Genomic DNA, 230686 nt, shown 5'->3' with positions numbered 1-230686 from the left:
CGGACTGCCCATCGTCGTCGGTGAGTTCGGCGACCAGCACAGCGACGACAACCCCGACGAGGACGCCATCATGGCGACCGCCCAGTCCCTCGGCATCGGCTACATCGGCTGGTCCTGGAGCGGCAACGGCGGCGGGGTCGAGTACCTCGACATGGTCAACGGCTTCGACCCGAACTCGCTGACCAGCTGGGGCAACCGCATCTTCAACGGCAGCAACGGCATCGTCGCGACGTCCAGGACGGCGACGGTCTACGGCGGTGACGGAGGCAGCACGGGCGGTACCGCGCCCAACGGTTACCCGTACTGCGCCAACGGCAGCGCCTCGGATCCCGACGGCGACGGGTGGGGCTGGGAGAACAACCGGTCCTGTGTGGTCCGGGGTAGCGCGGCGGACGGCTGACCGGGTCGACGGTGACGCCCCGCCCGGGAGAGGTTCGCGGGCGGGGCGCTCGGCCGCGCGGCGGTGTCAGTCGTTGGTCGTGTACGTGAGGAAGCGGGCCCATGCCCCCGGAGACACGGCGAGTTGGTCCCCCTGCCGCACCTTGGAGTCACGGACGTGCACGGTGTCGGGACAGGCCGCCACCTCGACGCAGTCGCCGTCGCCGCTGCTGCTGTACGAGCTTTTGAACCAGGCCGGTTCCGTCGTGTTCATGAGGCTCCTCGCATCTGCCGCAACAGGCCCAGGGAATCATCGAGGGAGAGAGCCTGTGACCGCATCCTGGCATACCTCATCTGGAGGACGCTGACCTCCCTCCGTTCGGAGACGAACATGCCTCCGCGTTGCCCCTCGTTGTAGGCGAACCAGCGTGCCTCTGGTGTCTCCAGGAGCTGCATCGGGCCAGCCATCCCTGCGTGCGCGTTCCGCGCTACCGGCATCACCTGCACCTCCACGTTCCGTAGCTCCGCCAGTCCCAGAACGTGGTCGATCAACTCCCGAGCGGTCTGGGCCCCGCCTGTGCGCCGCAGGAACAGATGCTCCTCCAAAATGAAGCTGAACGCCGTGTTCGGTCGCTCCTTGAGCAGCCGCTGCCGTTCCGCCCGGGCCACCCAATGCGCCTCGATCTGGTCGTCACTCAGTGGCGGCAGTTGGTTCGTGAACAGCGTGCGCGCGTACGCCTCGGTCTGCAACAGACCGGGAATCAGGCGGCATTCATACGTGTACAGACTCACCGCCTCCGCCTCGAACCGCGCCCACTGCCGGAACCAGCTCGCCAGCCCCGGTTGCCGCGACAGATGCCGTGCCGCACCCCGCAGCACGCCGAACGCGTCGAGGACTTCCTCCGCGCGCTCCACGAAGTCCAGCGGAGGGAACCGCCGCCCCTGCTCGATCGAGGCCACCGTCGGCACCGAGTACCGCACCTGCGGCGCGAACTCCTCCTGCGTGAGTCCCGCCCGCTTGCGGAACGCCTTGACGACCTCGCCGAAGGTCCGGAGACTGTCCGACCGCTCCGGTTCCCCACCCCCGCAGAGCGCTTCCGCGCCGCCCGCGCCACCTGTACCGTCCGACATCCAGGACACCTCCCGCACGTACGCCCACCCGGGCCAACCCGCCCAACGGGCCCATGGTCACGGATGGTTACCCCTACCGTCCACTCTCCGTACCCGTACGCTGACCCTGCGTACCAGTGGCCGACCTGGTGGCGGACCGTAGCCGCAGGTGGGATGGTCGGCATGAGACCAGCCCCCACCCCCCGACTCCCGGTCACCGCGCGTGTGTTCGTGCAGCGGTTCAGTTCCACCCCGCGCGGCGCCCGGCTGGCCCGGCACCTCGCCGTACACCGCCTCGACGCCTGGGGCGTCCCGTACGGCTCGGCGGTCTCCGACACGGCCGCGCTGCTCGTCGCCGAACTGGCGGCGAACGCGGTGACCCACGGGCGGGTGCCGGGGCGGGACATTGAGGTGCTGCTGCGGCTGGACGCGTACACGCTGCGGATCGACGTGTCCGACAGCCGCGGGGAGCGCCGTCCGGCCGGGCCGGAGGGGACGGTCACGGCGGCGCCGGAGGCAGAGCACGGCCGTGGGCTGCTGCTCGTGGACGCGCTGGCGGACCGGTGGGGCGTGTTCGACCGCGTCCCCGTCGGCAAGACCGTCCGCGCGGAGCTGGACCTGCTGCTTTGTGGCCCCTGAGCGCCTAGGGCGCCGCCGTTCTGGTCAGCCTGAGGCTCGGTGGAGCGTCGGGGTCGGTGCGGAAGTACACCTCTCCCTCGTCACCCGTGTAGAGCTGGACACCGGCCGTCATGCCGAGTCCGCCGTCCTCGACCGACAGGTAGACGAAGTCGCTGCCGTACTCGGACTCGACGAAGTCCCAGGTGCCGCTGAAGTCGTCCGCGTCGCCCTTGGATCCGTCCATCGAGATGTGCGTGGCGGCGAACGTCCTGTCCGATTCGAGCGTGATCTCGCCGTCGGTCGCCTCGTTGCGGTACACGCCGGGCAACTTGTCGGGGTCCACCGGGGGCGTACACCCTGACGTGAGTATCGCGGAAACCGTCAGGGCTCCGAAGAGCCACCGTCTGTGTCTTGTCCTGAGCGCCATCGCCCCAGCGTACGGGGCCTGTCCGGCGGCGGCTCAGGCGCGTTCCGCGCTCAGGGCCCGCCCCACGGGTACGCGGGTGTGGGCGCGGGCCGACAGAGCGGTCAGCGCGCCGACCGTCAGAAGTACGGCCAGCGCCGCGGCGAGCAGCCAGGCTCCCGGCGGCATGACCTGCGTGCCGAACAGCCAGTACAGGACGAGCCCGGCCGGAACACCCGCCGCCACCCCCGGTACGGCGGGCAGGAGTTGGGCGACGCACAGGGCCGCGGTGACCTGGCCGGGTGTGGCGCCGAGGGTACGGGCGACGGCCAGGGTGTGCCGGGCCTGCACGGCGGTGCTCCAGCCGAGGAGCACGGTGTTGAGCACGGACAGCGCCACCAGGACGAGCGTGACGGCGAGCAGCACCTGACCGGTCTGGTCGGCCCGTACGTCGATGGGACCGAACCGGCTGAAGTCGGGCCGCACATCGAGTTCGGCGTGCCAGGTGAGCAGGGCGGTGACCATCAGCGTGGTGGCGGCCGTGCCGGCCGAGGCCAGGACGGCGCGGCCGGGCCGGCGGGCGAGCAGCCGGACGCCGAGCAGGAACGAGGTCGGCAGATGTGCCGTCACGGCGTTCAGGTGCGGGTGACGTGTGAGCAGGTGCGCCGGGTCGGCCAGGGCGTGGACGGTACTGGTGCGGGCGGCGCGCAGGGGGGGCCGAGGGCACCGGTCGCGGCGACGAGCACGGCGAGCAGGAGCGCGGCGGTGACGGTGTTGGCATCCGGGGGGCCGAGCGTGTTGAGCAGCCCGGCGCTGGGATCGACCACGTGCGGCGCGGTCAGCGTGCCGACGGTCAGACCGAGCGCGGTGGCGAGCAGTGTCAGCAGCAGGTACTGCGCCAGCAGGACGGCGGTGACGGTGGCGGGCCCGGCGCCGACGGCCTTGAGCAGCGCGGCACGCCGGTTGTCACGGGCGGAGCGCACGGTGGCGAGCGCGGCGAGGGTGACGACCGCGGCGACGGCGAGCAGCGAACCGCCGACGACCAGGGCGGGCCGGCTGTTCCTGATCATGGCGCTGTCGGTTTGGAGGATGCCCTGCCAGTTGTGGGTGTTGACCCAGGCGTCGCCCCTGCGGTCCGGGGTGAAGACGGACTTCTGCCACCGTTGCGTCGCGGCGGGGTCGGTCAGCTTCAGGTGGATCAGGTGGACACCGGCGGCGTCGGTGTCCTTGGCCGCCGTACGGGTGTCGGCGGTGGTGAGCCAGATCCGGCCGCCGAAGTCGGACGGGCCGGGGCCCTGCGCGGCGTCGCTCCACGGGTACACGGAGGTGGCGGCGCTGATCGCGGTCCCGACGACCGGATAGTCGCGTGTGCCGATGGTGACGCGGTCGCCCACGTGCACGCCGAGCGCCCGGGCGAAGCCGCGTTCGAGCACCGCCCCGCCGGGGCGCACCCAGGTGCCGGAGGTCACCAGCGGCCGGTCCACGACGGCGGGCGAGCCGTCCCGCCCCTCGACGGAGGAGTGCGCCTTTCGGCCGTGCGCCTCGACGTAGGTGTCGAAGGCGAAGACGGGGTCGGACTGCGCCGCCACTCCGGGGGTGTCCGCGATGCGGCGGGCCACGGCGGTCGGATCCGCGGCCGTCGTGACCGCCACGACGTCCGGCCCGGCGGTGGCCTCGCGGGTCTTCGCGTACCCCGTGGCCACGGCGTCGTCGCTCGCCAGCCCGAGGGTCAGGCTCGCGCCGGCGACGGTGACGGCGAGCAGGAACACGACGGCCTCGCCGGGACGGCGGCGCAGGTCGCGCGCGATCAGGCGCCACACCAGCAGGAGACGTCCCACGGTCAGCCCTCCCAACGCAGCAGCGCGCCGAGCCGATTGCCGTCACGAGGGGCGTCCAGGCGGGTGTCGTCCGTCACCAGCCCGTCGCGCAGGGAGACGACGCGGTCGGCGGTGGCGGCGACGCGTTCGTCGTGGGTGACCAGGACGAGCGTCTGGCCCGCGGTGCGCAACTCGTCGAAGAGCCGCAGGACGTCGTGGGTCGCCGCGGTGTCGAGGTTGCCGGTGGGCTCGTCGGCGAGGACCACCTGCGGCTCGTTGGCGAGGGCGCGGGCGATGGCGACCCGCTGCCGCTGGCCGCCGGAGAGCGCGGAGGGCAGATGGCGGGCCCGGTCCGCGAGCCCGACCCGCTCCAGCAGTTCGGCGGCGCGGCGGCGGGCGGTGCGCGGTGACGCGCCGGCGAGCAGCGCGGGCAGTTCGGCGTTCTCCGCCGCGGTCAGCTCGTCCATGAGGTGGAAGTCCTGGAAGACGAAGCCGACGGCGCGGCGCCGCAGCCCGGCCAGCGCCCGCTCGCCGAGTTCGTCGATCCGCTGCCCGCCCAGCCACACCTCGCCCTCGCTGGGCCGGTCGAGGCCGCCGAGGAGTTGCAGCAGTGTGGACTTGCCGCAGCCGCTGGGCCCGGTCACGGCCAGCGTCTGCCCGGCGGGGACGTCGAGGTCGACCCCGTCGACGGCCCACACCAGGCTCTCGTCCTCGCCGTAGGTGCGGGTCAGACCGACCGTCCGCAGCGCCGGACCGCCCGCCCCCTCGGGCCCGCGGACTCCCGGGCCCCCGCCCGCACCCGGGGTGGCGACCGCGCCCTTGCGCCGCGACCGGCCGCCCCCGGCCCGTCGACCGTCTCTCGTCATGCGCTTCCTCTGCCTTTCCCACGTCGGGCACGGGCGGACCAGGCCCGCGCGCATGCCTCCAGCCAGCGAAGATCGGCCTGCAGCCGGAGTGCGACGCCCTCCAGGAGCAGCCCGGCCTCCGTATCGGGGTCGTGCACGAGGGCGGCGTGCTGGGCCTCGGCGAGCGCGCGCATCAGCTCCCGGCGCCGCGCGTCCACGAGTACGAGCGGATCGGCCAGGCCCGACTCGGCGGCGGCCACCAGCTTCAGATGGAACTCCGTCACGTCCGCCCTCGGGCCGGCGCTCTCGGCCAGCCACGCGGCCACCCGCTCCTGCCCGGCCGCGGTCAGCGCGTACACCTTGCGCCGCGGGCCGCGCACCGGCGCGTCCTCACGGTCCTGGACGACCAGGCCCGCCTTCTCCAGCCGGGTGAGCGTCACGTAGACCTGCCCCGCGTTGAGCGACTCCCCGAGCGGTCCGAGCGCCGCCACCAACCGTCCGCGCAGGTCGTACCCGTGCGACGGCTCCTTGGCCAGCAGCGCCAGCACCACGTCCTGCACGGATCACCCTCCCTCCCCGAGACGCTCAATAGATAGCGGTTAGACAATGGGGGAGTCAATCGCGGGTCCGCGTCCATATGCTCGACGCATGCTCACCGAAGTAACCGCCACCCGCTACATCGAGCCCCTGCGTTCCGGCGGCTCCGTGCCCGCCGTGGTCGAGGCCGACGATCTCGGCACCTACGTCCTGAAGTTCACCGGCTCCGCGCAGGGCCGCAAGGCGCTGGTCGCCGAGGTGGTCGTCGGGGAGCTGGCCCGGGAGCTGGGGCTGCGGGTGCCGGAGCTGGTGCTCGCGCACTTCGACCCGGCGATCGCGGACGCCGAACCGCACCAGGAGGTGCGGGAGCTGCTGCACGCCAGCGCGGGGCTCAACCTCGGCATGGACTACCTGTCGGGCGGTGCCGACTTCACGCCCGAGCTGGCCGAGGTGTTCCCGGTGGACGCGCGCGAGGCCGGGCGGGTCGTCTGGCTGGACGCCCTCACCGTCAACGTCGACCGGACGGTGCACAGCTCCAACCTGATGGTCTGGCCCACCCTCGGCACCGTGCCGCCGCGCCTGTGGCTCATCGACCACGGCGCGGCCCTCGTCTTCCACCACCGCTGGGGCGCCTCCCCGCCCGAGAAGGCGTACGACTTCCGGCACCACGCCCTCGGCCACTACGCGCCCGACCTCCCGGCCGCCGACGCCGAGCTGGCGCCGAAGGTGACGCGGGAGCTGCTGCGCGAGGTGCTGGACCGGGTGCCGGAGGCCTGGCTGACCTGCGAGGGCGACCTCGACACGCCGGAGAAGGTGCGCGCCGCCTACGTGGACTACCTGCACGCGCGCGTACGGGCCTCCCGGCAGTGGCTGCCCACCGGCTTCCCGAGCCGCGAGGAACTCGCCGCCGAGAACGCCGCCCGCGCGGCGCGCACGCAGCGGGGCCGGCCCGACTGGCTGAAGCGGGTCCCCGATCTGCACGGCGAGCCGCCCGCGGAGCAGGACTGGTCGGTCCACCTCGGCTGACACACGTCCGCGCCCCCGGTGCCGAAGCACGGCACCGGGGGCACGGACGTACGGAGTCCTGCGGCGTCAGCCCTTCAGCTGCTCGTACGCCGGCAGCGTCAGGAAGTCGGCGTAGTCCTCGTCGAGCGACACCGTGAGCAGCAGGTCGTGGGCCTGCTGCCAGTTGCCGGCCGCGAAGGCCTCGTCGCCGATCTCGGCGCGGATGCCGGCCAGCTCCTCGGCGGCGACCTTGCGGGCCAGGTCGGCGGTGACCTGCTCGCCGTTGTCGAGGACGACCTCCGCGTTGATCCACTGCCAGATCTGCGAGCGGGAGATCTCGGCGGTGGCCGCGTCCTCCATCAGGTTGAAGATGGCCACCGCGCCCAGGCCGCGCAGCCACGCCTCGATGTAACGGATGCCCACCTGCACCGCGTTGACCAGACCGGCGTACGTCGGCTTGGCGTCCAGGGAGTCGACGGCGATGAGGTCGGCCGCCTTGACGTCGACGTCCTCGCGCAGCCGGTCCTTCTGGTTGGGCCGGTCGCCGAGGACCTTGTCGAAGGACTCCATGGCGATCGGGACCAGGTCCGGGTGGGCGACCCAGGAGCCGTCGAAGCCGTCGCCGGCCTCGCGGTCCTTGTCGGCGCGGACCTTCTCGAAGGCGACCTTGTTGACCTCGGCGTCCCGGCGGGACGGGATGAACGCCGCCATGCCGCCGATCGCGTGCGCGCCCCTCTTGTGGCAGGTGCGGACCAGGAGTTCGGTGTACGCCCGCATGAACGGGGCGGTCATCGTCACCGCGTTGCGGTCCGGCAGGACGAACTTCGCGCCGCCGTCACGGAAGTTCTTGACGATGGAGAACAGGTAGTCCCAGCGCCCGGCGTTCAGCCCGGAGGCGTGCTCGCGCAGTTCGTAGAGGATCTCCTCCATCTCGTACGCGGCCGTGATCGTCTCGATCAGGACGGTGGCGCGCACCGTGCCCTGCGGGATGCCGACGTAGTCCTGCGCGAAGACGAACACCTCGTTCCACAGGCGGGCCTCCAGGTGGGACTCCGTCTTCGGGAGGTAGAAGTACGGGCCCTTGCCGAGGTCGATGAGGCGCTGTGCGTTGTGGAAGAAGTACAGGCCGAAGTCGACCAGGGCGCCGGGGACCGGACGGCCGTCCACCTGGAGGTGGCGCTCGTCGAGGTGCCAGCCGCGCGGGCGCATGACGACCGTCGCCAGCTCGGCGTCCGGGCGCAGCGCGTAGGACTTGCCGGTGCGCTCGTCGGTGAAGTCGATGGCGCGGTGGTAGGCCGAGGTGAGGTTGAGCTGGCCGAGGACCACGTTCTCCCAGGTCGGCGCGGAAGCGTCCTCGAAGTCCGCGAGCCACACCTTCGCGCCCGAGTTGAGCGCGTTGATGGTCATCTTGCGGTCGGTGGGGCCGGTGATCTCGACGCGGCGGTCGGTCAGCGCGGCCGGAGCGGGGGCCACCTTCCAGGAGTCGTCCGCGCGGATCGCGGCCGTCTGGGGGAGGAAGTCGAGCGTGGAGGTGCGGGCGATCTCGGCGCGGCGCTCCGCTCGGCGGGCGAGGAGCTCGTCACGCCGGGGCGTGAACCGCCGGTGCAGCTCGGCCACGAAGGCGAGCGCCGCATCGGTGAGGACCTCCTCCTGCCGGGGCAGGGGCTCGGCGTCGACGATGGCCAGCGTGGACGGCGCTGGTGCGGACATGAGCTGTCACTTCCTTCAGCGGTGGCACCGGGTGCCAGAGGGTGCGTATGGGGTATTACGCACTCGCCGTGCAGCGGAGTGCTTCTGGTCAGTGGATAGTAGTTTCCTCATCGTGGAACTTCAATGGTTTGTTGATGTCGAGATTCTCCGGGTCGAGGCAAGGTGGCGCTGGGTGCCACCTTCCTCACTCAAGGTGGACCAGGTCCGCCTCGGTGTCGATGTCGTACGGCAGGGCCACGTCCCCGCACTCGACGAGGGCGATCTCCGCCTCGTGTTCCCTCAGATAGGCGCGGGCACCCCGGTCGCCGGTGGCGGTCGACGCGACGCCCGCCCAGTGCGCGGCGCCGAGCAGTACGGGATGCCCGCGCACGCCCGCGTACGCCGCCGAGGCCAGCGACGTCTCGTCCCGGAATCCGGCGCGCACCCGGGCCGTCGCCTCCGCCCCGATGCCGGGCTGGTCCACCAGGGCGACCAGCGCCGCCCGTGCCCCGGTCCCCGCCAGTGAGCCGAGCCCGGCCCGCAGCGACGACCCCATGCCCTGCTCCCAGTCGGGGTTGTCCACGAGGACGCAGCCGTCGAGCGCGGCCCGCGCGCGTACCTCCTCGGCTCGCGCCCCCAGGACGACGTGCACGCGGGCGCAGCCGGCCGCGCGGAGCACGTCGACCGCGTGTTCGACGAGTGGATGTCCACGATGTTCGAGCAGCGCCTTGGGGCGGCCGCCGAGCCGCCTGCCGCCTCCGGCGGCCAGCAGCAGCCCCGCCACCCGGTCGCCCACCTGGTCTTCTGCCGGGGCCTTGTTGTCGGTGTTGTCGGTCATGGCACCTGCATACCTGACCGGCCGCCAAACGCTCCGGCGTGCAGGGGATTTCCGGCGACTTTCCGGAGACTGAATTTCGGTCCGTGCGGTGGCGCGTCCGGTGCGCGGTGGCGTTTACTGGCCCGCGCACAACGGAGTGCTAGGGGGAGGGCTGTGTTGCGGAGCTTGGGGCAGAGGCACGTGACCGTCGGCGACGAGGACGTGAGGGTGGTGGCGCTGCGAACCGCGGTGTCGCGGTTGCGCCGCCAACTCGCGCTGCTGCCCGCCGACTTCCCGGACCGCCAGATCGCGGAGGACGAGCTGGCCGACCTCGCGGCGATGGTGGGGCACGGCGTCCCCGAGGTGCCGCGGCTGCGCCGCTCCCTGCTGCTGATCGCGGGCGCGATCGGCTCCGTCAGCGCCCTCGCGCCGGGACTGACGGAGGTCCGTCACGCGGTGGAACTCTTCGGGGACCCGCCGCGCCGCTGAGCCCCGTTACGGGAGGGCCGCCTCAGGCGGCCGGGCTGCCGTTCGAGCCGTTCGAGCCGTTCGAGGTCAGCAGGGCCTCGGACAGCTCCGCCGCCACCTGCTGGAGCAGGGGCACGATCCGGTCGGTCGCGGCCTCGGTGACGCGGCCCGCGGGGCCGGAGATCGAGATGGCCGCGGCGGTGGGGGAGTCCGGCACCGAGACGGCCAGGCAGCGCACGCCGATCTCCTGCTCGTTGTCGTCGATCGCGTACCCCTGGCGCCGCACCTCCTCCAGCGCCGCGATGAAGCCGTCCGGCGTGGTGAGCGTCTTGTCGGTCGCGGCCGGCATGCCGGTACGGCCCAGCAGGGCCCGCACCTCGTCCGCCGGGAAGTCCGCGAGCAGCGCCTTGCCGACACCCGTGGAGTGCGGCAGGACGCGCCGCCCGACCTCGGTGAACATGCGCATGGAGTGCTTGGACGGCACCTGGGCGACGTACACGATCTCGTCGCCGTCGAGCAGGGCCATGTTCGCCGTCTCGCCGGTCTCCTCGACCAGGCGGGCCAGGTGCGGGCGGGCCCAGGTGCCGAGCAGGCGTCCCGCGGACTCGCCGAGGCGGATCAGGCGGGGGCCGAGCGCATAGCGGCGGTTGGGCTGCTGGCGTACGTATCCGCAGGCCACGAGCGTGCGCATCAGGCGGTGGATGGTCGGCAGCGGCAGCCCGCTGCTGGCCGAGAGCTCGCTCAGGCCGACCTCGCCCCCCGCGTCCGCCATCCGTTCGAGCAGGTCGAAGGCGCGCTCCAGGGACTGGACGCCACCGGTGGCGGACCTGGCGGAGTCGGTGGTGCTGGCGCTGGACGTCGGCACGGCACGTTCCTTTCGGGGCTGGCGGGAGGAAAGAAGCGTACCCGGCACCCGGTTGACTACCGGCTTGTACGTAGCTACGTTCTGCTTGCTGGAATTCTAATTCCGCTTTGTGGAAACGTCCAGAGCGGGGTCATTGGGCATGCCAGTACAAAGGGTGCCTCTTGACGGCCTCGGAGCGGGAGTGAAGACTCCTTCAACAGAACGTTGAATTCTTGGCGGCAGAGGCAGACAAGCACAGGTGGAAAGCAGAGAAGGGGATCCGGGTGTCCGAAGCTGAACTGGTGCTGCGCTCGACGCGCGTCATCACTCCCGAGGGGACCCGCGCCGCGTCCGTCGCGGTCACCGGGGAGAAGATCACGGCCGTGCTGCCGTACGACGCCCCCGTCCCGGCGGGCGCCCGGCTGGAGGACGTCGGTGACCACGTCGTCCTGCCCGGCCTGGTCGACACCCATGTGCACGTGAACGACCCGGGCCGCACCGAGTGGGAGGGCTTCTGGACCGCCACCCGCGCCGCGGCGGCCGGCGGCATCACCACCCTCGTCGACATGCCGCTCAACTCCATCCCGCCGACCACCACGGTCGGCAACCTGCGCACCAAGCGCGAGGTGGCCGCCGACAAGGCCCACATCGACGTCGGCTTCTGGGGCGGCGCCCTCCCGGACAACGTCAAGGACCTGCGCCCGCTGCACGAGGCCGGGGTCTTCGGCTTCAAGGCCTTCCTGTCGCCGTCCGGCGTGGACGAGTTCCCGCACCTCGACCAGGAGCAGCTCGCCCGGTCACTGGCGGAGATCGCCGCCTTCGACGGCCTGCTGATCGTGCACGCCGAGGACCCGCACCACCTGGCCGCCGCCCCGCAGCAGGGCGGCCCCAAGTACACCCACTTCCTCGCCAGCCGCCCGCGCGACGCCGAGGACACCGCGATCGCGACCCTGCTCGCGCAGGCCAAGCGCTTCAACGCGCGCGTGCACGTGCTGCACCTGTCCTCCAGCGACGCCCTGCCGCTGATCGCCGAGGCCCGCGCCGACGGCGTACAGGTGACGGTCGAGACCTGCCCGCATTACCTCACCCTGACCGCCGAGGAAGTGCCGGACGGCGCCAGCGAGTTCAAGTGCTGCCCGCCGATCCGCGAGGCCGCCAACCAGGACCTGCTCTGGCAGGCGCTGGCGGACGGCACGATCGACTGCGTCGTCACCGACCACTCCCCGTCCACCGCCGACCTCAAGACCGACGACTTCGCCACCGCCTGGGGAGGCATCGCCGGACTCCAGCTCAGCCTGCCGGCCATGTGGACCTCGGCCCGCGAGCGCGGTTACGGCCTGGAGGACATCGTGCGCTGGATGTCGGCGCGCACGGCCGGCCTGGTGGGGCTCGACTCCCGCAAGGGCGCCATCGCGGCGGGCCACGACGCGGACTTCGCCGTGCTGGCCCCCGACGAGACCTTCACCGTCGACCCCGCCGCCCTCCAGCACCGCAACCGCGTCACCGCGTACGCGGGCAAGACCCTGTACGGCGTCGTGAAGTCCACCTGGCTGCGCGGCGAGCGCATCGTGGCGGACGGCGCGTTCACCGACCCGAAGGGACAGCTCCTCGACCGGGCCTGACGTGCCCGGACACTCCCTGAACCCAGTACCCCCCGAACAGCCCCGAAAGGAACACCTGATCACCGTGACGGCCCAGCAGAACACCTCGTTGGCCAGCTTCACCGGCGACGCGAACCCCTACGGGGGCGGCGACCCGTACGCGGACTACCGCACCGCCGACCTCCCCTTCACCCAGTACGCCAACCTTGCCGACCGGCAGCTCGGCGCGGGTGTCGTCGCCGCCAACGACGAGTTCTTCGCCCAGCGCGAGAACCTGCTGGTGCCCGGGCCCGCCGAGTTCGACCCCGAGCACTTCGGGCACAAGGGCAAGGTCATGGACGGCTGGGAGACCCGCCGGCGCCGCGGTGTCTCGGCCGAGCAGCCCTGGCCCACCGAGGAGGACCACGACTGGGCGCTGATCCGCCTCGGCGCCCCCGGCGTGATCCGCGGCATCGTCGTCGACACCGCCCACTTCCGCGGCAACTACCCGCAGGCCGTCTCCGTCGAGGGCGCCTCGGTCGCGGGCTCGCCGTCCCCGGAGGAACTGCTCGCGGGCGACGTGAAGTGGACGGCCCTCGTCCCGCGCACCGCGGTCGGCGGCCACGCCGCCAACGGCTTCGCCGTCGCCGCCGAGCAGCGCTTCACGCACCTGCGCCTCAAGCAGCACCCCGACGGCGGCATCGCCCGCCTGCGCGTGTACGGCGAAGTCGTGCCCGACCCGGCGTGGCTCACCGCGCTGGGCACCTTCGACGTGGTCGCCCTGGAGAACGGCGGCCAGGTCGAGGACGCCTCCAACCTCTTCTACTCGCCGGCCACCAACACCATCCAGCCGGGCCGCTCCCGCAAGATGGACGACGGCTGGGAGACCCGCCGCCGCCGCGACCGGGGCAACGACTGGATCCAGTACCGCCTGGTGGACCGCTCGCAGATCCGCGCCGTCGAGATCGACACGGCGTACCTGAAGGGCAACAGCGCCGGCTGGGCGTCCGTCTCCGTCAAGGACGGCGAGGAGGGCGAGTGGCGCGAGGTGCTCCCGCGCACCCGCATGCAGCCCGACACCAACCACCGCTTCGTCCTGCCGGAGACGGCCGTCGGCACGCACGCGCGCGTGGACATCTTCCCCGACGGCGGCATCTCCCGCCTGCGCCTGTTCGGCTCCCTGACCGAGGACGGCGCGGCCCACCTCGCCGCCCGCCACCAGGAACTGGGCGGCTGACCCGCCGCACACCGACCCGCGGGGCGCACCGGCAGGACAGCACCGGTGCGCCCCGCGCTCATGCCGGGGGCGGCTACGCGGCGTGGCCGCCGTCCACCGCGTACTCCGCGCCGGTGACGTACGAGGCGCTCGCCAGGTACGCCACCGTCGACGCCACCTCGTCCGCCGTGCCGAAGCGGCCCAGCGCCGTCAGGGCCGCCTGTCCGTCCGCGTAGGGGCCGTCCGCCGGGTTCATGCCGGTGTCGATCGGCCCCGGGTGCACGATGTTCGCCGTGATCCCGCGCGGGCCCAGCTCCCTCGCCAGGGCCTTGGTCAGCCCGATCAGCGCCGACTTGCTCATCGCGTAGAGCGTGCCGCCGGGCCCCGGCACCCGCTGGGACATGCAGGTGCCGACGGTGATGATCCGCCCGCCCTCCGTCATGCGGGCCGCGGCCGCCTGGGAGGCCAGGAAGACACCGCGGACGTTCACGGCCAGCAGCCGGTCGACGTCGGCGAGGGACATGCTCTCCAGCGGGCCGAGCAGGCCGAGGCCCACGTTGTTGACCAGCACGTCGAGGCCGCCGCCGAGCGCGGTGGCGGCCCGCTCGACCGCCCCCGCCGCCTCGTCCGCGTCGGCGGAGTCGGCCCGCAGGGCCACCGCGCGGCGCCCCAGCGCCTCGACGGCCCGTACGACGTCCTCGGCCGCGTCCGTGCCGTTCACGTAGGTGAGGGCCACGTCCGCGCCCTCCCGGGCCAGCCGCAGGACGGTCGCCGCGCCGATGCCACGGCTGCCACCGGTCACGAGGGCGGTACGGGCGGTCAGAGGAGTGGTGGTGGGGGCGAGTGGGTTGATGTGCGTGTTCGTGTCCGTGTTCATGGGTCCATCCCAGCGGCCCCGCCGTGCCCGTGCTGGCGGTGAACGGACATGGACCCGGGGCGGGGATCGGCCCGTCGACCCGTCCTGGCCAGTCCTATTTTCCGGATGTACGCTATTCGGCGTGTGGCGTCCGCCGCGCTCGTACGGGGGAAGCGTGTGTGCATCAGGCTCACTGCTTGTGGCCCAGGGGCGCCGCGGCTGCCCGGGTGTCGGTTCGGTCACCACCCATGACCCTGGCCCCGGGAGGCAACATGGTCGACCAACCAGACACGCCGACCACCTTTCCCCACTTGAGCGAGCAGGACATCCTCGTCTACCAACTCGCCCTGCGGAAAGGCAATCTGACTCGAAGACAGGTCTCGCAGGAGTTAGGACTGGCCGACGCGCAGGCGGCCGGAGCCGTCTCCGTCCTGCTCGACCTGCACCTGCTGCGCCCCAAGGAGGAGCCCCAGGCGGACAGTTCCGCCCGCGTGTTCCTCCCGGTGCCGCCGGCCGTGGCGGCGGCCGGCCGGGTGGCACCGGTCGAGGCGGAGCTGCGGCGTCGGCTGGCCGACGCGGGACGGGCGCGCGCGCAGCTCTCGGTCCTGGAAGAGGTGTACGCCGCGGGCAGCCGGCGGTCGGGCACCAGCGGCTTCGACGAGATCCTCGACCTGCCGACGGTGCTCGACCTGATCGAGTGGCTGACGACGACCTGCCGGACCGAGGTGCTGACGGCGCAGCCGGGCGGCCCCCGCGCACCGCACCTGCTCGAGCAGGCGTTCGCGCGGGACCTCGCGATGATCCGCCGCGGGGTGCGCATGCACACGCTCTACCAGCACACCGCCCGGCGGCACGCGCCGACCCAGGAGTACGTGGAGCGGGTCACCGCCGCGGGCGCCGAAGTCCGGACGCTCACCGAACTGTTCGGCCGGATCCTCGTCTTCGACCGGGAGGTGGCGGTGCTGCCGCACCGGCTCAGTATCGACGGTGCGGTCGTGGTCCGCGAGCCGTCGCTGGTGCTGTACCTGTGCGGGGTGTTCGACCGGTCCTGGTCCGCCGCCGAGGCGTACACCCCGCTGCGGCAGTGGGACTACGTCCTGGACGATGTGAAGCGCGCGGTGAGCCGCCTGCTCGCGGAGGGCATGAAGGACGAGATGATCGCACGGCGCCTGGGCATGTCGCTGCGCACCTGTCGCAAGCACGTCGCCGAGCTGATGGAGGCGCTGGGGGCGTCCAGCCGGTTCCAGGCGGGCTACCTCGCCCGTACCCGGCTCGACGTGAGTGCGCAGCTGGCGGTGGAGCTGCCGGCGACCACGGCCACCAAGCGACCGGAGGCCGAGCAGGGGTGAGGCGCGGCCGTGCCGACCGTGCGCTCACCGGGGCGTCCCGGCGAGCAGCGGCAGTTCCAGCAGCCGGCGGTGCTGGTGGCCGCCGCCCCAGCGCAGCCGGTCCGCCGGAACGGCCGGCCGCAGGTGGGGCAGCCGGACGGCCAGCGCTTCCAGGGCCGCGGTCAGGGACATCCTGGCCACGGCCGATCCCAGGCAGTAGTGCGCGCCCAGCCCAAAGCTCAACTGGCGGGCCCGGGTGGCTCGGTCCAGCCGCAGCCGGTGCGGCTCCTCGTGTGCGCGCGGGTCGTGGTTGGCGGCGTGCACCGACAGCAGCACCGCGCTTCCGGCCGGAATCATCGTGCCTGAGACCTCTACGTCGCTCAGGGCATGCCGAGTGGTCGCGAAGGGGCCGGGCGTGTCAACGCGCAGCAACTCGTCCAGCGCGCCGGGCACGGACGCGGGGTCGGCGGCGAGCGAGGCCAGCGTGCCCGGTCGGGCGGTGACCAGTGCCAGCACGGCCATGCCGAGTGCCTGCACCGTGCTGTCGTACCCGGCCAGCAGCAGCATCGCGAGCAGGTCGAGCAGCTCGTCCCGGGGCACGGGCGGCCCGTCCGCCGCGCCGCCGGCGGCCCGCCAGGCCCGTACGGTCTCCGCGAACACCCCGCCGACGCCGTCCGGCGGCCGTTCCCGGTCGGCCTCGTCGCGCACACAAGCGTCCAGGGCGTCCAGGGCCGACTCCCGCTCCCGGTCGGTGCCGCCGCCGGAGTCGGCCAGGACGTCGAGTGCCCGCCGGACGGGGGGACGGTCGCCTTCCGCGACGCCCATGACTTCGCACAGCACGGCGAACGCGAAGGGGCGCGCGAAGTCCCCTAGCAGCTCCAGGCGTTCGGGGTGCCCGAGTGCGTCCAGCGTGCGCCGGGCCACGGCGTCCACGCGGGGTCGCAGGGGGGCCAGCCGCGCCGGGGCGAGCCACGGCGCGGCCAGGCGCCGCAGCCGGGTGTGGTCGGGCGGGTCGTAGTTCACCAGCGTCCGGTCCAGGGCGCGTCGGCGCCGCCCGGACGGGTGCGGCACGCTGTGCAACGACAGTCGCGGATCGCGCAGCGCGGCACGTACGTCCGCCTCCCGGGTCACCACCCACACGACGCGCCCCGCGGGTGTGACGGTACGGGTCACCGGGCAGGCCTCCCGCATCCGGGCCAGCACGGGTCCGGGGTCCGAGACGAAGGCGGCGCCCAGCGGCGAGTCGGTCGGTTCGAAGGACACGAAGGACACGAAGGGCTCCTTGGACGTCAGGGTGCAGGGGTGCCGGGCGCCGCGGCGGCCGGAGCCGGGGCGCGGGCCGTTCAGGGGCGGCTGCCCGGTGCCAGGAGCAGGTCGCGTACGGCGTCGACCAGGACCAGGCCCACCGCTCGGCCCGCCGCGTCGAGTTCGGCGACCGCCCGCACTCCCGTCGCCTCCCGCCCGAGGTGCGGATGGCCGGGGACACCTTCCGTCACCACGCGCAGAGCGCTGGCGGACTGGCGGGCGAAGAGGGAGAGCAGGTCGAGTTCGGCCAGGTCGGAGCGGGCCTGCGGGGCCGGGTCCAGGACTTCCAGCACGCCGAGGACGCCGGAGGAGTCCAGCAGCGGTGCGGCCATCAGCGCGGTGGGCACGAACCGGGTGGACTCGGCCAGGTCACGGGCGAAGCCGGGGTCGTGTGCGAGGTCGTCCACGACCACGGGCTCGCCGGAGCCGACCACCCACCCCGCGATGCCGCGTCCGGCGGGGAACCTGCGGCCGACGAGGAAATCCTGTCCCTCGCCGGAGACCGCCTGGAAGACCAGTTCACCGGCTGCCTCGTCGAACAGGAAGATCGAGCTGGCCGCCGCGCCGAAAATGGCCCGCGCGGTGTCCACGACGGACTGGAGCAGTTCGTGTGCCCGCGGGTCGAGCAGCTGCGGGGCCGCGTTGTCGGGGTGGCTCATGCTGCACCTCTGGAATCGACTCGTACGTTGGCTGCGGTGAGATAGAGGACGCTCTTGAGCTGGAACAGGGTCAGGCCCGGGTGCTTGGACCGCACGCGTGCGCAGGTCCCGGCGATGTAGGGGGCGGCGAAGCTGTTGCCGGTGGTGCGGATCCGCCCGCCGTTCAGCCAGGCGACCGGGATGTCCTGGCCGGGGGCGAAGAACTCCACGGGCGGCTCGGGGTTGTAGAGGTGCAGGCCCGGGCCTGTCTCCTGGTGGCTGCCCACCGAGAACACCGAGGAGAACCGCCAGGGGAAGCTCTCCACGGGGGAGTTGTGCGCCGACGCGACGAGCGCGGTGCCGCGGAAGTACGCCTCGTCGGCCAGCTCGCGCAGTTCCCGGGTGAACCGGACGCGGGTCGTCGACAGGCTCAGGTTGACCACGTCGAACCCCTCCCGCACGGCCCAGCGCAGCCCGGCGAGCAGCACGTCGCCGGTGCCGGAGAAGCGCTCGCCCAGCACGCGGACGCTGTGCAGTTCGCAGTCGGGCGCGAGCCGCCGGACGATCCCGGCGCACGCGGTGCCGTGTCCGCAGGTGTCCCCGGTGTCGGTGGGCCTGACGCGTGGCCCGTCGTCGTCGCAGGTGACCACCCAGGACCCGTCGACCGGCCCCACGTCCGGATGGTCGCGTTCGACGCCGCTGTCCAGGACGCACACCCGCACTCCGGCGCCGCCGGACCCGCCCCAGGCCCAGTCGGGGGTGACGGGCGGCCCGTCGGCGGCGAGCGCGATGTCCAGCGGGGTGCGCCCGCGCAGACTCCAGGTGAGCCCGGCCGGCGGCGCGGTCGGATCGGTGGTCGGCGCTGTCATGCGGTCATCCCTCCAGCGGGACCGGGTGCGCCGTGGTGGCGACCGGACTGGCCCAGGAACTCTTCGGCGCGGCGCGCGCCCGGTCGATGGCCCTTGGCGGTGAACAGGGCCCGCGCCGTACCGGCGGACCGGTGCGCTTCGTCGCCCAGTCCCGACTCCGCGGCGCAGCAGGCCAGATCGAGGGCCGCGGTGGCCTGGAGCACCGGCGAGTCGGCAGTCTTGGCCTCGGCCACCGCCTGCCGGGCCAGCTCAAGGGCGTGCGCGGGGTCGGTGGAGACGAGCGTACGGGCGAGCAGCCCGTGCAGGTCGACGGCGTCCTCCAGGGGCAACGGGCCGGGCGGGCCCGACGGCAGCAGCCTCCGCGCGGCGGCGGGGCGACCGGCGTCGAGCAGCACCCTGGCCTCGGCACGCGTGAACTGGCCCGGCGTCCCCGCCGCCCCCAGGCGCGACGCGGCCCGGCCCGCCTGCCGCAGCAGTTCGTACGCCGCCTGCGGGCGGCCGGTGAGCGAGGCCACGGTGGCGCGGAAGAACGGGAGGAAGACGGCCGTCTCGGCGTACCCGCAGTCGCGTGCGCCCTCCTCGGCGGTGTCCAGGCACGCGGCGGCCTCCTCGGGCCGGTCGTCGAGGGCCAACAGCACGGCCAGCGGGCCGTTGAGGGTGACCCGCACGATGCGCCGGACGCCGTGGCGCGCAAGCAGCGCCCGGCAGCGTGCCACGGCTTCGGGCACCGGAGTGGGCCCGCCCCACAGGGAGATCCCCAGCGCGCCGAGCACGGCCGCGCGCTCCGGTTCGGCGTCGGCGCGCAGCGCGTGCTCGGCGGCCCGCAGCAGCAGCCGCTCGGCCTCGCCGTGGCGGCCGAGGGTCTGCCGCGCCTGGGCCATGCGGAGGCTGGCCCGGGCCTGGCCGAGTTCGTCCCCCGCGGCGACGAAACCGCCCATCAGCTCGTCGGCCACGTGTGCGGCGTGGAAGGGGTCCGCGTCCGTGCCGGCGTGCACGGCGCTCGCGAGCCGGGCGTGCGCGCGGATCAGCGCGCGGGAGGTGCGGCCGGGGCCGGTGCGGCACGGGGCGGTGGTCGCGTCTGAAGCCGTGTCCGCCGCCGCGTCGGTGGTCGTGGCCGGGTCGGTGGCCGGCTCCGTCTCCGTGGTCGCCAGGATCTCCGCGAGCAGCGTGCGGCCCTCGTCCAGCTCGCCCGCCGCGACCAGTGCTTCGGCCAGTTGCCAGAGCACATACAGGCGTTGCGCGTCCTGCGGGAGGGTCAGCGCTGCCGCGCGCCGCAGCAGCGGTTCCGCCCAGCCGAGGTCGGCGCGGGCCAGCGCGCGCGCCCCGGCGGCGGCCGTGTACCTGGCCGCGTGGACCCGCAGGCGCTCCGTGTGGTCGTCGGCCATGCCCAGTTCGGAGCGGTAGTGGTGGGCGTGTTCCAGGTGGGCGCCGACCTCGTGGTCCGGGGCGGCGGACGCCGCGAGCATGTCTGCGGTGCGTTCGTGACGGTCCGCCCTGGTCCGCTTGGCGGTGCGCTGGTACGAGACCTCCTGGACCAGGCCGTTGGCGAAGCGGTAACGGCCGGCGGAGCGGTCCCGCCGCCGCACCTCCTCGACCATGGTGTGGCGGGTCAGGTCGCGCAGCGCGGTCGCGGTGGCGTTCCACAGCTCGCCGCCGGGCGCACCCTCGGGACCGGAGTGGGCCAGCCCCGTGACCTGCTCGGCCTCGAACTCGCGGCCGAGGACCGCGGCGAGGGACAGGGCGGCGCGTTCGGCCGCGCCCAGCGCGTCGATGCGGACCCCCAGCAGGGCCTGAACCGTGGGCGGCAGGTCTTCGTCACCGGCGGCGCCGGCGACCACGAGAAGCTGTTCCAGCAGCAGCGGGTTGCCCTCGGCTCGTTCGAGGACGCGGGCGGGCACGGAGACGGGCGGACCGCCCGCACCGGACAGCCCGCCGGCCGGGGTCCGTTCGGCGTGCGCGGCGGCGAGGCGGGCACATTCGGCCTCCGACAGCGGCGGGAGTGTCAGCAGGGCGTGCGCCCGGGTTTCCGCCCCGGCCGCTGCGGGGGCGAGGTCGGCGGGGTCCTCCGGGCGTCCGGCGCAGATCAGCAGTAGGGGGATGTCCGCCGCGAAGGCCGACAGCCGTTCCACGCAGGCGCGCAGGGCGGCCCGCGACCAGTGGAAGTCGTCCAGCACCAGCACCACGGGCTGTTCGGCCGCCAGCCCTCGCAGCACGACCGCGAGCGCGGCGCAGGTGTCCTCGACGGACGGATCGGGGGTGCCGTCGTGCAGCATCCCCGCACGCAGCAGGGCCAGTGCGTCCGACAGGTCCGGCGCCCCGGCCGCCGCGTCCGGGCCGGTGGCGGGGGCGCCGTCCGCGGCGAGCAGCGCGGTCACGGCCTCGGCCAGCGAGGTGAGACTTCCGCTCTCGCCGTACGGGCGGCAGCGCCCGGTGCCCGCCCGCGCCCGCCGGGTCGGGGTGCGGTCCAGCCACTCCCGCAGCAGCCGGGTCTTGCCCAGTCCCGCTTCGGCCCTCAGCGTCAGCAGCCGCACCGTACGCTGCCTCGTCACGTCCGCCAACGCGTCGTTCAAGGCGGCTAGTTGCGGGCCTCGGCCCACGAAGGGCAGATCGAACCTGCGCAACATGTCGGGGTCGTCGCCGTTCAGGGCGCGCAGCCGGAAGGCCCGTACGGCCTCGGCCTTGCCGCGCAGTTCCAGTGGACCCGCGTCGTCCACGACGGCCGCCGAGGCGACGGCGAGGCGGGTCTCCGGGCAGATGAGGATCTCACCTGGCGCCGCGTTCTGCTCCAGCCGGGCAGCCACGTTGGGGACTTCGCCCGACACGAGGACCTGTCGCGCGTCGGCGTCGGTGGCGACCACCGCCTCGCCGCTGCTCACGCCGATCCGCACGACCAGGCGTACGCCGAGCGACGCGTCGAGTTCCCGGTTGAGGCGCTCGACGGCGCCCAGCACCCCCAGCGCGGCGGCGGCCGCGCGCAGCGCGTCGTTCTCGTGCAGCCGTGGAATGCCGAAGACGGCCATCACGGCGTCGCCGATGAACTTCTCGACGGTCCCGCCGTGCGCCTCGATGGGGGCGCGCACGGCGTCGAAGTACCGCAGTACGACGGACCGCAGCGTCTCCGGGTCGAGCCGGCCGGACAGGGCGGTGGAGCCGACCAGGTCGCAGAAGAGTACGGTGACCGGCCGACGCTCCTGCCCCTGCCGGGTGGAGGCGGCGGCCACGGGCTCACCGCAGTGCGGGCAGAAGCGGGCGTTGCCCGGCAGCGTCTCGGAACACGAACGGCAGTTCACGGGCCTCCTTTCGGGGCTGGGCGGGTACGGTCCGGGCGCGACGGGATGCCGTGGACGCGCGGTCCGTGGCGGCCGGGCGGGTCAGAACAGGGCGCCGCCGGCCAGGCTGGTGTGCGCCTGGACCTCCGGTTCGACCTCGTCGAGCCGTGCCTTGAGGCCGAGCAGCAGTCCGACCTCCTCTTCCGACATCGAGCCGAGGACGTCCCGCTGCTCCTCGCTCAGCGCGGCCAGCGGCAGGCCGGCCGCGGCGAGTCGGTCCAGTACGGGATTGCCGAAGTCATCCACGGTTGCCTCCGGGGCGCTGTGCGCGAATCTCGGTGATCAGGTCGGTCAGGGCACCGACGGTGTGCAGTGCGCTCGCCCCGATGGCGGCGCTCTCCGCGCCGCTCAACGCCAAGCCGTCGAGCAGGGCGTCCAGCTCGCCGGCATGGCCGGGGTCCAGGGCGGCGTGGGCGTGTACGGTGCGGAACGCCGAGGCGGTCAGTCCGGTCAGCGCCGCGAGCCGCTCGGTCAGCCCGGCGGCCGGGGCACGGCCCTCGAGTACGGCCATGTACCCGAGCAGGGACACCGGATGGGTGTGCTCGATCCAGTAGTACTGGGCGCCGACCAGGCGCGCGGCCGCCGCGCCGCCCCACGGTGCCGGAGCCGGGCCGCGGCTGCCGCGCAGCACGGCCAGGTCCTCCAGCAGCCACTGGTCATGATCCCGTTCCTCCGTGATGTGCCGCGCGAAATAGGCGGCGAGGGGCGCGCAGAGCGCGTCGGCGTCCCCGCGCTCGGCGCAGCGCGCGCCCGCCAGCTCCATCAGCGGCACCGACGCGCGGATCACCTGGTGCATGGCCGCCAGGTAGCGGGCGTACCGCGGGAGCAGGTCGCCGTCGTCCCGCCACAGGCCGGCCAGCGAGGCACTCAACCCGTCGTCGACCAGCCTGATCTTGAGGTACAGGGCCTGGCTGTGCGGCAGACGTGCCCTCGAAGGCGAAGGCGAAGGCGAAGGCGAAGGCGCAGGCGAAGGCGCGGTCCGGTTTCGGGCGGCCGTCATCGGGAGCCCTCCGGAGCGACCAGGTCCGCGTAGCGCGCGCAACCGAAACGCCGCACGAGCGCGACCGGTCCGGAGCGTGCCTGCGTCCGGGCCGCGTACGCGTCGAGCAGTTCCCCGGCAGGCCCGGCACCGAAGCCACGCACGGCCTCGCGCAGCGCGCCGTCCCGGGGGAGTGCGACACAGCTCGCGCAGTATCCGTCGGTGCCGCACGCACCTGCCCCGGAAGCCCCGGGTCCGAAGCGGCTGCGCAGGTGCAGCGGTCCCAGCGCCCGGATCAGCCGCAACTCGGGTGACTCCAGGGCACGTCGGCGCAGCGTCGGCCAGTCGTCCCGGAGCACGTGCCCGAGCAGGAGGTGCTCCGGCACGGGCCGCAGATCCACGGCGTCCTGGTTTCCGCAGGCGAGCACCGCACCGTCGGGCGCGATGACCGGCCAGGCGGCCATCGCGCAGGGGAGGACCTCAGCGGTGTCCGGCGGCGCCGCAGGGGGCACGGCCGAGGCCCCGCCCCACGACGCCGCACGGCCCACCGCGCGCACCTCGTTCACGAGCATCGGCACCCGGTCGCCGAAGGCCAGCCGGACCTCCCGGGTGACCTCGGCCAGATACGGATCGTCGGCACCGAGACCCGTGATGTGCAGACTCACGGCCGTCCCGTCCTCCAGGAGCGCCGCCAGTACCCGCAGGACCTCGGCCCTCGGCACCTCGCGTTCGTGTTCACGGTCGATGCTCGCGGAGAAGTGGTCGACTGCGTGGGCCGCACGCCGGATCGAGGCGGGCAGTCGGCCGCGGCGGGCGAAGAACATGCCGCTCAACAGGGCGGTGCGTACGCCGCGGGCCCTTGCCGCCTCGGCGAGGTCGGTCACCAGCCGGGGACGCAGCAACGGCTCCCCGCCGGTGAGCATCAGCAGTTCCGGGCGGTCCTCGGGGCCGAAGGACTCGACCAGGCGCAGCAGCGTCGCGCCGTCCGCGTGCGCGCCCGCCATGGTGGACGAGGTCGAGCAGTGGGCGCAGTGCAGCGGACAGCGCTGGGTGAGCATCAGCAGTACGCCGGCGCAGGGTACGGGCCGCAGTCCGACCAGTTCGGCGAGTTCCACCGCGGGCTCCTTCCGGCTGACGGGCGTCCGAGTCGGGACACCCGTTCATGGGTTCCCGCACAGCACCGTCCCGGGGACCGGTTCCGCACCGGTTGGCGATTGCACTCATGGCGGTATAGCCGCAGCCGGGAGGGGGCCCGGGGCCCCGTGCCACGCCCGGACGCCCGGACCGCGCGCCGGGTCGGCGCTCGCACACGGCGGCGGACGGCTGTCGGCGGCCCCGCCGGGCTGCGGCGATACCGGGACCGAATCGCGGGGCAACCGCGAGCGAAGCGTCGGCGCCCAGAGTTGGCGCCGCAACTCCCCGAGAGCCTCATTCCTCCGTACAGATCTGGAGACCACGATGGCCGAGAACAACAAGCCCGCCTCAGACGAGCAGCCCGAGCCCGAGTCCGAGGTCACCGCGCACTCCGCCGGCGAGGACACGCCGTGGTGTGCCGTCAACACCGGTACCGCCGTGGCCGAGCCGGACGTCACGGCGCACTCGGCGGGTGAGGACACCCCCTGGTGCGGTGTGAACACGGGTACGGCGGTGGACGAGCCGGACGTCAAGGCGCACTCGGCGGGTGAGGACACCCCCTGGTGCGGTGTGAACACGGGTACGGCGGTGGACGAGCCGGACGTCAAGGCGCACTCCGCGGGCGAGGACACGCCGTGGTGCGGTGTGAACACGGGTACGGCCGTCGACGAGCCCGAGGCCTGACCGGACCCGAGCCGTAGAACACCGCCGGGCCCAGGGGCGTACGCCGTGCGCCCCTGGGCCGGTGGCCACCAGCCCGTCCCGTTCCATCCGTTCCATCCGTTCCATCCGTTCCGTCCGACAGGAGGCACCGTGCTCCGGATGCTCAGCCCGCAACCCGTCGCGGACGCGCCCTCGCGCCTGCTCCCCGCCCCCGATGGCTGGTGGTTCGTCAGCGAGAACGGCTACGCCAGGCTGCGCCCCGCGCAGGTGGATCCGGAAGGTGTGCCCAGACCGGTCGTCATGGAGCGGCTGCGCGCCCAAGGACTGCTGCGGCGGCGCGAGCCCGGCTCCTACTCGCTGACCGTGCTCACCAGTACCGACTGCAACCTCGGCTGCGGCTACTGCTTCCAGAACACCGCGCAGGACCCGCGCGGCGGGGCACGGCCGCCGCGTATCGCCCACGCCCGGCTCACGTCCGACACGATCACCCGCGTGCTGGACTTCACGCGGCAGCGGATGCGGGCGGGCGGGTTCGACTCCCTCGCTCTCATGCTGTTCGGCGGCGAACCCCTGCTCAATCCGCGCGGCGCCCTCGAACTGCTGCGGCGCGCGGCCGAACTGGGCGAACTGAAGGCGTCGATGACGTCCAACGGCACGCTGATGACACCACTGATCATCAAGGGCCTGTACGAGGCCGGGCTGAAGTCCGTCCAGCTCACCCTCGACGGCGACCGGTCCGAACACGACGCCATTCGCGTCACCCGGTCCGGCAAGGCCACCTTCGACCACATCGTGGCGAACGCGGCCCGCGCGATGCGGACCGTGCCGCTGCGCTGGCACCTGCGGATCAACGTCTCGCACCACAACAGCCACGGGATGGACGCCCTGGTGGAACGACTCGCGGAGCGCCTTGACCCGTCTCTGTGCGGTATCCAGTTCGCCCTGATCGGCGACGTCGGCGTCGGCTACGGCAACGACCTGGAATACGGCGGCGCGCTCGCCGCCGACTTCACCCGCTGGCACCGGCTGGCGCTGGAGCGCGGCTTCTCGCTGACCCGCCCCCGCTCCGGCAAGGGCTGCCAGGCGTGCGACCACCCCGACGGCCGCTACGGCGCGGTGGTCAGTGCGGACGGCTCCCTGTCCAGCTGCTGGGAGACCGCGGGCCGGCCCGACTGGACGGTGGGCGCGATCGACGAGGGCTACCTGCCGGCGAAGCAGACCGAGGGTCGCTGGATCACCTGCACCGACCAGTACCAGCACGGTGAGAGCGCGGCGGCGCTGACCGCCTTCCAGGACGAGGTGGACGCCGCCCTGCTCGACCTACTGGACGGTGCGGGCCGTCTGTGACAAGGCCCGCGAGCTGACCCCGCCGGGTCTCGGAGGTATTACATGAACGGCACCGCCGGTACCGGGGTCCTGCGTGTCAACAAGGACTTCAGGCTGTACTGGATCAGCTCGGCGCTCTCCACGCTGGGCTCGCAGATGTCCCTCATCGCCTTCCCCCTGCTCGTCCTCTCGCTGGGGCAGGGCGCCGCCCAGGCAGGACTGCTGGCCACCGCGTCGCTGCTGACCCGTTTCGTCCTGCGCCTGCCCGCCGGGCAGTTGGCCGACCGGGTGGACCGGCAGCGGCTGCTGGTCGGCACGGACCTGATCCGGATGGTGGCCGTGGGCAGCATCCCGGCCGTCGCGGCGTTCGGCGCGCTCGGCTACCCGCACCTGCTCGCCGTCGCCGTGGTGGAGGGCTGCGCCACGGCGGTCTTCTCCCCGGCCAGCGTCATCGCCGTGCGGGACGTGGTGTCCGAGGGCCAGTTGCCCGACGCCCTGGCGAAGAGCCAGGCCGCGCTGTCGGTCGCCTCTCTGGTGGGGCCCTTCGTCGGCGGCTGGCTGTTCGCCGTGGACCGGCTGCTCCCGTTCACCGTCGACGCCCTCTCCTACGGGGTCTCCGCGGTGCTGCTGCTCCGCATGACCGCCCGGGCGCCGTCGGACGAGCCGTCCGCCGCCGCCGACGGCAGTCCCCTCGCCGGGCTGCGTTGGCTCGGGCGCAATCCCACGCTGCTGCGGGCGCTGCTGTTCGCCGCGGTGCTCAACCTGGCCGGCTCGGCCGCGGAGGTGGCCGTGGTGATCACCCTGCGGGGGCAGCACACCGGGAGCACGGCGATCGGCCTCGTGATGGCCTGCGCCGGTGTCGGTGCCGTACTCGGCGCCCTGGCGGCGCCCAGGGTGCTCCGGCTGCTCAGCCCGGCACGGTTGTTCCTGGCCGTGGGCGTGACCTGGGCGCTGGGCCTGGCGGTCCTCGCGGTCCCACCGGGGCCCCTGGTGGTCGGTGTGGTGCTGGTGCTGCTGATCTTCCTCACCTCGCCGGCCGGGATCGTCGTGGGCGGCGCTCTGATGACCGGCCCGCCACGGGAACTGCTCGGCCGGGTCAGCACCGCGGGCAACCTGCTGATCGCCGGTCTCGCGGCGGTGGGGCCCGCCGCGGTGGGCATCCTGATCGAGGACGTGGGGGTGTCGAACACCTGGCTGCTGCTGGCCGTCCTGGTGGCCGCCGCGACGGCGGTCGCCGCGATCCCGCTGCTGCGGGGCGGATCACTGGTACCGACGGCCGCGGAGGCGGAGGGGACGACGGCCGGCAGGTCCGCGGCCGGGAAGGCGCCGGCCGGGGGCGCCGCGGCCGAGGGGGCTCCCGCCGATCATCCGAAGGGTGATCTCGTCCTGCACTGGGACTCGGCCCCCGGCGGCTCCGGAGCCGAGCCCGACGACCCCGAAACCGCCCCCCGCCGAGACCCCGCCCCCGCGAAGACCGACGACGACCGTGCCGAGGAGCCCTCGTGACCGCCCCCGCCGCTGCCGCCCCCGCATACCCGCCGGTCCGGCGGACGGGTCCCGTGGAGCTTCTGCACGGCACGGCCGTGTCCGACCCCTACCGGTGGCTGGAGGACGAGGCCGACCCGGCCACCACCGCGTGGAGCACCGCTCAGGACGCACTGTTCGCGGCGCACAGGAACACCTGGGCGGCACTGGGGCCGCTGCGCCGGCACCTGGCGGCCCTGATGGCCGGCGGCTCGGTCACCGCCCCCGTCCCCCGGGGCGGGAGGCTCTTCGACACCGTCCGCGCCCCGGGTCGTGACCAGCCCGTACTGCGGGTCGTGGAAGACGGCGGCGCACGCACCCTGTGGGATCCGCTCGCCCACGACCCGGCGGGGCTGACCGTACTGGAGAGCTGGGAACCGTCCTGGGACGGTTCCCTGGTCGCGGTGCAGTACGCGGCGGGCGGCACCGAGCGGTGCGAACTCGTGGTGCTCGACGTGGCGAACGGGCGCATGGTGGACGGCCCCGTCGACCGGCTGCGGCGCTCTCCCGTGGCCTGGCTGCCGGACTCCGCGGGCTTCTACTACGTACGCAACCTCCCGCCGTCGGACACACCGGGGGAGGAGGGCTACCACCGCCGGGTGCGGCTGCACCGGATCGGCGTCGACCCGGAGCGCGACGAGCTGGTCTTCGGCGCGGGCCGCGCGATGGACGACTACTACGCCCCGGCACTGTCCCCCGACGGCCGCTGGCTCACGGTCACGGCCACCCGGGGCGCCTCACCGGCGACGGAACTGTGGCTCGCCGACCTGAGCGAGGCCGCTCCCGAGTCGCCCCGACTGCGCCGGGTGGGCGGGCCCGTGGGCGCCCGGGCGACGCTCCTGCTGCCGTCCGGTACGGCGTCGGACGGCCCGGCGTACCTCCTGACCCGCCGGGACGCGCCCAACGGGCGGGTCGAGGTGACGTCACCGGCGCGACTGACGGGCCGCGGGGCGCGGACGCCGGATGAGCCCCCCGACGCCGGGCCGCGCCCGACCGTCCTGATCCCCGAGGACCCGGTCGCCGTGCTCACCGACTTCGCCGTGCTGGACGGGCCCGGACTCGCCCGCTCCGTCGCACTGGCCACCAGGGTGCGGCACGCCGTCGGCGAGGTCACCGTCCACGACCTGGCCACCGGGCGCCGGCTCAGCACGCTGGAACTCCCGGGGCCGGGCACGGTCGGCGAGTTGCACGCCGCGCCCGACGGGCACGAGGCGTACTTCGGCTACACGGACCACGCGACGCCGGTCCGCGTACTGCGCTTCGACGCCCGCTCCGGGACACTCACCCCGCTCCACGGCGGCGGCGCCACCGGACCGGCCGACGGCGGAGAGGCCCTTGGGGGGCGCCTTCCGGATGCCGACGAGGACCGAACCGCAGCACCTGGCGCCGCCGCCTGCGTCACACGGCGGGTGCGCTACCGCTCGCACGACGGGACACCGGTCACCCTGTTCGTACTGTCGCCCATCGGCCGCCCCGACCGGCCGCGGCCGACCGTGCTCAGCGGCTACGGAGGTTTCGGGGCGTCCATCGTGCCGGGCTTCGCGCCACAGGCGCTGGCCTGGGTCGCGGCAGGTGGCGTGTACGCCTTCGCCTGCCTGCGCGGCGGTGGCGAGGAGGGCCAGCGGTGGCACGACGCGGGGCGACGTGCCGGCAAGCAGAACACGTTCGACGACCTGGACGCCGCGGCGGACTGGCTGGTGGCCGCCGGCTGGGCCGACCCGGCCCGGCTCGGGCTGCTCGGCAGCTCCAACGGCGGCCTGACCGTGGCCGCCGCGATGACTCAGCACCCGGAGAAGTACGCGGCGGTCGTGGCGGTCGCGCCGCTGCTCGACATGGTCCGCTACGAACGCTCCGGCATGGGACCGAGCTGGCGAGAGGAGTACGGCAGCGCCGAGGACGCCGAAGACTTCGCCGTGCTGCACGCCTACTCTCCGTACCACCGGGTCCGCACGGGCGTCCGCTACCCGGCGGTCCTGCTCGGCGCGGCGGACGGCGACACCCGGGTCAGCCCGTCGCACGCCCGCAAGATGTGTGCCGCACTGCAGCACGCGTCCACGGGCAGCGGACCGGTCCTGCTGCGCCTGGAACACGGGGTCGGGCACGGCATCCGCGGCACGGCGACGACCACGGAACTCTTCGCCGACGTGATGGCGTTCCTGGCCGAGCACCTGCGCCTGACAGCCCTCGGCTCCTGACCGGCTCGCGCCCGCCGCGAGCACATGCGCACCCTTTTCATCGGAAACGGGCGATTTGATCGACAGGGTTCTTGGTGCATGCAGCTTCTGACATGGAAGCCCTCCCTTCAACGGCCGCCGGCCCTGGAGCAGTCTGAGATCACGACGGGTCGCGACCGGCCGGTACGGCGGAAGCCGACCGGGCCACGGCCGCCACTCGTCGCCCCAGCCCGCCCCACCGACCGAGGGAGCACCCGATGAACCGAAACCGCCGTTTCGCCCTCCGCCACGGCGCCGTCGCGGCGCTGGTCCTGTTCCTGGTGAGCCTGCCGGCGGCGGCCGGGCACGGGCCCGGCGAGATCGTCGAACACCTGACCGGCACGACCGCCGACCACTCGGGTGTCGTCGCCGAGGACCCCACGGACACGGCTTGGGGTGCCTGACGAGGTGCACCGCCCGCAGCCGACCGATCTCGCCGCCTCGCCCGAGCGCCTCCGCCGGGAGTGCCGCCGCCCGGCGCCGCCGGTCGTGCCAGCCGTGCTGGTCGGGCTCGGCGTCGCCGCGGCCGTCTGGGGTGCGAGCCGCCTGACGGCCGTGCGGCGCCGCGTTCACCACCGCCGGGCTCGGCAGGTCCTGGCTGAGCAGAACCGGGACGAGCGGTACCCCTGGCCCTGAACCGTGCGGCCCGCAGGACCGGCCACCGGCGACCCGGAGCACGCGGCGGGCCGCCGGCGCCCCACCGCGCATCAGACAGGGAAGGAAACGTCATGGCCGGATCCGCGGTCCAGTTCCGGGTTCTGGGCGAACTGGCCGTCGAGGTCGGCGGCCGGGAGATCGACCCCGGCCCCCGCAAGCGGCGCCTGGTACTGGCACTCCTGCTGTGCCGGGCGAACTCCGTGGTCTCCACCGACCTGCTCACCGAGGCCGTCTGGGGCGACGAACCGCCGCGCACCGCGCGCAAGAACCTCCAGGTGCACGTCTCGGGCCTGCGCGCCCTGCTGTCGACCGCGAGTCCGGGCGGCGCGACACGGATCGCGCACCGGCCGGGCGGCTACCAACTGCGGGTCGAGCCGGACGAACTGGACCTGCTGCACTTCGAGCGTCTCGTGCGCACCGCCCGCAAGGCGTCCCTGCTCGCCGCGGAACAGGCCGGCCGGGCCGCCTCGGGGGTCTGCGAACACGCCGCCCGGCTCCTGGACGAGGCGCTCGCTCTGTGGCAGGGCGACATGCTCGCGGACCTGGGTGACTCCGGTGTGATCCGCGACGAGGCCGACCGGTGGTCGTTGCGCCGGCTGACGGTCTGCGAGGACTGGGCCGAGACCTCCGTGGGGCTCGGCCGCCACACCGTCGTGGCCGATCGCCTCGCCGAAACAGTACGCGCCCACCCGCTGCGGGAACGGCTGCTCGCCGTCCACATGACCGCCCTGCACCGGTCGGGACGCCGCACGGAGGCGCTGGCCTGCTACGACGAGTACCGCAAGCTGCTCGCCGCGGAACTCGGACTCGACGTGGGCCCGGCCGTCGCCGCCGTGCACCGCTCCTTGCTGGCCGACGCGCCCCCGGCGCCGCTCGCGCAGTGGGTGCGGGATCGGCCGAGGCGCGGCGCCGCTCCCCGGCCCCGGCTGCTGCTGCCGGCCGACCTCGACGACTTCACCGGGCGTACGGCCGAGGCTGCCGAACTGCTGGACAGCGTCGGCACCCGCCGCAGGTCCGTGCAACTGTCCGGGCCGCTCGGCGTCGGCAAGACCGCCCTGGCCGTGCACTGCGCCCACCGGTTGGCGGCGGACTTCCCCGACGGCTGCCTGCTGATCCGGATGCGCCGCCCCGACGGCACCACCCGCCCGATGACCTCACTGCTCGCCGAACTCCGGAGGATCACCGGTGCGGTCCTGACGCCGCCCGACGACGAGGACGACGTTGCCGCGCTCTGGCAGGCCGAACTCATGGACCGCGCGCTGCTGCTCGTCATCGACGACGCCGCGTCCGCCGCGTCCGTACGTCCGCTGCTGCCCGGCTCGGGCGACAGCGCCGCGGTGGTCACCACGCGCTGCGGCCTGCCCGGCATCGGCTCGCCGCACCGGATCGAACTCGGCCCCTACCCGCTGCGCGACGCGGTGGAGTTCCTCGGCTCTCTGGTCGGCGCGCACCGCGTCCTGGCCGACCGTGCGGCGGCGGAGCGCGTGGTCGCAGCCGTCGGCCTGCTCCCGCTGACCATCCGCCTGTACGGCGGGAAGCTCGCGGCGCTGCGGCACACGTTGCTGCGCGCGTACGCGTCCCGTCTGGAGCGGGGCGCCGCGATCCTCGACGAGCTGACCACGGCCGAGCCCGCCGTCCGCCCCCTGCTGGCCGGCTGGTGGCGTGATCTGCCGTCCTCCGTCCGCGACACCCTCGGCGCACTGGGCCGCCTGACCGGGCCCCTGTTCACACTGGCCGACGCGGCCCAAGTCCTGTCGCTGCAGGAGGAAGACGCGTACCGACTCCTGGAGACGCTCCTGGAACGGCGGGAGCTGGAGAGTCAACTGGCGGAGGTCACCGCCCACACCACGCTCTACGAGTTGCCCCTGCTGTCCTACCTCTACGCCCGTGAGCAGGTGGTGCCCGCTCAGGCCTGAGCCTGCGCACTATCCGGCCTTCCTGCTCTCGGCGGCGGCGAACAGCGCGGCGCCGAGAGCGAGCAGCGCGACGCTCGCGTAGACCTCGTAGCCGTCCAGGAAACCGATCCGCTGCACCAGCCCCAGGTTCCAGTCGGTGAACTCGTGCACCAGGCCCATCACGCCCTGGAGCACGGCGAGCAGACCCAGGAACTCCAGCAATTCCTTCATGATCCCGACTCTCGCCCCGCGGTACCCCCGCCCGCATCGGCCGCGGGGCGAGGCCGGTCCGACCGAAGGCTTCTTCGCGCGCCGGCCGCGCGCCGAAAGTCGCCGCCCGTGCGACTTTGGTCGACGGTTCCGCGCGACCGGCCGTTCAGGGCGTCAGCCCTGCGTAGATTTGTCGACTGTGAACAGTAGTGACGAGCGGACGACGGTGCCCCCGGCCTTCGCGAAACGGCGCTGGGTACTGCCGGCGGCGCTGGTCGAGGACCTGTACCCGCAACCCCGGCGGCCCGGCGGCCGCCCCCGGCGCACCGCACGCGACTGGGTCGTCGACTTCGCCTGCTTCCTGCTCGCGGTCGCCATCGGCCTGCTGGCCGCCGACGCGCTGGACCAGGAGCCGGACCTGTCACCCGCCATGGCCGTCGCGGACCAGCTGATCGGCGCCCTGGCCTGTGCCGCCGTCTGGCTCCGGCGGCGGTGGCCGGTCGGGCTGGCCGTGGCCATGGTGCCCGTCTCCCTGGTCTCGGCCACCGCGGGCGGCGCCGTCCTCGCCGCCCTGTTCACGCTCGCCGTGCACCGGCCCTTCCGGTACACGGCCTGGATCGGCGGCGCGAGTCTCGCCGTGACGCCGCTCTACTACTGGATGCGCCCGGAACCCGACCTGCCCTTCCTGGCGTCCCTCGTCATCGCCGTCCTGCTCGCGGTCACCGTGCTCGGCTGGGGCCTGCTCGTCCGCTCCAAGCGCCAGCTCCTGCTCAGCCTGCGCGACCGGGCCCGGCACGCCGAGGCCGAGGCGCGGCTGCGGGCCGAGCAGGCGCAGCGGCTGGCCCGCGAGGCCATCGCCCGCGAGATGCACGACGTACTGGCCCACCGGCTGACGCTGCTCAGCGTGCACGCGGGCGCCCTGGAGTTCCGGCCCGACGCGCCCCGGGCGGAGGTCGCGCGGGCGGCGGGCGTCATCCGGGAGAGCGCGCACGAGGCGCTCCAGGACCTGCGGCAGATCATCGGCGTGCTGCGGGCGGCGGACTCCGACGACGCGGGCCGCCCCCAGCCCACGCTCGCGGCGCTCGACGCGCTGGTCGCCGAGTCCCGCGAGGCCGGCATGAAGGTCACCCTCGCGGAGCGGGTGCCCGACCCCGGCGCCGTCCCCGCCGCAGTCGGCCGCACCGCGTACCGCATCGCCCAGGAGGCGCTGACCAACGCGCGCAAGCACGCGCCCGGCACCGAGGTCACCGTCTCGGTCACCGGGGCGCCGGGCGACGGACTCGCCCTGTCGGTGCGCAACGCCCAGCCCCGGGGCGAGGTGCCCCACGTGCCCGGTTCGGGGCAGGGGCTGATCGGGCTGACCGAGCGGGCGACGCTCGCGGGCGGCACCCTGGAGCACGGGCCGACGCCCGGGGGCGGCTTCGAAGTACGGGCGCGGCTGCCGTGGGACTGAGCCGTCGCCAGGGCGGGGCCGAGCCTCCCCCGGGGCGGCCGGTGGCGACCGTGATTACGTATGACGCATGACTGCGATCAGACTGCTCCTCGTCGACGACGACCCGCTGGTGCGGGCCGGGCTGTCCCTCATGCTGGGCGGTGCCGAGGACGTGGAGATCGTCGGCGAGGCCGCCGACGGCGACGAGGTCGGGGCGCTCGTCGACCGCACCCGCCCGGACGTCGTCCTCATGGACATCCGGATGCCGGGGACGGACGGCCTCACGGCGACCGAACGGCTGCGGAGCCGCCCGGACGCGCCCCAGGTCGTCGTGCTCACCACCTTCCACGCCGACGAACAGGTGCTGCGGGCCCTGCGCGCCGGAGCCGCCGGGTTCGTCCTCAAGGACACGCCGCCCGCCCAGATCCTCGACGCGGTGCGCAGGGTCGCGGCCGGCGACCCCGTCCTGTCGCCGGCCGTGACCCGACGGCTGATGGAACAGGCGGCCGGTACCGCCCCCGACGCACGCCACGCGCGCCGCACGCGCGCGCGTGCCCGCGTGGACACCCTCAACGACCGCGAGCGCGAGGTCGCCGTCGCGGTGGGCCGCGGCATGGCCAACGCCGACATCGCGTCCCACCTCTTCATGAGCGTCGCCACGGTCAAGGCCCACGTCTCCCGCATCCTGGCCGGGCTCGACCTCGACAACCGGGTCCAGATCGCCCTGCTGGCGTACGACGCGGGGCTCCTCGACGAGTACCAGGACGACGCCCCATAAGGCGGACGGGTACCAGGACGGCACCCCTCAAGGCGTGAGGGCCTCGGGCACCTCCGCCAGCCGTACGGGTCTGCGCTCGCGCCGGGAGACGTCGCAGGCCTCCGCGATCCGCAGGGCCTGCAGCGCCTCGCGCCCGTCGCACGGGTTGGCCCGCTCGCCCCGCACCACCTGCACGAAGGTGGTCAGCTCGGCCTCGTAGGCGGGCCCGAAGCGCTCCACGAAGCCGGTCCACGGCTTGTCCGCGGCCGGGGGCCCGGTCGGCTCGGTGGACGCGATCGGCGTACGGTCGTCCAGGCCCACGACGATCTGGTCCAGCTCCCCGGCCAGCTCCATGCGCACGTCGTACCCCGCCCCGTTCAGCCGCGTCGCGGTCGCCGTCGCCAGCGTCCCGTCGTCCAGCGTGAGCAGCGCCGCGCCGGTGTCCACGTCGTCCGCCGCGCGGAACATCGGCGGACCGGCGTCGGACCCGGCGGCGTACACGTCGACGACCTCCCGCCCGGTCACCCAGCGCAGGACGTCGAAGTCGTGGATGAGCGTGTCCCGGTAGAGCCCGCCGGACTGCGGGAGGTACTCGGCCGGCGGCGGGGCCTGGTCGCTCGTCACCGCCCGGACGGTGTGCAGCCGGCCCAGCCGCCCGGACCGCACCGCCTCCCGGGCCCCGGTGTAGCCGGCGTCGAAGCGGCGCTGGAAGCCCATCTGGAGGACCGTCCCGGCGGCCTCCACCTCGGCGATCGCCTGTAAGGTGCCCGGCAGGTCCAGTGCGATGGGCTTCTCGCAGAACACCGGGAGCCCCGAGCGGGCCGCCCGGCCGATCAGTTCGGCATGGGCCGGTGTCGCCGTGGTGATCACCACCGCGTCCACGCCCCACTGGAAGATCTCGTCCACTCCTGGTGCCGCCGTCTCGCCCAGCCGGTGGGCCAGCTCCTGCGCCCGTGTGATGTCGGCGTCCGTGAGGATCAGGGATCCGACGTCGCGGTGGCGGCTGAGCGTGTTGGCGTGAACGGTGCCGATGCGGCCCGTTCCGATGACCCCGATGCGCATGGAATCAAAGTGGGCTCACAGCCGCTCCCTGTCAATGCGTATGTCCGGACAATCGGACTGCGCAGCTTCCCGTCACCTCGGCACGGAGCTACGCTCGGCCCGTGCCGAAACCAGAAGTGGACCCGACCGTGTCGCTGGACCTCAGCGTGGATCGCAGCAGCCCGGTGCCGCTGTACTTCCAGCTGTCGCAGCAGCTGGAAGCGGCGATCGAGCACGGCGCGCTGACCCCCGGCAGCCTGCTGGGCAACGAGATCGAGCTGGCCGCGCGGCTCGGCCTGTCCCGGCCCACCGTCCGCCAGGCCATCCAGTCGCTCGTCGACAAGGGCCTGCTCGTGCGCCGCCGCGGCGTCGGCACCCAGGTCGTGCACAGCAAGGTGCGGCGCCCCCTGGAACTCAGCAGCCTCTACGACGACCTGGAGGCGGCGGGCCAGCGCCCCGCCACGAAGGTCCTGGTCAACACCGTCGTCCCGGCCACCGCGGAGATCGCCGCCGCGCTGGGCGTGGCCGAGGACAGCGACGTGCACCGCATCGAGCGGCTGCGGCTGACGCACGGGGAACCGATGGCGTACCTGTGCAACTACCTGCCGCCCGGCCTCGTCGACCTGGACACCGGACAGCTGGAGGCCACCGGCCTCTACCGGCTGATGCGCGCCGCCGGGATCACCCTGCACAGCGCCCGGCAGTCCATCGGCGCCCGCGCCGCGACCTCCGGCGAGGCCGAGCGGCTCGGCGAGGACGCGGGCGCCCCGCTGCTCACCATGGAGCGCACCACCTTCGACGACACGGGACGCGCGGTCGAGTTCGGCACCCACACCTACCGGCCGTCCCGCTACTCCTTCGAGTTCCAGCTGCTCGTGCGGCCCTGAGCGACCGCGTCCGGCGGCCGCTCCCACGCCGGCTCCCGCCGTGCGGGTTCGTCGCAATGTCCGGACAATGTGACCCTCGGCCGGTCCCCGGAGGCAAAGGCTCCGCTTGTGTGTCGGACAATGGGGCGTTTGGGGTCTCCAGAACCCGGCCGGGGATGAGACAGGCCCCGCACGCACAGCACGGCACAGCAAGAAGGGCACGGCCTCGTGGCACGGTTTCGGACATGGGTGGGCATCGCGCTGGCAGGGGCACTGTCGGTGTCCCTGGCCGGCTGCAGCAGTACCGGCGGCAAGCGCGCCGAGGACGCCCGCAAGGCCGCGTCGGCCGAGGGCAGGGCGGCGGTGAACACGCCTCGCTGGACCTTCGCGATGATCACCCACTCGGGCGACGGCGACACCTTCTGGGACATCGTCCAGAGCGGCGCCGAGCAGGCCGCGGTCAAGGACAACATCAACTTCCTGTACTCCCACGACGACGAGGCGCAGCAGCAGGCCCAGCTGGTGAACGCGGCCATCGACAAGAAGGTCGACGGCATCATCGTCACGCTCGCCAAGCCCGACGCGATGAAGTCCGCCCTCGCCCGCGCGCACAAGGCGGGCATCCCGGTGATCACGGTGAACTCCGGCTCCGAGGAGTCCAAGGAGTTCGGCGCCCTGACCCACGTCGGCCAGGACGAGACGATCGCCGGTGAGGCCGTGGGCGAGGAGCTGAACGAGCGGGGCCGCGAGCAGGCGATCTGCGTGCTCCACGAGCAGGGCAACGTGGGCCACGAGCAGCGCTGCGACGGAGTGGAGAAGACCTTCGACGGCAAGGTCCAGCGGCTCTACGTCAACGGCACCAGCATGCCGGACGTGCAGTCCGCCATCGAGGCCAAGCTCCAGACCGACAAGTCCGTCGACGCCGTGGTCACCCTGGGCGCCCCCTACGCCGCCACCGCCGTCAAGGCCAAGCAGGGCGCCGGCAGCAAGGCCGAGATCGACACCTTCGACCTCAACGCCAAGGTGGCCGCCGGACTTGAGGACGGCACCCTCGGCTTCGCCGTCGACCAGCAGCCCTACCTCCAGGGCTACGAGGCCGTCGACCTGCTGTGGCTGTACAAGTACAACGCCGACGTCCTCGGCGGCGGCCGTCCGGTGCTCACCGGGCCGCAGATCATCACCAAGGACGACGCCGCCGCGCTGGCCGACTACACGAAGCGGGGCACGCGATGAACGCCACGCAGGTGACGGCGGCTGACGAAAGGGTTCTGCACACCTCTCCGCTGCGGAAACTCCTCGGCCGCCCCGAGCTGGGCTCCGTCGTCGGCGCGATCGCCGTCTTCGTCTTCTTCGCGTTCTTCGCCGACAGCTTCCTGCACGCCGCCAGCCTCAGCACGGTGCTCTACGCCGCCTCCACGATCGGCATCATGGCCGTTCCGGTGGCGCTGCTGATGATCGGCGGGGAGTTCGACCTGTCCGCGGGCGTCATGGTCACCTCCTCGGCGCTGGTGTCGTCGATGTTCAGCTACCAGATGACCGCCAACGTCTGGGTCGGCGTCGGCGTGTCGCTGCTGGTCACCCTGGCGATCGGCGCCTTCAACGGCTTCATGCTCACCCGCACCAAGCTCCCCAGCTTCATCATCACGCTCGGCACCTTCCTCATGCTGACCGGCCTGAACCTGGGCTTCACCAAGCTCGTCGACGGCACCGTCTCCACCAAGTCGATCGCCGACATGGAGGGCTTCCCCTCCGCCCAGGACGTCTTCGCCTCCACGATCACGATCGGCGGCGTCGGCTTCAAGGTCACCATCTTGTGGTGGCTCGCCCTGGTCGCCGTCGCCAGCTGGATCCTGCTGCGCACCCGCGCGGGCAACTGGATCTTCGCGGTCGGCGGCAACAAGGACGCAGCCCGCGCGGTGGGCGTCCCGGTCACCAGGACCAAGATCGGCCTCTACATGGGCGTCGGCCTCGGCGCCTGGATCTCCGGCCAGCACCTGCTCTTCTCCTACGACGTCGTCCAGTCCGGCGAGGGCGTCGGCAACGAGCTGATCTACATCATCGCGGCCGTCATCGGCGGCTGCCTGATCACCGGCGGCTACGGCAGCGCCGTCGGCTCGGCGGTCGGCGCGTTCATCTTCGGCATGACCAGCAAGGGCATCGTCTTCGCCGAGTGGAACCCGGACTGGTTCAAGTTCTTCCTCGGAGCGATGCTGCTCCTCGCGACCCTGCTCAACGCCTGGGTCCGCAAGCGCGCGGAGGCCACCAAGTGACGCGGAACGAAGACCGTACGGCGCTCGTCGAGCTGTCCGGCGTCAGCAAGAACTACGGCAACGTCCGCGCGCTCGAAGGCGTGTCCCTGGAGGTCCACGCCGGCGAGATCACCTGCGTGCTCGGCGACAACGGCGCCGGCAAGTCCACCCTCATCAAGATCATCGCCGGGTTGCACCAGCACGACGGCGGCACGCTGAGCCTGGACGGCGAGGAGACCCGGCTCTCCTCCCCGCGCGAGGCACTGGACCGCGGCATCGCCACCGTCTACCAGGACCTGGCCGTCGTCCCCCTCATGCCGGTCTGGCGCAACTTCTTCCTCGGCTCCGAGCCGCGCAAGGGCGTCGCCCCGTTCAAGCGCATGGACGTCGACCACATGCGCCGCACCACCCACGCGGAACTCCTGCGCATGGGCATCGACCTCCGCGACGTCGACCAGCCCATCGGCACCCTCTCCGGCGGCGAGCGCCAGTGCGTGGCCATCGCCCGCGCGGTGTACTTCGGCGCGAAGGTGCTCGTGCTGGACGAGCCGACGGCGGCACTGGGAGTGAAGCAGTCCGGTGTGGTCCTGAAATATGTGGCGGCGGCACGCGACCAGGGCCTCGGTGTTGTGCTGATCACCCACAACCCGCACCACGCGTACCTGGTGGGCGACCGCTTCGTACTGCTGAAGAGGGGCACGATGGTGGGCAACCACGAGCGCGAGGACATCACCCTGGACGAGCTGACGAGGCAGATGGCGGGCGGAACGGAGCTGGACGATCTACGCCATGAACTGCAGCGGGCCCAGGGGCGCGGGGAACTGCGCGAGTAACCACAACGAGTCCGCACCCGGCAACGAACCGATCACACCACCCCCTGTCCCATTCGGCACCCAGCGTGAGCGTGCGGCACAATCGCACCCGATGAGCACCTACCGCGACTTCACCGCCCCCATCGGCTCCCGCCGCGCCCCGGTCCTGCGCACCGTGGGCACGAGGGAACGCCGCTCGCACCTCACGGCACCCCGCGTGCCCACGGTCGGCATCGACATCGGCGGCACGAAGGTCATGGCGGGCGTCGTCGACGCCGACGGCAACATCCTGGAGAAGCTCCGCACGGAGACCCCGGACAAGTCCAAGAGCCCGAAGGTCGTCGAGGACACGATCGTCGAACTGGTCCTGGACCTCTCCGACCGGCACGACGTGCACGCCGTGGGCATCGGCGCGGCCGGGTGGGTCGACGCCGACCGCAACCGCGTCCTGTTCGCCCCCCACCTGTCCTGGCGCAACGAACCGCTGCGCGACCGCATCGCCGGCCGCCTCGCCGTGCCCGTCCTGGTGGACAACGACGCCAACACCGCCGCCTGGGCCGAGTGGCGCTTCGGCGCCGGCCGCGGCGAGGACCACCTCGTCATGATCACGCTCGGCACCGGCATCGGCGGCGCGATCCTGGAGGACGGCCAGGTCAAGCGGGGCAAGTACGGCGTCGCCGGCGAGTTCGGGCACATGCAGGTCGTCCCCGGCGGCCACCGCTGCCCGTGCGGCAACCGCGGCTGCTGGGAGCAGTACAGCTCCGGCAACGCCCTGGTCAGGGAGGCCCGCGAGCTGGCCGCCGCCGACTCGCCGGTGGCGTACGGGATCATCGAGCACGTCAAGGGCAGCATCGGCGACATCACCGGCCCGATGATCACCGAGCTGGCCCGCGAGGGCGACGCCATGTGCGTCGAGCTGCTCCAGGACATCGGGCAGTGGCTCGGCGTCGGCATCGCGAACCTCGCCGCGGCCCTCGACCCGTCCTGCTTCGTGATCGGCGGCGGGGTCAGCGCCGCCGACGACCTGCTGATCGGCCCCGCGCGCGACGCCTTCAAGCGCCAGCTCACCGGCCGCGGCTACCGCCCCGAGGCCCGCATCGTCCGCGCCCAGCTCGGCCCCGAGGCCGGCATGGTGGGCGCCGCCGACCTGTCCCGGCTGGTCGCCCGCCGCTTCCGCCGGGCCAAGCGGCGCCGGGTGGAGCGGTACGAGCGCTACGAGCGGTACGCCGAGGCCCGCCGTGAGTCCCGGGAGTCGCTGTGACGGAATCCCTGCCCCACCAGCCCGGCTCCCCGGAGCCGGCCGGCGCCGCGGCCGAGGGCCGCCGGCACATGATCCGCCGCCGTACGCTCACCCTGCTCATCATCGTGCTGCTCATCGGCGTCCCGGCCGGCTACCTCGCGATCTCCGCGAGCCAGAGCCGCGACAGCGGCCGGGACAAGGAGGCGAAGTACGCGGCGACCGGTATGACCAGCGGCTGGCCCTCCAAGCTGCAGCGCCGCATCTACGAGGTGCCCGTCCCGGTCCCGTCCGAAGAGGTCGCGTACTACGAGACGAACAACTGGAAGACCAGCCGGCTCTACGTCCAGTTCGAGACCACCGGTGCCGGTCTCGACGTCTTCCTGGCGGGGCTGGGCGTCGACCGGGACGCGCTGAGGAAGGGCAAGATCGCGATCAGTGACCGCGCCCAGCGGGTCACCGGCTGGCAGTTCGGCGGGTCCAGCTCCTGGTGGGGCATCGTCAACGAGCAGGAGAATCCGGCGCCGACCCAGGACGTCGTCGTGAACATGGACAATCCCGACTACCCGATGGTGTACGTGGTCTCGCACACCGTTCCGTAGGGCCATGCTCCCGACTGCGCCATGCACCGCCCTGCGCCAGGGACCGGTGGCAGGCCGTCGGAGCCGATTGTCAGACCCCGCCCGTAGAGTCGAAGACATCTGATCGGGCAGACGGGCGGGAGGTGACAGAACGTATGGGCGACATGGCCGTGACGGAGGCGGGGCGGGCCGGGGGGACGACGGAGTCCGTCCCCGTCGGGCTCGCGGCCGTCTTCCTGCCCGCACCACTCCCGCGCGAGGGACGGATCGCCTTCTGGGATCCCGACGGCGGGCCGACCGACGCAGCCGAGCGGTCCGGTGGGCCGACGGAGCTGACCGTCGTGCGGCGGCACGGCGCCGGAGTGCGGCGCGGGACCGCGCCCGCGCTGTCGCTGCCGCTCGCCGAGGCGCTGCCCCACCTGGTGCGTGCCCGGCACGACCGGGCCGCCCACCTGGCCACCGCCTGCTGGGGCGCGGCGGCCCTGCACGCCCTGCGGCTCACCGCACGCGGCCGGCTGCTGCCCGGCCTGACCCCGACGGGTCACGACGCCTGGCGGGCCGGGCCGCTCGACCCCGACGACATCGCGCACCTGCGGGCCGTGGCCGACGCCCTGCCGCCGGAGGGACACGCGGTCCCCCTCGACGGCCCCGGACCGATCCGGCTGCCGGAGCCGGAGGCGCTGGTCCGCGCCTTCCTGGACGCGGTCGCCGACACCCTGCCCCGTACCCCGGCCGCGCCCCACGCCTCAGGACGGCCGTTCGCCGCGCGCGAGGCCCGGCGCCTGCCCGACGCCCACGACTGGGCCGCGGAGGTCGCCGCCGGCATGGACGCGGGCGTGCGCATCTCGCTCCGCCTGGACCTGTCGGCGTACGACCTCTTCGACCGGGAGGGGGAGGGAGCCCCGGGGAGCGGCGGCGCGCGCAACGCCGGGGCGGCCGTCGTCCAGGTGCACAGCCTCGCCGACCCCACCCTCGTCGCCGACGCGGCGGACCTGTGGTCGGGGACGGCGGACGCGGCGTTCGGCGCCCGCACCCGCGTGGACACCGCCCTGGCGGTGCGCCGCGCGGCGCGGGTCTGGCCGCCGCTGGACCGGCTCACCGAGCAGGACGTGCCCGACGTACTCGCCCTGTCCGAGGAAGAGGTCACCGACCTGCTGGGAGTGGCGGCCGGCCGGCTGGCCGCCGCCGGGGTCGCCGTGCACTGGCCCCGCGACCTGGCCCAGGACCTCACCGCGACCGCGGTGATCAGGACCGCGCCCGGTTCGGCGACCGACGGCACGGGCTTCTTCGAGAGCGAGGACCTGCTCCAGTTCCGCTGGCAGCTCGCGATCGGCGGCGACCCGCTCACCGAGGCCGAGATGGACACCCTCGCGGAGGCCCACCGCCCGGTCGTCCGGCTCCGCGACCGCTGGGTGCTGGTCGACCCGGCGCTCGTCCGCCGGGCCCGCAAGCGCGACCTGGGCCTGCTCGACCCGGTCGACGCCCTCTCCGTCGCCCTCACCGGCAGCGCGGAGACCGACGGCGAGACGGTCGAGGTGGTGCCCGTCGGCGCGCTGGCCGCCCTGCGCGACCGGCTCACCGCGGGGGTGCGCCCCGCCGAAGCACCGCCCGGCCTGCACGCCACCCTGCGCGACTACCAGTTGCGCGGCCTGGCCTGGCTCGACCTCATGACCTCGCTCGGCCTCGGCGGCTGCCTCGCCGACGACATGGGCCTCGGCAAGACCGTCACCGTCATCGCCCTGCACCTGAGGCGCGCCCGCACCGAACCGACCCTAGTGGTCTGCCCCGCCTCCCTCCTGGGCAACTGGCAGCGGGAGATCGAGCGGTTCGCGCCCGGCGTCCCGGTCCGCCGCTTCCACGGCCCCGACCGCACCCTCGACGACCTGACGGGCGGCTTCGTCCTCACCACCTACGGCACCATGCGGTCCGCCGCCACGACCCTGGCCGCGCAGCCCTGGGGCATGGTCGTCGCGGACGAGGCCCAGCACGTGAAGAACCCGTACTCGGCTACGGCGAAGGCCCTGCGCACGATCCCGTCCCCGGCGCGGGTGGCCCTGACCGGCACCCCGGTGGAGAACAACCTCTCCGAGCTGTGGGCGCTGCTCGACTGGACCACCCCCGGGCTGCTCGGCCCCCTGAAGTCCTTCCGCGCCCGGCACGCGCGCGCGGTGGAGAACGGCGAGGACGACCAGGCGGTGGAGCGCCTCGCCCGGCTGATCCGCCCCTTCCTGCTGCGCCGCAGGAAGTCCGACCCGGGCATCGTCCCCGAGCTGCCGCCGAAGACCGAGACGGACCACCCCGTGCCGCTCACCCGCGAGCAGGCCGCGCTGTACGAGGCGGTGGTGCGCGAGTCGATGCTCGCCATCGAGGAGGCCGAGGGCATCGGCCGCCGCGGCCTCGTCCTCAAGCTGCTGACCTCGCTGAAGCAGATCTGCGACCACCCCGCGCTGTTCCTGAAGGAGGAGCACCCGCCGGGCGGGGCCGACCGGATGACCGCCCGCTCGGGCAAACTCGCCCTGCTGGACGAGCTGCTGGACACGGTGCTCGCGGAGGACGGCTCGGTGCTGGTCTTCACGCAGTACGTCGGCATGGCCCGCCTCATCACCTCCCACCTGGCCACCCGCGCGGTCCCGGTCGACCTCCTGCACGGCGGTACGCCGGTGCCGGAGCGCGAGCGGATGGTGGACCGTTTCCAGAGCGGGGCGACTCCCGTGCTCGTCCTGTCCCTGAAGGCCGCGGGCACCGGCCTGAACCTCACCCGCGCCGGACACGTCGTGCACTTCGACCGCTGGTGGAACCCGGCCGTGGAGGAACAGGCCACCGACCGCGCCTACCGCATCGGCCAGACCCAGCCGGTCCAGGTCCACCGGCTCATCACCGAGGGCACGGTCGAGGACCGCATCGCCGAGATGCTCCAGTCCAAGCGGGCCCTGGCCGACGCGATCCTCGGCTCCGGAGAGTCGGCCCTGACCGAACTGACGGCCCGTGAACTGTCCGACCTGGTGTCCCTGCGGAGGCCGTCGTGACGCCCCGGCCCGCGGACGAGGCCCGCCGCGCCCTGCGGGAGGTACGCGAGCGCGGCGAGGTTACGGGCGCGGACCGTGGGCCGACGCCGACACCATCGTCTCCGCCACCCCCACCGTCGAAGTCGGAGTCGGCACGGAGCCAGGAAGGGGACCAGGACCGGAAGCCGCCGGAGCACAACCGCCCGCGCCCCGGAGACGTCGCCCGTGCCGCGCTGCGCGACGCACTGACCGCGCGGCGGACGGGGGCGCACGGTCCCGCGGACCTCCCCGACGCCCCTGACGCCCCGGGCGCCGCTGACGCCTTGGAGACTGATCCGGGAGACTCCCGGAATTCGGGAGAGACCGGAGAGGCGGTGGATCCGCGCGGGACGGCGCACCGGCCCGACATCATGACCGAGCGGCCGGACCCCACCGACCCGACCGCCTCTACGGACCCGTCCGCCCCGTCCCCGTCCGACCCGCCCGCCCCGTCCCCGTCCGACCCGTTCCCGTCTGCCCCGACCGGCCCGTCCCCGTCCGATCCGTCCGCCCTGTCCCCGTCCGACCCGTCCCCGACCGGCTCGACCGTCCCCACAGTCCCAGTCCCGACCGGCTCGACCGTCCCCACAGTCCCGGTCCCGACCGGCTCGACCGTCCCCACCGACCCGCCCGTCCCGCTCGTTACGCCCGTCCCGCCCGTCGCGGGCGTTCCCGACGAAGGGGCCCTCCCCGGCTCCGGTGACGCGGGCGGCAGCCGGCCGGCGGATGTGGCGCGTGAGGCGTTGCGGGCGGCTCGTCGGCAGGCGAAGGCGGACGCGGCGGCCGAGGGTGTCTCGGCCCAGGGCGCCGGGCCCGCGCGGCGGTCGTCCCGCCCGGCCGCTCGTCAGGGGCGGGCGGGCGGTCCGGGCATTGCCGACGCGCGCGCCCGCGCCGTACGGGACTTCGCCGCGGGCGCGTTCCGGCTGCCGCCGGAGGAGGACCCGGCCGAGGAGGCCCTGCTCGCCGGGGAGCAGGCCGGTGCGTCCGCCGCCGAGGGCGGGACGGCGGCACCCGCGGAGCCCGTTCCGCCGCCCGGTGCGGACACGGGGCGGCACGCCGCGGCGGCGCGTGGCCGGGCCGTCTCCTCCGCACCGCCCGCGAAGGCCCGCGCGCCCCGCTCGATGGCCGCCCCGGACCGAGACGGCGATCTCCGGCGCACCTTTCCCGCGCTGCCGCCCGGGGAGGCCGCGGCGGAGGGCTTCGCCGCCACCTGGTGGGGGAACGCGTGGGTGACCGCGCTGGAGGAAGGCGCCCTGGACGCCGCCCGGCTGGAACGCGGGCGCGGATACGCCGAGCACGGGCACGTCGACGCCATCACCGTGACGCCCGGGCAGGTCCTCGCCTACGTCCAGGGCAGCCGAGCCCGGCCGTACCGCGTGCAGGTGCGGCTGCGCACGCTCGGCGACTCCGACTGGGACCGGTTCCTCGACGCCGCCGTCGAACGCCCCGGGCACATCGCGGCGCTGCTCGACAAGGAACTTCCGCACTCCCTTGCCGACCTGGCAGACCGCGGCGTCCCGCTGCTCCCCGGACCAGGCGACCTGACCCCGCAGTGCAACTGCCCCGACTCGGGACACCCCTGCAAGCACGCCGCCGCCCTTTGCTACCAGACGGCACGTCTGCTCGACGCCGACCCCTTCGTCCTGCTGCTGCTCCGCGGCCGGGGCGAACGCGCACTGCTCGACGCCCTGTCCCGGCGGAACGCGGCCCGCGAGGCACGCGCGGCCCAGGACCGCGGCCCGGCGCCGCTGCCCGGCGTCCGGGCCGGCGAGGCGCTGACCCCGCGCGCCCTGCCGCCCCTCCCGGCGCCGTTGCCCGCGCCCCCGCACCCCGAACAGCCGCCGGCCTACCCCGCCGCCCCGGGCGGCCCCGACCCCTTCGCGCTGGACCAGCTGGCCACCGACGCGGCCGCCCGCGCCCACGCCCTGCTCACCACCGGACGCGACCCGGTCGGCGGACTGACGCTGTGGCAGGACGCCGTCCGGCTCGCCGCCGCGCGCCCCGGTTCCGGCCTCACCGCGGGCACCCGCGCGCTCTACGCGTCGCTCGCCTCGGCCGCCGGACGCGACACGGCGGCGCTGGCGCGGGCCGTCGCCGCCTGGCGGCAGGGCGGGTCGGCGGGCCTCGACGTCCTGGAGGAGCCCTGGGACCCCCCGGCCGGCCGTTTCGACCGGGCCCGCCCCCTGCTGCTCGCCGCCGACCTCCCCGCCTTCCGCCCCTGGCGCAACCACCTCACCCACCCACACGGCCACGTCCAGCTCAGACTCGGCCGGACCGGCCTCTGGTACGCGTACGAGTCGGAACCCGGCCGCGAGGACTGGTGGCCGCGCGGGACCCCCGACCTCGACCCGGTCGGTGCCCTGACCGGCCTGGGCACCCGAGTCGATCTCTGACCCCCGCCGACCGCCGGCGGTGAAGTGGGCGTTGTCTTCCGCCTGCCGGATGTATAGCCTCACTCATGGCATGTGACATTGCACAGCGAGGTGCGTGCACGGAGGAGGAGCCGTTGACCCGGAAAGTCGTCGTCGTGGGCGCGGGTGTCGTCGGAGCCGCCTGTGCCTTCCACGCCGCCTCGGCGGGCCTGGACGTCACGGTCACCGACCGCGGACCCGTCGGCGCCGGGACGACCAGCCGAGGAGAGGGCAACGTCCTCCTCTCCGACAAGGAACCCGGCGCCGAACTCGACCTGGCCCGGCTGAGCCGCACCCTGTGGGACGAGGCCGGCCGTGAGCTGGGACCCGACTCCCTCGAACTGGAGGCCAAGGGCGGCCTGGTGGTCGCGAGCGGCGCCGAGAACCTCGCGGCGCTCCAGGAGTTCGCCGCCCGGCAGGAGGCGGCCGGTGTCCGCGTCGAGCGGGTCGACCGGGTGCGGGACCTCGAACCCCACCTCGCGCCCGGGATCCCCGGCGGCGTCCACTACCCGCAGGACGCGCAGGTGCAGCCCGTGCTGGCGGCGGCCGCGCTGCTGCGGGCCGCCGTACGGCGCGGCGCGCGCTTCCACCCGGGCGAGGTGGCCGGGGCGGTGACCGGCCGGGACGGCCGCGTCACCGGTGTCCGGACGGCCGCCGGTGCCGTGCTGCCCGCCGACGCCGTCGTCAACGCCGCCGGGACCTGGGGCGGTGAGGTCGGACGGCGGCTCGGCGCCCCCGTCGAGGTGCTGCCGCGCCGCGGCTTCGTCCTGGTGACCGAACCGCTGCCGCCGATGGTCCGGCACAAGGTCTACTCCGCCGACTACGTGGCCAACGTCGCCTCCTCCGACGCGGGACTGGAGACCTCGTGCGTCGTGGAGGGCACGCGCGGCGGCACGATCCTCATCGGGGCCAGCCGGGAGCGCGTCGGTTTCGACACCACGATGAACACCGCCGTGGTCGCCCGGCTCGCGGCCCAGGCGTGCCGGCTCTTCCCCTTCCTGCGCGGAGTCCATCTGATGCGCGCCTACCGCGGGTTCCGGCCGTACTGCCCGGACCACCTGCCGGTGGTGGGCCCCGACCCGCGGGTGCCGGGCGTCGTGCACGCCTGCGGCCACGAGGGGGCGGGCATCGGCCTCGCCCCCGCCACCGGCGCCCTCGTCACGGCCCACCTGCTCGGCCGACCCTGGCGCGGCGCCGATCCGGCCGCCCACACCGCCCTTCTCCCCGACCGCTTCCTCACCTCCGGAGGTGTGCCCCAGTGAGCGAGATCGTCGTCGACGGCGAGCCCCTGCCGTACGCCGAGGGCCAGACCGTCGCCGCGGCCCTCGTCGCGGCGGGCCGCCTCGCCTGGCGCACCACCCGCGTCGGACACCGCCCGCGTGGCGTCTTCTGCGGCATCGGCGTCTGCTTCGACTGCCTCGTCACCGTCGACGGGGCCCGCGGGCAGCGCGCCTGCCTGGTGCCGGCCCGGCCGGGCATGACCGTCACGACCCTGGAGGGTGACGATGACTGAGCACGCGGACCTCGTCGTCGTCGGCGCGGGCCCGGCAGGCATGGCCGCCGCGGCCACGGCACTGGCCGGCGGGCTGCGCGTCGCCCTGCTGGACTCCGGAACCGCCCTCGGCGGTCAGTACTGGCGCCACCCGCCCGAGCACGCGCGGGCGGCCGTACCGACCGACGACCTGCACCACGGACTGGACCGGTACCGCGCCCTGTGCAAGGCGCTGGCGGCACACCGGACGGCGGGCCGGCTCGACCTGCGCCTGGGACACCACGCGTGGTCCGCGGTCCGCGAGGGCGACGGTTTCGCGGTCCACGCGGTCGACCGCCGCGAGGCGCCGCGGGAGAGGGCCGTCGTCCTGCGGGCGCCGAGACTCCTGGTGGCCACCGGCGCCTACGACCGTCAACTGCCCTTCCCGGGATGGGACCTGCCCGGAGTGCTGACCGCCGGAGGGATGCAGGCCCTGCTCAAGGGCGGCGGTGTGGCCGCAGGCAGCCGGGTCGCGCTGGGCGGCACCGGCCCGTTCCTGCTGCCGGTCGCCGCCGGACTCGCGGCCCGCGGCGTCGAGGTGGTCGCGGTGTGCGAGGCGGCCCACCCGCGGGCCTGGCTGCGGCACCCCGGCCCACTGCTGCGCAACCCCGACAAGTGGGCCGAGGGCGCCGGGTACGCCGCCACGCTCGTGCGCCACCGCGTCCCGGTCCGCCCGCGCACGGCCATCGTCGCCGCGGAGGGCGGCGCACGCGTGACGTCGGTACGGATCGCCTCGCTGGCCCCGGACGGCAGCCCGCGCCCGGGTACCGAACGACGCGTGGAGGTGGACGCCGTCGGCGTCGGCTGGGGCTTCGCACCCCAACTCGACCTGCTCGTTCCCCTCGGGGCTTCCCTCACGGACTCGGCGGACGGCAACGCGGTGGTCGCGGTCGACGGGGGCCAGCGCACCACCGTCCCCGGCCTCTACGCGGCGGGGGAGACGTGCGGGGTGGGCGGGGCGGCACTCGCCGTGAACGAGGGCCGGCTGGCCGCGGCGTCGGTCCTCGCCGACGCCCGCGCCACCGCCGGTGCCGCCCCCGTACCGGCGAACAGGCGCCTGGCGGCGCTGCGTTCGGCGGTGGACCGGCAACGCGCCTTCGCCCGGGCGATGGCGCTGGCCCATCCGGTTCCTGCGGCCTGGTCCTCGTGGCTGACCGACGAGACCGTCGTGTGCCGCTGCGAGGAGGTGACCGCCGGGGCGATCCGGACCGCCCGCGCCGACGGCGCGCACGACCACCGGCAGATCAAGCAACTGACCCGGGCCGGCATGGGCTGGTGCCAGGGGCGGATGTGCGGCCCCGCCGTGCACTGCCTCACGGCGCGGCTGCGGGCCTACGAGCCCGCGGAACGGCTCGTCGCGACGCCCGTCACCCTCGGGGCCCTCGCCGACCTCGACGGACAGCAGTGAAACAGCAGTGAAACCGACAAGGAGTGTCCATGAGCGAGACCCGCAAGCCCTGGCACGGCGTCATCGTCGCGACCGGTCTGCCGTTCCACGACGACCTCTCGGTCGACTTCGCGGCCTACGGTGAGAGCGTCGCCCACCTCGCCGCGCAGGGGATGCACGGCGTCGCGCCGAACGGCTCGCTGGGCGAGTACCAGACCCTCACGTACGAGGAGCGCGACCGCGTCGTCGAGACCGCCGTCGCGAACGCCCCCGAGGGCTTCACCGTCATGCCGGGCGTCGGCGCCTACGGCGGTCGCGAGGCCGAGCGGCACGCCCGGTTCGCCAAGGACGCGGGCTGCCAGGCCGTCATGTGCCTGCCGCCCAACGCCTACCGCGCCGACGACCGCGCGGTGCTCCAGCACTTCGAACGGGTGGCCTCGGTGGGCCTGCCCGTCACCGCCTACAACAACCCCATCGACACCAAGGTCGACCTGCGCCCCGACCTGCTGGCCAAGCTGCACGCCGAGGGCTACATCGTCGGCGTCAAGGAATTCTCCGGCGACGTCCGGCGCTGCTACGAGATCTCCGAGCTGGCCCCCGGCCTCGACCTCATGATCGGCACCGACGACACCGTGCTGGAGGTCGCCCTCGCCGGCGCCAAGGGCTGGGTCGCCGGTTACCCGCAGGTCTTCCCCCGGGCCTGTCTCGCGCTGTACGAGGCGTCCGTCCGGGGCGACCTGGAGACGGCGCTGCCGCTCTACCGGCAACTGCACCCGGTGCTGCGGTGGGACAGCAAGACGGAGTTCGTCCAGGCCATCAAGCTCGGCCAGGAGCTGACCAGCCGCCGGGGTGGCCCCTGCCGCCCGCCGCGACAGCCGCTCGGCCCGGAGACCGAGGCGGTCGTGCGCGCCGCCACCCAGGCCCTCGTCGACGCCGGGGTGAACTGACGATGCGTTCGACGGTCTGCTACCACGCCGTCGACTCGCACACCGAGGGGATGCCCACCCGCGTGATCACGGGCGGGGTGGGCGTCCTCCCCGGCGCCACGATGTTCGAGCGGCGGCGGCGTTTCGTCGCGGAACGCGACCACCTGCGCACCCTGCTCATGTGCGAACCCCGCGGACACGCGTCGATGTCCGGGGCGATCCTGCAGCCCCCCACCCGGCCGGACGCCGACTACGGCGTGCTCTTCATCGAGGTCTCCGGCTGCCTGCCGATGTGCGGGCACGGGACCATCGGTGTCGCGACGGTCCTGGTCGAGACCGGCATGGTCGAGGTGACCGAGCCGGAGACGACGGTCCGGCTCGACACCCCGGCCGGACTGGTCACGGCCCGGGTGCGGGTGCGCGAAGGCCACGCCGAGTCGGTGACCCTGGAGAACGTGGCGTCGTACTGCCACGCACTCGACCAGGTCGTCGACGTCCCCGGACACGGGCAGGTGCGCTACGACATCGCCTACGGCGGCAACTTCTACGCCTTCGTCCGCACCGACGACCTCGGCATCCCCTTCGAGCGGGCGCACAAGCAGCCGCTGCTGGACGCCGGACTGGCCGTCATGGACGCGATCAACAAGCAGAACCCGGTGTCCCACCCCGAGAATCCGGACATCGACGTGTGCCACCACGTCTACCTCGAAGCGCCCGGATCGACCGCGGAGCACTCGCGGCACGCCATGGCGATCCATCCGGGATGGTTCGACCGGTCGCCCTGCGGCACGGGCACCAGCGCCCGCATGGCGCAACTGCACGCCCGTGGCCTGCTGCCGGCCGGCCGGGACTTCGTCAACGAGTCGTTCATCGGCTCCCGCTTCGTCGGGCGAATCCTCGGGGAGACGACGGTCGGGGGCCGCCCGGCCGTCCTGCCCTCCGTCACCGGCCGGGCCTGGATCACCGGCACCGCGCAGTACCTGCTCGATCCCTCGGACCCCTATCCGGCGGGTTTCACCCTCTGAGCACGGCACCCACGCCCGCGGCCCGGGGCGGCTTCGCGCCACCCCGGGCCTCGGTGCGCCGGTCGTTCCCGTGCCGGGTCCGCGCCGGGTCAGTATCCGGTTGCGACGCTCACCCCGTCGAAGCCGTCCACCGCGTACAGGCTGATGTAGTGGGCGCCGGCCGCCGGGTGGTCGACGGTCAGGGTGTGGCCGTTGCCGACGCCCGTGTCACGCCGCGTGTAGCCGGTGGTGCCCGGCCAGCCGCTGTCGCTGTAGTACAGGTCCGCGTCGCCCGTGCCACCGGAGGCGGTGATGGTCAGTCGCGCGGTGTCGGCCGGGACGTAGAGGTAGAGGTACGCGTAGTTCCCGGTGGTGGCGGACCGGTCGCTCCGCCGGCAGTTCCGGCCCAGCTCCCTGGTGTCGGTGCCGGTGCACTCGGTGCCGGTGTCGGTGCCGCCGCCGCAGTCACCGGCGGCGCAGCCCGCCAGCCAGGTGTGCCAGTCGTCGTCGTAGCGGGTGCCGATGGTGCCGGTCAGATAGGCGCGGGCGGCGTCCCAGTCGCCGGCGCGGTAGTGGCCGAGCACCGTGTCCAGGTCGGCGCGGTGCCTCTCGAGCATGTACCGCGTGGCGAGGTAGCCCCAGCGGTAGACGCGGGTGGTGTCGTGGCTGTACGTGGTGTCGAAGAGGGTGCTCAGCGCGTAGGTGCCGCGGCCGGCCTCGGTCATCGCCTCGGTGTACGGAACGCCGCGGTAGGAGTAGGAGACGTACTCGGCGAATCCTTCGACCCACCAGATGGTCGGGGTGGTGATGTTGGCGTCGAAGTCGCCGTACATGTCGAAACGGCCGTCGAGGTAGTGGGTGTATTCGTGGTTGAGGTTCCAGATCTGGAAGTCGGGGCGCAGCCATTCGGCCTCGTAGGCGATGAAGCGCGGCTGGTTGCCGGTCGCCGACGGGTCGCCCTCCAGGTACATGCCGCCGTTGTTGGTGTCGATTCCGAACATGGCACCGGCGTAGGTCTGGTAGTCGGTGCTCGAGTCGAAGACCACGACCTCGATCGTGCCGTTCCGGTCGCCCGCGACCGGCCCGCCGTCCCGGGCGACCGAGTGGAAGTAGGCGTCCTGGCCGCGCAGGCTGTCACAGCTGGACGACAGTTCGCCCGACGACATCTGCTGGGCCCTGATGGTGATGCTGGAACTGCACGTGTACGTCACCGGCAGCACCGCCTTCGCCAGCTGGGCCGGCAGGTCGCAGGTGCCGTAGGAGGAGCAGTTGGCGGGGTCGTAGTAGGCGGTCATCTCGGCCACGCCGACCCAGAGCGGCGCGGTGTCACCGGTGATCGCGCTCGACTTCAGCAGACCGGTCGCCAGCGGGCGGACCTTGCTCCGCAGAGCGGAGTGCTGCAGGAACCTGCCGAGTTCACGTCCGGCGTTGGAGGTGAGGTAGGACTGGTCCGTACCCAGGAGCGAGAGGTGACCGGCCGCGAAGCCGTACAGGGCGTCGAGCAGGCCGGGGTCCGACTGGACGGCGCTCACGAACGCGGGCACCTGGTGACCGCGGAAGGTCACCGTGTAGACGTTGTTGACCGCGTTGAGCATCCACCAGGAGGAGTTCCAGGAGGAGTCGTAGTCCGCCAGCAGCCGCTTGACGACGTGGATGTAGCGGGCGTTCTCCTCGGCACTGTCGATCAGGGTGACGGCCTCGGAGAGGGTCTCACCGTTGGCGTCGCCGACGTCGCGGGAGTGCGGACTGGCGAAGAAGGCGTCGAGCCCCGCGCGTATCGCGGTCTGCAGGCCGCTGCCGTACGTGCCCACCGTGTCGGCGTTGTAGTAGTGCACGTAGTAGCCGGCGCGGAGGTAGAGCACGAGCTGCGGCATGCCGGTGCTCGCGTTGCCGGGGTAGGACGCCGAACCGTCGCGCAGGGCGTAGGCGACGGTGGTCATCTGCGCCTCGCGGAAGGCCTGGTAGGCGTCGCTTCCGGTCAGGTTGAACAGGGTGTTGACGCAGTCGGTCGTGGATGACTTGATCTGCCGCACCAGTGCGCCGCCGGTGCGGGTGGTGAAGGCGGAGACGTCGCACGCGGCGGCCCGGACGGTGGTCTTCTTCCGGTCCGAGACCCGAGGTTCCGGGTGTTCTTCAGGCTGTCCGTAGGACTGCTTGAGCACGTCCTTGCCCGCCGCCAGCGGAGGAATCGCCGAGGCCGTCAGCCGCCCCTTGCCCACATGCTCGCTCGGGGCGGTGGCGGACTGGGCCACGGGCGGGGGACCGGCCTGCTGCTGTCCCGTGTGCGCGGCCCGTGCGGCGGACACGGGGGCCGCGGGCAGGGCACCGGCCGGCTGCGCCGGCAGGCCGACGCCCATGGCGACGGTCAGGGCAAGCGGCAGGGCCGCCCCCAGACGCCGCCGGACACATGACGTTCTCACTGTGCCTCCCATGAGGGTGGGGACCACGCGATGCGGGGCCCATGGAGGGTGAAGGAGTCGTGGATCGGGGAGGGCCGCGCCGTCGAACGGACGGGGGCACGACCGATGCCTTGATGTGGGCATGACCACAACTTGTGCCATGTACCATTGCACAGGTGACATGGCATGGGAAGTGCCCGGACGGAATCACGGTCCAACGGTTTCCGTCGTCACCAAGTGACCTGTGTCAAAGGGAAGTTGAGAGCCGGGGCGCGCCCTTCGGCTCAGTCCTCGGCGTTCGTCCTGCCGTCCGCCCACAGTGTGCGGACGTGCGCGAGATGGCGGCGCATGCACTCCTCGGCCTCGCCGCCGCGGCCGGCCGCCATCAGGTCCAGAAGGTCGATGTGCTCCTGGGCGGAAGCGACCAGCCGCCCCGTCTCGTTCAGGCTGCCCAGCCCGAACAGGCGCGAACGCTTGCGCAGATCGGCCACCACCTCCACGAGATGGTGGTTGCCCGCCAGGGCCAGCAGCTCCAGGTGGAACCGGTGATCTGCTTCGAGGTACTTGAGGACGTCGTGCTTCTGGGCCGCGGTGACGATCTGCTGTGCCAGCGGGCGCAGCGCCTCCAGTTGCTCCGCGGTCGCCGTCGCGGCGACGCGGCCCACGGTGGGAACCTCGATCAGGGCTCGGATCTCGGTGAACTCGTCGAGGTCCCGCTCGGTCATCTCGGTGACCCGGAAACCCTTGTTGCGCACCGCTTCGACCAGGCCCTCCCTGGCCAGGTCCAGCATGGCCTCGCGCACCGGAGTCGCGGAGACGCCCAGCTCCGCGGCGAGGGTGGGGGCGGAGTAGACGACCCCCGGGCGCAGGTCACCGGCGATGAGGGCGGCCCGGAGCGCGTCGCCGACCTGGTCACGCAGATGGGTCTGGACGGAGATCGCCTGGGACTTGAGATGCGGCATCCGTGCTCCTGCGTCCGACCAGCCAATGACCCCCCACTATACAATGTCACGTTGTGTCGACGGTCGGTGCGGGCCCGCGCTGCCGGGTCGGCGCAGTGGTGACTCCCTTGCTCTCGTCCGGCTCTCCAGGAGGGGCAGGAGGCGGAGTCGAGATTGCCACGGCGGATTCGGCCGGACAACGGGCCGGGCCATAAGAGAACACGCGGACCCTGCATAACCTTCGGATTCCCGGCCGGGAGCCGACCGGTCGGCGAACGCATAATGGACGCCCGTTCCCGCCACACGACGAGGTGTACCGATGGAACTGGAGCTGCGCCACTTGCGTGTGCTGTGCGCGATCGCCGATTCCGGGAGCGTCGGCCGGGCGGCGGCCGCGCTCGGGTACACCCAGCCGGCGTTGAGCACCCAGCTGCGCCGGATCGAGCGACTGCTCGGCGAAGGGCTGTTCGCGCGCAGCCGCACGGGCGTGGAGCTGACCGCCTACGGTGCCGACGTCGTGAGCCAGGCCCGGGACATCGTCACCCGCGCCGATGCTCTCGGACGGCGACACAGGACGGGCGGCCCGCCCGCGCCGGTCCGCAGACTCCGGCTCGGCGTCACCAACACACCGGTGGTGCCGACGCTCCTGGACGCCCTCCGCGAGGCCTGCCCGGATCTCGCGGTCTCCGTCAGCAGCGTCTACGCCACCGGCGAACTCCTCGGGCTGCTGGAGGCCGGCGAACTCGACGCCGCCCTGGGCGTCGACTACCCGGGGCTGCCCGTGCGGTACTCCTCCGGGCTCGCACACCGCGCCATCAACACCGTGCCGGTCTTCGTGGCCCTGCACGTCGGCCATCCGCTGGCGCACCGCATCGAGGTCCCGCTGGAGGAACTGTCCGAGGACACCTGGTTCGTCTCCCACGACGACGGAGTGGGCTGGCCCGGTGCCTTCTACGACGCCTGCCGGGCCGCGGGGTTCCGGCCCACGGACACCCACGAGTTCCACGCCCTCGACCAGTTGCAGTCGATGATCGCCAAAGGGCTCGGAGTGGCGCTCGTCCAGCCCACCATGCCGTCCACACCTACCGGAACCTGCTGGCCGGAGCCCCGCACCTGCAGAGGTGGGTGACGCGCGGCTACACCTCCGCGCGCGTGCCCGACGGGTTGAAGCCGGCGCGGTAGGCCGTGGGCGTCAGCCCGATCCGGGCGACCAGGTGCTTGCGGAGGGAGTCCGCACTGCCCAGACCGCTCTTTCGGGCCACCTGGTCCATGGGCAGCCGGGTGGTCTCCAGCAGTTCCCTCGCCCGGTCGACGCGCCGGTGCAACAGCCATTGCAGCGGGCTCAGTCCGGTCTCCGCGTGGAAGCGCCGGGTCAGGGTGCGCACGCTCGTCCCGGCGTGCCGCGCCAGGTCGGTCAGGGTGAGCGGGCGGTCCAGGTGTTCGAGCGCCCAGGCACGGGTGGGGGCGAAGGACGTACCGCGCTCCGGCGGCAGCGGCGTCTCGATGAACTGGGACTGGCCGCCCGGCCGTACGGGAGGGACGACCGCGAGCCGCGCGGCCGCGTTGGCCGCCGAGGCGCCGTGGTCGACCCTGATCAGATGCAGGCACAGGTCGATGGCGGCCGCGGCGCCCGCCGAGGTGAAGACGCCGCCGTCCTCGACGAAGAGGAGGTCGCTCTGCACGTCGACGGCCGGGAAACGGGTGGCGAGGTCGGCCGCCAGCCCCCAGTGGGTGGTGGCGCGCAGCCCGTCGAGCAGGCCCGCCTGCGCCAGGACGAACGCGCCCGTGCACAGGGAGGCGATCCGCGCGCCCTTGGCCGCGGCCTTCCGCAGGGCGTCGAGAACCTCCTCGGGAGCCGGCTCGCCGCCGCTGCCGACGGCGAGCACCGTGTCGGCACCGGCCAACGCGTCCAGGCCGTCCGGCACCACGATGTCGGGGCCGCCCACGGTCGGCGTCGGACCGGGCCGCGCCGTGCAGACCCGCACGTCGTAGTGCTCGACGTTGTGGAACACCATCAACGGGATCGAGACGTCGAAGCTCAGCACGGGCGGCACGACGACCGCGGTGACGCGATGCATGGCCAGAACCTCCGGATGGTTGGCATTGCGGCCACTATGGCACGGGGCCGTGGGAGGGCACCGTGGTCGGCATGACATCTCATGTGATCGTCGGGCGCGGGGCAGCCGCGTCGAGGACCGCGCTTCTCCTCGCCGAGGACGGCGAGCGGGTGCGCATGATCAGCCGGACCGGCCGCGGGCCCGACCACCCGCTCGTCGAGAAGGTGGCCGCGGACGCGACCGACACCGATCGGCTCACCGAACTGACGGCGGGCGCCGACACGCTGTTCACCACCGCCGCGCCGCCGTACCACCAGTGGCCCGAACGGTTCCCCGTCCTGTCGGCATCGCTCCTGAGCGCGGTGCGGCGGACCGGGGCCGCGTACGTCATGCTCGGCAACCACTACGGCTACGGCCCGGTGAGCGGGCCGATCAGCCCCGGCCTGCCCCTGGCCGCCACCGGTCCCAAGGGGCGGGCCAGAGCGCGGGTGTGGGAGGAGGCCGCCGCCTCGGGGGTGAAGGTCACCGAGGTGCGGGCCGCCCAGTTCTACGGTGCCGGCGCCTTCTCGGTGTTCAGCCTCATGGTGCAGGGGCAGGTCCTGGCCGGCAGGCTCGCCCTGGTGCCCCAGGAACCCGACGTGCCGCACAGCTACTCCGCGATCGGCGACACCGCCCGCACGCTGGTCGCCGCGAGCCGCACCGAGCAGGCGTACGGGCGGGCCTGGCACGTCCCCACCGCGACCCTGTCGGTGCGGGAACTGGCCGGACGGCTCGCCGGACTCGCGGGAGCGCCGAACCCGCGGGTGGAGGAGATGACCGAACGCGACCTGACCATGCTGGCGTTCACCGAACCCTTCTGGGCGGAGCTGCACGAGGTGCTCACCGAGCCCGGTCACCCCTTCGTCGTCGACCACTCGGAGACCGGGAAGATCCTGGGCGTGCACGCCACCCCGGTGGACGACGTCCTCGGGGAGGTCGTGCCCGGCCCGAGGGTCTAGACACCCCCACGAGGGGCCGCGCGGTGTCCGGTTCTCGACGGTCCGCGTTAAATGCCTGGACTGTGGACCCCGTCCGACGGGAGACTTCCGGCTTCCGAACCCCCGGGAGTGTGACGGTGACGACAGACACGCGAGGACCGGCGCCGGGCAGGAGTGCGGTCGTCCTGGCGCTGCGCCGCTACGGCCGGGAACTGCTGCGCCTGCGGCGGCTGGCCCTGCCCGCGCTGCTGCTGCCGGCCGTGGGCAACATCGGCATCCGCTACGTCGCGCCCCTGCTGATCGCCAAGCTGGCCGGGCAGGCCGCCGACGACGGCGGTCTCACCCTCGGCCGGGCGCTGCCGTACGTGCTGGGCTTCGGCCTGACGCTGCTGCTCGCCGAGGCCGTCTGGCGGGTCGGGCAGCACTGCCTGAACCGCGTGGACGCCCTCGGCATGGAGCACCTGTACGTGAGCGGCATGGACGAACTCCTCGCCAAGGACGCCGCGTTCTTCCACGACAACTTCGCCGGCTCCCTGACCAAACGGGTGCTCAGCTTCGGCAAGCGCTTCGAGGACTTCGTCGACACGGTGACGTACCGGATCGTGGGCAGTCTCGTCCCCCTGGTGTTCGGTGCCGTGGTCCTGTGGAGCTACGAACCGATGCTCGTCGTCGGCCTGTTCCTGATGATCGCGCTGACGGTGGTGACCGCGACACCGCTGATCCGGCGCAGGCAACGGCTCGTCAACGACCGGGAGGCCGCGATCGCCCGGGTCTCCGGCCATGTCGCCGACAGCCTCATGAACATGGAGACCGTCCGGGCGTTCGCGGCCGAGCGGCGGGAGGCGGCCGAACACCGCGGCCGGGTCGCGGACTCCCGGCGCCTGACGCTGAGATCGTGGGACTACGGCAACCTGCGCGTCGACACCCTGATCGCGCCCATGTCCGTACTGACCAACGTCCTGGGCCTGCTGGTCGCCATCGCCTTCGGCGGCCCGGGCCAGGGGGTGGAGGAGGTCGTCGTCGCCTTCACCTACTACTCCAACGCCACCCAGATCATGTTCGAGTTCAACCAGATCTACCGGCGGCTGGAGAGCTCGACGACCGAGGCCGCCCAGTTCACCGAGCTGCTCCTCGACCCGCCCACCGTGGTCGACGCCGACGCTCCCGCGCCCCTCGCGCCGCGGGACTCCGGCATCCGCTTCGAGGCGGTGACCTTCGCGCACGCGGGCACGAAGCCGATCTTCCGGGGACTCGACCTGGACGTGCCCGCGGGCGCCCGGATCGGCCTGGTCGGCAGGTCCGGCGGCGGCAAGACCACGCTCACCCGGCTCCTGCTGCGGATGTCGGACATCGAGCGCGGACGCATCCTGATCGGCGGCCAGGACATCAGCCTGCTGCGCCAGAGCGACCTGCGCTCACTGATCGCCTACGTCCCGCAGGAACCCGCCATGTTCCACCGCAGCCTGCGGGACAACATCGCCTTCGCCCGGCCCGGCGCCACCGACGAGGAGATCCACGCGGCCGCCGCGGCCGCGCACGTCACCGAGTTCGCCGACCAGCTCCCGGACGGCTTCGGCACGCTGGTGGGGGAGCGGGGGGTGAAGCTGTCCGGCGGCCAGCGCCAGCGCGTCGCCCTCGCCCGGGCCATCCTGCGCGACGCCCCGGTCCTGCTGCTCGACGAGGCGACCAGCGCGCTGGACTCGGAGAGCGAACTCCTGGTCCAGGACGCCCTGTGGCGGCTGATGGACGGACGTACGGCCCTCGTGGTCGCCCACCGCCTGAGCACCGTCGCCGGCATGGACCGCCTCGTCGTCCTCGACCGCGGACGCGTCGTCGAGCAGGGCCCCCACGAGACGCTGCTCGCGGCTGACGGCGCCTACGCCAGGCTGTGGCGGCACCAGTCGGGCGGCTTCCTCGGCGAGAGCACCGGCCCGTCGGGCGACGGGGACCGCCGCGACGGCGGTCCCCCGCGCGTCAGGCCACGGCGGGGATCGAGCGGCCCGCCCAGTGAGGAGGCGGCTCGGTCAGCTCCGTGAAGCGGCGCCGGACCGACTCGGGGAACTCGGTGGCCCGCCCCGCCCGCTGGTCGACGTGGACCGCGAGCAGCTCGGTCGTCGCGACCGCTGCCGCGTCCGGCGCCGGCTCCGCGTCCGGCCCGGGCACCACGTACATCTCGTGCACGAAACGCGCCTTGCGGGCCGCCGCGCCCAGCACACGGGTGCGGACGGCCAGATGCGCCCCCTCGGGCACGTCGCGGAGGAAGCGGACGTGGGACTCGACCGTGTAGAGGGAACAGCGGGTGGACTCGCGGTAGCCGGAGTCCAGGCCCGTCTCGATCATCAGCGCGTCCGTGGCGTGACCGAAGACGAGGACGTAGTAGGCCTCGCTCAGGTGGCCGTTGTAGTCGATCCACTCCGGGCGGACCGCGCTGTGGAGCAGCGGGAGCCCGGTCATCGGGAGTCCTCCTCGGGGCCCAGGCGGCCGGTGGCGCGCAGTACCTCGACGACGCCCCGGTCGCGTTCGGCCACCAGGTCGGCGATGGAGCGGCCGTCCGCCGCCTCGTCGCAGCCGGACACCACCGCGTCGTACAGCTCCTTGTCCAGTTCCGGCGCCTCAAGGCGCGTCCACGGCGACTTCAGGGACGGGCCGAAGTGGTCCAGCATGTGCGCCATGCCGCCCTCGCCGCCCGCGAGCGCGAACGTCAGCATCGGTCCCATCACCGCCCAGCGCAGTCCGGGGCCCTCGGTGATCGACAGGTCGATGTCCCGGACCGTCGCCTCGCCGCTCGCGACCATGTGCAGCGCCTCGCGCCACAGCGCCTCCTGGAGGCGGTTCGCGATGAAGCCCGGGACCTCGTTGTCCATCGTGATGACGGACTTGCCCGCGACCTCGTAGAAGCGGGAGGCCCAGGCCACCGCCGCCGCGTCGGTGCGCTCGCCGCCGACGACCTCGACGAGCGGGATGAGGTAGGGCGGGTTGAACGGGTGGCCGACGACCAGGCGCGAGGGGTCCGCGGCCGTCGTCTGCATGTCGGTCATCGGATAGCCGGAGGTGGACGAGGCGATGACGACGCCGGGCGGTGTCGCCGCCTCCAGGCGGGCCAGCAGATCGCGCTTGAGGGCGAGCTTCTCGGGCGCGCTCTCCTGGACGAACTCGGCGTCGGCGACGGCCTGTTCCAGCGTGCCGGTGACGGTGAGCCGGTCGGTCGACGCGCCCTCGGCGAGACCGAGCCGGGTGAGCGTCGGCCACGCCGCCTCGACCAGGCGGCGCAGCCTCGGTCCGGCGTCGGGCGCCGGGTCCCAGGCGGTCACGTCGTAGCCGCGCGCCAGGAAGTGGGCGACCCAGCCGCCGCCGATGACTCCGGCGCCGACACAGGCGACGCGGCGGACGTTCTCGGGTGAGGTCATGAGGGGGTCCTTCGTGGTCGCGGTGGGCTACTTGCGCGGCTTGAGGCCGAGCGTGGCGCGGGCCTCGTCCGGTGTCGCGACGCGGGCGCCCATCGACTCGGTGAGGGTCACGGCCCGTTCGACGAGCTGGGCGTTGGTCGCCTTGTTGCCCCGGCCGAGGTACAGGTTGTCCTCCAGACCCACGCGGACGTGGCCGCCGAGCAGGATCGACTGCGCGACCCACGGCATCTGCATCCGGCCGAGCGCGAAACTCGCCCAACGCGCCCCGTCCGGCAGCATGTTGACCATCGACTGGAGCACCCCGGGGTCCGCGGGCGCGCCCCACGGGATGCCCATGCACAGCTGGAAGACGGTCGGGTCGTCGAGCAGGCCCTCGGCGAGCAACTGCTTGGCGAACCACAGCTGACCCGTGTCGAATATCTCCAACTCGGGCCGCACCCCCAGCTCCTGGATGCGCCGCGCGCCCGCGCGCAGCATGTCGGGAGTGGAGACGTAGAGGTTCGAGCCGTCGCCGAAGTTGAGCGAGCCGCAGTCCAGCGTGCAGATGTCGGGAAGCAGGTCCTCGACGTGCGGAAGGCGCTCCAGACCGCCGACGAGGTCGGTGCCGGGCAGGTGGGTGAGCGGGTCGTCCGGGTCGATGACCAGATCGCCGCCCATGCCGGCGGTGAGATTGATGACGACGTCGGTGCCGGTCTCCTTGACGCGCTCGACGACCTCCCGGTACAGCTTCGGGTCGCGGGACGGAGCGCCGGTCTCCGGGTCGCGCACATGGATGTGGACGACGGCCGCTCCGGCGGCGGCCGCCTCGACGGCGTTCCTGGCTATCTGTTCCGGGGTGACGGGGACGTGGGGGCTCTTGCGGACGGTGTCGCCGGCGCCCGTGAGCGCGCAGGTGACGATGACGTTCTCGGTCATGGGCATGCGGGGGCCTCCCGAGGGATATGGGCCAGGGCAGGGGCTGTTGTGGCTCTTCGGCTACGGAGCCAGGATCGTGTCGTTGACGTGGGTGGTCAGCGCCGTGTGCATCGCGTCCGCGGCACCGGCGGACGCCGGCCCGCTCACCGACAGGACGTGCGTCGCCAGGCCGTCGATCAGAGCGGTCAGCGTCAGTGCCGCCGCCTGCGGATCGAGCCCGGCGCGGAAGACGCCCTGTCCGACACCTCGGCGTACGACGTCGGCGACGGTCTCGCGCCACTGCCGGTAGTACTCGGAATGCAGACGGCCCACCGCCGTGGAGCGAGCGGCCTCGGCCCACAGGTCGAGCCACACCGCCCACTGGCGGCGCTGCTGCGCGGTGCGCGGCGTCTGCAGCGCGATGAGCTGGGACAGCTCCGTCGCCGCGTCGTCCGCCTCGGCGAGACGGGCGGCACGGCGCGCGGTGTCCTCGTCCATGCACCAGCGCACGGCCGCCTCCAGGAGCTCGGCGCGCCCCGGGAAGTGGTAGTGGATCGCGGCACTGCTGGTGGCGCAGGCGCGGGCGATGTCGGCGACCCGCACCGCGTGGAAACCGTGCTCGGCGATCAGCCGGACCGTCTCGCGGACGATCTGCAGCGGTCGCCCGCCCTCGACACCGGCCGCCGGTGGCGTGGCCTTCTCGCGGGACCGGGTGCCGAGCAGCCGGCCCGCGTCGACCCGCCCCTCGTCGGCGATCCGTGCCAGCTCCGCGACCGTGAAGCGGCGGGTGCCGCTGAGCGAACGCGACAGCTTGGACGGATCCATGACGACGCGGCGCGCGAACTCGCGCTGACTGACGCCCGCGGCCGCGATGACCTCGCGGACGCGGGCGGCGGTGTCGGCGTTCGGTGCGCCGCCGGGGACGTCGTCGGTTTCCACGGGCCACGACCTTAGACATGTGTTGCGGAAAACTCAACATGCCCGAGGGGGAAACTGCGGGAACAGCAGCCCGTTGAGACCCTGACTGTCGTGTCAGTCAGAGGTGTGAGCGGTGGCCGTCAGCGCCCCCGGTGGTCGTCGTACGACAGGCCGTGCCCGGCGCGGAAGAGGACCTTGGCCGGGTCGTCGGCCCGCTGGACGGGCACGGGCAGCTTGCCGCGCGGCTCGACCCGACCGGCGATCACCCGGGCCGCGGCGCGCAGTTCGACCTCGGTCCAGCAGTAGGAGGCCAGCGAGGCGCGGACGTCGCCGAGGTGGGCGATGTCGTAGGGGTTGCGGACCGCGAGGTGGACGACCGGCACTCCCGTCGCGAGCAGCCTGGACACCAGGGTGCGCTGGGCGCTGGTGGCGCTGACGTTGTCGGTGGTGACCACCACCGCGTCCCGTCCCCGTGCCGCGGCCACCGCCTCGTCGATCTTCGCCGCGTCGGGCGCCCGGCCGGTGGCGAGGTGGGAGGTGCGGTAGCCCAGTTCACCGAAGGCCGCGGCCAGCTCGGGCACCGTGGTGCGGGTGTCGTCGGTCGGGAAGGCCGGGCTGGCGCCGACCACGAGCAGCCTCCGCTGCCGACGGCGCAGGGGGAGCACCTCGTCCTCGTTGACCAGCAGGGTGGTGGTGCGTTCGGCGATCCGCGCGGCGGCGAGCCGGTGCCTGCGGGCGCCGACGACCCGGTCGACCTCCTTCCGGGAGGCGTAGGGGCTGTTGTCGAACAGGCCGGCCTTGTCCTTGACGCGCAGGATGCGCAGGACCGACTCGTCGAGTCGCTCCTCGGTGATCTCACCGGTGCGGACGGCGGCCAGGACCGCGTGGTAGGCGACGTCGATGTCCGGCGGGAACAGCAGTTGGTCCGCACCGGCCTTGAGGGCGAGGACGGGCACGCGGTCGTCGCCGTACTTTGTGCGCACGCCTTGCATGTTGAGGGCGTCGGTGACGATCACGCCGTCGAAGCCGAGTTCGTCGCGCAGCACGCCCTGGAGGATCGCGGGCGACAGGGTGGCCGGGTCGTTGCTGGGGTCGAGCGCGGGGACCTGGAGGTGCGCGGTCATGATCGAGTCGACACCGGCGGCGATCGCGGCCCTGAAGGGCGGGGCGTCGACGCGCTCCCACTCCTCGCGGGTGTGGGTGATCACCGGCAGACCGGTGTGGCTGTCCTGACCGGTGTCCCCGTGGCCCGGAAAGTGCTTGGCGCAGGCCACGACGCCGACCTGCTGGTACCCCGTCACCTGGGCCGCCACCATGCGGCCGACCTCGCGGGCGTCGGCACCGAAGGAGCGCACGTTGATGATGGGGTTGGCCGGATTGACGTTGACGTCGGCGACCGGGGCGAAGTTCTGATGGATGCCCAGGGCGGCGAGTTCGGTGCCCGATATCCGCCCGGCGGTGCGCGCGTCGGAGAGCGAGCGGCCCGCGCCGAGCGCCATCGCGCCCGGCAACTGGGTGGCGCCGCTGCCGATGCGGACGTTGGCCCCGTGCTCCTGGTCGATGGAGATCAGGGACGGAACGGGCGTGGGCAGGGCGAGCGAGGCCCGCTGCACACCGTTGGACAGGTCCGCGATCTGGTGGGGGTCCTGGATGTTGTTCGCCCAGCCGGAGAAGTAGATGACTCCGCCGATGTGGTACTTGGCGATCAGCTCGGCCACGGTGCGGACGCCGAGTTCCCCGAGGTTGCGGTCCTGGTCGAACTGGCTGGGGGAGGTCGCGGACGTACCGTAGAAGTACGGGACGAACAGCTGGCCGATCTTCGCCTCGATGCTCATCCGGGAGATGAGCTTCCTGAGGCGCCGGTCGCGCCGGTCGCGCCCGTGCGCGACCGCGGGGGTGGCCGCGGCACCTACGACGCCCGTCGCGCTCGCGGCGACGACGGTCGCGGAGGCGATGACGGTTCGTCTGGACAGACTCCGGTCCTGCATGCGGACATGCTCCTTCCAGCCTTGCCCATCAGGGGAATTGAAGGAAACGTGGAGAACTCCGAACAGCGGGAAACGTAGCCCGCCGATCTGGGCAGGACAAGAGGTCTAGACAAAATAGGTCTAGACGAACGGCCGGGGCGGATCCGACTCCAGGCGCCGGGGCGGATCCGACTCCAGGCGTACGAAGGGGATCGCCCGCCCGGCCCGGCGCAGGGCCGAGGCGCTGCCGTCGGAAGGCAGCCCCATGAACGCGCACAGCCGGCGTGCCGTGCGGGGGCGGCGCGCGCCGTACTCCTCCATGATCGCCGCGCCGTCCTCCGCGGAGAGGAAGCGGGCGGTGACGGCGTGGTGCCGGTTGCCGAACTGGAGGACCGTCTTCGGGTCGGCGCCGAGGTTGCGGTACCAGTCGGCGCCCGCGCCGAATCCGGACGCGACGGTCCAGGCAGGGGAGTCCGGTTCGTAGGCCACCACTTCGAGGACGACGCGGCGGTCCTGCCCGGAGACCCGGCCGGTGTGGTGGAGCAGCAGCAGGCGCCTGCCCAGGAGGGGGCCGAGGCCGGCCCGGAACAGGAGAAGGGGCGCCCTGGCGATTCTGCGGCGCCATCCCGTGGGCGGGGGAGGCCGAAGGGAATCCGTGTTCTCGTCCGGCACGGTCACCTCCGGGTAGACATCTCTTGAGTGTCTGAAGTTTTGCACAGTCTAAAGGTGTGGCCAACAGTGTGGGCGCGGCCGGATGGCGGACACGGTAGAAAAGAGCCATGACCGAGCACGACAGCCCCGTGGGGGCCACGGACGACGTGGACGCCGTCACCCGGGAGGTGCTGACCGCCTCGCGGCTGCTGGTCGCGGTGTCCGCACGTTCCCTCGCGGCGGTCGAGGAACGGGTGACGCTGCCGCAGTTCCGCATGCTGGTGGTGCTCACGAGAGGGGCGACCAAGCTGGTCGCGCTCGCCGAGCAGCTTCAGGTCGCGCCGTCCACGGCGATGCGGATGGTCGATCGGCTGATCGCGGCGGGCCTCGCCGCCCGGCAGCCCAACCCCCGCAGCCGCCGCGAGACGCTGCTGGAGCTCACGGAGGAGGGGCGCCACACGGTCGAGCACGTCACGGCCCGCCGGCGTTCCGAGATCGCCGGCATCGTCGAAATGCTCACCCCCGCGCAGCGGTTGGCGCTCGTCGAGGCACTCGCCGCCTTCAACCGGGCCGGAGCCGAACCCCTGGCCCCCGCCTCGGGTGTCACCGAGACCCATCCGCTGGGCTGGGCGGTGGACCTCCCGGCGCCCCACGACAGGTGAGTCGGTCACGGTTGAGTCCCGGCCCGGAATTGTGGCCTCCATCACAGCTTGGGTGATCTTGGCCTGGTGAGATCGCCGGATGCTCGGTTTCCTCATCCGCCTGCTGCCCTTCTGGGTCCGCGAGCCCCTGCTCATCGTGGTCGGGTCCGTGTTGGGCGTACGCCTCATGTATCTCGCCCTCCGCGACGGCGAATGGGTCCCGGCCGGGATCGGCGCGGTGTTCCTGCTGTTCACCGCGGTGCGCGTGCACACGGTGGTCCGGGCCCTGCGCGCCCGACGGAACCCTGGCCCGGCGGCGCCCGACACTGCCGCCCAGCCCCAGCCCCAGCCCCAGCCCCAGCCCCAGCCCCAGCCTCAGCCTCAGCCCCAGCCTCAGCCGCAGCCGCGGCCTCCGTCGGAGCAGCCTCGCCGCCCCGCCGCCGCGGAGAAGGAACCCAACGCGTGGGGCCAGGCCGCCGCGGCCGTGGCCGTGTTCGCGGCGCTCGGAGCCGCGGTGTGGCTGGGCCCGCGCCTGCTGCCCGCCGAGGACACCGGCACGCCGCATGCCGTCTCGTGTCCCGGCGGGGAAGGCGAGGAGCTGCCGGCCGCCTACCAGGAGACGTCCCGGGCCGTGACCGGCGGCGAGCTGTGCACGGCGCTCAACAGGTCCGACCTGGCCCAGCTTCTCGGAACGCCGACGGAGACGGCGACCGCGGCGTCCGGCAGCAGCAGCACCGCCCCCCTGACCGACGGGAAGGTCGCCCAGCCGGAGGCGGAGGTCCAGTTCGACACCTACACCGTGCACGTCGCGGTCACGTACAACAAGCTGTCGATCGCCCAGTACGTCAAGCTGATGAAGTACGGCGAGGAGACGGACGTCAAGACGCTCTCCGTTCTCGGCCGGCCCGCGGTACTCGCCTCGGACCACACCATGAAGATCGAGATCAACCTGGGGAGCGGCGGGTCCGGCGGACCGGTGGAACAGGGCCCCCTGGCCCGAACCCTGTCCGTGGCCCTCGACGGTAAGGACACGGGCGGCTACTACGAGATCACCGTGTGGAGCACGTCCGGCGCCCTCCCGGACGACAGCGTCCTCCTCGGCATCGCGGAGAAGGTCCTCCCCACGCTTCCCGAACGGACCGTGTGACGGAGCGCGCGGTCGGCATGGTCTCCGTCGGCAGCTTCCAGATCATGCCGCGGCTGTCGGCGGAACCCGGCAGGCGGTGCCGCTGAGCGAGGCGTCGTGGTGGCACCTGGTGCACATCCACGACGGGCCGAACCACCGTGAGAACTGGGAGAGTTGAGGCTACGGTTGAGATCCCGTCAGCGCAGACGTCTCTCGCCGGTTTCGCACTGTGTTGGACCCGCGCCAGAAGGAGCAAGACGACATGGATGTCCATTCCGCGCCTGTGCCACCGCCGGGGTGCCCCGCTCACGACTCCGGTGCCAGTGTGCCGCTGTACGGTCCGGACTTCGCGGCCGATCCGCAGGCGTACTACGACCACCTTCGCAGCTTCGGGCCGACCGCACCGGTGGAGCTCGCGCCGGGTGTGGAGGCCACGCTCGTCACGGACTACACGGCGGCGCTGAATCTGCTGCGCGATCCCGCATTCCGTAAGGACGCCCGCCGGTGGCGGGACCTGCACAGCGGCAAGGTCCCCGAGGACAGCCCGGTCGTGCCGCTGCTCGCGTACCGGCCGAACTGCATGTTCGCCGACGGTGCCGAGCACCAGCGGTTACGGCAGGCGGTGACCGACAGCATGGCCCGCATCGACTCCCGCCGACTGGCCCAGATCACCGAGCAGGTCTCCGCGTACCTGATAGCTCAGTTCGCCACCCGCGGCTCCGCCGACCTGATGGCCGACTACGCCAGGCAGCTTCCGCTGTTCGTCTTCAACGAACTGTTCGGCTGCCCCGCCAGGACCGGTGACCGGGTGCTGGTCGGGATCACCGGCATGTTCGACGGAGTCAACGCCGCGGAGTCGGCCCAGCTGCTGTACGCGGCGGTCGGCGAACTCGTGGCCCTCAAGCGGGAGCAGCCCGGCGACGACGTCACCTCGCGGCTGATGGAGCACGAGGCCGGCCTGACCGACGACGAGATGGTCCATCAGCTCTCACTGCTCCTCGGGGCGGGCGCGGAACCTCTGCGGAACCTGATCGGCAACACCCTGCACCGCATCCTGACCCACGATCGGGATGCCTACCAGGATGTTCGCGATGCCGTCAACGACACGCTGTGGAAGAACCCGCCCATCGCGAACTACGCCGCGCACTATCCGGCGGAGGACCGGACGTTCGCCGGCCGGCAGGTGAGCGCGGGCCGGCTGATGCTGGTCGGCTTCGCGGCCGCCAACGCCGGCATGGCACGGACGGAGGGCCACCACACGGGCAACCGGGCCTCGCTCGCCTGGAGCGCCGGCCCGCACGCCTGCCCGTCGCAGCGGCCGGCGACGGGCATCACCGTCACCGCCGTCGACAACCTGCTCGGCCGGCTGCCGGACATCGAACTGGCCGTGCCGGAGCAGCTGCTGACCTGGCGGCCCGGTCCGTTCCACCGCGCCCTGACCGCGCTTCCCGTCCGCTTCGGCGCCGTCCAGGCCGCGGAGAGGCCCACCGCACCGGTCCCTCCACAGCGCACGACGGCACAGGCTGGGCACAGCGCGGATCAGCACAGGGCGGGCGGCCCCGGGAAGTGGTCCCAGTTCCTGGCCTGGCTGCGGAAGTGACCACCCACCCCGTGTGCTCCGCACGATCGGCCGCACGACGTAACCTGCCTTCGAAGCAACGCCGTTGCCCCGTATCCCACCTCCGGTCCTCCGGGACCGTGCCCCAGGAGTAAGAACAGCAGTCATGGACGCCACCACCCCCGACGCGGTGCCCCCGCCCGGATGCCCCGCCCACGCCGACGCGCGGATACCGCTGTACGGGCCGGACTTCGCGGCCGACCCGCACGCCTACTACGACTACGCACGGTCATACGGCCCCTCCGCACCCGTCGAACTCGCCCCGGGTGTCGACGCCTCCCTCGTCACCGACTACGCGACAGCACTGCGCCTGCTCCAGGACAACGGCACCTTCCGCAAGGACGCGCGCCGCTGGAAGGCCTTCAACGACGGCCTGATCCCGGCGGACAGCCCCGTCGTCCCGCTGCTCGCCTACCGCCCCAACGCCATGTTCAGCGACGGCGCCGAACACCTGCGGCTGCGCCAGGCGATCACCGACGCCATGGCCCGCATCGACACCGCCCGGCTGGCCCGCAGCACCGAAAAGATCTCGGACTACCTGATCTCCCAGTTCGGCTCCCGCGGCTCCGCCGACCTGATGGCCGACTACGCCAAGCAGCTCCCGCTGTTCGTCTTCAACGAACTCTTCGGCTGCCCCGCCGACATCGGCGACCGCATCCTGTTCGGCATTTCCGGCATGTTCGACGGCGTCAACGCGGAACGGGCCGCCGAGGTCCTCTTCGGTGCCGTCGGTGAGCTGGTGGCTCTCAAGCGCAGCCGGCCCGGCGAGGACGTGACCTCGTGGCTGATGCAGCACGAGACCAAGATGACCGACGAGGAGATGGTCTATCAGCTCTCACTGATCCTGGGCGCGGGCGCCGATCCGCTGCGCAACCTGATCGGCAACACCCTGCACCGCATCCTCATCCACGACGAGTACGCCCGCCAGGGCGGACTGATCGACGAGGCGATGGAGGACACCCTGTGGGAGAACCCTCCGGTGCCCAATCTCGCGCCCCACTACCCCGCCGCCGACGTGGAGTTCGCCGGGCAGAAGTTCGAGGCGGGGGAGCTGATCATGGTGAGTTTCGCCGCCGCGAACAACAGCCCGAGCCTGGCCGCCGCCCGGCAGTCCGGCAGCAACCGTTCCCATCTGGCCTGGAGCGCGGGCCCGCACGCCTGCCCCTCGAAGGACCCCGCGCGCCAGATCACCATGGCCGCCGTCGAGAACCTCCTCAACCGGATCCCCGACATCGCGGCCGCCGTGCCCGAGGACAGCCTGACGTGGCGCCCCGGGCCCTTCACCCGCGGCCTCACCGCGCTCCCGGCCCGCTTCACCCCGCTCCCGGCCCCCGACCGGGCGCCGGCCCCGGGTCAGGCACCCGCGGGCGAGCGCGCCGAACAGTCCGGCACCGCGCCCAAAGCCGCGGGCATCGGCCGGTGGAGCCAGTTCCTGAACTGGCTCACGAGGTGACGCGCGCGTCGAATCTCCGCGCCCCGTTGCCCGCGTAGCGGACCGAACCCGCCTGCGCGGCCGCGGGAAGGGGCTGCGCACCGTGCTGTGCAGCCCCTGGGGCAACCCACCGTCACTACCCGCTGGAAGCTGCCCGACCTCAACAGGCGGGCAGCTTCCTGCATCATTCGGAGGTACACCATGATCCGCCAGGAAACCGCCTGGGTCGTCTTCGCCGCCGGCGTGATCTTCCTCGTATCACTGTTCCTCGGGGTGTGGAAATGGCAGCAGTCGATGTCGTCCCCGGACGGAACGGCACACCGATACGTCAACGTCGCCCACAACGCCGGACTGCTGTACAGCTTCGCGACATCGGCCGTCGTGGCACCGCTCGTCCAGTTCTCCGGCTGGCCGTCCGCAGTGAACATCACCGCAGCAGCGGTGATTGTCGGCATGTTCGTCGTGACGATCGCGAACTATGTGCGGCTCGCAATGGAGGGCAGAACCGACAACCAGATGCGCGACCGGAAGTCCAGCCTGCGCGGTGTACGCGAAGCCCTGATCATCGGTGAGATCGGCGGCACCGCCGTCCTGCTGGCCGGCTTCGCCTCGGCCCAGCTGTAGACGAGCAGAGCACCCGGGGCGGCCGAGGCGGCACGCAGGACCACACCGTCAGGCCGCGCCCGTCTCCTGTTGCAGGCGGGCGGCGAGGGTGACGTAGCGGGCGCGCCGGGTCACCGGGACCATGCCCCGGATCAGGATGTACCACATCTCGGCCAGGCGGCGGGGCTGACGTCCCGCCGGTTCGAGGGTGCCGCCCACGATGCAGGTGCCGACGACGGAGGAGACGAGGGTGTGGGCGACGGAGTCGACGTCGATGTCCTGGTGCACGTCGGACTGCCGTACCGCGTCCAGCAGCCGGGAGGTGGCGATCTCCCGCCACTCGGTGAAGGGGTGCGGCAGGGGCGGCCGCACCGGTACGCCCGCGGTGGCCAGCCGCGTTCCCGCCCGCAGTACCGGCCCTTCCTCGTAGACCCGGGCCATGCCGAACGTGAGGCGCATCAGCGCCTCCAGCGAGGAGTAGCCCCGCCCGTCCAGGTCCTTCGCCAGCCGGCGGAAGGTGCGGGCCTGCATCTCCATGATGGCGTGCGCGAGGTCTTCCTTCGCCGCGAAGTGGAAGTACAGGGCGCCCTTGGTGACCCCGGCGTGGGCGACGATCTCGCTCAGACTGGTCGACTCGTAACCGTGGCGGTCGAACAGGTCGGCCGCCGCACCGACGATCGTCGCGCGGGTCCGTTCGGCGCGTAGCTGCCTCGCCATCGGCTGGACTCTCCCGGGCTGAAACTCAACAGACCGTGTGCCTGTTTTTACCCCCCGTACATGATATCTCACCGACAAACTATCGCGGTGGACGGAGGGGCCGGGACACCGTTTTCAGCGCAGCGCGGCAACCAGTGAGTCGCTCGCCGAGCACCAGATCTGCCGTGCCTCGCCGAAGCCCTGCTCGCGGAGCGTGTCGAGGTGCCACTGGACGGCGGTGGGACGGTCGGGCCGTGCACCCGCGGGCCGGGGTTCGCGTGGGTCGCCGAGCAGGGCGAAGCGGCGGGCCGCCGGTTCCGCGAGGGTGGGGTCGTCGGCGACCCTGCCCCACCAGGCGGCCCAGTCGAGGGCGCCCTCGTCGCGCTGCCGCTGTTGGCGTGCGGTGAGCAGGGCGTTCATCGCCGCGTTGAGGCGAGGCGCGGACTCGTCGTGCATGTGGTCGGCGTTGAGGAACACGCCGCCCTCGCGCAGTAGTCCGGCGAGGGTGCCGTAGAGGCGGCGCAGTGGCTCGGTGTCGAGCCAGTGCAGGGCGGTGGCGGTGACGACGGCGTCAAAGGTGGTGTGGGGGAGGCGTGTTGTCCAGTCGGGGTCGGTGAGATCGGCTTCCGTGAAGGTGACGCGGTCGTCGTCGGCGAAGTGGCCGCGGGCGATGGTCAGCAGGGCCGGGTCGATGTCGACGCAGACGGTGCGGGCGTCGGGGAGCGCGCGCAGGACGCGGGCGGTGATGCTGCCGGTGCCGCAGGCGAGGTCGAGGACGAGCGGGGTGGGACCCGCCACGGCCTCGACGGCGTCGGTCATCACGCGGAAGCGTTCCTCGCGGTCCGGCATGTACCACTCCTGCTGGCGGTCCCAGCTCGTCTGCCACTGCTGCCAGTCGGTGGAGGTGGAGGCGGGGGTGGTCGGCATGGCGGGGTGTTCCCTTCATTGGTGGGTGGCGCCGGCGAGGTTTCGGGACCGCAGGAGCAGGCGGGTGGTGTCGGCGGCGGGAGAGGTCAGGACCGTGGCGGTGTCACCGCTCTCGACCACCCTGCCGGTGTCCAGGACGACCAGGTCGTCGGCGAGTCGCTCGACGAGGCCGAGGTCGTGGCCGATCCACAGCACGGCTGTTCCGCTCTCCTCGCGCAGCCGCGTGATCTCGGCGGTGACCAGGCCGGTGCTGACGGCGTCAAGGGCTGTGGTGATCTCGTCGCAGATCAGGACGTCGGGTTCGGCCAGCAACGCCCGTGCCAGGGCCGCACGTTGCAGTTCACCGCCGGACAGGGAGGCGGCGTGCCGGGTCGTGTGCTCAGAGGTGAGGCCGAGCCGTTCCCACAGCTGCCGGGCCTGCCGTTCGGCCTCGACCGGGGTGAGGCCACGCAGGCGTACGGCGGTGCGGGCGACTTGGCCGAGGACGGTGCGGCGGTCGTCGAAGGAGTTGCGCACCTCCTGCCAGACGTACTGCACGCCGCTGATCTGGCGGGTGGTGCGGCGCCGTAGGACGGGCAGCGGCGCGCCCTGGTGGGTGAGGTGCCCGCGGTGGCGTTCGTGCAGTCCGGCGAGGCAGCGGGCGAGGACGGTCTTGCCGCTGCCGGAAGGACCGACGACCGCCGTGCAGCCGCCTTCGCGTACGCGCACGGTCACGTCGTGCAGGACCTCGCTCCGGTGGCCCGGGTGCAGCCACGCGGTCAGGTTCCGGGCCTCCAGCACGGCCCCGGCCGGCCTTGCGGGTGTGGCCGGCGGCGGGGGAGGGGGCGGTGCCGCAGGGGCGGGGAGGACGTCCTGTGTGGGGCCGGTGGCGGTGACCCGGCCGTGCTTCAGCAGGATCGTACGGGCGGCCACCGCGCGCACCAGGTCGTGGTCGTGGCTGAGCAGGAGCAGGGCGTATCCGTCGGCGGTCAGCCGGGTCAGCTGTTCGGCCAGCCGTAGCCGGGCCACCGTGTCCAGACCGGTGCTGGGCTCGTCGAGGACCAGGACGCGGGGGCCGCAGGCCAGGACCTGGGCGAGGGCGACGCGCTGCCGTTGGCCGCCGGAGAACTGGTGCGGGAAGCGGCGCCGGATGGCCTTGTCGTCGGGCAGCCCGGCGGCGCGCAGGGCGGCGGCGGCGTCGGCCCTGGCGGTCGACCGGTCACAGCTGTCGTCGGCCGGCCGGTGCAGCCGGGCGAGTTCGGTGAGGACCGAGCCGATGCGCCGGGCGGGGTTGAGAGCGTGGGACGGGTGCTGCGGCATGTACGACACGACGCCGCCCCGGACGGTGTGTGCGGTCGCCGTCGGGCCCTCGTCGCCCACCACTTCCACGCCGGCGACCCGTACCGTGCCGCTCAGCCGTACGCCGGGCGCGGCCTCGCCCAGCAGGGCCAGCGCCGCGGTGGTCTTGCCGCTGCCGGAGGGGCCCACCAGGGCGGCCACCTCGCCGGGCAGAACAGCGAAGTCGACCCCGTCCAGGAGTCGGGCCGTGCCCGCGCGGGCGGTGAGTCCGCCGACCTCGATCACCGGCTCCACGCCAGCACCCCCTTCCGGTTCCTCGCCACGCCCGGCAGCAGCCCGTCCGCCAGCAGGTTGACGCCGACCACGAACATCACCAGCAGCAGCGTCGGTGCCAGCACCGCCCACGGCTGCACGAACAGGGCCTCCCGGCTCGCCGCGATCACCACACCCCAGTCCGGCGAGGTCGGGTCGAGGCCGAGACCGAGGAAGTTGGCGGCGGCCACCGTGAACACCGCCCCGCCGACCCGGGTGCCGGCGTCGGCGGCGGCCACCGGAAGCACCGCCCGCCCGACGTGCCCGAACAGGACCCGCGCCGCAGACTCGCCCTGCAACCGCATCGCTTCGGCGACGGGTCCACTGGCCGCGTCCAGCGCCGCCGCCCGCAACAGCCGCGCCACGGCGGGCACGTTCAGCACCGCCACGGCCAGGGTCACCGCGACCGGATGGCCGCGCCAGCCGACCCCGACCACGCTGATCACCAGCAGCGAGGGCAGCGGCAGCAGCAGTTCCACCGGCCGCATCAGCAGATCGTCCAGCCACCGGCTACGGGCAGAAGCCGCCGCCAGGCCGAGTGCGGCGCCCACCGCGACGGCCAGCGCCACCGCGGCACACGCCACGCCCAGCGCGCTCGCCCCGCCCCGCAGTACCAGCGCCAGCACGTCCCGGCCCAACGCGTCCGTGCCGAGGGGATGCCCGTCGCCGAGGGCGTAGGGCATTCCGTCGGAGGCAATGGCGGCGTCCGTCACGAACGGGCCGACGACGGCCGCGGCGACCGGCACCACCAGCAGCAGTGCCCCGACCGCCGCCCGCCGGGTACGTCCACCGGTACTCATCGCAGCACCTCCGTACGGGGAGCCAGGCGGTGGCTGACGAGGTCCGCCGCCAGGTTGAGCAGGCACGCCACGGCGGCCAGGGCCAGGGTGAGTGCCTGCACGGTGGGCACGTCCCGGTTCTGCACCGCCTCGACCAGCGCGGTCGCGGTGCCGGGGACGGCGAACACGGCCTCGACGACGAGTACGCCGCCGAGCAACTGGTCCCCGGTCCGGGCCAGTTCCTGGACGCCGGGCACGGCCGCATTGGGCAGGACGTGCCGCAGCACCAGCCGGGCCGGCGGCACCCCGAGACGGCGGGCCTGCACGGTGTACCCGGCGTTCAGCGCGGTGACCGCCCCGGCGCGGATCTGCCGGGACAGCACGCACACGGTGCGGGCCAGCAGGACCGCCACCGGCAGCACGAACAGCTCCGGACGCTGCCACCACCCGTCGTCGGCGCCCACCCAGGTCGACGGCAGCCACCCCAGCCGCAGCGCGAACACGCCCACGAGCAACAGCGCGAGAACGAAGTCCGGTACGGAGGTGAGCGTCAGGGTCACGGCCGACACGACCCGGTCGGTGCGGCTGCCCGCCCGCAGCCCGGTCAGCAGACCGACGCCTACGGCCAGCGGCACCAGCAGCACGATCGTCACGGCGGACAGCGCGGCCGTCACCGGCACCGAGGACGCCAGTACCCCGCTCACCGGGCCCCCGCCCACCAACGATGTCCCCAGGTCACCGGTGACCAGTCCGTGCGCCCAATCGACGAACCGCTCGACGGCCGGCCGGTCGAGACCCATCTGCTCCCGGAGCTGCGCAACCTGTTCGAGGCCCGCCTGTTCGTTGAAGTCGACGGTCGCGGCGTCACCCGGCAGCAGGTCGGTCAGCAGGAAGACGATGACACTGAGCGCGGCGAGCTGGACGAGTGTCCACCCCGATCGTCGCAGGGCATAGCGCAGCATCCGGCGTCAGGCCAGCCACACCGTGTCGAACCTGGCCCAGTCCACCGTGTTGGGCGGGGCCTCCTTCACCCCCTGGACGCGGTGGGAGACGGCGTTCAGCCACTCGGGATGCCCCCACAGCACGAGACCGCCCCGATCGCGCAGGGTCGTCTGCACCGACCGGTACCGGGCGGTGCGCTCGTCGTCGTCCACGACGGCTCGCGCGGCGGTGAAGGCGTCGTCGAAGTCCTCGTGCTTCCAGGCGCTCTGGTTCTGCGGGGCGTCGGTGAGCAACCGTTCGCTGATGTAGGTGGGGATCGTCATGGCACCGCACCGGTGGTTGGTGACGGTGCCCTTGTCCAGGGCGTCCGTGAAGTACGACTCCGGCGGCCCGTTGACGACCTCCACCTTCAGCCCGGCCTCCCCGGCCTGCTCTGTGAACAGGTGCGCGGCCTGCGCGAATCCGTCGGCGGCGGTGGAGGTGTAGAAGGTGACCTTCTTGTTGTACAGACCGGTGCGCTTGAGGAGCCGGCGAGCCTCCGCCACGTCCCGCTCGCGCTGCTCCAGGCCGTCGGGGTAATAGGTGTAACCCTTGCCGTACAGGTCGTTGCCGATCTCGGCGCGACCCGAGCAGACCACCTCCACCAGCCGCTTCCGGTCCACGAGCAGCTTGACCGCCATCGCCGCGTCCGGCTCGTCGAACGGTGCCCGGTCCGTCTTCAGCGCGAACCCCTGCACCCCGCTGCGCTTGGTGGCCACCACCCGCACCCGGCTGTCATGGGCGACGGTACGGGCGAAGGTGGGTGTCATCTCGTGCGCGAAGTGCACCTCGCCGCTGCGGACGGCAGCGGCACGGGCCTCGCTCTCCGCCGAGAGGATGCGTATCTCGTCCAGGTGCGGGGCGCCGTTCCAGTGGTCGTCGAAGCGGCGGCCGGTGAAGGTGCGCCCGGCGGTGAAGGAGACGAACCGGAACGGGCCGGTGCCGACGGGCTTGGTCGGATCGTCCCAACCGTCGCGGACGATGGGCGTGCCGGTCATCGCGAGCTGGCTGGGCAGTTCGGCGTCGGGCCGGTCGAGGGCGATCTCCACGCTCCGCTTGCCGACCTTGCGGCAGTTGGCCAGGTCGATGTGGGACAGGGAGTTCTTCGCCAGGTGGTCCGCGGCGCTCGGGTCGAGGATGCGGGAGAGGCTGTACAGCACGTCGTCCGCACTGAGCGCGTGCCCGTCGTGGAAACGGGCCTCGCGCAGTTCGAACCGCCACACCCTGGCCTCGTCGTCGCTGGACCAGGCGCGCGCCAGCCGCGGGACCGGCCGCAGGGTCGAGTCCAGCTCCACCAGCTTGTCGAAGACGGCCTTGTGCCGGGCGATGTCCACGAACTGCCGCTGGGCGTGCGGGTCCATGGTCTCCTTCACGCCCGCACCGGGAAACGCCGCGCCCAGCGTCCCGCCCTTCTTCGGTGAGGAGGAACCGGAACCGGCGGACGAGCAACCGGGAAGCAGCAGCCCGGCTCCGGTCGCGGCCGCCGCGGCGAGCACACTCCGGCGAGTGGGGGTGACCGGCATGTGGACGTACCTTCCTGCCTGTTGTGCTTCAGAACCACGCCAGACGCATCCAATCTGCAATTGCAAGTGCTATGCAATAGGGGGCGCTGTGGAACTGATCACCCGGGTCGGGACCCGTCGGCCAACTGGGCGTGCCTCGGTGATCCGTGTCGGCTCAAGGGCCACTGCCTGTGCGCTTCAGCCACGCGGCTCTTCGGGGAGGAACGTGACCTGCGGGGCGCCCGTGCGCGGATGGGTGGCGACTTCGGCCGCCACTCCGTAGACCTCGGCCAGGAGCCGTGGGGTGAGGATCTCGGCGGGCGGTCCGGTGGCGGTGACTTCGCCGGCGTGCAGGACGTAGAGGCGGTCGCAGTAGTAGGCGGCCAGGTTGAGGTCGTGCAGGGCGAGCAGGACGGTGGTGGACAGGCGGCGCAGGGTGCTCAGCACGGACAGTTGGTGGCGGATGTCGAGGTGGTTGGTGGGCTCGTCCAGGACGAGGAGGCTGGGCTGCTGGGCGAGGGCCCGGGCGATGAGGACGCGTTGGCGTTCGCCGCCGGAGAGCCGGTCGAAGGGGCGGTCGGCCAGGTGGACGGCGTCGACCGCGAGGAGTGCGTGGTCGATGAGGCCGGCGTCCTCGGGGGTGTCGCCGGCGAGAAGGCGTTTGTGCGGGGTGCGGCCCATGGCGACGACCTCGCGGACGGCCAGGTCGAAGTCGGCGGCCGAGTCCTGGACCACCGCCGCCACGGTGCGGGCCAGTTGCCGTACCGGCAGCGCCCAGGCGTCGTCCCCGTCGACCCGGACCTGGCCGGTGTCGGGGCGCAGGACGCGGTAGACGGTACGCAGGAGGCTGGACTTCCCGCTGCCGTTGGGGCCGACGAGGCCGATGGTCTCGCCGGGGCGGGCGGTCAGGGAGACGTCGCGCACCAGGTGGCGGGCCCCGGCGGTGAGCGTGACGCCGTCGACGCGCAGTTCGGCCGGGATCGTGTCGGTCGCGGTCATGCCACTCCTCGGTCGGTGCCCCGCCGGGCGTCGCGGCGCATCAGCCACAGGAAGAAGGGCCCGCCGCACAGGGCGGTGAGCACGCCGACGGGTATCTCCATCGGTGCGGCGATGGTCCGTGCGGCGATGTCGGCCCAGATGAGGAAGACCGCTCCGCCCAGTGCCGCCGTCGGCAGGACCCGGCGGTGGTCGCCGCCGACGAACAGGCGCACGATGTGCGGCATCATCAGGCCGACGAAGCCGATCGGCCCGGCCGCCGCGACCAGCACGCCCGTGACGAGGGAGAGCAGGACGAACAGCCGGGCGCGGAAGCGGGCGACGTCCAGCCCCATCGTGCTGGCCGCCTCCTCGCCGGCCAGCAGCAGGTTCAGGTTGCGGGCCTGCACCATGAGGACGCCGACACCGAGCAGCAGGGCCGTGCTCGGCAGCCACAGCGTGCCCCAGTTGACGCCACCGAGGCCGCCGAGGGTCCAGGCGAGGACCGCGCGGGCCTCGTTGCCCCGGTCGGTGGTGAGCAGCAGCAGATCGAGGACCGCGGTGAGCACCGCCGCGATCGCCACCCCGGACAGCACCAGCCGCGACGAGGTGATGCGTCCGCCGGTGCGGGCGGTGGCGTACACGAGCAGGAGCGCGCCCAGGGCGCCCACGAAGGCGGCCACCGACAGGGAGAGGGGCCCGAAGAGGGTGACACCGAACACGATCACCGAGACCGCGCCGAGCGACGCCCCGGAGGAGACGCCGAGCAGGTACGGCTCGGCGAGCGGGTTGCGCACCAGGGCCTGAAGGGCGGTGCCGATCACCGCGAGTCCCGCGCCGGTGACCGCACCGAGCAGCACCCGCGGCGCCCGTACGTCCACCACGATGGTCTCCCGGGCCCGGGACCAGTCCGGCTGCCGCCGGTCGATGCCCAGCGCGTGCGTCACGATGCCCCACACCTGGCCCGGCGGCACGTGCACGGAGCCGATCGCGAGGCCCGCCGTCGCGGAGACGACGAGCAGGGCGGTGAGTACCAGCAGCGTGACGCCGAGCCGCGTACGGCCCGGTCCTGATCCGGTGGACTTCCCCCGCACCGTCCCTTCGGCGGGCGTGCCGGTGGCGGCCTGGGTCACCGGAAGCTCTCGGGGTGCAGTCCGCGGGCCAGGTCGTCGACCGCGTAGGCCGAGCGGATGCCGACCAGGGTGGCGGTCAGCGGCAGGACGACGAACCGCTTGTTCCTGACGGCGGGTACGTCGGCGAGCGCGGGCTGGGAGAGCAGGAACTTCTTCTTCTCCTCGACGCTTTTGGCGCCGGCGTAGTCGTAGACGGCGATGACTTCCGGCCTGCGCTCGACGACCTGCTCCCAGGAGACGTCGCCGAAGACATCGTCCAGGTCGGCGAAGACGTTCTCGCCGCCGGCCAGCCGGATCAGTTCGGTTCCCAGGCTCTTGCCGCCCGCGGTGAAGGCGCTCTTGTCGCCGCTGTCGTAGACGAAGACGGGCACCTGGGGCTCGCCCTTGACGGCGGTGGTGGCCTTGCCGACCCGTGTCCGGAGGTCGGCGACCAGTTCGTCCGCCCGGTCGGGCACGCCGAAGATCTTGCCGATGGTGCGGATCTCGTCGTAGGTGTCCTTCATCGTCACGCGCTTCTTGCCGCAGTACTCGCGGTTGAGGTGGGTGTGGATGCCGGCGTCGGCGAACGCCTTGCGGGAGCGGCCCTCGTTCTCGGCGAAGGCGCTGCCGTAACCGCCGTAGACGAGGTCCGGCTCGGCGTCCAGGATCCGCTCGAACGACGGCTCCTTCTTCGCCAGTTCGGGGACCGACTCGTAGTCCTTCCGCAACTCGGGCAGGACGGCGGAGTCGGGGAAGGCCGTGCCGACCATGCGGTCCTTCAGACCGAGGGCGAGCATGAGTTCCGCCGGGTGCTGATGGATGGTGACCACCCGCGACGGCGGCCTGTCGTACGTCGTCTTCACACCGCAGTTGTCGATCGTGACCGGGAAGCCCGCGGGCACGGCCGCGGTGGCCTGCGCGTCGCCACCGCTCTCGTCGGACGAACCGCAGCCGGTGGCCAGCAGCACGGACGAGAGGGCCACGGCGGTGACCGTGGCACGAAGGAACCCGCGCGTGCGGGCAGGGGTGAACAAAGGGGACACGTGAAGCCTCCTGGAGTCCGCGCTCCTCGGGACGGGCCCGCGACGGACCAGTGTCCTGACTCCCGGATCGACGTTCCCTCCGCCTTCCCGCGCACAGCGCAGTGGCATGTCGGAGGGGCGCTCCCCGGTCACAGTGGCGGGACCGTGCCGGATTCGCACCGGCTTCCTGTCTCCCGTCGCGGCGATGACCAGATGATCCTACGACCCCTGAGCAGGCGGCAAAAGGGCGTGCGGACCCGGCCGCACGCCCTGCCTTCCTCACGCTTCGCGGACCGCCCGAAGGACGAGCCGCTCGGCGTTCGCGTCGTAGGGGCGTCCGTCGAACCCGCCGAAGACCTCCACGCGGCCGAACCCCGCTTCCTCGGCCATCCGCCGCAACTCCACCGCGCTGTACACGAACCATGTCAAGGTGGCCCGCGTCACCCGCTCGCCCCGGACCAGCACCCACTCGCTGCGCAGCCGCGCCCATTCGTCCAGCACGGTGTCGGTCTGCACCATCAGGTCGTCGCCCCGCCGCACCACCTTGGGCGGGGTGACCCTGCGGGCCAGGAGCTCCTTCCCGGCCAGGTCGAGGACGAGCGTGCCGCCCGGGGCGAGGCAGGTGTGCATGGTGCGCAGCACGCGCGCGTTGTCGGCGGGATCCTCGAAGTATCCGAAGGAGGTGAACATGTTGAGGACGACGTCGAAGCCGCCCGGCGCTTCGTACTCGCGGGCGTCGGCCCGGACGTACGTCACCTCGGCACCGGCGTCGGCCGACCGCTTGCGTGCCCGGTCCAGCATGGCCGGGCTCAGATCCACTCCGGTCACGCGGTGCCCGCGGCGTGCGAGCGGGACGGTGAACACCCCCGGCCCGCAGCACAGGTCCAGCACGCGTGATCTCTCGGTCAGGGCGAGCAGGGGAGAGGTGTCGAGGAGTTCCTCGGCCTGCTCGTAGCGCTGCTCGGAGAAGAGGAAGTCGTGGAACTCGGTCCAGAAGTCATCGTCCTGGAATCCGCCCGTCCGTGTCATCGCGGGTCAGTGCTCCTTCGTGGTCGCCGTCGGGGACAGGGCGCCGCGCCGTGCGGCGGCGCAGGGTGAGCAGCAGAGGGGGAAGCAGCAGGCACTGCGCGGCTGCCAGCAGCCAGAACCAGCCGGTGTGTCCGGCCCGTTCGCCGAGGCCGTACACCTGCCCGCCCAGCACGCCGCTCGCGCAGGCGCCCAGGCCCGCGGCCAGCCGCTGCCGGCCGAAGACGACGGCGTCGGAGCGGGGGCTCCGGCGCAGTGCCTCCAGGTCGTTCTTGAGGAACAGCACGATGTCGCCGAGGGTGATCAGCGCGCCGCCCGCCAGCAGCGCCGCCCGGGTACCGGCCGCCAGCACGGCCAGGCCCGCTGCCAGGCCCGTGAACCCGACCGCGAGGGCGAGGGCGTACGGCATGCGCCGGATCAGGCCGGACGCGAGCGGCTGTACGACGACGACCAGCGTGAAACAGAGCAGCAGCACCAGACTGTAGAAGGCGCTGGAAGCGCGCTCGACGGCGTACACCGCCAGGAAGTGCTGGAAGTGGAAGTAGAGGTAAAAGGCCAGCGCGTTGGCGGCGAACGGCAGGAGTGCCACGCCGGCGAGTAGTCCCGGGCGGGCCGTTTGCGTCGATTCGGCGGGGTGCGTCCCGTGGGTCTCCGGTAGCCGTGCGTGTCCTGCCGTGACCGCGAGGAACAGCGTCGTGACGGCTGCGAACAGCCAGCCGGGCGCGGACAGGACGAACGGCCCGGCGATGAGCGGGCCGAGGGCCATCCCGGCGTTGAGTGCCGCGTTGCCCGCCGACAGGAACGCCGGGCGGCGCTGGTCGTCGACGCCGTGTACCAGGTACGCCTTGTTGGCGGGCAGGTAGAGCGCGGCACCGCAGCACGTCAGGACCAGTGCCCAGACGGCGAGGGGCGGCCAGCGCAGGGCCAGCAGGAGCCCGGTGAAACCGGCGGTGCGTACGGCCAGTGCCCACAGCATGGTGCGGCGCAGCCCGATCCGGTCCGCGAGGGCTCCGCCGGCGATGCCGCCGGAGAACTGCACGAGCGATGCCACGGCCAGGACCACGCCGACCGTGCCGAGCCCCATCCCGAGCCGCTCGTGCAGGAACACCGACATGAACGGCAGGACCATGAAGCTGCCGAGGGGGATGAGGAAGGAGCTGAGCAGGAGGAACCGCAGCGGGCCGGTGAGCGGGAACAGCGAGGCCCGCAGGCCCGGTTCCCGGGGGGTGCGTTCACCCACCGGGCGCCTCCCGGCCGGCCGGCTCGGTGCGGACACGCAAGGCGTTGGCAGCGGCCACCGCGCGGTGGGTGGCGAGTTCGGCGGTCTCCGCCTCGGCGTACACGAGGCCCGCGTATCCACGGCTGTCGCCGAGATGCTCCACGAGGTCGCCGGGCTGCTTGGTCGGATACCAGGTGGGTGCTCCCGGCATCTCGGTGAGCCGGTCGAGCCCGGCGACGCCGGTGAACACGCCGGGGGCGGCCGGGTAGCCGAGAACGAAGGCGACGGCCGGACCACCGGGAAGCTCCGCGTCCATGAGACGGGGGCGGCGGCCGAGCGCGGCCTCGATCATCGCCTCGTACACGTTGACGCCGAGGGCCCGGCACATGCCCTCGCCGACCAGGGCGCCGCCGATGCGGGGATTGACCTCCACCACCTCCGGGCCGTCGGCGGTCAGCACGAACTCCACGTGTGCGAACCGGTCGGTGTAGCCGATGGCGGCGAGCACCCGATCGAGCCAACGCTCCAACGACGTCCGCTGCGGGCCCGGCAAGGCGACGGGAAAGGCGGTGATCTCCTCCCGGAAGTGCGGCTCCGGTGACATGAGCCGACTGGAGACGCCCAGCAGCCTGGTGCGACCGGCCCAGGTGAGCGTCTCGGCGCTGTACACCGGGCCGCTGAAATAGGGCTCGGCGAACAACCGCCCCTTCAGGTCCCGACCGGACGCCTCTTCCAGCGCCGCGTCGAGTTCGCCCTCGTCACGGACCAGCCACACGTTTTGGCTCCCGGTGCCCGCCGTGTCCTTGAGCACGAGCGGCAGCCCCGACTCCTTGAGCAGCAGCCCGCGTGCCTCGCGGTCCGGGACGGCGCCTTCGACGGCCCGCGCACGGGTGAGTCCCGCCTCGTGCAGCCTGTTGCGTACGGCGGCCTTGTCCCGGGTCAGCCGCAGGACGGCCGGGTCGGGACCGGGCAGACCGAGGCGATCGGTGAGGGCGGCGCCGGCCAGTGTCCAGGTGTCGGTGGAACTGATCAGGCCGCTCAGTCCCGGGGTGCGCCGGAGCAGCGAGTCGACCCGCTCCACGTCGAAAGTGTCGGTCACGACGACGTCCAGGGCGTCGGTGGGCAGCCGGTCCAGTTCGTAGGCGTAGTAGGCGGGGTCCCGGGTGAGGAGCAGCAGGCGCTCGCCGAGCCGGTCGGCGGCGCGGACCAGCCGGCCGAGGCCGAAGGTCAGTGACTCCAGGCAGGCCACGGTCATGCGGCACTCTCCTTCCACTGCGCCGGGCGGGGAGTGCGCCGCCACGTCGTCCTCGACCAGGGCATGGTCATCTCCTCGGGACCGCGGACCTCGACGGGCTTGAGCGCGACCGGGTCCAGGGCCTCGGCGTGCCGGGCGAACACCCGCTCCACATACCGGTGTCCGGTGTCGGCGCCTATCACCAGGTGCAGTCGGTCGGGGTGGCGGCGGGCCTCGTACGTCGCCGTCAGATAGCCGGCTCCGGTGGACAGCCCGGCGAAGACCGCGTGCTCGCGCAGCAGGGCGACGGCGCCGGACATGGCGTGCGTGAAGTCCAGCCAGTGCACGGTGTCGTAGAGATGGTGGCGGACGTTGTCGAAGACGATGGACGAGCCGATGCCGGCGATGATCGCTTCGGGATCGTGATGGTCCTGGCTGCCGAAGGTGACGCTGCCGAAGGGCTGGACGCCGACCAGACGCACCGAGGGGTCGGTCACGCGCAGGCGTTCCACGATGCCGCCGGTCGAGGCTCCGGACCCCACTCCGCCGACGACGGTCAGCGATGCGTGCGGGAACTGTGCCGCGATCCGGTCGGCCACCTCTTGGTAGCCGAGGTAGTGGATGTCGTCGTGGTACTGGCGCATCCAGTGGTGACCGGGGCGCTCGGCGAGGATCTCGCGCACCCGTCGCACCCTCAGTTCCTGGTCCAGTTTCAGGTTCCGCGACGGTCTGACCTGTTCCACGGTGCAGCCGAGGATCTCCAGTTGGGCCAGGGTGGTGGCGTCGACGGTGGTGGACGCGACGATGTGGCATCGCATGCCGTACCGGTGGCAGGCAAGGGCGAGGGCGTAGGCGTAAATGCCGCTGGAACTGTCGATCAGGGTCTGTCCCGGACGGACGGTGCCCCGCTCCAGCAGATGACGGACGGCGGCGAGGGCCGAGTAGATCTTCATCGACTCGAACCGCAGCAGGACCAGGCCATCGGTGAGCCGGACGAGGTCCGGGGCTTTGAGGGCGTCGGCGATGTGGGGGTGGATCACCCGTAGCCTCCTTGGGCGAAGGTGCACTGGTGGCCGAGCGACTGGAAGAACGCGGAGAGTTCGGACTTGACGTGGGCGCCCGGGCGGGAGGCGAAGAGGTAGCCGGCCAGGCAGCCGGTGTGGGCGACGAAGACGCCGTCGGCGCCGAATCGCTCACGATGGGTTTGCAGACTGCCGAAGGTCGCCTTGGGCAGCACCTCCTGGGACAACGCGGCGCTGACCGTGGCGGCACGGGCGACGGCGGCCGGGTCGCCCGAGTCGAAGCCCTTCAGTAGATCGGTCAGACACCGCTGGTACTCCTCGTCGCGGCGCCGGTAGTGGTCCAGCAGCAGGGGAGTGACGGCGGCGGTGTCCACCGTGCCGGGTTCCGTGACGTAGGCGGTGTGGAAGCCGACGTCCCGGCCCAGTCGCCGCACCACTCGGTGCCGGCCGCTGAGATACAGGGCGAATTCGTCGAGGAAGACACTGTCGGCGCGCTCGATGTCCGTCAGGATGCCGAGGACCACGTCCATGTCGTACGGCAGCGAGAAGACGCGGAACAGGCAGCGCAGTGTCGCCACGATGTCCGCCGTGGAACTGGACATCCCCACCCCTACCGGCAGTTCGGAGTGGGTGCGCCAGTCGCCCGGGGGGAAGGCGAGGCCGTAGTGGTCGAGGAAGAGGCGGGCCGCCGTCGCCGACTTCGCACCCAGGGCCGTCGGACACGGCGGGCCGGTGGCCTTCCTCGGTGTGAAGTACACCCAGGAGTGTCGGTCCACGGGAAAGGACACCACCGCGATCTCGGATGAGGTGCCCGCTCGCAACGGGCCTTGGTACAGCTCACCCAGAGTGCCGTGACAGACGCCGGAGACCGTGCCGCGGGACTGGCCCCGTTCCCGGAGGGCACCCGCGACGGGTTCGAGGGCCGGCCGCCCGGAGCCGTCGGACGACACCTCGGTCCGGGGTCGGACAGGCCGACGCGAAGCGGCTGGGTTCCGCACAGCATCCTCCGTACCTGGCCTTGGACAGCGACAGGGAAGGAGGCGCGGCCACCCGCACGACGTACGACCGCCCATACCGCCGACCCAGTCCACGAGGTCACGTGCACCACCCGCGCGGAGCGCGGGCGCAGTGGCAGGTCTTCGGACTCGCGGGCCCGTCCGCCGAAAGGGCCGGACACCTACCGGCCGTCTCTTCCCCGGTCCTGACGCGGACCCAGTGAACATCGACGGCTTTCGTTCCCACTCACCGCTGCGGGACAGCCCCGGATTCGCACCGGGTTCCCTCTTGCGTCGCGCCGCCGGCATCCGGGCGGACGGGAGGCGCGAACCGACTGCGTCCATCAGCGTAAGGGCGCTCGTACTCCTGCGACAGTGAGGATTCAACGGTTGTCTTGATTGTGGAGGGGAGACAGAAACCAGGTGTGTCCCCGTCCGGTCGTCGTGGCTGGTCTGGCCGGATAGTGCCTCGGGGGATCGCCGCCCCATCGGCCAGACTTGTTGCCTCACGACACATGCGCACCGTTGCGGCGGTGACCCGTGCCTGGGGAGGCGCCTGATGACGTCGGACACGAGGCCGGACGAGGGCGGGGCGGCGGCCGCGTCCGGAGGGCAGCGGCCTCCCGGGGACCGCGTCGCACTGCGCGGTGATCTGCGTGCCGCAGTGCCCGACGCCTCCGCGGCCGTGGTGGTCACGGGACTCGTGTTCGCTCTCCTGTGGGCCCGCATGGAGTCGGGTGCTTCGGACACCGTCGCGGTCATGCCCTTCATGGACGATGCCGGCACCTACTGGATGTACTTGCTCAGCCAGGCTTTCGGCTGGTCGGCGCTGCTGTGGGCCTGGGGCACGGTCATGTTGGGCCTGCTGCTGTCGGGTCCGCGCCCCGCCCGGCTGCCGGTCTCGCGGCAGGTACTGGAGCGCTGGCACCGCACCACGAGCCTGACGACGATGGCGCTCATGCTCGCGCACGCGCTGATGTTCGCCGCCGAACTCGTGCGCTACGAGACGAAGGTGGACTGGGCCGAGCGGCTGTGGGTGGGCTTCGCCGACAGCTTCGTGCCCGGCTGGTACGACTCCGGCACCGGCCGGATCGCCATCCCGCTCGGGCAGGGCGCCCTGTACCTCGCGATCCCTCTCGGCCTGCTGTTCTACGTTCGGCACCGCATCGGAGCGAACACCTGGCGACGGCTGCACCGCTTCGTGATCGTCGTCTACGTGCTGAGTGTGTGGCACACCCTGCTGTACGGAACCAACGTCTGGTACGGGGAGTGGCCGCGCACCCTCCTGTGGCTGCTGCAACTTCCAGTCGCCGCGCTGCTGTTGGTGCGTCTGCTGCGACCCGCCCGACGGTCCGAACGGCTGGGGCCGCCGAGGCGGGGCCCGGGCACGGCCCGTCCGGCCTGGTGGGGGCGCGCGGCCGGACGCGTCGTCGCCGGAGCCATCGTCGTCGGGCTGGTCGTCGTGGTGATGTCCGGTCGTGACGGCGGACGGGACCGTCCGGCCCGTCCGCCCGCCACGGCCCCGCACGAGCAGGAGACGGACTGACGGTCGGCGCCGCGTTCCGGGATGGGATGATGGCCGGCGACAAGGCGACGGCGGAACGAGGAAGCCGGTGCGAATCCGGCGCGGTCCCGCCACTGTGATCGGCGAGCGCGTCCCGACAGGCCACTGCCCCGCAACGGGTGGGAAGGCCGGGACGGGCATCGACCCGAGAGCCAGGAGACTCACGCGGTCGCCTCCTCGACGGACCACCGGGGCGGATCTCCCCGGAGAGAGGGACGGCACCCCATGCCCGCAACGCCGACCGGACGAACGCCTGACGACGCGAGGAACGGGGCGGCCACCCGTGGCTCCGTGCCGTGTCGCGTCGTCGTGTGCCGCGACTGCTGCTGCGGCAGCCCCAAAGTGACCGGTGTCGACCATACGGCCCAGGTGGAGCGCCTGCGTGCCGCGGTCCCGGTGCGCGTCTCGGACTGCCTCGACGTCTGCGACCACGCCAACGTCATCGTCGTCCAGCCCTCCGCGGAGGGCCGGGCCGCCGGCGCCCGGCCCGTCTGGCTGGGGCTGGTCAACGACCCGGACGCCACCGAGGACGTCGCCGCCTGGGCACGCGCCGGCGGACCGGGCGTCGCGCCCTGCCCGGACATCCTCGACCTGTACGCCATCACGCCGCCGCGACGGCGTACGGCCCTCTGACCGCACGGAAGGAGAGCCGGAGGGAGGACAGGAACCGTGTACGAAGCCCGTGCCTCGACGGCCTCCGCCGCCGCTGCCCTGCACGACGTGGCGAGCCTCGGCGGCTTCTTCGCCCTGCGGGTCGGCGGACCGGACGACGGCTGGCACCCGCTCACCCACTCCTACGGGGCGGGATTCACCGACCTCGCCGAAGCCGTCGCGCGTCGTCACCGCACGTCGGAGCCGCGCGTCGACGTCTCCATCGCCCAGCTCGGCCACGCCGCCCGGCTCTGGTCACCGGCTCTGGCGTGCGTCGTCCTGCACGGGATCGTGCCCGACCTGGAGGGACTGCGGCGGGCCGACGACGGACCGGCCCTGCGGGTGCCCCGTCCGGCCGGCTGGTACGCCGACCGGCTCGACGGTGGTCCCGTCCGCGCTTTGTACGAGCAGGTGACGGACCATCTGTCGGCACTGGCCGACGGACTCCGCGTCAAGATCGCCCCCCGCCTGCTGGACGGCAACTCGGCGTCGGCCCTCGCCGGTGCGGCACACGCCCTGCTCGCGCTCCGCCCGGCCGTCCGCGAACCCCTCACCGACCTCACGACCGCGCTTCTGGACACCGGACGCCTGGCGGGCACCGGAGTGCTGACCGGCCCCGACCTCGCGTTCCGCCGCCGGAGTTGCTGCCTCTACTACCGCGCGCCCAACGGCTCGAAGTGCGGTGACTGCGGGCTGGCGTGAGGCGTCCGGGAGTGCCCGGGAGCCGTTCCCCGCGGGGCCGGACCCTGGTGTGGCTGAACCCCGGCGGGCACAGCCGGGTGTGCACGTACGACTTCCGGGGGCCCGCGATGGGCCGTCAGATACCGGTGACCTTCGAGGAGTTGCAGACCGAGAGAGGTGGTCACCGCCTGGTTCGGCACACCGTCGGCAGCTTCGAACGCGGGCCTACAAAAGATGGACGCAAACGGCCTTCGCAGGGTCCGTCTGTACGATGCTCGGGCGCCTTGCCTCACGTACTTCGCCAGCAACGGGGTGCCGGATCACCTGCTCGCCAGGTGGGCCGGACACACGAACGTGAAGACGACGAAGAAGTGGTACGTGAAGCCAGACGTGGCGGACCCGCTTCCGGCGGCGGAGGCATGGGGAGGTCTCGCAGGGGGTGTGTGACAGATCGTGACAGATGAAGGTGTGAACCCGTGACAGAAGGCAAGACCGAGACGCTTCAATACCGCTTTGACGGGCCAGAACACCTACCAGTCCTGATCTTGGGCCCGTCTCTCGGTACCACATGGCACATGTGGGACCGCCAGGTGCCCGAACTGACCCAGCAGTGGCGGGTCTTCCGTTTCGACCTGCCCGGACACGGCGGCGCCCCGGCCCGCCCGGCGGGGTCCGTCGCCGAACTCACCACGCGTCTGCTGGCCACCCTCGACGGACTCGGCGTGCAGCGCTTCGGGTACGCCGGGTGCGCCTTCGGCGGCGCCGTCGGGATCGAGCTGGCCCTGCGCCATCCCGAGCGCCTCGCCTCCCTCGCGCTGATCGCCTCCTCTCCCCGCTTCGGCACCGCCGACGAGTTCCGCCAGCGCGGCGTGATCGTGCGCACCAACGGGCTCGACCCCATCGCCCGCAGCTCCCCCGAGCGCTGGTTCACCGGCGGGTACGCGGCCGCCCAGCCCGCGATCACCGAGTGGGCCGTGCAGATGGTGCGGACCACCGACCCCGGCTGCTACATCTCCGCCTGCGAGGCCCTCGCCGCGTTCGACGTGCGCGGTGAACTCGGCCGGGTCGGTGTACCCACCCTGGTCCTCGTCGGCTCCGACGACCAGGTGACCGGCCCCGCCGAGGCCCGCACCCTGGTCGCCGGCATTCCCGACGCCCGCCTCGCGGTCGTCCCCGGCGCCTCCCACCTGGTCCCGGTCGAGCAGCCCGCGGCCGTCACCGACCTGCTGGTGCGGCACTTCACCACCGCCTGGCAGGCCGCCCCCGACGCCACCTCCACCGGGCAGGTCCCCGTCCCGGTGCACCCCACGGCACACCAGGTCCCGGTCCCGGCCGCCGGGATCCCGGCCGCGCCCGCCCAGCCGGTGCCGGCTCCGCCGCCGCAGGCCGCGCCGATCGCCGAGATCGCCCCGGCACCCGTCGTGCCGCCGCAGGCACAGGGGCGGCCCGACCCGTACGACGCGGGGCTCAAGGTGCGCCGTGAGGTCCTCGGGGACGGGCACGTGGACCAGGCGCTCGCGCAGGCGGACGAGTTCTCCGGGGACTTCCAGGAGTTCCTGACCCGCTACGCGTGGGGGGAGATCTGGGACCGGCCGGGCCTCGACCGGCGTTCGCGCAGCTGTGTCACCCTCACCGCCCTCGTCGCCGGCGGCCACCTGGACGAGCTGGCGCCCCACCTCAGGGCCGCCCTGCGCAACGGCCTCACCCCGGGGGAGATCAAGGAAGTGCTGCTCCAGGCGGCCGTCTACTGCGGGGTGCCGGCCGCGAACGGCGCCTTCCGGGTGGCCCAGCAGGTCATCCGCGAGGAGACGACACCACCGGAGTGAGCCCTGCGGGCCGGAGGCGGGCGCGCGGCGGCAGGATGGGGGCATGAAGCTCACCAAGAAGTCGCACGCCTGTGTCCGCCTGGAGCAGGGCGGGCAAACGCTCGTCCTGGACCCGGGCGGGTTCAGCGAGGAGGACGCCGCCCTCGGCGCGGACGCGATCCTCGTCACCCACGAGCACCCGGACCACTTCGACGAGCTGCGGCTGCGCGCCGCCATGGAGGACAACCCGGCCGCGGCGATCTGGACGCTGAGGTCGGTCGCGGAGAAGATCTCGGCGGCCTTCCCGGGCCGCGTCCACACCGTCGGGCACGGCGACACCTTCACCGCCGCCGGTTTCGACGTACAGGTCCACGGCGAGCTGCACGCCGTGATCCACCCGGACCTCCCGCGCGTCACCAACGTCGGCTTCCTCGTGGACGGCGGCAAGGTCTTCCACCCCGGCGACGCCCTCACCGTCCCCGACCACCCGGTCGAGACGCTGATGCTGCCGGTCATGGCCCCGTGGAGCAAGATCTCCGAGGTGATCGACTACGTGCGGGAGGTCGGGCCGCAGCGGGCCTACGACATCCACGACGCGCTCCTCACCGACCTCGCCCGACCGATCTACGACCGCCAGATCGGCGAGCTGGGCGGCTCCGAGCACCTGCGGCTGACCCCCGGCGACTCGGCGCGGCTCTGAGGCTCTGCCCGGGGCGGGACCGCGTTGTCGGTGCCGCCCGGTAGGTTGTGGGACATGCGCATCGCGACCTGGAACGTGAACTCGATCACCGCTCGCCTGCCGAGGCTGCTCGCCTGGCTGGAGAGCAGCGGCACCGACGTGCTGTGCCTCCAGGAGGCCAAGGTCGCCGAGGCGCAGTTCCCCTTCGACGCGTTGCGCGAAGCGGGATACGAGGCGGCGGTCCACGCCACCGGCCGGTGGAACGGGGTGGCGGTGCTCTCCCGCGTGGGCCTGGAGGACGTGGTCAAGGGCCTGCCGGGCGACCCGGGCTACGAGGGGGTCCAGGAGCCCCGCGCGATCTCCGCCACCTGCGGGCCGGCCCGTGTCTGGTCGGTGTACGTGCCCAACGGCCGCGAGGTGGACCACCCGCACTACGCCTACAAGCTCCAGTGGTTCGAGGCGCTGCGCGCCGCCGTCGAGGGCGACGCCGCCGGCGGCCGCCCCTTCGCCGTGATGGGTGACTACAACGTCGCGCCCAAGGACGACGACGTCTACGACCGGGCGGCCTTCGAGGGCGCCACCCACGTCACCCCGGCCGAGCGCGCCGCCCTCGCCTCCCTGCGCGGCGCCGGTCTGTCCGACGTGGTCCCGCGCCCGCTGAAGTACGACCACCCCTTCACGTACTGGGACTACCGCCAGCTCTGCTTCCCCAAGAACCGCGGCATGCGCATCGACCTGGTGTACGGCAACGAGCCCTTCGCCAAGGCGGTCACCGACTCCTACGTCGACCGCGAGGAGCGCAAGGGCAAGGGCGCCTCGGACCATGCGCCGGTCGTGGTGGACCTGGACCTGTAGCCGCACGCACCGCACACGCACCGCACACCCACCCACCGCACACGCACCGCACACACGCCTTCCGCGTGCCCTGTGGTGCACATGGCGGTACGAATGACAGTGTGGAGGTATGAACTTCCCCTTCCTGGGCAAGCGGCGCGAAGACCACCGGGCGCACGACGCGGAGGGCATCGGCGAGCTGCTCGCCGACTGCGATCTGCTGCGCTCGCAGGCGCTGCGGGAGGGGGTCCGGCTCGACGACTCCGCGCTCTCCCTGGAGCAGCTGGACCAGGTGCTCCCGCGCTGGCGCAGCGACGAGGAGATCCAGACCTGGCTCGGCAACGACGCCGGTCTGTACCTCGGCACCGTGATCGTGCGCACCGTGCCCGGTGCCGCCTGGAGCATCCGGTCCGACGGACAGCCGGTCGTCCGGCTCGCCTCCGGCCGGGAGTTCGACGTGGTGGCGAACGGCCATGCGTGGGCGGAGGACGGCGTACCGGAACTCTCCCAGCTCTACGGAGAAGTCGCCGAAGCGTGAAGCCTTGGCCCTGCTTCCGGTGTAAATAGGGGTTATGCCCGAAAGGTGCGTGTCGGTGGCATTGATGATGTTTGTCTCGATACGTTGCAGTGGTCGGAGGGACACGAACGCACGGGGGACCTGCGCGGGGTGCAGTCGGAGATCACTGCTCGCGGACGAGTAGAAGGTCAGCTGCACACCGGCGAGCGACCTCGTCGAGGCGCCGCTCGACGACGTGGCGCTCGCCGGTCCGCTCGGGCTCAGCGGGAAGCGCCGGACGGTGCCGAAGGCAGGTACCGGGGCGCCCGCCAGGCGTCCAGGCGGTGCTCCACCGCCGCACCCAGGGACAGCAGTTCGACGTCCTGGCGGTCACCGGCCATGAGGAGCAGCCCGACCGGCAGTTCACCGACGAACCCGGCGGGCACCGACAGCGACGGGTATCCGGCCACCGCCGCGGGGGTGGAGGACGGGATCACGTCGTTGTCGCCCCGCGCGCAGTCGGTGGTCCACGCGGGCGGGTTCGCCGGGGAGGCGATGGCGTCCAGGTCGTGCGCGGCCATGACCTCGTCGATGGACCGCCGGGACAGGTCCGTCAACTCCGCGCGCATCGCCCGGTACTCCGGATCGGTGGTGGGCGGGGCGGCCAGTGCCTGCTCGAACAGCTCCTGACCGGCGAAGCAGCTCTGCTCCCGCGGATGGGTGCGGTTGAACTCGATCAGCTCGGCCAGGTCCCGCGGCCCGCCCCGGGTGGCGAGGTAGGCGTCGATGTCCCGGTGGAACTCGCTCAGCAGCGCCGGGAACTCGAGTTCGGCCAGCCGCTCCTGGTACGGCAGGCTCACCTCGACGACCTCGGCCCCCGCGGCGGTCAGCCGCTCGGCCGTACGGGTCATGAGGGCGTCCACCTCGGCGCCGAGCGACGGCAGCCGCCACAGGCCGATCCGTTTGCCGCGCAGGCTGCCGGGACGGCCGGCCGCGTCCGCGAGGCTCGGAGCGTCGCCGGAGCGGACGGTGTCACGGCCGCTCAGCACGGAGAGCGTGAGCGCGGTGTCGATCACGTTGCGGGCCATGGGGCCGGCCGTGTCCTGCTCGGCGGAGATCGGTACGACGCCCGACTGGCTGACCACTCCGAGGCTGGGCTTGAGGCCGACCACGCCGTTCATCCCGGCGGGGCACACGATGGAGCCGTCCGTCTCGGTCCCGATCGCCACCTGCGCCAGCGACGCGGCGAGCGCAGCGGCCGAACCCGAGGACGATCCGCAGGGGTTGCGGTCCAGGACGTACGGGTTGTTCGTCTGCCCGCCCACCGCCGACCACCCCGACGTCGGCTTGGCCGCGCGGAAGTTGGCCCACTCGGAGAGGTTGGCCTTGCCCAGTATCACCGCGCCGGCCGCCCGCAGCTTGCCGACCAGGACCGCGTCGGTGTCCGGTGGGCTCCCGGCGAGGGCCAGCGACCCGGCGGTCGTCGGCATGTCACGGGTGTTCACATTGTCCTTGAGCAGGACGGGGATGCCGTCCAGCGGGCCACGGGTCCTGCCGAGGCGGTGTCTGAGGTCGCTGGCGGCCGCCTGGCGCAGGGCCGTCGGGCTGGTGCGCAGTACCGCGTTGATCCTGGGGTCGACGGCCTTGATCCGCCGCAGGTAGGCGAGGGTCAGCCTGAGCGAGGACAGCGATCCCCGGTTCATGCGCGCCTGCAGTTCGGGGATCGTCACCGTGTCCAGGTTCACTCCCTTGACCAGGGTCGACTCGGCGGATCGCGCCGAATCACCGGGCCGGGAATCAGCGGCCTCGGCCCGTTGACCGGGCGCCGCCGCGATGAGGGGGACCACGACCAGGAGTGCGGTCAGGGCCGCCGTGCTTCTCTTCTTCATGGCCGACAGCCCACTACACGGGGCCGTCCGGCACAAGAGGCCCCTCAGCCTTGGTCGTTGACGCGTTCGTTGCCGCGTTCGTGGACGATCCGCCCGTCGAAGACGGTGAGGTCCACGGGCAGGTCGGGGATGTCGTGCGGGTCGGCCGCCCGCAGGTCCCCGCCGAGGACGCACAGGTCGGCGACCTTGCCCGGCTCGATGGTGCCCTTCCAGGATTCGGCGAAGTCCTGCCGGGCGGGGTTGGCCGTGTAGGCGCGCACCGCCGTCTCCAGCGAGACGCGCTGTCCGGGGCCGCTGACCCGGCCGCTGGCCTTGGACTCGCGCAGGAGCATGGCGGCGACACCCCGGCGCCAGTCGGGCGCGGTGATCGGGGCGTCGGAGCCGACGCACACGGCGATGCCCGCCTGTACCGCGGAGCGCACCGGCCACTGGTAGTCCGACCGTTCGCTGCCGACGACGCCGTCCATCAGGTCCGCGATGGTCCACTTGATGGCCGGGTTCATGTTGATGCCGTAGCCGTGCGCGGCCAGCTTGGCGAGGCTGGGCGCGGAGGCGAAGTCGCCGTGGATGACGTAGTGCCGGGCGTCCGGGCGCGGGTGTGCCCGGTGGGCCGCGGCGAAGGCGTCGACCACGGAGTCGATCGCCCGGTCGCCGGTGACGTGCACGCCCAACTGGTACCCGGCCGTGTGGGCGACCCGTATCATCTCGGCGAGTTCGGCCTCCTTCAGTGCGGTGTCGGCCCCGTGCACACACAGGCCGCCGTGGCCGCCGCCCGGGTAGGGTTCGTGCATCCACGCGGTCTCGTTCGGCGGCACCCCGTCGGCGAACCCCTTGACGCCGATCACGGCCAGTCTCCAGTCGTCCACGTCCGCCGGCACGGCGAGCCCCGCCAGTCCGGCCCGCACGTCGGCCGCCGAGCCGCCCATGGGCGCGGGCAGCAGCAGCACCCGGACCCGCGACTCCAGCCGGCCCGCGCGCGCCAGCTCGACGTAGGCCCGCAGCGTCGCCGTGTCCAGGCCGCCGCCGAGGATCTCGGCACCGCCAGGACCGAGCCCCGGCTCGGTGTAGCTGGTGATGCCCAGGGCGTGCAGGGCGGTCACGGCCGTGCGGACGGCCTCCTTGCGCCTGGCCACGTCCGCGGCGGGCACCAGCGCCTGTACCAGGGCCTGCGCCGTCTCCTTGAGGACGCCGGTGGGTTCGCCCGCGGCGTCGGTCTCGATCACCCCGCCGGCGGGAGGCACGGCACCCCGCCCCACTCCGGCGAGTTCGAGTGCCCTGGAATTCACCCACACCATGTGCCCGGAGAAGTCGGTGAGGCAGACCGGGTGGCCGGGGGCGGCGGCGTCCAGGTCGGCGCGGTGCGGGCGGCGGGCCGGGTCGGCCAGGCACTCCGCGAGGTAGCCGACGTCCCACCCGAGACCGGTGATCCACTCCCCGGCGGGTGTGCCGGCCGCGGCCTTCCGTACCGCCTCGGTGACGTCGGCGATCGACTCCACGGCGGGGTGGCCGAGGTCCAGCGCGAACGGCGGCCTGGTCAGGGCCCATGCCGCCGCGTGCAGGTGTGAGTCGTTGATGCCGGGCAGCACGGTGCGCCCGGCCAGGTCGACGACCCGGGTGCCGGGTCCGGCGAGCGCCCTGATCTCGGCGTCGCTTCCCACGGCGAGTATCCGGCCGGCCCGTACGGCGACCGCCTGGGCGACGGAGAACGCGTCGTCGACGGTCAGTACGTCGCCGCCGGTCAGGATGAGGTCCGCTGTCTCCGGCATCGGTGATCCTTCTGGCTGGTGAACGGTGGAGGAAAGAGGAAGAGGAAAGAGGAAGAGGGAAAGAGGTAGGAGGAAGGAGGAGGGCTCAGGACGCGGCGTCGGCAGAGGTGGCGAGGCCGAGTACGCGGCGCAGCCAGGACCGGCGTGCCGCCAGCGCGGCCCGGGTCACCTCGTGGTCCGGGGCGAAGACGTCGAAGCCGTGGAAGGCGCCCTGCCAGATGTGCAGTTCGGCCTGTCCGCCGGTCGCCCAGAGACGGGACGCGTAGGCCACGTCCTCGTCCCGGAACAGCTCGGCGGAGCCCGCCTCGACGAAGGCGGGAGGCAGACCCGACAGGTCCCCGGCCCGGGCGGGGGCCGCGTAGCCGGACACCTCGGCCGCGGGGTCGCCCGCGCCGTCGCCGAGCAACGCCTGCCACGCCAGGAGGTTGGTCGCCCGTCGCCAGGTGCCGCGGTCGGCGTACTGGTGGCTGGAAACCGTGGTGTTGCCGTCGTCGAGCATCGGGCACAGCAGCAACTGCCCCGCCAGGTGCGGCCCTTGGCGGTCCCGTGCCATGAGCGCGACTCCGGCCGAGAGTCCGCCGCCCGCGCTGCCGCCCATCACGACGATGCGGCGGGCGTCGACGCCGAGGCCCGCGGCGTTGTCCGCCATCCACCGCAGTCCGGCGTAGCAGTCCTCCACCGGCGCCGGGTCGGGGTGCTCCGGGGCGAGGCGGTACTCGACGCTGACGGCGACGACGCCGAGCTCCTCGACGAGGTCGGCGAGACGAGGGGTGTCCTGGTGGCGGTGACCGCTGATCATGCCGCCGCCGTGGATGTTGTAGAGCCCGGGGACCGGTGCCGTCGGGTGCCGCGGGCGCAGGACGGTCACCTCCAGGTCAGGGGCACCGGCGGGTCCCGGAACGGTCAGGTCCTCGACGTCGATCTCCCGGTCGCCGACGACCTCGGCGACCGACGGCGTCGCGAACAGCGCCGCCGAGTCGCGCAGGGCCGTGACGGACTGCGGGGCCGGCTCGGCACTCTCGTCACGGGGCATCGAGTCGAGCACCGCGCCGAGCGCCGGATCGAAGGGTACGGGGGTGACGCGCATGGTTCTCCCTCAGGAGTGATCGGGCGGGTACGGAGGGCCGGTGATCAGCGCGGTGCGGCGAAGGCGAGGGCACGCGCGGGATTGCCGACCATGATCGTGCGCAGGCTCTCCTCGCCGACCCCGAGCGCGCGCAGGGCGGGCAGGAAGTGCCGTGGGATGTAGTCGTAGCCCTGACCGCCGTACTTCTTGAGCTGGATCTTCTGGCAGACGTCGTGGCCGAGGAGGATCTGGTGCGCGTGGCCCCGTTCGACCAGTTCCGCGATGCCCCGGGCCACCTTGTGGTCGCTGGTGAGCACGAGGTGGCCCCAGGGGCTCCCGGGCGACGTGAGGAAGTCGAACTCCACGAAGACGCCGCGCGCCAGGACGCGGCTGCCGAACGCCGGGTCGGCGAGGACGTCCCCGGCGTGGCCCAGGACGATGTTCGACGGGGCGACGCCCTCCTCCGCGAGGATGTCGAGCACGCGGAACTTGTCGTCGCCCACCCCGCCGACGTGGAAGGTGACCGGGGCCCCCGTCGCCCGGCTCGCGCGACCGCTCGCCCGTACGCTCTTGAGTTCGCCGTCGGTCAGCGGCACCGTGTCCGCGCCCACCTCGCCGATGACGCCCGAGCGGACGCCGGTGCCGTCGGCTCCCAGGACCACGTCGCGGACGATGAGGTCGGCGAGTTCGTCGACGGTGCGGTCGCCCATGTCCGCCGGGTGGAAGGCCGGGGTGTACCAGCCCCCGCCCATGACGATGTGGAGCCCGGTGGCCCGGGAGAGGCGAAGGAGCGAGGCGGGGTCACGACCCAGGCCGGCGGGGGAGACCTCGACCAGGGTGCCACCGCCGCCGCGGGCGAAGGCGAGGACTTCCGCGAGCATCTCGTCGTAGTCGCCCAGTACGTCGTTGTCGGCGTTCGGGTGCCCGTGGCGGGTGCGCGCGAGCGTGGCGAGGGTGAGCGGTTCGGCGGCCTCGGGGGAGTCCTCGCCGGGGCGGTGGAAGCGCGGTGAGCGCCGCAGGTCGACGAAGACGTGTTCGTGCATGAGCGTCGCGCCGAGCGCCGACGGGTCCACGGGACCGGCGACGGTAAGGGCCCGGCCCTGGAGGTCGGGTATGTCGAAGGGGTAGCGGCTCACGCGGCGGTCCTCCCGTTAGCGAGGGTGAGCAGGCGCCGGGGGTTGCGCACGGTGACGGTCTCGGCGAGGGCGTCGTCGGCTCCCAGCATCCTCAGGTACGGGACGAACTGCTGAAGGACGAAGCCGTATCCGCCGCCGCCGTAGGCGAGCAACTGCGCCTTGGTGCGGACGTCCTGGGACAGCAGGATCCGTTCGGCGTGGCCCCGGCGGGCGAGCTCCAGTACGGCGGTGGCGACGTCCTGGTCGTCGCTGGCACTGTGCACCGAAGGCAGTCGGCCGAGCCGGTCGAACTGGACGAACACCCCGCGCTCCAGGAGTGGTTCGAGGTCGTCGGGGCGCGGGGACAGCGCGTCGCAGTGCCCGACGGCCACGCGCGTGAGGTCGGCGCCCTCCGCGGCGAGCAGATCGAGCACCCGCCGCTGGGTGGTGGCGTCGGCCGAGCGGCCGACCGAGATGGCGGCGCCCGTGGCCGCCGACGCGCGGGCCGCCGCGGTCAGGGCCGCGCGCTCGGCGGGCTCCCCGGGGTCGAGCGCCGCGAGTGCGCCGATGATGCCGGCCCGGACGCCGTCCACGCCTTCGGTGAGGTCCCTGACGATCTCCTCGGTGAGGGTCCGGGCGGCGGGGCCGGAGCCGGTCCCGGCCCGTGCCGGGTGGTAACCCCCCGACCCCATCACGATGTTGAGGCCGGTGACCGCGGAGATCCGGCGCAGCGCGGCCGGGCGGCGGCCGAGTCCGGCCGTCGTGACGTCGACGAGGGTGCCGCCGCCGGCGGCGCGGAACGCGGCGGCCTCGCCCGTGGCGAGTTCCTCGTCCCCGAGCAGCCAGTTGTCCCTGTTGGGCGCGCCCAGGGCGATCTCGCCGAGCAGGTCCATCGTCAGGGGGGCGTGGTACAGCCGCAGCCGGCTCGCGGCCGTGTCGTCAGGCGGGGCGAAGTCGCTCAGCAGGTGTTCGTGGGGGAGTACCGCACCCAGGGCGGCCGGCGGGACCTCGCCGGTGACGGTGACGACGGTCCCCGCGGTCGAGTCGGTGGTGGACATGGGGTCACGCTAACAGATGAGATACCTCATCGTATACGATTGCGTTCGAGCGAATGCCGGCACCGGTGCCGGTACCGGTGCCGCCCGTCTCTCGCGACTACTGTGCGGACTGCGACCGGTGCAGCGCGTCGGCGGTCGCGACCTTGTGCGCGCAGGCGGCCCGTTCGATCTCCTGCGCCGGCGCCTGCGCCGTGATCAGGTCCAGCAGCCGTTCGTGCTCCGCCACGGAACGGCGCGCCCGCCCCGGGACGTGGGAGAAGGTCGAGCGGCGCATGTGGTCCAGGCGCGCCCACTCGGCCTCCAGGAGGGAGACCAGGTGGGCGTCGGGGCAGTGCTCGTAGAGGGAGAAGTGGAACTCCCGGTTGAGCGCGGTGAAGGCGGCGGGATCGAAGTCCTCCAGTGCGGTGGTCATGCGGGCGTTGATCTCCCGTGACCGCTCCACGTGCCGGGCCGTCATGTGCGGCGCGGAGATCGCGGTCGCGTAGCCCTCCAGACGGGCCAGGACCTGCAGGGCGTGCTCCACCTGCGCGGCGTCGAAGACCGCCACCCGTGCGCCGATGTTGCGCACGACCTCGACGAGCCCGTCGGACTGCAGTCTGCGCAGGGCCTCGCGCAGCGGGATCGTGCTGACCCCGGTCTCCCGCGCGAGCTGGCTGAGGACCAGCCGGTACCCGGGTCCGTACGTCCCGTCGAGGATGCGCGAGCGCAGCAGCTCATAGCTGACCTCGGCCTTCGATCCCTTGGAACGGGCTTGCTTCTGCGTGGCGCTCATGCCTGCTTCCCTACCCCGGGCCGGGCCACCGCAGCGCGGGACCCGGCCGTGTACTCGTGCGTTCACCCTGCGAGGGCTTCCAGGACTGTACGGCGGAACGCGTCCCCGGCGAGCACCTCGTGGTGATCGCCGGGCACGGTGATCAGCTCCGCCCCCTCGGCGAGGCCGACCACCCGCTCGATCCCGCGGGTCATCATGTCGTCCTCCCCGGCGACGAAGACGGGCGGTACCTCGCCCGCCCAGGACCGGGGTGCGAACGGCGTGTCGCGCAGCCCCTCGACGCACCGGGCCAGACCAGCGGCCCGGGCCCCGTGCGCCCGCACCATGCCGGCGATCGCCGCGGTGAACGGGTCCGCCGGCTCGGTGCCGTCGGCAACCGCGCGGTGGAGCGCGGCCACCCGCACCGCCTGGAACGGTTCGGCGGGGCCGAGCCCGCCGAGGACCGTGCGGCGCGGCCGGCCGGGTGCCGCCGCCGGCAGCTCCCAGGCGAGCCTGGCGCCCAGCGAGTACCCGACCGTGTCGAACGCCCCGACGCCCGCCGCGTCCAGCACGGCGACCAGGTCCGCGACCAGCGCCCCGGCGCCCGCCTCGGCGGCCGACGACGGGGCCGGGCTGTCCCCGTGGCCCCGCAGGTCGGGCACGATCACCTCGCGCCCGGTCGCGGCCAGTGCGGGGGCGATACCGGTCGCCACCCAGTCCCGGTGGCCGTCGGATCCGAAGCCGTGCACGAGCAGTACGGGGAGCCGGGCGGAGGTCCGGGCGGCGGCCCCGGCGGGGACCCGGCCCCCGAACCGGTCGGGGGCCGGGTCGGGGGCCGGGTCAGGGGCCGGGTCGGGAGTGAACGTGCGGACGGACAGGCCGGTCCGGCTGTGCGTCTCTCGGGTCTCTCGCATCCTTCGCACCTCTTCAGCTCTCACCATGGGTTCGTTATCGTGCATGATAACGTATACGATTAATCCTGCGACAAGCGCCTGACACAGCTCACGCCCAGGGAGAACTCCCATGCCGCATCCGCTGGGAACCCAGCCCTCGAAGATCATCGCCGTCCACCTCAACTACCGCTGCCGGGCGAAGGAACGGGGACGCGTCCCCGAGCAGCCGTCCTACTTCCTCAAGCCCCCCTCCTCGCTCTCCGGAACCGGTGACGCCCTCGTGCGCCCCCGCGGCTGTGAACTCATGGCCTACGAAGGGGAGATCGCGCTGGTCGTCGGCCGACGCGCGCACCGGGTCACGCCGGAACAGGGCTGGAGCCACGTCGCCTGGGTGACGGCCGCCAACGACGCCGGTGTCTACGACCTGCGCCACGCCGACCGCGGCTCCAACCTGCGCTCGAAGGGGGCCGACGGCTTCACCCCCCTCGGCCCCCGGCTGCTGGACGCCGCCGGACTCGACCCCGCCGCGCTGCGGCTGCGGACCTGGGTCAACGGCGAACCGGTGCAGGACGCCGACACCTCGACGCTGCTCTTCCCCTTCGGCGACCTGATCGCCGACCTCTCCCGCCTGGTCACCCTCGAGCCGGGCGACGTCATCCTCACCGGAACCCCGGCCGGCGCCTCCGTGGTGGTGCCCGGCGACGTCGTCGAGGTCGAGGTCACCGCCCCGGACCGGGAGATCTCCACCGGCCGGCTGCGCAACACCGTGACGGACGCCGGTCAGGACCTGGCCGGCTGGGGTGCCATGCCCCGCGTCGACGCCGCACTGCGCGCCGACGCCCGGGGCACGGCCCGTCCGGACGAGCCCGCCCTGGACCCGGACATCGCCGCGGCGCTGCGCGGCCTGGCCACCGCCACCCTCAGTTCCCAGCTGCGCAAGCGCGGCCTGGCACACATGACGATCGACGGCGTCCGCCCCGCCGACCCCGCCGCCAAGCTGGTCGGCACCGCGCACACCCTGCGCTACCTGCCGCTGCGGGAGGACCTCTTCGAGAGATTCGGCGGCGGCATGAACGCCCAGAAGCGCGCCGTCGAAGAACTGCGCCCGGGCCAGGTGCTCGTGATGGACGCCCGCCGGGACCCCACGGCCGGCACCCTCGGCGACATCCTGGCCCTGCGCGCCAGGACGCGGGGCGCGGCCGGGGTCGTCACCGACGGGGCGCTGCGGGACAGCGCCGCGGTGGCCGCCCTGGGCCTGCCGACGTACTACGCCGCCGAGCACCCCGCCGTCCTGGGCCGCCGGCACGTCCCCTGGGAGACCGGTGTCCCGATCGCCTGCGGCGGAGCGCTCGTCCAGCCCGGCGACATCCTCGTCGGCGACGCGGACGGTGTGGTCGTCGTCCCCCCGGACCTGGTCGAAGAGCTCGTCGCCGACTGCGCCGAACAGGAGCTCCAGGAGCGGTTCATCGCCGAGCAGGTGGCGGCGGGCGAACCGATCCCGGGCCTGTACCCGCTCGGCCCCGCCTGGCGGGACGCCTACCGGCACTGGCGCTCCCTCCAGCACTGACCCGCCCGCCGCGCCCCTCACCGCCGGCAGCCGCATCCCGCCCCCCCCCGGGGCCCAGACACCTCACGGATCACGGAGCAACCCATGAAGTTCCGCACCGACCCCGCCACCATCCGCGGGTCCATCGCCCCCGTCGTCACGCCGTTCACCGAGCAGGGCGCGGTCGACCACGACGGCCTGCGCGGCCTGATCCGCTGGCAGCTCGAGTCGGGCTCGCACGGCATCTCCCTCGGCGGTTCCACCGGCGAGCCGTCCGCGCAGAGCACCGCCGAACGCATCGCCGCGATGCGCACCGCGGCGGACGAGATCGGCGACCGGGTGCCGTTCCTGCCCGGCACCGGCTCGCACAAGCTCGACGAGACCCTGGAGATCACCGCCGCCGCCCGGGACCTCGGCGCGGACGCCGCCCTCGTCATCACCCCGTACTACGCGCGGCCCACCCAGGAGGCGCTGTACCAGTGGTACGCCACCGTGGCCCGCGAGTTCCCCGACCTGCCGGTCGTCGCCTACAACGTGCCCTCGCGCACCGCCGTCGACATCGCGCCGCAGACCGTCAAGCGGCTCTTCACCGACTTCGACAACTTCGTCGGCGTCAAGGAGACCACCAAGGACTTCGAGCACTTCTCCCGCGTCCTGCACGCCTGCGGCCGTGAGCTGCTGGTCTGGTCCGGGATCGAGCTGCTCTGCCTGCCGCTGCTCGCGCTCGGCGGCGCCGGTTTCGTCTCCGCGGTGGCCAACCTGGCCCCCACCGCGGTGGCCCGGATGTACGAGCTGTGGGAGGCCGGCGAGTTCGACGCGGCACGGGACCTGCACTACCGGCTGCACCCCCTGGTCGACCTGCTGTTCGTCGAGACCAACCCGGCCCCCGCGAAGTGGGTGCTCCAGCGGCAGGGCCGGATCGACTCGGCACACGTACGGCCGCCGCTCACCCCGCCCACCGAGGACGGCCTCGCCCGCATCCGCACGCTGCTCGCCGAGGGCGGCGACCTCACCCAGCAGCTCTGACCCTTCCGGAACGAAAAGAGACGCCATGTCCACGAACCCGGCCGGGCACCGCCCGGACGACCTGCCCGAGCGGATCCGCCACTGGATCGGCGGCGCACTCCTCGACAGCGCCGACGGCCGCACCTTCCCCGTGTGCGACCCCGTCTCCAACTCCCCCTACGCCACCGCGGCGGCCGGCGGCCGCGCCGACGTGGAGCGCGCCGTCACCGCGGCCCGGACGGCCTTCCCCGCCTGGTCGAAGCTGGGCAACCGGGAACGCGCCCGGCTCCTGTACCGGATCGCCGACGCCGTCGAGGCGCGCGAGGAGCGCCTGGCCGCGCTGGAGACCTTCGACTCCGGCCTGCCCATCACCCAGGCCAGGGGCCAGGCCCGGCGGGCCGCCGAGAACTTCCGCTACTTCGGCGACGTCGTCGTCGCGCTCGGCGAGGAGGCCTTCCGGGCCGGCGACCAGCAGATCAACTACGTCGTCCGCAGCCCCGTCGGCGTCGCGGGGCTCATCACCCCCTGGAACACGCCCTTCATGCTGGAGAGCTGGAAGCTGGCCCCGGCGCTGGCCTCCGGCTGCACCCTCGTCCTCAAGCCGGCCGAGTGGACTCCGCTGTCCGCGAGCCTGTGGCCCGAGATCCTCGACGAGGCCGGTGTGCCGGCCGGCGTGGTCAACATCGTCCACGGCATCGGCGGGGAGGCGGGACAGGCCCTGGTGGACCACCCGCAGGTGCCGCTGATCTCCTTCACCGGCTCCACGGACACCGGCCGGCACATCGTCCGCAGCTCCGCCGCGCACCTGAAGACCACGTCGATGGAGCTGGGCGGCAAGTCCCCGGTCGTGCTCTTCGCCGACGCCGACCTCGACGCGGCCCTGGACTCGGTCGTCTTCGGCGTCTTCTCGCTCAACGGCGAACGCTGCACCGCGGGCTCCCGCGTCCTGGTGGAGCGCCCCGTGTACGAGGAGTTCACCCGCCGCCTGGCCGAGCGCGCCGAACGCGTACGGGTCGGCCTGCCCGCCGACCCGGCCACCGAGGTCGGCGCGCTGGTGCACGCCGAGCACTACGCGCGCGTCCTGGAGTACGTCGAGACCGGGCAGCGGGAGGCCAAGCTGGTGGCCGGCGGCGCCCGCCCCGAGCACCTGCCGGAGGGCAACTACCTCCAGCCGACCGTCTTCGCCGACGTCCCCCGTGACGCCCGCATCTTCCAGGAGGAGATCTTCGGCCCGGTCGTGGCCGTCGCCCCCTTCGACGACGAGGCGGAGGCCGTGGAACTGGCCAACGCCACCGAGTACGGCCTCGCGGCCTACGTGTGGACGTCCGATCTCAAGCGCGGACACCGCGTCGCACACGCGGTCGAATCCGGTATGGTCTGGATCAACTCCCACAACATCCGCGACCTGCGGACCCCCTTCGGCGGAGTGAAGTCCTCCGGTCTGGGCCGGGAGGGCGGAGCGCACAGCATCGACTTCTACACCGAGTCGAAGATCGTCCACGTCATGCTCGGCGAGCCCCACACCCCCCGCTTCGGCGCGTCCTGACCCCCAAGGAGCCGTACCCATGAGTACACCTCCCGACGTCGTCCGCTCCGCCTACGCCCAGCTGGTCGTCACCGACCTGGACCGGGCGCGCTGGTTCTGGGGCGACATGCTCGGTTTCCACATCCAGTACGAGGACGAGACCCTGCTGTGCCTGCGCGGCACCGACGAACTCACCCATCACTCCCTCGTGCTGCGCAAGGGGGAGACCGCGGCCCTGGACCACATCTCCTACCGGGTCCGCACCCCCGAGGACGTCGACCGCGCCGAACAGTACTTCCGCGCCCTCGGCCGGCCCGTCCGCCGCGTTCCCAAGGGCGCGGGCACCCCGGGCGTCGGCGACGCCGTCCGGGTCGTCGACCCGCTCGGCTTCCCGGTGGAGTTCTTCCACGGCATCGAGCGCGCCGAGCGCCTCATCCAGCGCTACGACCTGCGCCGCGGCGCCGAGATAGCCCGCCTGGACCACTTCAACATCTGCACCCCCGACATACCCGCCGCCTACGCCCACTACAAGGCACTCGGCTTCGGCTGCTCGGAAACCATCGAGGGCGACGAGCACGAGCTGTACGCGGCCTGGATGTACCGCAAGCAGACCGTCCACGACGTCGCCTTCACCGGCGGCGCGGGCCCCCGGCTGCACCACGTGGGCGTCGCCACCCACGAGTCCCACCAGGTGCTGCGCACCGCCGACCTCTTCGGCTCGCTGCGCCAGGAGCACCACATCGAGCGCGGCCCCGGCCGGCACGGTGTCTCCAACGCCTTCTACCTCTACCTGCGCGACCCCGACGGCCACCGGGTGGAGATCTACACCTCCGACTACTACACCGGCGACCCCGACCACGAGACCTACCGGTGGAACGTCCACGACGACCGCCGCCGCGACTTCTGGGGCAACGCGGTGATCGAGTCCTGGTACAAGGAGGCGTCCGGGGTCCTCGACCTCGACGGCCGCCTCCAGCCCGTCGCCGAGGCGGTGCTGGACGAGTCCGCCGTACAGGTCGGCGCCGACGGCCTGGGCATCGTCGAGCCGGGCGGCCAGGACGGCTGACACACCGACGCCGAAGGGCCGGACCGCACGCGGTCCGGCCCTTCGGCTTGGGCGGTCGTCAGTGACGGGCGCCGCGATGCTCCCCCGCCCCGTCGCAACGGTGTGCGCGGGCCGGCGGACGGTCACCGTCCCGACGCAGCCGGGGCCGTACGGCGGTCCACACGAGCAGGCACGCGACGCCGGTGGCGACGGACATGGTGAGGGCCATCGTCAGGTCGGCCGCCCCGCCGAGCGCGACGACGGGCGCGACCACCGGGCCCACGGCGAAGCTCGACATGCCGAGCAGCGCCGCCGCCGTACCGGCGCGGTCACCGTGCCCGGAGAGGGCGAGCGCCGAACTGTTGGGGCTGATGACGCCGTAGCAGAACAGCACCAGCGCGAGCACGAGCAGCAGCGCGGTCAGACCGGCACCGGCGACCACCGTGCCGAGCAGGCCCAGCGCGCCGACGGCGGTCGCCGTCGTGCCGAGGACGTACATGCGCGCGGGTCCGGCCCGGCGGACGACACTCCGGTTGAACAGCGAACCGAACACCGCGACGACCGCGTTCGCCGCGAAGACGGCACCGAACGCCTGGGGGCTGAGGTGGAAGCCGTCCTGCAGCACGAAGCTGATGGACGCCAGGTAGGTGAAGAAGGCCGTGCCGGTGCACGCCCCCACCAGCAGGTAGCAGACGAAGAGGCGGTCGCGCAGGACCGTGCCGAACCGCCGTCCGGTCTCGGCGAAACCGCCCGCGTGCCGTGCACCGGCCGGCAGGGTCTCGGGCAGCAGCGTGCCCGCGACGACCAGGAGTACGGCGCCGACGCCGGCCAGGACGACGAACAGGCCCCGCCAGTCCATGACCGCGGCGAGCTGCCCACCCGCCACCGGCGCGACGATCGGGGCCAGTGCCCCGACCAGCCCGAGCAGGCTGAGCAGCCGCGCCAGCTCGATGCCGGACGCGGTGTCCCGGGCGGCGGCGAGGGCGACGACGATCCCCGCCGAACCGGTGAGACCTTGCAGGAACCGCGTCACGAGCAGGATCTCGATCGTGGGCGCGAACGCGCACAGCAGCGAGAACACCGTGAAGAGGGCGATGCCCCACAGCAGGGGCCGCCGTCTGCCCAGCCGGTCGCTGAGCGGACCCGTCACGAGCTGGCCGAGCGCGAGCCCGAGCATGCACACCGACATGGACGCCTGGGCGAGGCTGTCACTGGTGTGCAGGTCCTTGGCGAGCTGGGGCAGCAGCGGCATGGAGAGGTCCATCGACAGCGGCCCGAACACCTCCAGCGACCCCAGGACGAACGCGGCGCGGCGCGCGCTCATGACACGCGCCGCGCCGCGTTCCGCGGATGCGGTCACCGGGACCGGCCGTCGGTGTGCAGGACCCGCCGCATCCAGGACTCCCGGGAGGTCACGGCGGCCCGGGACACCTCGGCGTCCGGGGAGAAGCCCGTGAAGCCGTGGTAGCCGCCGGACCAGACGTGCAACTCCGCCTGCCCGCCGGTGGCCCAGATCCGGGTGGCGTAGTCGACCGCCTCGTCGCGGAACACCTCGGCCGCGCCGACCGAGATGTAGGCGGGAGGCAGCCCGGACAGGTCGTCGGCGCGGGCGGGCGCCGCGTAGGGGGAGACGGCGTCGGTGCCCCGGTCCGCGCCCAGCAGCGCGTCCCACGCCGTGTCGTTGTTGTTGCGGTCCCAGATGCCGATGCCGTCGTACTGCCGGCTCGACACCGTGGTGTTGCGGTCGTCGAGCATCGGACAGTCCAGCAGCTGCCCGGCCAGGGCCGGCCCGCCGCGGTCCCGGGCCATCAGGGCCAGCGCCGCGCTCAGGCCGCCGCCCGCGCTCGCCCCGCCGACCAGGAGGCGGTCGGGGTCCGCACCCAGGGCGGCGGCGTTCTCGGCGAACCAGACCAGACCGGCGTAGCAGTCCTCCGCGGCGGCGGGCGCGGGATGCTCGGGGGCGAGCCGATACTCGACGCTCACGGCGACGGCACCGGAATTCACGACCTCCTCGACCAGCCCGGCGATGCCGAAGAAGCGGTTGCCGAGCACCATGCCGCCCCCGTGGATGCCGTAGATGCCGGGCGCGTCGCGGGCACCCCCACGAGGACGCAGGACCGTCAGCTCCACCTCCGGCGCGCCGGCCGGACCGGCCACGCTCACGTGCTCGAAGTCCACCGGGTTCGCGCCGATGGCCTCCTCGACGGGCGGCACGATCGTGGCGAAGTGCGCGCGGTTGGCGAGGATCGTGTCCGACCGCAGCGGAATCCGCTCGATGAGTTCGCGGCAGGCCGCGAGGCCCGGTTCGAGGTGCGGGTCGTAGGGGACCGGTACGGGGACGGCGCCGGGCCGTGGCCGCGAGGGGGTCGTGTGTCGTGGTGTGGTCACGGTCAGGGGCCTTCCGGGTCCACGATGCCGCGATCGCACCAGAACGGGTCGACGAGGGACCGCAGTTCGTCGGCCCCGACGCGCCGCACCAGCTCCAGGGCGCCGAGGTTCTGCCGGACCTGCTCCAGCCGGGTGGCACCGACGAGCGTCGTGACGTTGGCGGGATGGCTCAGCGTGAACGCGATCGCGAGCTGCGCGGGCGTGGTGCCCAGCTTGCCGGCGAGTTCCGTGACGCCCGCAACGGTCGCCACGATCGCGTCGCGGATCGCACCGGGGTCGCGGCCGATCTCCCGGCCGGGTGTGGTGCGCCCGGCGAGGATGCCGCCCTCCAGGACGTCGGACGCCTGCATGCCGAACCCTTCGGCGAACAGCTCCGCGAACGGCTCCCCGTCGGGGATCGCGCGCCGTGCCAGGCTGTACTTCAGCTGCGCGATCTGCGGTCCGGGAACTCCACGTTCGGCGGCGATCCGGCGCAGGGCGCGGATGTTCGAGGCCGACCAGTTGTTGACGCCCCAGGCGCGGATCAGCCCGTCCCGGGTGAGGCCGGCCAGGTCGTCGACCAGGTCCTCCAGGCGTACGTCGTCGCGCCGCAGGTCGCCGAGGACCACCAGGTCGGCGTGGTCGAGCCCGGTCCGCAGGAACGCGTTCTTCAGCTGCGGGGCGAACCCGTCGGCGCCGAAGCCCTCGATCCACAGCTTCACCGACGCCAGGTAACTGTCCCTGGGGGCTCCGGTGGCCCGCATGATCGCGCCCCACAGCACGTCGGTGAAGACGGGGGGCGCGCCGGGCAGGCCGTACACACCGACGTCGAACAGGTTGACGCCCTCGTCGAGTGCGTGCCGCACCATGGCGACGGCGTCCGCGAAGTCCATCCGGTCGAAGGTGTGCCACGAGCCGAGGGACAGCACCGACGCCTCGAGGTCGCTGGTGCCGATCCGGCGCCGGGGGAGCGGGGTGGTGGTCATGTGCGTGGTTCCTTTCTCCGGACCGCTCAGGCGAGCCGGGGATCGATGACGGCCTTGATCTCCTCGTGCCGGTGCATCGCGGCGATGCGGGCGGACGCCTCGGAGAGGCCGACGGGCTTGCCGAACAGCCTGTCCCAGGGCATGCGGTCGGCGAACGAGGTGAAGAATCCGATGGCCTCGTGGTAGTCGGCGATGTCGCCGTTGAGGGAACCGGTGATGCTCAGTTCCTTGCCCATCACCGTGCCCAGCGCGAGGGGTTCGGCGTCCGGACCGGTGCTGCCCACGACGACGACGCGGCCGCGTTGCGCGGCCATCTCCACCGCCTCCCGGCCCACCGACGGAGCGCCGGCGAAGTCGAGGACCAGGTCGGCACCGCGGCCGCCGGTCAGCTCCCGCACCCGGTCGACCACGGCCTCCGAGCCGTCGGCGATGTCCACCGTCTCGTCGGCGCCGAACTCGTGGGCCAGCGCGAGCCGTTCTGGGGGCGCGCCGACGGTGATCACGCTGCCGGCGCCGCTGAGATACGCCACCGCCGTCGCGAACAGGCCGAGCGCCCCCGAACCCTGGACGACGACGCGGGACCCGGGGCGCACCCCGCCGGCCCGCGAGAACGCCCTGAGCACGGTCTTCGCCGCACAGCCCGCCATCGCGGCCCAGGTGTCGGGGATCTCCGGTGGCAGCAGCAGCTTGGCCGCGCCCGGGACGACATAGGCGTACTCGCACAGGCCGGCCGTGGCGTGCGGCGGGACGTCGGCACGCTGCAGGAACCCGTAGCCCCGTGCGGAGCAGGCGACCGGTTCGCGCAGCACCGTGCAGCCGTGGCACGCGCCGCAGGTCGACTCCGACCAGCCGATGCGGTCACCGACGGACAGCTCGCGGCCCAGTGCGTCCCGGGTGTCCTCGCCGAGTGCGACGATCTCGCCGACCATCTCGTGGCCGAGCACCATCGGCAGCATGCCGGGGAAGGTCATCCTGCCCGACCAGATCTCGATGTCGGTGCCGCACAGGGTTGTGCAGACGATGCGCACGACGGCGGCGCCGCGTTCCGGTCCGGGCGGCAGGGGCAGGTCGGTGAGGTCCAACGAAGCGCCGTGCGCGGTGAGTACGGCGGCGCGTGTCGAGGAGGGAAAGTCCATCACAGCTCCTTCGTATCGAGCGGATCAAGGGCTCGACGATGGGTTAGTCTACGACTGTCGACTCAAATGTCGAGACCCTGAGAGCGACGAGGAGCACCCGTGCGCACAGCCGACGGAGACGCCCGAACTGCACCGGCCGACCTGATCCTGCGAGGGGGTGTCGTCCATACCCTGGAGCCGGACAGCCGCAGGGCGACGGCCGTCGCCCTGCGCGACGGGACCGTCGCCCGGGTCGGTGACGACCCCGAGGTGCTGGCGCTCGCCGGCCCGGCCACCGAGGTCGTGGACCTGGCCGGACGTGCCGTCCTGCCCGGCATCAACGACGCCCATCTGCACGCCACCTGGCTGGGCGCCATGTGGCCCGACACCCTCTTCGGCGACCACGCCGTCCCGGGCGCGCCCCGGGAGCGCCCGCTCCTCGACGACGCCCAGCGCCGCCGGGCCATCCTGCGCGCCGGGGAACTCGCCGCCTCGCTCGGCATCACCAGCTACACCGAGCCCGGCCTCGGCCCCGGCGAGGACCACGGGCCGACCGGCGCCTTCGGCACCTCGGTCGCCGAGCAGTACCGCGCGCTCGCGGCCGAGGGGAAGCTCCGGGCCCGGGTCACCGTCCTGTGGCTGTACGGCGAGCTCGACGGGCCGAGCGACCTGGAGCACTTCCTCACCGGACTGGCCGCCACCGACGGCGCGACCAGCGACCCGCGGTGGCTGCGGTTCGCGGGCGTCAAGATATTCGCCGACGGCATCCCGCCGATGCGGTCGGCCTACACGCACCACTGCTACGCCGACGGCGTCAGACCGTCCCTCCTCGTGGCGGGCGCCGACGACGCCGAGCGCGAGGCCAACCTGACGCGGATGATCGTCGCCGCGCACCGTGCGGGCAGGCAGGTGGGCGTGCACGCCACCGGGGACCGGTCCATCGACGTCGCACTCGACGCGGTCGAGCGGGCCAGGGCCGAGCACGATGCCGACCTGGGGCACTACATCATCCACGGCGACCTCGTCACGGGGCCCCAGCTGCGCCGGATGGCCGCACTCGGGGTGGGTCTCGACACCCAGCCGGAGATCGCGGTGCGCACGCGTTCCCTGGTGGACGACGCACTCGGCCCGGGCTCGGCGGCGGCGGCCTGGCCGCTCCAGGCGGCGTTCGACGCGGGCGTGTCCATGTGTCTGACCTCCGACGCGCCCGTGCTCTCCCCGGACTGGCGGCGCCAGATCGCCGCCGCCGACGAGTGGATGGGGGCCGCGGCCGATCCGCGGGCGCGGATGGAGCGGCTCCTGCGCTGCTACACGGTGGAGCCGGCCCGCCAGGACGCCGCCGCGTCCTGGAAGGGAACACTCGCGCCGGGGATGGCGGCCGACCTGTGCGTCCTGGCGGCGGACCCGCTCTCCCTGAGCCCCGCCGAACTGCCCGACGTCGAGGTGGAACTGACCGTGGTGGACGGCGAGGTCGTCCATGAGCACGGGGTGCGCGTCCCGCAGGCGGAGAGCGTCTGATCCCCGGCCGGCCGTGTGACTTGCCGCGGCCCCGGAGCGGCCCGCTCGCCCGCTCCGGGGCCGCCGTGGCCACCCGCCCGCCGCCTACGTGAGCAGCTGGCCCCCGTCCACCGGAAGGCTGGTACCCGTGATGTGCGCGGCGGTGTCTCCGGCGAGGAAGACGGCCGCCGCGGCGACGTGGTCCACCGCGGCCAGCCGCTTCAGCGGGATGCGGTCCTCCCACGCCCTGCGCTGCGGCGAGCCCTCCGGCATGCCGGCCGCCAGCATCTCGGTGAGCACCGGGCCGGGCGCCACGGCGTTGACGCGGATGCCGTGCCCGGCCAGCTCGATCGCGGCCCAGCGGGTGAGCGCGTCCACGGCCGCCTTGCTGCTCTCGTAGCCGCCCATGCCCGGGGTCGGCTGCCGCCCGCCGATCGAGGAGATGTTGACGACCGCCCCGGCGACACCGGCGTCGACCATCCGCCGGGCCGTGTGCTGCGTCATCAGGAACGTGCCCACCACATTGGTGCGCAGGATGGTGTCCAGGTCGGCGCCGGGCAGCTCCAGCAGTGCTCCGTGCAGGGTGAGCAGTCCGGCGTTGTTCACCAGCACCTCGACCGGCCCGAACCGGTCCTGGACCGCGTCCAGTCCACGGGCGACCGAGCGCTCGTCGGTGATGTCGAGGGCCAGGTCGTGCACGCCCAGGTCCTCGGCCGTCGCCGTGACGCGCTCCGCGTCCCGGTCGGCGATCACCACTGTGTCCCCGGCCGCCGCGAAGGCCGCCGCCACCCCCCGGCCGATCCCGCCCGCTCCGCCGGTCACGAGCACGGTGCGTGTGCGCTTCATCTTCACTCCCCTCGCGCCGAGACCTCTGTCACGGCGGTCCGATTTATAGTATACAAGCGTAGACGAAAAAGCCGAGGCTTCGGGAGGAGCTTTGAGCGCTCAACAGTCTGTTCCCCGCCGCCGGTTGGGGCCCGATGGCCCTGATGTGCCGGTGCTGGCGCTGGGGTCATGGAACACCTGGGACCGGATGGACTTCGACGACGCGGTGTCCCTGGTCGCCCGGGCCGCCGAACTGGGCTGCGCCTTCTTCGACGTCGCGCACTACGACATGGGCCCCCACGCGGAGAACGCCCGCACGGACCTGATCTTCGGCCGCGCCGTACGGGAGGCCGGACTGGCGCGCCCCGACTGGCAGTTCTGCGGGAAACTCTGGCTCTGGGACTATCCCGGCACCGGATTCGCGCAGCAGCTGGACACGTCCCTGGAACGGATCGGGGTCGAGCGGGCCGACATGGTCGTCGTCGGGGACTATCTCGGCGACCTCGACGTCGAGCGGGTCGTCACCGACGTCGCCGAGCAGATCGACGCGGGCCGGTTCACCACCTGGGGCGTGAACAACTGGCGCTACCCCGACCTGCGGGCGGCGATCGACACCGCCCGTGCGCGGGGACTGGTGCCACCCTCGTTCGCCCAGCTCAAGTACGGCCTGGTCCGCAGGTCGATGGCCGAGGGCCGCTACTACGCCCCGCTGTTCGAGTCCGGCGAACTGGCCCTCCAGGCGTCCGACGTCTTCGAGGGCGGCATCCTGGCCGGCAAGCTCCGTCCGGACCGCAAGATCGGCGCCGACGTCGGCGGCATCCGGGAGCGCATCGCCGCGTCCTACGGCGAGGTGCGCCGGCTGGCCGACGCGTTCGGCGCCTCGCCCGCGCAACTGGGCATCGCCTTCTGCCTGGCCAACCCCGCGACCGCGAACGTCCTCGTCGGTGTGTCCAGGCAGGCGCAACTGGAGGACAACGTCCAAGCCGTCGCGCTGCTCGAACGGGTCGGCGCCCCGGCGCTGCGCCGTGCCGTGGCGGACCTGTGGCTCGACCGCGACGTCGCCGCGGACGGCACCTGGTGACCGTGGCGGCGCCCGGCCGACGCCCACAGCCCCGCCCCACCGTCGTACTACACCACTTCAGGAGAACCTCATGACCACGTCCGAATCGCCCGTCACCTTCACCACGTCTGCCGCCCCCGACCGCATCGTCGACATCGCGATCGGATACATGGGAGCCAAGCAGCTCTTCGCCGCCGCCCGCACCGGCCTCTTCCGCGCCCTCGCCGAAGGGGAGCGCGACGTGGCCCAACTCGCCTCCGTGACCGGTCTCAGCGAGCGGATGGCCCGGATCCTCGCCGACGCCATGAACGGACTGGGGCTGCTGGAGCGCGAGGGGGGCCGCTACCGGCTGGCACCGGACGCCGCCGCCCACCTGACGGGCGAGGGCGAACTGGACCTGCACCCCTTCCTCGGCTTCCTGAACGAGATCAGCTACGGGCACTGGCTGCAGTTCGACACCACGGTCGACACGGCCAAGCCCGGCGAACTGGAGATGGACGAGGGGCGCTGGGGGACCTTCATGGGCGGCGTCATGCGGTACAACGCACTGCACGCCGCCATGCTGGCCCGGTCCTTCGACTTCGGGCCCTACCGGAACCTGCTGGACCTCGGCGGCCTCTCGCCGGACTTCACCCTCGGGGCCCTGCGGGCCAACCCCGGACTGAGGGCCCGCTTCGTCTTCGACCCGGCCTCCACCGAGTCGCTCACCGAGGCGCTCGACGCGGCGGGTCTCGCCGACCGGGCGACGGTCGATCCCGCGCCCACCGACACGGCCCGGCCGGGCGGCGAGCACGACCTCGTGATGGTCAATCACGTGATCCACCGGTTCACCGCCGAGCAGAACCGCGCCATTCTCGCCAACGCCCGTGCCGCCGCCCGCCCCGGCGCGACCCTGCTCCTGCTCGACTTCCTGCTGGACGACGACGACCGCCAGCGCCCGATCGACGCGCTGCACGCCGGCGAGTACTTCGTCATCGACGGCACGGTCGTCTACCCGGAGTCCGACGTCACCGCCTGGCTGGAGGCGGCGGGCTGGCGCCGGCGCGAGGTGATCGCACTGCCCGGAAGTCCGCGCGTCGTCGTCGCAGAGGCCGTCTGACCTGCACTTCGTTGCTCGGGCTCGACCTGGCTCCGCCGCTTGCCAATTGGCTGTGGCGGAGCCATTGTCTTTTTCGCCGACGCCCGTAGACTAACGGCCACGACACGTGAGGTGGCGGGCAGGGGAACACTTCCGCGCACCCACTCCCCATCTGTGCGCCGAGCGCTGTGACGGCGAGAGGGCGGGCGGTTTCCCCTCCCGGATCGATCTGGCCAGCGCCCCTTCTTACGCGAGAGAAGACTCCATGAAGCGAATCTGGAGAGCCACACTCGTCGCGGTCGCCGCGTTCGCGATGGCCGCGTGCACGAACACCACCACGCCCACCGGGTCCACCGCCGACGAGGACATCAAGATCGGCACCCTCCTCGACGTCACGTCCTGGGACCCGGCCCAGGCCGACATCGGCTTCGACGGCCCCTACCTGTCGGCCCTCTACGACCCGCTGGTCGCCCTGGACAAGAACTCCAAGCCCGTCCCCGGACTCGCCAAGGCATGGAAGTACTCGCCGGACCACCTGACGCTCACCATGGACCTGCGCACCGGCGTGAAGTTCACCGACGGGCAGGTCTTCGACGCCACGGCGGCGGTGAAGAACCTCCAGCACCTCAAGGCCGGCGTGCGCTCCGGTGCGACCTACGCCAACGTCGGCGATATCGAGAAGGTCGACGAGGACACGATCGCCCTCCACCTGAAGAAGAAGGACGACGCCCTCCTCTACTACATGGGCGTGGGGCGCAGCTGGATGGCCTCGCCCGCCGCCATCGAGGCCGGCTCGCTCGCCACCCAGCCGGTCGGCTCGGGCCCGTACACCTACGACAAGGGCAAGTCGACGCCGGGTTCGGAGTACGTCTTCAGCAAGAAGTCCGGGCACTGGGACGACAAGACCTATCCCTTCGCCAGCGTGCACGTGCTGCCCATCGCCGACCCGACCGCCAGCTTCAACGCCATGCTCTCCGGCCAGCTGGACATCGCCTACGCCAACGCCCAGGACATCCCCCGGGCCAAGGACAACGGCTGGAACATCGCGTCGGACGTCGCCACCTGGGTGGGTATCCAGTACACCGACCGCACCGGGAAGCAGCTGAAGCCGCTGGGCGACATCAGGGTGCGACGGGCCCTCAACCACGCCTTCGACGGTGCGGCCATGCTCAAGTCCGTGGGCCAGGACGCCGGGGTGGCGACCAACCAGGTGTTCCCCGCCCGCCGGCCGGTGTACGACGCGGCGCTCAACGACCGGTACGCGTTCGACCTGGACAAGGCCAAGCAGCTCATGGCCGAGGCCGGCTACCCGGACGGGTTCAAGGTGACGATGCCGATGTCGTCGATCTTCCAGCCGTGGCAGCCCTCCGTCCAGCAGACCCTCGGCAAGCTCGGCATCAAGGTCACCTGGAAGAACATGTCGCCGCCCGACTACCAGAAGAACGCCGCCACCTACCCGATGTTCATCGCGGTCCTCGCCCTCGACTCCAACCCGGCGGCCTCGGTGGACGGCCGGATCACCTCCGAGCAGTGGTTCAACCCGAACCCCTCGACCGAGGACTTCCCCAAGGTCGACGAACTGGTCGGCAAGATCGAGGAGGCCACCGGCGAGGCACAGCTGCCGCTGATCCGCCAACTCAACGAGGAGATCACCGACCAGGCATGGCAGGACGTCTGGTACCAGGCGAACAACACCTACTTCAGCGTCAAGGGCATCAAGGTCACCCCGATCACCGGAATGATGTTCCCGACCCTGCGGTTCGTCCAGCGCGGCTAGTACCTGTTCCGGCGCAGCTGGTACCTGTTCCGGCGCGGGCCGCCCGGCCGACGGGCGGCCCCGCCCTCAGAGGGGCCCCTACATGATCAGATTCACGATCCGGCGACTGCTGTCGGGAGTAGTCCTCCTGCTCGTCGTCTCGTCCGCCACCTTCTTCCTGGCGCACCTGGCCATCGGCGACCCCACCGCCGGCCTGCTCGGAAACAACGCCACACCGGCCCAACGGGCGGCGCTGCACGAGCGGCTCGGCCTGGACCGCCCCCTGTTCACCCAGTTCTGGGACTGGTTCTCGCACGCCGTCCGCGGCGACTTCGGTACGTCGTGGCGCAACTTCCAGCCCGTCTCGGACCAGATCGCCCTGCGCGTCCCGGTCACGCTCTCGGTCGTGCTGGCCGCCACGCTCCTCGCCGCCGTCGTCGGACTCGCCGTCGGCATCGCCACCGGGCTGCGGCCGGGCGGCGTACTCGCCCGCGTGCTCAAGCTCGCCTCGGTCGTGCTGTTCGCCCTCCCCGGGTTCTGGGTCAGCCTCATGCTCGTCATGACGTTCGCGGTCCGGCTCAAGTGGTTCCCCGCGGTGGGCTACGTCCCGCTGACCCAGTCACCCTCCGCGTGGCTCAGCTCCATCACCCTGCCGTCGGTCGCCCTGGCCCTCGCCGCGATCGTGATGATCGCCGAACAGCTGCGCAACGGCTTCCTCGAGGTCGGCAAGCAGGACTTCGTCCGGACCCTGCGGGCCCGCGGCCTGTCCTCCCGCCGGGTGACCCTGCACGTGCTGCGCAACGCCTCACCCGCCGCGCTCACCGTCCTCGCGGTGATGTTCGTCGGGCTGCTCGGCGGCGCCATCGTCGTCGAGATCATCTTCAACCTCCCGGGCATCGGCAGCCTCACCCAGTCGGCCTCCCAGATCGGCGACATCCCGATCCTGCTCGGCCTGACCGCCGTCACCGTCGTCTTCGTCGTCCTCATCAACTTCCTGCTCGACCTGGTGCTCGGGTGGATCAACCCGAAGGTGCGCGAGATATGACAGACGCCGTACTCCCCGCTCCGGACGAACCCGTCCGCGCCCATCAGCGACTCTGGTCGCGGTATCTGCGCCGCCCGCTCGGCGTCGCCGCCCTCGTGGTGTTCGTTCTCGTCGTCCTCGTGGGGCTGTTCGCCCCGCTGCTGGCCCCGCACGACCCCAACCTCGTCGACTACAACCTCACCCAGGCCCCGCCCAGCGCCGAGCACCTGATGGGCGGCGACTCCGCCGGCCGGGACATCTTCAGCAGGCTGCTGTACGGCGCCCGCACCACCGTCTACGGAGCCGCCGTCGCCTGCCTGGTGGGCGTGGGGCTCGGCGTGCCCGCGGGCGTGGCCGCCGGGTACTTCGGCGGCGTGGCCGACCGGATCTGCTCATGGATCAGCGACGGCGTGCAGTCCGTGCCCGGCATGATCGTCCTCCTCATCGTCGCCGCGGGCACCGGCGCCGACTTCACGGTGCTGATGGTGACGGTCGGCGCGTTCATGGCACCCGGCTACTACCGCATCTCCCGCTCCAGGGCACTCTCCGTGCGCAAGGAGCCCTACGTCGACGCGGCCCGCGTCGCGGGCCTCACCCACGCCGGGATCCTGCGCGCGCACATGCTCCGGGCCGTCCGCGCCCCCGTCATCATCCAGTCGGCGCTCACCGCGGGCATCGCGATGGGCATGCAGACCGGCCTGCAGTTCCTCGGCGTGGGCACCGCGTCCACCCCCGACTGGGGCCAGATGATGAACGACGGGTTCCGCACCATGGGGACCCATCCGCTGATCCTCCTGTGGCCGTCCCTCGCACTGGGCCTCACGATCGCCGCCCTCGCGTTCATGGGCTCGACCCTCGCCGACCTGGTGAGCGTACGCACCGAACCGGCGCCCCGCCGCCGCACCGAACCGCCCGGCGACACACAGACCGGGGCGACGTGCGCGACCAGCGGCGAACTGGCGCACACCGTCGAGCAGAGCGCGCTGCGCATCGAGAACCTTCGCGTCGGCTACGACACGGCACAGGGCGACAAGCAGGTCGTACGCGGGGTCAGCCTGGACGTCGCCCCCGGGGAAGTACTCGGCATCGTCGGCGAGTCGGGGTCCGGCAAGTCGCAGACCATGTTCTCCGCACTGGACCTGCTGCCCGCGGACGCCCGTACGGCCGCCGACGGCATCTGGATCGGCGGCCGGGCCGTCGGCGACCTGCCGCGCTCCGGGCGCCACGCACTGCTGGGCACCCGGATCGGCTACGTGCCGCAGGAGCCGATGAGCAACCTCGACCCCTGCTACACCGTCGGCCACCAGCTCACCGAACCGCTGCGCGCGGTGCACGGACTGAGCAGGGCCGAGGCGCGGGCCCGCGCGCGCGAGGTGCTGCTGCGGGTCGGCATCACCGATCCCGACCGGGTGCTGGCCTCCTACCCGCACCAGGTGTCCGGCGGCATGGCGCAGCGCGTCCTGATCGCGGGGGCGGTCGCCGGAAAGCCGGACCTGCTGGTCGCCGACGAGCCGACCACGGCACTGGACGTCACGGTCCAGGCCGAGGTGCTCGAACTGCTGCGTGAACTGCAGCAGGAGTACGGGATGGCGCTCGTCATCGTCACGCACAACTTCGGCGTGGTCGCCGACATCTGCGACCGGGTCGCGGTCATGAAGGACGGCCGGGTCGTCGAGTCCGGCACGGTCGAGCAGATCTTCGCCGAACCCGGCGACCCGTACACCGCGGAGCTGATCCGCGCCTCGCAGGACGACACCGAGAGCCGCGACGACCTCGACGCGGCATGGCACGCGGCCGGGCGGAAGGTGCACACATGACAACGGAGGACGCGCGGATGACAGCGCAAACGCAACGGAAGGCGGACGGACAGGACGAGGCGGCCCTGCTCGACGTCGACGACGTCGTCGTGGACTACCGCCGCGGACGCGGCACCTTCCGCGCGCTGAAGGGCGTCTCGATGACCATCGGCACGGGCGAGTGCGTGGGCCTGGTCGGCGAGAGCGGCTCGGGCAAGTCGACGCTCGGCAAGGCCATCCTGGGCCTGGCCGAGGTCACCTCCGGCCGCATCCGGTTCGCCGGCCGGGACATCACCCACCTCAAGGGCGCCGCCCGGCGCCGCCTGGCCTCCGACCTCCAGGTCGTCTTCCAGGACCCCTACGGCTCGCTCGACCCGACGATGACCGTCGGGCAGATCCTCGCCGAGCCCCTCACCGCCGCGGGCAGCGACCGGGCCGGCGCACGGGCGACGGTGGCCGAGATGCTCGACCACGTCCGCCTCCCCGCGGACACCGTGACCCGCTACCCCAGCGAGTTCTCCGGCGGCCAGCGCCAGCGCATCGCCATCGCCCGCGCGCTGGTGCGCCGCCCGCGGCTGATCGTCTGCGACGAACCCGTCAGCGCGCTCGACCTGACCACGCAGGCGGCGGTGATCGACCTGTTCATCGACATCCAGCGCGAGACGGGTGTCTCGTACCTCTTCGTGTCGCACGACCTCGGGGTGGTCCGGCGCATCTGCCACCGCGTCTCGGTGATGTACCAGGGGGAGTGCGTGGAGAGCGGACCGAACGAGACGGTGACGCGGGAGCCGGAACACCCCTACACCCGGCGACTGCTCCTGGCCTCGCCCGTCGCCGACCCGGCGCGGCAGGCCGAGCGCAGACGGAGCTGGCTCGGGCTTCGTGCACCGGCCGCCTCGCCAGTACCGTAGGGAAGACTATGCCGAAGATTATCGACCACGATCAGCGACGGCGGGAGATCGTCGCGGTCGCGAAGAAGCTCATCATCCAGGGTGGTTTCGAGGCCGCGACCATGCGCAGCATCGTCGCCGAGGCGGGCTTCGCCAACGGTGCTCTCAAACGCTACTTCCCCAGCAAGGACAGCATCGTGGCCGCCACGTTCCAGAGCGTGCTCGCGGAGATGAACGAGCAGATGGGCGCCGCGGAACCGGCGCCCGACCCGAGGGAGGCGCTGCGCCACGACGTCGAGGCGACACTGCCGCTGGACCAGTACCGCATCGACTCCGCCCGCGTGCTGCTCGCCCTGTGGGAGCACTCGGTGGCCAACGAGGAACTGGCCTCGCTGTACCGCGAACACCTCCACGAATGGCGCCGGCGGCTCGCCGAGCGGATCGCCGCCGCCCGCGGCAAGGGCGAAGCGGCCGACGCACCCGCGGTCACCGGACTGGCGGGGGAGATCATCGGCGTGTCCATCGGGGCCAACGTCACCTCGCTGATGTTCCCGGACGGCGCGCTGATCCCGGAGCACCGCGCCTATGTCGACCGGCTGATGCGCAACCTCGACACCTGAGACGCCTGACCTGAGACGCCTGAGACACCTGACCTGAGACACCTGACCTGAGACACCGAAGGATTCGCCATGCATGTGCGAGGCAGGCTCCTCGTCGGAGGCGAGTGGACCGCCGCCGCCGACGGGGCGGAGTTCACCACCCGCGACCCCGCCACCGGGGCGGTCCTCGGGACCTGCGCCCAGGCCGGGCCGGCCGACACCGACGCCGCGGTCGACGCGGCACGCCGGGCGCTGGTCGACCCGGCCTGGGCCGGCCTGCCCGCGGCCGAGCGCGCCCGGCTGCTGTGGCGGGTCGCCGAACTCATCGAGCGCGACGCGGCCCGCCTCGCGGAACTGGAGACCCGCGACCAGGGGCAGCCCCTGGACGTGGCGCGCGCGGTCAGCGTCCAGGGCGCCGCGGAGCACTTCCGCTACTACGCGGGCTGGGTCACGAAGATCGAGGGTGCCGTCAGCCCGGTCTCCTTCCCGGACACGCTGCACTACACCCGCCGCGAACCGGTCGGGGTGTGCGCGCTCATCACCCCGTGGAACTTCCCGCTGATGATCGCGGCGTGGAAGATGGCGCCCGCGCTGGCCTGCGGCAACACCGTGATCGTCAAACCGGCCGAGCAGACCCCGCTGACCACCGTGCACCTGGTGCGGCTGTGCGAGGAGGCCGGATTCCCGCCGGGGGTGGTCAATCTGCTCACGGGGGGACCCGAGACCGGCCGGGCCCTGGTGGCGCACCCCCGGGTGGACAAGGTCTCCTTCACCGGCTCCACCGAGGTGGGGCAGGAGATCGTCCGGGCCTCGGCGAACGACCTCAAGCGGGTCACTCTGGAGCTGGGCGGCAAGGCGCCCAGCATCGTCGCCCGCGACGCCGACATCGACGCCGCCGTCCAGGGCAATGTGCGGGGCGCGCTGCTCAACAGCGGGCAGGTCTGCGCCGCCTACTCGCGCTTCTACGTGGACAGCCGCCGGGCGGACGAGTTCACCGAGAAGCTCGCGGCGGCCGTCGCCGCGCTGCGCCTGGGCCCCGGCCTGTCCCCGGACACGCAACTGGGCCCCCTGGTGAGCGACGACCACCTCCACCGGGTGGACTCCCTGGTCCGCCAGGGTGTCGCCGACGGGGCCGAACTGGTCACCGGGGGCGCCCGCGCCGACGGTGCACTGGCGGGCGGCCACTTCTACCGGCCCACCGTCTTCTCCGGAGTGCGGGACGGGATGGCCGTCGCCCGGCAGGAGGTCTTCGGCCCCGTACTGCCGGTGCTCGCCTACGAGGACGAGGACGACCTGGCGGCACGGGCCAACGACACCCGGTACGGACTGGCCGCCGCGGTCTGGACCCGGGACCTGTCCACCGCCCACCGGCTCGCGGCCGGCATCCGCGCGGGCGCGGTGTTCGTGAACATGCCGGCGATCCCCGACCCCGCGGCGCCCTGGGGAGGCTTCGGGGCCAGCGGCTGGGGGCGGGAGATGGGCTCCCACGCGCTGGACGTGTTCACCGAGACGAAGGGTGTGTGGATCCACCATGGCTGACCCCCGCGAGGAGACCGGGACGAGCATCCGCAGCGAGGCGCAGGGACACGTCGAGTCGGCCGTGGAGGCGTATGTCGCGGCGGTGAGCGCGGGGGACCCCGCGGCCGTCCGGGAGGTCTTCCGCCCGGACGCGTACATGTGGGGCTACCTCGGTACGGAGTTGGTGTCCGCGCCCATCGAGGCGTTCTGCGAAGTGGTCGCGGCCGACCCCGACACCGGCGCGTGGGCGCCGGGCTACACGCACACCATCCGCTCGGTCGAGGTGAGCGGTGACGTGGCCGTCGCCGTGCTCGACGAGTCCGGCTACCAGGGCCACGACTTCACCAACCACTTCTCCCTGGTACGAGAGGACGGGCGGTGGCGGATCGCCGGCAAGACGTTCTTCCGCCGCGACCCGCACTGACCCGCGAGTGCACCCGCACGCGTCGCGCGCGGGTGAGGTCCGCCGTCACAGGTGGTAGCCGTACTCGGTGAACTCCCAGTCCGTGACGTGACGTTCGAAGCGTGCCACCTCGTCGCGCTTGTACGTGAGGTAGGCGGCGGTGAAGTCCTTGCCGAGCAGGCCGGTCAGCGCGCCGTCCGCCTTCAGCGCGTCGAGCGCCGCGGGCAGGGACATCGGCAGCACGGCCGACCTGGCGGAGTCGTAGCCGTAGCCCTCCAGCGGGGCCGGGGGCTCCTCGCCGGCCCTGATGCCCAGGAGCGCGGCCGCGAGCGTCCCGGCGATCAGCAGGTACGGGTTGGCACCGGCGTCGCCCAGACGCAGTTCGAAGCGGGTGCCCAAGCCGCGCTCGGGAGGGACGCGGACCATGGCACTGCGGTTGTCCAGCCCCCAGTCGATCAGCCAGGGGGCGAGGGTGTCGGGCCCGAAGCGCTTGTAGGAGTTGACCGTCGGGTTGGCCAGCGCGGCGAGCGCGGGCGCGTGGGAGAGGACTCCGGCGATCGCGTGCCGCGCGGTGGCGGAGAGGCCGTGCGGCGTGGACGGGTCGGCGAAGGCGTTGCCGTCCCCGTCGTCCAGGCAGGACAGGTGGAGGTGGAAGCCCGATCCGCCCGCGTCGTTGAACGGCTTGGCCATGAACGTGGCCAACCGGCCCTCCGCACGGGCCAGTTCATTGACCGCCGCCTTGAAGCGGAAGGCGCGGTCGGCGGCCGTCAGGGCGTCGGAGTGGGTCAGGTTGATCTCGAACTGCGCACCGTCGTACTCGTGGTTGCCGCCGCTGACGCCGATGTCCAGTCCGCGCAGCAGACGCAGGCTGCGCAGCAGGTGGTTGTCGGGGTCCGCGCGCAGTCCCGCGGTGTAGACGACACCCCGGGCTTCGCTGTAGCGGCGCCAGCCCTGCGGCCGGTCCGGGTCCGCGTCGCACAGGAAGTACTCCAACTCCGGTCCCACCACCGGGCGCAGGCCCTGCGCCGCCCAGTGGCCGAGGACGGCGCGCAGCAGGTCGCGGGGCGACTCCGGCGCCGCCCGGCCGGTGGCCGGGTCGGTGACGTCGCCGAGGCAGGCGGCGACGCCGGGCTCCCACGGCAGGACGGTCAGGGTGTCCAGGTCGGGGGTGACACGGATGTCGGGCAGACCGGCGTCGAGGCCGCCGGCGACGGGGACGGTGTCGCCCTGGGGGCTGGTGTGGTAGACGGCGCGGCAGAAGGCGAGCCCGTGCTCGCAGGCGGCCGGCAGGTGGCCGAGCAGGACGTCCCTGGCCCGTTCGGTGCCGATGAGGTCGGGATAGGTCACCCGGACCACGTCGATTCCATCTGCGGCGAGCCGCTCCATGTGCTGGCGGACGGGCGGGGTGTCGGATGCGCTCACCGGTGTCTCCTCTGGGGAAGGGGGGCGCCGCCCAGGGCGCGGCACGCGAGGCCGCGAGGCCGCGGGGCACTGGGGGAGAGGGGGAAAGGGGAGGCGAGGACGGCCTCGACCGCGGGACGCGGGAGGCGGCTCGCCCGTTCGGTGCCACACAGTAGGGAGGGCCGGTGTCCGGCCGCAAGAGGCTGGGACCAAAGAATTATCCATCCGGATAGGTATTGACCCAACCGTATACGACTTCCTATGTTGTTTGGCATCAAGCGATCTGTGGACCGTAAGGAAGCCGAAGTGACCCGTGTCCGTGGATACTTCCACCCCAAGACGGCGACGGGTGCGTCGTCGCTGATCCCCTCGCCGCCCTGGCGCTACTCCGGCGACCTGCTCACCGTGGAGTACCGCACCGACCCGGCCCGCGTGCGCGAACTGCTGCCCGAGCCGCTGGAACTCGCCGACGAGGACCCCGGCGCGGTGGCGCTGATCTGGGCCGACTGGCAGTCGTGCTCCGCGGCGGGCGGTGAACTGCTCGACCCGGTACGCGCCCAGTACAAGGAGGCCTTCGCGGTCGTGCGCTGCGCGTACCAAGGGCGGACCTACACCCGCTGCGTCCACATCTGGGTGGACAAGGACTTCGCGATCGCCCGCGGGCTGCACCAGGGCTACCCGAAGAAGCTGGGTTCCATCCACCAGACCCGCCCGCACCCCTACGGGCCGGCCCCGCGCATCGAGGCCGGTGCCCGCTTCGGCGCCACCCTCGCCGCCGCCGACCGGCGTCTCGCCCAGGCCGTCGTCACCCTGCGCGAGCCGTCCGAGACCAACGGATTCGTCAACAGCCACCCCATGGCCCACCACCGCTGGCTGCCCTCCATCGAGAAGGGCAAGGGCCTCGCCCTGGACGAGCTGGTCGAGTCGGGCGCCGCCTCGTTCGAGGGGGGACGGTCCTGGGTGGGCGACGCCGAGCTGGAGCTGTTCGAGGCACCCACCGAGGAACTCGCCCGGCTGGAGGTCCGCGAGCCGATCGCCGCCTACTACCGGCAGGTCGGTGTGGTGTGGGACGGCGGCCGCCTGCTCGAGTCCGGCACCTCCGGCGCCGAATGACCCCGCCGAGGCTTGGAGACAGACCATGACCGAAGACCTGATCACCGTGGCCGGTGTCGCCGTCGACACCCGGCACTTCATCGGCGGACGGCGCGTCGCCTCCGCCGGGACCTTCACCGACGTCTCACCCATCGACGGCGCCCCTCTGGGGGAGATCTCCCGGGGCACCCCGACGGAGGCCGCCGCCGCCGTGACCGCGGCCGGGGCCGCCTTCCCCGGCTGGGCCGCGACACCACCGGCCGAACGCGCCCGCATCCTGCGCGCCGTCGCCGACGGGGTCGACAAGCGCCTCGAAGAGCTGGCCGCAGTCGAGACCGCCGACAACGGCGCCCTGCTGCGCTCCCACCGCCGCGGGGTCATGCCGCGCGTCGCCCACAACTTCCGCTTCTTCGCCGACCGGCTGCTGACCCTGGACCACGAGGACTTCACCACCCGGGGCCACACCAACCACGTCAGCTGGGACCCGGCCGGCCCCTGTGTCTTGATCACCCCGTGGAACGCCCCGCTGATGCTCGCCACCTGGAAGGTCGCCCCGGCCCTCGCGGCCGGGAACACCGTCGTCCTCAAGCCCGCCGAGTGGTCACCGCTGACGGCCTCGCTGCTCGCCGACATCGCCGCCGGGGCGGGCCTGCCGCCCGGAGTCCTCAACGTGGTCCAGGGCTACGGCGCCGAGATCGGCGACACCCTCACCGCGCACCCGGACGTGCGCCGCATCAGCTTCACCGGCTCGGTGCCCACCGCACGGCACATCGCCGCGTCCGCCGCCGCGAACCTCACCCCGCTCAGCCTCGAACTCGGCGGCAAGTCACCGCTGCTGGTCTTCGCCGACGCCGACCTCGACCTCGCCGCGGACCTCGCCGTCGAGCAGTACGACAACGCCGGCCAGGTCTGCCTGGCGGCCACCCGCCTCCTCGTGGAGGCGTCCGTCGCCGAGGAGTTCACCCGCCGGTTCACCGAGCGGGCGGCCCGGCTCCGGCAGGGCGACCCGCGCGACGAGAGCACCGACGTCGGCCCCGTCATCCACCACCGCCAGCTGGAGAAGATCGACGGGTTCGTGCAGCGGGCGCTCGCGGCCGGGGCCCGCGCGGTCCTCGGCGGCCGGCGCGGCGAGGGGCAGTACTACCCGCCGACCCTCCTCACCGACGTACGGCAGGACTCCGAGATCGTCCAGGAGGAGGTCTTCGGGCCCGTCCTGACCCTGCAGACCTTCACCGGCGAGGACGAGGCCGTACACCTGGCCAACGACACCCGCTTCGGGCTGGCCGCCACCGTCGCCACCGGCGATCCCGAACGCGCCGAACGGGTCACCGCCCGCCTGGTCGCGGGCACCGTCTGGGTCAACTGCTTCTTCGTCCGCGACCTCGACGCACCCTTCGGCGGATCGCGCCAGTCGGGCGTGGGCCGGGAGGGCGGCACCTGGAGCTTCGACTTCTACTGCGACCTCAAGAACACCGTCACCGCGCCGAAGGGATGGCAGACCCATGGGTGAGATCGCGGGGGCCGGTCTGCTCGCCCACGTCCCGACCATCGTGCTCCCCGAGCGGACCCGGCGGGAGCTGAACGAGGGCAAGGAGATCAGCCTCGTCACCGGCCTGCGGCAACTGCGCCGGGAGGTGTTCGAGCGCGACGACTACGACACCGTGGTCGTCCTCGACTCCCACTGGGCGACCACCGTCGAGTTCGTCGTCACCGCCCAGTCCCGCCGGGCCGGCCTGTACACCTCCGAAGAACTGCCGCGCGGCATGTGCCGCATGCCCTACGACTATCCCGGCGACCCCGAACTCGCCCACAACATCGCCTCGTTCGCCGACCGGCACGGCACCTGGATCACCCCGATCGACGACCCGTACCTGCCGGTCTACTACGCCACCACCAACCTGTGGACGTACCTCGGCGAGGGCCTGCCCGGCAAACGCTGGGTCTCCATCGGCGTCTGCCAGACCGGCGACATGGAGGACCACCTGCGTCTCGGCCGCGCCCTGGCCGACGGCATCGCGGCCACCCCGGGGCGCCGCGTCCTGCTGATCGCCTCCGGTGCCCTGTCGCACACCTTCTGGCCGCTGCGCGAACTGCGCGACCACGAGGCCGGCGACCCCGTGCACATCTTCACCCCCGAGGCACGGGCGGCCGACGAGGAGCGCATCGCCTGGTTCAAGGACGGCCGGCACGACCGGGTCCTCGACACCATGGACGAGTTCTGGACGTTCCGGCCCGAGGCGAAGTTCTTCCACTACCTGATGATGGCCGGGGCCCTCGGCGAGCGGGCGTGCACCGCGCGGGGCCGCCAGTACGGCGCGTACGAGAACTCCGTCGGCACCGGCCAGGTCCTGCTCTGGTTCGACCGCCCCGCCGAGGGCTGGACCGGCACCGGCCGGACCCCGGCCGCACCCGGACAGCCGTAAAGCCCTCCAGCCAGAAAGGCTCCCACCATGCCCGAGTACCGCCGAGTCCTGCTCGACGGAGCGATAGTGGAGGCGGTCCGCGACGGTGACGAACTGGTCGCCGGAGACGGCCGCCGCGTGAGCATCGCCGACGCCCACCACCTGCCGCCCGTCGCGCCGTCCAAGGTGATCGCGGTGCACCTCAACCACCGCAGCCGGGTGGACGAGTTCGGGATCGGACTGCCCGACGCGCCCACCTACTTCCACAAGCCGACCTCGGCACTGAACGCCCACCGGGGAGCGGTGGTCCGGCCCGAGGGCTGCAAGTGGCTCAACTACGAGGGCGAGGTCGCCATCGTCGTCGGCAGGACCGCCCGCAACATCTCCCCGGCCGAGGCGGGGGAGTACATCGCCGGATACACCGTGGCCAACGACTACGGCCTGCACGACTTCCGGGACACCGACGCCGGGTCCATGCTCCGGGTGAAGGGGTCCGACACGCTGTGCCCGCTCGGTCCAGGCCTGGTCACCGACTGGGACTTCCGGGGCAAGCGGCTGCGGACCCTCGTCAACGGAGAGGTCGTCCAGGACGGCTCCACCGACGAGATGACCTGGGACATGCACTACCTGGTCGCCGACATCGCCCGCACGATCACCCTCCACCCCGGTGACGTCCTGCTCTCCGGAACCCCGGCCAACTCCCGGCCGGTCGCGCCGGGCGACGTGGTCGAGGTCGAGGTCGAGGGCCTGGGCCGGCTCACCAACCACGTCGTCACCGGGCCCGTCCCCGTCCGCACCGACGTCGGCGCCCAGCCGACCGAGTCCGAGGAGGTGCTGTCCACCGCCCTCGGCGGCGACTGGGAGTTCCGCGGCACCCGGCCGCCGAAGCGCTGACCGGAGCCGCGCCGATAGGCTCGCCGGCATGACCGACCCCGTCGACCGCGCGGACCCGCCCGGCACCCGCAAACCCGTGACGAACTACGGGTCGGGGCGCGGCGCCCTGCTGGACGCCGCCGTACGCGTGGTGGCCCGGGTCGGGCTGCGGGGGCTGACCTACCGGGCCGTCGCCGAGGAGGCCGGAGTCACCCACGGGCTGGTCGTCCACCACTTCGGCTCCCGTGACGCGCTGATCGAGGAGGCCGTGGACCACGCCTTCCGCTCCTCGCTGGACGTCAGCTCCCTCGACACCGGCGCGGAGCGGGCCGAGGACTTCGCCGCCGGTCTGGGCGGCATGGTGGAGTCCGGTCCCGACCTCCAGGCGTTCCAGTACGAACTGCTCCTGGAGTCCCGGCGCAGGCCGGAACTGATGCCCCGGCTGCGCGCCCTGTACGACGAGTACTTCGAGACCGCGCGCCGCGACCTGTCCAGGATCCTGTCCCGGCCGGTCGACCGGGGGCTGTCCCGGCTGGTCTTCGCGGCTCTGGAGGGCCTCGTGCTGCACCAGCTCGTCTTCGGCGAGCGAGAGGTGACCGAGGAGGCGCTGGCCGAGCTGCGGGCGCTGCTGGAGCGGCTGGCCGAGGACGGCGACGACGTCGAGTAGGGCGACGACGGCGAGGGCGCGACCGGGAGCTGAGCCGCCGCAGCCCCTGCCCTGCCCTGCCCCGGTCCGACGTGACCGCCCCGGTCCGACGCGACCGCCCCGACCTGATGACCCGGCTCGACCCGAAGGAAAACGAGGACGCACCGTGGACGCCACCTACGCCGACTGGACACGCCGGGCCGCGACGCTCCGGTTCCCCGGCTCGCACGTCATCGACGGCCGCGCACACGACGGAGGCGGCACGTTCACCGTCGTGTCCCCGAGGGACGGCACGGAGCTGGCCGAGGTCGCCGACGGCGGCGGAGCCGAGGTGGACCTGGCCGTCGCTGCGGCCCGCCGGGCCTTCGACCACGGGCCCTGGCCACGGCTCGCGCCCGCCGAGCGCGGCCGGACGCTGCTGCGCGTCGCCGACCTGATCGAGCGGCGGCGGGCGGACCTCGCCCTCACCGTGAGCCTGGAGATGGGCAAGCCCGTCACCGACGCCCACGACATCGAACTGCGCGCCCTGATCGCCACCTTCCGCTGGTACGGGGAGCTGGCCGACAAGCTCACCGACGAGTCCCCGCACACCGCGCCCGACTCCCTCGCCCTCGTCACCCGCGAACCGTCGGGCGTCGTGGGGGCGGTCGTGCCCTGGAACTTCCCCCTGACGCTCGCCGGCTGGAAGATCGCACCCGCGCTGGCGGCCGGCTGCACGATCGTCCTCAAGCCCTCGGAGAAGTCGCCGCTGTCCGCCCTGCTCCTCGCCCGCATCGCCGACGAGGCGGGGCTGCCGCCCGGTGTCCTCAACGTCGTGGCCGGTCACGGGCCGGTCGCCGGACGCGCGCTCGGCCTCCACCCCGACGTCGACGTCCTCGCCTTCACCGGCTCCACGGCCGTGGGCCGGCACTACCTGCGCTACGCCGCGGACTCCAACCTCAAGCGCGTCTGGCTCGAACTCGGCGGCAAGTCCCCCAACATCGTCCTCCCCGACGCCCCCGACCTGGAGCAGGCCGCCGCGACCGCCGCCTGGGGCATCTTCTTCAACCAGGGTGAGATGTGCACGGCGCCCTCCCGGCTGCTCGTGCACTCCTCCGTCGCCGAACGCGTCACCGAAGCGGTCGTCGAGCGGGCCCGCGCGCTGCGCGTCGGCGACCCCCTCGATCCGGCCACCGAGATGGGCGCGCTGGCCGGCCGGGACCATCTCGACCGGGTGCTCGGCCACATCCGCACCGCCGTCGGCACCGGTGCGCGGCTGCGCACCGGCGGAGAGCGGATCCTGGCCGAAACCGGCGGCGCGTACCTGCGGCCCACCGTGTTCGACCGCGTCGCCCCGGAATCCGCGCTCGCGCGCGAGGAGGTCTTCGGCCCGGTCCTGTCCGTCCTCGCCTTCGACGACCTCGACGAGGCGGTGACCCTCGCCAACTCCACGGACTACGGGCTCGCGGCCGGGCTGTGGACCTCCGACCTGTCCACCGCGCACCGGGTCGCCCGCGCCCTGAGAGCCGGCACCGTCTGGGTCAACTGCTACGAGGAGGGGGACCTCACCGTCCCCTTCGGAGGCGTGAAGCAGTCGGGCAACGGCCGCGACAAGTCCGCCCACGCCCTGGAGAAGTACACCGAACTCAAGACCACCTGGATCCGGCTGTGATCCGTCCCGCCCGCCCGCTCATCGCGATCCCGGCACGCTACTCGGCCACCGCCTCGGCGCTGCGCCACGCCGCCGAGGTCAACGCCCGGGCCCTGGTCGAAGCGGTCTGGCGGGCGGGCGGCGAACCCGTCACGATCCACCCGTACGCCCCCGCCGGCCACGGCGACCCGGCCGGCACCGCGGCCCGCCTCGCCCGCTTCGACGGCATCCTGCTCCCCGGCGGCGGAGATCTCGCACCGCACCGCTACGGGGCCGGGCGGACCCACGAAGCCGTCTACGACGTGGACGACGAACAGGACGCGTTCGACCTGGAGGCCGCCCGGCAGGCACCGGTGCTGGGACTGCCGCTGCTGGCCATATGCCGGGGGCTGCAAGTGGTCAACACCGCGCTGGGCGGCACCCTCCACCAGGACATGGGCGGCCCGGGCCGCGACCATCGGCACGTCAGGCACCCGGTCCGCCTCACTCCCGGCTCCACCGTGGCGGCCGTCACCGGGACCGACAAGATCGAGGCATCCTGCTACCACCACCAGCACGTCGACCGGCTCGGTGAGGGACTGGCCGTCACCGCTCGCGCCGCCGACGGAACGGTCGAGGCGGTGGAAGCGCCCGCGGCCGGCGGGTGGTTCCTCGCCGTGCAGTGGCACCCGGAGGACACGGCGGCCCACGACACGGCGCAGCAGGGCCTGTTCGACGCGCTGGTCCGCGCCGCGCGGGAGCCCCACCGGGCCCGGGGGCGGTGCTCACCCCCTTGACGGCCCCCACTCCTTCGCTAAGGTCTAGACCTGCACGCGTAGGTCTAGACCTGCGGTGCGGGGTTGCCTCATCGGCACCGTCGTAAGCCGGGGCAGGCTGATCCGACGTGGACCGAAGGGAAAAGTGATGTCATGCGCATGAAAAGACGAGTGGCCGCCGCCGTGGGAGCGCTGGTCGCTCCCGTGGTGGCCCTGAGTCTGCCGGCGCCCACCGCGAGCGCCCACGGCTGGGTGGTCTCGCCGGGGAGCCGACAGGACCAGTGCGCCAACCGCGTGGTGCAGTGCGGGCCGATCAAGTGGGAACCGGCGAGCGTCGAGGGTCCGAAGGGGCTGCGCAACTGCAGTGGCGGAGACGCCCGGTGGGCCGACCTGGACGACGACGCCAAGGGCTGGCGGGTCACACCGATCGGCACCACGCACACCTTCACGTGGACCATCGAGGCCCGGCACGCCACCAGCAACTGGCAGTACTTCATCGGGAACCAGAAGATCGCCCAGTTCGACGGTCACGGCGCCCAGCCGCCCGCCTCGGTCAGTCACCAGCTGGACTTCACCGGGTTCAGCGGTCAGCAGAAGGTGCTCGCGGTCTGGAACATCGCCGACACCGCCAACGCCTTCTACGCCTGCATCGACGTCAACATCGGCGGCGGAAACGGCGGTGGTGACGACGGCGGTGGTGACGACGGCGGCGGAGACGACGGCGGCGGCGACCAGCCGGGCGACTGCGTCGCGGGAGCCTGGAGCGCCGGGAGCGTCTACAACGGCGGCGAGACCGTCTCCCACGACGGCTACACCTGGCGTGCCAAGTGGTGGGTGACGGGCGAGGAACCCGGCACCACCGGCGAATGGGGGGTCTGGGAGGACCTCGGCGCCTGCTGACCGCCGTACCGCTCGACCTCGACCCCGGGCGCGGGCGGGCCGGCGTACGCACCGGAAGGTGTGTGCGCCGGCCCGCGTCTCAGAGTCCTCTGATACCGCGCCGTTAGCGTCCGGCCGGTGGTGTGCGGTCAACCGGTCTCGTGAAGGAGCGCCATGACGGAACAGTTCCCCGGTGCGGTCCTCGACCTCCTCGACGCGGCGGGCGACCGCACGGTCTTCGAGCACGACGGCCGGGAGGTGAGCGGGCGGCACCTGCTCGGCATGACCCGGCGGGTGGCGGCCGCCCTGCGGCAGCGCGGCGTCGGGCCGGGCCGCGGCCTGGCCCTGCTGCTCGGCGTCGGCCCGGAGGCCTTCGCCGCCGTCATCGCCGCGCACACGGTCGGAGCCCGCGTCGTCGGCGTACGGCCCGGCCTGACGGACCACCAGCGTGCGGCCCTCCTGCGTGACGCCGGGGTCACGGCCACGGTCACGGACCGGCCCGGCGTGCCGGGCGGAACGGACCTCCGGCCGCCGGGGACCGTCCTGCCGCTCGACGAGCTGCTCGCGGCCCCCGACGACGGTCTGCGGCCCCGCGTCTCGGCACGGCCGCAGGACGTCGCCCGGCTCGTCCACACCAGCGGCAGCACCGGCGTTCCCAAGGCGTGCGCCCAGACGTACGCGGCGATGACGGCGGCGTGGGCGCTGCGGCCGCGGGACTGGCCGCCGGCGGTCCGGGAACTGGCGGGCCGACTGGACAGGTTCCTGGTCTTCGGCACCCTGGCCAGCCAGGTGATGCTGGAGTACGGCCTGCTCGCACTCGCCGCCGGCGGCGTCCTGGTCTCCGCCGGCCCGCCCGACCTCCCCGGGGCCCTCGTGCGCCACCGGGCGACCGCGAGCGTCATCACGGTCGGACGGCTGAACCGGCTCGTGACGCAGCTGCGTGCCGCGCCCGTCGACCTCGGAGGCCTGCGCGCGCTCATGGTCTCCGGTTCGCCGCTGGAACCGGGCCGGGCGCGGGCGGCCGCGCAGGTGCTCGGCCCGGTCGTCTTCCACGGGTACGGACAGACCGAGACCGGCATGATCTCCATGGCCACGCCCGCCGACCCGCCCGGCTCGCTCGGCGTGCCGCCCGTCGACCTGGAGGTCCGGGGCCCCTCCGGTCGCCCCGTCCCGGCCGGCACCGAGGGGGAGATCTTCGCCCGCACGCCCTCGCAGGGTGCCGGGTACTGGGGGCAGCCCGCGCTCGGCGACGAGGTGTTCGTGGACGGCTGGGTCCGCACGCGGGACCTCGGGAGTCTCGACGCCCGGGGCAGGCTGTGGCTCTCGGGACGCGTCCGGGACGTGGTCATCGTCGACGCCAACGTGCACTACACCGGTCCCATCGAGCGACTGCTCGCCCGCCACCCGGCGGTGACCGAGGCGTACGTCGTCGCCGTGCCCGACGATGCCACGGGGGAGGCCGTGCACGCCTTCGTCGTCCCCACGGCCGATCGCGTACCCGCTCTCGACGACCTTCGGGCGCTGGTGGCGGCGCGGCTCGGCGAGGCCTGCGCGCCGACGCGGCTGACCCTCATCGACGAAGTGCCGCTCACCGCCGCCGGGAAACCGGACAAGCGGCGGCTGACGCGGGGGACCTGACCGGCCGGACCGGCCGGACCGGTCCGGCCGGCCCCCGTTCATCGCCCGCCCACGGCGACGGCCTCCCGCGGGCGGCCGGCGCGCAACCGGTCCCGCCGGTCCAGCAGGGCCAGCAGCGGCGTCGCCATGACGGTCGTCGTGATGGCGACCACCACCAGGGCGCTGAACATCGCCTGCGTCACGATCCCCGCCGCGAGCCCCAGGTTGAGGGCGACCAGCTGCATCAGTCCGCGCGCGTTCATCAGCGCCCCCACCCGCAGGGCGACCCGGTTGGGCTCGCCCGCCCCCCGCGCCGCGAGCCAGCAGGCGCCGAACTTGCCGACGACCGCGACCACCACGCACCCCGCGGTGAAGAACAGGACCGGACCCGAACCCAGCAGGGTGAAGTCGGTGTTCAGCCCCGAGTAGGTGAAGAACAGCGGAACGAAGACCGCGCCCACCGGCTGGAGTGTCCCGACCGTGCGGTCCAGCCGCTCCGAGCGGGGGAAGACGACGCCGAGACTGAACGCGCCGAACACCGCGTACAGCCCGATGACGTCGGTGTACCAGGCGATCAGGAACAGCACGCCGACGAGGGCGAGCAGGAGCTGGTCGGCACCCGTGCGCTCGGCGAGCAGCGCCGTCCGGTCGCGCAGCCGCACGCCCACGGCCAGTACCGCGAGGAGGCCGAGGCCCCCGGCGACGGCCACCGAGACCTTCCCGGCGCTGCCGCCCGCGATGCCGAAGACCCCGGCGAGCAGCACCCAGGCCGCGGCGTCGTCGACCGCGCCGGCCCCGAGGGACAGGGCGCCGAACCGGGTCTTGGCCAGGTTCCGTTCGGCGATGATCCTGGCCAGCATCGGGAACGCCGTCACCGCCAGCGCGACGCCGACGAACAGGCCGGACACCGTCAGCGACACGTCCGGGGCGAGCGCGCCGGTGCGTTCGCCGACGGCGGCGATGAGCACCACCCCGAGCACCATCGGCACCACCAGCCCCGCCGCCGACACCAGCCCGGCCGACCGGGCGACGCCCCGGAGCCGGTCCGCGCGGAAGTCCCAGCCGACGTGGAACATGAACGCCACCAGCCCGATCTGCCCCACCACGTAGAGCACCGGCCGCAGTTCGGTGGGGAAGAGGGCCGACTCGACGCCGGGCAGCAGCGCGCCCAGGACCGAGGGGCCCAGGACCACGCCCGCGAGCATCTCCCCGACGACGGGCGGCTGCCCGACGGACTGGAGGATCCGGCTGACGATCCGGCAGACGGCGAGGATCACGACGACCGAGAGGAAGAAGGCCGGGCCCAGTTCCGTGGTGCTCATCCGTTGCTCTCCTTGCTCTGTGTGGGGTGGGCGGCCGGACAGCGTCCGGAGCGTGCTTCCTCGAAGTACCGGGCCGCCGGGCGCAGCCGCCGGGCGTGCAGCACCATGACCGTGCCGAGCACCAGTTGCCGCACGCCCCGGGTGACGTCCTCCACGCCGTCCCGCAGCCGGACGAACCGGCGCAGGGCCGCCAGCCGGCGCCGGCCGGGGGCGAGGCCGCGAGGGATCAGCAGACACGGCGCGCGGTGCGGGTTGGAGCGGGTGTGCGAGGCCGTCGAGTCCAGCCGGAACCGAGTCAGCACCTCGCGCACGGCGACGCGCAGGACGATCGGGGACACCCGCCACGCGGGGCAGGGACGGTTCGCCGCCACCCCGAACGGGATGTACGGGGCCTTCCTGGCCGCGGGGTCGGACCAGCGGTCCGGGTCGAACTCGCCCGGCCGTTCGTGGCCCGTGGCCTGGTAGTCGGGGTAACTGAAGCACACCACGGACCCGGCGGGCAGCACCGTCGTGTCGTCGAGCGGCACCTCGTCCGTGGTGATGCGGTGGGCGATCCCGAACAGCGGGTACAGGCGCAGCGTCTCGTCGATCACGTGCGCGAGGTACCGGTCGTCGTCCGGGCGTTCCGTCAGGCGGTGCTGCACCCGCGGGTGGCGGGCCAGGGCGAGCAGCACGTGCGCGGTCGCCTCGGACAGCTGGACGACCGACGTGTTGAAGAACGTCCCTTGCAGGTACAGCGCCTGCTCGGACGGGGAGAGGGAGGCCGGCAGGCGGTGCGGCACGTCCCCGGCGGCGATCCGCTCGCCGAGGTACGCCGTCAGCCGGGCCCGGCGTCGCGGGTGCCGCAGTCCGGTGCACTTGAGGGCGGTGATCACGTCGTCGGCGTGCGCGGTGATCAGGTCCCGGGCGTGCGGCGGGCACGGCCGGCCGAAGACCAGCTCGTAGGCGAAGGCGGCCCAGGCGGGCATGAGCAGGTCCCGCAGCCGCACCAGGCCGACGCGGGTGAGCGGGACCGTGTCCAGGACGTCGGCGACGGCCCGCCCGGCCGCCCCGGCGAGTCCGGCGGACGAGCCGGCGAGGATCCGCCGTGTCGTCGCGGCGACCTCGTCGTAGCGTTCACCGGGCTCCAGATGCTCCTGGTGCACCTCGGAACCCGGCGCGAGCCAGTACCAGAACAGGTCGGACAGGCCCGCGCCCGCGCTCCGGCCGTTCACCGCGGGATGGGCGTACACCCGCTCGAACACCTCGGGGCCGTGGGCGGCGTTGGGCAGGGTCACCACCCGGTCGCCGTTGACCTTCTCGAAGACCCGCACCCGCAACGCCACCACGGTGCGCGGCAGCCACCACGAGGCGGGCCGCCGGGTGCCGCTCACCACGCCGCCTCCCCCCACCACGGCGCGTCCCCGCGGACGACCATGTCGGCGCTCAGGTCGGCGTTGCGGCGCCCGCCGCACAGGGCGAGCGTGTGGTCGTACTCGTCGAGCAGCGTCCGCAGCACCTGACGGACGCCCGCCTCGCCCTCGGCCGCCAGCCCCCACAGCACGGGGCGTCCCACGCCGACGGCCGCCGCGCCCAGCGCGAGGGCGACGGCCACGTCACCGCCCCGGCGCACCCCGCCGTCCAGGAGGACCGGCACCGCACCGGCGACCGCCTCGACGACCGCGGGCAGGCAGTCGACGGACGCCGCGGCGCTGTCGCACTGACGGCCCCCGTGGTTGGAGACGATCACCCCCGCCGCGCCGTGCTCCACGGCCAGCCGCGCGTCCGCCGGGTGGAGCACCCCCTTGACCCACACGGGCAGCGAGGTCGTGCCCACCGTCTCGGCGAAGTCCCGCCAGGACGCCGCCGGATGCATCGGGATGTCGGTGAGGGCGCCCGGCGGGGCACCGGGCAGGTCGCGCATGTTCTCCGCGGCGTAGCCGGGCGGCAGGTCGTCGAACCCGTTGCGCAGGTCCCGGGTGCGGCGGCCGAAGCGCGGCGAGTCGGCGGTGACGACCAGGGCCGTGCAGCCGGCCCCCTCGGCCCGTCGCACCAGCGCCTCGGTGACCTCCCGGCGCGGGTGCGGGTAGAGCAGGAACCACACCGCCGGGTCCGGGGCCGCCTCGCGGGCCGCCGCGACGACGGCAGGCACCGCCGTCGTCGCGGCGACGCCCGTCACCAGGACGGCGCCCTCGGCCGCGGCGGCCCGCGCCGTGGCCCGCTCCCCGTCCGGGTGCAGCAGCCGGTGGAACGCCGTCGGCGCGACCACCACCGGCGCCGCGCCCCGTGCGCCCGGCAGGTCCACGGCCGTCTCCCGCCGCGTGGCGCCGCTCAGCACCCGGGGCAGCAGCGCGTACCGGTCGAAGGCCCGCGCGTTGGCGGCCAGCGCGCGCTCCTCGCCCGCGCCGCCCGCCACGTAGTCGTAGTGGACCGGGTCGAGTGCCGCGCGCGCCGCGTCGTGCAGGTCGCGGAGGGTCACGGCGCCACCGGGGCCGCCGCGTCGCGCCGGGCGGCGAGGAACGCCCGCAGCGGGGCGCGGTGGTACTCCTCGCTGTCCCACTCGTTCTCCAGGTTCGACGCCAGGTGGTGCTCGGCGACGAACGCGCCCCGCCGGTACCAGCGCACGACCGGGTGCAGATAGCGGCCGTCCATTCCCGAGACGTCGTACTGGGACCCGCGGCCGGCGCTCACGTCGAAGGGGTCGACGAGGTCGTGGTCCTTGCCGTACTCCAGGGTGATCACGGCGTGCGCCTCGACGTCCCCGAAGTCCCCGGCGTCCACGGCGTCCGGCACCTGGGCGACCGGGACCTCCTCGGCGTAGCGCATGGTGCCGTCCGGGGTGAGCGTCAGCAGGTCGCCGAGGACGGCGAACTGCTGCCACAGGGCCGAGGACCGGTTGACCCGGCCGATCACGGCGTCCACGGCCCGCTCCGTGGTGTCCCCCAACTCCGTCGCGGGCCACGGCTCCTGGTGGTGGCGCTGCCGCAGTCCCCGGTGCAGGGCCCGCACCATGTAGCGGAAGCCGTGGATGAAGCCGGTCGTGGCCTTGCGGAAGTCCCGGCCCTGCATCAGCGTCCCGGCGAAGTACAGGCCGGGCACGTTGACCGACTCGCTCAGCGGCGTCAGCTCCGGGAATCGGCCGTCGACCATCAGGTCCGGCGTGCAGGTCTCGTCGAACAGCGAGACGTCGCAGCGGAACCCGGTCGCCACGATCACCCGGTCGTAGCGCAGGTCCTTGACGACGTCCTCGTTGCGCTCGAAGGCGAACCGGACCCGGTAGCCGTCCGCGTCCCGCCGGATGTCCAGCACCCGGCCGTCCAGGAGGGCGTTCTGGGACTTGAGCTGGTAGCTGTCCAGGAAGTTGTTGTAGACCGCCCGCAGGTGTCCCACGTAGTGCGTCCGCCAGGCCATGCGCAGCGAGCCCGAGCCGGCCACGTGGATGACCGCCGCGTTCTCCATCAGGTTCTCGGCGGTCTCGAACGCGGAGTTGCCCCGCCCGATGATCAGCACCCGCTGATCGGTGTAGCCCGCCGGGTCGGTGTCGATCGTGTCGTAGCGCTCGGCCAGTTCGACGCCCGGGATCGACGGCAGGTTCGGCACGGGCATGCCGGTGGCGACCACCAGGTGCCTCGCCCGCCACCGCGTCCCGGCGTCGTCGGTGACGGTGAACTCCTCGGCGTCGCGGGTGACGTGCCGCACCGCGGTGTCGTAGCGCACCCGCACCCCGGTCCGGTCGGCGAAGTCCGCCAGGTAGCGCACCAGGTCGTCGGCGGCCGGGAAGTAGCGGGGGCTGTACCGGGTGAACAGCAGCTCCGGGTCGTCGCTCAGCAGCGAGTTCCAGTCCATCCGCAGCCGCAGCTCCGGGTCGTCGTAGCCGGTGTGCACCTTGTTGTTCGAGATCAGGTAGCGGTGCCGCGGGAAGCGCGTGAAGAACGCGCCCGGCACGCCGCCGCGCTCCAGGACGACGTAGTCCGCGCCGTCCCGCTCCAGGAGGGAGGCGAGCTGCAGGCCGGCGGGGCCCGCTCCGATGATGAGGTAGTCATGGCAGTCGTGGCTCATGCCACGGAAGGTAGCCACGGGATTTCAGAGCGCTCTGAGATCCCCGGCCTACGTTTCCCGGTGTGCTCACACCCACGGACACCGTCCCGCTCACCGGCCCCCTGGACCCCGCGGTCCTGCGCCGCGCGGCGCAGCCCCTCACCGTCACGGTGGACGAGGAGGCCCGCGCCCGCCTCGAACGCGGGCGCCGCCTCTTCCACGCGCTGCGGCACGGCCCCGGCGGCGCGGACCGCCGGATCTACGGCGCCGACACCGGCTTCGGCGCCCTCGTCGGCTACCCCGGCCGCCCCGACGACGCCGACCAGTGCGACAACACCCTGGCCCACCTCGGCGCGGGCCAGGGACCGGACCTCCCGCCCGGCATCGTCCGCGCCGCCCTGCTGCTGCGCACCCGCTCCCTCGCCCAGGGGCTCTCGGGGGTGTCTGCCGAGGCGGTCGACCGGCTCGCGGCGATGTTCGCCACCACCTTCGCCCCCGCCGTCCCCCGCTACGGCTCCGTCGGCGCGAGCGGCGACCTCATCCCGCTCGCCTACGCCACCCAGGCACTGCGCGGCCGGGGCCACGCCTACCTGGACGGCGACCGGATGCCGGCCGGGGACGCGCTGACCGCCGCCGGACTGCGCCCCCTCGCCCTCGACGGACGCGACGCGCTCGCCCTGGTCAACGGCACCTCCGTCACCACCGCGGCCACGGCCCTGGCCCTCGACGCCGTGCGCGCCGCACACCGCTCGCTCACCGCGCTCACCTGCCTGCTGACCGACCTCCTCGGCTGCGACACCGGCTTCCTCGACGCCGACCTGCTGCGGGCCTACGGCCACCCCGGCGCCGTCGACGTGGGCGGCCGGATGCGGCGCACCCTGGCGGGCGGCACGCCGTCGGGCACCCGGCCGCTGCAGGAGCCGTACAGCATCCGCTGCGCCCCGCAGCTGCTGGGCGCCGCAGAGGACGCGCTGCGCCACGTCGACGGTGTCGTCGCCGCCGACCTCGGCGGGGTCAGCGACAACCCGCTGTTCTTCCCCGCTCCCGGCCCGGGCTCCGGCACCGACGACGTGGGGGCGGGGAAGGTCGTGCACGGCGGGAACTTCTTCGGGCAGCCCGCCGCGTTCGCCGCCGACCTGCTCGCCTCCGTCGCCGCCCAGCTGGGCAACCTCGCCGAACGCCAGCTGGACCTCCTGGTGGACCCGGCCCGCAACGGCGGGCTGCCGCCGATGCTCGCCACCGAGCCCGGGGCGCAGCACGGGCTGCAGGGCGTGCAGCTGGCCACCACCGCGTTCGTGGCGGAGATCCGCCGCGCCGCGACCCCGGCCGGCATGCAGAGCCTGCCGACGAACCTGCACAACCAGGACGTCGTCCCGTTCGGCACCCAGGCCGCCCTGCGCGCCCACGACACGGCCGAGCTGCTCGGTCTGCTGTGCGGGTCGCTCGCCCTCGGCCTGCGCCAGGCCGCCCACGTCGGAGCCCGCCGCCCCACCGCACCCCGGTGCGGGGACCTCCTGGACGCCCTCGCCGACGCGATCCCCCCGGTCGACCCGGACCGCCCGCTGGACTCGGACGTACGTGCCGCCGCCCGCCTGCTGGTCAGGTACGCCCGGCCCTGACCCGGCGTGGCACGAGGCGGGGCACCCGGCCCCGGGGCGGCGGGACGGAGACGGCCGGGGGACCGCCCAGCGGGAGCCGGACGGTGAACCGGGCGCCGTGTCCGGGGCGTCCGGTCGCGGCGACCGTACCGCCGTGGTGGGTGACGACCTCCCGCAGCAGCGCCAGCCCCAGCCCGTACCGGCCGGTGGACCCGCCCCGGTGGAACCGTTCGAAGAGGCGTTCCGCCTCGGCGGGTTCGAAGCCCTTCCCGGTGTTCGCGACGGTCAGCGTGACCGTCCCGCGCCCCCGTGCCAGGGCGACCTCGATCCGCCCGCCCGGCGGGGTGTGGCCGACGGCGTTGGACAGCAGCTCCCCGACGGCCCGGCGCAGCGCCGACTCGACCCCGTGCACGAACAAGGGGCGCGGCGGTCCGTCCACGACGACGGTGAGACCGCCCTCCCGCGCGCGGTCCGCCTCCTCCGCGACCACCGCACGGGCCAGCGCCGCCAGGTCGACCGGCCGGTGCTCCGAAGGCCGCGCCGGGCCCGCCGCGAGGCTCGCGGACAACAGCAGGTCGTCCAGCACCTCGCCCAGCCGGCCGGCCGACCCGACCAGCCGCGTCAGCCCCTCGCGGTGCCGGGCGGGCAGATCCTGCGCCGCCGCCTGCCGCGCCAGCAGCTGCGCCCGCGTGTACACCTGGGTGACCGGGGTGCGCAGCTCGTGGCTGGCGTCCGTGACGAACCGGCGCTGCCGGGTGAGCGCCTCGGCCAGCGGGGACACGGCGAGCCGCCCCAGGACCACCCCGGTGACGGCCGCGGCCAGCAGGCCCACCACCTCGGCGACGCCCAGCGCGAACCACAGGTGCCGGCGGTCGGCCAGCTGGAACCGCAGGTCGAACACCGCCTGCACGACCTTCCCGTCCGCCCGGACCTGCGTACGCACCAGATACCGGGTGTCGTCGCGTCCCACCGTGCGTTCCACCGCCTCGTGGGTCCGGCCGACCCGCCGCATGTCGCTCTCCACGGGGAAGCCCGCCGGGGCGTTGGCCAACGGCGTCGCGCCGCGCGCGAACAGCCAGGTGCACACCGGCGGACTGGACAGGTCGCCGCGCTCCGCGCCGTAGCGCAGCTCCCGCCACACCTGGTCGCTCTGCGCCCGCGTCATGACGGTGTCGGCGACCCCGCCCACGACGGTGACCAGCAGGGTGATGATCGCGCCGGTCAGCACGCCGACGCGCAGGCGGGCCCGGCGGACGGCCGCCCGCTCCCCGGACGCCGACGCGCTCACAACGCCCCCAGGCGGTAGCCCAGTCCGTGCACCGTGCGCACCACCTGCCGGCCGAGCTTGCGGCGCAGGTAGTAGACGTAGGTGTCGACGATGGAGGAGGCGGGCGCCTCCTCGAACACCAGCCGGCGCAGCTGAGCCCGGGTGTGGACGGCGTCGGGGTGCGAGGCGAGCACCCACAGCAGAGCGAACTCCCGCGCGGCGAGCGCGATCCGCTCGCCGTCCGCGGCCTCCACCTCGCGCCGCCCGACGTGCAGACGTCCCGAACCGATCCGCAGGACGCCACCGCCCTCCAGGGAACGCCGGCACAGCGCCCGCAGTCTGGCGCCCAGTTCGTCCAGCTCGAACGGCTTCACCAGGTAGTCGTCGGCGCCGGCGTCCAGGCCGTCGACCCGGTCGTGCACGGTGCCCATCGCGGTCAGTATCAGTGCCGGGGTGCGGACCGCGCGGGTGCGCAGCCGGCCCAGCAGGTCGAGGCCGTCCAGCACCGGCAGCCGCCGGTCGACGACGAACACGTCGTAGCGCCGGGTGAGGCCCAGGTGCAGGCCCCGTTGGCCGTCGGTCGCCACATCGACCGCGTAGCCCTCGTCCCGCAGTACGTCGGAAAGCATGACGACCAGTTCCCGGTCGTCCTCGATCAGCAGCAGCCGCCACGGATCCCGCGCGAGCTCCTGTGTCATGTCCACTCCTCTTCAGCCCCGCAACGGCCTCAACGCCCTTGCGGCACAAGGAAGTTCCCGGAGCGGGAGAGTGGCGGTGGGGCGGCGTGGTGCGGGGCTCGGAGGAGGTGCGGCCGGCGGTTCAGGGGTGGTTGCGGGCGCGCTCCTCGAGCTCCTCGATGCCGTGGTTGAACTCGACCATCAGGGTGAGGAACTGCCGGGTGCGGTCCTCGTCCCAGCCCGCCGCGTCGATCAGCCGCGCGGCCCCCGCCCGGCTGATGGCACGGTCGGCCGCCAGCCGCTCCAGGCCCAGCGGGGTGGGCCGGAAGGTGCGGGCGCCGCCCTTGGTGGTGGCGTCGATGCGCTCGACGAGGCCCTGCCGGAGCATGCTGCCCATCTGGCGGTTGATGGTGGACACGTCGGCCTGGAAGGTGTGCGCCAGTTCCCTGAGGGTGAGGGGGTCGCCCGTCTCCAGCCGGGTGAGCAGGACGTAGGCGGACCGGTCGAGGCTCTGGCCGATGCGCGGGCCGCGTGACGCGATGAAGTGCCTCGACAACAGGGTCAGCTCGCGTTCCAGGTCGTCCAGGGGGTGATCCCGCCCGCTCGGCTCCGTCATGTGCCCCGCTCCCGTCCGCCGTCCGGCATCATGTGTATGTAACATGCACATCATAGCGAGGAAAGGAACGGCCGACATCATGGACGCACGCACACTGCAGGGCAGGACCGCCATCGTCACCGGGGGCGCCAGCGGGATCGGTTCCGCCGTGACCAGGATCTTCGTCGAGCGCGGCGCCCGGGTCGTCGTCGTCGACCTGCAGGAGGAGGCCGGGCGGCGCATCGCCGCCGAACTCGGTGACGCCGTGGTCTTCCTGCGCGGCGACGTGGGTGACCGGAAGGTCGCCGACGCGGCCGTGGCAACCGCCGTCGACCGGTTCGGGTCCCTCGACGTGCTGGTGAACAACGCCAGCGTGTCGCGGCAGAAGCCGTTCGAGGAGCAGACGGACGACGACTGGAACCTCGCGATGGACACCGGTCTGTACGCGACCCGCAACTTCATGCTCGCCGCACTGCCCGAGCTGAAGAGGTCCGGCAACGCCTCCGTCGTCAACTTCGGCTCCGGCGCCGGTCTGAACGGTCAGCCGAACCAGGCCTCCTACGCCGCGGCGAAGGAAGCGATCCGCGGCCTGAGCCGGGTGGCCGCCAACGAATGGGCCCCGCACAACATCCGGGTCAACGTCGTCTGCCCGATGGCCCTGACCGCCGGGGTGGCCCAGTGGGCCGAGGCCCGTCCCGAGCAGTACGCGCAGTCCGCCGCCTCGGTGCCGCTGGGCCGCTTCGGCGACCCGGACCGCGACGTCGCCCCCGTCGTCGCCTTCCTGGCCGGCGACGACGCGCGGTACATGACCGGGCAGACCGTGATGGCCGACGGCGGGGCCGTGAAGCTCCGCTGACCCGGGCCCGGCGGTCCCGGGCTGGGTTGGTGAGGTCCGTGGTGAGATCGATGCCAGGCACGCTGAACCGCCGTCGCAGCTCCTCACCTCGGGCGTACGCACGGCGATTGGCATCGATAACATCATCTGTCATAGTCACAGCTACCGATGGCCGGTCCGGTTTCCGGTCCTCCGCGCCATCCCCTGCCAAGGAGGAGCTGTGAAGCGGTCCACCCTGTCGTACGCCGACGGCACCCTCCTGCGGAACGGGCGCCCGCACCGCCTGCTGGCGGGCTCGCTGCACTACTTCCGGGTCCACCCCGGGCACTGGGCCGACCGGCTCCGGCGGCTGGCCGCCCTCGGCCTGAACGCGGTCGACACCTACGTCCCCTGGAACTTCCACGAGCGCACCGCGGGCGACATCCGCTTCGACGGCCCGCGCGACCTGGCCCGGTTCATCCGGCTCGCCCAGGAAGCGGGGCTGGACGTCGTCGTGCGGCCGGGTCCCTACATCTGCGCCGAGTGGGACAACGGCGGTCTGCCCGCCTGGCTGACCGGCACTCCCGGCATGCGGCTGCGCACCTCCCACGGCCCCTACCTCGAAGCGGTCGACCGCTGGTTCGACGCGCTCGTCCCGCGGGTCGCGGAACTCCAGGCCGGCCGGGGCGGACCGGTCGTGGCCGTGCAGATCGAGAACGAGTACGGCAGCTACGGCGACGACCGCGCCTACGTCCGCCACATCCGGGACGCCCTCGTCGCCCGGGGCATCACCGAACTGCTCTACACCGCGGACGGACCGACCCCGCTGATGCAGGACGGCGGCGCGCTGCCCGGCGAACTGGCCGCGGCGACCTTCGGCTCACGCCCCGACCGGGCCGCGGCGCTGCTGCGCTCCCGCCGGCCCGCAGAGCCGTTCTTCTGCGCCGAGTTCTGGAACGGCTGGTTCGACCACTGGGGCGACAAGCACCACGTACGGCCGGCCCCGAGCGCGGCCGGGGACCTCGGCGGCATCCTCGACGAGGGCGGCTCCGTGAGCCTCTACATGGCGCACGGCGGCACCAACTTCGGACTGTGGGCGGGCGCCAACCACGAGGGCGGCACCATCCGCCCGACCGTCACCAGCTACGACTCGGACGCCCCCATCGCCGAGAACGGCGCCCTGACCCCGAAGTTCTTCGCCCTGCGGGACAGGCTGACCGCGCTGGACCCCGCCGCGGCCCGGCGCCCGCTGCCCGCGGACCCACCGCTGCTGGCACCCCGCGACCTGCCGGTCGTCGGGCGGGCGGCCCTGCTCGACGCCCTGCGGGCGGCGGCCGAGCCCGTGACCGCACCGCTCCCGCTGAGCTTCGAGGAACTGTCCCTGGCCTCCGGCCTGGTGCTCTACGAGGCCGAGCCGCTGCTGCCGCCGGGGGACCACGAGGTGACCGTCACGGGACTGCACGACCGCGCCCAGGTCTTCGTCGACGACACACCCGTCGCCGTACTGGACCGCGAGAGCGCCTCGTTCACCGTCACCGGCACCGGGGCACGAATCCGGCTGGCGCTGCTGGTGGAGAACCAGGGGCGGATCAACTACGGTCCGCTGCTCGGCCAGGGCAAGGGCATCCTCGGCGGGGTGCGGGTGGAGCGCCGGCTGGTGCACGGCTGGACGATGCGTCCGCTGCCGCTCGACGCGTGGACGGCGCGGGACACGGCACGCGCCGCGGCGGCCGCCCCCTCGGACGGCCGGGCCGGGTTCGCCACCGCCGTCCTGCCGGTGGCCGAGCCCGCGGACGCCTTCGTCGCCCTGCCCGGGTTCGGCAAGGGCTTCCTCTGGGTCAACGACACCCTGCTGGGCCGCTACTGGGAGATAGGCCCGCAGACCACGCTCTACCTGCCCGGTCCGCTCCTGCGCCCCGGCGACAACACCCTGACCGTGCTCGAACTCGAACGCCTCGGCGACCGCGTCACCCTGCGCGAGGGCCCCGATCTCGGCCCGTCGGAGGAGTACGTCGAGACCTTCGACTGACGCCCGGGCGGGCGGCGGCCGGGTGCGGCCCGCCCCTGGGGAGGGGCGAGCCGCACCCGGCGGTGTCTCAGCGGGCGTCGGCGGGGCGTTCGCCCGGCGGGTAGCCCGTGGGGAGGTCCACGGGCACGCCGTACACGCGCATCTCCGCCGCGGCCGCGTAGGGCTGCCCGTTGAGCGCGTTCAGTGCGGTGAAGCGCACGTAGGAGGCGCGGACCCGGTCGAAGGAGACGCGCTGGGTCTGTGTGACGTCCTTCAGGGTGCCACTGGCCACGGTCGTCCAGTCCTCGCCGTCGTCCGACACGGCGACCTCGTAGTCGCCGACGCGTCCGTTCCGGCCTCCGCTCTGCCGGCCCAGGTACCCGAACCCGTCGACGTCGGCGGCGCCGCCGAGCTTCAGCGTCACCCAGTGCGGATACGGCGCCTGGGAGGTGGTGTAGTCGGTGTGCCAGATGGTGCCGGCGTCACCGTCGAGGACATTGGACACCGGCCCCTCGGCGGCCCCCGAGGACGTGTTCTCCGAGTCGGCCGTCGCGGTCGTCGAGCCGGGCGCGAGCACCGGTTCGTCGGTCAGTGCGGCGCCCCCGGCCGCGGAGACCGTCTTGGTGGCCCCCGCGTGGGCGTAGGTGGCGGTCACCTTCCAGTCGGGGGAGGTGTCGGTGGCGTCGGCCGGCGGGGTGAGGAGCCAGCCGGTACGGACGGTCGCGCCGGGCTTCACGCTCGCGAAGAGGTTGCCGTTCTTCTTGGTCACCTCCGCCTTCCAGCCCTCGGGGAGGCCCTGGAGCGCGACGCCGACGTTGGTGGCGTCCGCGGACTCGTGGTTGGTGAAAGCAGTGACGTACTCACCGGGCACCCCGGGGCTCAGTTCGGCGCCGGAGGGGGCGGTGACCCCGGCGCAGGCGGCCCCGCCCTCGGCCTCGCCCAGGTCCGTGACGGTGAAGTCGTCGAGGACGAGGTCAGTGCCCCGGGCGCTGCCGAGCTTGCGCAGTCCGACCCAGGTGTCCCCGCAGCCGGCCACGATCTCGCGGGAGTAGGCCGCCGTGTCCAGGGCGGGCTCCAGGGCGTCGCGGGTGATGTCCCGGGAGGTGGTCTTCCCGTCGGCCACCTTGTCCGCGCCGGTGACCCAGGCCCACTGGCCCTCGATGTTGGTCTGGTAGGAGAAGGAGACCTTGTACGTGTGGCCCTCCTCGAACGGCACCGTGGCGGGGGTCGTGCGGTGGACCAGTCCCGTGTTCTCCGAGTGGGACTTGAGCGAGTGCCGGCCGGCCAGTACGTCGTCGACGGCCTTGCCCTTCAGCGTGCCGGTGTCGTAGGGGGAGTAGGTGTTCTTCCACTCCTTCTGGCTGTAGGGCGCGTGCAGGTCGCTGATGCTGGTGCGGGGGTCGGTGACGCCTCCGGCGTCGCCCTTGACGAACGGTCCCCAGCCGGGCTGGTTGCCCTCGAAGTCGTCGTGGGCGACGACCGTGCCGTCCTGGGAGCGGGGGAGCGGGGCGGTGGTGTCCGCCATGACCCGTACGTCGTCCAGGACCACCGGGGCGCCACCGGCGACGGCCCCGAGTTCCACGGTGACCGTGCCGTGGCGTGGCGCGGTGAACGAGACGGAGGCTCGCTGGGAATAGGTGTCCCGCTTCTCGTCGGCGGCCATCTTGTTCCGCGCCGGTGTGATGTCGAAGGTCCGGGCCTCCGTGCCCGTTCCACCGCGCACCCGTAGCGTGGTGGCCCGGCGTAGGCCGGGGGCGATCTCGACGTCCGCGGCAAGGGTGTAGCGCTTGCCCGGGGTCAGACCGCGGACCCGCTGGGAGATGCCGGAGGCGCTGTCGCCGAGTTCGACCACGTTGTCGCCGTTGTCGGCTCGCACGATCTCGGCGCCGCCGCGGGCGTTCCAGTCGTCGAGGTTCCCGGCGTTGAAGCCGGGGTCGGACAGTCCGGTGTACTGGCCGTAGTGGGCGTCGCGGTGCGGCGCCTTGCCGCCGTCGGGCACGAGGACGTAGGGCTGCCCCTTCTCGGCGGTGAGGGTCACCCGGCCGTCATGGGCCTTCACCCGGGTCTTCTTCGCCCGGCCCTGGTCGGTGAGTTCGTAGAGGGTGAAGTTCTTGTTCCCCGCGAACTGGTCGGTCAGTTCGAAGGTGTGCTCTCCGCCGGAGGCGCTGTAGAAGTACATCTTGTCGGCGTCACTGGGCGAGGAAGTGCCTGTGCCCTTCTTCGTGTTGCCAGTGTTGCCGGTGTTGCCGGTGTTGCCCCAGGGCAGCAGGTAGGTGTCGCCCAGGAGGACTTCGGCGCCGCCCATGGAGATCCGCCGCTCGCCGTCGACGGACTTCACGCTCACACCACCGGTGAGCTGTGCGGACTTGCCGAGGTCCCAGTCCATCACCTGGTAGTGCTGGAGGAACTTGGTGGGCAGGTTGTCGGTCCAGATGTTGCGGTAGAAGGCGTTCCAGTCGTCGTGACCGGTCCACCCCTCGAACTCGACGACGCTGGCCCCGCCGAGCAGCGGGTCGACGTTCCACACGTCGCGGTCGGAGTTGGCGATGAACCGGACGATGTCGGAGTTGATGCCCTTGTTCGTGGCGCCGCCGTAGTTCTTGTCGGCCGCCCAGTGCGACCACACCGAGGAGCCCTCGAACTTGTACGCCCACTCGGTGGCGACCTCGAAGCCCATCCTGCGCAGCTCGGCGGCCAGGCCGTCGGCCAGCCAGCCGCTGGAGTAGTAGGCGTCGATGTAGACGGTCTTGATACCCGGCGCGTCTTCCCGGAGTTGCTTGAAGCGGTCGAGGACGGCGCCGGTGCCCAGGTCCTTGCGCTGGTTGATGTGGTAGGCCTGGTTGAGCCAGTCCCAGCCGTCGGCCTCGCCCTTGACCATGTCCTCGGTGAAGGCCTTGGCCTGTGCGTAGGCCTCGGTGGCGTTGACGTGGACGGCGAAGTCGGCGTTGTAGTCGGCGCCGGTGCGGGTGAGGCGGTTCAGGTCCTTCCAGCCGCCCGCGCGGACGTTCTCGTTGCCGCCGTAGTCGGGGTGGGCGGAGTCGTGGCCCTCGCTCGCGTACCCCTTCTCCAGCACCCACTGCCCGAGGTCGTCGGTGGCCATGGAGATGCGCTTGGTGTTGTCCAGCGTCTTCAGGAACGGGTTGGTGGCCTGGCTCGCGAAGTTGAACGGGATGCGCTGGACCACGCGTTCCGGCACCCGGTCGGCGCCGAGCGGTCGGCGCATGTGCTCCCGGTGCGCGATGGCGCCGTCCTGCCAGTCGACCGTGCCGTCCCGGTTGGCGTCGGCGGCGAGGACCACCGTCGCCCGGGGCAGCTCGTAGGTGTCGACCCGTGGATCGGTGGCGCCCTCGGGGTGGTAGGTGTACGTGCCGGGCGACAGCTCCGCCCGGCGCCGCCCTCCCCCCTCGTCGACGATGCGGGACTGCAGGCGGGTGTTCCAGTTGGTGTTGTCGTCCTGCGGCGAGTCCTCGGTCGCGTTGGTGATGACGCCCGCCGACAGCTGCGCGTTGCCGACGAACGCGTACGGGGTGCCGACGGGTTCCTTGTCCGGGGCGGTGTCGCCGGTGACGGGTATGAAGCGGTCGGCGGTCGTCGTCGAGTCGGTGGAGATCTTCGTCCGGGCGAGGTTGGCGCCCGGCTCGGCGGAGTCGACGGAGACCAGGGACTGACCGGGGATCGCGAGGGTGCGCACGTCCGGCGCGGCCTCGCCCGAGATCTTCTCGACGGCGAAGACGACCGTCGTCTCCTTGGTGACCGTGATGCTGGAGGTGATCGTGAGGCCGGGCAGGTCCTCGAACGTGGAGGTGTAGACCGCCCTGCTGCCCTTCGCCTTCATGGTGGTGGTGGCGCGGTGGCGCTCGCCGTTGACGGTGAAGCTGTCCAGGGCCGTCGCCCGCCCGTCGAGACCGCGCCGGCCCAGCCGGTAGGAGATCACCTGGGGGAACTCCCTCGCCACTGTGACGGTCAGCCCGCCCCGGCTCAGTTCCACCGGTGTCGGTGCCTCCGCGGGCGCCGCGGCGGCAGCGGCGCGGGGCGGGGCCGCGCCCGCGGGCAGGGCGGCGGCCGACAGCAGGCCCGCGGTGAGGCCCAGCGCCGCGACGACGGCGCCGTGCCGCCGGACCCGTCCGCGTCCGCTTGGGGGAGATGATGAGGCTGTCGAGGTGTCCACTCTGACCGATCGCTTCGGTGTGATCGCTGCCATCTCGTTGCCGCTCGCCTTTCTCCGCGCCGACAGAGGCGTCTTCAGAGAAACTTGATCCACGCGAGGTCCGCGTTGGCGGGAACTATGGCAGAGGATGTTATCGATGCCAATGGGTCGCGTCTGGCTAGACTCCGAGGCGGGACCATTACCTGCGAATTACCCGCGACGGCGGTCGGAGCCGCCGTTCTCGTGGAGAGGCGAGCGATGTCATCGGAATCACCGGCAGCCGGCAGGACGCCCATGAGCAGGCGGACGGCCGACGACGGTGGCGTCCGGCAGCCCGGCATGGCCGACGTGGCCCGGCTCGCCGGGGTCTCCGCCCAGACGGTCTCCCGTACGCTGGCCGGCCATCCCAACGTCCAGCACACCACCCGCGCCAAGGTGCTCGCCGCGGTCGAGGAGCTGGGTTACCGCAAGAACAACGCGGCGCGGATGCTGTCCTCGGGGCGCAGCCGGACGATCGGCGTCGTGACGCTGCGGACCACCTTCTACTCCCGCGCGAACCTCGTCTTCGGCATCGAGGCCGCGGCGCGCGAGGCCGGGTACGCGGTCAGTACCGCCGCCACGGCGTCCCTGGACACCGCGGCGATCGAGAGCGCGCTGTCCCGACTGGCGGAGCAGGACGTCGAGGGGGTCGTCCTCTCGGTGCCGCTGGTGCACGTGAGCCCCAGGATCGAGCGGCTCACCCGCTCGGTGCCGACCGTCACCGTCGACGGGTCGAGGACCCCGGCCACCGAGATCGTCGCCGTCGACCAGGCCCTGGCGGCAAGGCTCGCGACCCGGCACCTGATCGAGCTGGGCCACGAGGCCGTCTGGCACGTGTCGGGCCCCCGGGAATGGCTCGACGCGGCCAGTCGCTGCGCCGGCTGGCGCGAGACCCTCGAGGAGGCGGGACTGTCCGTGCCACCGGTGCTGGAGGGGGACTGGACACCCGCCTCCGGATACCGCAACGGCCTGGTCCTGGGCAAGATCCCCGACGTCACCGCGGTGTTCGTGGCCAGCGACGAGATGGCCTTCGGAGTGATCCGGGCCCTGCACGAACTCGGCCGCAGGGTGCCCGAGGACATCTCCGTCGTCGGGGTCGACGACATCGCGCTCGCCGAGTACTGCTCTCCCTCACTGACCACGGTGGCCCAGCCGTTCGCCGAGATGGGGGCCCTCGCGGTCGCCCACCTGCTGCGGCACATCGCGGACCCGGACGCGGCTCCCGAGCCCGCCTTTGTCGAACCCGTGCTGGTCGTGCGCGCCAGTACGGCGTCGGCCGACGGCCCGGCGGCACGCCGGTCCTGACCGTCACCGGCGCGCCGCCCGGCAGACGTCGCTCAGGACTCACCGTCGGCGTCGCGGGCGTGAGCCCCGGTGACGAGGACGAGCGCGGCGAGAAAGTCCTCGAAGGCCCGGTCGGCTCTCGACACGTCACCCGTGGTCTCGATGTCCATGATGAGGCCGCGGACGACCGCCAGTACGAGCGTGGCGAGTTCGGGACGGCCGATACTGCGCATGCCCTCCTCGAACGGCCGCAGCCAGTCCGTGGTGGACTCGCGGCGGAAGTCCGGCCACAACTGCTGCCCGGCGTCCTCGCGGAGTCTGCCGAACATGGTGAGGTACGGCCGGCCGGCCGGGCCGGTCATGACCCGCCAGGCTCGTCGCAGCGTGCTCGGGTAGGGCTCTTCGGGCCGGGGGGAGACCAGTGCGCCGAAGAAGTCGCGCTGCCGTCGCCGTGCCCGCCGCAGGGTCTCCCGCAGCAACGCGTCCCGGGTCCCGAAGTGGTAGATGAGCATCCGGGCCGACGTGCCGGACGCGGCCGCGAACGGCTCGAGGCGGCTGGGGAGCCCGTGCACGAGCGCGTGGTCGACGCAGGCGTCGAGGATTCGGTCGCGGATCTCGGGCTGCTTGTGTCGACCCATCGCCGCACTTTTTCACGTAACCGGCACTACGTCTACCGTTGGTCGGAGAGCTTGGCGCCGGGATTCAAGGAGGAAGAGATGCGCGTTGTGTTCGTGCACGGGGCCTGTGTCCGTGACGGGTCGTGGTGGTGGCACCTGGCGGCCTCGGCCCTGCGCAAGCACGGCATCGGCAGCGCCGCCCCGGCGCTGCCGAGCTGCGGCGAGGGCGACCGGCCGGCCGGTCCGGAGGGCCCCGGGCTGGCCGAGGACGTCGCGGCGGTGCGCGCGGTCCTCACCGAGTCGGACGAGCCGATCGTGGTGGTGGCGCACAGCTACGGCGGAATCGTCGCCGCCGAGGCGGCCGCGGGCGTGGCAGCGGTGCGCCACACGGTGCTGGTGTCGAGCTACCTGCCCGAGCCCGGCGAGTCCCTGTCGACGTTCGGAGCCGACGTACCGCCACCGTTCCTGGACTTCGATCCCGCCGGCGGCACCTTCGGCGCCCGGCCGGAGCTGTTCGCCGAGACGTTCGCCCAGGACTGCCCGCCGGACCTCGCCCGCGACGCGGCGGCCCGTCTGGTCCGGCAGACGCTGGCCGTGACGCAGCAGCCCGTCCGGGCGGCGGCGTGGCACGACATGCCCACGACGTACGTGGTGTGCACCGAGGACCGCGGCACCCCCGTGGCCGCGCAGCGTGAGTTCTCCCGCCGTGCGGACAAGGCCGTCGAGGTGGAAGCGGGCCACCACCCGTTCCTGTCACAGCCACAGACCGTCGCCGACATCGTCCGACACCTGCCGTGACCGCGACCGCGGGCGGGTGACGGTGTCCGCGCCGTCCGTGAGGGAGAGGACGCGGGGGGAGACGTGCACGGCACTGCGGACGACCGAACCGAGCACTGTCCGGGCCCGGTGGGAGGGGGCTGGTCGCCGCGCGCGGGACGTCGGAAGGCGCCCCGGTCACCGGGACGGCGGCGGTACCGGTGCACGACAGCGTGATCGGATTCGACCTGCACCGGCGGGGAAGCGCCCGTGCAGCGGGTGGCGGACATCGGGTCCTGATCCTGGCGGTGGCCGGAGGGGCGGGTAGCCCAGTGGCTCCGTCGGCTGCCCTGGCCCGGACCGTGCATCGGCCGGCCTGGGCCTCCGGCTGCCGATGCCGCTCATGGCCGGCCCGCCGGAACCAGGAGACCGTCCGGGAACTGCTGGGCCTGGCACCGGACCACGCAGCCGCCCGCCGCCCGGCCCGGTTCGCCACCGGGCGGCCTCAGCCCCTTCGTGAACCCGACGCCGTGGACACACTGCAAGCACGCAGCACCAACGCGCTGTTGAATCCACCCCGGCCGCGAGCGGTGACCAGGACGGTGTCCAATCTGCGCTCGCGCGGCTGACGCACCAGATCGAGGCCATACGCCGGGTCGGGATCGTCCAGGTTCCCCACCGGGGGAATGACACCGTTCCTCATCGCGAGCAGGGCCGTGGCCACGCTGAGGGCCGAACCGCCGGCCAGCAACCGACCGACCAGGCCCTGCGGCGCGGTGACCGGAACCGCGTGCGGACCGAACACCGAGCGCAGGGCCCTCGCCTCCGCAGCATCGGCGTCCGGGCGCCCCGCCCCGTCGGCCAGTACCAGGTCGACCTCGTCCGGCCGCACCCCGGCCCGCCGCAGGGCCAACTCGATCGCCCGGGAGTACTGCCGCCCGTCCGGTGCGGGCGTTCGGTAGTGGTGCGCGTCCTGGGTGGCCGCATACCCCGCAATCACGCCATAGCCGGCAGGCGCGGCCCGAGCCCGCGCCGCGGCCTCGTCCTCCACCACGAGGATCGCACCGCCCTCGCCGGGCAGATGACCGTTGGCCGCCCGGTCGAACGGCTTGTAGCCGTCCTTCGGGTCGGTCGCGGTGGACAGGTGGCCGCCGGACATCTGGACCGTAAGCGCGTACGGGGCGATCGGGGCCTCGGTGCCGCCGGCCAGCACGGCACCGGTCCCGCGGCGGATCGTCCCCTCGGCTCTGCCAAGGCTGTCGATGCCGGAGGCCGAGTCGGAGACGACCACCCCGCACGGTCCCTTGATTCCATGGCGGATGGCAAGCTGCCCAGTGCTCGCGGCGTAGAACCAGGCGATCGACTGGTAGGCACCGACCGCCTTGCGGCCCCGGCTCCACAGCGCCTGGATCTCGCGCTGCCCGAACTCATTGCCGCCCGACCCGCTGCCCAGGATCACCGCCGTGGCGTACGGATCGTGGGCGGACGGATCGTAGCCTGCGTCCGCAAGGGCCATACCGGACGCGGCGAACGCCAGCCATGTCCACCGGTCGGTCTGGACGGCCAGCCGGTCCGGCGCATGCTCGGTCACATCGAAACCGGATACCTGGCCGGCCAGCTTGGTGGCGTAGCGGCCGGTGTCGAACGCCTCGATCGGGCGTATCGCCAGCTCGCCGGCCAGAGTGGCGCGCCAGTGCTCGGCGGCTCCGACGCCGGTCGGCGCGACCACACCCAGACCGGTGATCACGGCAGCCATCAGCGCACCCCTGCCAGCACGATCGCGGACTGGAACCCGCCGAACCCGCTGCCGACCGAGAGTGCGACGTCGACCCGGTGGTCGCGTGCGGTGTTGGGTACGTAGTCCAGGTCGCACAGGGGGTCGAGGTCTGCGTAGTTGGCAGTGGGCGGCACCACGTTGTGCTCGACGGCCAGCGCGGTGGCGGCGACTTCGATCGAACCGATCGCGCCCAGCGAGTGCCCGACCATGGATTTGATCGAGCTGACCGGCACTTCGTAGGCATGCGAGCCGAGGCTGTGCTTGAACGCGGCAGTCTCATGCCGGTCGTTCTGCTTGGTACCCGAGCCGTGCGCGTTCACGTAGTCCAGCGCGCTGGTGTTCACGCGCGCCTGGTCCAGCGCACTGCCGATCGCGGCGGCCAACTCGGTGCCGTCCGCACGCAGCCCGGTCATGTGGAAGGCGTTGCACCGGTTCGCGTAGCCGAGGATCTCCGCATAGAGGTGCGCGCCCCGCTGCCGGGCGTGCTGATACTCCTCCAGGATGAGCACGGCCGCTCCCTCACCCATCACGAACCCGTCGCGCGTCGCATCGAACGGTCGGGACGCGTGTTCGGGGTCGTCATTGCGGGCACTTGTGGCGCCGATGGCGTCGAAGCAGGCCATGGAGATCGGCGTGATCGGAGCGTCGCTCGCGCCGGCGACCACGATGTCAGCCATGTCGTCCTGGATCAGCTGGAACGCCTGCCCGACCGAGTCGATGCCCGAAGTGCAGCCGGTGGAGACCACCGAGGCCGGGCCGTGCGCACCGTATCGGCAGGCGACCTCAGCAGCCATGCTGCTGGGTACCCAGGCCTGGTAGAGGAAGCCCGAGGCATACTCCGGATCGACCAGCCATTCCCGGCCGCCGTCGCTGGCCGCCACGTACTCGTCCTCAAGACGGGTACTGGATCCGACCGCACTGCCCAGGCAAACGGCCATCCGGTCGTGGTCGATTCCGCCGTCCAGTACCAGGCCCGAGTCTTCCACCGCCTCGTCGGCGGCGACCAGCGCAAACTGGACGGACCGGTCGTTGCGGAACACCTCCTGGTGTGTCAGACCCGCGGCGAGAGGGTCGAAGTCGATCTCGGCGGCCAATTGGGAACGGAACTGCGCCGCGTCGAACAGCGAGATACGACGAGTCGCCGTGCGCCCGTCGGTGATCAACTGCCAGAACGCCTTCCGCGTGGTGCCACCGGGCGCCACCACGCCGATCCCGGTAATGACGACACGTCGGTCGTTCATCGCGCGTGCTCGCTCAGTCGCGCGTCGACCAGTGCCACCAGCGTGTCCAGGTCTGCGAAGTCCGACAAGATGTTGCCCGTGAATTCCGGCACGGTATTCCCTTCGAATTTTGATGAACGGCCCGAAGGTCAGGCTACGTGGGAATTCAGCAATTTGCCTCGGTCGAGGGGATCGATTCGTCTAGTTCTGGAGAACGGGGTCGGCTCATCCCCGCGAATTACCTGTCGTCGACCTGCAGAATCGATTGACGCCATTTCGGGTGCACTGCTTCACTTATCCAATTGTTTTGCCTGGGTGAGGAGACCAGCATGGACGCGTCAGCAGCGCCTTCAAAGGCGCCGGCCGGTATGGGGATCGCCGCAGTCGGGGTGGTGATGGCCAGAGCGATGGAGACCGACCGGGCGGACCGCATGTTCAGCGATCCGTACGCCCGGTCGTTCGTCGACGCGGCCGAGGCCGTGATCGGCACGGACGAGTGGCAGCCACTGGCCGCCTGGGTGGACCTGTTCTACTCCCGGGGGGTGGTGCGCACTCGGTTCGTCGACGACTTCCTGCGCGATGCGGTGGCAGGCGACTGCGCACAGGTGGTGCTCCTCGGAGCCGGTCTCGACGCGCGCGCCTTCCGGCTGCCGCTGGCGGATGCAGACGTGTTCGAGGTGGACACGTCGCCGGTGTTCGCCTTCAAGGACACGGTGCTCGCCGACGCGGGTGCGCGATCGACCGCCCGCTCGCGCACCGCTGTCCGCGCCGACCTGCGAGAGGATTTCGCGGCGCGCCTGGCCGACAGCACGTTCGACCCGGACAGGCCGACCGCATGGGTCGCCGAGGGTGTGCTTCCCTACTTGACCGTCGAGCAGGCCCGTCACGTGATCACCCACGTCGGAGCGCTGTCCGCGCCGGGCAGCAAGCTGGTGTTCGAACACTCCGACAAACCGGGCCCGGACCCGAGGGCCGCGGCGCTGACCACGCCCGGCGCGGACCGCATCAGCGCCATGATCCGCGGCGGACTCGGACCCGAGGGGCGGGACTGGGTTGCCGGCCGGGGCTGGAGCGTCGAGGCCGTCGAGCGCGGCGAACTGGGCCCGCGGTACGGCCGGCCCGACGACCGGCTGGCCGGTGGCCAGTTCATCATCGCGACCCGCGACTGACCAGGACGGGACATGGAATCGAACCGGGTGCAAACCGGGCTGCCGGAGCCGTCGGAAGCACGCATTCAGACCGCCGCCGCCTTCTATCGACGTCCGATGCTCGCCGCCTACGACCTGTTCGTGCTCGGCATGGTGAGCCGCTTCATGTGGCGCTGCCCTCGAAGTCGAATGCTGGCACACTACGATCGACAGGTCGGGTCACCACATTTGGATATCGGGCCGGGGACCGGATGGTTTCTGAATAAATGCATATTCCCAGTCGAATCACCGTCCGTCACCCTGTTGGATCTCAACGAGGCGGCGCTCAGCACCGCGACGCACCGGGTGAGGCGATACCATCCCGGGGCCCAGGTCGGTGACGCGTTCAAGCCCTTGGCCCTGAGGCCCGCGAGCTTCGAATCGGTCGGGCTGAACTTCCTGCTTCATTGTCTGCCCGGGTCGATGCAGCAGAAGTCGGTGGTGTTCGACCATGTGGTGCCGGTCCTGCGGCCCGGTGCGCGGGTATTCGGCAGCACCGTGCTGGGCCACGGCCCGCACCATACGCAGCGTTCCACCAGGCTGCTGGACAAGCTCAACCGCAGCGGGGTGTTCAGCAACCTCGACGATCGAGTGGAGGATCTGACCGACCAGCTGCGTGCCCGGTTCACCGACGTCGAGACGGTGAGATCCGGTGCGGTCTGCCTGTTCTCCGCACGCCTTCCGGGTGCCCGATGAGCGACGCGTTGCCCCCGTTGGCCCAGCAACTGCACGACGGCGTGCTGCAGGCCCTGGCCATCGCCCGCATCCGGCTGGACCGAGCGCTGGCCCAGGACGGCCCGTTGCCCCGCGAGCTGGGCAGGGACCTGAAGCTGTTGCTGGATCGCGAGATCGCCGGACTCCGCCGCCTGATCGGTGGCTCGGCCCCACTGGATCCGCCGCAACCCGACCTGGTCACGGCGCTGGCTGCCACCGCCGAACAACTCCAGTCGGCCACGGGCGTCCGCATCGTCGCCGAGAACCGCGCCGCGGCACTGGAGGGGTGGGCGGACAACGATCCGGTCGCCTACCGGATCGTGCGGGAGGCGCTGCACAACGCCGTCAAACACGGTGATGCCAGGTCTGCCTGGGTGACGGTGGCCGTACAGGAGGACCAGCTGGTCTGCACGGTCCGCGACGACGGTCGGGGCTTCGAGCCGGTCACCGGCCGCCCCCGCTTCGGACTGACCGCCATGCATGCGCAGGCACGGGAGGCGCGCGGGCGACTGACCGTCCGGTCCTGCCCCACCGGCACTTCCGTCACCCTCGTGCTGCCCAGAACCCCAGTACCGGAAGAGAAGGCACAGGCATGAAACCGCATGACCCCGTGGCCCAACCGACCATCCTGATCTGCGACGACCATCCGGTCGTGCGCTGCGGCATCCGCACACTGCTCGCCGACGACCGCTTCCGGGTCGTGGGCGAGGCGGCGGACCTGACCGCTACCGTCGAGCAAGTGGAGCGGCACCGGCCCACCGTGCTGCTGCTCGACCTGAGCTTCCTGGGCACCCTCAGCCTCGGAGTTCTCCCCGCCGTGCGGGCGGCGTCGCCGACCACCCGGGTGTTGATCCTGACCATGCACAACGACCTGGACTCGGCACGCGACTCGCTCGCCGCCGGCGCGCACGGGTTCCTGCCCAAGGACGCTGCCGCCGACGAACTCGTCGCGGCGGTCGACGCGCTCGCCGCGGGCGGCCGATACCTCCATCCGGCGCTCGGTGGGGCGTTGCTCGACCGGCGCGCCCGTCCCGAAGGCCCGTTGAGTGGACGGGAGCGACAGGTGCTCGGGCTGATCGCCGACGGCCTGACTCACCGGCAGATCGCCAACGAACTCGGCCTGTCGGAACGCACCATCGAGGCGCAGAGGGCGTCGATCAAGGTCAAACTCGGGGTCAACCGACGATCCGAGCTGATCAGCCACGCTCGTCAACTTCAGTTGACGACGCTGGTGGGTGATCGATGATGCGTACGGGCAGGCCCAGCCGTACCGCGATGAGTGCCGCGCTCGCCCGCGCCGTGCATCAAGCAGCCGACGTACCACGTGTGTTCACCGACCCCTTGGCGGCGCGCATCGTCGCTGGTGCCGACGGCTGCCCGGCACCGGACGGTGTGCCCGGCATGCCGGCCGAGGTGCGACTGTTCATGGCCCTGCGACACCGAGTGGCCGCGGACGCGCTGGGCGCTGCCGCGGGCACCGGACAGGTGGTCGTCCTCGGTGCCGGCCTGGACACCTTCGCCTACCGGAACCGGAACCCGGCGCTGAGAGTGTTCGAGGTCGACCATCCGGCTACTCAGACGTGGAAACGCGAACGCCTGGCAGAAGCCGGCATCGAGGTGCCGGACACGGTTGTGTTCTGCCCTGTCGACTTCACCGAGCAAACCGCGGAAGCCGGGCTCGGGGCGGCTGGTTTCGACCCGCGCGAGCCGACGTTCTTCCTGCTGCTGGGTGTGGCCCCCTATCTCAGCCGGGCCGCGCTGCTGGACACGGCACGCTTCGTGGCCCGCCTGCCCGCACCTACCGAACTGGTATTCGACTACAATCAGCCGCCCGCCACGCTGCCGCCACACCGCAGACCGGCGCTGGTGGCACAGGCCGAGGCCATGGCCCGGATGGGCGAGCCGTGGCAGTCGTTCTTCACGCCGAGCGACATCGCCGTCGAGCTGGCCGACGCGGGCTTCGACAGTGTCACCGACGTCGGCTGGCAGGACTGTCTGGCGCGCTATGCGCTCGACCCGGCACTGCCCGACCTGTTCGGCGGACGGATCGCCCATGCCCGTGCAACCGGACAGGAAGGGAGCTAGCCGGCTATGCACGCCTTGGTCATCGGTGGGGGAGTGGCCGGTCCGGCCACCGCCGTCGCGCTGCGCTCGATCGGCGCCGAGGTCACCGTCTGCGAAGCCCGCCCGCGCGAGGAAACACACCTCGGGCTGTGGGTCATGGTCGCGCCGAACGGCCTCGCCGCACTGGACGCGTTGGGGCTGGGGCAGGTCGCGGTCCGTCAGTCGCTCGCGGGCACCGTCGGCCCGTCCGGGTTCGTGCCGATGCGGCGTGCCGGACTCTACCGACTGCTGCGCGAAGCCGCGGTGGCACGCGGCGCACGGATGGAGTACGGCCGGAAGCTGGTCGACGCCACCACTACCGCCGACGGGGTCGTGGCGAGGTTCGCCGACGATGCGTCCCTCGTCGGCGACCTGCTCATCGGCTGCGACGGCATCCACTCCCGGACCAGGTCGATCATTGACCCGGCCGCGCCGGTCCCCCGCTACATTCCGCTGCTGAACCTGGGTGGCTTCGCATCCGGCGTCGATGCTCCCGGGGTACCGGCACAACTGCGGTTCGTCCCCAGCCGCAAAGGCTTCTTCGGCTACACCGTCTCAGGCCGACGCGAGGTGTGGTGGTTCGCCAATCTGCCCTGGGCAACGGAGCCGGGCCGGGGCGAACTGGCGGCAATGAGCCGCGACTCGCTCACTGAACGACTACTGGACACGTTCGCGGAAGCTCCTTCTTTCGTGGCCGACGTGATGCGCGCGACGCACACCGATCTGTATGCACTGCCCACACACGACCTGCCCACCGTGCCCACCTGGTCGCGGGACAGGCTGGTCATCCTCGGCGACGCGGCGCACGCCACCACGCCGACGTCGGGTCAAGGCTCTTCGATGGCGCTCGAGGACGCAGTGGTGCTGGCCAAGTGTCTGCGTGATCTTCCCTGGCCGCAGGCCCGGGCCCGCTACGAACAACTGCGCAGACAGAGAGTCGAGGCCATTGTCGAGCTCGGCGCAGGCGCCTCGGCGGCCAAGCTGAAGGGCACATCACCCAGTGGGTCGCTCGACTGGGTTCATGACTACCGGGTCGACTGGGCATCCGCTGTGCTACCGCATCGCGCGTGAGCGGTCGTGGCGCGCGGCGGGTCCGCCGCGCGCTACGACCTTGCGGGCGGCAGCACCAACCGCGCCCGCAGTGCCTCGATGGTCTCCGACGTCACGTCCGCCCGCGTGATCAGGTAGTTCTCCACCGTGCCGTACCGCCCGCGCAGCTGGTCCAGCGTGCTCGCCATGGCCTGGCGAGGCGCCCCGAACACCTCGTAGTAGCGCCCTTGGTCAAGCCCGAGTTCGGCGAGATGAGGCAGCAGCCGAGCCATCCGGCGTTCGCTGAAGCAGGACCTGCTCAGCATGTAGTCCTCCAGAACCGTCGCCTCACTCACGCCGAGCACCGAGAGCAACAGGGCTGCCGCCAGCCCGGTACGGTCCTTGCCCGCGGTGCAGTGGATCACCGCGGGTACGCCGTCCGGCGCGGCGAGCCCGTTCAGAACCCGGCCGAAGGCGGATGCCTCCCGCTCAACCATGTCCAGGTAGACGCCGTCCAGAAAGTTGTCCGGGACGGGGCCGACTCGGCCCCTGTGGAACAACTCGCCGAGAGGGGTCGCACGCGGGGTGTCGCCGCCGACGGCGAACGTCTCCCGCCGGACTGAGGCCGGAAGCACCGACGGTGCCTTCGTACGTTCGCCATCGCTGCGCAGATCGTAGGCGGCCTGAAGGCCGAGCCTGTCGATCACGGCGAGATCGGCGGTGCTGAGCCGGTCGGGCGCGTCCGCGCGGAAGACCATGCCCCACCGGGTACGACCGCCGCCCCCGGTGCGATATCCGCCCAGGTCACGGAAGTTGTCGGCGCCCTCCAGAGGCATCACGCGTTCTGCGGCGAGAACCGGGCTGCCTCCGTCGACAGGCGCGACGGAGATGTAGTGCCGACCGGGCCCCAGACCCGGCAACGAAACCCGCCTCGCGCGGTCGAAGCGGGCGATCGGACGATCGTGATCGATCTCCTCGGGCATCGGCCCGACGGCCAGCTCCACCGGGCCGGTGCCGGCCAACTCCCAGGACACGCGGAGAACGCCGACGCTGTCGCGCACCACGTCGACCGCCAACACGACTGTTTTCACTCGGTTCATCCCCTCTTGTGGGCACGGCGACGAGCTGTTCGAGGAGGTGAGCGACTTCGCCGTGGAGGCGGGCCATCAGGTCGACGCGTCAGCGAGACGGTCGACTTGGTCAGGATCGAGACCGTGGCAGTAGAGCATGACCTCGTCGGCTCCGAGGTCGGTGAAGCGGACGATCGCATCGCGGACCTCGTCGGGCGTGGTGAGCATTCCGGCGACCATCCGGTCCGCGATGCCGGTGAAGGCGTAGTAGGCGTGCGCGGCGGCCCGGGCGTCGTCGATCACGTGCTGCGGGCCGAGCGCGACGTTCACCTGCGCCACCAGCCGGGGCTCGCCGTCGCGGGCGTGCTGCTTCCAGAACCGGCGGACGGTCTCGAAGAGGCCGCCGGCCATGGGCGGCGCCGCGGCGGACAGGAAACCGTTGCCCCAGCGCGCGACCCGTTCGAGCGCGGCGGGCCGGTAGCCGCCGAAGAGTATTTCCGGACCGCCGGGGCGGGCCGGCGCGGGACCGATCGGGCCGACGCCGTCGCCGTACGGCTCACCGGACCACAGGCGGTGCATCACCGCCATCTGCCTGTCCAGGCGTCGGCCTCGGGTGGTCTTGTCGATGCCGGTGACCTGGTGGTCGTCCTCCCGGCCGCCTACGCCCAGGCCGAGGACCAGGCGGCCACCGGTCATGCGGTCCACGGTGGCGGCCTGCTTGGCGACGAGGGCGGCGTCGCGCAGGGGGGCGAGCAGCACCTCGGTCTGAACGCGGATGCGGGAAGTGGCGCCCGCGAGGAAGGCAAGGGCAACCAGGGGCTCGGGATTGTCGTAGACGAGCCAGTCGAGCAGGCCCATGGTGGTGAAGGGGCCCGCGTCGGCGCGTTCGGCCCAGGTGAGCAGGGTTTCCGGGGCCCCGATGGGCAGGCCGATACCGACGTTCATGAGGGAGACCTCCAAGGGTCACCATTGGCCTCGGTCAGTTCCAGAACGCCGCTTGCGACGCGGACGTCGGCCTGGTCGATGCCGACCGACGCGGTCACCACGCCCGGTCGCCCGGTCACCGACACCGCGCACGTGGCGGGCACGTCGACTTCTACGTACATGCCGAAGTCCAGGTCGGCTCCGGTCAGTGCAGCCTCGCCCGTGCACAGGTTCGCCTCGGCCGCACCGCGCAACGCGGACTGACGCATGGCTTCGATGAGCAGGGTCGCCGGAACGTGGTCGTAGTCCCGGCCGAAGAACGAGGCGTGGGACCGGTCGACCACCAGGGGGAACCGGTTGCGCCGCACGGCGGGTCCGATCACCACGTTCCTCCGGTCCCGCCGCCCGACCAGACCGGGCCGGATGGGCTGCGTCTCGGACGTGGCGACCGTGTGCACGGTTCGCCTCGAGCGCTGGTAGTCCCGGATCTCACGGTAGGAGTCACCGGGGAACAGGATGCTCTCGAAGGAGAGCGTCATGGCTCGTGCCGAACCGATGAAGAAGTCACCCGCGATGTCGATCCTGTCGCCGGTGCGCACCACGCGCACCTTGATGACGCCCTGCAGCGGCGTGGTTCCGTCGGCGTCGAACATGTGTAGGTCGTGCACGCCCAGCGTCAGGTGCTGCACGGCTGTCGGGGTGCCTCGGGGCACGTCGAGGTATGCGTGGCGGGTCACGACGAACGCCTGCCGGAACGCCTCGATCACGGTTGCCGGATCGTGCCGGCGCGCCCGCGAGTCGGACCACAGCGGATGGTCGGGTGCCACCCGCACGGCGATCACGAATTCGCCCGCGCCGATCTGCGCATGGTCGGTGACGAACACCTCACGGGAGGACCGCCGGTTCACCATCGCGGGCGGTACCAAGTGCTCGAAGTCCAGAGCGGGGACGGGGCCCGTGGTCACAGCGCCACCTCGGATCGGCGGCGCTCGTCCAGGACCTTGGCCAGTGAGCGGATCGTCGGGTTGTCGAAGATGTCGGTCGTGCTGATCTGCACGTCGGTCAGCGCGTGCAGCCGTCCCCGCAGCTCCAGGGCGGCCAGCGAGTTCAGTCCCCATGCGACGATGTCGTCGTCGAGGCCGACGGTGCCGTACTCGCCGAGTACGTCGCCGACGGCGGTGCGCACCGCGGTGGTGACGTCGCTCGCCTGCTCCGCGGAGCCGGCGTCCGCCGCGCCGGATGTCCACCAGAAGCGCTGCCTGGCGAACGGATACGTGGGCAGATCGACCCTCCGAGCGCCGGATCCGGCGAGCACGTCCGCCCAGTCGACCACGCCTCCGGCCACGAACCGGTCGGCCAGGTCACGCAGCGCCGTCTCGCCGAGCACGGTGCCCGGCTCCGGTGCGGCGGCGAACATGGCCAGCCCCGCCAGCAGTTCGCCCCGGTCCGCGCCGAGCACGACGGCACGGTGGGCGAACCGCGCCCGGGTGAGCAAGGTGAACGCGACGTCAGCGGCGTCGGTGTCCTCGTCCGCCGCCTCCAGGAACGCGAGCAGCCGTGTGGCCTGTGCGGCCAGCGCGTCCGGGGTCTTGGCGGAGAGTATCCAGGGGACGGCGGGCACGGGACGCCGGGACGGTCCGGGCGTCGACGGTGCTTGTTCGAGGATGACGTGGGCGTTTGTGCCGGAGATTCCGAAGGATGAGACGGCGGCGCGGCGTGGTTGTCCGGTGTCGGGCCATTTTTGGGTGCTGGTGGCCAGGCGTAGGGTGCCGGTGGTCCAGTCGATGTGGGGGTTGGGTGTGTCGACGTGGAGGGTGGCGGGGAGGGTGGCGTGGTGGATGGCGGTGACCATTTTGATGAGTCCGGCGATGCCGGCGGCGGCTTGGGTGTGGCCGATGTTGGATTTGAGGGAGCCGAGCAGGAGTGGCCGGTCGGGTGGGCGGTGTTGTCCGTAGGTGGCCAGTAGGGCGTGTGCCTCGATCGGGTCTCCGAGGACTGTGCCGGTGCCGTGGGCTTCGACTGCGTCGATGTCGGTGGGGGACAGGTGGGCGTTGGTGAGTGCGGCTTGGATGACGCGTTGTTGTGCGGGGCCGTTGGGTGCGGTGAGTCCGTTGGAGGCGCCGTCCTGGTTGACGGCGCTGCCTCGTATGAGGGCCAGTACGGTGTGTCCGTGGCGGTGTGCGTCCGAGAGGCGTTCGAGTACGACGATGCCGGCGCCCTCGGCCCAGGCGGTGCCGTCGGCGGCGGCGGCGAAGGATTTGCAGCGTCCGTCGGGTGACAGGCCGCGTTGCCGGGCGAGGTCTATGAAGGCGCGTGGTGTCGCCATGACGGTCGCGCCGCCGGTCAGGACCAGGTCCGACTCGCCGGAGCGCAGGGACTGGCAGGCCAGGTGGAGTGCGACCAGCGAGGACGAGCAGGCCGTGTCGACGGTCACGGCCGGGCCCTGAAGACCCAGCGTGTACGCCACCCGGCCGGAGACCAGACTGGCCGCGGCGCCGGTCGACCGGTACCCGTCCGTACCGGCATCCTCGATGTCGCGCCCGTACTCCTGAGCCATGTTGCCCACGAACACCCCGGTGGCGCTGCCGGCCAGGGAGTGCGGATCGATGCCCGCGTTCTCCAGAGCCTCCCAGGCGACTTCGAGCACCAGCCGCTGCTGCGGATCCATGGTGAGCGCCTCGCCGCGGCCGATCCCGAAGAAGCCGGCGTCGAAGTCCGCGGCGCCCTGGAGGAAGCCGCCGGCCCGCACATATGTCGTGCCCGCGCGGTCCGGATCGGGATCGTAGAGAGCATCCAGATCCCAGCCCCGGTCGGACGGGAAGCCCGAGACGACGTCACGGTTCCCGACGACCACCTCCCACAGGCCGGCCGTCGAGGCAATGCCGCCGGGGAGCCGGCAGCCCATGCCTACGATCGCGACCGGATCGTCGCCACCGCGCCCGTTGCGGCGAAGTCGATCGATTTCCTTGAGCGACTCACGCAGTGCCTTCACCAGTCTGGCTTCGGTGTCCTTGCTCATGGCGCGTCACTCCGTCGGGAGTCCTGGGGGTGGTCGTCGATCGGGAACGGTGCGGGTAGCCACACGCTGCCCATCGCGACGAGGGCCTGACCGAACATGGTTGTCAAAGACCGGTACCACCGTGACGGCATGGGGCGCGGCGCCCGGGGCGCGGTCCCGGAACCACCGGGCACCGGGATCGGCACTACTCGAATCCGGTCGGTCATTGCGGGCCGCCCTTGCTCAGGGCCACCGCGATGAGGTCCTCGACATCCATGGTGTCGATCAGCTCCTTCTGGTCGCGCCGCCCATCGGACTGCGACGCGACGAGGGTTCGGTGAATGTGATCGGCGAGCGCCGCCGGAGTGGGGTGGTCGAACACCACCGTGGCAGGCAGCGGCGTATCAGTCAGCGGTGCCAGCGCGTTGCGCAGTTCGACCGCGGCGAGCGAGTCGACTCCCAGGTCGCGGAAGGTACGGTCCGCTTCCAACGGCTGCCCCTCTCCGTGGCCGAGCAGCTTCACCAACTTGTGGCTCAGCAGGCCCAGCACGCGTTGCCGCTGCTCGTCGTGGTCGAGGCCGGCCAGTTGCCGCCGCAGCCGGAGTGCGTCGTCCTGGGGATACTGCCGCACCGGCACGTGTAGCGTCACCGCGGCCACCTGCGGCCGCGGCGCGGTCAGCGCAGCGTCGAACATCGCCAGTCCGTCGGACTCCGAAATCGCCGCGAGTCCTCGTTCCCGCAGCCGCCCCAGGTCCGCGTCGCGCAGATGCTCGGTCATGCCACGCTGCCCCGCCCACAGCCCCCAGGCGATGGACACCGCGGGCAGGCCGTGGGCGCGGCGATGGGCGGCGAGCCCGTCCAGGAAGGCGTTCGCGGCGGCATAGTTGGCCTGACCCGCCGAACCGAGTGTGCCGGCCACGGAGGAGAAGAGAACGAACGCGGTCAAGTCGAGGCCGCGCGTCGCCTCGTGCAGATTCCACGCGGCATCCGCTTTGGCCGCGAGCGCGGTGTCCAGTCGCTGCGACGTCAGCGACTCCAGCACCCCGTCGTCGAGTACGCCGGCCGCGTGCACCACTGCGGTCAGCTCGGGCGTCACCAGGCCGTCCACCGCGGTCGGGTCGGTGACATCACAGGCCACGATCTCAACGCTCGCACCCAGTTCCCCGAGGTCCGCGCGCAGAGCGGACGCCTGTGGTGCGGCAGGCCCGCGCCTGCCGGCCAGCACCAAGCGCCGCACACCGTGCGCAGCCACCAGGTGACGGGCGAACAGCGCGCCGAGACCACCGGTGCCGCCGGTGATCAGTACCGTGCTTTCGGGACCGAAGGGGGGCACCCCTTCCGAAGGTTCCGGCAGCGGGGCCAGCCGGGCCGTGTGCGCCACCCCGGACCGGATCACCAGTTGCCACTGCCCCGTCGCCAGGACCAGGGGCAGGTCGAGTTCGGCGTCGGTGTCCACCAGCACGAACCGGCCGGGCTGTTCGACCTGCGCCGCCCGCACCAGGCCCCACACCGCGGCACCGGCCAGGTCCGGCACGTCCTCGCCGGGGAGTCCGACTGCGCCCCGGGTCACGATCACCAGCCGCTGTTCCTTCGACGCGGTCAACGCCTCCAGCACCTTTCGCGTCGCCACGTGTACGGACGACGTCACGTCCCCATCGGCGAAGGGCCCTTCGAGCACGGTGACCTCGGCGTCCGGTGCGGGGACGGTGGCGGGCGCGGAGGGCAGCGGAGCCCAGGCCAGTTCATGCAGACGCTGGGCCGGTGCCGGCATCGGCCGCAGACGAACCGCTTCGGCGGTCAGCACCGGCCTGCCGGCCTCGTCGTGCACCGCGAGCGACACGTCGTCCGGCCCCGAAGGGGACAGCCGAACCCGCAGCTTGTCCGCCCCGGCCCGGTGGAGCACGACGTTCTGCCAGACGAAGGGGGCGTCGACCCCACTGCGACGGGTGGCCACCAGCCATCCCTGCAATGCCGCGTCCAGCAGAGCCGGGTGCAGGCCGTAGCCGGTCGTGTCGACGTCGGCCGCGACCTCGGCGAGTACGTCGTCGCTGTCGCGCCATGCCGCACGCAGCCCGCGGAAGGCCGGGCCGTAGTCGAGGCCCTGCTCCGCCAGCCAGACGTACGCGTCGTCCGCGGTGATCGGCAGGGAGCCGGCAGGTGGCCAGGCGGCCTGCCGCGGTGGCACCGGCCGGTCCGTCGTGGTCACCGTCCCCCTGGCATGCACCACCCATGACGCCGTGGGTGCGTCGGCACGGGCGGACACCACCACCTCACCGGTCGAACGGGCGACCACCTGGATGGACAGCCGTCCCCGCTCGGGCAGCACGAGTGGAGCCTGGACCACCAGTTCGCGCACCGTGTTCGCCCCGATCTCGGCGCCGGCTCGCAGCGCCAGCTCGGCGAAGAAGGTGCCCGGTGCGAGAACGGACCCGGTCACCGTGTGATCGGCCGTCCAATCGGGCGAGGTCTGGGAGACCGAGCCGGACAGAATCACCGTTCCGCTGTCCGGCAGCTCCATCCGGGCGGTCAGGACGGGGTGGTCCGTGGGGACGAACCCCGGCCCCGTCGAAGCGGCAGGCGGTTCCGGCCGAAGCCAGTAGTGGCGCCGGTCGAACGCATACGTGGGCAGCTCCGTGAACGGGCCGGGCGTGGCGAACACCGTCCTCAGGTCGACGGGCAGGCCCCGCGCGAACAACTCGCCGAGGGCGGGCAGCAGACCGGCCAGCTCGGGCCGGTCCCCGCGCAGCAGGGGCACCGCGGTCACCCCGGTGGGCATGGTCTGTGTGACCAGGGTGCTCAAGGCCCGCCCCGGGCCGACCTCGACGAAGGTCCGCGCACCCTGCCGCGCCAGGGCGTTCAGACTGGGCAGGAACCGTACGGTCTGCCTGGCGTGCCGCAGCCAGTAGTCGGCCGAACGCAGGTCCTCGTCGGTGGCGAGTCGACCGGTGACACTGGACACGATCGGGATCGTGGGAGGGCGATAGGTGACCTCTCGGGCCACCGCGGCGAACTCGTCGAGCAGACCGTCCAGGTCGGCCGAGTGGAAGGCGTGCCGGTTCCGCAGCCTCACTGACCGCCATCCCCGGACACGACCGCGTTCGACGACCCGCTCGACCATGTCCGGCGTCCCGGAGACGACGGTGGCGTCCGGCGTGTTGAGCGCGGCGATCGACACTCCGGGCTCCAGAATGCCCTCGATCTCGTCGGCACCCGCCAGGATCTGCACCATGCTGCCGGGCGGCAGAGCGCCCATGACCCGACCCCGTGCGGTGATCATCCTGGCGGCGTCCGACAGCGACAGGACCCCGGCCACGTGCGCCGCGGCCAGTTCGCCGAAGGAATGGCCGAGCAGAAAGTCCGGTCGCAGCCCGAGGGATTCGACGAGCCGGAACAGGGCGACCTCGATGGCGAACAGCGCGGGTTGGGTGAACTCGGTCCGGTCCTGAAGGACGGCCGCCGCAGCCGAGTCCTTCTCGGCGAACAGCAGGCCGGCCATCGGCCGGTCCACGTGTGTGTCGAGTTCGGCGAGTACCTCGTCCAGTGCGACGGCGAACGCCGGCAACTCGGTGTACAACGTCGCGCCCATGGCGGCGTACTGGCCGCCGTGGCCGGGAAAGAGGAAGACGACTGGACCGGTCGTCGGATCGGCCGGCTCGGCACGGGTCGCCTCGGCCAGCCGGTCCAGCAACTCGGCGCGGTCCGCACCGGTGATGACCGTCCGGTGCGGCAACCGCGACCGTGTCGCCACCAGTGCCGAGGCGACCGCTGCGGGGTCGAGGGTCTCGTTCCTTCGCATGTGCGACAGCAACCGGGCGGCCTGACCGCGCAGTGCGGGCTTGGTGCGTGCGGACAACAACCACGGCACAGTCGGCCAGTTCCGGGCCGGGGCAAGCGGCTCCGGCTGCGCGGGGGCCTGTTCGAGGATCAGGTGGGCGTTGGTTCCGGAGATGCCGAACGCCGACACCGCCGCCCTACGGGGCCGTTCGGTCTGCGGCCAGTCGACCGGTTCGGTCGCCAGGGCGACGGTCCCACCAGACCAGTCCACCGCGGACGTCGGAGGGTCGGCGTGCAGCGTCGGCGCCACCAAACCCCGTTCCAGTGCAGAGATCATCTTGATCACACCGGCCATGCCCGCCGCCGCCTGGGTGTGCCCGAGGTTCGACTTGACCGAGCCGAGCAGCAGCGGCCGGTCGGTGGACCGACCCTGACCGTAGGTCGCCAGAACAGCTTCCGCCTCGATGGGATCGCCCAGCACCGTGCCGGTCCCGTGCGCCTCCAGCACGTCGACGTCCGCGGTGGACAGGCGGGCGGCGGAAAGGGCGGCGCGGATCACACGTTGCTGGGAGGGGCCGTTCGGCGCGGTCAGCCCGTTCGACGCGCCGTCCTGGTTCACCGCGCTGCCGCGCACCACCGCGAGGACCCGGTGTCCGCGTTCCCGGGCCCGTGACAGCCGCTCCAACACCAGGACGCCCGCGCCTTCGCTCCAGCCGGTCCCGTCTGCCGCGGCGCCGAACGACTTGCACCGCCCGTCGGAGGCCAGCCCACCCTGCTTGGCGAACTCCACGAACACCCGCGGCGTGGCCATCACCGTGGCCGCGCCGACCAGCGCCAGGTCGCACTCGTCGGACTGCAGTGACCGCGCGGCCAGGTGCACAGCCACCAACGACGAGGAACAGGCCGTGTCCACGGTCACCGCAGGCCCCTCCAGGCCCAGCGCGTACGCGACCCGGCCGGAGGCCACACTGCCTTGGCTTCCGACCAATCGGTAGCCCTCCACTCCGGCCGCGGCGTCGTCCACGCCCGCGCCGTACTCCTGAGCCATGATTCCGGCGAACACGCCGGTTCGGCTGCCGGCCAGCGTCTCCGGAGCGATGCCGGCCCGCTCCACCGCTTCCCAGCACACCTCCAGCAGCAGCCGCTGCTGCGGGTCCATCGCGGCTGCCTCGTGCGGGTTGATGCCGAAGAACGCGGCATCGAACGCGCCCGCGTCGGCGAGGAATCCACCTTGTCGCATGGAGAGACCGCTCGTCCGCCATCCGCGGTCGGTCGGGAATTCACCGATCACCTCCCGGCCGTTGACCACGGTCTCCCACAGGTCCGAGGGCGAGTCGACACCGCCGGGGAACCGGCAGCCCATGCCCACCACGACAATCGGATCGGTGACGTCCACCGCGGCCGTCGGCTGCCCGTCCGCGCGTTCAGTGCGGCCCGAGGCCCGCTCGCGCAGGTAGTCGGCGAGTGCGGCAGGCGTGGGGTAGTCGAAGACCACGGCCGCGGGCAGCGACATGCCGGTGGCCGTCTTGAGCCGGTTGCGCAGTTCGACGGCGAGCAGCGAGTCGAATCCGAGCTCCCGGAAGTTGCGGTCCGGATCGATCTGCTCGCCGCCACGGCCCAGCACCACCGCGATCTCGGTCCGTGTCAGCGCGAGCAGGTCCGCGGGCACGGGCCTCGCCCCGGGCGACACCTGCGGCCGGGTCGGTATCAGGTCCTGCAGGACCGAGGGCAGATCACCGAGGTCGGCGGAGACCCGGAGGGCGGCGCGGTCGACCGGCATCGCCGCGACATACGGCCGGTGCTGCGCGATGGCGGCGTCGAACAGCGTCAGCCCCGCGTCCACGGGTAGTTCGACCAGGCCGCGCCGTTCGAGCCGGACGATGTCCGCGTCGTGCAGCTGCCCGGCCATACCGGTGGTGCGGTCCCACAACCCCCAGCCGATGGACACGGTGGGCAGCCCGCGGGCATGCCGGTGGGCCGCCAGCGCGTCCAGGAAGGCGTTGGCTGCCGCGTAATTGGCCTGTCCGGCCCCTCCGCACACGCCCAGCACGGAGGAGAACAGCACGAGCGTGGCGCCGTTGTGCGCGGTGGCCTCGTGCAGGTACCACGCGGCGTCTGCCTTGGGGGACAACACGGTGTCCATCCGGTCCGGGGTCAGCGAGTCGAGTACACCGTCGTCGAGCACACCCGCCGTGTGGATCACCATGGCCAGCTCTGGCGTCACCAGGGCGTCGAGCGCTGCACGGTCGGTGACGTCGCACCGCACCACCTCGGCCGTAGTCCCCAGATCGGCCAGCTCCGCCACCAATTCCCCTGCACCGGGCGCGTCAAGGCCCTGCCGTGAGGCGAGCACCAGCCGCCGCACACCATGCCGAGTCGCCAGGTGGCGGGCCAGCGCCGAACCGAGTCCGCCCGTGCCACCGGTGATGAGGACCGGCCCGGCCGGGCCGGATCGGTCCGAGGCAGTCGCGGGTACCGGCCTCAGACGTGCCGCGTGCAGCACGCCGGAGCGGATCATCACCTGCGGTTCGCCGCTCGCCACGACGGTGGCCGCGTCGACGTCCGCGTCAGTGTCCACCAGCACGAACCGGCCGGGCGCTTCGGCCTGAGCCGCGCGCACCAGGCCCCACACGGCGGCAGCGATCGGATCGGAGATGCCTGCGTCACCCACATGTGCCGCGCCCCGGGTGACGACGAGCAGGAGGCTGTCCACCGACCGCTCGTCGGCGAGCCAGTCCTGGAGTACTCGCAGTACCCGATGGGTGGCGGTGTGCGCCCGAGCGGCCATGTCCGGCCCGGTGCCGTCCGGACCGGCTCCGTCCGTGGCGGCACCCGCGCCGATTCCGCCCTCGAACACCACAACGTTCGGGAACGGTGCCGCCCGGTCCAGATCGTCCCAACCCACGACCGACACCGGGACCGCGCTGGGCCGGGCCAGCGGTGGCCAGGCGAGTTCCAGCAGACGGTGCGCGGTGGAGCGACCGGCTCGGGACATGGCCGCCTGCTGATCGGACGACAGCCGTCGCAGCACGACCGAGCCGACGGAGCACACCGGCCGGCCGGACTCGTCGTAAGCCTCGAGGGAGATCTCGTCCGGCCCACTCGGTGTGATCAGCACGCGCAGTGCGGTGGCGCCGGTCGCGAACAGCCGCACGTCGGCCCAGGAGAACGGCAGGGCCAAGCCGTTCTCGGCGACGGTGAACAACGCCGCGTGCAACGCCGAGTCGAGAAGTGCCGGATGCAGGACGAACCCGGCCGGCTCCACGGCCTCGGGAAGCGCGACCTCGGCGAACACCTCGTCGCCCCGGCGCCACATCGCTCGCAGACCGCGGAACGCCGGCCCGTAGCCGTAGCCGCGCTCGGCCAGCCGCGGGTAGGCCCGGCTCAGGTCGACGGCGGTCGCGTCCGGGGGCGGCCACGCGGTCAGGTGAGGCCCGGTCGCCTCATCGGTGACCAACTCACCGCGCGCGTGCGTCACCCACTCACCGTCCGTGCGGGAATGGACCGTCACCACGTCGTCGTCCGCGACCACCCGGACGTCCACGCTGCCTTGCTCCGGCAGCACGAGCGGGGTCTGGATCACGAGTTCCCGCAGCGACCGGCGGCTGACCTCGGCGCCGGCCCGCAGGGCCAGTTCCACGAACGCCGCGGCCGGCAGCAGCGGCTCGCCCGCGGCCGTGTGATCGGCCAGCCAGCTGTGCGTGGCGAGCGACAGCCGTCCGGTCAACAGTGTCGTGGCGCTGTCCGGCAACTCGGCTATGGCACCCACCAGCGGATGGCCCGCAGCGGTGAGGCCCAAGCCGGTGACGTCCGTGTGCGGCTTCGGCTCCAGCCAGTACCGTTTGCGGTCGAACGCATACGTCGGCAGCGGAGCCCGACGGGCACCGCCGAACACCGAGTCCCACACCACCTCCCCGCCGTGCACGTACCGCTGCGCGGCGGAGGTCAGCAGCCTGGCCGCTCCGCCTTCGCCGCGGCGCAGTGAGCCGGTCACGGTGACCGTGCGGCCTTCCCGCTCTGCGGTCTGTTCGATGTGGATGCCCAGCGCCGGATGCGGGGCGCACTCCACGAACTGCGTGAATCCGTCGGCGAGCAGGGCTTCGACGGACCGTCGGAAGAGCACTGGCTGTCGGCAGTTCCGGTACCAGTAAGCGGGCGTCAGGTCCTCGCCCCTGATGGCCGCCCCGGTCACCGTCGAGTAGATCGGCACCGAGGCCCCCGACGGGCGGACGAACGAGGCCAGGTCGGCGAACGGCTCTTCCAGCGGATCGACGAACGGGGAGTGCGAGGCGCGCGGCGCCACCGTCCTCGCCCGCACCCCGGCCGCGCGCAGATCGGCGGTGAACTCGGCCAGTGTGTCCACCGGCCCGGCCACCGTCGTCCCGTTCGGACCGCTGACCCCCGCCACCGTGAGGCCGGGAAGCAGCCGTTTCGCCACGATGTCCTCCGGCGCGGCGACCGAGGCGATCGCGCCGGAGAGCCGCTCGGCCATCAGACGTGACCGGGCCACGATGAGTCGGCACGCGTCGTCCAGCGGCAGCGCACCGGCGACGCAGGCGGCCGCGATCTCCCCCTGAGAGGTGCCCACGACGGCGTCGGGCAGCACACCGAGCGAACGCCACTGCTCCGCCAGCGACACCAGTACCGCGAACAGGACGGGATGCACGATGTCGACGCGCGCCAGCCAGGAGTCGTCGGCGGTCTCCCGGACAGTGTCCAGCAGCGTCCAGTCCACCAGCGGGTCTATGATCCGCGCGCAGTCGGCCATCCGTGCGGCGAACACGGGTGCGCAGTCGAGGAGCTCGGCTGCCATTCCCAGCCACTCGACACCCTGCCCGGGAAAGACGTATGCGGTCTTCCCCGGGTGCTCCTCGGCGTGGCCGTAGGTCACGTTCTCGGCGGGCAGGCCGGAGGCCACCGCCGAAACTCCGGCGAGCAGATCGGTGGCGTCCGAGCCCACCACCACCGCACGGTGCGCGAACTGCGACCGCGTGGTCGCCAGGGCTCGGCCGATGCCGGCCGCGTCGTGCCCGGCGGCATGGGCGGCCAACCGCTGTGCCTGTGCGGCCAGCGCGTCCGGGGTCTTGGCGGAGAGTATCCAGGGGACGGCGGCCCAGGGTGGTTCGTCTTGGGCCGCGTCCACCTCGGCGGGTGCTTGTTCGAGGATGACGTGGGCGTTTGTGCCGGAGATTCCGAAGGATGAGACGGCGGCGCGGCGTGGTTGTCCGGTGTCGGGCCATTTTTGGGTGCTGGTGGCCAGGCGTAGGGTGCCGGTGGTCCAGTCGATGTGGGGGTTGGGTGTGTCGACGTGGAGGGTGGCGGGGAGGGTGGCGTGGTGGATGGCGGTGACCATTTTGATGAGTCCGGCGATGCCGGCGGCGGCTTGGGTGTGGCCGATGTTGGATTTGAGGGAGCCGAGCAGGAGTGGCCGGTCGGGTGGGCGGTGTTGTCCGTAGGTGGCCAGTAGGGCGTGTGCCTCGATCGGGTCTCCGAGGACTGTGCCGGTGCCGTGGGCTTCGACTGCGTCGATGTTGGTGGGGGACAGGTGGGCGTTGGTGAGTGCGGCTTGGATGACGCGTTGTTGTGCGGGGCCGTTGGGTGCGGTGAGTCCGTTGGAGGCGCCGTCCTGGTTGACGGCGCTGCCTCGTATGAGGGCCAGTACGGTGTGTCCGTGGCGGTGTGCGTCCGAGAGGCGTTCGAGTACGACGATGCCGGCGCCCTCGGCCCAGGCGGTGCCGTCGGCGGCGGCGGCGAAGGATTTGCAGCGTCCGTCGGGTGACAGGCCGCGTTGCCGGGCGAGGTCTATGAAGGCGCGTGGTGTCGCCATGACGGTCGCGCCGCCGGTCAGGACCAGGTCCGACTCGCCGGAGCGCAGGGACTGGCAGGCCAGGTGGAGTGCGACCAGCGAGGACGAGCAGGCCGTGTCGACGGTCACGGCCGGGCCCTGAAGACCCAGCGTGTACGCCACCCGGCCGGAGGCGACAGCAGACAGGCCCCCGGTGATCCGGTAGCCCTCGACGGATTCACTGGAGTCCCAGCCGTACATCCCCACGAACACCCCGGTGGCGCTGCCGGCCAGGGAGTGCGGATCGATGCCCGCGTTCTCCAGAGCCTCCCAGGCGACTTCGAGCACCAGCCGCTGCTGCGGATCCATCGCGAGCGCCTCGCTGGGACTGATCCCGAAGAATCCGGCGTCGAATCCCGCTGGGTCCGTGAGGAAACCGCCCTCGCGGACGTAGGTCGTGCCGGCGCGATCCGGATCGGGATCGTAGAGCGTGTCCAGATCCCATCCCCGGTCGGTGGGAAACGCGGAGATCACGTCGCGTCCCCCGGCCGCGACCTCCCACAGATCGGCCGCCGAGGCGACTCCGCCCGGGAATCTGCAGCCGATCCCCACGATCGCGACCGGATCGGCGTCGGCGGTGCCCGCGGTCCGGGCCGGTTTCGTGCGGTCGCGGTCTTGGGCGGGCAGTCCGGGAGCCGAGTGGCTGTCGGCATGGTGGCCGGACAGATGGGCGGCGAGCGCGGCCGGCGTCGGATAGTCGAAAACCGCGGAAGCGTCGACCCGCTCCCCGAGCGCCGCGGACAGCCGGTCGGCCAGCTCGATCGCGTTCAGCGAGCTGAAACCGAGGTCCCGGAAGCTGAGCTCGTGGGGCACGGCATCGGCGTCGTGGTGGCCCAACTGGGCCGCGATCTCGGCGCGGACGACGCCGATCAGGTCGTCGTCGGCCCCGGGCAGTGCCGCACCGGCCGACGCAACGTCGTCGTCGGCGGCCGGTCGATCGAAGGCATAGGTGGGCAGATCCACCAAGCGGGCGCCCGTGCCGGCGAAGACGGCTGCCCAGTCCACCTCGCCGCCGGAGACGAACTCGTGTGCCGTCGCCGACAGGGGCTGTGCCGGCGGCCCGATCACGGTCGGCTCGTCCTCCTCGATCAGCTCCCGCAGCCCGGAGGCCAATTCGGCGAGATCGTGGCCGAGTACGACCGCGCGGACCGGGAACCGTGCCCGGGTGGTGGCCAGGGAGAACCCGACGTCCACCGGCTCGAATGCGTCGATCCGGGCAAGCAGCCGCCGGGCCTGCCCGCGCAGAGAGTTCCGGGATTTCGCCGACAGCACCCACGGCACCACCGGCGGACGCGACGGCGCCGGTGAACCAGGCGCCGGGACCGACGGCGCCTCGGTGAGGACCAGGTGGCAATTCGTGCCGCCGAGCCCGAACGAACTGACCCCGGCCACGGCCGGTCCGTCCGGCCACCGCACGGACCGCGCGTTCACCCGAAGGTTCAGATCCGCCAGCGGGATGCCCGGGTTGGGCGTCGCGAAGTGCAGACTCGCGGGCAGCTGCCGGTGCTGCAGGCTCAGCACGGTCTTGAGCAGGCCGGCGATCCCGGCCGCTGCGTCCAGGTGGCCGATGTTCGTCTTGACGGACCCGACCAGCAGCGGTGCCCTCCGGGTCGGGACGGTGCCCAGCGCGGCGCCGAGACCGGCCGCCTCGACCGGGTCGCCCACGGCGGTTCCGGTTCCGTGCAGCTCGACGTACTGGACCGTGCCGGGGTCGACCCCGGCACGGTGGTACGCCCGTGCGAGCAGTGCTCGCTGAGCTGTGGCACTGGGCAGCGTCAGTCCGTCGGTACGGCCGTCGTTGTTCACCGCACTGCCGGCGACGACCGCGAGGATGCGGTCGCCGTCGGCGAGCGCGTCGGCCAGCCGTTTCAGCACGACGAGGCCGCCACCCTCCCCGCGCACGAAACCGTTGGCGCGGCTGTCGAAGACGTGGCACCGGTCGTCCGGGGACAGCACCCCCATCTCTGCCAGGCCGCTGTGGGAGTCCGGGGCCACCATCAGGCTGGCGCCGCCCGCGACCGCCAGGTCGCACTCACCGCTCTGCAGCGACTGGGTGGCCAGGTGCACCGCGACCAGTGACGAGGACTGTCCGGTGTCCACGGTGATGCTCGGACCGTGCAGGCCCAGGGCGTGGGACAACCGGTTGGCCCCCATGGCGCGTTGTCGCCCGGCGAACGTGTGGTGGTCGGGCGTGGACGTCTGTGTGATCTCCCCCGGCGCGGACACGAACACACCGGTCTCTGTGCCGACCAGCCGGGCCGCGCTCAGCCTGGCATGCTCCAACGATTCCCAGCCCAGCTCCAATATCAGCCGCTGGTGCGGGTCCATGGCGGCGGCTTCCCGCGGGAAGATGCCGAAGAAGCCGCCGTCGAAGCCGCTGATGTCGTCGAGGAAAGCACCGCGGTGACCGATCGATCGGTCCGTCGGCGGGTCGGTGACCGCGTCGGTGCCCGACCACAACAAGCGCCAGAACTCGTCGGGCCCGTTCGCCCGGGGCAACCGGGCGGCCATGCCGATGATCGCGAACCCGTCTGTCATGATGCATCTCCTCGACGAAACTCCAATGACTTGGCGGGGTGCCGGTCAGGAGCCGACGGGCGCCTGGCGGAACGCGGAAGTGTCGGGTGGCGTCATCTTGCCCAACTGCGTCAGCAGGACGTGCAGGTCGTTGCAGGCCCAGTGATCGCTCACCCGGCCGTCGCGAAGCCGCACGATGTGCATCTCGTTCCAGCTGATGGTGCGGCCGGTCGGCTCCACGCCGAACACCGTGCCCGTGTGTGTGCCGCTCAGCCGGGCGTGCTGGATGACGAATTCGCCGTCCTCGAAATCGCGGATGATGTCGACCTTCAGGTCCGGGAAACCCTTTCGCTCGGCCCGGATCACCGACTTGACTCCCTCGCGGCCGGTGTCCATTCCGGGGGCCGCGTTGTGGTTGACGAAATCCTCGGTCATCAGTTCGTCGAGGACCTCGGTCTTGCCCTGGGAAAACGCCTCAGTCAGAATGCGGCGAATCTTGATCTTGTCGGACACGATGTTCTCCTTGGAAGGGTTGTCCGGATATTTCGGCGAGAGCTGTCTTGATGTTCACGAGAGTGCGTTCCGGTTCGAGCCAGCCCGCTGCCGGACCCGGATCGAACCGGGCCCACACCGTTTCCGCAGACAGCTGTTCTGCGTCTGCCAGCCTGGCTGCGGCGAGCACTCGGTCGAGGTAGTCGGCCAGTTCACGCAGGGCCTCCACCCCGACCGGCCCGCCATGGCCGGGAAGGACGACGCGGGGACGCAAAGCGATCAGCCGATCCAGGGCGGTGCGCCAGCGGCCGACTCGCCCGTGCACGGCGAGCGGCGTCACTCCCGCGAAGCACAGGTCGCCGGCGATCAACACCTGCTCGGCCGGCAGCCAGACCGCGAGGTCGGCCCCCGAATGGGCGTCCGTGAAGTCGAGCACACGCGCCCCGTCGGGCAGGGCGAGTTCGATGCCGGCGGGAGGCACAGGTTCGGCGGCCGTGCTGTCCCAGTCCGCCAGCCGCGTCGCGAACCCCGGCATCACCTTGGCGAGCAGCGCGGGGAGGCCCGGTTCGCCGATCATCCTGCGCATCCCGGTCGCGGTGCGTGGATGCGCGATGATGGGCACCCCGTCGAACAGGAGGTTCCCGCCGATGTGGTCGGTGTGGATGTGGGTGTTGACGACCAACTCCGCAGTACGGCCCCGGCGGGTCAGCGCGGTGACGATGTCGGCTGCCATCTCCGGCAGCAACATCGTGTCGACCACTGTGGTCGGTTCGCCGAGAAGCAGCACGCTGTTCGACAGACCGGAGCCACCGTCGCCGTTCACCACCGCGACCACGCCGTCGGCGACTTCGACCTCTTGGCGCACGGGAATTCGGACCGGCATGGTGGTCACCCGTGAAGCGCGCGGATCTGTTGGACCAGGCCGGTGCGGTCGAGCATGGCGTGCCAGGACACGATGCGGCCGGCGTCGGCCCGGACAGTCTCGACGACGTTCCAGGTCAGCCGATGCTCGGTGCCCTTGGGCACGCCGGACATCGTGAGCTCGACCGACAACGCCGAGCCGTCCGCGGACTCGATGAGCCCGTCGACCCTGCGTTCCAGTTCGGTGTACAGCCCGTGCTGCTGCACGAACATCTCGGCGAGCCGCTTCGCACCCTTCTTGCCCTGGCTGGCGGTGCGGATCTCCAGTTCGGCGTCGCACAGTTCCGCGACCGCGGCAGAGTCCCCCGCGTCGACCACCGTGTACACGGCCTCCCAGAGTTCCTTGGCGGTTTTCATGATCACTCCTCTCCGTCGCCGGAAACGATCCAGTCCACCTGGTACACGTGTACGTCCACGTCGTCGGCATACTTGTGCAGTTCCAGAATCAGCGCGCGTCCGGCCTCGCTGCGGATGTGTTCCTGAAAGGCCGCGAGCTCGCTCCACTGGGCGTAGTTCGTCACCCGGCTGCCGTCGAGGCTGCAGTGCACATTCGCCGAGATGAACCCGGGCATGTGACGGATGATTTCATCGGTCTCCTTGCGGATCGCGATGGACAGAGCCTGCTGGTTCTCCGGTTTGCAGTGGAAGACGTTGATGTAGGTCATCAGACGCTCTTCTGCAGAAATCCTGCTCATGGCCGTGACGTCACCGTTTCGGCCACTACGCTGAAACTGCGGAAATCGGGATCGGTGTAGCATGCTCGCATCGGCTGAACCAGTTCCTTGTGCTCCTCGGACTTCTCCCACGCGAAGAATTCTTCGATAGAATTCCACTCGCTGGTAATCAGCCACTTTTCCGGATTGTCGGACGACTGGCAGATCTGGTCACGGATGTGTCCCGGGGTTTCCGCGACGTTGAACCGGACCTTCTCGTAGGCGGACAGGAAGTCCTCCCGCTTCTCCTCGGCCACCGTCACCGCGAACAGGATGCGGGCCGTGCCGGCTGCGGAGTCGGTGCTTTCACCACCTCGTTCGCCGAGGACTTCGGTGTCGACGTGCGCCAACGACGGATCCGGCGCGAGCGGGCCGATATGGAAGACCGTCAGTGACTCCGTGGTGCCCACGTTGCGCAGCCGGTGCCGCTTGCCGATGGGTACGTAGATTCCGTCACCGGCTCCCAGCGTCCAGTCCGCGTCCTCCGTCTCGAGCACCAGGTCGCCATTGACGACGAACAGGAACTCCTCGGAATACGGATGGAAATGTTCCACCACGTGTTCACCGGGCAGAAGAACGACCGTTCCCATGTATCCGGAGCGGCTGCCCACCGAACCGGGGTGGAGCACCATGCGTAACTGTCCGCCGCGCGCCCGATAGGGTTCGATGTCGGCGGCATGGACTCGGTTCACCCGTGAATCGCTCATACATGAATTGTTGCCGCAGCTTCTTCGGATTGCATCAGGAATAGGCCGCGAAAATTTGACGGAAGATCCGTAAGGTGATTGCAGGAAACCCGCAATGGCGATCATGGCTGACGCCGAGCCGGCGGCTGCCGGACACCCGGACGGGCGTGCGGCTCTCGCTCAGTTCACGGAGGGCACCGCGTGGCTCCGGAAGCCGTGCACGCAGGCGTACACGGCCAACTGGGTCCGATCGCGCAGGTTGAGCACGCGCAGCAACGAGGAGATGTGCGACTTCACTGTGGGCCGGCCCAGTTGCAGCTGATCGGCGATTTCCACATTGGCCAGTCCGTGACCGATCAGACCGAGGATCTGCCGCTGCCGCGGGGTCAGCTTCACCTCGTCGTCCGGTCCCACCAATACCTCCGAAGGGCCGCCGCAGCGCAGAACGGTCACCAACTGGCCGGCTACCTGGGGGTCCAGCGCCGCTCCGCCTCCGTCGACGGCTCGGATCGCCTCCACGAGCCCCTGCACCGGTGTGTCCTTGTGCAAGAAGCCTTCCGCGCCGCCACGGAGCACCTTCATCGCGTTGCCGGGGGACAGGTTGGCCGAGAGCGCGAGAACCTTCACCGCGTGCTCCGCGGTTCGGTTCACGACCTGCCTGGCCAGCATGTCCTCCATGTCGAAGCCGTCCACGTCCATCAGCAGCACACGTGGCCGCCGTTCCCGAAGGAATCGGGGACTGTAGTGGACGGTGTCCAATTCGGCGACCACATCGATGCCCGGAACGTCGCGCAGCACGGCTATGAGACCGGCCCGGTACACGCTGGAACCGCTACAGATTCCGACCGAAAGAAGTTTCCTGACACCCCGCACCACCATTGTCGGGAACGTCTGCGGGGTGGCATGGTCGCATGCGGTTTCGACGGGGCAGGAACACGGACTGCTGTCGACTCGCCTGGTGGGCAGCAACGGAACCGGCATCTTCCATCTCCTTTGTCGTTCGCGGCAACTCGCCGGAATGCTGACGGGACACCTGATCACCACCTCACGAACCGCCCTCCGTCAGGGCAGGCGCTCAGCGAGCCGGCACGTGCGCGTAGACGTCCTCGGCCGGCGCGCGGAGCGGATTGAGGCGGTCCTCGCCCACGCGGGCGCGGGTCTCCGGGTCCGTGACGCCGAGTCCGGGTTCGGGCGCGAGGCAGAGGACGCCGACCTTTCCCATGTGGCGGTTCAGCTGAACCCGCCGGGCCGCCGCGCCGATCTGGTCGAGTGGATGGACCTCGGACAGGGCGGGCATCAGTCGGCCCGCCTGCACCAGACGGTTGCACTCCCACTGCTCCTGCAAGTTGGCGGAGTGACTGCCGACGATCCTCTTGAGGTTCATCCACAGATAGCGGTTGTCGTATTGGTGCTGGTAGCCGGTACTGGAGCCGCAGGTGACTACGGTTCCGCCTCGTCGGACAAGGAAGACGGATGTGGCGAACGTGGACCGGCCGACGTAGTCGAGGGCGATGTGCGGGTCCTCGCCGACCTCCCGGCGGATGATCCGTCCCACCCTCTTCCCGCTCTCGATCGCCCAGCCCGGGTCGCCGTCGGATCCGTCATCGTCACCGAGGCCGATCTCGGTGCGGTTGATGACGACATCGCAGCCCAGCCTGCTCAGGGCAGCGGCCTTCGCCTCGGAACTGACGATGCCGATGGGTACTCCGCCGCCGTTCTTCACCAGTTGCACGGCGAAGGCGCCGAGGCCACCGGTGGCGCCCCAGATCAGCACTATGTCGCCCTGCTTCATCCGCGCCCCGTGCTCGCCGACCAGCATCCGGTAGGAGGTACCCGCACACAGCGGGATGGAGGCCGCCTCCTCCCAGGTGAGATGGGCGGCCTTGGAGAGCAGTTGGCTTGCCCGGACCACGGTGTAGTGGGCCAGGCCGCCGAAGTTGGTCTCGAAGCCCCAGATCCTCTGCTCCCCACCGAGCATGCCGTCGGAGTGAGTGGCGGGCTCCTGGTCGTCCACATGGGTGCAGGAGACGACGACGTGGTCACCGGTGCGCCAGCGCCGCACCCCGCTGCCGGTGCGGACGATGACTCCGGACGCGTCGGATCCCAGCACGTGATACGGCTGGTCGTGCCTGGCGGCCCACCCTCCTTGCCGGCCATGGCGACGCAGGAAGTCGAAGGTGGGCCTCGGCTCGAACATCGCCGACCACACGGTGTTGTAGTTGACCGAGCCGGCCATCACGGCCACCAGCACCTCGTCGGGTGCGAGAGCGGGCATCGGCACCGGGCCGACGCGCAGCGTGCGCCGGACATCCTTCTCAGCGGCGCCGTCGAACAGTCCGACGTCCTCCGCCCGCAGGTGCGCGGCCGTGTACTGCTCCGGCACCGGCTCGCGTTCCAGACGCTCGGCGTCCGCGCCCTCGAGCACAGCCCTCGCCAGTGAATCCATGATTGTTCTCCTCTTCGATGACTGGTGCCGCCCCTGATCCCCGGCAACGGCGGGGGAGTACGGGTTGACGACGGGGACCTCCAAGCACCCGGGCTCCTCGTCCCGCCGAGCAGTGACCGGTGGTTGCCGTGCGCGGGTAGGACTCCCGCGGACTCCGTCCTGTGATGACCACCGACTTGATCAGCGGAGAGGACATCTCGACACTTGGGCCCGGCGCCCCTGGGACACCTCCGGGATGCCGAGACCGGCTGCCCGCTCCCGGGATCGGCCACGTTGTAGTCGCCGGCGGACAAGGCGGTGTCGGCCGACCAGCTTCCTGGCGCTTTTATGGGTGCCGGCGCGCCCCGTGGGCACGACAGTCGCCTTGCCCTCCCAGGGAAGGGATCGTGCCGTTCTCGATCTCGTCGGGGTGGCCCTGGGGCACGGACTCGGACGTGAACAGGCGCGCAGCCATGAAGCCTTCCTCGGGGTGAAGGGATCAGTCCTTGATCTCGCAGATGGCGGCGCCGGAGGTGAGGGAGGCGCCGACTTCGGCGGTGAGGCCCTTGATGGTGCCGGAGCGGTGGGCGTTGAGGGGCTGTTCCATCTTCATCGCTTCCAGGACGACGACGAGGTCGCCTTCCTGGACTTCCTGGCCTTCCTCGACGGCGATCTTGACGATCGTGCCCTGCATGGGGGAGGCGAGGGTGTCGCCGGAGGCGGCGGGGCCGGACTTCTTGGCCGCGCGGCGTTTGGGGCGGGCTCCGGCGGCCAGGCCGGTGCGGGCCAGGGACATGCCCAGGCTGGAGGGGAGGGAGACTTCCAGGCGCTTGCCGCCGACCTCGACGACGACGGTCTCACGGCCCGACTCCTCGTCCGTCTCGGTGTCGGCGGGGGCGGTGAAGGGCTTGATCTCGTTGACGAACTCCGTCTCGATCCACCGGGTGTGGACCGTGAACGGGTCGGCGGAGCCGGTGAGTTCGGGGGCGAAGGCCGCATCGCGGACGACGGTGCGGTGGAAGGGGATGGCGGTGGCCATGCCCTCGACCGTGAACTCGTCCAGGGCGCGGGCGGCGCGCTCCAGGGCTTCCTTGCGGGTGCGGCCGGTGACGATCAGCTTCGCCAGGAGCGAGTCCCAGGCCGGGCCGATCACGGAGCCGGACTCGACGCCCGCGTCCAGACGCACGCCCGGACCGGCGGGGCCTTCGAAGCGGGTGACGGTGCCGGGGGCGGGCAGGAAGCCGCGGCCGGGGTCCTCGCCGTTGATGCGGAACTCGAAGGAGTGGCCGCGCAGGGCGGGGTCGTCGTAGCCGAGTTCCTCGCCGTCGGCGATGCGGAACATCTCGCGGACCAGGTCGATGCCGGCGACTTCCTCGGTGACCGGGTGCTCGACCTGGAGGCGGGTGTTGACCTCCAGGAAGGAGATCGTGCCGTCCATGCCGACGAGGAACTCCACGGTGCCCGCGCCGACGTAACCGGCTTCCTTCAGGATCGCCTTGGAGGACGCGTACAGCTCCGCCAGCTGGGCGTCGGAGAGGAAGGGCGCCGGGGCCTCCTCCACCAGCTTCTGGTGGCGGCGTTGCAGGGAGCAGTCGCGGGTGGAGACGACGACCACGTTGCCGTGGGTGTCGGCCAGGCACTGGGTCTCCACGTGGCGGGGCTTGTCGAGGTAGCGCTCGACGAAGCACTCGCCGCGCCCGAAGGCGGCCACCGCCTCGCGGACGGCGGAGTCGTACAGCTCGGGGACCTCCTCCAGAGTGCGGGCGACCTTGAGTCCGCGGCCGCCGCCGCCGAAGGCGGCCTTGATCGCGATCGGCAGGCCGTGCTCCTTGGCGAAGGCGACGACCTCGTCCGCGCCGGAGACCGGGTCGGGGGTCCCGGCGACCAGGGGGGCGCCGGCCCGCTGGGCGATGTGGCGGGCGGCGACCTTGTCGCCCAGGTCGCGGATGGCGTGCGGGGGCGGGCCGATCCAGGTCAGGCCGGCGTCCAGGACCGCCTGGGCGAACTCGGCGTTCTCCGAGAGGAATCCGTAGCCGGGGTGGATGGCGTCCGCGCCGGACTCGCGGGCGGCTTTGAGGACTTTCTCGATGTCCAGATAGCTGGTCGCGGGGGTGTCACCACCCAGGGCGAACGCCTCATCAGCGGCACGGACGTGCAACGCGTCCCGGTCCGGATCCGCGTAGACGGCCACGCTCGCGATCCCGGCGTCCCGGCAGGCCCGGGCCACGCGGACAGCGATTTCGCCACGATTGGCGATGAGCACCTTGCGCACGACGGCTCCATTTCTGCCGGACGGAATTCCCATGCCCCGGCCCGGATTTCGGCCGAGCGAGTCCAGTGCATCGTCGGATACATGTGTCCGTTGCACATTCATTGTCCGTTCCCGGAAGCACTGGTCCAACAGCTCGTGGTCCAAAGGTTCTTGAAGGAACCGCCGCGCTTTTCAGGGAAGGCTTCGGAGTGTCATGAAAGTGTCAAACATAGGTCAGCTGCCCAGTATCTTGTCCAGTTCGTCTTCGGTGAACGAGGGTGTGGGCAGGCGGAACGCCGCGGGGTGGGCGCGCGAGGCATCGAGGAGGAGCGCCAGTGGGCGATGCCATGAGCCGGGACCGGCAGTCGTGATGAGTGCGGGGAGGGCTCTGCCGAGCACCGCCAGGGCGAGAAGCAGATCCTCGGTGGTCATGTCCGGGCGGACAGTACCTTGCTTCTGGCCCCGGAGGAGCAGGGTATGGACGGTCCGGCGATGCCGTTCGTGGATCAGATCCACAGTCGTTGCGCCTTGCGGGTGAGGAAGGGTCGAATCAGCGGCACTGCGCTCGGTCGGCAGGTTCGCGAACACCGCGTACAGGTATTCCGTGAGCCCCGTCCACGCGCTCCGAGCAGCCACAGCTCGATCGCCGGCTGTCGTGACTTCGGTGAGTGTGCTGGAGAAGACCTCGTCCACGAGTTCTCTGCGCTGAGGAAAGTGACGGTAGAGCGTGGCACTTCCCACACCCGCCCGCCGGGCAATGCGGTCCAGCGATACCTGAAGGCCCTCTTCGGCGAATGCCTCGCGGGCCGCCTCCACCAGCATTTTACGGTTGCGCAGGGCATCACGTCGCCGGGGGAGTGGTGTAGCTGCCCGGGCCGCTGCTCCGGAGTGGGGCAGTTCCGCCAACTCCCTGCCGTCGGTCAAGTCGTCACCCCCTGATTCGCGGTGTTGCGTCAAACGGCCGGCTATTTGCTCGGGCAAGCTTCCCAATCAGTTGACAAGTCCCTTGCGTGACGGTGGACGTGCACCGATCGCGGGCGTCCCCCGAGGGCGATCGGGACCGAGCCGGAAGCCCACGCCGCGTACCGTGACTATCCAGTTGCTGTGCCCGAGCTTGCCGCGCAGCGAGCTGACATGGGTGTCGATCGTTCGGCTTGCTCGCGGGCTGAGGGCGTGGGCCGAAAGGTCGTCCCAGATCTCGGCCATCAGCCGACGCCGGGTCACAACGGTGCCCGAGTGCTGAGCGAGGTAGTAGAGCAGGTCGAACTCCTTGCGCGTGAGCTGGACAGGCGCTCCGCGCAGGCGCACCTCACGTGAGGTGGCACTGATGCACAGGTCGCCGACGGTGAGGGAACTCGCGGCAGGCTTCGAGGGGTTCCTCGGCCGCCAGGCACGGCGCATGACCGCCTCGATACGGGCCGTCAGTTCACGGAACTCGTACGGCCTGCCCAGACAGTCGTCCGAGCCGGCCTGAAGGCCGAGCACTCGGTCGAGTCCGGATCCGCTGTCGGTGAGGGCGATGATCGGGACGTCCATGGTGCTACGGATGCGCCGGCACACCTCAAGACCGTCAATGTCGGGCAGCTCCAAATCAAGGAGCACCAGTTCCGCGTTAGCGCATTCTTCCAGTGCCGCCGATCCGGTGGAGACGGTGACGACATCGTAGCCGTGCCGCTCGAGTCTTGGTGTGAGCGGCTGACCATTGGATTCCTGCCCGGTCACAACGAGGAGTTGCATAACACCTTCCATGGTCGGCGCGTGGCTGGATGCCACGGGTTACGAAATGAACGGCACGTACGACAGTGTCCTTTTGGCAAGCCGCGCAGGGAATGTGTACAGAGGCGAGGGCGATGGAAAATGTGCGGCGGAGAGCGCGAGGACGCGTCCGATCGCTCGATGCCTTGGATGAGTTGTTGGGTGGGGGGAGGGGAACCTTGGAACCTTGGCGCGCCAGAAAGTCGGTTTCAGCCAGGAGAGTCCTGCGCAAGGGCCGCTGCGCGTCTCTCTATTCTCACCAGGGAACCTCCTGTCGGGCAACGTTGACGTGAGGATCGTCACACTGGACAGGAATGTAGTTGTGGCTGGAAATGAGTGTGCTGCTTGTCGGATGCTTCCGATCTTTTGGTGTTTTTCAGTCAGCTCTTTACCAGGGCATGGGGCCGTCGTTGCCGAAGATTCCGCCCGTGGGCCCCTCGGGGCCGTCGCCGCCCGGGCGCTGCACCAGGTCGACAGCCGTTGCCACCGACACGTCATCCGTTACGACGATCATTACGGGGTGGGCTCCGAGTCGAGCCGCGAGCTCACGCCTTCTCTGCTCATCCCGAACTCCCAGGTAGACGTCGTGCCGGGCCTCCAGGAGGCGTCTTGCGGTCTCTCTGCCCAGCCCCCTGGTCGCACCCGTGATGAGTGTGATGGTCATGGGGTCAGCATTACGGCCCTGTGCATCGGCAGGTAGTACCTCCTGCTTCCAGGGACTGGCAGTACCAGGATGCTGCCATGACAACGACTGCTGCATACTGGTGTGATGACCGGTTCGGGGGAATTAGCGATGGCGCTGCGGCGGTGGCGCGACAGGATCACACCAGAGCGTGCTGGACTGGCGAATCCCGCGGTCAGCACCGAGCGACGCCGGGCCGTTGGACTTCGCCGCGAGGAAGTCGCCTTCCTGTCGGGTGTGTCAGTGGACTACATCACCCGCCTCGAACAGGGCCGCGCCACCTCACCGTCCCCGCCCGTCCTCGCGGGGCTCGCCCGCGCACTCAGGCTCTCCGACGCCGAGCGTGAACACCTCTATCTGGTAGCCGGGCACCAGCTCCCACGGGTGCGCCGTTCGCAAGCCGTCGTGGCCGGCGCGCAGAGCTTCCTGGAGCAGCTGGACGGCGTCGCGGCCAGCGGGTACGACGCCGCTTGGACACTTGTGGCCTGGAACCGCCGATGGAGCACGCTCTGCGGCGAGCCGGCCGGTCCGTGGAGCAGGCAGCGCAACGTCGCCTGGCTCCAGTTCATGAACGGCGGGCCGGCGGTGGTCCACAGCCCCGACCAGCAGGCCGCGCTGGAGACCGCCCTCGTCTCGGACCTGCGCAAGGCAAGCATCCGGTACCCCGAGGACCGCGAACTCTCAGAACTCATCGAGGACCTGAGGGCGGGTTCGGCCCGATTCGCCGAACTGTGGGACGCGTACGTCGTCGCCGTGCACGCCACGAGCCGCAAGACCATTCTTCACCCGGATGCCGGAGCTCTGACCCTCGACTGCCACATTCTGACGGCATTTCAGGCGGACTTGCGCATAGTGACGCTCGCCGCCGCACCCGGCACCGAGACGGCCGAACGAATCCAGTCCCTTTACGTGTCGGCGGGTTGCTGAGCCAGGTCCGTCACAGGAGGGTGGGGCGTCCCGGCACCGCCCGACTCCGAAGTGGGCAATGCACGCGGTGGATCCGGGCGCAGCCCCCGCCTCTCCTGCACTGCCATTTTGACTGAGCTGCATGGAGTCTGGAATTCCGCTGTCGAGTTGACGATTCCCTGACATTTTCTTGCAGAGGCCCTTGAGATCTTTGCTTGAGAAGTTCGCACACGGCGAGAAGGATATTCAGTGCCTTGCCGGGGAGCGAGTCCCCGGCCTGCCGCTGACATCCAAGAACGCGGCAACCGTGTGGCCAGTCGGGAGAGTTGTATGGATGCTTCGGTCATTGTGGTGGGTGCCGGGCCCGCAGGTCTCATGCTGGCGGGCGAACTTCGTCTCGTCGGGATCGACGTCGTCGTCATCGACCGTCTTGCAGAGCGCACAGGGGAATCCAGAGGCATCGGCTTCACCGCCCGCACGATGGAGATCTTCGACCAGAGAGACCTGCTCCGTCGTTTTGAGAAGTTGGCGACCGGGACCTTCGCTCATTTCGGGGGCATACCACTTGACCTGGGCGTCCTCGGCCCCGGGCACCTGGCGGCCCGAAACGTCCCGCAATCCGTCACGGAGGCCGTGCTGGAGAAGTGGGCCCGGGACCTGGGCGCGGACATCCGCCGCGGCCAGGAATTCCTCGGCCTGGAGCAAAGCGCGGACAGCGTCGGGATTCGGGTCGGCACGGCGGCCGGAGAAGAGACGGTCACGGCTCGATACCTCGTGGGCTGCGACGGCGGCCGCAGCGGTGTGCGGCAAGCAGCCGGATTCGACTTTCCCGGGACTCCCGCCACCACCGAACTCCTCCTGGCGGACGTCCGAGGAGTCGAGATCGAGCAACGCATGATCCCCGACGGGATATCCGGTGGAATGGTCATGACCGCTCCGCTCGGTGACGGAGTTCACCGCGTCATCGTCGCCGAGCACGGTGCTCCGCCCCGGCGCAGGGCCGAACCCCCCGAGTTCGGCGAGGTCGCCGATGCGTGGAAGCGGCTCACAGGCGTGGACATCTCACACGGTGAGCTCGTCTGGGCCAGCGCGTTCGGTGATGCCGCCCGCCTGGTCACCGAGTACCGGCGCGGCCGGGTACTGCTCGCCGGTGACTCGGCCCACGTTCATCTGCCGGCGGGAGGGCAGGGCATGAACACCAGCATCCAGGACTCGGTGAACCTGGGCTGGAAACTCGCCGCCGTCCTGCGTGGTGCCGCTACCGACAGTCTGCTCGACACCTACCACAGCGAACGGCACGAAGTCGGCCGGGGGTTGCTGCTCAACACAAAGGCGCAGAGCAAGCTCATCCTTGGCGGAGAGGACGTCCAGCCGCTGCGTGGCGTCCTGGGCGAACTCACCGCCTATCCCGAGGTGGCGCGGCACCTCGCCGCCAAGGCCGGCGGCCTCGACATCCGCTACGACGTCGGTGGTGGCAGCCATCCGTTGCTCGGCCTGCGGATGCCCCGCCTGGAACTGGCCGGGCCGGCGCGCAGCACAAGCACCACAGAGTTGCTGCGCACTGGAAGAGGCGTTCTGCTCGATCTGGAGGGCAACGCACACCTGCGGCGCAGGGCCGAGCCCTGGCAGGACCGTGTCGACGTCGTCACCGCCCGCCCTGCCGCCGTACCCGGAGGAAGCCTGCTGAAGGACACCGGGTGCGTGCTGCTGCGCCCCGACGGCCACGTGGCATGGGCTGCCCCCGGCAGCCGGGACGACCTCCCGACGGCACTGGCCCGCTGGTTCGGGCCCCCTCGATGAACACCTCGCGCCACGACAACCGCCGAACGACGACCGCATGCACCACCGAAGAGAGGGAAACATGCACAGCACGCTGATCGTGGCCCGCATGGAACTCGAGTCGGCGGCCCAAGTCGCCCGCCTGTTCAACGAGTTCGACCAGTCCGAGATGCCGCACCTCATGGGCACACGCCGGCGCCAGCTCTTCTCCTACAACGGTCTCTACTTCCACCTTCAGGACTTCGACGCCGAAGACGGCGGAGAGCGCATCGAGAGGGCCAAGACCGACCGCCGCTTTGTGGGAATCAGCGAGGACCTCAAGCCCTTCATCGAGGCCTACGACCCGCTCACCTGGCGTTCGCCGGCCGATGCGATGGCGCAGCGCTTCTACCACTGGAACGCCGAATGAGCGGGGGACGCCGAGTCGTCATCACCGGCGTCGGTGTCACCGCCCCCGGTGGCATCGGCGTGAAGAACTTCTGGCAGTTACTGGCCGACGGCCGTACCGCTACGCGCCGCATCTCGTCCTTCGACGCGTCATCGTTTCGCTCGCGGATAGCCGCCGAAGCCGACTTCGATCCCGAACTCCTGGGACTGGGGCCGCAGGAGATCCGTCGCATGGACCGCGCGGCTCAGTTCGCCGTGGTCACCGCGCGTGAGGCCGTCGCCGACAGCGGTCTGGAGTTCGGCACGGTCGAGTCGCACCGCACCGGCGTCACCATCGGCAGCGCCGTCGGTGCGACGATGGGACTCGACCAGGAATACCGAACCGTCAGCGACGGGGGCCGACTCGAACTGGTCGACCACACGTACGCCGTCCCCCATCTGTACAACTACCTGGTGCCCAGCTCGTTCGCCACCGAGGTCGCATGGGCAGTGGGAGCGGAGGGACCGAGCACCGTCGTCTCCACCGGTTGCACCTCCGGTCTCGACGCCGTCGGCTACGCGGTCGAGGTCATCCGGGAGAATTCCGCGGACGTGATGATCGCCGGTGCCAGCGACGCCCCGATCTCCCCCATCACCGTGGCCTGCTTCGACGCGATCAAGGCCACCACACCTCGCAACGACGAGGCGGAGACCGCGTCGAGGCCCTTCGACGCCAGCCGCAACGGCTTCGTCCTGGGCGAGGGCTGTGCGATCTTCGTGCTGGAGGAGCTGGAGAGTGCCCGTCGGCGCGGGGCCCGCGTCTACGCCGAGGTCGCGGGATACGCCACCCGATCGAACGCCTTCCACATGACCGGACTTCGCCCCGACGGACGCGAGATGGCAGAGGCGATCCGGGTCGCCCTCGACGAGGCCCGGCTCAACCCCGACGACATCGACTACATCAACGCGCACGGCTCCGGTACCAAACAGAACGACCGGCACGAGACCGCCGCGTTCAAACGGAGCCTTGGCGAGCACGCGTACCGCATCCCGGTGAGTTCCATCAAGTCGATGATCGGCCACTCACTCGGAGCGATCGGCTCGATCGAGATCGCTGCCTCCCTTCTCGCCATGGAGAACGACATGGTGCCGCCCACCGCCAACCTGCACACCCCCGACCCGGAGTGCGACCTCGACTACGTGCCGCTCACAGCGCGTCAATGGCGCACCGACACCGTGCTGTCCGTCGGTAGCGGATTCGGCGGTTTCCAGAGCGCGGTCGTCCTCGCCGATCCCGAGAAGAGCTCCGGGTGAACACGTCGAGGGGGCACGGCGGCAGGGTATGGGTCACCGGCCTCGGTGTCGCCTCTCCCAACGGCCTCGGCGTGGAGGCGTACTGGGAGGCAACGAAGGCCGGCGAGAGCGGCATCGGCGTCGTCTCGCGCTTCGACCCGAGTTCCTATCCGGCCCAACTCGCGGGGGAGATACGCGGTTTCGTTGCTGAGGACCGCCTGCCCGCACGGCTTTTGCCGCAGACCGACCGCATGACCCAGATTGCTCTGGTGACTGCCGACTGGGCGCTGGAGAACGCCGGAGTGGTCCCCAGCGAGGTGCCCGAGTTCGACATGGGAGTGATCACCGCCAGTTCTTCCGGCGGCTTCGAGTTCGGGCAGAACGAGCTGAAGGCGCTGTGGTCCAAGGGCGGCCAATACGTCAGCGCCTATCAGTCATTCGCCTGGTTCTACGCGGTCAACAGCGGTCAGATCTCGATCCGCAACGGCATGCGGGGCCCCAGCAGCGTAGTCGTGAGCGATCAGGCGGGAGGCCTCGACGCATTCGCCCAGGCCCGCCGTCAGATCCGTAAGGGCACGCCACTCATCCTCTCCGGCGCCGTCGACGCCTCCATCTGTCCCTGGGGCTGGGTGGCACAGCTGGCCAGTGACCGGCTGTCCACCGAGCGAAGCCCGGAGCGCGCGTATCTGCCGTTCGACGCGGACTCCGGCGGTCACGTGCCGGGGGAGGGAGGCGCCCTGCTCCTCCTGGAGGACGCCGACCACGCCCGGGCCCGTGGCGCTCGGCAGGTGTACGGCGAGTTCGTGGGGCACGCCTCGACGATGGACCCGGCTCCGGGCAGCGAACGCGAGCCGGGACTGCGGAAGGCCATCGAACTCGCCATCGAGGACGCCGGCGTGCTCTCGAAGGACATCGACGTGGTCTTCGCCGACGCGGCGGCCGTGCCGGAACTCGACCGCATCGAAGCGCGTGCTCTCACCGAGGTGTTCGGCCCTCACGGAGTCCCGGTCACGGCACCCAAGACGATGACCGGCCGGTTGTACTCCGGTGCCGCGCCACTCGATGTCGTCACCGCCCTGCTCTCCCTGCGCGACGGCATCGTCCCACCGACGGTGCACAGTGAACTGTCCGACCAGTACGACATCGACCTGGTTACCGGTGCCGCCCGTAAGGCGACCCTGCGCACCGCGCTCGTCCTCGCCCGCGGCTACGGCGGCTTCAACTCGGCCGTGGTGGTCCGAGGCACCGACTACTTCTGAGGAGACACCGTGAGCACCACTGCGCCCTTCACCCTCGACGACCTCACTCGCATCCTCCGCGAGGGTGCCGGTGACAACGGGGAGGTCACCGCGGATCTCGAGTTCGAGCTCCTCGGTTACGACTCCCTCGCACTCCTGGAGACATACACCCGTATCGAGCGCGAGTACGGCATATCCCTGGACGAGGACGCGCTCGGCGCCGTCCGAACACCCGCCCAGCTCATCGAGGTCGTGACCACGCACCTTGCCGCCACCAAGTGACCGCTGGGCACCGACATCAGGAGAGGATCGACATGACGCACGACGGACGCAAGGTGGCCCTGGTCACCGGCGCGACCAGCGGCATCGGACTGGCATCCGCCCGGCTGCTCGCGGAGCGGGACCACAGGGTGTTCATATGTTCCCGCAACGCCGACAGCGTGGTCCGTACGGTCAAGGAACTGCAGGACGAGGGCTTCGAAGCAGCCGGTGCCCCCGCTGACGTCCGTTCCAAGGACGACGTGAAGCAGCTGGTCCAAGCCGTGGTCGAGCACTTCGGCACCATCGACGTCCTGGTGAACAACGTGGGGCGCAGCGGCGGCGGTGTGACCGCCGACATCACCGACGAGCTGTGGTACGACGTGATCGAGACAAACCTCAACAGCGTCTTTCTGATGACACGCGAGGTGCTCACCACCGGCGGCATGCGGGCCAAGCAACGGGGCCGGATCATCAACATCGCTTCCACCGCAGGCAAGCAGGGCGTCGTTCTGGGTGCCCCGTACTCCGCGTCCAAGCACGGTGTCGTCGGCTTCACCAAGGCACTCGGCAACGAACTCGCGCCGACCGGCATCACGGTCAACGCCGTTTGCCCCGGCTATGTGGAGACGCCGATGGCCCAGCGCGTGCGCCAGGGATACGCCGCCGAATACGCCACCTCCGAGGACGCGATCCTGGAGAAGTTCCAGAGCAAGATCCCGCTCGGCCGTTACTCCACGCCGGACGAGGTCGCAGGCCTGGTCGGATACCTCGCCTCCGACACGGCAGGCTCCATCACCTCGCAGGCACTCAACGTCTGCGGCGGCCTCGGAAACTTCTGACACCTGCGACACCTGCGGCGCTACGACCAAGGAGAGACAGCATGGCTGAACAGCAAGCGCGCGAGGTGGAGCACGAGATCACCGTGCGGGCCGCAGCCCAGGACGTCTACCGCCTCCTGGCGGAAGTCGAGAACTGGCCCCGGCTCTTCCCCCCGTCGGTCTACGTCGAGTACCTGGAAAAGCGCGACGACAACACGGAGCGGATCCGTATCTTCGCCACCGCCAACGGTGAGGTGAAAACCTGGAGTTCGCGTCGCGAACTGGATCCGGAGGCACTGCGCATCACCTTCCGGCAGGACATCTTCACGCCCCCGGTCGCCGAGATGAGCGGCACCTGGATACTCGAACCGCTCTCCGCCGACGAGACCCGCGTCAGGCTGTTGCACAAGTTCCGCGCGGTCGCCGACGACCCCGACGGCCTGGAGTGGATCGACCGTGCGGTCGACACCAACAGCCGCGCCGAACTGCCCGCGCTCAAGGCCAACGTGGAGCTTGCGGCGCACGCCGACGAGCGGACGCTCACCTTCGAGGACCAGGTGCGGATCGACGGCTCGGCCAAGGACGTGTACGAGTTCCTCAACGACGCCCAGCTCTGGTCCGAGCGGCTGCCGCACGTTGCCGAGGTCCGGCTCACGGAGGACACACCGGGCCTGCAGGTCCTGCGCATGGACACCCTGACCAAGGACGGTTCCTCGCACACCACCGAATCCGTGCGGGTCTGCTTCGCACACCATCTGATCGCGTACAAGCAGACCACCTTGCCCGCGCTCATGGAGCTGCACACCGGCTACTGGCATCTCGACGAGGCCGCCGACGGCGCCACCACCGCGACATCCCAGCACACCGTGGTGATCCGGACCGGGAACATCGCGAAGATCCTCGGCCCGGACGCCGGTCTGACCGAGGCCCGTGAGTACATCCGCAACGCACTGGGCACCAACAGCCGTGCCACGCTCGGCCACGCCAAGCACTACGCGGAAGCGCGGCGCTGACCCATGGCCGACGCACCGGAACCGGACGCGGCGGCCCGTCCGCAGCGGGCGGCGCCGGACCCGCCGGACACCGACGTACTCATCGTCGGCGCCGGCCCCGTCGGGCTGTTGCTCGCCGGGGAGCTGCGGGCCGGCGGGGCGCGGGTGACCGTGCTGGAACAGCTCACCGAGCCGATGACCGAGTCTCGGGCGTCCACCCTGCACGCGCGCACTATGGAAATCCTCTTGGGGCGCGGTCTGCTCGACCGGCTCGGTCCGCTCCCGGACGGGGGCACCGGCCACTTCGGCGGGCTCCCGCTCGACCTGGCCGTGGCCGATCCCGCACATCCGTATGCAGGGCAGTGGAAGTGCCCGCAGACCGTCCTGGAGGCGGTCCTGTACGACTGGGCGACCAAGGCCGGCGCGGAGGTCCGGCGCGGTCACGTGGTGACCGGACTGGAGCAGCGTGCGGATCGCGTGGAGGTCGCGGTGACGCCGCTCGGTGCCAAGCCCTACCGGACGACCGCCGCCTACCTCGTCGGCTGCGACGGGGAACTCAGTACAGTGAGGCGACTCGCCGGGTTCGAGGTGACCCGTGAAGACGCCACCCGGGAGATGCTCCGGGCGGACGTGGCCGGCATCGACATCCCGAACCGGCGCTTCGAACGGCTGCCACACGGCCTGGCCACCGCCTTCCGGTGGTCCGACGGCAGTACCCGGGTCATGGTCCACCTCCACGACGGCCGGCCCCCGGTCCGCACCCGCGAACCGGAGTTCGACGAGGTCGCCGCCGCCTGGACGAAGGTCACCGGCGAGGACATCAGCGGCGGTACACCGGTCTGGCTCAATGCGTTCGACAACACCCGGCTGCAGGCCACCGGCTACCGGCGCGAACGGGTATTGCTCGCCGGCGACGCGGCCCATGTGCAGATGCCGGTCGGCGGGCAGGCCCTCAACCTCGGCCTTCAGGACGCTGCGGCACTCGGCGGAGGTCTCGCGGCAGTGGTCCTGGGACGTGCGCCGGAAGAACTGCTCGACTCCTACGACCAGCAGCGACGGCCCGTCGGCTGCCGAACCCTCGACAACATCCAGGCGCAGGCACTGCTGCTGCTTGGCGGACCGGAGGTGGAGCCGTTGCGTGCGATCCTCGGCGAACTCATGGAGTACGCCTCCGTTCGCCGCCACCTCGCCCGCATGATCAGCGGCCTCGAGGCGCCGCCACCCGCCCGAGTGCCGGGCTCCGGCGCGGCGCCGACACCCACGTACGAGACACCGAGACCCAGGAGTTCCACCATGAGCAGGCTCACCGACAAGACAGCTCTCGTCACCGGGTCGGGCCGGGGCATCGGCCGGGCCACGGCGCTCGCGATGGGCCGTGAGGGCGCCCTCGTCGTTGTGCATTACGCGAACAACGAGCAGGCCGCGCAGGAGACCGTCGACCAGATCGAGAAGGACGGCGGCCGGGCCTTCGCCGTCCGGGCCGAACTCGGCGTCCCGGGCGATGTGCACGAGCTCTTCCTGGGGGTGGAGCGCGGTCTGAAGGAGCGGATCGGCGAGGTGCGGCTCGACATCCTCGTCAACAATGCCGGCGAGACCACCAATGGCGTTGCCCCCCAGGACGTCACCCCGGAGCAGTTCGACAGGTACTTCGCCGTCAACGCCAAGGCGCCCTACTACATCGCCTTCCGCGCTCTGCAGGTCATGCCGGACGGCGGCAGGATCATCAACATCTCCTCCGGACTCACCCGCTTCGCCAATCCGGAGCAGATCACGTACTCGATGACCAAGGGGGCGATCGAGCAGCTCACCCTGCATCTGGCCCGCCAGGTCGCCCCCAGGAACATCACGGTGAACACCGTGGCACCGGGCATCACCGACAACGGCAGTGCCGTCTTCTCCGTCCCCGAGGCGGTCGAGCAGATGGCGCAGCTCTCTGCGTTCAAGAGGGTCGGCGAGGCGGCAGAGGTCGCGGACGCCGTCACCTTCCTCGCCACGCACGAGGCCCGCTGGATCACCGGATCCTTCGTCGATGCGACCGGAGGGACACTTCTCGGATGAGCGGCACGACCCACAACCCACCGCGTACAGCCGTCGTCACCGGAGCCAACAAGGGCATCGGACGGGCCGTCACACGAGCCCTCGCCGTTCTGGGGCACCGCGTCTACCTGGGTGCCCGCGACCAGGACCGCGGCCTGGCCGCCGAGCGGGAACTGCGTGCCGAGGGCCTCGACGTCCGCTGTCTGCACCTCGACGTCACCGACGAGGCGGTCGTCGAACGGGCGGCCAAGCGTGTCGAGGAGGAATCCGGCCACCTGGACGCACTGGTGAACAACGCCGGCGTCGGAGGCCCGGTCACCCTGCCGAGCCGTACCCCGCCGGCCGAGGTGCGCCGCACGTACGAGACGAACGTGTTCGGCGTCATCGCGGTCACCAACGCGATGCTGCCGATGCTGCGCCGCGCACCGGCCGGCCGGATCGTCAACGTCAGCAGCGTGCTCGGCTCGCTCACGCACGCCGCGGCCCGGCAGGACCCGACCGGAGCCTTCCCCGCGGGCGTCTTCCCCACGCTCCTCGACTACAACACCTCCAAGGCCGCCCTGAACGCCGTGACGGTCACGTACGCCAACGAACTCCGTGACACGAGGATCCTCGTCAACGCGGTCTCTCCGGGCTTCGTCGCCACGGACATCAACGGTCACCAGGGCGTCCTCACACCGGCCGAAGGGGCACGCATTCCGGTGCTGCTCGCCACCCTCGGCGAGGACGGCCCCACCGCCACCTTCGTCGGCGAGGACTCCACACCGACCGGCCGGCAGCTGTCCTGGTGAGCCGGTCCAGGCACATCCGCACCACTGCGACTGGGGGAGACAAGCGATGACCGCAACGGTCCCGGCAGCAGGTACCGACCGGCTGTCCGAGCTGAGTGAGCTGAAGGAGCTGGCCCGCCGCGGCCCGAGCGAGAGGGCGACCGAGGCTCAGCGGGCCAAGGGCAAGCTGACCGCCCGTGAGCGCATCGAAATCCTCCTCGACAAGGGAAGCTTCAACGAGGTCGAGCAGTTGCGCCGGCACCGGGCGGTGGGCTTCGGCCTGGAGGCGAGGAAACCGTACACGGACGGTGTCATCACCGGCTGGGGCACGGTGGAGGGGCGCACGGTCTTCGTCTACGCCCACGACTTCAGGATCTTCGGCGGCGCGCTGGGCGAGGCCCACGCCACGAAGATCCACAAGATCATGGACATGGCCATCGCGGCAGGTGCCCCGCTGGTCTCGCTCAACGACGGCGCCGGCGCCCGTATCCAGGAGGGCGTCAGCGCGCTGGCCGGTTACGGCGGCATCTTCCGGCGCAACACCAAGGCGTCCGGCATCATCCCGCAGATCAGCGTGATGCTCGGCCCGTGCGCGGGCGGCGCGGCCTACAGCCCGGCGCTGTCGGACTTCGTGTTCATGGTGCGCGGCACCTCGCAGATGTTCATCACGGGCCCGGGCGTGGTCAAGTCCGTGACCGGCGAGGAGATCACCCATGACGGGCTGGGCGGTGCCGACGTGCACGCCGAGACGAGCGGCGTGGCGCACTTCGCGTACGACGACGAGGAGACCTGCCTGGCCGAGGTCCGCTACCTGCTCTCCATGCTCCCGCAGAACAACCGGGAGCTGCCTCCCGCCCACCCGAACGAGGACCCTGCCGACCGTCCCGCGGACCGGCTCCTCGACATGGTGCCCGCTGACGGCAACCGCTCGTACGACATCAGGGCCGTGATCGAGGAACTCGTCGACGACGGAGAGTCCATGGAGGTGCACGCCGCCTGGGCGCCCAACCTCGTATGTGCGCTGGCCCGCCTGGACGGACATGTCGTGGGCATCGTCGCCAACCAGCCGGCGGCGCTCGCCGGTGTGCTCGACATCAAGGCGAGTGAGAAGGGCGCACGCTTCGTCCAGTTCTGCGATGCCTTCAACATCCCGCTCGTCACCCTCATCGACGTCCCCGGCTTCCTGCCAGGCGTCGAGCAGGAACACGAGGGCATCATCCGGCGCGGCGCCAAGCTGCTGTACGCGTACTGCAACGCCACCGTCCCCCGCATCTCGGTCGTGCTCCGCAAGGCCTACGGCGGCGCCTACATCGTCATGGACTCGCGATCCATCGGCGCCGACATCGCGATCGCCTGGCCCGGCAACGAGATCGCCGTGATGGGAGCCGAGGGCGCCGCCGACATCGTCTTCCGCCGGGAGATCGCCGCCGCCGACGACCCCGACGCCGTGCGAGCCCGCAAGATCGACGAGTACCGGACCGAACTCGTCCATCCCTACTACGCGGCCGAGCGCGGGCTCGTCGACGACGTGATCGACCCGCGCGACACCCGCCCGGTACTCATCCGCGCGCTCGCGATGCTGAGGGCCAAGGACGGCGAACTGCCGCGCCGCAAGCACGGCAATCCACCGCAGTGAGAGGGGCGTCAATGATCGCGCCAAGCCACCTGGGTGACGGAGGACTGCCGGACTCTCTGACTGGGTCGGCATCATGACCACATCCTCGCCCGCCGTGTGCTCACCCACCCGTCTGTTCCGCGTCGAGCGGGGCCGCCCCGGCCTCGAGGAGCTCGCGGCCGTCGCAGCAGTGCTGCTCGCCCGTGCCACCGCCGCACCTGCCGAGTCCTCCGTCCCGGTCCGCCGCACCGTCGGCTGGCGTCGCCCGGAGCGCCGGGCGGTGTTCGAGAGCCCGCGTGCCTGGCGGAACGCGACCGGCTGACCGCGTGCGTCCCGCAGCGCACACCACAGAACATCGCCAACGAATGGGGATCCTTGCCATGGACGTCGGACTGCTCTTCGATCTGCGTAACCCTGAAGGGTGGAAGCGCCCCTGGGCGGACCACTACGCACGGACTCTGGAGTTCTGCGAGGAGGCCGATCGACGAGGCGCCGACGGCCTCTGGTTCACCGAACACCATCTCTTCGAAGACGGCTACCTTCCGCAGCCGCTCACCTTCGCCGCGGCAGCGGCCGCCCGCACGCGCCGGGTCCGCATCGGCACCTCCGTTCTTCTGCCCGCCCTGCGCAAGCCCGCCCAGCTCGCCGAGGAAGCGGCCATCGTCGACCTCATCAGCGGCGGGCGGCTCGAACTCGGCATGGGCGCCGGGTACCGAGTACCCGAATACGCTCTGATGGACGGGGACTTCAAAAGCCGTTTCGCGCGCACCGAGGAACACATTCGGGAGGTTCGCAGGCTCTGGGAGGAAGGCGGAATCACCCCCGGGCCGCTTCAGGATCCCGTCCCGCTGTGGGGCGGCTTCTACGGCCCCAGGGGCGCCCGGATCGCCGGCCGGCTCGGTATGGGCCTGCTGCACATCAACCATGAGAAGTTCGAGCACTATCGGGACGGCCTGATCGAGGGTGGCCACGATCCTGCCTCCGCGCGGGTCTCCGACCTGCTGCCGATCATTCTCGCCGATGACCCGGACGAGGCCTGGGCACGCGTCGCGCCCTATCTCGCCCACCAGCTGAACAGTTATCAGCAGGCGTCCGTGGAGGGCACCGACAGGCCGAAGCCCCCGCTGATCCACGCCGAAGAGCTTCGCAATCGCACCTCCAACGCGCCCTGGGGCGCGCTGAAGATCTTCACTCCGGAGCAGGCCGCAGCCGAGATCAAGGAGATGACCGAGGGCCTGCCGGTGCAGCACCTGATCTTCTGGGCCAGTATCGCCGGCATGCCCGACGACCTGGTCGCCCGGAACATCGAGTTGGTCAGCGAGGACCTGCCGGCCCTGCTCGGGTCATGACGGCTGCCCCGAGCCCGGCGGCCGGGGGGACGAAGGACACGGTCCGGTGGAACGCACGCCAGTGGGCCGTGCTGTTCCTGCTCTCCGGGAACATGATTCTCGACGCTCTGGAAGTGTCGGTGGTCCTCGTCGCGCTGCCCGCGATCGGCGCCCACTTCGGCCTGTCCGTGTTCAACGTGCAGTGGATGATGAGTGGCTTTGCCCTGGGATTCGCCGTACTCCTCGTCGGTGGCGGCAGAATCACCGTCCGCTTCGGCAGGCGGCGGGCCTATCTCGCCGCGATGCTGCTCTTCACCCTCGCATCCGTGGCCGGGGGTCTCGCGAACAGCGTGGTGCTTCTGGTCGCCACCCGGCTGGTGAAAGGGGCGTGTGCCGCACTGACGGCGCCGACCGGACTGGCCATCATCGGCAGCACCTTTCCGCAGGGCCCGCAACAGCGTCGCGCGGTGTCCGTGTACTCGCTCTTCGGCGCCGCCGGTTTCACGCTCGGGCTGCTTCTGTCCGGGCTGATTCTCCGGACCGGACAGGAGGAAGCCTGGCGGTGGACCTTCCTCTTCCCCGCTCCCGTGGCACTCGTGCTGTTGATGTGCGGCCTGCGTCTGCTCCCGCGCGACACCGATCGGCTTCCCGCGCGAACCCGCTCGACCGGCCTCGTCCTGCTGCGCAACGGGCCGCTGCTGCGGGCCGCGTTGGGCGCGGCGGTATTCAACGGCTCGTACCACAGCCTGCTCGTGACCGTCACTTTCGCAGCCCGTGACGAGCTGGGACTGAGTCCCTGGCAGACGGCACTCGCCCTCCTGCCGGCCTGCGTGCCCTTGGCGGTGACCGTGCCTTTCGCCGGCCGTTTCGTCATCCGGTACGGCACGGCCCGGCCCATCGCCCTGGGCGCGTTCGCGGCCTTCGCGGGGTGCGCCCTGTACCTGTGGCGGCCGGACGGTGCCGGATACGCGACCAGTACCCTGCCCGCGCTGCTGCTGGTCGGGACCGGGCTCGCGTGCGCCTTCGCGGCCCTGAACATGCAGGCCACCTCGACAGTCGATCCGCGTGACCGACACCTTGCCGTACCCCTGTACCAGACTGCGGTCCAGCTCGGCGCCATGGTGCTGCTGCCTCTGACGGCCCTGCTCCTGACCCGCCACGACGACGGTCCGGCACTGTCCCTCGTCCTCGCGGCCTCCGGCACCGGCCTGCTGGTCTCTCTCACCGCGCTGCGGGGCCGTGCCGCGGCGCCACTTCCGGGAAAGGTTCAGCCATGACGGAGCGTCCCCTGTCCCTGCTGGTCGTCGTCGGCAGTGTCCGTGACGGGCGATTCGGCCCTACCGCGGCCCAATGGTTCGCGGCGCAGGCCCGCACCCACGCGGGCGTGCGGGTCCGCGTCCTCGACCTGCTCGACCACCCCCTGCCGCTCGTGATGCCGGAACCGGGCCGTTCGCCGGCCCCGGAGGCCGCCGAGGTGCGGGACCGGGTGGCGGCCGAACTCGCGGCCGCCGACGCCTTCGTGTTCGTGACGCCCGAGTACAACCACACCTGCCCAGCGGCTCTGAAGAACGTCATCGACTGGTTCTTCGACGAGTGGGCGGCCAAGCCGTTCGGCTTCGTCTCCTACGGCGGAATGGCGGGCGGGCTCCGCGCCGTGGAGCATCTGCGCCAGGTCGTGGCCGAGTTGCACGGTGTCTCCGTGCGCGAGTCGGTCAGCTTCCACAACGCCTGGGAGGTCTTCGGCGAGGACGGCTGTCCGCGCGATGCCGAAGAGGCCGCCGGAGCGGCGAAAGTCATGATCGACCGGCTCGTCTGGTGGGGGCGCGCGCTCCGCTCGGCGCGGGCCGAACACCCCTACGAGCGCTGAGGAGCCTCATGTCCGCCCGTATTCCCTCGCCCCCGCCGGCCGTCGCCCACGGGCTGCCCGACGTTCGTCGTACCGACGCCACCAGTGTGTTCGTCGCCGCCCGCTACGTCCCGGACCGTGCGGCGGGTCTCACCGCGCTCCGGGAGGTGACCGACCAGTGGGGCACGGGAGGGTGGCCCGCCGGCGTGCTGTCCGTGAGCTGCTTTCTCAACACGGACCAGGACACCGTTCTCACGTACGCGCAGTGCGCCGAGCCGGACGCCTATCGTGCCCGTCTCCGTACCCTGCGAGGATTTGCCGCGGCGGCACCCGTCGCGTACCGGCCGCACCGCGCGCTGGTGCTCAACGAGGGCGTGCCCAAGTGTGTCATCGTCGCCATGTTCGACGTGGACGGCCCCGACCGGCAGGGGCTGATCGTCGACAACATCACCGCCACCGTCGAGGAGGCCGCACATCGCCATCAGGGGATGCTTTCGGTCAACTTCTTCGTCAGCGAGGACGGCACGCGGGTACTCAACTTCGCGGAATGGACCTCGGACGAGGCACACATCGCGTTCCTGGAGGGCGCGACACACGGCGCGACGCGGCGGGTGAGCGACGTGACGCCGGGCGTGCGACCCATCGGTTTCAAGCGGTACCACCTGCATGCGGGCTTCGGTGTGTGACGGTGGTGATCCCGGGACGGTTCCGGCGGCCACACACGTTGCGCGGCCGCCGGAACCCGGTGGTGTGCGGAGCGGCTCAGGTCGTGGCGCGGGCGAGCGTGCTGTGGTGGCGGTAGAGCGCGCCGAGATCCTCCTCGCTGTTGCCCACGTCGGCCAGCATCGCCTTCGTGAGGATCTCCATGTGCGCGACTGCTTCCGCCTCCGAGCGCCACTCGGAGAAGATCAGCACGCTCTTGCCGTCGAGACCGATGTGGATGTTGGCGGCGATGGCGCCCGGGTAGGCCCGGTTCGCTCCCGCCGCCGCCTCCTCGGACTTCAACAGGTCCGTGATCCACTGGCGGGCCGCGGCCTCGTTCTCCATCGGAAAGGCGGCGACGGGGAAACTCTGCGCCGAGACGGAGGCGGAGTCGACGGCGGTGCCACGGACGACCTGGTGGATCCGGTAGGCGGTCGGCGCCTCGGCCTCGGGATCGGCGTCCCGGCCCGGGTGCGAGAGGGAGATCCCCAAGGGGTCGGTGAGCGATGCGCGCAGCGCGTCTTCGGTGGCCCACTGTTCGAAGGTGAGCACGGCGTCGTTTCGGGTGCCGGTGAAGCAGTTGAGCGCGACCAGACCCTCGGGCCAGTCGACGGATCGCCAGTGCGCGGTGATGGCATCGGCCACCGCACGCTGATGCTCTGCGCTTCCCGCGCTGACCACTCCGACGGCGACGGCGTTCGCATCCGGACGGGTGACGACGGGACGTGACTCGGGCGTGCTGGGCATTCACGACTCCTCACAGCTGGATGGGACTCCATTCTCGGCGGGACCGACGAAAGGCGTCCGAAACGAAGTCCAGAGGAACCGCAAAGGAAGGTCAGAAATCGATGCCCGGTCAGCGGAACCACAATTCTTGGTGAAGTCAGTCCGAAGAGGGAGGCGTCGGGGCGGAGGTCTGGGCGGTGGCGTTCGACGTGCCCAGCAGGACGTCGGCGACTTGGCCGAAGTAGGGCGCGATGTCGTCGACGCAGGCCTTGGTGAGCGCGGGAGTGTGGGCGATGGAACGGGACACGTTGATGCCGAGCAGGAGCGCGGTGAGCAGTTCCGCCCGCAGTTCTCGGTCGGGCAGATCCACCAGTTGTTCAAGATTGCGGACGTACATCTCGCTGAGCTGAGAATTCAGCTGCTCCCGGCATTCCTGGCGCCCGGAGGAGAGCAGCAGGGTGGTGAGCGGATGCCCGCCGGACGCGCCGGGCAGGTGCTGCCGCAGGGTCGCCTCCAGCAGCCAGGTCGGCACGTCGGCCGGGCGGGCTTCCTCGGCCACGGGCGGTTCCGTGTCCTCGGGCCGGGACGCCTCCTCGAAGAGACGTTCCTTGCTGCCGAAGTACCGGAAGATCAGCGTCGCGTCGACGCCCGCGTCCCGGGCGATGTCGCGCACGCTCGTCGCGTCGTAGCCCACGAGGGCGAAGCGGGCCCGTGCGGCAGCGAGGAGCGCGGCGCGGGTGGCCGCGCGGTCGCGCTTGCGCTTGGTGGGCTGGGTCACGGTGTCTCCTTGTAGTCATCGCTCGTTGACATTGTAGTGGAAGCCCCCCTATGTTGAATAAGTCATCGCTTGATTACTTAGTGGTGAACACGCAGTGCAACCGCTCGTGCGCAAACGCTCAAGGAGACTCCGAGTGAAGACTGTTGTGATTTCCGGTGGCAACGACGGGATCGGTCGGGGTCTCGCCCTGACCCGCCTCGAACGCGGCGACCGCGTGGTCGTGCTGGGCCGCAGCGAGGAGAAGGGGAAGGCCTTCCTGGCCGCGGCCGCTGAGCGTGGCGTCGCCGATCGTGCCGTGTTCATCCCCGCCGATCTCAGCCTGATCACCGAGAACAGGCGGGTCGTCGAGGAGATCGTCGCCTCGTTCCCCGCCGTGGACGCCCTGGTACTGTGCGCCCGCTTCTTCCGCTCCGCCCGGTACGAGACCTCCGAGGGCTTTGAGAACGCCTTCGCCCTGGAATACCTCAGCCGCTATCTGCTCAGCCACGGCGTCACCGACATGCTGGAGAAGGCCGAGGCGCCGGTCGTCGTCAATGTCGCGGGCCCCGGCGTTCAAAAGCCCGGCGTTCGCTGGGACGACCTGCAGCTGCGGCGTGACTACAACGGCGTCCTGGCTCAGATGCAGGCCGGTACCGCGAACGATCTGCTCGGGGTGGACTACGCGGCCACCCGCGGCGCCACCGGCCGCACGCGATACGTCCTCGTCAACCCCGGTCCCACCGCGACCAGCTTCGCCGGCGCGTACGACCCGGTCACGCAGCAGCAGATTGACCACATGAAGCGGGCGGGCAAGCCGGTGACCCGGGCGGTGGCGCCCATCAGCGAGGTCATCGACGCCCCACCCGCGGAACCGCTCAGTGCCTTCGTCGAGGGCCGGCGCATCGGCGTCGACGATCCGGGCCTGTTCAACAGGGCCGAGGCGACCCGCCTCGCCGGCGTCACCGCGGAGCTGCTCGCCGTCTGACGCCAACGCACCGGCCGGGCTCCCGCTGCTGCCGGGGCCCGGCCGGACTCCGAAGAGCTTCCAGAGGCGGGAGAGCCACACACAGCCCCGACGTTCCCCGAGGGCCCACCCCCTGCCTTCGCCCCCCGAGGAGACTTCTTTGTCCGGCCAGCCAGCGTGCCCTTTCCATCACGGTGACTTCACCGCCGATCGTCTCGAATTGGACCCGCACTACGCGGAGTTGCGCAAGCATGCGCCAGTGGGCCGGGTAACCATGCCGTACGGCGGCGATGCCTGGCTCGTCACGCGTTACGAGGACGTCAGGACCGTCCTGGCCGACCCCCGGTTCAGCAGGGCGGCGGCTGCCGGACACGACGTGCCGCGGACGCTGCCCCTGCCCGACCAGCAGAACGCCTCTCTGGCGAGCTTGGATCCTCCGGAACACAGCAGACTTCGACGTCTCGTCGCCGGAGCGTTCACCACTCGCCGGGTCAGGACCTTGCAGGAGTTGATACAACAGCTCGTCGACGCTCTGCTGGACGACATGACGGAGCGGCCTGCCGCTCAACCGGGTGCCGACGCTCCGACGGCCGACCTCGTCTCCGCCCTCGCCTGGCCCCTGCCGTTTGCCGTCATCTGCAAAGTCCTGGGTATCCAGCTCGACGACCGGGACCGGTTGCGCGAGTGGATCGAACAGTCCGTGGCTCTCTCCGCCCGCGACCCCGAGGTCATCAAGGCGGCGGACGACGCCCTGGACTCCCACCTCAAGAGAATGATCGCCGAGCGGCGCGCCGCGACGCACGACGACCTGTTGGGCGAGCTCGTCCTCGCGCGTGACGAGAGGGACCGCCTCACCGAGGACGAACTCGTCACCTTCGGCGTCAACTTGCTGATCGCCGGGCAGGAGACCACTGCCAACGAGATCGCCAACTTCGTGTACACCCTGCTGGTACGGCGTGAGCGCTGGGAGGAGCTCGTCGCCGAACCCGAGCTGATCACGGCCGCGGTGGAGGAGCTGCTGCGCCTGACGCCCCTCGAAGCGAGCGTCGGCGGGCTCGGCTTCACCCGCATCGCCACCGAGGACATCGAGCTCGGCGGTCGGCTCATCCGAGCGGGAGATGCCGTCGTCGCCCAGAACGCCTCCGCCAACCGGGACGAGACGGTCTTCGAACATCCCGACGAGCTCGACTTCCACCGGCCCGCCACCTCGCACCTGACCTTCGGCCACGGGCCGCACCACTGTCTGGGTGCCCCCCTGGCCCGACTCGAACTCCGCGTCGTGCTGGAGACACTCGTCCGGCGTCTGCCCGACCTGCGACTGGCCGTCCCCGCCGAGGAGGTGGTCTGGAATCAGAACCGGGCTGTGCGCGGGCCCCGCGCGCTGCCGGTCACGTGGTAGCGGACCGCGGTGGATCGAGGTGCGCCGTGCCCATGGGCTCCCCTCCCCACGTCGTGAGAGTTGCGAGGCCGGAGCGCCGGGCGGGGGCCGTCGTACTGGACGTCCTGCCCGGCGCTGCCCGGTCCGAGCAGGAAGAGGATGCTGCTCGGAGGTGTCGTCATACAGAGGTGCCGGACGCCGGCGCCTCCTGGTCCGTCGCCGGGGGAGCGGCGGTGGGCTTCTGAGGGCGAAGTGCTGTGCGTCGGCTCCTGCCGAACCGGCGCATGGCCGGCACTTCCACGGACCGGTGGAGCAGCCAGGCGAGGATCCCCGCCAGCAGACAGGCTGCCGCCCACAGGGCGAACCCGGCGGCTGTGGACCAGGTGCGTTCCCGGCCGCCGACGAGCTCGTGGCCGTATGCGATCACACTGATGTGCACCATGTAGAAGGCGAAGGACACCTCGCCCGTCCACACCATGAACCGCCCACCGAGGAAGCTCGTCCGGCCCTCCGCGTCCTGCCGCGCCGCCGCCGGAATGAGCAGCGCGAGCGGCAGCACGGTCGCCGCCACGATCCCGTACTCGAACGGCACGTACAGGGCGGCCACATACCCCCCGGCCAGGAGAAGCGAGGCGGGCAGAAGCCCAAGCCGGATCCAACGGCCCGCGAGTACGATCAGTGCCATCTCGATGCCCAGCACGAACTCAAGGAGCCGGGTGGGCGGGAAGAACGAGATCGCGAAGTTGTGCCAGGAGGAGACGGTCGGGTCCCAGGGCAGTGCGGGTGTCTGCGGAAGCAGTCGGCCCACCGCGGTCGGAAGGGCCACGAGGACCGCCACGGTGGCGAGTGCCCAGGCCCACAGCCGCTCGGGCCGGATGCGCGACAGGCCGCGCAACAGCCAGGGGAAGGACAGGTAGAAGAGCAGCTCACAGGCGAGGGTCCAGCTCACCGGGTTTCCGGCGACGGAGTACGCCGTCTCGGGTACCCACGCATGAACCAGGAACAGGCTTGTCAGGCTGGGCAGCCAACCGTCGACGGAGTCCAGGTGGGGCACGGTCTCGAACGGCGAAGCCGCGATGCCGGTGGTCGCCATCAGCGCGATCACGAGCGCCCAGGTGACAAGGTGATTGGGCAGGACCTTGGCGCAACGGCGGCGCCAGAAGGCCCGCTCGGTGTCGTCCGATCGCGCAGACCAGGTCAGCACGAAGCCGCTCAGCACGAAGAAGAAGGACACCCCGAGGCCGCCCGCTTTGCCGAGAACGAAGACCACGTCCGCGTTCATGTCCTGGCTGCGGAAGAGGCCGGAGGTGGAGATGTGGAAGAGGAAGACGAGTAACGCCGAGATGCCCCGCAGGCCGGTCAACGTCGGCAGCCGGGAGCCGGAGCGGACCGGCCGCGCGGAGCCGGCGCTCCGGGGCTTGGTGGAGGGGGCGGTCATTGGCCTCTGGTCTCTTCCCGAGTCACTTCCGGTATGGATTCGGCCTCTTCCCGCACGGTGATGGCACCGGCGGGGCAGCAGTCGACGGCCTCGTACAGCTCGCGCGACAGCGCGCTCGGAGCGTGCTCGACGAGCAGCACCACGCGACCGTCGGTGTCGTCCTGGTCGAAGATCTCCGGCAGCGCGGCGACGCACTGTCCGGAGCTACAGCACTTGCCGGTGTCGGTACTCAGGAACAGGCGCACGGCGCTCACCACCCGACTGGCAGCGAGTGCAGACCGTAGATGTTCCCGCCGTGCCGGAAGTCCAGGTCCGCCATGGGCCTGACAATCTGTAATCCGGGCAGCCGACGGATCAAGCCGCTGAGAGCGGACTGGAGTTCGATACGCGCGAGCGGTTGGCCCAGGCACTGGTGGACACCGAAGCCGAAGGCCATGTGCCGATGGGCGTCGCGCCCGATGTCGAGGGCGTCCGGGTCGTCGAACGTCGCCGGGTCGCGGTTGGCTGCGCCGATCTGGAGCAACACGCCCTCTCCGGCCTTGATCGCCGTCCCCCCGATCTCCATGTCCTCGCGGGCGACCCGCTGGAGCCCGGTCGGCACGATGCTCTGGTGACGCAGGGTCTCCTCGACGGCGGCCGGGACGAGAGAGGGGTCCGCGACGAGCTTCTCCCACTGCCCGTTCCGGTGCAGAGCGAGCACCCCCAGGGCGATCTGGTTGGCCGTGGTCTCGTGACCCGCGATGAGCAGATTGAGCGCCATACCGACGACCTCGTGGTGGCCGAGGTGCCCGGGAACCTCCTGTCCGGCCACGATCCGGCTGACGATGTCGTCGCCCGGAGCGGACGCCTTCTCGGTGGCCAGACGATCCAGATACCGGGCCAGTTCACCGAGCGCGGTGTTGACGTCCTGGGGTGCGGCGGTGGTGTCCTGCACCATTTGGCTGCGTTCTTGGAAGTAGGAGTGGTCCTCGTAAGGAACGCCAAGCATGTGGCAGATGACGATGGAGGGCAGCGGAAGCGCGAACGCCTGCATGAGGTCGGCCTCGTTGCGACCCGCGGTCATCTCGTCGAGCAGCGTGTCGACGGTGGCATCGATCTGCGCACGCATCGCTTCCATGCGCTTCACGACGAACTCCTGTGTGAGCATCCGTCGTTGGAGGGTGTGCTCGGGCGGATCCATGCGGATGAAGGTGATCAGAGCCTCGCCGATCGCCTCGGCCTGGGCGGCGGAGAGGAACGGGAAGCCGTGGCGGCGGACGTCCGAGCTGAGCCGGGGGTCGCGCAACGCGGTGCGGATGTCGGAGTGCCCGGTCACCAGCCAGGGACGGCTGCCGTCCCAGAGAGTCACTCGGGAGACGGGCTTGTCCCGCCGCAACTCACTGATGAGCCGCGGCGGGTCCATTGGGCACCCGGTCTGGGTGAAGGGGAAGCTCGGGGCTTCGGGGTCGGTGACAGGCATCGGGGCGGACCTCCGGATGTTGCGGCACTGAGCCGTCGCGGACCGAGGTGCCGCGAACGGATAGTGACGCTAGCCCGAGGGAACGACCCCAGGTCAACGAACTTGACGGTGACTTGTCGACCTTGCAGAGATTTGACAGTTCATCGTGTCGCCGCGCCTTCGGCTTCGGTCGACGCCCTGCCGAATGCCATGAGGAAGGTTCGGACCGCGCCTGTTGCGATGTCCCGCAGCGCGTCCTCGGACAGCTGCGCGGTGCCGAACTTCGACCGCGCCTCGGCCGGGCCGGTGAGCAGGGCGATGAACTGCTCGGCTGCCTGGGTCGGGTCGGTGGTGTGCAGCCGGCCGCCGAGGGTGAGGCGTGCGAACCGGTCGGCGAGCGCCTCGGTGGCGCGGTTGGTGCCGCTGCCGCGCACGGTCTCCAGCAGGTCGGGGAACCGGGTGACCTCGGCGTACAGCAGCCGGCGCAGTGCCCAGGACCGGTCGCTCGCATAGCATCGGAGCAGCTTGAGGCCGGTGTCCGTGAGTGCGGCCTGGAGATCGTCTCCTGGTTCGGTGAGCTGCTCGATCACCGCGAGATTCTCGGTCTGGGCGGTGTCGGCGGCCACCTCGATCGCATTGCGGAACAGGTTCGCCTTGTCGCTGAGGTGGTTGTAGACGGTGGGCTTGGCCACCTTGGCCTCGGCCGCGATCTCCTTCACACACGCGTTGGCGTATCCCTCGCGCGCGAAAACGGTGAAGGCGGCGTCCAGGATCGCCTGCCGCTTGTCGATGCGTCCTCGGGAGGCCCTGGGCCCCGACGCCACGGTCGTAGTCACTCCGGTCACCCCGTAATCCTACCTCCGGGTGCGAGCCAATGAACCAGCGAGTTCAAAACTGTGGTCTACTCGGTTGCACTGGGCTGGCAAGGTCACTAGATTGAACCGGTGGGTTCATTCGAATCCGACGAATCCAATAGCGTTTCAACCGGAGAGAGCGATGACGCAAGTACGGGATGACCGCCTGGAGCCCGCGCTGGTGCGCCTGATCGCCGTGGTCCTGCTGGGAGGGATGCTCGGCATCCTCAACAGCACGATGGTGGCGGTTGCGATCGGCCCCCTGAGTCAAGAGTTCGGCACGTCACTCAACACGATCGGTTGGGCCTCCACCGGCTTCCTGCTGGCCGTCACCGCCATGATCCCGTTCACTTCGTGGGCGGTGGACCGGTTCGGCAGCAAGCGGATGTGGACCATCGGCCTCCTCACCTTCATCGGCGGTACGCTCGCCTGTGCACTGGCCTGGGGCGTCGGCAGCCTCATCGCCTTCCGCGTCGTCCAGGGCATCGGAGCGGGCATCCTCGACCCGCTCGTCCTGGTGCTCCTGGCTCGCGCCGCCGGTCCCCACCGGGCCGGTCGCGTCATGGGGCTGATGGGTGTTGTGCTCTCCCTCGGTCCGGTCCTCGGCCCGGTCGTCGGTGGCGCCGTCCTGCAGGGCCTCAGCTGGCGTTGGATGTTCATCTTCGGCCTGCCCCTCGGCCTTGTGGCACTGGTCCTCGCGCTTAAGGTCATCCCGACCGACCCGCCGCGTGGCGGTGAGGAGCCGTTCGCGAAGCTCGACGTCGTCGGACTCGCCCTGCTCGGTCCCGGCTTCGCCGTCCTCGTCCTGGCCATGAACCAGTCCGCGGAGCGCAACGCGTTCGCGGTGTGGCAGGTCCTGTCCCCGCTGATCCTCGGCGCAGTCATGCTGCTGGTGTACGTCGTCCACGCGCTCCGGGAACGCCGCTCCGGCCCGCCGCTGATCGACCTGCGCCTGTTCAAGAGCGGCAGCTTCACCGCCAGTGTCACCGTCATGACCCTCAGTGGCCTCGCCACTTTCGCGGGGCTCTTCGCTCTGCCGCTCTATTACCAGCAGGTTCACGGCATGGGCACCCTCGAAGCCGGTCTGCTCGTCACCCCGATCGGCGCAGGAGCCGCACTCGCCATGCCGCTCGCCGGCGGCCTCAGTGACAAGATCGGAAGCCGCAGCCTCGCCCAAGGAGGCGCCGTCGTCGCCGCGTTCGGTTGCTTCATCCTCACCACCGTCGACGCCGACACCAGCGCGGTATGGTCCTCGGTCGCCGCTCTCGTCGTCGGCCTCGGCCTCGGCTTCGTCGGCGCGCCGACGATGGGCTCCTTGTACCGTACGCTGCCGATGCACCTTGTTCCGCAGGGCAGCTCCGTCCTCTACATGCTGAACCAGCTCGGCGCGGCCATCGGTATCGCCCTGGTCACCGTGATCCTCAAGACCATCGGCGACACGGACGCTCTCAAAGGCATCCACGGTGTGTACTGGTTCGCCATTGGCACCCTCGCAGCGCTGTTCGTGGCGACCCTGTTCCTGCCCGGCCGGATCGAGGCCCCTGCGGCAGCCCAGACCGGCGGCTCGGCAGACGATCCGCAGCCCGTCTCCGGCCAGCAGTCCGCCGACGCCTCCTCGTCGCACTGAGGGCCGTCGAGCCCTCCCCTTGATTCCCGCGCCAGGTTTCGTCCCCCGTACCTGGCGCGGGGCCTTCTCCTGTGCGAGGTCCCGTGCGGGAAATCTGACACTACTCTGACGTTTCTCTGAATTCCCTCAAGAAGACCTGCACAAAGAGCACTTGGAATGCCTCCCGGCTCCCTGGACAATGAAAGCGAAAAGACGTCACGCAATGGCACTCTCTTCCTAGGAGGATCCGGGCACATGGACGAAACGTGCACTCAGGAGCCTGAGCAGTCCAATCCGGCCCAGGTCATGGGAATTCTGTCCGGTCACTGGCAGACCAGGATGCTCCTTACCGCGGTCGAATGCGAGCTCTTCACCAGTCTCTCCGGCAGTTCCGCCGACGCTGCCGAACTGAGCGAGCGCCTTGGGTTCGCCATGCCGGGCGCCGGTGACTTTTTTCTTGCCCTCGCCGGCATCGGACTGCTGGAGGTCCACGACGGCCGGTACCGCAACTCGCCCGCGGCCGAACATTTCCTTGTCCAGGGCCGGCCGCAGTTCATCGGCGGCTACCTCCGGTTCTGCGAGCGCGAGCTCAACCCCGCCTGGGACGGTCTCGGCCAGTCGTTGCGCACCGGCAAGCCGCACAACCGGGCCGCCGACGCCGGCAGCAACCCGTACCACGCGCTCTATGCCGACGAAGAGACCACCGACTCCTTCCTCGCCAGCATGGACATGTTCAACACCCCGATCGCGGCCCGCGTCGCCGCCCTCGACTGGAGTGGCTACAGCTCCTTCGTGGATGTCGGAGGCGCCCGCGGCAACCTCGCCCACCACCTCGCGTCGGCCCACCCGCACTTGCAGGCCGGGGTTTTCGATCTCCCACAGCTCGACCGCGCTTTCGACAAGCACATGGCCGCCCTCGCCCCCGCGAACCCGATCACCTTTCACGGGGGTGACTTCTTCACCGACTCGTTGCCCGGCGCCGACGTACTGGTCTTCGGTCACATCCTGCACAACTGGGGCACCGAGGACCGGCTCAAACTGCTGCGCAGCGCGTACGACGCGGTCAATCCGGGTGGAGCCGTGATCGTCTACGACCCCATGGTGAGTGACGACACTCCGCCGCTGTACGCGGTCATGGCGAGTCTCAGTATGCTGGTCTGGTCGGCCGGCGGCCACGAGTACGCGGTCGACGACTGTCACCGCTGGTTGACGGAAGTGGGTTTCCGGCCCGAAACCGTCGGACTCGCCAATTCCCAGGACGATGTGCTGATCATCGGCCACAAGAGCCGCTGACCGGCTGTTCGGACCGGAGAGATCTCCGGTCGAAGGTTCCGCCCGTGCGTCAGGCGCCGGCCAACTCCCTGCTCGCGTCCCCGGTCTCGTCCCCCGGCCTTCTCCCCGAAAGGACACCCCCGTGCGTATCGCCGTGACCGGATCAATCGCCACCGATCACCTCATGTCGTACCCGGGCCGCTTCGCCGACCAGATCCTCGACGACCGGCTCGATCGGGTGTCCCTCTCCTTCCTCGCGGACAGGCTGGAGATCCGTAATGGGGGAGTGGCCGCCAACATCGCTCTGGGCCTGGCCCGGCTGGGGACCGAGACCGTGCTGGTCGGCGCTGCCGGCAAGGACTTCACCGAGTACGGCGCCTGGTTGCGGGACAACGGCGTCGACACCGCGCACGTCCACATCAGCCGGAACCACCACACCGCCCGTTTCGTCTGCACCACTGACCGGGACCACAATCAGGTGGCCACCTTCTATGCCGGTGCGATGGTGGAGGCGTCCCGAGCCACCCTCACCTCCGTCCAGGAACGCTCCGGTGCCCTGGACTTGGCAGTCGTCGCTCCGAACGATCCCGGGGCGATGCAGTCGCTCACCCGCGAGTGCCGCCGCCTCGGCATCCCCTTCGCCGCCGACCCCTCCCAACAACTCGCCCGGCTCACCGGCCCCGAGACCCGTCGTCTGGTGCGGGGCGCCCGGTTCCTCTTCACCAATGAGTACGAGGCCAGGTTGCTGCAGGAACGCACCGGATGGAGCAGGGCAGAGGTGCTGTGCCACGCGGAGACGTGGCTGGTGACGCGAGGAGCCGCAGGGGTGGACATCGGGCGCGCCGGACACCCTTGGTTGCACGTGGATGCCGTCCCGGTCGCCGTACCCGTCGAGCCCACGGGTGTCGGCGACGCCTTCCGCGCGGGTTTCCTCGCCGGCATCGACCGCGGCCTGGCATATGAGCAGGCGGCTCGCCTCGGATGTGCGCTCGCCAGCGTTGTCATCCAAGTGATCGGCACGCAGGAGTACAAGCTGTCGGGAGCCCGACTGCTCCTGGAGATCGAGGCAACCTACGGCTTCTCCGCCGCATGTGAGCTCGAACCGCACCTTACGCCGCTCTGACGCCTCGTATCGGCCGTGGAGGGTGCAACTCTCCGGGCTCCACGGTGCGTGCCGTGATCCGGGTCCGAGCAGCCATCCAGGGAAAGGGCACGTCGGTGACGAGGGCGGAACCGGGGACGCCATTCCAGCGCCTTGCGCTGCCCGTTCGGGCCCGGTGGGAGTTGCGGGAGGCAGGTGCGGGGGTCGGCAGGGGCCTGGGAGTTGACGACCTTGAGCAGGAGCACGAAGGAATTGTTGCCGTGCTTGCGGGCCAGTTTCTCGTGGTGCCGGGCGAGGTAGCGGGTGGCGGCCTGGTTGGTGATCGCGCGCTGGCCGCAGAACAGAAACGCGGGCCGCGCCTCGCACCGGTCCCCGGCGGTGAGGCGGGCCAGCAGTTCATCCGCACCCCGGGCAGCGTCGCCGCCATGTGGGCGACCATGCGCCGGTTCGGACGCGTTCCGGGAGTCCGGACAGGCGCCTGACCTCCGCGTACGTATAACCCCTAATGCGGCAAGGGCCTCCGTGGCGAGAACGGAGGAGCGCGGGCGTCGGGCACCACTTTGCCCGGGGCCGACGCAGGCCAATCACGTGTCCGGTGGTGGCGAATCCGGCCACGAAGGCGAAGGAGAGGACGCCCGTCAGGCGCTGCCCGCCGAGCATCTGGTCGATGGCGGATACACCTCCCCTCCCCTCCCTCTCCATCTGGAGCAGGGAGCCCGGGAACACCAGGTCACGGTCACGCACCGTTGCCGGTCAACTCCACCCGCCAGCACCGCAAGAACGACAACGCCTCCTCCAGGGCGTGGCACTGGACAAGGTCGCCGCCCGCGACGCCATCGACGACCTCGATGCACTGGCTTACTTCGCCCGGTTTTCGCCAGGAAGGACCTAAGGCGATGTCCAGACCAAACCAGGCCTGCCGCTGGATGCCCGTGCGTGAAAAGAGGAGGCCCGGTGCGTGTATCCGTCGACCGTGACCGCTGCGTAGGCGCGGGACAATGTGTGTTCTCGGCCGAATTGGTCTTCGATCAGGACGAAGACGACGGACTGGTCGTTCTGCAGAACTCTGATCCCCCGCTTGCGGAGTTGGATGCTGTCGGCGACGCGGTGGACCGGTGTCCCGCAGGAGCCATCACGTTGCGCGAGAAGTGACCGCTGCGGGCTCGCAAGGCCTTCTTTCCGCCCGTATGTGCGGGCCGTCCGCCGGGGCCGCTCGCGGTGTCGCTGACCGGCGGGAACCGCAACGACGTCACACAACTCGAGCCGCTGCTGGACAAGATCCCGGCCGTCGCGGGCCGGGCCGGCAGACCCCGCCGGCGGCCGGGCGCGCTGCTGGAGAGGTGAGCCGCACGGCACCGCACTGGGCGTCTTCCGCTACGTCGTCGAGCACACGATCGCCTGGCTCCATGGCTTCCGCCGCCTTCGCATCCGCAGGGAGGCGTTGCACTGGCCGGGCGTGATGCGCGGTATGGCGAGGCGCGCTGAGGGCGGCGTCTCGGTCGTCCCGTTGCACCCGCCCGAAAGGCCGTGGCGTGGTCATGAGGAGCCCGCATCCGGCTCCGCGCCGTCGTCCGGGTCGAGCCGTGTCCAGACCTCGGTGAGGTTGCGCAGGTTGTCGTCATCGAGCCGGTCGAAGAACAGGGCGCGCAGGTCGCTGTGCTGTTGGCGCCACGCCTTGCGCATAAGGGTTCTTCCGTCGCGGGTCAGGACCGCCTCGAAACCACGGCCGTCATCGGCCGACCGTCGCCTTTGGATCAGCCCGCGACGCTCCAGCCGGTCGGCGAGCCGTGTGAATCCGCCGCTTGTCATCAGGCTTCGCTGGGCGAGGTCTGACATGCGCATCCCGTTGCGACCGGCCTCGCCGAGCAGGGCCAGTACGCCGTACTCGGCCATGCTCACATTCAGTGGCGCGAGCCCGGCCTCGATCGCGCGCCAGATTCGATCATGGGTGAGCAGGAATCCCTGCCATGCCGCGTATTCGAGTTCTCCCAGCCTGTCGGTCGCCATGAGCAGCACGGTAGCGGGAGAGGATTCCGGAGCCAACTCGGGGTCTCTGCCTGCGCACCAGCACCCGGCACGCGAACGGAATAAGTGTCTGCGCAGGCAGATTAGTGGGAGTAGATCCGCCTACCGGGGGCGCTCGGCGCCACCGACCGGAGAGAGGAACCCCAGGTCGTTCGAGATTGGCGTGATGACCTTTGTCGAGGTCACGGAGGACCCGGTCACCGGCGTCTCCCCGTCCCCGCGACAGCGTGTCCGCGAGACGATCGAGCAGGCGCAGGCAGCCGACCAGGCCGGGCTCGACGTGTTCGGCGTCGGCGAGCACCACCGCGGCGACTTCGTCGGGTCGGCGCCGGCCGTCCTGCTGGCAGCCGCCGCGGCGAAGACCGAGCGCATCAAGCTCACGAGCTCGGTCACCGTGCTCGGCTCCGAGGACCCGGTACGCCTGTGGGAACAGTTCGCCACCCTTGACCTGCTGTCCGCCGGACGTGCCGAGATCATCGCCGGACGCGGCTCCTACACCGAGTCCTTCCCCCTGTTCGGATACGACCTCAAGGACTACGCGGACCTCTTCCGCGAGAAGCTCGACCTCCTGCTCAACATACGCGGGCAGAACCCCCTGACCTGGCAGGGCCGCTTCCGCGCCCCCCTGGTGGACGCCGACATCGCACCGCGGGCCGACGGCGACACCATCCCGGTCTGGGTGGGTGTCGGCGGATCGCCGGCATCGGCCATCAGCACGGGCCGGCTCGGCCTGCCGATGGCGATGGCACTGCTGCTCGGCCCGCTGACCTCCCAGGTGGAGACGGCCGACCTGTACCGCATGGCCGCGGCGGACGCCGGTCACGACGTGAAGGCCCTGCCGATCAGCATCAACGCGCACGGATACGTCGGACGCACCAGCCAGGGCGCGCGGGACACCATGTACCCCTACTTCGCCAAAGGCATGATGGAGAACAACCACCAGCGCGGCGCCGGCTTCCCCCTCTCCCGATCCGTGTTCGACGCACAGGCGTCACCGGCGGCCGGGCTGCTCGTCGGCAGCCCGCAAGAGGTGATCGACAAGCTCCTCACGTACCGCGAGGTGTACGGCCTGAATCGCGCCGTCATCCAGATGGGCTTCGGCGGGATGCCGCAAAAGGACCACCTGGAGGCGATAGAGCTGCTCGGCACGGAGGTCGCCCCTGTCGTGCGCCGGGAGAGCGAGTCACGGGAAGGGGCTGTGTCATGACGACACCGCCCAGCAGCGAGACGACGGGTGCCGCCCGCGCAGCCGGCCCGGCGCTGCGCGTCGTGGTCGTCAACGGCAGCCCCAGCCGGCCGTCCAGGACCATGGGGCTCGTCCGCGTGATCCTCGACAGGCTCGTTGAGCTGCTTCCGGTCGAGACGTCCCAGATCGATGTCTATCACTTGGGCCCGGCGTTCACCGGCACGATCGAGCGCGACGAGGCTCCGGAGGAGGTGCACGCCAAGCTCCGCCTCGCGGAGGAAGCCGATCTGCTCATCGCGGCTGTTCCGGTCTACCGTGGCTCCTACCCCGGCATGTTCAAGCACTTCTTCGACTTGATCGACCAGTACGCGCTCGCGAACAAGCCCGTGCTCCTCGCTGCGACAGGCGGGGGCGACCATCACGCGCTGGCCTTGGAACACGCGCTGCGGCCGCTGTTCGGCTTCTTCCAAGCGTTGACGATCCCGGTGGCAGTCTTCGCGTCGGCCGGTGACTTCGACGGTTCCACTCTGCTCAACCCCCGCGTGCACGGACGCGTGGAGATCGCACTCGCCGACGTCGCGGACCTTCTCAGGACACGGGCGACGGGCTACCGGACGAGGACGCGCAGGGCAGAGGTGGGAAGTCCGGCCCCAGCCTCGTCGGGAAGCAGCTCGCCGTGATCGCCCCCCCGGAGCCGCAGGCTCCCGGCTTGACACCAACATGGCATGATGACCGACGGGTTGCTGCCGGCATCCTGGAGGGGACAGAAGCGGGTGGAAGCGTTCGCGGCGCTGCGGGCAGTCGACCCGGAGCAGGTCGGGCCGTACCGGCTGGTGGCCAGGCTCGGGTCGGGCGGGATGGGCAGCGTGTACCTGGGGCGGTCGCCCGGTGGCCGGACGGTCGCGGTCAAGGTCGTCCGGCCGGATCTGGCGGAGGAGGCCGGCTTCCAGCGCCGGTTCGCCCGGGAGGTGGCCGCCGCCCGCCGGGTGAACGGCGCCTTCACCGCCGGGGTGGTCGACGCGGACCCGGCCGGGACACCGCCGTGGCTGGCCACCGAGTACGTGCGGGGCATGGCGCTCGGCGCGGCCGTCGAGGCGCACGGGCCGTGGCCGGTGGGGTACGTGCTGCGGCTGGGCGCGGGCCTGGCCGAGGCGCTCGCCCGGATCCACGCGGCCGGTGTGGTGCACCGGGATCTGAAGCCGTCGAACATCCTCCTCGCGCAGGACGGGCCCCGGGTCATCGACTTCGGGATATCCGCCGTCAGCGAGGCCACCGCGTTGACGCAGACCGGCACCATGGTCGGCACGCCCGGCTACATGTCCCCCGAACAGCTGATGGGCCCGCACGCGGACCCCGCCGCCGACGTGTTCGCTCTGGGGGCCCGTGCTGGTGTACGCGGCCACCGGGGTGGGTCCGTTCGGCACCGGAGCGTCGCATGCCGTCGCCTACCGCACGGTGCACGAACCGCCCGCCCTGGACCGCGTCCCCCCGGCGTTGCGCGGCGTGGTCGGGGCCTGCCTGGAGAAGGACCCCGGGCGACGCCCCACCGTGGCCCGACTCGTGACGGAACTGCTCTCCGGGAGCGACGGGAGCGACGGCGCCTCGTCGCCGATCCCCCCTCACGACGACTGGCTGCCACCGGCGGTCGCCCGGATGATGCCGAGCGCGGGCGGTACGCTGCCGCCCCTCGGGCCGGCGGGCCGGGACCCGGCCTGGCAGCGACCCACGGCGGACGCCGCCGCTCCGGTCGCCCTGGGCCCCGGGGGCGCGACGCGGGCCGTACCGTCCACACGACGGGCGCCCGGACTCACCCGGCGGCGCGCTCTGCTCGGGCTCACGGGCGCCGCCGCCGTGGTGGCGACCGGGGCCGGCGGCTGGCTGTCCGGCATCGGCCGCGGCGGCACCGGCGCCACGCCCGCCGCCACCGCGCCGCCGAAGCCCGGCACGCTGCGCTGGAAGTCGTACGCCATCGCCGACGCGGACGACGAGGCGAACGGCGCCGAGACGGCGAACCTCACCGTCGTCCACGGCCTGCTCCACGTGGCCGGCAGCACGGCCCTGTACGCGCTGTCCGCCGACAGCGGTGCCAAGAAGTGGGCGTACGCCCCGGGCCACAAGTGGGAATGGACCAACCCCGCCGTCGCGGCGGCCGGCGACACGGTCTTCCTCGGCGTCGACGGGACGGTGCACGCGCTGCACGCCGCCACCGGCACCAAGCGGTGGGTCCAGTCCACGGCCGGCGACTACGCCTACCCGACCGTGCACGACGAGGCGCTCTACACCGTCAGCGTCGACGACGAGGGCAGCGAATTCGGCGCCCGTACCTGGCTGTACGCGGCGTCCGCGAAGACCGGCACCGAGCGGTGGTCCAAGGAAGCCGATCAGCAGCGGTCACCCGTGAGTGTGGCCGGTGACAGCCTGTACAACAGTATCGGCGGCGTGCTTTTCGCGCTGCGCCCCGACACCGGCGACACGCGCTGGCAGTTCGACACCGGTGGCCCCGCGGCCGACACCCCCACGGTCAGCGGCGGCACGGTCTACGTCAACGGTGTCGGACACGATCTGACCGAGGGCGCCGTTTTCGCCGTGTCCGCGGCCACCGGGAGGAAACTGTGGGAGTGGCGCAAGAGCGACACTCCCCTCGCCCGTCCGACGGTGGCAGGCGACATCGTCCTGGTCAGCAACATCGTGGGTGCGGAGCGCAGCATGCTGTGGGCGCTCGACGCGAAGTCCGGCAAGGTGATCTGGCAGCGCCATCTCGCCGACGGCTTCCTCACCCGCCCCGCCACGGCGGACGGCGCCGTCTACGTCGTCGGCGACGGCGTCCTGTACGCGCTGCGCGCCGCCACCGGCGCGACGGTGTGGCGGTACGACACCAAGACCTCCGTCCATGCGGACCCACTGGTCGTCGGCGACACCATCTACCTCTCCAGTTCCACCGGCAAGGTCTACGCGGTGTGGGCCTGACGGCATGCGCCCGAGTCCCGGGGTCGGCCCGCCGTCGGTTGCCGGCGGAGCCGAGGGCGCACGTCGGAACTGGCGGGGAGACCACCAACGGCTCACGGCCCACATGGGCACATGGCGGGCCGCACTTCCGAAGGACGAACGCATGAAATGGGACGCCTGGTCTTCCGAGTTGCGCGCGAGGCTGGACCGCTTCCGCGACGCGGCGCTCGCGCGCGGCATCCCGACCGCGGATGTCGAGCGGTGGCTGGGCCTGGCACGGCCGTGTCTCTTGCTGACGTGTCGTGCGGAGGGACCAGTCGCAGGCCGTTTCGGCGGCCCGGTGATGCTGCCGCCCGACGTCCCCGTACCGCTGCACGATGAAGAATGCCCCGAGGAACCCGACCATCTGATCGCGACCCTCGACTTCGCGGCCCTTCCCGAGGGCGCGACGGATCTGCCGCTGCCGTCCGAGGGCCACCTGCTGTTGTTCGCCTGGCCCGAACTGGAGGCGACCGAGGACCCCACCTGCACGAGCGGGCACACGGTGTACGTCTCGGTCGGCACCACTGTCGAGGAACGTAGGGTGGAGTACGACTTCGATGCCCACTTCCTGGTGGACGAGAACTTCGACAGCAACCTACGTGGTGAGCTGCACGTTGAGTGCGACGTGTCCCTGCCGGACCACGAAATTCTCTCCAACGATCCGATCCTGGTTGATCACCCTCGCGCCAAAGAACTGCGTGGGGTGTGGTCGGAGTGGGTACGCCTGGGACAGCGAGGGATGGGGCGACCCCGTCACAAGGTGCGCGAACGCTGCCGCTAAGGACCCTTCGGGGCAATCAGGGCCTGTGGACTGGGTGCTCCTGGGTGAATGGAATCCTCAGATGGACAACCTGGAATGCGTCACCATGTACTGGGTGATCACCCAGGAAGACCTCGCAGCGGGCCGCTTCGACGCGCGGTCAGGACCACGATGATCGCCAGTCCCTGACGGCACGTCATTCTCGCAGGATCGCGTTCGCCGGCCGCAGGGGTGTCGGGCTCGACCGGCACCGGCGCGTATCCGGCCGCCCTGATCAACCCGTCTCTTCCCACTCTTTCGGCAAGTCCCAGATGTCGCCGACCAGAGGGAAGCCGGCGGGGTCGATGTAGGAACCGCCGTGCGCGATCCTGTTGTGGGCGTGTCCCAGAGTGTGCAGACCGAAGGCCGCCTGCAGGGCGTTCCACTGGCCCTGGATCTCCAGGGTCTGGTTCACGGCCTTCTTCGCCATCTTCAGACCCGCGGTGGGGCGGGTCGCGATCCGCTCGGCGAGCGCCAGCGTGGCAGACTCCAGCTCGGCCCGGGGGACGACCCTGCTGACCATGCCCAGTTCCTCGGCCTCCGGTGCCGTGAGGATGTCCCCTGTGAACAGCAGCTCCTTCGCACGCCGGGGACCGAACTCCCACGGGTGCATGAACAGTTCCACCGCGCTGATGCCGAACGCCGTGACCGGGTCGGCGAACCGTGCATCTTCACTGGCCACGATGAGATCGGTGGGCCACATGAGCATCAGGCCGCCCGCGAACACCCGCCCCTGAACCGCCGAGACGGTCGGCTTGGGGAAGTTGCGCCATCGCCAGTGCAGCTGCAGGAAGACCTCGTTCTCCCAGGCCATGTCACCCTCGACCCCTCCCAGATTCAGGCCGCCCTCCAGCGTGACCTGGTGCATCCCGTCGGTGCTGAACAACGAGTCGACATCGTGCCCGAGTGAGAAGTCATCGCCCTCCGCGGCGAGCACGAAGACGGAGATCGAGTCGTCCGCCGCGGCACGCCGGTACGCGGCGTCGAGTTCGTAGAAGAGGTGGACATCTGCCAGGTTGCCGGCCTCGGACCGAGTGAGCGTCGCGCGGGCGACCCGCTCAGCAGGTACGTCGTAGGTCACGCGCTCGCCGAGCTTCACCGGCCGAGGCAGAGGGTGATGAGTCATCTCGATCTTCTTTCGCGGTGTCGTAGGGGTGAAGACCTCGCGGTCACCTTGCCAAACCTCCCGCGACGGCCCATCTGGACCGTCGTGCGCGGTACACGCGAGGACTGTTGGCAACGTACATCCGCCGCCCAGAGATAACAAGGTGTCTGTGCAAGCAACTATATTGCGAGCTCCCGGGCCGCCTGTACCGCCGGCACCACGGGAGACGGTCGGGTCAGAGGCGACCGGGACGAAGAGGGCCGGCTCGCACCGCGGCATCGCGACGTCCGCGAGGCAGTCCTCGCCCAGCGCAACCGCCGTCGACAGATCTCTTCGCCGGTCTCGGCTGAAACCTGTCGACCGTTCAGGCCCGGTGGGAGTTGCGGGAGGCAGGTGCGGGGGTCGGCAGGGGGCTGGTCGCCGCCCGGGTGACGTCGCCGACGAGTTCGACGACGTCCGGGCCGTACGCCTGGGAGTTGACGACCTTGAGCAGCAGCACGAAGGAGTTGCTGCCGTGCTTGCGGGCCAGTTTCTCGTGGTGCCGGGCGAGGTAGCGGGTGGCGGCCTGGTTGGTGATCGCGCGCTGGCCGCAGAACAGGAACGCGGGGCGGGCCTCGCGCCGGTCGCCGGCGGTGAGGCGGGCCAGCAGCACGTACTCCGTGACACCCGCCTCCAGCCGGTAGCGCTCGCTGCCGATCTGGAAGGCGCCCCGGTCGGGACCGGGCTCCGGGTCGACGTTCATCCGCACCCCGGGCAGCATCGCCGCCATGTGGGCGACCATGCGCCGGTTCGAACCGGGCCCGCCCACGCAGAACTCCGTACGCTCGCCGAAGCCCTGGCCGACCATGTCCTGGGTGACCACCTGGACGTGCGCGCCGCAGTCCTTGACCAGCGCGGCGAGTTCCAGCAGCGCGAAGACGTCGAAGCGGTGGACCGCCGGTTCGGAGGCGGCCGGGTCCCGGTTGACGACGAGCAGCGACTCCGAACTGTCCGGCAGCCCGAAGAACGCCTGCTTCCGCCGGAGTTTGCGCTTCCACAGGTAGCTGCGGGCGAGCCAGCCCAGCGTGGCGCTGATGCCCGCCGCGACCACACCCAGGACGATGTTGCGTACGTCGTCAGTCATGGGCGCGCATGCTAGCGGGCGTCGGCGTACCTGTGTTCGACGGGGCGCGGCACCCGGGCGCACCCGGGCTCGTCGTGTGCTCCTGACGCGGCCATGACGATCAACTAAGCTGCCCGAACGGCCTTTCCCTGGAGGTGCGGATGCGTCGCCCTGTCGCACGGAATCTGACGGTCCTGGCGGTCTCGGCCGCCGTCGTGGTGTCGGTGGGAGCGGCCGCGCCGCCCACGGCCCGGCACCGGCCCGCTCCGAAGACCCCGGTCGCCGTCGGCTACGGCGGCGCGGTCTCCAGCGTCGACCGGGACGCCTCCGCCGCCGGCATCGAGGTGCTCCGCAAGGGCGGCAACGCCGTCGACGCGGCCGTGGCCACCGCCGCGGCACTGGGCGTCACCGAGCCGTACTCCGCCGGGGTCGGCGGCGGTGGCTACTTCGTCTACTACGACGCCAAGTCCCGCACCGTGCGCACCATCGACGGCCGCGAGACCGCGCCGCTGACCGCCGACGAGAAGCTCTTCACGGAGGACGGCGAGCCGCTCGCCTTCGCCGACGCCGTCACCAGCGGCCTCGCCGTCGGCACCCCGGGCACCCCGGCCACCTGGCAGACCGCCCTCGACCGGTGGGGCAGCCGGAAGCTGTCGTCCGTGCTCAAGCCCGCCGAACGGCTCGCCCGGCACGGCTTCACCGTCGACGAGACCTTCCGCTCCCAGACCGCCGCCAACGAGCAGCGGTTCCGCTACTTCCCCGACACCGCCGAGCTGTTCCTGCCCGGGGGTGAACTCCCGGCCGTCGGCTCCACGTTCAAGAACCCCGACCTGGCCCGCACGTACAAGGAGCTGGGCCGCGAGGGTGTCGGCGCGATCTACCACGGCGCACTGGGCGAGGACATCGTCGACACCGTCAACAAGCCGCCCGTCGACCCGGACTCGGGCTGGAACGCGCGTCCCGGCGACCTGTCCACCAAGGACCTCGCCGCCTACGAGGCCAAGCTCCAGGCGCCGACGAGGACCTCGTACCGCGGCCTGAACGTGTACTCCATCGCACCCTCCTCCTCCGGCGGCACCACCGTCGGCGAGGCCCTCAACATCCTGGAGCGCACCGACCTCTCCGCCGCGGACAAGGCCGGCTACCTGCACCGCTACATCGAGGCCAGCCGCATCGCCTTCGCCGACCGGGGCCGCTGGGTCGGCGACCCCGCCTTCGAGGACGTACCGACGAAGGAGCTGCTGTCCCAGCGGTACGCCGACTCGCGTGAGTGCCTGATCAAGGACGACGCGGTACTCACCAGCCCGCTCGCCCCCGGCGACCCGCGGCACCCGGCCGACTGCGCGGGCGGCGGGACGGCGGCGCCGACGACGTACGAGGGCGAGAACACCACGCACCTCACGGTCGCCGACAAGTGGGGCAACGTCGTCGCCTACACGCTCACCATCGAGCAGACCGGCGGCAGCGGCATCACCGTGCCGGGGCGCGGCTTCCTGCTCAACAACGAGCTGACGGACTTCTCCTTCGCACCGGCGGGCCCGGCCGTGCACGACCCGAACCTGCCCGGTCCCGGCAAGCGCCCCCGTTCCTCGATCGCCCCGACGATCGTCCTGGACCGGCACCACGAGCCGGTGGTGGCCCTCGGCTCGCCCGGCGGCGCCACCATCATCACCACCGTGCTCCAGACCCTCACCGGCTTCCTCGACCGCGGGCTCCCGCTCGTCGACGCGATCGCGGCCCCGCGCGCCAGCCAGCGCAACGCCGCGCAGACCGAACTCGAACCCGGCCTCTACGACAGCGGCGTACGGGCCGAGCTGGAGGCCCTCGGGCACTCCTTCAAGCTCACCCCCGAGATCGGCGCCGCGACCGCCGTACAGCGGCTGCCGCACGGCAGGTGGCTGGCCGCCGCGGAGAAGGTACGGCGCGGCGGCGGCTCGGCGATGGTGGTCGCACCGGTGCGGCAGAGGTAGTCACAGTTCGGGGGCGGGCCGCCGTTCGGGCGTGCGGAACGCGAGGCGCCCGCCCTCGACGTCGACCGTCACCCGGCCGCCCTCCGTGACCCGGCCGTCGAGGAGCAGCCGGGACAGCTCGTTGTCCACCTCGCGCTGGATGGTGCGGCGCAGCGGCCGGGCGCCGTACTCGGGCTGGTAGCCGCGCTCGGCGAGCCAGTCCACGGCCGCGTCGGTGAAGTCGACGGTGATGCCCTGCGCGTGCACCATGCGGCGGGTCTGCTCCAGGAGCAGGCTGGTGATCTGCCGCAGCTGCTCGCCGCTGAGCTGGCGGAAGACCACGATCTCGTCGACACGGTTCAGGAACTCGGGGCGGAAGTGCTCCCGCAGCGGGCGCAGCACCTGCTCGCGCCGTGCCTCCTCGTCCGCCTCCGCGCCGCCCGAGCCGAAGCCGATCCCGGCCCCGCGCCGGGTGATCACGTCGGAGCCCAGGTTGCTGGTCATCACGACGACCGCGTTGGAGAAGTCCACCGTCCGGCCCTGCGAGTCGGTCAGCCGCCCGTCGTCCAGGACCTGGAGCAGGATGTTGAAGACGTCGGGGTGCGCCTTCTCCACCTCGTCCAGCAGGAGCAGCGAGTACGGGTGCCGGCGCACCACCTCGGTGAGCTGACCGGCCTCCTCGTGCCCGACGTAGCCGGGCGGGGCGCCGACCAGGCGGCTGACGGTGTGCCGCTCCTGGTACTCGCTCATGTCGAGGCGCACCATCCGGTCCTCGCTGCCGAACAGCGCCTCGGCCAGTGCCCGGGCCAGCTCCGTCTTGCCGACGCCGGTGGGGCCGAGGAAGAGGAAGCTGCCGATGGGCCGGTCCGGACTGGACAGCCCGGCGCGGGAGCGCAGCACGGCGTCGGAGACCACCCGTACCGCCTCGTCCTGGCCGACGACCCGTTCGTGCAGGTGGGACTCCAGGCCGAGCAGGCGGTCCTTCTCCTCCTGGGTGAGGCTGCTCACCGGGATGCCGGTCTGCCGGGAGACGACCTCGGCGATGGACTCGGTGCCGACGACCAGCTTCAGACCTTCGTCGGCCTCGCCGTCGCCGGTGGCCTCGGTGATCCGCTGCTTCAGCTCCACGATCCGGTCGCGCAGCTGCGTCGCCTGCTCGTACTGCTCGTCGGCGACCGCCTGGTCCTTGTCCCGGACGAGCTGGTCGACCTCGCGCTCCAGGGCGCGTACGTCGGTGCCCTTGGTGCGCGACTGGAGCCGGTCGCGGGCGCCCGCCTGGTCGATCAGGTCGATGGCCTTGTCGGGCAGCCGCCGGTCGGTGAGGTAGCGGTCGGACATCTCCACGGCCGCGACCAGTGCCTCGTCGGTGTAGCGGACCTGGTGGTGGGCCTCATAGCGGTCGCGCAGGCCGCGCAGGATCTCGATCGCGTCGGCGGTGGTGGGCTCCGGCACCAGGATCGGCTGGAAGCGGCGGGCGAGGGCCGCGTCCTTCTCGATCCTGCGATACTCCTCCAGCGTGGTGGCGCCCACGATGTGCAGCTCGCCGCGGGCCAGGGCCGGCTTGAGGATGTTCCCGGCGTCCATCGACCCGCCCTCGCCGCCGCCACCGGCGCCGACCACGGTGTGCAGCTCGTCGATGAAGATGATCAGCTGGTCGGAGTGGGCGCGGATCTCGCCCACGATGTTGTTCATCCGCTCCTCGAAGTCGCCCCGGTAGCGGGTTCCGGCGACCACGCCGGTCAGGTCGAGGGCGACCACCCGCCGCCCGACCAGCACGTCGGGCACGTCGCCGTCGGTGATGCGCTGGGCGAGGCCCTCCACGACGGCGGTCTTGCCGACGCCGGCGTCCCCGATCAGGACGGGGTTGTTCTTGCCGCGCCGGGAGAGCACCTCGACGGTCTGCTCGATCTCCTCCTCGCGTCCGATCACCGGGTCGATCCGGCCCTGCTGGGCCAGGTCGGTGAGGTCACGGCCGTACTTGTCCAGGGTCGGCGTGTTCGTGCCCCGGGCGCTCTCGGCGCGGCCCTTCGCGGCCTCCGGCGCTTCCGTGGGCACGTTGGAGGGCGCGAACCGGGCCGCGTTCAGGATGTGCCCGGCGGCCGAGTCCGGGTTGGCGGCCAGGGCGCTGAGCACGTGTTCCGGGCCGATGTACCCGGTGCCGGTGGAGCGGGCCAGCTCGTGCGCGTCCAGCAGGGCGCGCTTGACGGCCGGGGTGAGCGAGAGCGACGTGGGCGGCGGGACCTCGCCCGGCGGGTGCTGCACGGGTCCGGTCCGCTCGTCGATCTGCGAGGCCAGCGAGTCGGGGTCGGCACCGGCCCGGCTGAGCAGCCCCCGGGTCGGCTCGGTGGACAGCGCGGCCCGCAGCAGGTGCTCGGTGTCCAGGTCCCGGCTGCCGTGTTCGGCGGCGTACTGTGCGGCGCCGCGCACCAGCTCCCGGGCGGGCTGGCTGAGCAGTCGGCCGATGTCGATCTGCCGGGGCTTGGGCCCGCCGAAGAAGCGTGCCAGGAATTCCGCGAACGGGTCGCCCTCCGGGCCCATGTAGCCGCTGGTCATCGTGTACGGACCTCCGCTGCATCGCTGATCGACGTGCCGGGGCCGGGTAACCCGGCAGACGTGCGGTCATGCCCAACATGACACGTTCTGTTCCACCGGGCATGCCGGGAACCCGGGCGGGCGGAGGCCCCTCATCCGGCCCGGGGCCGACCACCGGCCCGCCTCACGGCCCGGACCCGCGGCCGGGTCTCGCGGCTCGATCCCGGGTCGGGCTCACGGCACGGTCCGCGTCTCCCGCGACCCGGGCCCCGTTCGTCCCCGGGCTCGCGGCTCGGTCTCCCGGTCGGCCTCACGGCCCGGCCCCGGCCGTCGGCCTCGGTGCCGGCCTCGCGGCCCGGCCCCGGCCCTCGGCCCCGGTGCCGGCCTCGCGACCCGGACCCGGCCCTCGGCCCCGGTGCCGGGCTCGCGACCCGGCCCGGACCCGGCCCGGACCCGGCCCGGGCCGGGTC

198 protein-coding genes, 3 pseudogenes and 3 riboswitches (1 of these 204 cut by a window edge) are annotated in these 230686 nt (G+C 71.8%); of the genes and pseudogenes, 107 read left to right on the top strand and 94 right to left on the bottom strand.

What is annotated here, in order from left to right; translation table 11 throughout:
- Positions 1–400, top strand: the 3' portion of a protein-coding gene (locus tag ACFV9J_RS18235; RefSeq protein ID WP_385355427.1) for a cellulase family glycosylhydrolase. It extends 755 nt beyond the left edge of the window; 400 of the gene's 1155 nt are visible here — the last part of the coding sequence; its start codon lies off the left edge, out of view; its stop codon occupies positions 398–400.
- Between the two features lie 66 nt (positions 401–466).
- Here ACFV9J_RS18235 and ACFV9J_RS18230 read toward each other — a convergent pair whose 3' ends face one another.
- Both ACFV9J_RS18230 and ACFV9J_RS18225 read right to left on the bottom strand, forming a co-directional pair.
- Complete coding sequence (locus ACFV9J_RS18230) at positions 467–652, bottom strand: DUF397 domain-containing protein (protein WP_385355425.1); 186 nt, start codon at positions 650–652, stop codon at positions 467–469.
- The gene (locus ACFV9J_RS18225; protein ID WP_385355423.1) at positions 649–1509 is read right to left on the bottom strand and encodes a Scr1 family TA system antitoxin-like transcriptional regulator; all 861 of its coding nucleotides are present in this window, start codon (positions 1507–1509) and stop codon (positions 649–651) included. Before ACFV9J_RS18225 ends, ACFV9J_RS18230 begins: the two co-directional genes overlap by 4 nt.
- Positions 1510–1671: 162 nt before the next feature.
- Between ACFV9J_RS18225 and ACFV9J_RS18220 the strand changes: the two genes are divergently transcribed.
- On the top strand, positions 1672–2127 hold the full coding sequence (locus ACFV9J_RS18220) for an ATP-binding protein (RefSeq protein WP_385355421.1): 456 nt from the start codon (positions 1672–1674) through the stop codon (positions 2125–2127).
- Positions 2128–2131: 4 nt separating this feature from the next.
- Here ACFV9J_RS18220 and ACFV9J_RS18215 read toward each other — a convergent pair whose 3' ends face one another.
- The 5 genes from ACFV9J_RS18215 to ACFV9J_RS18195 form a co-directional block, all read right to left on the bottom strand.
- Positions 2132–2449, bottom strand: coding sequence for a hypothetical protein (locus tag ACFV9J_RS18215; RefSeq protein ID WP_385355419.1), 318 nt, complete (start codon positions 2447–2449; stop codon positions 2132–2134).
- 117 nt (positions 2450–2566) lie between these two features.
- Positions 2567–3139 carry an FtsX-like permease family protein gene (locus ACFV9J_RS18210; protein WP_385355416.1) on the bottom strand — a complete coding sequence of 191 codons (573 nt, stop codon included), beginning with the start codon at positions 3137–3139 and terminating at the stop codon, positions 2567–2569.
- A gap of 5 nt (positions 3140–3144) precedes the next feature.
- A complete protein-coding gene (locus ACFV9J_RS18205; RefSeq protein ID WP_385355414.1) occupies positions 3145–4347 on the bottom strand; it encodes an FtsX-like permease family protein in 1203 nt (400 codons plus the stop codon).
- Between the two features lie 2 nt (positions 4348–4349).
- On the bottom strand, positions 4350–5192 hold the full coding sequence (locus tag ACFV9J_RS18200; RefSeq protein WP_385355411.1) for an ABC transporter ATP-binding protein: 843 nt from the start codon (positions 5190–5192) through the stop codon (positions 4350–4352).
- Positions 5189–5731: a PadR family transcriptional regulator gene (locus tag ACFV9J_RS18195; protein ID WP_385355409.1), complete on the bottom strand. Its 543-nt coding sequence runs from the start codon at positions 5729–5731 to the stop codon at positions 5189–5191. The genes ACFV9J_RS18200 and ACFV9J_RS18195 overlap by 4 nt, the downstream gene beginning before the upstream one ends.
- 88 nt (positions 5732–5819) lie before the next feature.
- On the opposite strand from ACFV9J_RS18195, the gene ACFV9J_RS18190 reads away from it, so the two are divergent.
- Positions 5820–6734 (top strand): HipA family kinase, encoded by a 915-nt coding sequence (locus tag ACFV9J_RS18190; RefSeq protein ID WP_385355406.1) that lies wholly within the window; start codon positions 5820–5822, stop codon positions 6732–6734.
- Between the two features lie 66 nt (positions 6735–6800).
- On the opposite strand, the gene aceB is transcribed toward ACFV9J_RS18190, so the two are convergent.
- A complete protein-coding gene (gene aceB, locus ACFV9J_RS18185; RefSeq protein WP_385355404.1) occupies positions 6801–8423 on the bottom strand; it encodes a malate synthase A in 1623 nt (540 codons plus the stop codon).
- Between the two features lie 184 nt (positions 8424–8607).
- A complete protein-coding gene (locus ACFV9J_RS18180; protein ID WP_385355402.1) occupies positions 8608–9240 on the bottom strand; it encodes an NTP transferase domain-containing protein in 633 nt (210 codons plus the stop codon).
- 153 nt (positions 9241–9393) lie between these two features.
- Between ACFV9J_RS18180 and ACFV9J_RS18175 the strand changes: the two genes are divergently transcribed.
- On the top strand, positions 9394–9708 hold the full coding sequence (locus ACFV9J_RS18175) for a DUF5955 family protein (RefSeq protein ID WP_361016200.1): 315 nt from the start codon (positions 9394–9396) through the stop codon (positions 9706–9708).
- Between the two features lie 22 nt (positions 9709–9730).
- Here the strand turns inward: ACFV9J_RS18175 and allR are convergent, their stop codons facing one another.
- Positions 9731–10552 carry an allantoin degradation transcriptional regulator AllR gene (gene allR, locus ACFV9J_RS18170; protein WP_385355399.1) on the bottom strand — a complete coding sequence of 274 codons (822 nt, stop codon included), beginning with the start codon at positions 10550–10552 and terminating at the stop codon, positions 9731–9733.
- 263 nt (positions 10553–10815) lie between these two features.
- Between allR and allB the strand changes: the two genes are divergently transcribed.
- Together allB and alc are read left to right on the top strand one after the other, a co-directional pair.
- Positions 10816–12153, top strand: coding sequence for an allantoinase AllB (gene allB, locus ACFV9J_RS18165; RefSeq protein WP_385355396.1), 1338 nt, complete (start codon positions 10816–10818; stop codon positions 12151–12153).
- Between the two features lie 64 nt (positions 12154–12217).
- Positions 12218–13348 carry an allantoicase gene (gene alc / locus ACFV9J_RS18160; protein ID WP_385355394.1) on the top strand — a complete coding sequence of 377 codons (1131 nt, stop codon included), beginning with the start codon at positions 12218–12220 and terminating at the stop codon, positions 13346–13348.
- A 73-nt stretch (positions 13349–13421) separates the two neighbouring features.
- On the opposite strand, the gene ACFV9J_RS18155 is transcribed toward alc, so the two are convergent.
- Complete coding sequence (locus ACFV9J_RS18155; protein ID WP_385355390.1) at positions 13422–14204, bottom strand: SDR family NAD(P)-dependent oxidoreductase; 783 nt, start codon at positions 14202–14204, stop codon at positions 13422–13424.
- A gap of 290 nt (positions 14205–14494) precedes the next feature.
- Here ACFV9J_RS18155 and ACFV9J_RS18150 point away from each other — a divergent pair, with 290 nt between their 5' ends.
- Complete coding sequence (locus tag ACFV9J_RS18150; RefSeq protein WP_385355387.1) at positions 14495–15532, top strand: LuxR C-terminal-related transcriptional regulator; 1038 nt, start codon at positions 14495–14497, stop codon at positions 15530–15532.
- Positions 15533–15556: 24 nt separating this feature from the next.
- Here the strand turns inward: ACFV9J_RS18150 and ACFV9J_RS18145 are convergent, their stop codons facing one another.
- The 7 genes from ACFV9J_RS18145 to ACFV9J_RS18115 form a co-directional block, all read right to left on the bottom strand.
- Positions 15557–16783 carry a cytochrome P450 gene (locus tag ACFV9J_RS18145; protein WP_385355385.1) on the bottom strand — a complete coding sequence of 409 codons (1227 nt, stop codon included), beginning with the start codon at positions 16781–16783 and terminating at the stop codon, positions 15557–15559.
- Between the two features lie 71 nt (positions 16784–16854).
- The gene (locus ACFV9J_RS18140) at positions 16855–17475 is read right to left on the bottom strand and encodes a GAF domain-containing protein (protein WP_385355383.1); all 621 of its coding nucleotides are present in this window, start codon (positions 17473–17475) and stop codon (positions 16855–16857) included.
- A complete protein-coding gene (locus tag ACFV9J_RS18135; protein WP_385355381.1) occupies positions 17472–18323 on the bottom strand; it encodes a S8 family serine peptidase in 852 nt (283 codons plus the stop codon). Before ACFV9J_RS18135 ends, ACFV9J_RS18140 begins: the two co-directional genes overlap by 4 nt.
- A complete protein-coding gene (locus ACFV9J_RS18130) occupies positions 18320–21613 on the bottom strand; it encodes an adenylate/guanylate cyclase domain-containing protein (protein ID WP_385355378.1) in 3294 nt (1097 codons plus the stop codon). Before ACFV9J_RS18130 ends, ACFV9J_RS18135 begins: the two co-directional genes overlap by 4 nt.
- Positions 21614–21694: 81 nt before the next feature.
- Positions 21695–21898, bottom strand: coding sequence for an aroma-sacti cluster domain-containing protein (locus ACFV9J_RS18125; RefSeq protein WP_385355376.1), 204 nt, complete (start codon positions 21896–21898; stop codon positions 21695–21697).
- Positions 21891–22523, bottom strand: a complete 633-nt coding sequence (locus ACFV9J_RS18120; protein WP_385355374.1) for a hypothetical protein — start codon at positions 22521–22523, stop codon at positions 21891–21893. Before ACFV9J_RS18120 ends, ACFV9J_RS18125 begins: the two co-directional genes overlap by 8 nt.
- Before the next feature lie 125 nt (positions 22524–22648).
- The gene (locus ACFV9J_RS18115; RefSeq protein WP_385355372.1) at positions 22649–23746 is read right to left on the bottom strand and encodes a radical SAM protein; all 1098 of its coding nucleotides are present in this window, start codon (positions 23744–23746) and stop codon (positions 22649–22651) included.
- A gap of 343 nt (positions 23747–24089) precedes the next feature.
- Between ACFV9J_RS18115 and ACFV9J_RS18110 the strand changes: the two genes are divergently transcribed.
- The 7 genes from ACFV9J_RS18110 (at position 24090) to ACFV9J_RS18080 (ending at position 32064) form a co-directional block, all read left to right on the top strand.
- On the top strand, positions 24090–24449 hold the full coding sequence (locus ACFV9J_RS18110; RefSeq protein ID WP_385355369.1) for a hypothetical protein: 360 nt from the start codon (positions 24090–24092) through the stop codon (positions 24447–24449).
- A 138-nt stretch (positions 24450–24587) separates the two neighbouring features.
- Entirely contained in the window at positions 24588–25775 is a 1188-nt protein-coding gene (locus ACFV9J_RS18105) for a radical SAM protein (protein WP_385355366.1), read from the top strand.
- Positions 25776–25817: 42 nt separating this feature from the next.
- Complete coding sequence (locus ACFV9J_RS18100; protein ID WP_385355362.1) at positions 25818–27260, top strand: MFS transporter; 1443 nt, start codon at positions 25818–25820, stop codon at positions 27258–27260.
- A complete protein-coding gene (locus ACFV9J_RS18095) occupies positions 27257–29473 on the top strand; it encodes a prolyl oligopeptidase family protein (RefSeq protein WP_385355360.1) in 2217 nt (738 codons plus the stop codon). The genes ACFV9J_RS18100 and ACFV9J_RS18095 overlap by 4 nt, the downstream gene beginning before the upstream one ends.
- Before the next feature lie 236 nt (positions 29474–29709).
- Positions 29710–29895: a hypothetical protein gene (locus tag ACFV9J_RS18090; protein ID WP_385355358.1), complete on the top strand. Its 186-nt coding sequence runs from the start codon at positions 29710–29712 to the stop codon at positions 29893–29895.
- The gene (locus ACFV9J_RS18085; protein ID WP_385355356.1) at positions 29888–30127 is read left to right on the top strand and encodes a hypothetical protein; all 240 of its coding nucleotides are present in this window, start codon (positions 29888–29890) and stop codon (positions 30125–30127) included. Before ACFV9J_RS18090 ends, ACFV9J_RS18085 begins: the two co-directional genes overlap by 8 nt.
- Positions 30128–30219: 92 nt before the next feature.
- Positions 30220–32064 (top strand): BTAD domain-containing putative transcriptional regulator, encoded by a 1845-nt coding sequence (locus ACFV9J_RS18080; RefSeq protein WP_385355354.1) that lies wholly within the window; start codon positions 30220–30222, stop codon positions 32062–32064.
- Between the two features lie 9 nt (positions 32065–32073).
- Here ACFV9J_RS18080 and ACFV9J_RS18075 read toward each other — a convergent pair whose 3' ends face one another.
- A complete protein-coding gene (locus ACFV9J_RS18075; RefSeq protein WP_385355352.1) occupies positions 32074–32274 on the bottom strand; it encodes a hypothetical protein in 201 nt (66 codons plus the stop codon).
- Positions 32275–32452: 178 nt separating this feature from the next.
- On the opposite strand from ACFV9J_RS18075, the gene ACFV9J_RS18070 reads away from it, so the two are divergent.
- Both ACFV9J_RS18070 and ACFV9J_RS18065 read left to right on the top strand, forming a co-directional pair.
- Positions 32453–33706 (top strand): histidine kinase, encoded by a 1254-nt coding sequence (locus tag ACFV9J_RS18070; RefSeq protein WP_385355350.1) that lies wholly within the window; start codon positions 32453–32455, stop codon positions 33704–33706.
- A 67-nt stretch (positions 33707–33773) separates the two neighbouring features.
- Positions 33774–34463, top strand: a complete 690-nt coding sequence (locus ACFV9J_RS18065) for a response regulator (protein ID WP_385355348.1) — start codon at positions 33774–33776, stop codon at positions 34461–34463.
- A 27-nt stretch (positions 34464–34490) separates the two neighbouring features.
- Here the strand turns inward: ACFV9J_RS18065 and ACFV9J_RS18060 are convergent, their stop codons facing one another.
- Positions 34491–35504 carry a Gfo/Idh/MocA family oxidoreductase gene (locus ACFV9J_RS18060; protein ID WP_385355346.1) on the bottom strand — a complete coding sequence of 338 codons (1014 nt, stop codon included), beginning with the start codon at positions 35502–35504 and terminating at the stop codon, positions 34491–34493.
- Positions 35505–35632: 128 nt separating this feature from the next.
- On the opposite strand from ACFV9J_RS18060, the gene ACFV9J_RS18055 reads away from it, so the two are divergent.
- From ACFV9J_RS18055 to ACFV9J_RS17995, 13 genes are all read left to right on the top strand, one after another.
- On the top strand, positions 35633–36370 hold the full coding sequence (locus tag ACFV9J_RS18055) for a myo-inositol degradation transcriptional regulator (protein WP_385355521.1): 738 nt from the start codon (positions 35633–35635) through the stop codon (positions 36368–36370).
- 207 nt (positions 36371–36577) lie between these two features.
- Positions 36578–37582: a sugar ABC transporter substrate-binding protein gene (locus ACFV9J_RS18050; protein WP_385355344.1), complete on the top strand. Its 1005-nt coding sequence runs from the start codon at positions 36578–36580 to the stop codon at positions 37580–37582.
- Positions 37579–38619 carry an ABC transporter permease gene (locus ACFV9J_RS18045; RefSeq protein WP_385355342.1) on the top strand — a complete coding sequence of 347 codons (1041 nt, stop codon included), beginning with the start codon at positions 37579–37581 and terminating at the stop codon, positions 38617–38619. The genes ACFV9J_RS18050 and ACFV9J_RS18045 overlap by 4 nt, the downstream gene beginning before the upstream one ends.
- Positions 38616–39431: an ATP-binding cassette domain-containing protein gene (locus tag ACFV9J_RS18040; RefSeq protein ID WP_385355340.1), complete on the top strand. Its 816-nt coding sequence runs from the start codon at positions 38616–38618 to the stop codon at positions 39429–39431. The genes ACFV9J_RS18045 and ACFV9J_RS18040 overlap by 4 nt, the downstream gene beginning before the upstream one ends.
- Positions 39432–39522: 91 nt before the next feature.
- Complete coding sequence (locus ACFV9J_RS18035; RefSeq protein ID WP_011030775.1) at positions 39523–40671, top strand: ROK family glucokinase; 1149 nt, start codon at positions 39523–39525, stop codon at positions 40669–40671.
- On the top strand, positions 40668–41249 hold the full coding sequence (locus tag ACFV9J_RS18030; RefSeq protein ID WP_385355337.1) for a sugar kinase: 582 nt from the start codon (positions 40668–40670) through the stop codon (positions 41247–41249). Before ACFV9J_RS18035 ends, ACFV9J_RS18030 begins: the two co-directional genes overlap by 4 nt.
- A 134-nt stretch (positions 41250–41383) precedes the next feature.
- Positions 41384–44254, top strand: a complete 2871-nt coding sequence (locus ACFV9J_RS18025; RefSeq protein WP_385355335.1) for an SNF2-related protein — start codon at positions 41384–41386, stop codon at positions 44252–44254.
- The gene (locus tag ACFV9J_RS18020; RefSeq protein WP_385355333.1) at positions 44251–46665 is read left to right on the top strand and encodes an SWIM zinc finger family protein; all 2415 of its coding nucleotides are present in this window, start codon (positions 44251–44253) and stop codon (positions 46663–46665) included. Before ACFV9J_RS18025 ends, ACFV9J_RS18020 begins: the two co-directional genes overlap by 4 nt.
- Before the next feature lie 113 nt (positions 46666–46778).
- Entirely contained in the window at positions 46779–47945 is a 1167-nt protein-coding gene (locus ACFV9J_RS18015; protein ID WP_385355330.1) for an NAD(P)/FAD-dependent oxidoreductase, read from the top strand.
- Complete coding sequence (locus tag ACFV9J_RS18010) at positions 47942–48196, top strand: (2Fe-2S)-binding protein (RefSeq protein ID WP_385355327.1); 255 nt, start codon at positions 47942–47944, stop codon at positions 48194–48196. The genes ACFV9J_RS18015 and ACFV9J_RS18010 overlap by 4 nt, the downstream gene beginning before the upstream one ends.
- Positions 48189–49622, top strand: a complete 1434-nt coding sequence (locus ACFV9J_RS18005; protein WP_385355324.1) for an FAD-dependent oxidoreductase — start codon at positions 48189–48191, stop codon at positions 49620–49622. The genes ACFV9J_RS18010 and ACFV9J_RS18005 overlap by 8 nt, the downstream gene beginning before the upstream one ends.
- 29 nt (positions 49623–49651) lie before the next feature.
- A complete protein-coding gene (locus tag ACFV9J_RS18000; protein ID WP_385355322.1) occupies positions 49652–50548 on the top strand; it encodes a dihydrodipicolinate synthase family protein in 897 nt (298 codons plus the stop codon).
- A 2-nt stretch (positions 50549–50550) separates the two neighbouring features.
- On the top strand, positions 50551–51552 hold the full coding sequence (locus ACFV9J_RS17995; protein ID WP_385355319.1) for a proline racemase family protein: 1002 nt from the start codon (positions 50551–50553) through the stop codon (positions 51550–51552).
- Between the two features lie 89 nt (positions 51553–51641).
- Here ACFV9J_RS17995 and ACFV9J_RS17990 read toward each other — a convergent pair whose 3' ends face one another.
- A complete protein-coding gene (locus tag ACFV9J_RS17990) occupies positions 51642–53951 on the bottom strand; it encodes a M9 family metallopeptidase (protein WP_385355315.1) in 2310 nt (769 codons plus the stop codon).
- 263 nt (positions 53952–54214) lie between these two features.
- The gene (locus ACFV9J_RS17985) at positions 54215–54892 is read right to left on the bottom strand and encodes a GntR family transcriptional regulator (protein ID WP_385355312.1); all 678 of its coding nucleotides are present in this window, start codon (positions 54890–54892) and stop codon (positions 54215–54217) included.
- 298 nt (positions 54893–55190) lie between these two features.
- Here ACFV9J_RS17985 and ACFV9J_RS17980 point away from each other — a divergent pair, with 298 nt between their 5' ends.
- Positions 55191–56000 carry a LysR family transcriptional regulator gene (locus ACFV9J_RS17980; protein ID WP_385355310.1) on the top strand — a complete coding sequence of 270 codons (810 nt, stop codon included), beginning with the start codon at positions 55191–55193 and terminating at the stop codon, positions 55998–56000.
- Between the two features lie 7 nt (positions 56001–56007).
- Here the strand turns inward: ACFV9J_RS17980 and ACFV9J_RS17975 are convergent, their stop codons facing one another.
- The gene (locus ACFV9J_RS17975; RefSeq protein WP_385355308.1) at positions 56008–56949 is read right to left on the bottom strand and encodes a GlxA family transcriptional regulator; all 942 of its coding nucleotides are present in this window, start codon (positions 56947–56949) and stop codon (positions 56008–56010) included.
- A gap of 71 nt (positions 56950–57020) precedes the next feature.
- Here ACFV9J_RS17975 and ACFV9J_RS17970 point away from each other — a divergent pair, with 71 nt between their 5' ends.
- Positions 57021–57926, top strand: a complete 906-nt coding sequence (locus ACFV9J_RS17970; RefSeq protein WP_385355306.1) for an NAD-dependent epimerase — start codon at positions 57021–57023, stop codon at positions 57924–57926.
- A gap of 116 nt (positions 57927–58042) precedes the next feature.
- Positions 58043–59941: an ABC transporter ATP-binding protein gene (locus tag ACFV9J_RS17965; RefSeq protein ID WP_385355304.1), complete on the top strand. Its 1899-nt coding sequence runs from the start codon at positions 58043–58045 to the stop codon at positions 59939–59941.
- Here the strand turns inward: ACFV9J_RS17965 and ACFV9J_RS17960 are convergent.
- The 6 genes from ACFV9J_RS17960 to ACFV9J_RS17935 all read right to left on the bottom strand — a co-directional run bounded on the left by ACFV9J_RS17960 (position 59880) and on the right by ACFV9J_RS17935 (position 65763).
- Positions 59880–60359 (bottom strand): thioesterase family protein, encoded by a 480-nt coding sequence (locus ACFV9J_RS17960; RefSeq protein ID WP_385355302.1) that lies wholly within the window; start codon positions 60357–60359, stop codon positions 59880–59882. The genes ACFV9J_RS17965 and ACFV9J_RS17960 overlap by 62 nt on opposite strands.
- Positions 60356–61312: a 3-hydroxyacyl-CoA dehydrogenase NAD-binding domain-containing protein gene (locus ACFV9J_RS17955; protein ID WP_385355300.1), complete on the bottom strand. Its 957-nt coding sequence runs from the start codon at positions 61310–61312 to the stop codon at positions 60356–60358. Before ACFV9J_RS17955 ends, ACFV9J_RS17960 begins: the two co-directional genes overlap by 4 nt.
- Before the next feature lie 27 nt (positions 61313–61339).
- On the bottom strand, positions 61340–62233 hold the full coding sequence (locus ACFV9J_RS17950; RefSeq protein WP_385355298.1) for a 3-keto-5-aminohexanoate cleavage protein: 894 nt from the start codon (positions 62231–62233) through the stop codon (positions 61340–61342).
- A 54-nt stretch (positions 62234–62287) separates the two neighbouring features.
- Positions 62288–63145, bottom strand: coding sequence for a TetR family transcriptional regulator C-terminal domain-containing protein (locus ACFV9J_RS17945; RefSeq protein WP_385355295.1), 858 nt, complete (start codon positions 63143–63145; stop codon positions 62288–62290).
- A gap of 119 nt (positions 63146–63264) precedes the next feature.
- Entirely contained in the window at positions 63265–65112 is a 1848-nt protein-coding gene (locus ACFV9J_RS17940) for a glycoside hydrolase family 3 protein (RefSeq protein ID WP_385355293.1), read from the bottom strand.
- Positions 65113–65232: 120 nt separating this feature from the next.
- The gene (locus ACFV9J_RS17935) at positions 65233–65763 is read right to left on the bottom strand and encodes a nitroreductase family deazaflavin-dependent oxidoreductase (RefSeq protein ID WP_385355291.1); all 531 of its coding nucleotides are present in this window, start codon (positions 65761–65763) and stop codon (positions 65233–65235) included.
- Between the two features lie 107 nt (positions 65764–65870).
- Here ACFV9J_RS17935 and ACFV9J_RS17930 point away from each other — a divergent pair, with 107 nt between their 5' ends.
- The 5 genes from ACFV9J_RS17930 to ACFV9J_RS17910 all read left to right on the top strand — a co-directional run bounded on the left by ACFV9J_RS17930 (position 65871) and on the right by ACFV9J_RS17910 (position 71183).
- Positions 65871–66404, top strand: a complete 534-nt coding sequence (locus ACFV9J_RS17930) for a MarR family winged helix-turn-helix transcriptional regulator (protein ID WP_385355289.1) — start codon at positions 65871–65873, stop codon at positions 66402–66404.
- Between the two features lie 79 nt (positions 66405–66483).
- Entirely contained in the window at positions 66484–67530 is a 1047-nt protein-coding gene (locus ACFV9J_RS17925; protein WP_385355287.1) for a DUF6215 domain-containing protein, read from the top strand.
- A 241-nt stretch (positions 67531–67771) separates the two neighbouring features.
- Positions 67772–69109 carry a cytochrome P450 gene (locus ACFV9J_RS17920; RefSeq protein ID WP_385355285.1) on the top strand — a complete coding sequence of 446 codons (1338 nt, stop codon included), beginning with the start codon at positions 67772–67774 and terminating at the stop codon, positions 69107–69109.
- 124 nt (positions 69110–69233) lie between these two features.
- Positions 69234–70580 (top strand): cytochrome P450, encoded by a 1347-nt coding sequence (locus ACFV9J_RS17915; RefSeq protein WP_385355282.1) that lies wholly within the window; start codon positions 69234–69236, stop codon positions 70578–70580.
- 180 nt (positions 70581–70760) lie between these two features.
- The gene (locus ACFV9J_RS17910; RefSeq protein WP_385355280.1) at positions 70761–71183 is read left to right on the top strand and encodes a hypothetical protein; all 423 of its coding nucleotides are present in this window, start codon (positions 70761–70763) and stop codon (positions 71181–71183) included.
- Between the two features lie 48 nt (positions 71184–71231).
- On the opposite strand, the gene ACFV9J_RS17905 is transcribed toward ACFV9J_RS17910, so the two are convergent.
- From ACFV9J_RS17905 to ACFV9J_RS17840, 14 genes are all read right to left on the bottom strand, one after another.
- Positions 71232–71879 (bottom strand): ScbR family autoregulator-binding transcription factor, encoded by a 648-nt coding sequence (locus ACFV9J_RS17905; RefSeq protein WP_385355278.1) that lies wholly within the window; start codon positions 71877–71879, stop codon positions 71232–71234.
- 114 nt (positions 71880–71993) lie between these two features.
- Entirely contained in the window at positions 71994–72785 is a 792-nt protein-coding gene (locus ACFV9J_RS17900) for a class I SAM-dependent methyltransferase (protein ID WP_385355276.1), read from the bottom strand.
- Between the two features lie 15 nt (positions 72786–72800).
- Entirely contained in the window at positions 72801–74357 is a 1557-nt protein-coding gene (locus ACFV9J_RS17895) for an ABC transporter ATP-binding protein (RefSeq protein ID WP_385355274.1), read from the bottom strand.
- Positions 74345–75175, bottom strand: coding sequence for an ABC transporter permease subunit (locus tag ACFV9J_RS17890; protein ID WP_385355272.1), 831 nt, complete (start codon positions 75173–75175; stop codon positions 74345–74347). Before ACFV9J_RS17890 ends, ACFV9J_RS17895 begins: the two co-directional genes overlap by 13 nt.
- Positions 75172–76116 carry an ABC transporter permease gene (locus tag ACFV9J_RS17885; protein WP_385355269.1) on the bottom strand — a complete coding sequence of 315 codons (945 nt, stop codon included), beginning with the start codon at positions 76114–76116 and terminating at the stop codon, positions 75172–75174. The genes ACFV9J_RS17890 and ACFV9J_RS17885 overlap by 4 nt, the downstream gene beginning before the upstream one ends.
- A 6-nt stretch (positions 76117–76122) precedes the next feature.
- Positions 76123–77658 (bottom strand): ABC transporter substrate-binding protein, encoded by a 1536-nt coding sequence (locus tag ACFV9J_RS17880; protein WP_385355266.1) that lies wholly within the window; start codon positions 77656–77658, stop codon positions 76123–76125.
- Between the two features lie 177 nt (positions 77659–77835).
- Positions 77836–78636, bottom strand: coding sequence for an ABC transporter ATP-binding protein (locus tag ACFV9J_RS17875; protein ID WP_385355263.1), 801 nt, complete (start codon positions 78634–78636; stop codon positions 77836–77838).
- Positions 78633–79706, bottom strand: coding sequence for a FecCD family ABC transporter permease (locus ACFV9J_RS17870; protein WP_385355519.1), 1074 nt, complete (start codon positions 79704–79706; stop codon positions 78633–78635). The genes ACFV9J_RS17875 and ACFV9J_RS17870 overlap by 4 nt, the downstream gene beginning before the upstream one ends.
- 35 nt (positions 79707–79741) lie before the next feature.
- On the bottom strand, positions 79742–80767 hold the full coding sequence (locus ACFV9J_RS17865) for an ABC transporter substrate-binding protein (RefSeq protein ID WP_385355261.1): 1026 nt from the start codon (positions 80765–80767) through the stop codon (positions 79742–79744).
- Between the two features lie 48 nt (positions 80768–80815).
- A riboswitch (cobalamin riboswitch) is annotated at positions 80816–80937 on the bottom strand.
- Positions 80938–81025: 88 nt separating this feature from the next.
- The gene (locus tag ACFV9J_RS17860) at positions 81026–81775 is read right to left on the bottom strand and encodes a class I SAM-dependent methyltransferase (RefSeq protein WP_385355258.1); all 750 of its coding nucleotides are present in this window, start codon (positions 81773–81775) and stop codon (positions 81026–81028) included.
- Positions 81744–83012 carry an MFS transporter gene (locus ACFV9J_RS17855; RefSeq protein WP_385355256.1) on the bottom strand — a complete coding sequence of 423 codons (1269 nt, stop codon included), beginning with the start codon at positions 83010–83012 and terminating at the stop codon, positions 81744–81746. The genes ACFV9J_RS17860 and ACFV9J_RS17855 overlap by 32 nt, the downstream gene beginning before the upstream one ends.
- Entirely contained in the window at positions 83005–84246 is a 1242-nt protein-coding gene (locus ACFV9J_RS17850) for an ATP-grasp domain-containing protein (RefSeq protein ID WP_385355254.1), read from the bottom strand. Before ACFV9J_RS17850 ends, ACFV9J_RS17855 begins: the two co-directional genes overlap by 8 nt.
- Positions 84243–85265 carry a cysteine synthase family protein gene (locus ACFV9J_RS17845; protein ID WP_385355251.1) on the bottom strand — a complete coding sequence of 341 codons (1023 nt, stop codon included), beginning with the start codon at positions 85263–85265 and terminating at the stop codon, positions 84243–84245. Before ACFV9J_RS17845 ends, ACFV9J_RS17850 begins: the two co-directional genes overlap by 4 nt.
- Positions 85262–86023, bottom strand: coding sequence for a hypothetical protein (locus ACFV9J_RS17840; protein WP_385355249.1), 762 nt, complete (start codon positions 86021–86023; stop codon positions 85262–85264). The genes ACFV9J_RS17845 and ACFV9J_RS17840 overlap by 4 nt, the downstream gene beginning before the upstream one ends.
- Before the next feature lie 357 nt (positions 86024–86380).
- A riboswitch (cobalamin riboswitch) is annotated at positions 86381–86533 on the bottom strand.
- A gap of 268 nt (positions 86534–86801) precedes the next feature.
- Here ACFV9J_RS17840 and ACFV9J_RS17835 point away from each other — a divergent pair.
- The 7 genes from ACFV9J_RS17835 (at position 86802) to ACFV9J_RS17805 (ending at position 92994) form a co-directional block, all read left to right on the top strand.
- Positions 86802–87788, top strand: a complete 987-nt coding sequence (locus tag ACFV9J_RS17835) for a ferric reductase-like transmembrane domain-containing protein (protein ID WP_385355247.1) — start codon at positions 86802–86804, stop codon at positions 87786–87788.
- 54 nt (positions 87789–87842) lie between these two features.
- A riboswitch (cobalamin riboswitch) is annotated at positions 87843–87969 on the top strand.
- Between the two features lie 62 nt (positions 87970–88031).
- Positions 88032–88439: a (2Fe-2S) ferredoxin domain-containing protein gene (locus ACFV9J_RS17830; protein WP_385355245.1), complete on the top strand. Its 408-nt coding sequence runs from the start codon at positions 88032–88034 to the stop codon at positions 88437–88439.
- A 36-nt stretch (positions 88440–88475) separates the two neighbouring features.
- Positions 88476–89159: a (2Fe-2S)-binding protein gene (locus ACFV9J_RS17825; protein WP_385355243.1), complete on the top strand. Its 684-nt coding sequence runs from the start codon at positions 88476–88478 to the stop codon at positions 89157–89159.
- A gap of 554 nt (positions 89160–89713) precedes the next feature.
- A complete protein-coding gene (locus tag ACFV9J_RS17820; protein WP_385355240.1) occupies positions 89714–90964 on the top strand; it encodes an alpha/beta fold hydrolase in 1251 nt (416 codons plus the stop codon).
- 43 nt (positions 90965–91007) lie between these two features.
- Entirely contained in the window at positions 91008–91643 is a 636-nt protein-coding gene (locus ACFV9J_RS17815; RefSeq protein WP_385355238.1) for an MBL fold metallo-hydrolase, read from the top strand.
- Positions 91644–91697: 54 nt separating this feature from the next.
- Positions 91698–92477 (top strand): exodeoxyribonuclease III, encoded by a 780-nt coding sequence (locus tag ACFV9J_RS17810; protein WP_385355235.1) that lies wholly within the window; start codon positions 91698–91700, stop codon positions 92475–92477.
- A gap of 109 nt (positions 92478–92586) precedes the next feature.
- Entirely contained in the window at positions 92587–92994 is a 408-nt protein-coding gene (locus ACFV9J_RS17805; RefSeq protein WP_003972582.1) for a DUF6278 family protein, read from the top strand.
- 239 nt (positions 92995–93233) lie between these two features.
- On the opposite strand, the gene ACFV9J_RS17800 is transcribed toward ACFV9J_RS17805, so the two are convergent.
- The 7 genes from ACFV9J_RS17800 to ACFV9J_RS17770 form a co-directional block, all read right to left on the bottom strand.
- Positions 93234–94841 carry an amidase family protein gene (locus ACFV9J_RS17800; RefSeq protein ID WP_385355232.1) on the bottom strand — a complete coding sequence of 536 codons (1608 nt, stop codon included), beginning with the start codon at positions 94839–94841 and terminating at the stop codon, positions 93234–93236.
- Between the two features lie 44 nt (positions 94842–94885).
- On the bottom strand, positions 94886–96607 hold the full coding sequence (locus tag ACFV9J_RS17795; RefSeq protein ID WP_385355229.1) for an amidohydrolase: 1722 nt from the start codon (positions 96605–96607) through the stop codon (positions 94886–94888).
- An 85-nt stretch (positions 96608–96692) separates the two neighbouring features.
- Positions 96693–97694 carry an alpha/beta hydrolase gene (locus ACFV9J_RS17790; protein WP_385355227.1) on the bottom strand — a complete coding sequence of 334 codons (1002 nt, stop codon included), beginning with the start codon at positions 97692–97694 and terminating at the stop codon, positions 96693–96695.
- A gap of 44 nt (positions 97695–97738) precedes the next feature.
- Positions 97739–98809, bottom strand: a complete 1071-nt coding sequence (locus ACFV9J_RS17785) for a phosphotriesterase (RefSeq protein ID WP_385355224.1) — start codon at positions 98807–98809, stop codon at positions 97739–97741.
- Entirely contained in the window at positions 98806–99846 is a 1041-nt protein-coding gene (locus tag ACFV9J_RS17780; RefSeq protein WP_385355222.1) for a phosphotriesterase, read from the bottom strand. Before ACFV9J_RS17780 ends, ACFV9J_RS17785 begins: the two co-directional genes overlap by 4 nt.
- 97 nt (positions 99847–99943) lie before the next feature.
- Positions 99944–100618 (bottom strand): GntR family transcriptional regulator, encoded by a 675-nt coding sequence (locus ACFV9J_RS17775; RefSeq protein WP_385355219.1) that lies wholly within the window; start codon positions 100616–100618, stop codon positions 99944–99946.
- 62 nt (positions 100619–100680) lie between these two features.
- A complete protein-coding gene (locus ACFV9J_RS17770) occupies positions 100681–101511 on the bottom strand; it encodes an alpha/beta fold hydrolase (protein ID WP_385355216.1) in 831 nt (276 codons plus the stop codon).
- A gap of 109 nt (positions 101512–101620) precedes the next feature.
- Between ACFV9J_RS17770 and ACFV9J_RS17765 the strand changes: the two genes are divergently transcribed.
- The 4 genes from ACFV9J_RS17765 to hpaD all read left to right on the top strand — a co-directional run bounded on the left by ACFV9J_RS17765 (position 101621) and on the right by hpaD (position 106632).
- Positions 101621–103057, top strand: coding sequence for a fumarylacetoacetate hydrolase family protein (locus tag ACFV9J_RS17765; protein WP_385355214.1), 1437 nt, complete (start codon positions 101621–101623; stop codon positions 103055–103057).
- A gap of 84 nt (positions 103058–103141) precedes the next feature.
- Entirely contained in the window at positions 103142–104062 is a 921-nt protein-coding gene (gene dapA, locus ACFV9J_RS17760; RefSeq protein ID WP_385355212.1) for a 4-hydroxy-tetrahydrodipicolinate synthase, read from the top strand.
- 25 nt (positions 104063–104087) lie between these two features.
- Positions 104088–105587, top strand: a complete 1500-nt coding sequence (hpaE, locus tag ACFV9J_RS17755) for a 5-carboxymethyl-2-hydroxymuconate semialdehyde dehydrogenase (protein WP_385355210.1) — start codon at positions 104088–104090, stop codon at positions 105585–105587.
- A 19-nt stretch (positions 105588–105606) separates the two neighbouring features.
- A complete protein-coding gene (hpaD, locus tag ACFV9J_RS17750; RefSeq protein ID WP_385355208.1) occupies positions 105607–106632 on the top strand; it encodes a 3,4-dihydroxyphenylacetate 2,3-dioxygenase in 1026 nt (341 codons plus the stop codon).
- A gap of 58 nt (positions 106633–106690) precedes the next feature.
- On the opposite strand, the gene ACFV9J_RS17745 is transcribed toward hpaD, so the two are convergent.
- Genes ACFV9J_RS17745 through ACFV9J_RS17730 form a run of 4 tightly spaced genes read right to left on the bottom strand, consistent with a single transcriptional unit; the run spans position 106691 to position 111100 of the window.
- Entirely contained in the window at positions 106691–107935 is a 1245-nt protein-coding gene (locus ACFV9J_RS17745) for a multidrug effflux MFS transporter (protein ID WP_385355206.1), read from the bottom strand.
- A 32-nt stretch (positions 107936–107967) separates the two neighbouring features.
- A complete protein-coding gene (locus ACFV9J_RS17740) occupies positions 107968–108999 on the bottom strand; it encodes an alpha/beta hydrolase fold domain-containing protein (protein WP_385355204.1) in 1032 nt (343 codons plus the stop codon).
- Between the two features lie 2 nt (positions 109000–109001).
- Positions 109002–109964, bottom strand: a complete 963-nt coding sequence (locus ACFV9J_RS17735) for an aldo/keto reductase (protein WP_385355202.1) — start codon at positions 109962–109964, stop codon at positions 109002–109004.
- A gap of 26 nt (positions 109965–109990) precedes the next feature.
- Positions 109991–111100: a zinc-binding dehydrogenase gene (locus ACFV9J_RS17730; RefSeq protein ID WP_385355200.1), complete on the bottom strand. Its 1110-nt coding sequence runs from the start codon at positions 111098–111100 to the stop codon at positions 109991–109993.
- 99 nt (positions 111101–111199) lie between these two features.
- Here ACFV9J_RS17730 and ACFV9J_RS17725 point away from each other — a divergent pair, with 99 nt between their 5' ends.
- Positions 111200–112597 (top strand): amidohydrolase, encoded by a 1398-nt coding sequence (locus ACFV9J_RS17725; RefSeq protein WP_385355197.1) that lies wholly within the window; start codon positions 111200–111202, stop codon positions 112595–112597.
- Positions 112598–112681: 84 nt separating this feature from the next.
- On the opposite strand, the gene ACFV9J_RS17720 is transcribed toward ACFV9J_RS17725, so the two are convergent.
- Positions 112682–113422, bottom strand: coding sequence for an SDR family NAD(P)-dependent oxidoreductase (locus tag ACFV9J_RS17720; protein WP_385355195.1), 741 nt, complete (start codon positions 113420–113422; stop codon positions 112682–112684).
- Between the two features lie 151 nt (positions 113423–113573).
- Between ACFV9J_RS17720 and ACFV9J_RS17715 the strand changes: the two genes are divergently transcribed.
- From ACFV9J_RS17715 to ACFV9J_RS17675, 9 genes are all read left to right on the top strand, one after another.
- Positions 113574–114482, top strand: a complete 909-nt coding sequence (locus ACFV9J_RS17715; RefSeq protein ID WP_385355193.1) for an aldo/keto reductase — start codon at positions 113574–113576, stop codon at positions 114480–114482.
- A gap of 70 nt (positions 114483–114552) precedes the next feature.
- Entirely contained in the window at positions 114553–115560 is a 1008-nt protein-coding gene (locus ACFV9J_RS17710; RefSeq protein WP_385355190.1) for a methyltransferase dimerization domain-containing protein, read from the top strand.
- Between the two features lie 244 nt (positions 115561–115804).
- The gene (locus ACFV9J_RS17705) at positions 115805–117316 is read left to right on the top strand and encodes an ABC transporter substrate-binding protein (RefSeq protein WP_385355188.1); all 1512 of its coding nucleotides are present in this window, start codon (positions 115805–115807) and stop codon (positions 117314–117316) included.
- Positions 117317–117398: 82 nt separating this feature from the next.
- A complete protein-coding gene (locus tag ACFV9J_RS17700) occupies positions 117399–118340 on the top strand; it encodes an ABC transporter permease (RefSeq protein WP_385355186.1) in 942 nt (313 codons plus the stop codon).
- The gene (locus tag ACFV9J_RS17695; protein ID WP_385355184.1) at positions 118337–120136 is read left to right on the top strand and encodes a dipeptide/oligopeptide/nickel ABC transporter permease/ATP-binding protein; all 1800 of its coding nucleotides are present in this window, start codon (positions 118337–118339) and stop codon (positions 120134–120136) included. The genes ACFV9J_RS17700 and ACFV9J_RS17695 overlap by 4 nt, the downstream gene beginning before the upstream one ends.
- 17 nt (positions 120137–120153) lie before the next feature.
- Entirely contained in the window at positions 120154–121026 is an 873-nt protein-coding gene (locus ACFV9J_RS17690; protein ID WP_385355182.1) for an ATP-binding cassette domain-containing protein, read from the top strand.
- Positions 121027–121034: 8 nt separating this feature from the next.
- The gene (locus tag ACFV9J_RS17685; protein ID WP_385355180.1) at positions 121035–121625 is read left to right on the top strand and encodes a TetR/AcrR family transcriptional regulator; all 591 of its coding nucleotides are present in this window, start codon (positions 121035–121037) and stop codon (positions 121623–121625) included.
- 69 nt (positions 121626–121694) lie between these two features.
- Positions 121695–123143 (top strand): aldehyde dehydrogenase family protein, encoded by a 1449-nt coding sequence (locus tag ACFV9J_RS17680; protein ID WP_385355177.1) that lies wholly within the window; start codon positions 121695–121697, stop codon positions 123141–123143.
- The gene (locus ACFV9J_RS17675; protein ID WP_385355174.1) at positions 123136–123546 is read left to right on the top strand and encodes a nuclear transport factor 2 family protein; all 411 of its coding nucleotides are present in this window, start codon (positions 123136–123138) and stop codon (positions 123544–123546) included. Before ACFV9J_RS17680 ends, ACFV9J_RS17675 begins: the two co-directional genes overlap by 8 nt.
- A 45-nt stretch (positions 123547–123591) precedes the next feature.
- Here the strand turns inward: ACFV9J_RS17675 and ACFV9J_RS17670 are convergent, their stop codons facing one another.
- Positions 123592–124947 carry a glutamine synthetase family protein gene (locus tag ACFV9J_RS17670; protein ID WP_385355172.1) on the bottom strand — a complete coding sequence of 452 codons (1356 nt, stop codon included), beginning with the start codon at positions 124945–124947 and terminating at the stop codon, positions 123592–123594.
- 285 nt (positions 124948–125232) lie between these two features.
- Between ACFV9J_RS17670 and ACFV9J_RS17665 the strand changes: the two genes are divergently transcribed.
- The 9 genes from ACFV9J_RS17665 to ACFV9J_RS17625 all read left to right on the top strand — a co-directional run bounded on the left by ACFV9J_RS17665 (position 125233) and on the right by ACFV9J_RS17625 (position 134841).
- Positions 125233–126039 (top strand): acetoacetate decarboxylase family protein, encoded by an 807-nt coding sequence (locus ACFV9J_RS17665; protein WP_385355170.1) that lies wholly within the window; start codon positions 125233–125235, stop codon positions 126037–126039.
- A gap of 25 nt (positions 126040–126064) precedes the next feature.
- The gene (locus ACFV9J_RS17660; RefSeq protein WP_385355168.1) at positions 126065–127528 is read left to right on the top strand and encodes an aldehyde dehydrogenase; all 1464 of its coding nucleotides are present in this window, start codon (positions 126065–126067) and stop codon (positions 127526–127528) included.
- Positions 127521–128441 carry a 3,4-dihydroxyphenylacetate 2,3-dioxygenase gene (locus ACFV9J_RS17655; protein ID WP_385355166.1) on the top strand — a complete coding sequence of 307 codons (921 nt, stop codon included), beginning with the start codon at positions 127521–127523 and terminating at the stop codon, positions 128439–128441. Before ACFV9J_RS17660 ends, ACFV9J_RS17655 begins: the two co-directional genes overlap by 8 nt.
- Positions 128442–128468: 27 nt before the next feature.
- Positions 128469–129314: a fumarylacetoacetate hydrolase family protein gene (locus ACFV9J_RS17650; RefSeq protein WP_385355163.1), complete on the top strand. Its 846-nt coding sequence runs from the start codon at positions 128469–128471 to the stop codon at positions 129312–129314.
- Between the two features lie 28 nt (positions 129315–129342).
- Positions 129343–129960 (top strand): TetR/AcrR family transcriptional regulator, encoded by a 618-nt coding sequence (locus tag ACFV9J_RS17645; protein ID WP_385355161.1) that lies wholly within the window; start codon positions 129343–129345, stop codon positions 129958–129960.
- A 145-nt stretch (positions 129961–130105) separates the two neighbouring features.
- The gene (locus ACFV9J_RS17640) at positions 130106–131590 is read left to right on the top strand and encodes an aldehyde dehydrogenase (RefSeq protein WP_385355159.1); all 1485 of its coding nucleotides are present in this window, start codon (positions 130106–130108) and stop codon (positions 131588–131590) included.
- Positions 131587–132345 carry a gamma-glutamyl-gamma-aminobutyrate hydrolase family protein gene (locus ACFV9J_RS17635; protein ID WP_385355157.1) on the top strand — a complete coding sequence of 253 codons (759 nt, stop codon included), beginning with the start codon at positions 131587–131589 and terminating at the stop codon, positions 132343–132345. Before ACFV9J_RS17640 ends, ACFV9J_RS17635 begins: the two co-directional genes overlap by 4 nt.
- 132 nt (positions 132346–132477) lie before the next feature.
- Positions 132478–133224 (top strand): lytic polysaccharide monooxygenase, encoded by a 747-nt coding sequence (locus ACFV9J_RS17630; RefSeq protein WP_385355155.1) that lies wholly within the window; start codon positions 132478–132480, stop codon positions 133222–133224.
- Positions 133225–133377: 153 nt separating this feature from the next.
- Entirely contained in the window at positions 133378–134841 is a 1464-nt protein-coding gene (locus ACFV9J_RS17625) for a class I adenylate-forming enzyme family protein (RefSeq protein ID WP_385355153.1), read from the top strand.
- A gap of 38 nt (positions 134842–134879) precedes the next feature.
- Here the strand turns inward: ACFV9J_RS17625 and ACFV9J_RS17620 are convergent, their stop codons facing one another.
- From ACFV9J_RS17620 to ACFV9J_RS17605, 4 genes are read right to left on the bottom strand one after another with little or no spacing between them, the layout of a single operon-like run.
- The gene (locus ACFV9J_RS17620) at positions 134880–136142 is read right to left on the bottom strand and encodes a cation:proton antiporter (RefSeq protein WP_385355150.1); all 1263 of its coding nucleotides are present in this window, start codon (positions 136140–136142) and stop codon (positions 134880–134882) included.
- Positions 136139–137515, bottom strand: a complete 1377-nt coding sequence (locus ACFV9J_RS17615) for a cytochrome P450 (RefSeq protein ID WP_385355148.1) — start codon at positions 137513–137515, stop codon at positions 136139–136141. The genes ACFV9J_RS17620 and ACFV9J_RS17615 overlap by 4 nt, the downstream gene beginning before the upstream one ends.
- Positions 137512–138600, bottom strand: a complete 1089-nt coding sequence (locus tag ACFV9J_RS17610) for an alpha-hydroxy acid oxidase (protein WP_385355146.1) — start codon at positions 138598–138600, stop codon at positions 137512–137514. Before ACFV9J_RS17610 ends, ACFV9J_RS17615 begins: the two co-directional genes overlap by 4 nt.
- On the bottom strand, positions 138597–140180 hold the full coding sequence (locus ACFV9J_RS17605) for an NAD(P)-binding domain-containing protein (protein ID WP_385355143.1): 1584 nt from the start codon (positions 140178–140180) through the stop codon (positions 138597–138599). The genes ACFV9J_RS17610 and ACFV9J_RS17605 overlap by 4 nt, the downstream gene beginning before the upstream one ends.
- A 62-nt stretch (positions 140181–140242) precedes the next feature.
- On the opposite strand from ACFV9J_RS17605, the gene hutH reads away from it, so the two are divergent.
- The gene (gene hutH / locus ACFV9J_RS17600; protein WP_385355141.1) at positions 140243–141778 is read left to right on the top strand and encodes a histidine ammonia-lyase; all 1536 of its coding nucleotides are present in this window, start codon (positions 140243–140245) and stop codon (positions 141776–141778) included.
- On the opposite strand, the gene ACFV9J_RS17595 is transcribed toward hutH, so the two are convergent.
- The 3 genes from ACFV9J_RS17595 to ACFV9J_RS17585 form a co-directional block, all read right to left on the bottom strand.
- Entirely contained in the window at positions 141759–143045 is a 1287-nt protein-coding gene (locus ACFV9J_RS17595; protein WP_385355139.1) for a sensor histidine kinase, read from the bottom strand. The two genes, hutH and ACFV9J_RS17595, sit on opposite strands and share 20 nt — an antisense overlap.
- Complete coding sequence (locus tag ACFV9J_RS17590; RefSeq protein ID WP_385355137.1) at positions 143042–143722, bottom strand: response regulator transcription factor; 681 nt, start codon at positions 143720–143722, stop codon at positions 143042–143044. Before ACFV9J_RS17590 ends, ACFV9J_RS17595 begins: the two co-directional genes overlap by 4 nt.
- A gap of 121 nt (positions 143723–143843) precedes the next feature.
- Positions 143844–144317: a MarR family winged helix-turn-helix transcriptional regulator gene (locus tag ACFV9J_RS17585; RefSeq protein ID WP_385355135.1), complete on the bottom strand. Its 474-nt coding sequence runs from the start codon at positions 144315–144317 to the stop codon at positions 143844–143846.
- Between the two features lie 79 nt (positions 144318–144396).
- On the opposite strand from ACFV9J_RS17585, the gene ACFV9J_RS17580 reads away from it, so the two are divergent.
- Both ACFV9J_RS17580 and ACFV9J_RS17575 read left to right on the top strand, forming a co-directional pair.
- Positions 144397–145152 carry an SDR family NAD(P)-dependent oxidoreductase gene (locus ACFV9J_RS17580; RefSeq protein WP_385355132.1) on the top strand — a complete coding sequence of 252 codons (756 nt, stop codon included), beginning with the start codon at positions 144397–144399 and terminating at the stop codon, positions 145150–145152.
- Positions 145153–145351: 199 nt separating this feature from the next.
- The gene (locus ACFV9J_RS17575) at positions 145352–147139 is read left to right on the top strand and encodes a glycoside hydrolase family 35 protein (RefSeq protein ID WP_385355129.1); all 1788 of its coding nucleotides are present in this window, start codon (positions 145352–145354) and stop codon (positions 147137–147139) included.
- 67 nt (positions 147140–147206) lie between these two features.
- On the opposite strand, the gene ACFV9J_RS17570 is transcribed toward ACFV9J_RS17575, so the two are convergent.
- The gene (locus tag ACFV9J_RS17570) at positions 147207–151286 is read right to left on the bottom strand and encodes an endo-alpha-N-acetylgalactosaminidase family protein (RefSeq protein WP_385355127.1); all 4080 of its coding nucleotides are present in this window, start codon (positions 151284–151286) and stop codon (positions 147207–147209) included.
- 273 nt (positions 151287–151559) lie between these two features.
- Between ACFV9J_RS17570 and ACFV9J_RS17565 the strand changes: the two genes are divergently transcribed.
- The gene (locus ACFV9J_RS17565; RefSeq protein WP_385355124.1) at positions 151560–152609 is read left to right on the top strand and encodes a LacI family DNA-binding transcriptional regulator; all 1050 of its coding nucleotides are present in this window, start codon (positions 151560–151562) and stop codon (positions 152607–152609) included.
- Positions 152610–152641: 32 nt separating this feature from the next.
- Here the strand turns inward: ACFV9J_RS17565 and ACFV9J_RS17560 are convergent, their stop codons facing one another.
- Complete coding sequence (locus ACFV9J_RS17560; protein ID WP_385355121.1) at positions 152642–153226, bottom strand: TetR/AcrR family transcriptional regulator; 585 nt, start codon at positions 153224–153226, stop codon at positions 152642–152644.
- Positions 153227–153304: 78 nt separating this feature from the next.
- Between ACFV9J_RS17560 and ACFV9J_RS17555 the strand changes: the two genes are divergently transcribed.
- Positions 153305–154003: an alpha/beta hydrolase gene (locus ACFV9J_RS17555; RefSeq protein WP_385355119.1), complete on the top strand. Its 699-nt coding sequence runs from the start codon at positions 153305–153307 to the stop codon at positions 154001–154003.
- Between the two features lie 463 nt (positions 154004–154466).
- Here the strand turns inward: ACFV9J_RS17555 and ACFV9J_RS17550 are convergent, their stop codons facing one another.
- Positions 154467–155717 carry a beta-ketoacyl synthase N-terminal-like domain-containing protein gene (locus tag ACFV9J_RS17550; protein WP_385355116.1) on the bottom strand — a complete coding sequence of 417 codons (1251 nt, stop codon included), beginning with the start codon at positions 155715–155717 and terminating at the stop codon, positions 154467–154469.
- Positions 155717–156979, bottom strand: coding sequence for a beta-ketoacyl-[acyl-carrier-protein] synthase family protein (locus ACFV9J_RS17545; RefSeq protein WP_385355114.1), 1263 nt, complete (start codon positions 156977–156979; stop codon positions 155717–155719). Before ACFV9J_RS17545 ends, ACFV9J_RS17550 begins: the two co-directional genes overlap by 1 nt.
- 347 nt (positions 156980–157326) lie before the next feature.
- On the opposite strand from ACFV9J_RS17545, the gene ACFV9J_RS17540 reads away from it, so the two are divergent.
- Genes ACFV9J_RS17540 through ACFV9J_RS17515 form a run of 6 tightly spaced genes read left to right on the top strand, consistent with a single transcriptional unit; the run spans position 157327 to position 162033 of the window.
- Entirely contained in the window at positions 157327–158127 is an 801-nt protein-coding gene (locus ACFV9J_RS17540; protein WP_385355112.1) for an SAM-dependent methyltransferase, read from the top strand.
- A 12-nt stretch (positions 158128–158139) separates the two neighbouring features.
- Positions 158140–158841, top strand: a complete 702-nt coding sequence (locus tag ACFV9J_RS17535) for a class I SAM-dependent methyltransferase (RefSeq protein WP_385355109.1) — start codon at positions 158140–158142, stop codon at positions 158839–158841.
- The gene (locus ACFV9J_RS17530) at positions 158838–159455 is read left to right on the top strand and encodes a sensor histidine kinase (RefSeq protein WP_385355107.1); all 618 of its coding nucleotides are present in this window, start codon (positions 158838–158840) and stop codon (positions 159453–159455) included. Before ACFV9J_RS17535 ends, ACFV9J_RS17530 begins: the two co-directional genes overlap by 4 nt.
- A gap of 14 nt (positions 159456–159469) precedes the next feature.
- Positions 159470–160105, top strand: coding sequence for a response regulator (locus tag ACFV9J_RS17525; protein WP_385355104.1), 636 nt, complete (start codon positions 159470–159472; stop codon positions 160103–160105).
- A gap of 29 nt (positions 160106–160134) precedes the next feature.
- Positions 160135–160944, top strand: coding sequence for a class I SAM-dependent methyltransferase (locus ACFV9J_RS17520; RefSeq protein ID WP_385355102.1), 810 nt, complete (start codon positions 160135–160137; stop codon positions 160942–160944).
- Between the two features lie 6 nt (positions 160945–160950).
- The gene (locus ACFV9J_RS17515; RefSeq protein WP_385355099.1) at positions 160951–162033 is read left to right on the top strand and encodes an FAD-dependent monooxygenase; all 1083 of its coding nucleotides are present in this window, start codon (positions 160951–160953) and stop codon (positions 162031–162033) included.
- 32 nt (positions 162034–162065) lie between these two features.
- Here ACFV9J_RS17515 and ACFV9J_RS17510 read toward each other — a convergent pair whose 3' ends face one another.
- From ACFV9J_RS17510 to ACFV9J_RS17435, 16 genes are all read right to left on the bottom strand, one after another.
- Positions 162066–163067, bottom strand: a complete 1002-nt coding sequence (locus tag ACFV9J_RS17510) for a tyrosine-protein phosphatase (RefSeq protein WP_385355097.1) — start codon at positions 163065–163067, stop codon at positions 162066–162068.
- Between the two features lie 90 nt (positions 163068–163157).
- Positions 163158–164006 (bottom strand): LLM class flavin-dependent oxidoreductase, encoded by an 849-nt coding sequence (locus tag ACFV9J_RS17505; RefSeq protein WP_385355094.1) that lies wholly within the window; start codon positions 164004–164006, stop codon positions 163158–163160.
- Complete coding sequence (locus ACFV9J_RS17500) at positions 164003–164896, bottom strand: AfsA-related hotdog domain-containing protein (protein ID WP_385355517.1); 894 nt, start codon at positions 164894–164896, stop codon at positions 164003–164005. The genes ACFV9J_RS17505 and ACFV9J_RS17500 overlap by 4 nt, the downstream gene beginning before the upstream one ends.
- Before the next feature lie 50 nt (positions 164897–164946).
- On the bottom strand, positions 164947–167004 hold the full coding sequence (locus tag ACFV9J_RS17495; RefSeq protein ID WP_385355091.1) for a beta-ketoacyl synthase N-terminal-like domain-containing protein: 2058 nt from the start codon (positions 167002–167004) through the stop codon (positions 164947–164949).
- Between the two features lie 202 nt (positions 167005–167206).
- Positions 167207–179140, bottom strand: coding sequence for an SDR family NAD(P)-dependent oxidoreductase (locus tag ACFV9J_RS17490; protein ID WP_385355088.1), 11934 nt, complete (start codon positions 179138–179140; stop codon positions 167207–167209).
- A gap of 45 nt (positions 179141–179185) precedes the next feature.
- Positions 179186–179632 (bottom strand): ester cyclase, encoded by a 447-nt coding sequence (locus tag ACFV9J_RS17485; RefSeq protein ID WP_385355085.1) that lies wholly within the window; start codon positions 179630–179632, stop codon positions 179186–179188.
- On the bottom strand, positions 179595–180494 hold the full coding sequence (locus ACFV9J_RS17480; protein ID WP_385355515.1) for an MBL fold metallo-hydrolase: 900 nt from the start codon (positions 180492–180494) through the stop codon (positions 179595–179597). Before ACFV9J_RS17480 ends, ACFV9J_RS17485 begins: the two co-directional genes overlap by 38 nt.
- Before the next feature lie 5 nt (positions 180495–180499).
- Positions 180500–180889 carry a nuclear transport factor 2 family protein gene (locus tag ACFV9J_RS17475; RefSeq protein ID WP_385355082.1) on the bottom strand — a complete coding sequence of 130 codons (390 nt, stop codon included), beginning with the start codon at positions 180887–180889 and terminating at the stop codon, positions 180500–180502.
- Between the two features lie 2 nt (positions 180890–180891).
- Positions 180892–181197 carry an antibiotic biosynthesis monooxygenase family protein gene (locus ACFV9J_RS17470; protein ID WP_385355079.1) on the bottom strand — a complete coding sequence of 102 codons (306 nt, stop codon included), beginning with the start codon at positions 181195–181197 and terminating at the stop codon, positions 180892–180894.
- A gap of 26 nt (positions 181198–181223) precedes the next feature.
- Complete coding sequence (locus ACFV9J_RS17465) at positions 181224–181952, bottom strand: cupin domain-containing protein (protein ID WP_385355076.1); 729 nt, start codon at positions 181950–181952, stop codon at positions 181224–181226.
- 159 nt (positions 181953–182111) lie between these two features.
- Positions 182112–182912 (bottom strand): LuxR C-terminal-related transcriptional regulator, encoded by an 801-nt coding sequence (locus ACFV9J_RS17460; protein ID WP_385355074.1) that lies wholly within the window; start codon positions 182910–182912, stop codon positions 182112–182114.
- 94 nt (positions 182913–183006) lie between these two features.
- Complete coding sequence (ccrA, locus tag ACFV9J_RS17455) at positions 183007–184377, bottom strand: crotonyl-CoA carboxylase/reductase (RefSeq protein ID WP_385355072.1); 1371 nt, start codon at positions 184375–184377, stop codon at positions 183007–183009.
- A 478-nt stretch (positions 184378–184855) separates the two neighbouring features.
- A complete protein-coding gene (locus tag ACFV9J_RS17450) occupies positions 184856–186628 on the bottom strand; it encodes an acetyl/propionyl/methylcrotonyl-CoA carboxylase subunit alpha (RefSeq protein ID WP_385355070.1) in 1773 nt (590 codons plus the stop codon).
- Between the two features lie 213 nt (positions 186629–186841).
- Positions 186842–187429 (bottom strand): TetR/AcrR family transcriptional regulator, encoded by a 588-nt coding sequence (locus tag ACFV9J_RS17445; protein WP_385355068.1) that lies wholly within the window; start codon positions 187427–187429, stop codon positions 186842–186844.
- A gap of 168 nt (positions 187430–187597) precedes the next feature.
- The gene (locus ACFV9J_RS17440; RefSeq protein ID WP_385355065.1) at positions 187598–188344 is read right to left on the bottom strand and encodes a response regulator transcription factor; all 747 of its coding nucleotides are present in this window, start codon (positions 188342–188344) and stop codon (positions 187598–187600) included.
- A gap of 406 nt (positions 188345–188750) precedes the next feature.
- A complete protein-coding gene (locus tag ACFV9J_RS17435) occupies positions 188751–189026 on the bottom strand; it encodes an SDR family NAD(P)-dependent oxidoreductase (protein ID WP_385355062.1) in 276 nt (91 codons plus the stop codon).
- Positions 189027–189131: 105 nt separating this feature from the next.
- On the opposite strand from ACFV9J_RS17435, the gene ACFV9J_RS17430 reads away from it, so the two are divergent.
- The 16 genes from ACFV9J_RS17430 to ACFV9J_RS17355 all read left to right on the top strand — a co-directional run bounded on the left by ACFV9J_RS17430 (position 189132) and on the right by ACFV9J_RS17355 (position 204979).
- Positions 189132–189971, top strand: a complete 840-nt coding sequence (locus ACFV9J_RS17430; RefSeq protein WP_385355059.1) for a helix-turn-helix transcriptional regulator — start codon at positions 189132–189134, stop codon at positions 189969–189971.
- Positions 189972–190280: 309 nt separating this feature from the next.
- Entirely contained in the window at positions 190281–191750 is a 1470-nt protein-coding gene (locus ACFV9J_RS17425) for an FAD-dependent monooxygenase (protein WP_385355512.1), read from the top strand.
- Positions 191751–191811: 61 nt separating this feature from the next.
- Positions 191812–192138 carry a TcmI family type II polyketide cyclase gene (locus ACFV9J_RS17420; RefSeq protein ID WP_385355056.1) on the top strand — a complete coding sequence of 109 codons (327 nt, stop codon included), beginning with the start codon at positions 191812–191814 and terminating at the stop codon, positions 192136–192138.
- Positions 192135–193409, top strand: a complete 1275-nt coding sequence (locus tag ACFV9J_RS17415; RefSeq protein WP_385355054.1) for a beta-ketoacyl-[acyl-carrier-protein] synthase family protein — start codon at positions 192135–192137, stop codon at positions 193407–193409. The genes ACFV9J_RS17420 and ACFV9J_RS17415 overlap by 4 nt, the downstream gene beginning before the upstream one ends.
- The gene (locus ACFV9J_RS17410) at positions 193406–194647 is read left to right on the top strand and encodes a ketosynthase chain-length factor (protein WP_385355052.1); all 1242 of its coding nucleotides are present in this window, start codon (positions 193406–193408) and stop codon (positions 194645–194647) included. Before ACFV9J_RS17415 ends, ACFV9J_RS17410 begins: the two co-directional genes overlap by 4 nt.
- A gap of 9 nt (positions 194648–194656) precedes the next feature.
- The gene (locus tag ACFV9J_RS17405; RefSeq protein WP_385355050.1) at positions 194657–194908 is read left to right on the top strand and encodes an acyl carrier protein; all 252 of its coding nucleotides are present in this window, start codon (positions 194657–194659) and stop codon (positions 194906–194908) included.
- Positions 194909–194940: 32 nt separating this feature from the next.
- Positions 194941–195726: an SDR family NAD(P)-dependent oxidoreductase gene (locus tag ACFV9J_RS17400; protein WP_385355048.1), complete on the top strand. Its 786-nt coding sequence runs from the start codon at positions 194941–194943 to the stop codon at positions 195724–195726.
- A gap of 41 nt (positions 195727–195767) precedes the next feature.
- Positions 195768–196718 carry an aromatase/cyclase gene (locus ACFV9J_RS17395; RefSeq protein WP_385355045.1) on the top strand — a complete coding sequence of 317 codons (951 nt, stop codon included), beginning with the start codon at positions 195768–195770 and terminating at the stop codon, positions 196716–196718.
- A gap of 3 nt (positions 196719–196721) precedes the next feature.
- Complete coding sequence (locus ACFV9J_RS17390; RefSeq protein WP_385355043.1) at positions 196722–198755, top strand: SDR family oxidoreductase; 2034 nt, start codon at positions 196722–196724, stop codon at positions 198753–198755.
- Positions 198752–199525, top strand: a complete 774-nt coding sequence (locus ACFV9J_RS17385) for an SDR family oxidoreductase (protein WP_385355041.1) — start codon at positions 198752–198754, stop codon at positions 199523–199525. Before ACFV9J_RS17390 ends, ACFV9J_RS17385 begins: the two co-directional genes overlap by 4 nt.
- 46 nt (positions 199526–199571) lie before the next feature.
- Positions 199572–201140 (top strand): acyl-CoA carboxylase subunit beta, encoded by a 1569-nt coding sequence (locus tag ACFV9J_RS17380; RefSeq protein WP_385355038.1) that lies wholly within the window; start codon positions 199572–199574, stop codon positions 201138–201140.
- A gap of 73 nt (positions 201141–201213) precedes the next feature.
- Positions 201214–201441 carry an acyl-CoA carboxylase epsilon subunit gene (locus ACFV9J_RS17375; RefSeq protein WP_385355035.1) on the top strand — a complete coding sequence of 76 codons (228 nt, stop codon included), beginning with the start codon at positions 201214–201216 and terminating at the stop codon, positions 201439–201441.
- A 58-nt stretch (positions 201442–201499) separates the two neighbouring features.
- Positions 201500–202468 (top strand): LLM class flavin-dependent oxidoreductase, encoded by a 969-nt coding sequence (locus tag ACFV9J_RS17370; RefSeq protein ID WP_385355033.1) that lies wholly within the window; start codon positions 201500–201502, stop codon positions 202466–202468.
- Positions 202465–203724, top strand: a complete 1260-nt coding sequence (locus ACFV9J_RS17365; RefSeq protein ID WP_385355031.1) for an MFS transporter — start codon at positions 202465–202467, stop codon at positions 203722–203724. The genes ACFV9J_RS17370 and ACFV9J_RS17365 overlap by 4 nt, the downstream gene beginning before the upstream one ends.
- The gene (locus ACFV9J_RS17360; protein ID WP_385355029.1) at positions 203721–204314 is read left to right on the top strand and encodes an NADPH-dependent FMN reductase; all 594 of its coding nucleotides are present in this window, start codon (positions 203721–203723) and stop codon (positions 204312–204314) included. Before ACFV9J_RS17365 ends, ACFV9J_RS17360 begins: the two co-directional genes overlap by 4 nt.
- 8 nt (positions 204315–204322) lie before the next feature.
- Positions 204323–204979 (top strand): hypothetical protein, encoded by a 657-nt coding sequence (locus tag ACFV9J_RS17355; RefSeq protein WP_385355026.1) that lies wholly within the window; start codon positions 204323–204325, stop codon positions 204977–204979.
- Between the two features lie 76 nt (positions 204980–205055).
- Here ACFV9J_RS17355 and ACFV9J_RS17350 read toward each other — a convergent pair whose 3' ends face one another.
- Both ACFV9J_RS17350 and ACFV9J_RS17345 read right to left on the bottom strand, forming a co-directional pair.
- Positions 205056–205742, bottom strand: a complete 687-nt coding sequence (locus ACFV9J_RS17350) for a hypothetical protein (protein WP_385355023.1) — start codon at positions 205740–205742, stop codon at positions 205056–205058.
- A gap of 136 nt (positions 205743–205878) precedes the next feature.
- The gene (locus ACFV9J_RS17345) at positions 205879–206499 is read right to left on the bottom strand and encodes a TetR/AcrR family transcriptional regulator (RefSeq protein WP_385355021.1); all 621 of its coding nucleotides are present in this window, start codon (positions 206497–206499) and stop codon (positions 205879–205881) included.
- 133 nt (positions 206500–206632) lie between these two features.
- Here ACFV9J_RS17345 and ACFV9J_RS17340 point away from each other — a divergent pair, with 133 nt between their 5' ends.
- Positions 206633–207463 (top strand): SDR family NAD(P)-dependent oxidoreductase, encoded by an 831-nt coding sequence (locus tag ACFV9J_RS17340; protein WP_385355018.1) that lies wholly within the window; start codon positions 206633–206635, stop codon positions 207461–207463.
- A 238-nt stretch (positions 207464–207701) separates the two neighbouring features.
- Positions 207702–208841: a cytochrome P450 gene (locus ACFV9J_RS17335; protein ID WP_385355015.1), complete on the top strand. Its 1140-nt coding sequence runs from the start codon at positions 207702–207704 to the stop codon at positions 208839–208841.
- A gap of 157 nt (positions 208842–208998) precedes the next feature.
- On the opposite strand, the gene ACFV9J_RS17330 is transcribed toward ACFV9J_RS17335, so the two are convergent.
- From ACFV9J_RS17330 to ACFV9J_RS17315, 4 genes are all read right to left on the bottom strand, one after another.
- Complete coding sequence (locus ACFV9J_RS17330; protein WP_385355013.1) at positions 208999–210258, bottom strand: acyltransferase family protein; 1260 nt, start codon at positions 210256–210258, stop codon at positions 208999–209001.
- Positions 210255–210503, bottom strand: coding sequence for a ferredoxin (locus ACFV9J_RS17325; protein WP_385355011.1), 249 nt, complete (start codon positions 210501–210503; stop codon positions 210255–210257). The genes ACFV9J_RS17330 and ACFV9J_RS17325 overlap by 4 nt, the downstream gene beginning before the upstream one ends.
- A 5-nt stretch (positions 210504–210508) precedes the next feature.
- The gene (locus tag ACFV9J_RS17320) at positions 210509–211606 is read right to left on the bottom strand and encodes a cytochrome P450 (RefSeq protein WP_385355009.1); all 1098 of its coding nucleotides are present in this window, start codon (positions 211604–211606) and stop codon (positions 210509–210511) included.
- Between the two features lie 251 nt (positions 211607–211857).
- Positions 211858–212541, bottom strand: a complete 684-nt coding sequence (locus ACFV9J_RS17315) for a TetR/AcrR family transcriptional regulator (protein WP_385355007.1) — start codon at positions 212539–212541, stop codon at positions 211858–211860.
- A gap of 151 nt (positions 212542–212692) precedes the next feature.
- On the opposite strand from ACFV9J_RS17315, the gene ACFV9J_RS17310 reads away from it, so the two are divergent.
- The 3 genes from ACFV9J_RS17310 to ACFV9J_RS17300 all read left to right on the top strand — a co-directional run bounded on the left by ACFV9J_RS17310 (position 212693) and on the right by ACFV9J_RS17300 (position 216551).
- Positions 212693–214177, top strand: a complete 1485-nt coding sequence (locus ACFV9J_RS17310; RefSeq protein ID WP_385355005.1) for a DHA2 family efflux MFS transporter permease subunit — start codon at positions 212693–212695, stop codon at positions 214175–214177.
- A 234-nt stretch (positions 214178–214411) separates the two neighbouring features.
- A complete protein-coding gene (locus tag ACFV9J_RS17305) occupies positions 214412–215449 on the top strand; it encodes a methyltransferase (RefSeq protein ID WP_385355003.1) in 1038 nt (345 codons plus the stop codon).
- 121 nt (positions 215450–215570) lie between these two features.
- Positions 215571–216551 (top strand): carbohydrate kinase family protein, encoded by a 981-nt coding sequence (locus tag ACFV9J_RS17300; RefSeq protein ID WP_385355001.1) that lies wholly within the window; start codon positions 215571–215573, stop codon positions 216549–216551.
- A 148-nt stretch (positions 216552–216699) separates the two neighbouring features.
- Here the strand turns inward: ACFV9J_RS17300 and ACFV9J_RS17295 are convergent.
- Positions 216700–216990, bottom strand: a pseudogene (locus ACFV9J_RS17295) (hypothetical protein); the annotation flags it as partial.
- A 494-nt stretch (positions 216991–217484) separates the two neighbouring features.
- Here ACFV9J_RS17295 and ACFV9J_RS17290 point away from each other — a divergent pair.
- Both ACFV9J_RS17290 and ACFV9J_RS17285 read left to right on the top strand, forming a co-directional pair.
- Complete coding sequence (locus ACFV9J_RS17290; protein WP_385354999.1) at positions 217485–217682, top strand: ferredoxin; 198 nt, start codon at positions 217485–217487, stop codon at positions 217680–217682.
- Between the two features lie 57 nt (positions 217683–217739).
- A pseudogene (locus tag ACFV9J_RS17285) lies at positions 217740–217968 on the top strand (IS5/IS1182 family transposase); the annotation flags it as partial.
- A gap of 98 nt (positions 217969–218066) precedes the next feature.
- On the opposite strand, the gene ACFV9J_RS17280 reads toward ACFV9J_RS17285, so the two are convergent.
- Positions 218067–218537 (bottom strand): MarR family winged helix-turn-helix transcriptional regulator, encoded by a 471-nt coding sequence (locus tag ACFV9J_RS17280; RefSeq protein ID WP_385354997.1) that lies wholly within the window; start codon positions 218535–218537, stop codon positions 218067–218069.
- 184 nt (positions 218538–218721) lie between these two features.
- On the opposite strand from ACFV9J_RS17280, the gene ACFV9J_RS17275 reads away from it, so the two are divergent.
- The 5 genes and pseudogenes from ACFV9J_RS17275 (at position 218722) to ACFV9J_RS17255 (ending at position 223510) form a co-directional block, all read left to right on the top strand.
- Positions 218722–219762 carry an LLM class flavin-dependent oxidoreductase gene (locus ACFV9J_RS17275; RefSeq protein ID WP_385354995.1) on the top strand — a complete coding sequence of 347 codons (1041 nt, stop codon included), beginning with the start codon at positions 218722–218724 and terminating at the stop codon, positions 219760–219762.
- Positions 219759–220421, top strand: coding sequence for an NAD(P)H-dependent oxidoreductase (locus ACFV9J_RS17270; RefSeq protein ID WP_385354993.1), 663 nt, complete (start codon positions 219759–219761; stop codon positions 220419–220421). The genes ACFV9J_RS17275 and ACFV9J_RS17270 overlap by 4 nt, the downstream gene beginning before the upstream one ends.
- Before the next feature lie 45 nt (positions 220422–220466).
- A pseudogene (locus ACFV9J_RS17265) lies at positions 220467–221060 on the top strand (serine/threonine-protein kinase); the annotation flags it as partial.
- Between the two features lie 64 nt (positions 221061–221124).
- Entirely contained in the window at positions 221125–222708 is a 1584-nt protein-coding gene (locus tag ACFV9J_RS17260) for a PQQ-binding-like beta-propeller repeat protein (protein ID WP_385354991.1), read from the top strand.
- A 142-nt stretch (positions 222709–222850) separates the two neighbouring features.
- The gene (locus tag ACFV9J_RS17255) at positions 222851–223510 is read left to right on the top strand and encodes a hypothetical protein (protein WP_385354989.1); all 660 of its coding nucleotides are present in this window, start codon (positions 222851–222853) and stop codon (positions 223508–223510) included.
- A gap of 253 nt (positions 223511–223763) precedes the next feature.
- On the opposite strand, the gene ACFV9J_RS17250 is transcribed toward ACFV9J_RS17255, so the two are convergent.
- On the bottom strand, positions 223764–224654 hold the full coding sequence (locus ACFV9J_RS17250) for an enoyl-CoA hydratase (protein WP_385355509.1): 891 nt from the start codon (positions 224652–224654) through the stop codon (positions 223764–223766).
- A 343-nt stretch (positions 224655–224997) separates the two neighbouring features.
- Complete coding sequence (locus ACFV9J_RS17245; protein ID WP_385354987.1) at positions 224998–225756, bottom strand: hypothetical protein; 759 nt, start codon at positions 225754–225756, stop codon at positions 224998–225000.
- A 140-nt stretch (positions 225757–225896) separates the two neighbouring features.
- On the opposite strand from ACFV9J_RS17245, the gene ggt reads away from it, so the two are divergent.
- Complete coding sequence (gene ggt / locus ACFV9J_RS17240; protein ID WP_385354985.1) at positions 225897–227705, top strand: gamma-glutamyltransferase; 1809 nt, start codon at positions 225897–225899, stop codon at positions 227703–227705.
- Here the strand turns inward: ggt and ACFV9J_RS17235 are convergent, their stop codons facing one another.
- Entirely contained in the window at positions 227706–230237 is a 2532-nt protein-coding gene (locus ACFV9J_RS17235; protein WP_385354983.1) for an ATP-dependent Clp protease ATP-binding subunit, read from the bottom strand. It abuts the gene before it with no gap.
- Positions 230238–230686 lie beyond the last annotated feature (449 nt).

The organism is Streptomyces sp. NPDC059906 (assembly GCF_042730645.1).
Classification (GTDB): Bacteria; Actinomycetota; Actinomycetes; order Streptomycetales; family Streptomycetaceae; genus Streptomyces; species Streptomyces rubrogriseus.
Note: the sequence above shows the minus strand (reverse complement) of the source record. Positions and strands in the feature narration are given on the sequence as shown.

Coding starts and splice junctions, on each gene's coding strand:
- ACFV9J_RS17730 (WP_385355200.1), bottom strand. CDS start 111,100: ATGGACTTTCCCTCCTCGACACGCGCCGCCGTACTCACCGCGCACGGC.
- ACFV9J_RS17920 (WP_385355285.1), top strand. CDS start 67,772: ATGGATGTCCATTCCGCGCCTGTGCCACCGCCGGGGTGCCCCGCTCAC.
- ACFV9J_RS17380 (WP_385355038.1), top strand. CDS start 199,572: ATGACCGCAACGGTCCCGGCAGCAGGTACCGACCGGCTGTCCGAGCTG.
- ACFV9J_RS17590 (WP_385355137.1), bottom strand. CDS start 143,722: ATGACACAGGAGCTCGCGCGGGATCCGTGGCGGCTGCTGCTGATCGAG.
- ACFV9J_RS17930 (WP_385355289.1), top strand. CDS start 65,871: ATGACCGAGCACGACAGCCCCGTGGGGGCCACGGACGACGTGGACGCC.
- ACFV9J_RS17475 (WP_385355082.1), bottom strand. CDS start 180,889: ATGAAAACCGCCAAGGAACTCTGGGAGGCCGTGTACACGGTGGTCGAC.
- ACFV9J_RS17745 (WP_385355206.1), bottom strand. CDS start 107,935: ATGAGCGCGCGCCGCGCCGCGTTCGTCCTGGGGTCGCTGGAGGTGTTC.
- ACFV9J_RS17580 (WP_385355132.1), top strand. CDS start 144,397: ATGGACGCACGCACACTGCAGGGCAGGACCGCCATCGTCACCGGGGGC.
- ACFV9J_RS17675 (WP_385355174.1), top strand. CDS start 123,136: ATGGCTGACCCCCGCGAGGAGACCGGGACGAGCATCCGCAGCGAGGCG.
- ACFV9J_RS17400 (WP_385355048.1), top strand. CDS start 194,941: ATGACGCACGACGGACGCAAGGTGGCCCTGGTCACCGGCGCGACCAGC.
- ACFV9J_RS17515 (WP_385355099.1), top strand. CDS start 160,951: ATGCACGCCTTGGTCATCGGTGGGGGAGTGGCCGGTCCGGCCACCGCC.
- ACFV9J_RS17690 (WP_385355182.1), top strand. CDS start 120,154: ATGACAGCGCAAACGCAACGGAAGGCGGACGGACAGGACGAGGCGGCC.
- ACFV9J_RS17355 (WP_385355026.1), top strand. CDS start 204,323: ATGTCCGCCCGTATTCCCTCGCCCCCGCCGGCCGTCGCCCACGGGCTG.
- ACFV9J_RS17435 (WP_385355062.1), bottom strand. CDS start 189,026: ATGACCATCACACTCATCACGGGTGCGACCAGGGGGCTGGGCAGAGAG.
- ACFV9J_RS17305 (WP_385355003.1), top strand. CDS start 214,412: ATGGACGAAACGTGCACTCAGGAGCCTGAGCAGTCCAATCCGGCCCAG.
- aceB (WP_385355404.1), bottom strand. CDS start 8,423: ATGTCCGCACCAGCGCCGTCCACGCTGGCCATCGTCGACGCCGAGCCC.
- ACFV9J_RS18105 (WP_385355366.1), top strand. CDS start 24,588: ATGCTCAGCCCGCAACCCGTCGCGGACGCGCCCTCGCGCCTGCTCCCC.
- hpaE (WP_385355210.1), top strand. CDS start 104,088: ATGTCCACGAACCCGGCCGGGCACCGCCCGGACGACCTGCCCGAGCGG.
- ACFV9J_RS17505 (WP_385355094.1), bottom strand. CDS start 164,006: ATGAACGTCGGTATCGGCCTGCCCATCGGGGCCCCGGAAACCCTGCTC.
- ACFV9J_RS17960 (WP_385355302.1), bottom strand. CDS start 60,359: ATGACCGGGCTCCCGCTGCTCCACAGCGCGGTCCGCCCGGAGTGGATC.
- ACFV9J_RS17605 (WP_385355143.1), bottom strand. CDS start 140,180: ATGAGCCACGACTGCCATGACTACCTCATCATCGGAGCGGGCCCCGCC.
- ACFV9J_RS17555 (WP_385355119.1), top strand. CDS start 153,305: ATGCGCGTTGTGTTCGTGCACGGGGCCTGTGTCCGTGACGGGTCGTGG.
- ACFV9J_RS18190 (WP_385355406.1), top strand. CDS start 5,820: ATGCTCACCGAAGTAACCGCCACCCGCTACATCGAGCCCCTGCGTTCC.
- ACFV9J_RS18025 (WP_385355335.1), top strand. CDS start 41,384: ATGGGCGACATGGCCGTGACGGAGGCGGGGCGGGCCGGGGGGACGACG.
- ACFV9J_RS18065 (WP_385355348.1), top strand. CDS start 33,774: ATGACTGCGATCAGACTGCTCCTCGTCGACGACGACCCGCTGGTGCGG.
- ACFV9J_RS17850 (WP_385355254.1), bottom strand. CDS start 84,246: ATGACCGTGGCCTGCCTGGAGTCACTGACCTTCGGCCTCGGCCGGCTG.
- ACFV9J_RS18080 (WP_385355354.1), top strand. CDS start 30,220: ATGGCCGGATCCGCGGTCCAGTTCCGGGTTCTGGGCGAACTGGCCGTC.
- ACFV9J_RS17680 (WP_385355177.1), top strand. CDS start 121,695: ATGCATGTGCGAGGCAGGCTCCTCGTCGGAGGCGAGTGGACCGCCGCC.
- ACFV9J_RS18225 (WP_385355423.1), bottom strand. CDS start 1,509: ATGTCGGACGGTACAGGTGGCGCGGGCGGCGCGGAAGCGCTCTGCGGG.
- ACFV9J_RS17560 (WP_385355121.1), bottom strand. CDS start 153,226: ATGGGTCGACACAAGCAGCCCGAGATCCGCGACCGAATCCTCGACGCC.
- ACFV9J_RS17880 (WP_385355266.1), bottom strand. CDS start 77,658: ATGCCGGTCACCCCCACTCGCCGGAGTGTGCTCGCCGCGGCGGCCGCG.
- ACFV9J_RS17245 (WP_385354987.1), bottom strand. CDS start 225,756: ATGACTGACGACGTACGCAACATCGTCCTGGGTGTGGTCGCGGCGGGC.
- ACFV9J_RS17395 (WP_385355045.1), top strand. CDS start 195,768: ATGGCTGAACAGCAAGCGCGCGAGGTGGAGCACGAGATCACCGTGCGG.
- ACFV9J_RS18155 (WP_385355390.1), bottom strand. CDS start 14,204: ATGAACACGGACACGAACACGCACATCAACCCACTCGCCCCCACCACC.
- ACFV9J_RS17985 (WP_385355312.1), bottom strand. CDS start 54,892: ATGCCGCATCTCAAGTCCCAGGCGATCTCCGTCCAGACCCATCTGCGT.
- ACFV9J_RS17645 (WP_385355161.1), top strand. CDS start 129,343: ATGACCGACCCCGTCGACCGCGCGGACCCGCCCGGCACCCGCAAACCC.
- ACFV9J_RS17660 (WP_385355168.1), top strand. CDS start 126,065: ATGACCGAAGACCTGATCACCGTGGCCGGTGTCGCCGTCGACACCCGG.
- ACFV9J_RS17655 (WP_385355166.1), top strand. CDS start 127,521: ATGGGTGAGATCGCGGGGGCCGGTCTGCTCGCCCACGTCCCGACCATC.
- ACFV9J_RS17705 (WP_385355188.1), top strand. CDS start 115,805: ATGAAGCGAATCTGGAGAGCCACACTCGTCGCGGTCGCCGCGTTCGCG.
- ACFV9J_RS18090 (WP_385355358.1), top strand. CDS start 29,710: ATGAACCGAAACCGCCGTTTCGCCCTCCGCCACGGCGCCGTCGCGGCG.
- ACFV9J_RS18100 (WP_385355362.1), top strand. CDS start 25,818: ATGAACGGCACCGCCGGTACCGGGGTCCTGCGTGTCAACAAGGACTTC.
- ACFV9J_RS17905 (WP_385355278.1), bottom strand. CDS start 71,879: ATGGCGAGGCAGCTACGCGCCGAACGGACCCGCGCGACGATCGTCGGT.
- ACFV9J_RS18135 (WP_385355381.1), bottom strand. CDS start 18,323: ATGACAGCGCCGACCACCGATCCGACCGCGCCGCCGGCCGGGCTCACC.
- ACFV9J_RS17975 (WP_385355308.1), bottom strand. CDS start 56,949: ATGCATCGCGTCACCGCGGTCGTCGTGCCGCCCGTGCTGAGCTTCGAC.
- ACFV9J_RS18140 (WP_385355383.1), bottom strand. CDS start 17,475: ATGAGCCACCCCGACAACGCGGCCCCGCAGCTGCTCGACCCGCGGGCA.
- ACFV9J_RS17385 (WP_385355041.1), top strand. CDS start 198,752: ATGAGCGGCACGACCCACAACCCACCGCGTACAGCCGTCGTCACCGGA.
- hpaD (WP_385355208.1), top strand. CDS start 105,607: ATGAGTACACCTCCCGACGTCGTCCGCTCCGCCTACGCCCAGCTGGTC.
- ACFV9J_RS17310 (WP_385355005.1), top strand. CDS start 212,693: ATGACGCAAGTACGGGATGACCGCCTGGAGCCCGCGCTGGTGCGCCTG.
- ACFV9J_RS17950 (WP_385355298.1), bottom strand. CDS start 62,233: ATGCCCATGACCGAGAACGTCATCGTCACCTGCGCGCTCACGGGCGCC.
- ACFV9J_RS18220 (WP_385355421.1), top strand. CDS start 1,672: ATGAGACCAGCCCCCACCCCCCGACTCCCGGTCACCGCGCGTGTGTTC.
- ACFV9J_RS17805 (WP_003972582.1), top strand. CDS start 92,587: ATGAACTTCCCCTTCCTGGGCAAGCGGCGCGAAGACCACCGGGCGCAC.
- ACFV9J_RS17625 (WP_385355153.1), top strand. CDS start 133,378: ATGACGGAACAGTTCCCCGGTGCGGTCCTCGACCTCCTCGACGCGGCG.
- ACFV9J_RS17445 (WP_385355068.1), bottom strand. CDS start 187,429: ATGCTGGTGGAGGCGGCCCGCGAGGCATTCGCCGAAGAGGGCCTTCAG.
- ACFV9J_RS17375 (WP_385355035.1), top strand. CDS start 201,214: ATGACCACATCCTCGCCCGCCGTGTGCTCACCCACCCGTCTGTTCCGC.
- ACFV9J_RS17765 (WP_385355214.1), top strand. CDS start 101,621: ATGCCGCATCCGCTGGGAACCCAGCCCTCGAAGATCATCGCCGTCCAC.
- ACFV9J_RS17535 (WP_385355109.1), top strand. CDS start 158,140: ATGGAATCGAACCGGGTGCAAACCGGGCTGCCGGAGCCGTCGGAAGCA.
- ACFV9J_RS17360 (WP_385355029.1), top strand. CDS start 203,721: ATGACGGAGCGTCCCCTGTCCCTGCTGGTCGTCGTCGGCAGTGTCCGT.
- ACFV9J_RS17255 (WP_385354989.1), top strand. CDS start 222,851: ATGAAATGGGACGCCTGGTCTTCCGAGTTGCGCGCGAGGCTGGACCGC.
- ACFV9J_RS17585 (WP_385355135.1), bottom strand. CDS start 144,317: ATGACGGAGCCGAGCGGGCGGGATCACCCCCTGGACGACCTGGAACGC.
- ACFV9J_RS17915 (WP_385355282.1), top strand. CDS start 69,234: ATGGACGCCACCACCCCCGACGCGGTGCCCCCGCCCGGATGCCCCGCC.
- ACFV9J_RS17780 (WP_385355222.1), bottom strand. CDS start 99,846: ATGTCCACCACCGACTCGACCGCGGGGACCGTCGTCACCGTCACCGGC.
- ACFV9J_RS17430 (WP_385355059.1), top strand. CDS start 189,132: ATGACCGGTTCGGGGGAATTAGCGATGGCGCTGCGGCGGTGGCGCGAC.
- ACFV9J_RS17495 (WP_385355091.1), bottom strand. CDS start 167,004: ATGAGCAAGGACACCGAAGCCAGACTGGTGAAGGCACTGCGTGAGTCG.
- ACFV9J_RS17890 (WP_385355272.1), bottom strand. CDS start 75,175: ATGAGTACCGGTGGACGTACCCGGCGGGCGGCGGTCGGGGCACTGCTG.
- ACFV9J_RS17520 (WP_385355102.1), top strand. CDS start 160,135: ATGAGTGCCGCGCTCGCCCGCGCCGTGCATCAAGCAGCCGACGTACCA.
- ACFV9J_RS17550 (WP_385355116.1), bottom strand. CDS start 155,717: ATGGCTGCCGTGATCACCGGTCTGGGTGTGGTCGCGCCGACCGGCGTC.
- ACFV9J_RS17470 (WP_385355079.1), bottom strand. CDS start 181,197: ATGACCTACATCAACGTCTTCCACTGCAAACCGGAGAACCAGCAGGCT.
- ACFV9J_RS17720 (WP_385355195.1), bottom strand. CDS start 113,422: ATGAAGCGCACACGCACCGTGCTCGTGACCGGCGGAGCGGGCGGGATC.
- ACFV9J_RS17885 (WP_385355269.1), bottom strand. CDS start 76,116: ATGCTGCGCTATGCCCTGCGACGATCGGGGTGGACACTCGTCCAGCTC.
- ACFV9J_RS17565 (WP_385355124.1), top strand. CDS start 151,560: ATGAGCAGGCGGACGGCCGACGACGGTGGCGTCCGGCAGCCCGGCATG.
- ACFV9J_RS17370 (WP_385355033.1), top strand. CDS start 201,500: ATGGACGTCGGACTGCTCTTCGATCTGCGTAACCCTGAAGGGTGGAAG.
- ACFV9J_RS17650 (WP_385355163.1), top strand. CDS start 128,469: ATGCCCGAGTACCGCCGAGTCCTGCTCGACGGAGCGATAGTGGAGGCG.
- ACFV9J_RS17530 (WP_385355107.1), top strand. CDS start 158,838: ATGAGCGACGCGTTGCCCCCGTTGGCCCAGCAACTGCACGACGGCGTG.
- ACFV9J_RS17390 (WP_385355043.1), top strand. CDS start 196,722: ATGGCCGACGCACCGGAACCGGACGCGGCGGCCCGTCCGCAGCGGGCG.
- ACFV9J_RS17365 (WP_385355031.1), top strand. CDS start 202,465: ATGACGGCTGCCCCGAGCCCGGCGGCCGGGGGGACGAAGGACACGGTC.
- ACFV9J_RS17995 (WP_385355319.1), top strand. CDS start 50,551: ATGCGTTCGACGGTCTGCTACCACGCCGTCGACTCGCACACCGAGGGG.
- ACFV9J_RS17810 (WP_385355235.1), top strand. CDS start 91,698: ATGCGCATCGCGACCTGGAACGTGAACTCGATCACCGCTCGCCTGCCG.
- ACFV9J_RS17425 (WP_385355512.1), top strand. CDS start 190,281: ATGGATGCTTCGGTCATTGTGGTGGGTGCCGGGCCCGCAGGTCTCATG.
- ACFV9J_RS17415 (WP_385355054.1), top strand. CDS start 192,135: ATGAGCGGGGGACGCCGAGTCGTCATCACCGGCGTCGGTGTCACCGCC.
- ccrA (WP_385355072.1), bottom strand. CDS start 184,377: ATGGATTCACTGGCGAGGGCTGTGCTCGAGGGCGCGGACGCCGAGCGT.
- ACFV9J_RS17700 (WP_385355186.1), top strand. CDS start 117,399: ATGATCAGATTCACGATCCGGCGACTGCTGTCGGGAGTAGTCCTCCTG.
- ACFV9J_RS17790 (WP_385355227.1), bottom strand. CDS start 97,694: ATGCGCGTCACCCCCGTACCCTTCGATCCGGCGCTCGGCGCGGTGCTC.
- ACFV9J_RS18060 (WP_385355346.1), bottom strand. CDS start 35,504: ATGCGCATCGGGGTCATCGGAACGGGCCGCATCGGCACCGTTCACGCC.
- ACFV9J_RS17800 (WP_385355232.1), bottom strand. CDS start 94,841: ATGAAGAAGAGAAGCACGGCGGCCCTGACCGCACTCCTGGTCGTGGTC.
- ggt (WP_385354985.1), top strand. CDS start 225,897: ATGCGTCGCCCTGTCGCACGGAATCTGACGGTCCTGGCGGTCTCGGCC.
- ACFV9J_RS17275 (WP_385354995.1), top strand. CDS start 218,722: ATGACCTTTGTCGAGGTCACGGAGGACCCGGTCACCGGCGTCTCCCCG.
- ACFV9J_RS18110 (WP_385355369.1), top strand. CDS start 24,090: ATGGCCGAGAACAACAAGCCCGCCTCAGACGAGCAGCCCGAGCCCGAG.
- ACFV9J_RS17235 (WP_385354983.1), bottom strand. CDS start 230,237: ATGACCAGCGGCTACATGGGCCCGGAGGGCGACCCGTTCGCGGAATTC.
- ACFV9J_RS18005 (WP_385355324.1), top strand. CDS start 48,189: ATGACTGAGCACGCGGACCTCGTCGTCGTCGGCGCGGGCCCGGCAGGC.
- ACFV9J_RS17460 (WP_385355074.1), bottom strand. CDS start 182,912: ATGCCGGTTCCGTTGCTGCCCACCAGGCGAGTCGACAGCAGTCCGTGT.
- ACFV9J_RS17980 (WP_385355310.1), top strand. CDS start 55,191: ATGGAACTGGAGCTGCGCCACTTGCGTGTGCTGTGCGCGATCGCCGAT.
- ACFV9J_RS17815 (WP_385355238.1), top strand. CDS start 91,008: ATGAAGCTCACCAAGAAGTCGCACGCCTGTGTCCGCCTGGAGCAGGGC.
- ACFV9J_RS17925 (WP_385355287.1), top strand. CDS start 66,484: ATGCTCGGTTTCCTCATCCGCCTGCTGCCCTTCTGGGTCCGCGAGCCC.
- ACFV9J_RS17735 (WP_385355202.1), bottom strand. CDS start 109,964: ATGACCACCACCCCGCTCCCCCGGCGCCGGATCGGCACCAGCGACCTC.
- ACFV9J_RS17955 (WP_385355300.1), bottom strand. CDS start 61,312: ATGACCTCACCCGAGAACGTCCGCCGCGTCGCCTGTGTCGGCGCCGGA.
- ACFV9J_RS17835 (WP_385355247.1), top strand. CDS start 86,802: ATGACGTCGGACACGAGGCCGGACGAGGGCGGGGCGGCGGCCGCGTCC.
- ACFV9J_RS17620 (WP_385355150.1), bottom strand. CDS start 136,142: ATGAGCACCACGGAACTGGGCCCGGCCTTCTTCCTCTCGGTCGTCGTG.
- ACFV9J_RS18035 (WP_011030775.1), top strand. CDS start 39,523: ATGAGCACCTACCGCGACTTCACCGCCCCCATCGGCTCCCGCCGCGCC.
- ACFV9J_RS17770 (WP_385355216.1), bottom strand. CDS start 101,511: ATGCGAGAGACCCGAGAGACGCACAGCCGGACCGGCCTGTCCGTCCGC.
- dapA (WP_385355212.1), top strand. CDS start 103,142: ATGAAGTTCCGCACCGACCCCGCCACCATCCGCGGGTCCATCGCCCCC.
- ACFV9J_RS17710 (WP_385355190.1), top strand. CDS start 114,553: ATGACCACGTCCGAATCGCCCGTCACCTTCACCACGTCTGCCGCCCCC.
- ACFV9J_RS17420 (WP_385355056.1), top strand. CDS start 191,812: ATGCACAGCACGCTGATCGTGGCCCGCATGGAACTCGAGTCGGCGGCC.
- ACFV9J_RS18000 (WP_385355322.1), top strand. CDS start 49,652: ATGAGCGAGACCCGCAAGCCCTGGCACGGCGTCATCGTCGCGACCGGT.
- ACFV9J_RS17795 (WP_385355229.1), bottom strand. CDS start 96,607: ATGCCGGAGACAGCGGACCTCATCCTGACCGGCGGCGACGTACTGACC.
- ACFV9J_RS18075 (WP_385355352.1), bottom strand. CDS start 32,274: ATGAAGGAATTGCTGGAGTTCCTGGGTCTGCTCGCCGTGCTCCAGGGC.
- ACFV9J_RS17900 (WP_385355276.1), bottom strand. CDS start 72,785: ATGCCGACCACCCCCGCCTCCACCTCCACCGACTGGCAGCAGTGGCAG.
- ACFV9J_RS17540 (WP_385355112.1), top strand. CDS start 157,327: ATGGGGATCGCCGCAGTCGGGGTGGTGATGGCCAGAGCGATGGAGACC.
- ACFV9J_RS17350 (WP_385355023.1), bottom strand. CDS start 205,742: ATGCCCAGCACGCCCGAGTCACGTCCCGTCGTCACCCGTCCGGATGCG.
- ACFV9J_RS18045 (WP_385355342.1), top strand. CDS start 37,579: ATGAACGCCACGCAGGTGACGGCGGCTGACGAAAGGGTTCTGCACACC.
- ACFV9J_RS17860 (WP_385355258.1), bottom strand. CDS start 81,775: ATGACACGGACGGGCGGATTCCAGGACGATGACTTCTGGACCGAGTTC.
- ACFV9J_RS17270 (WP_385354993.1), top strand. CDS start 219,759: ATGACGACACCGCCCAGCAGCGAGACGACGGGTGCCGCCCGCGCAGCC.
- ACFV9J_RS17775 (WP_385355219.1), bottom strand. CDS start 100,618: ATGAGCGCCACGCAGAAGCAAGCCCGTTCCAAGGGATCGAAGGCCGAG.
- ACFV9J_RS17490 (WP_385355088.1), bottom strand. CDS start 179,140: ATGACAGACGGGTTCGCGATCATCGGCATGGCCGCCCGGTTGCCCCGG.
- ACFV9J_RS17910 (WP_385355280.1), top strand. CDS start 70,761: ATGATCCGCCAGGAAACCGCCTGGGTCGTCTTCGCCGCCGGCGTGATC.
- ACFV9J_RS17465 (WP_385355076.1), bottom strand. CDS start 181,952: ATGAGCGATTCACGGGTGAACCGAGTCCATGCCGCCGACATCGAACCC.
- ACFV9J_RS17480 (WP_385355515.1), bottom strand. CDS start 180,494: ATGCCGGTCCGAATTCCCGTGCGCCAAGAGGTCGAAGTCGCCGACGGC.
- ACFV9J_RS17695 (WP_385355184.1), top strand. CDS start 118,337: ATGACAGACGCCGTACTCCCCGCTCCGGACGAACCCGTCCGCGCCCAT.
- ACFV9J_RS17685 (WP_385355180.1), top strand. CDS start 121,035: ATGCCGAAGATTATCGACCACGATCAGCGACGGCGGGAGATCGTCGCG.
- ACFV9J_RS17545 (WP_385355114.1), bottom strand. CDS start 156,979: ATGAACGACCGACGTGTCGTCATTACCGGGATCGGCGTGGTGGCGCCC.
- ACFV9J_RS17440 (WP_385355065.1), bottom strand. CDS start 188,344: ATGCAACTCCTCGTTGTGACCGGGCAGGAATCCAATGGTCAGCCGCTC.
- ACFV9J_RS18180 (WP_385355402.1), bottom strand. CDS start 9,240: ATGACCGACAACACCGACAACAAGGCCCCGGCAGAAGACCAGGTGGGC.
- ACFV9J_RS17970 (WP_385355306.1), top strand. CDS start 57,021: ATGACATCTCATGTGATCGTCGGGCGCGGGGCAGCCGCGTCGAGGACC.
- ACFV9J_RS17280 (WP_385354997.1), bottom strand. CDS start 218,537: ATGGCGACCGACAGGCTGGGAGAACTCGAATACGCGGCATGGCAGGGA.
- ACFV9J_RS18200 (WP_385355411.1), bottom strand. CDS start 5,192: ATGACGAGAGACGGTCGACGGGCCGGGGGCGGCCGGTCGCGGCGCAAG.
- ACFV9J_RS17500 (WP_385355517.1), bottom strand. CDS start 164,896: ATGGTGAACCGGCGGTCCTCCCGTGAGGTGTTCGTCACCGACCATGCG.
- ACFV9J_RS17250 (WP_385355509.1), bottom strand. CDS start 224,654: ATGACTCATCACCCTCTGCCTCGGCCGGTGAAGCTCGGCGAGCGCGTG.
- ACFV9J_RS17630 (WP_385355155.1), top strand. CDS start 132,478: ATGCGCATGAAAAGACGAGTGGCCGCCGCCGTGGGAGCGCTGGTCGCT.
- ACFV9J_RS17330 (WP_385355013.1), bottom strand. CDS start 210,258: ATGACCGCCCCCTCCACCAAGCCCCGGAGCGCCGGCTCCGCGCGGCCG.
- ACFV9J_RS17875 (WP_385355263.1), bottom strand. CDS start 78,636: ATGACCGCGACCGACACGATCCCGGCCGAACTGCGCGTCGACGGCGTC.
- ACFV9J_RS17830 (WP_385355245.1), top strand. CDS start 88,032: ATGCCCGCAACGCCGACCGGACGAACGCCTGACGACGCGAGGAACGGG.
- ACFV9J_RS17820 (WP_385355240.1), top strand. CDS start 89,714: ATGTGGGACCGCCAGGTGCCCGAACTGACCCAGCAGTGGCGGGTCTTC.
- ACFV9J_RS17940 (WP_385355293.1), bottom strand. CDS start 65,112: ATGCAGGACCGGAGTCTGTCCAGACGAACCGTCATCGCCTCCGCGACC.
- ACFV9J_RS18230 (WP_385355425.1), bottom strand. CDS start 652: ATGAACACGACGGAACCGGCCTGGTTCAAAAGCTCGTACAGCAGCAGC.